Below are 230,686 nucleotides of genomic sequence, written 5' to 3' on the forward strand. Positions count from 1 at the left end.
CAGGTGCGCGGGCAGGTCGGTCGGTTTGTCCGGGCCGCCCGCCAGCAGGGTTGCCCCCTCTTCAATGCCGAGGCGGATGTAGCCGGAAACCTTCTCCCAGTGCTGCTGGCTGATGAGCGCGCCAATCTGGGTATTCGGATCGGTCGGGTCGCCCACGCGCAGGCGGTTGGCGCGCTCGGCAAAGCGCTTGACGAATTCCGGGTAGATGCTCTGCTGGATGAAGATGCGCGAGCCGGCGGTGCAGCGCTCGCCGTTGATGGAGAAGATGGTGAACAGGGCGGCGTCCAGCGCGCGCTCGATGTCGGCATCTTCAAAAATCAGTACCGGAGATTTGCCGCCCAGCTCCATGGAGTACTTCTTCAGCCCGGCGTTTTTCATGATGTTGCGCCCGGTAGCGGTGCCGCCGGTGAAGGAGACCGCGCGCACGTCGTGATGGCGCACCAGCGCGTCGCCCGCCGTCGCGCCGTAGCCCTGCACCACGTTCAGCACGCCCGCCGGAATGCCCGCCTCCATCGCCAGCTCGCCCAGACGGTCGGCGGTCAGCGGAGAGAGTTCAGACATCTTCAGCACCGCGGTATTGCCTAAGGCCAGGCACGGCGCGACCTTCCAGGTGGCGGTCATAAACGGCACGTTCCACGGCGACACCAGCGCGCAGACGCCCACCGGCTGCACCAGGGTGTAGTTCAGCATTTTGTCGTCAACCGGGTAGGTTTTGCCGTTCATCTGCTGGCACACCTCGGCGAAAAACTCGAAGTTGTGTGAGGCGCGCGGGATCAGGACGTTTTTGGTCTGGTGGATCGGCAGGCCGGTGTCGGCAGTTTCCATGGCGGCGATCTCCGGGACGTTCTGGTCGATCAGATCCCCCAGGCGACGCATCAGGCGCGCGCGTTCCTTCATCGGCAGGTTGGCCCATTTCGGGAAGGCCTCTTTGGCGGCGGCGACGGCCTGATGCACCTCGGCTTCACCGCCGGCGGCCACCTCCGCCAGCACCTCGCCGGAGGCCGGGTTGGTGGTGTGGAAGTAGTCGCTTCCCGCGACGTTCTTACCGTTGATCCAGTGGTTAATTTTTTTCATTTTGCAGTCTCCTCGCTGACAATTCGGTTCACCAGGCGGCCCACGCCTTCCACTTCCACGACCACTTCATCGCCCGGCACCACGTCGGACAGCCCCTTCGGCGTGCCGGTGGCAATCATGTCGCCCGGCTGCAGGGTCATAAAATCGCTCAGGTACGCAATCAGGAACGGGATGCTGAAGATGAGATCCGCCGTGGTCCCTTCCTGACGCAGCTCGCCGTTCACGAAGGTGCGTAGGGCTAAGCTGTGCGGGTCGGGGATGGTCGCTTTCGGCACGATGTTCGGGGAAATGGGCGTCAGCCCGTCGCGGCTTTTGACCCGCAGGTTCGGGCGGTAGTAGTTTTCGAGATAGTCGCGAATGGCGTAGTCGTTGCAGACCGTGTAGCCCGCAACATAGTCCATCGCGTCGGCTTCACTGACCTTGCGCGCGGTTTTACCGATGACCACCACCAGCTCCGCCTCGTAGTGCATGTACTCAACGTTGTTCGGGCGGACCGAGGTCTGGCCGTCGCCGTTGAAGGTGTTTGGCGCTTTGATAAACACCAGCGGCTCGGTCGGCGGCTTGAAGTCCAGCTCGCTGGCGTGATCGGCGTAGTTCAGGCCGAGGGCAAACAGCGTGGGGTGCGGATGCGCGCCGTGAGCGGTGGCCACGTCGCGCTCGTCCACCACCGGGTTTTCCAGCGGCGGAAAACCTTCCGCCAGAACGCGCACGCGATCCCCCGGCTGCAGCGGCACGCGAGCGTGCGGTGTGCCAAGCAGGATCGCATCGCCAGGATTCAGGGTCGCGAACTCGCTCAGGGCGCTCAGCAGCTCGGCGGCGCTGCGCTGCAGTTCGGCGGTGTTCCAGTGGTCCGCTTCGCGACCGTTAATTTCGGTGATGATGGTCAGGTTATCCACGCTATCAACGGCGGCCAGCTCGCCGAGCGGGCAAAACCCGTCCCGGCACTTGGCCTTGATGGCCGGGCGGTAGAAGCTCTCTTCCGGCAGGCTCACCTCGTTGGCCAGCGCATATCCCGCGATGTACTGGGCGGCATCCTCCACGCGCACCCGGCTGGCGGTTTTGCCCACGACCAGCGCGACCGTCGCGCCGCTTAGCACCGTTTCCCCGTGCGGGAACGGAATCGGCTCGCCGGCACGAATCACGGTATTGTGCGGCTTGATGAACCATACCGCCGTTTTCGGCGGGGTGTTGTAGGGGGCTTTTTCGAACGCCTCACGCCAGGCTTCACGCTGGCTTTGATGATTCAGCGCCACGGCAAAAACAGTACCTTTCATTCACATACTCCTCACCCCGGCGGTCCGGGTTGTGATTTCATTAATATGTTAATGATCTGTTTTTATGCTTTTACTGTTTATTTCGCAATCAGAAGTGAAGAATTTGTGATATGAATAACAATAAATTTACATATCGGTATTTATTAATAGATAAATCATGGTGTTAATAAAATTGACGGGTTTCTGTTAGACTTTTTGGCAGAAAAGCTGTTGTTTATAAAAACATCTTTTAGTGATTGTTTACCTGTTAATGACTGGCTGGGAGAGGCTATGCATGACTCATTAACCATCGCGCTGTTGCAGGCGCGGGAAGCGGCGATGTCGTACTTCCGACCAATTGTGAAGCGACATAACCTGACCGAGCAGCAGTGGCGGATTGTGCGCGTGCTGGCTGAGCATCCGTCGATGGATTTTCACGACCTGGCGTTTCGCACCTGTATTTTGCGCCCGAGCCTGACGGGCATTCTGACGCGGATGGAGCGCGACGGCCTGGTGCTGCGCCTGAAGCCCATGAACGACCAGCGCAAGCTGTACGTCTCGCTGACCAAAGAGGGCAACGCCCTGTACGAGCACGCCCAGGCGCAGGTGGAAGAGGCGTATCAGCAGATTGAGGCGGAATTTACGCCGGAGAAGATGAAGCAGCTGACCGCGCTGCTGGAAGAGTTTATTGCGCTCGGCAACCGCCATGTCGCCGGGCGCGGGGAAGAGGAGTGATTCACTCCTCCGGTTTTGCCAGATGGACCAGCGTGTCGAGACGCGCGGGGGAGAGCGGCTCGCGCGGCAGCGGCAGCGGCCATCCGTACATCCAGCGCGCGCTGGTGGCGCAGATTTTTCCCTGACAGGCGCCCATTCCGCAGCGTGAGGCCATCTTCGCCGCTTGCCAGCCTTCGGCGTGTTGCACATCGCCGCAGCGTACGTCCTCGCAGCGGCACAGCAGCGTGTCTGGCGTGACCACCTCTTTGAGCGTCTCAGGCAGCGCGAACGCGTCGTGCAGCGCCCGGGCAAAACGCTGCCAGCGCGTGCGGTCTGAGAGGGCTTTTTCTGCCTTTCCGGGGTTATCCGCCGCGATATAACCGGCGATTTCCCCTTCCGCCAGCGCCAGTTCGCTGCCGCCAAAGCCGGTGCATTCTCCGGCGGCGTAAATATCCTTCACGCTGGTGCGTTGCTCTGCGTCGACCCAAATGGCCTGATTTTCCGTTTTGCAGCCAAAGAGTACGCCAGGCTCCAGGTTCGGCACCAGCCCGTAGCCGATCGCCAGCCTGTCACAGCCTATCTCCCGGGTGTTTCCCCTGTGGCGCACGGTGACGGACTGGAGCTGTGATTCCCCCCCGGCGTGAATAACCTGGCTTGCCGGGTGGTAACGGGCCGGGAACAGCTCGCCGAACTGGAGCAGTTTTTCTGGCCAGCGCCAGAGCCCGGCTGCGAACTGAACCAGCGCGCTCATCGGCGCCTGTTCAACGATGGCCACGATATTTCCGCCTGCGCGTTTCACCGTACCGGCGACCGCCAGCAGCAGCGGCCCGCTGCCCGCAATGACCACGCGTTCCCCCCTGAGCTGCAGGCCGTGCTTAATCTGGGCCTGCAGGCCTCCGGCTCCCGTCACGCCGGGAAGCGTCCAGCCGGGAAACGGCAGATAAAGCTCCCGCGCGCCGCAGCATAAAATGAGCCGCTGCCAGCGGATCTGGCCGCAGCCGTCGGCGGTTTCAAAAATAATCGCATGGGGTTCATGGCGGGCAATCAGTCGGGCACCGCTAAGCAGCGTAATGAGCGGCTGTTCCGCGACCGCCTGACGCAGGCGTAAGGCGCGCTGAGGCAGCGAAACCTGCGGGCCGTCGCGCCAGATTTGCCCGCCGGGGCGCGGATTGTCGTCGAGAACTATCACTGATTTTCCGCAGCGTGCGGCGGCCAGCGCCGCCGATAGCCCTGCTGGCCCTGCGCCGAGGATCGCGATCTCACAGTCAAACGTTCGCATGCTGGCTCCTTTCAATCACCATATCGGGCTGACATTCTGTCTGGCAGGCCAGCATCCGGCGTCCGTTTACCGTGACGCGGCACTCCTGGCAGACGCCCATTCCGCAGAAAGGGGCGCGCCGCTCGCCGCTGACCGAGCTGCGGGTCACGCCATTGCCCGCCAGCGCCAGCGCCGCCGCAACGCTGCTGCCTGCAGGCACGTCGCAAGGTTCACCGTCGATAACGATGCTGAGTGTCGTCATGCAATGGCCTCCTGGTTGTACTGCCGGGCGGGAAGCCAGGCATTCGGCGCAACGGGCGGTTTTTCGCCCAGGATTTGGGCGCAGAGCAGTTCGGCGGTCGCGGGGGCGGTGGTGACGCCCAGCCCTTCATGCCCGATCGCCAGCCAGATTCCCTGGCGCGTGGGGTGCGGGCCGATGAGCGGGTTGCCGTCTGCCGACGCGGCGCGAAAACCGCTCCAGCAGCGGATGATATTCAGGCTCTCCAGCGAGGGTAAAAAATGACGCGCCCGCGCCAGCATGCTGGCCAGAAGGGGGAAATCGACCTCGCGGTCGGTGTTGTCGAACTGGCGGGAAGAGCCAATCAGCAGCTGTCCGGTAGGGCGCGGCTGGATATTAAACGCAACCGAGGTACCGCCCGCATGCGCGCTGGCGCCGTATCCCAGCTCCACGAGCTGATGGCTGAGCAGCGGGCCGTAGCGATCGGTGATCGCCAGCTGGCCTTTTTTCGCCCGGAGCCATTTCTCGCCAAGAAGCGCGTTGGCGCCCAGGCCGCAGGCAATGACGATTGCGCTCGCGCGCAGGCGTTTTCCGCTTAGCAGCGTGACAAAAGGCGCCTCAACGGAGACGGCGCTATCCCGCAGAGGTGTTATGTCGGCATCGTCAATAAGCCAGCGGGCGACGTTCGGGGCGTAGACAATGCCGTCTCCGGGCACCCACAGCCCGCCGGCGAGCCGGGAGGTTAGCAGGGGCTCCCGGGCGGCAAGCTGGCTGCGGGTCTGCATTTCGCTGGTGACCTGGTATTGCGCCATCCGCTGCTTTTTTTCCTCTGCCAGCGCCAGCTCCTGCGGCGTTTCTGCCAGCCACAGCGTGCCGCAACCGCGCCAGGCGCAGCTTTCCGGCATCCGGGGCGTCAGCGCCCGCCAGCGCGACAGCGACCAGGCGGAAAGGGCGAGCTCCGCGGGATCGTCATCCATACACACCAGATGGCCCATCCCCGCCGCGGTTGCCCCTGCAGTGCCGTCGTCAATCAGCGTGACCCGCTGCCCGCGCTTTGCGAGCTGCCAGGCGCAGGCCGCACCGACGATCCCGGCACCGATGACAATGACGTCGCTTCCGGTCACAGCGCAATCCCCCAGCGGAACGGATCGTCGGGATTAAGGATCAGCCGATTATCGCCGCAGACCCAGGCTTCACCGCGGATCGTCGGGACTATCCGGTCGCCGAGCGCCACGAAACTGGCCGTAAATTCGCTGCCGATAATGCTCGCCTGGCGCCAGGTTTCCCCCGCCCCGAGCTTGCCGTCCCCGGCCAGGCAGGCCAGCTTGGCGCTGGTGCCGGTGCCGCAGGGCGAGCGATCCCAGGCTTTTCCCGGGCACAGGACAAAGCTGCGGCTGTCCGCACGGTCATCGTCAGCAAACAGTTCGATATGATCGATAATGCCGTCATGTTCACCGCGAATGCCGGCACGTTCTAACCCTTCCCGAATAGCCCAGGCATACGCCGTCAGGTCGGGAATAGCTGCAGGCGTGACGGCGAAGGGATGATCGTTGACGAGGAAAAACCAGTTGCCGCCCCAGGCGATGTCGCCGGTAACCGGGCCGTGGGCGGTTTCAACCCGCACCTGCTTGCGCCAGCGGTAAGCCGGAACGTTTTCTACCGAAACGCTGCCGTCATCGTGCAGCGTAGCGGTCACGTCGCCCACAGGCGTTTCAATCACATGTTTGCCGGGCTGAATGCGTCCCAGCCAGGCCAGCGAAGCGATAAGCCCGATGGTGCCGTGTCCGCACATGTTCAGAAAACCGCTGTTATTGAAGAAGATAACCCCCGCGGTGGCCTGCGGTGAAACCGGCTCGCAGAGCAGGGCTCCGACCAGCACGTCGTTACCGCGTGGCTCAAGAATGATGGCTTTGCGCCAGTCGTCGTAGTCGCGGGCGAAGCGCGTCCGGCGCTCGGCCATGCTGCCTGTTCCCAGATCCGGAAAACCGTCGATAACCAGGCGGGTGGGTTCGCCGCCGGTGTGGGAGTCAATTACTCTCAGTTCACTGTGCTGCGCTGTCATGGGATCTCCGGAAAGTTAACATCTTGTTGCCAGATGCTGGCGCATACCCGGCGTTCCCGCTTGATCGCTTTCATCACCAGAAATGACGAAATCGGCACAGTGGTTGGTTTTATCCTTAAGCGAAATTTATATTTATTTCTTATTAATCATTCTGTTGTTGCTGTGGTAAACCAAATCAGGCAACTGCGCCAGTGGATGAAACGGGGGAAATTATAAACCTGTGGCAGGATCGCAAAACGCGGTAAGGGCACTTGATGAGTTAATAAAAAGTTAATAAAGATCCAGCTCACCTATCGGGAGGAAGCATGATGTCCTGTGTGATTGATGACGGGCTGGCTCCATCGCCGGCGCTGGAAGTGGCTGAGCTCAGCCAGATCTGTGAAGGGCTGGCGCGCCAGCGTCCGGACAATATTCAGACGTTGCTGCACGCGATGGGCCTGATTGCGCCGCTGCTCAACGCCATTCCTGACGTGGTCTTTTTTGTCAAAGACGTGCAGGCCCGGTATCTGATGGTCAACATGACGCTGGCGCGTCGCTGCGGGTTTAAAACCGTTGTTTCTCTGCTGGGGAAAACCTCTGCCGATGTGTTCCCGTCCGCGCTGGGGAAAGGCTATACCGAGCAGGATATGCGGGTGTTGCGTGAGGGCGTGACGCTGCGCGACCAGCTGGAAATGCACCTTTACAACGGTCGCGAGCGCGGCTGGTGTTTAACCCAGAAGCTGGCGCTGCGGGATGCGCAGGGTCAGGTGATCGGCATGGCGGGAATTTCACACGATCTGCAGGAAGCGCAGGCGCGTCACCCGGCCTGGCAGCGGCTGGCGATCGTCGACGAGCATATCCGCAAACATTATCACCGGCCGATCGCGATGGAGGAGCTTACCGCGCTGAGCGGGATGTCGGTGGCGCAAATCGAACGCTACTGTAAGCGTATTTTTCATCTCACCCCGCGTCAGATGATACACAAAGTCCGGCTGGAAAAAGCCACCGAACTGCTGGCGGGTGATACGCCGATTACCGATATTGCCCTGCAGTGCGGCTATACCGATCACAGCGCCTTTAGCCGCCAGTTCAAGGCGCTGACCGGCTCTACGCCGCGTGATTTTCGCCTCACGCTGGCCGGGTAAGCCCAACGCATTGTGCTAATTTCGTCATCAAAGGGGAGGAAAACCACCAAGCCGTCGGCCGCCTGAAACGTCAATCTGTCAGTGAATATTCACCATTCATTCACTTTGACTTAACAAAATGACGACAAGGAACCGAACATGAGCAAGAAAGCCATTCACTGGAGCGGTGTATTCCCGGCAGTCAGCACCCAGTTTCGCAGCGATTACTCCGTCGATCTGGATGCCACCCATGCGGTGATGAAAAACCTGGTTAAGGATGGTGTTTCCGGCCTGGTGGTGTGCGGCAGCGTGGGGGAAAACACCTCTCTAACCACCCAGGAAAAGCTGCAGATTATCGAAGTGGCAAAAGACGCGGCGGGCGGCCAGATCCCGGTTATCGCCGGCGTTGCAGAATTTACCACCGCGTTTGCGCAGAAGATGGCGAAAGAGGCGGAGCGCGTGGGGGTCGACGGCATTATGGTGATGCCGGCGCTGGTTTACTCTTCAAAGCCGCACGAGACGGCGGCGCACTTCCGCAGCGTGGCCACCGCCACCGACCTGCCGATCATGGTGTACAACAACCCCCCTATCTACAAAAACGACGTGACGCCGGACATCCTGGCGACGCTTACGGACTGCGACAACATCGTCTGCTTCAAGGACTCTTCCGGCGACACCCGCCGTTTTATCGACCTGCGTAACGCCGTTGGCGACCGCTTTGTGCTGTTTGCCGGGCTGGATGACGTGGTGGTTGAGAGCATCGCCGTTGGGGCGGAAGGCTGGATTTCCGGGATGTCGAACGCCTTCCCACGTGAAGGGGAGACGCTGTTCCGTCTGGCGAAACAGCAGCGCTATGAAGAGGCGATGGCGCTTTACCGCTGGTTTATGCCGCTGCTGCATCTGGATGCGCGCCCGGATCTGGTGCAGTGCATCAAGCTGTGCGAAGAGCTGCTGGGACGCGGCAGCGCCGTAACCCGACCGCCGCGTCTGGCGCTGGAAGGGGAAACCCGTGCGGAAGTGGTGGCGATTGTTGAGAAGGCGCTGGCAACCCGTCCGCAACTGCCCGATGTTGGCCTTTAAGCGCAGGAGTGACGATGACTTTATCTCTCACTGTTTCAGGCCAGCAGTTCATCGCCGGACGCCGCGTCGCAAGCGGTGAGGCGACGCTACCGAGCCTGCGTGCCGCTGACAATCAGCCGACCGGATACCGCTTTTACCCGGCCTCCCGCGAAGAGGCTGCGGCGGCAGCGGTGGCGGCCGAGCAGGCTTTTCCGATCTATTCACAGACGTCACCCGAGGTCCGCGCCCGCTTTCTCGATACCCTCGCCGACGAGCTGGATTTACTCGGCGAGGACTTTTTCGCGATAGCCCACCAGGAGACGGCCCTGCCGCTGCCGCGGCTGCAGGGAGAGCGCGGCCGAACGAGCCATCAGCTGCGCATGTTTGCCGGCCTGCTGCGCCGGGGCGATGCTTTCGGCGTGCGTATTGATACCGCGCTTCCCGCGCGTCAGCCGCTGCCGCGCCCGGATCTGCGTCAGTATCTGACCGCCCTGGGCCCGGTGGCGATATTCGGCGCCAGCAATTTCCCCCTGGCCTTTTCTACGGCAGGCGGGGACACGGCCTCCGCGCTGGCGGCGGGGTGTCCGGTGGTGGTGAAAGCGCATCCGGGCCACATGGCGACGGCAGAGTTAACCGCCCGGGCGATAGCGCGTGCGGTGGAGAAATCTGCGCTGCCTGCAGGCGTGTTTAACATGATTTTCGGTACCGATATTGGCGCCGAGCTGGTGCGCCACCCGGCGATTCAGGCGGTCGGGTTTACCGGCTCGCTGCGCGGCGGTAAGGCGCTCTGGCAAATTGCGCAGCAACGTCCACGGCCAATCCCGGTCTTTGCGGAAATGTCGGCCATTAATCCGCTGATTATTCTGCCCCAGGCGTTAGCCTCCCGGACGGAGACGCTGGCGAAGGAGCTAGTGGCCTCCTTCACCCTCGGCTGCGGACAGTTTTGCACCAAGCCGGGGCTGATTCTGGCGCTGCGGGGGGAAAGTTTTTCCCGCTTCACTCAGGCGCTGAAGGATGCGGTGAACCCGGCGCCGGCGCAGACAATGCTCAATGCCCCGACCCTTGCTCACTACGAAGAGGGCGTGCGCGCGCTTGAGGCGCATCCGGATATTCAGCGGCTGGCAGGGGCTGATGAGTTTATTAGCGGACGCGCGCAGGCTCGCCTCTATCAGGCCCCGGCTTCGCTGCTGCTGGCGCAGGATCCTCTGTTGCAGCACGAGGTGTTTGGCCCCCTGGCGGTGCTGGTGGAGGTGGCCGACGAGGCTGAGCTGCAGTCCATCCTGCGCGCCCTTCAGGGCCAGCTAACGGCTACGGTTCACGCTGAGTCGGATGACGGACCGCTGGCGCAGCGTCTGCTGCCTGCGCTCAGCGAAAAGGCGGGGCGCGTGTTGTTCAACGGTTATCCGACCGGCGTAGAAGTGTGCGACGCCATGGTGCACGGCGGTCCGTGGCCTGCCACCACCGATTCACGCGGCACCTCGGTCGGAACCCAATCCATCGAACGTTTCTTACGCCCGGTGTGCCTGCAAAACGTGCCTGCCGCACTGCTGCCGCCTGCTGTCCAGGATGCTAACCCTCTGAACCTGCTGCGCCTGATTAACGGCCAGTGGACCCGGGAAGCCGTTTCCCCCTCTGTTGACTGAAGGGCATGACCATGACGATTCACTCTACGCATCACACATCGTCCCGCGTTGTTGAGTCGGGGAAATTTAAAAAGCAGCTGACGCTAACCGACCTGACGTTTATTGGTCTCGGGGCCATCTTTGGTTCCGGCTGGCTGTTTGCCGCCAGCCATGTGGCGTCCATTGCCGGGCCGGCGGGCATTGCCTCCTGGGTCATCGGCGGCATTGCCGTTCTGCTGCTGGGAATTGTCTATTGCGAACTGGGGGCGGCGTTGCCCCGCGCCGGGGGGATTATCCGCTATCCGGTCTTCTCCCACGGCGAGCTGATGGGGTATTTGCTGGGGTTTATTACGCTGATTGCGTTTTCCAGCCTGATCTCCATCGAAATTGTTGCCGCGCGCCAGTATGCGGCAGCATGGTTCCCGATGCTGACTCAGCCCGGCTCAAGTGCCCCGACGCTGCTGGGGTGGGTAGTGCAGTTTTTGCTGCTCTGTTTCTTCTTTGGTCTGAATTACTACAGCGTGAAGACCTTCGCCCGCTCCAACAACATCATCAGTATTCTGAAGTTTTTGGTGCCGCTGGCGGTCGTCGTGACCCTGTTTACCTTTTTTAAACCGGAAAACCTGCACGTTCAGGGATTCGCGCCGTTTGGCATGTCGGGCGTTGAGGCCGCGATCAGCGCGGGGGGGATCATCTTTGCCTACCTGGGGCTGACGCCGATTATCTCGGTGGCGAGTGAAGTACAGAACCCGCAGCGAACGATTCCGGTGGCGCTGATTTTATCGGTGGTGCTGTCGACAATTATCTACGTGCTGCTGCAGCTGGCGTTTCTGGGCAGTATTCCGACCGGGATGTTGGGGAGCGGCTGGGCGGAAATCAGCAAGCAATTCTCGCTGCCGTACCGCGATATCGCCATTACGCTCGGCATGGGCTGGCTGGCGTTTATGGTGGTGTGCGATGCGATCGTCTCCCCTAGCGGCACCGGCAATATTTATATGAACGCGACGCCGCGCGTGATTTACGGCTGGGCGAAAGCGGGGACCTTCTTTAAGGCCTTTACCCACATTGATAAAGAATCCGGCATTCCGCGCCCAGCGCTGTGGCTGACCTTCGCCTTGTCTATCTTCTGGACGCTGCCGTTCCCCTCCTGGGAGCAGCTGATAAGCGTGGTGTCCGCGGCGCTGGTTCTGAGCTATGCCATTGCCCCGGTCACGGCGGCAGGGCTGCGCCGTAATGCGCCGGATCTGCCGCGCCCGTTCCGCGTGCGCGCCTTCGGAATCATTGGCCCGGTGTCGTTTGTGATTTCCGCGCTGATTGTGTTCTGGTCCGGCTGGGGGACGCTGTCATGGCTGTTGGGGCTGCAAATTGTGATGTTTGTGGTCTACGTGCTGTGCAAATCAAAAGTTCCGGTGCACGCCGTGAGCCTGGCGCAGCAGGTGAAATCGTCCCTGTGGCTCATCGCCTTCTACGCGCTGATTATGCTTTTCTCCTGGCTTGGCAGCTTTGGGGGAACGGGGGCGATCGGCCACCCGTGGGATACGGTTGTGGTAGCGATAATGTCGCTGGGCATTTATTACTGGGGCGAGCGAACTTGCCTGCCGCAGGCTAACTTTACCGGAGACGAAGAAGAGTAGAGGAGTCGCGAATGGAGATGGTAAACCTCTCGTTAACAGAGGCTTATGCGCTGGCGCATCAGGTGCTGCGCGAGAACGGATTCAGCGAGGCGCATGCCGCCGCGGTGGCGAAAAACGTGACGCACGGCGAGCGCGACGGCTGTGCCTCGCACGGTTTGTGGCGGTTACTCGGGATCGTTGAGACGCTGCGCAAAGGCAAGGTCTCCCCCGACGCGGAGCCGGTTATCACCCATACCGCCCCTGCGATTGTGAAGGCGGATGCCGGCGGGGCGTTTTCCCTGCTGGCATTCGAACGCGCGCTGCCGCTGTTGATGGAAAAGGCGCGGCACTGCGGTATCGCCGCGCTGGCGATCAACCGCTGCGTGCACTTTTCGGCGCTATTTGCCGACGTTGAGCCATTGACGCAGGCCGGCCTGGTAGCGCTGGCGACCACCCCAAGCCATGCGTGGGTTGCCCCGGCGGGAGGCACCCGGCCGCTGTTTGGCACGAACCCGATTGCCTTCGGCTGGCCGCGGGGCGACAAGCCGCCGTTTATTTTCGATATGGCCACCAGCGCGGCCGCACGCGGTGAGATCCAGCTGCATCAGCGGGCGGGAAAAGCGGTGCCGGAAGGCTGGGGTATCGATTCTCAGGGCGAACCGACGACAGATGCCCAGGCGATCCTTGACGGCGCGATGCTGACGTTTGGCGGACACAAGGGCTCGGCGCTGGCGGCCATGGTGGAACTGCTCGCCGGGCCGCTGATTGGCGATATGACGAGCGCGGAATCGCTGTCGTGGGATGAGGGCGCCGGCGGTTTACCCTACGGCGGCGAGCTGATTCTGGCGCTGGATCCTGCCCGGTTCCTCGGTCATGACGCCTCTGAGCACCTGGCGCGTGCCGAAACGCTTTTTACCGGGATGCAGCAGCAGGGCGCGCGTTTGCCGGGCGAGCGTCGCTATGTTTCTCGCGAGCGCGCTATGCGGGAAGGCGTGGAGATAACCCGTTCACTTTTCAGGGATATATCCTCTTTGACGAAATAATAGCCGGCACCGTCAACATATCAGGAGGGATTATGTCCCTCCTGCCAGTACGTTTTTCGTAAAGTTTTCCATTTCCAGGCCGAAAATTCTGTTATCTGTCTGATGGAAAGAGAAAACATGTTAAACCGTATCAAGATTGTCACCAGCTTAATGCTGGTTTTAGCGATATTTGGCCTTTTACAACTCACCTCCGGTGGTCTTTTCTTCAATGCCCTTAAGCATGACAAAGAGAATTTCACCGTTCTGCAAACCATTCGCCAGCAACAGTCCACGCTGAACGGCAGCTGGGTAGCGTTGCTGCAAACCCGTAATACCCTGAACCGTGCGGGTATCCGCTACATGATGGATCAGAGCAATATCGGCAGCGGCGCGACCGTTAACGATTTGATGCAAATCGCGTCTGCGTCTCTGAAGCAGGCGGAAAAAAACTGGGCTGCCTACGAGGCCCTGCCGCGCGATCCGCGTCAAAGCGACGCGGATGCCATGGAGATCAAGCGTAACTACGATATTTACCACGGCGCGCTGGCGGAGCTGATTCAGCTGCTGGGCGCAGGCAAAATCAACGCCTTCTTCGACCAGCCGACCCAGAGCTATCAGGACGGTTTTGAGAAGCAGTATGTGAGCTACCTGCAGCAGAACGACAAGCTGTACCAGATTGCGGTTGAGGACAGCAACAGCTCCTTCAGCCAGGCCATCTGGGTGCTGATTAGCGTGCTGATTGCGGTGCTGGTGGTGATCGTGGCCGTCTGGCTGGGCATCAAGCAGGCGCTGATCTCCCCGCTGACGCGTCTGATCGACAACATTCGCCATATCGCCAGCGGCGACCTGGTGAAGCGCATTGAAGTTGAAGGCGCGAACGAAATGGGTGAACTGGCCGACTCGCTGCGTCATATGCAGGGCGAGCTGGTGCGTACCGTTGGCGACGTGCGTAACGGCGCGAATGCTATCTACAGCGGCGCGAGCGAAATCGCGATGGGCAATAACGACCTCTCTTCCCGTACCGAGCAGCAGGCCGCTTCCCTGGAAGAGACCGCTGCCAGCATGGAGCAGCTGACGGCAACCGTTAAGCAGAACGCCGAGAACGCCCGCCAGGCGAGCCATCTTGCGCTGAGCGCCTCTGAAACCGCGCAGAAAGGCGGTAAAGTGGTGGATAATGTGGTGCAGACAATGCGCGATATCGCGGGCAGTTCGCAGAAAATTGCCGACATTATCAGCGTGATTGACGGTATTGCTTTCCAGACCAACATCCTGGCACTGAACGCGGCGGTAGAAGCGGCGCGTGCGGGCGAGCAGGGCCGCGGTTTTGCGGTGGTGGCAGGTGAAGTCCGTAACCTGGCGCAGCGCAGCGCCCAGGCAGCACGCGAGATCAAGAGCCTGATTGAAGACTCTGTGGGTCGCGTGGAAGTAGGTTCAACGCTGGTAGAAAGTGCCGGTGAAACCATGGGTGAGATCGTGAATGCGGTCACCCGCGTAACGGACATCATGGGTGAAATCGCCTCTGCGTCTGACGAGCAGAGCCGCGGTATTGACCAGGTGGGCCTGGCGGTGGCCGAGATGGATCGCGTGACCCAGCAGAACGCCTCGCTGGTTGAAGAGTCTGCGGCGGCAGCGGCCGCGCTGGAAGAGCAGGCGAGCCGCCTGACTCAGGCCGTGGCGGTGTTCCGCATTCAGCAGGAGCAGATGAAAGCGCGCGAGTTCGCCGCGGCTAAAGCGGTTTCCACGCCGGTGATGGCGCGTAAAACGGCGACCGTCGATTCAGGCGATAACTGGGAAACGTTCTAACTCTGTGCGTTGTGCCGGGTGGCGGCTGCGCCTTACCCGGCCTACGGTTCAGGGTGTTGTAGGCCCGGTAAGCGCAGCTCCACCGGGCGATATTACAGAGGCAGGCGCATGGCGCAGCGCGTTTCATACGCTAAGCCGTGCGCTGCCTCTTCTTCTCTTTTCTGACGCAGTTCAGGCGTGAGATGGGTGACGTATTCAAACCCCAGCCGCGCATAGAACGGCGCGTTCCACGCGACGTCCCGGAACGTCGTCAGCGTCAGCGACGCCAGTCCTGCTTTACGGGCATGGTCAGCCGCACGGGCGATGAGCTGCCGGCCAATTCCTTTTCCCTGCCAGTCCAGCTCGACCGAGAGCTCCACAATAAACAGCGACGACGCGTGCGCTTCTGTGAGGATAAACCCTACGGGGAGGTCGTTCGCCAGCGCCAGCCAGCTTTGCCCGCGTTCGACATAACCGAGGTGCTGTTCAGCGGTAATGACCTCACCCCCGGCAAGCCAGGCGAGTGCCGGGTCGTCACGAAAACGTCCGGCCGCCGCGCGCTCAATGGCGGGCAGGGCGGTAACGTCGTTAGGGGCAGTGGGGCGAATATGAATGTGCATGGCGGCAAGTATAGCCTGACCCGTCGACGTTATTCCGAGCAGATCAGCACCGGCGAGTAAAAATTGCTGATCACCAGCGCGTCTTCCGGCGTGCGCTCTATCGTCAGAAGCCTTTTATTGCCCAGCGTCAGGCCCGCGACGTACTTTTCAAAGACCCCTGGCGGCATGGCATCGTGGCTAAAACGCTCCACTTTTTGAATGACAATCTCATACAGTTCGCCCTTGACGTGACGCCATTTAAACATCTCCTGGCGGGAAACTTCCCAGCTGCGCGGCGCGTTCACCACGCTGCCGTTTAGCGTGATGTACCCCGTTTTGTCGGGATGAAAACGCATAATGATCTCGCCGTCAAAGGTGAAGTCGTGGCTGTCGCGCCGGTCGGAAAAGGTCAGGTTTCCGTCGCAGGCCACCGACAGCGGGGGCGTGTGAAAGTACCACGCCAGCGCGGCGCCCAGCAGCAGCAGATTGAGGACCAGAATTAGCCAAACTTTTTTGTGTCTCATATCACCACTCGTAATAGTAAAGCGTACGACAGGCGCTGGCTTTACCCCGCGTGAGGGAGCACTGGGAGAGCACCAGCCGCCCTTCGTGGCCGTAGAAAAGCGTTCTCTGAATGTGCATGTAGAAAATGGAGTTTTTCAGGCACGGAAGATGGCCGTCCTGCTGAAGCGTCTGCGCCAGCCCAATCGCCTTCTCATGGAACACGTCCGCCAGCGGCGTAAAGGTGTAGACCGGACACGTGCCAATATGGGTTAGCAGGTGGATCTCCCGCTGCTGGGTTGCCGGCTTGATTGCCATTATCCAGATGCACAGCGCAACGATCGCCAGCGTGAGCGCACCGCAGAACAGCACGTCCGGTCGAACGCGCCGTACGGATGTCGCCGTTTCGGCTGCCGTACACGGCTTCTCCAGCGCGGTGACCGTGACGTCTGCGCTGAGCATAAAGCCCGTTTTAGGCACGGTGACGATAAACAGCACGTCGGGAAGCAGGCTTGCCAGCAATTTGCGTAAAATGCTGATGTACTGGTTTAGCGAATTGTTCGACCCCTGCAGCCCGCGCCTGTCCCAGACCTCCTGAAGAAGCGTCTCTCGTTCGACCACGTTCCCATGATGCTGCACCAGCAGCTTCATGATGGTATTGGCCGTGCAGGTGAGGATCTGCGCATCCTCATCCGGCGCATTGATAAGAGAAACAGAACCGTCCTCGTCGTTGTAGACGAGGGCGTCAGCAAGCAGGTATTTCATAAGTTGTTGTAATACAGACAGAGATAACGAATAAAAGAACAGGCCTTTCGCCTGATGAAGCAGAACTGTTGGCTATTTTAGCGCCATTGTTACCGATAACATTGATCCAGACAGGATTTTGCGCTGTTTAATAAGTCAGCGTAATTATCACGTCATCGCTGAATTCCCCCGTGCCGCTCAGGGGCTGCGCCGGGACGTCTCCGTAGACGGTGAAATTCTGCGTCCCGCCCGCGGGGTTGGTGACCTGCATCGCATCGCCGCTGCTTTGGTCGCCCCAGCGTTGCGTGGTCCCCGCATCCTGCCAGAGGCCGTAGCGCAGGCACTGGCCTTCATCGTTGCACAGCTGCCGCTGGTTGCCGCTGGCATGATTGCCTTTTCCCATCGCGAGCGTGAACGCGGTGCCGGCCGGGCAGCGCGTGGTGAGGGTGGCCGTGGAGCGCGTCGGGCGCAGCGTGGCGGTGCTGGTCAGGGTGCCAAAGTTAAGCGGGGTGACGTGCTCTATGTAACATCCCTCGCGAATTTCGGCCTGCGCGTTGCTTCCGCCCTGCACCTGCTCGCCCTCGGCGGAGCCGTCTGAACAGTTCTGAAGGGCATCCTGACGGGAGGCGCTGTGCCACGCTATGCGCAGATTCATGTTGTAGTTGTAATAGTGGTACGCCGGGAGCTGGCTTTGCCCTGCCGGGAGGGTGGCGATAAGCGGAAAGCTGCCGCTGATATTGGCATTGCTGTCGGCGGTCAGGGTCTGCTGGATAAGATCCCCGCGGCTGGCAGGGCCCAGCTCCTGGGAGCGCGCGACGCCGTTGAGAATACGAAAAATCAGGGTGTATTGTTTACCCTCCTGGTCCCCCGGCGAGACCATCTGAAAGGGCGGAGCGTCGATGCTGCTCAGGCAGACATTGATATACTCTGTCGTACCGAGGTTGTCCGCCTGGCAGCTGAATTTGACCTCGGCGTGGGTCGAGGCCGCATTGCCCGCCGCGATAGCGCCAAAGTTGATGACGGCAGGCGAGGTTATCCAGCAGGCGGCCGCCATTGTCTTCAGGGACAGCAATAGCAGCAACATTATCGAGGCTCTTAATGGCACAGTTGTTCTCCAATATTGAGTACGGATGATGCCTTCCGGGGCGCCGGAAGCGTAACCCGACATTCTCCCTGACCGGTTTTCACCACCAGTTCACCCGGCAGGGGCGGGTCTTCAAGCCAGATAAACCCGTCGCGCCCCACGATGGTGGCGCCGTGAGGCGTTGACACGATGCTGCCCAGCGGAAGCGGCGTGCCGCGGCCGTCGACCAGCCTGGCCTGAACCGTCACAGCGTGATGGACGTTAAAATCGACTTTTACCGCGCTGCCGTTACCCGGTCTGGCATACATGTCGGTGACCGGGGCAATCACATCGGAAGGCAGATCCAGCGGATTGATGGTGACTTTGCTGTTGTGGTAGCGCGGCAGGTCGGTCAGCAGCAGATACCCCTCCTCGTCGGTTTCGCCTGCCGGGCGGTTTTCCAGCATCACCGGCACGTGCCCGATACCGCGCGTTGAGACCAGTGCCAGGCCCTGCTCGCTGTAGCGCAGGGCGTGCAGGCTGTTATCCAGCAGCGTCAGGCTGCCTTCGGCTGAGGCATACCGATTGCCCACGTTAGCGCCTTGCTCCAGCCCCACATGCCACTCTCCGGCGTGGCCCAGATAGCCCACGTCAGCATACTTTTCCCGGCGTTCACCAACGCTTTGCCCCAGCTGCCATGACCAGCCGCCGGTCTGGTCGTCCGGCTGATGGCGATAGTCCATGCGCGGCGAGTCCTGGCTGGCCTGAAGCGAGAGGGTGTCCTGGCGGCCCAGCGGGAGAGAGAGCATAAGCTGAACGTTGCTCGATGCGTCCGTAAACGAGCGGGTATAGCTCAGCGTGGCGGCGAGATGCGCCGGTAACAAAACGGACCAGGAGGCATTGAGGTAGCGTTGTTTGTTGCCCTGAATGTCTTGCTGAACCCAGCCCACGCCTGGCGTACCGGCGCGGGAGAATGAATGACTTAGCCACACGCTATCGCTGCGCCTGACGGGCACGGCACCGCTCATGCGGGCATTATCGGCGAAGGCGGCATCGGTACGCACGGTGCTGGCGGAAATGCCCGTCCCGCCGCCGCTCCACTGCCAGCCAAGGCCCCACTGCATCCCCTGACCGTAGGGGCTGTCGCTCGCCGCGACGTGCTGGCTGACAATGCCTGCGTCGGGGGATATCAACCAGTCAACGCCTGTTCCGAGGTTGCGCAGCTTGCGCTGCTGCTCCGTATGCAGCGCTATCGTCAGGTGGTTATTGACCCCATAGCGCCAGCCGGCGTCGAGCATCGGCGACGCGGCATAGTCGTCGGAACGCTGGGCGTAGTTTTGCCGCATCCAGCCGATATCCAGCGAGCCGCTGCTAAGCCCTTCGGCCAGCATTCCCGGTGCGCCGTACACGTCGAGCTGTACGGTGCGACGCTGGCCGTTGATGTCGGTAATGACCACCTGCGCCTGCCCGCTTCCGGTGAAGGCCGGCAGAGTATCCAGCGTAAATGCCCCCGGCGTGACGCGCTGGCTGCTCTGCCTGAGCCCGTCTATGTAAAGATCGACCGTTGAAGGCAGGACCGCCGTGTCGCTGTAGCGGCTACGGGGTTCGGTGTTGAGCTGCGGATCGAGTTCAAAATTACGCGCCCAGTGCAGGCCGCCAAAGCGAACCTGGCGACTCCAGCGCGTGCCCGTGGTGATGCTGTCTCCCAGCGTCAGGGTGGTCAGCGAATCGGTATTGTCCCACTGCCAGCGGGTTTCAAGACGCGTATGGGTGGGCCGGGCGGCGCTGTTTTCCTCTCCGGCATGGCTTGAAAAGCTGCTGCTGAGCGTCCCGGGCAGCACCCCGGACGCGGTCAGCTCGGTCTGGGCATTCACCTGGCGTTTACCCTGCACATCGCTGGCGTAGAGGGCGTAGCCGAGCGTAAACGCGCTGATGGGCTGGGCCTCAGGATAGGCGTACTGCGGGGGCGATTTTTCGAGCGTCAGATGCTGCTGTCCCTCGAGCGCGTTTGCCTCGGCAGTAATCGACACTTGCTGGGCAAGCAGGTCGATATCAACCTTCAGGCCCGGCAGGGACGTCAGTTCTACCCAGCCGCCGTGGCCATCTGGGGCGCGGAGCCCCAGTTTTTTGATGTCGCTGTTGCTAATCCACAGCGCATCTTCCACCACCCGGCAGGCCCACAGATCCCCACGCGGGGCGTGATTCACGGTGATGGACAGCCATTGTACGGTGTCGGCGGGTCCTTCAGTGCGGGCTGACAGCATCAGCGGTAGCCAAAGCAGGAGCGCGAGAAGCGAGCGGGCGCAGGGGTATCTGGCTGGCATGGTGGTCATCGTTAAGGTAGACGCGTAACGCGCTGAGCGTATGGCGTGACGCTTGCTTAAGTTTCACAAGGGCGGTCTGTCCCGGCAGTACATAGCCCGCCAGTCCTTTAACCGATCCCACAACCTGCCCACTGGCCGTCAGGGCCTCAAGATGGCTCAGGCGAATATGGCTGTTTCCGGCGTTATAGCAGCGGATCGTCGCCGGGCTGTCCGCCTGTTCACAGCTCAGGGCATCGTGGTCGACGGGGGCATTCTGGGTTCCGGCAATGAATACCGGAATCGAATAGCGCAGCAGGAAGTGCACGCCGTTGGGATTGGCAGCGCGGGAAGGGGTATCCGGCAGCTCATCGATGACCAGCCGGTAGCTTTGCTCCCGGTCATCGATGCCCGGCTGCATGACGATGATGCGCACCAGCTGCTGCTGGCCCGGCGCCAGCGCGGTCATCGCCGGGCTGCTGACGACCTCATCGGTGGCGGCTAAGACATCCTGACCGTTTTTCTGTGTCCATTCGTATACCCGTATCTGCGCATGAATGGCTGCTTTTCCACTGTTGGTGAGGGTGACCGCTGTTGCTCTTTGACCGCTTTGCAGATCGAGCGTGACGGGTGCCACCTGCAGCGTGGCGGCCAGCGCGTAGCGTGACAGCAGCGCCAGCATCGTGAGCCACAGAATGAGGCAGGGAAGATAACGACGCACGATCAGTACACCAGGTTTAAGGTAATGTCGTCGCTGTAGGCCCCTGCCTGTGCGGTCGTCAGGGCGCCTGCGTCAATCACGCCATAGAGCGTCTCTTTCTGCTCCTGACCGTTGCCGGTGTCGGTTAGCCCATCGGTGCTGGTGATTTGCGTCTGTTTGCCCTCGTCAGCAAAGAGTTTCCAGGCAATCTTCTGTGCGCCCGTTTCGCCGTTTTCCGGCTTCAGCCAGAAGGTGCCGTTCTCGCTGCCGTCGTTGCTGATGGCGGAGAGAGTGAACGGAGTACCGTTGGTACAGACGATATCAACCTGCGTGCTGGCCTGGATTTCGCTCGATTCATCCGAGCCGTGGCGCGAGAAATTGAGGTCGTTGGCTTTGAGGGTGCACGATTTCACGACCTCAAGTGAGACGTGCATCGTCGCGCTTGCGGTACTGTCTGCGGCGATCGCGGCGGCAGGAAGCAGGAGAGCGGAACAACATACAGCAGTGGTGATAATTTTCATGATCGTATTTCCTGACGTGAGTAACAGTGCAATTACAAAGAGAATGACTGAGCGTCCAGCAGGCAGAGTTTTCGATGGAATTCCGCCAGGCTGTGACAGCAAAATTTGTTCATCGCGTTACGCTTGTGGGTGTAGATCGTTTTAGGTGACTTATTGAGAATTTTTGCGATACGAACCGGGCTGAATCCTTTATGTAGCAGCATGCAAACCCGCATCTCCTGATACGAGAGCGTGGCAGCGTTTTCGAAGGAAAATGTCGTATCGCTAAAGCAGCGGCTCAGCTGCGCAAGAGACAGGTTGTCCGCGACCACTCTGACCCGCTCGCTGCGCAGCCAGGCGTTAATGTCGCTGACCCAGGCCGCATCCGTAAAAATCAGCCAGTTCTGTGCGGCGGGCGTGCCGAGCAGCCGTTCCTGCAGGCGGGTAAGCCCGTGCGGATCAACGCTGTTGATCCAATACATCTCAGGACGGGGTGTCACGGCCGTCGAAATCATTGAATGGAGGCCAAGCCATAAAAAAGCATTGTCGCTCAGAACGATGACCTGATAACCAGCATTAGGAATGAAGGGCGTCATTTTTTACCCCACAGATAGCCCTGGCCGTAGTCGGCCACGCTGGCGCGGGCCAGCGCGAAATCCCCTGCGGTTTCGATGCCTTCTATCAGCACCTTGCTGGCGACGCGCTTGCACTGGCGGGTGAGATGCAGGAACTTCGCCTGCTCGGTGCGCCCGCTCCAGAAGGTATGCTTGTCAATTTTGACGCCGCAGAAGCGAATTTGGCTGGTCAGAAGATCGGGTAGAATGTCTTCGCAGACGTCGTCAGCCCACACTTCGATCCCCCACTGATGGAGCGTCGCGATGCATATCCGCAGAGCCCGGCTTTGCGTGGCGTCGAGCTGTACCAGCGTATGGAGGTCGGTGACCTCGATAGCAAGCCTCTCCGGGCAGGGGGTCTCTTCTTTTAGCCTGTGGAGGAAGTCCGTTTCCAGCAGCAAATCCGATGTTGCGTTGAGATAATACTTTTCTCCCTCCTCGCAAAACATGGCATGACGAAGCTGCGCAAAGAAGTGCGCCTTACGCTGCGTCGAGGACATCGAGCCAAAGTAGTCTTCGAGATCGACGTGGGGCTTTGCAGTGGACAGTACCTCCCAGGCAATCACATTTTCGCTGCGCAGTGCCCGGATGGATTCGAACTTATAGCCGGTTAGCATGATAAAAGTGCGTAATGCTCCGTGGTGATTTATGGAGCTGCACATGTTATGGATTTGTCTTTTTGCGGGATATTTATAAATTAAACTGGTTTATATAAAGTGTTTTCATCTAATTTATAATGATTATATAGAATTATTTATTTTCATAAGTGCCCGGCGGAATGCCGGGCACGCGCGCGTTAGCCCTGTGTACCGACGATTTTGATTTCTACCATGCCAATCCCGATCTCACGCGGAGAGTGTCCAAGGATATTCCCCTCATTGGTCGACTGCGGGTCTGGCGGGACAATCACCAGCGTATTGCTGCGCGATGGGTTGTCAAAATGCAGCGTGTGCGTGGATACATCGTTTCCAAGCGTCAGGGTCTGTTCCCGATCGCCCACGCGGACCGGCACGGGCTTGTTGGCATTGGGCCCGTACGCTCTTGCCGTGATCACAAGGTCAAATTGTTCAGGCAGGGGATGGGCGTACTCAATTTTCACCTCGTTGCCCAGCTGCGCGTTGGACCAGCGTCCCCAGGACTCCGGACGCGAGATGCCGCTAAACTGCTTCACCTCTTCCGGCGCGCCGGCCACGTTAAAGATAAAGCTGTCCGCCTTGTAGCGAATATCGTTGTCGACGACTTTCAGCATGTCGACGTTGTGCTGATAGCGCGCGGTATCAATTACCGTATCTTTGAACGCGGTTTTGCCTTTCCACTGGGCTTTGTCCACGTGCTGCACGGTTTGCTCCCCGCCAAGCTGGCCCTGAGAGACGCACCAGTCGGTTGAGAGTGCCAGCGGCTGCGACCAGAGCTGGCCCATTTTGTAGCACCTGTCCACCCAGACGAAGTTATCGCGGGGGGCAAAATCGGCCAGCTGATAGCGCAGCGGCGCGGAATACTCGCTTTCCGGCAGCGGCTCGACGCGGCCCTCAGACACGCGCAAAAGCAGCGGCAGACGGAAGTTGCTGCCCGAGAAGGCAATGGTGTTTTTATCCCGATCGATGGTGAAGTCTTTCATCTCTTTAGGGAAATTCCACAGGCGAATGATGTCGGGCTTCCAGGCGAGGATTTTTTCCTTCATGTTGAGGAACACTTCCGACAGGGATTGCCCCGACAGCGTGCTGCGGCCAAGGCCAATAAAGTTGTCCCCGCCCAGAATGTCCAGCACGGTTGCGCCGTTATCCATGGAGTTGCGTTTGGTGGCGATCGTCTCCTGCTGCGGCTGGTCGCCGCGCAGCACGAAGAACAGGTTGCTGCGATCCTGCTTGCTGAGCTGGTCCCACGCGCTGTTTTTCATCGCCAGATGGTCAGACGAGACGACGATGACGGTGTTTTTAAACCAGGGCGAGGCTTTGATTTTCTCGACCAGCGCGGCGATGTGCTCCTGGCTACAGGTCACGGCGCTGAAGGATTTGTTGTTTTTGCCGTCCACATCATAGCTTTTGCGTTTGCAGGTGCGCGAGACGAACCCGTCCGGATGGTGGGTGTCCACCGTCAGCGCAAAGAGCGAGAAGCGTTTGCCGGTGCGGGAGAGTTCCTCGAATTTCTTCCAGGTTTCGTCCAGCACCGTATCGTCATAGAAGCCCCAGTCGTTGCGGTAGCTCGGATCGGCAACCGTTGTTTTTAACTCTTCTGAGCCATACAGGTGATCGAAGCCGTGGGATTTCAGGAACACGTCTTTTCCGGCGAAGCGCAGGTTTGCCCCCTGCATGAAATAGTTTTCGTAGCCGGAGTTTTTCAGGATATCGCCGAGGCAAATATTTTGTGGGAAGAACGTCGACATCGAGGCTGAGGCGTTACCTTCAAAAGGCGCGAACAGCGGGATGCCGCACTGGGAGGCAACCATCCCGGCGATGGTGTAATCCGTACCCGGCAGCTGCATGGTGCGGCTGAAATCGAGGCCTTCGTTTTTGAGAGCGCCCAGGTCTGGCGTCAGATTCGGAAACGCGTCGTTATCAAAATACGTGCGCTCCAGGCTTTCACCGTAGATATAGACCAGATTGAGCTTCGGGTTGGCGATCGTTTTCGACGGCTCTTTGTAGTAGGCCGCGAAATCCGGATCGCCGTCGCGAGACTGGGATTTCACCAGTTCGGTGATCTGATGGAACGCCGGGCTGGCGTCCACGGAGGCCAGCGCCAGGAATAGCGCCAGCAGGCTATAGCCATGATGGTGCGGATGATGGCGGCGTCGACGCAGGACCCAGGCCAGCGCGCCAAAAATCGTCACCAGCGCAATGACGAGGCCCAGCCCCGGAAGTATGTACTTACCCACACCCGCGCCCGTCAGGCTATTCGTCAGGGTGTAAAGCACGGCATCGTTAATACCGTCGCCGGTAAAGTAATCGCTGGCGTATAGGGTAATGTTTAAAATAATAAAAATGCCGAGCACCACCAGCGTGGCGATAAACCACCAGGTGTTGCGGCCGGCTTTGCAGGCATAGACGCCGACAGAAGCCAGAAAAAGGATAAGGGACATTAGTTCTGACAACAGCATATCCTCATGACGCCAGGTGCTTCGCTGGCTAACTGTTTATTTTTTGGGTCATACACTGTAATTGCGATGTCGTTAAGCTGCAATTTTAGTGTCACGAAAGTGTGCTGTTGTTAGGATTTGGTTTAGAAAATCGTTTTTATGAAGAAGGTCGCATCCTGACAAACGGACGCTGAGACGGTGGCAGGTGGGAAAAACGCTCATTTAACGCCGCGGTGCAAGACTATCGCATTAAACGCGGCGTGTTGTGGCAGAAAATGGGGCGGATCAGGAGAGGAAATTAACGCCTTGTTTCAGCACCAGATCGCAGGCTTTGGTTTTCACCTGTTTCGCCAGAGAAGAGTTGCCGAGGGTGCTCAGGTTAAGCTGCTGACCGTTCTGCGCGTTAAGCAGACCCTGAATACCGTCCATATAGTTGGTATCCGCTTTCTGCTCTTGGGTATCCAGACCCAGCTTACCCAGCACCTGGTTTTTCACGTTTTGCGCGTCGGTTACGGAAGCCAGTTTTTGCTTCGCGCAATATTCCAGAATTCCCGCCGCGTTGTTCATCGTGCCCGCGCTCAGGCTCTGGCTGCTGTTGCCCAGCAGGCTGGTGAGGGAAGAGGCGGAAAGCCCGCCCTGAGAGCTGCTGCTCTCTTTGCTCAGCTCGTTTGCCGCGCTTGAGAGGGACTCCTGCCAGGATGCCGCTTGCGCTGCGCCGGAAACCAGCAGGGCGCCTAAAAAGGTGCTGATAACAATCTGTTTTTTCATAATGGCTTTCTCAAAAAGGTCCGTTTTGGGCCGGAAAGGGTTCCAGTATATACCTCTACCCGGCCGGCGATTCCTGGAACTGTCTTAATACTCTTTGCCGGTGACGCGGCTGCGGTAACTTTCCCAGTCGAAAATGACGTACAGACTGTTACCCAGCTTCATGCGGTCCATGACGCGTTCCCCCAGCAGGCGGGTCATCTCGTCGATATTGTGGTTCGTCAGCATGCCGGTGGGGCGTTTGGACGAGGAGCGGCGATCGACAATCTGGTTAATGATCACCTTTTCATAGCGGGATTCCGTCTGAACGCCAATCTCATCGATGACCAGCAGATCCACATTACTCAGATCGTTAAGCAGCTGCTCTTCGCTCGTTTCGCGGTTGTTGAAGGTGTCTTTCATCGCGGACATGATATCGGCCACGGTGATGATGAGGACCGATTTCCCGCGCAGAAGCAGTTCGTTGCAGATAGCGGCGGCGAGGTGGTTTTTACCGGTGCCCGGCTTGCCGCTAAAGATGAAGCTGGCGATGTTGCCGTCGAATTCATCAACGTACTGACGTGCGGCGGCGAGGGCGTGCATCTGCCCGTTGGTCTCAATTTTGTAATTATCAAACGAGCAGTTCTGATGCAGGGGACGAATACCGGAACGGTTAAAGGTGCGCTGCATTTTCATCGCCCGATTTTCGCGGGCGAGCGCGGCAGCGCGGATCTCTCCTTGCTCTTTTTGCCACGCCAGCAGCTCTTCGCCCGTTGTGAAAGCGGGCTTCACGTTGGCAGGCATCATTTTTTGCAGTCGTTTCATCAGGTCGCCGACGTTCTTCATTTCGCACCTCGGAATCCACTGGGGATCTGTTTATCCGGTTCGGAAAACGCGTTGATATCGCGTTTTGGCTGCCCATTGTTGCCAGCGCGGGTGATTTGAAGATGACGCGCGAGCTTTTGCTGCCACTGAATGTGGGTGAAGACTTTCCCTTCCGCCTGCCACCAGGCGGTAAACGCGGCGAGCTCTTCGGCGGTGGCCGGCTGGGTTAGCGCAATGCCCCACAGCGCGGCTTGACGCTGGAAATCCGCGTCCGGCTGCCAGCCCGCGTACAGGGCAAATTTTCCCATCGGCACGGTCACGGGGACGTTAACCGGTTCATCAAAGAACTGGTTGTCCAGCGTGATATCGCTCGCCGGGCGCGACAGCTGCGCTTCTATCTCCAGAAGCTGTGCCAGACGTTCCGGTGTGATTGCGTAAAACGCCGGAGCGTTGTCGGCAAAAACCGCAACCGTGCCACCGTCGGCGTGAGTCAACACACCGCGCGGGTCGCGCATAAAGGCATCAATACCAGCAATGCTGGTGGTCAGAATTCTGGAAGACATAACGCTTACTCTACTGATAACGACGGGCGTGATATGGGCTTATGGTAGCACAGAGAGGATGAGGGAATGGAGGGGATTTCCCCAGTGGCGCTGCGCTTACCGGGGGTACAGTCGTAGGTCTGATAAGCGCAGCGCCATCAGGCAGTTATCACGCGATGATATTCAGGGTCACGTCGATGTTGCCGCGGGTCGCGTTAGAATACGGGCAAACGATGTGTGCGGCATCCACCAGCTTTTTGGCTTCCGCGGGATCCATACCTTCAACGTGGATGTTCAGTTTTGCTTCAATACCAAAGCCGGTTGGCAGCGGGCCAATACCCACTTCGCCTTCAATAAAGGCGTCTTTTGGCAGGGTAAATTTGTCGCGTGCGGCCACGAACTTCATCGCGCCCAGGAAGCAGGCAGAGTAGCCCGCCGCAAACAGCTGCTCAGGGTTAGTCACTTCTCCGCCCATGCCGCCCATCTCTTTTGGCACGCCCAGTTTTACATCCAGTACGCCATCGGAAGAGGTCGCGCGGCCGTCACGGCCACCGGTTGCTTTTGCTTTGGCGGTATAAACAACTTTTTCTAAAGACATGGCAGGTTCCTCATTTTCATTAATATGCGCTATTAAATAGCGTGCGATATATGTGGTTAAATAAAGACGCGTAAAGTATAGCCTTACGCGTGCTGAATATGTTGTCGCAAAAGCTCCAGCTGCTGCTTAAGCGTGAGCAGCGTGTCGGTATCACACTGCGCTGCGCATCCCACCGCATGGGGGATACCCGCTGCCTGCTGCTGAAGTTCACGTCCCGCTTCACTCAGGGTGACGGCGACCTGACGTTCATCCTTGCGCGAGCGCTGACGATTTATCAGTCCGGCGCTTTCCAGACGTTTCAGCAGCGGCGTCAGGGTTGCAGAGTCCAGAAACAGCCGCTCACCGATGTCCGACACCGTGACGTCATCCTGCTCCCACAGCACCAGCATTACCAGGTATTGCGGGTAGGTCAGGTTCAGCGGTGCCAGCAGCTGCCGGTACAGCTTATTAAGCGCCAGATTTGCCGAATAGAGGGCAAAGCAGAGCTGATTATCCAGCTTAAGCGCAGCGTTTACGTCGTGTGTTTTCGCGTTCATGAGATGAATATAGATAGTGTGCGATTTAATTGCAAGCAATTTTATGGGCAGGTATAACGCAGGGCCACCTGAACGGCCATTTTACGATAGTGCTGGCGCTGGGCCTGCTCGTCTGCACCGTCTTCAAACAGCAGCGTAAAGGTGTAGCTGTTGGCTACGTAGTGAAAGCTGAAACTGCTTATCAGACGATGAAGATCGCGAGCGTCAACCGTCTGGCTGAAAAGCTGTTTTTCTTTACCCCGACGCAGGATCCCTTCCAGCAGGTCGAGCGCGCTACGGTTGACCTGGCGGAGATAGCTTGACTGCTGCATAAAGCGGCCGCGCTGCATGTTTTCCATGCAGATAATGCGGATGTAATCCGGGTGGTCGGCATGATAGTCAAAGGTGGCTTCAACCAGCTCAACCAGCGCTTCGACGGGCGGCATTCCTGACAGGCTGAGCGCTTTTTCACTGGCGCGAATCTGGGTGTAAACATGTTCCAGAACGAGAAGATAGAGATTCTCTTTATTCTTAAAATGGTAAACCACCATGCGTTTGGTGGTGCCTGCTTTCTCCGCGATCTGCTCCATGCGGGCACCGTTCAATCCATATTCGGCAAAAAGCGCGATAGCGCTCTGAAAAATTTTCTCTTTCAGGCTGGATTCTTCACTGTGCTCGGGGTGTTCGCTGCCGGGGTTAGCCACATCCTTTCCTTATTTTCACCAGACGGTCCAGAAAGATTATCTCCATGGCAGCGAAATAACACAAATATCAAACGCGTGGGCGTTTACGGTAGAGCCACAGCCCGGGAATAGACAGCCCGATGGAGAGCGCGCCGACAATGGACGAGGCCTTAAGAAAGTTGCTCAGGAGGAGGATCATCTGAGGCTCGGTGTAGCCAAAATGGCTGATTTTCACCGCGGATATCATCGCCGTATAGGCCGATATGCCCGGGAACATCGGGATTACGGCGGCGACGGTGAACACTTTGGGGTGCGCCAGATACCAGCGCGACCACTGAATACCGATACTGCCGACCAGCATAGAAGCCATAAATGTCGACCATTCGATGTTAAAACCTGCCGTCATCATGACCATTCGCGAGCCATGGCCTATCGCGCCGAGCAGCGCACACCACGGCAGAGCGCGTTGCGGAACGTTAAACACCATCGCAAAGCCGACGGCAGGAATGGCGGCCAGAAGCATGTCCTGCGCCAGCGCCAGCAGAAAATCTATCATGCCCATCCGCGTAACCCCCATAGCGTCATGGCCATGACCACGCCGATGCAGGTCGCCAGCGTGAGCAGGCTGGCGATGGCCCAGCGTGCCAGACCGGTATTGATGTGACCTTTAAACATGTCGGCGACGGCGTTGATCAACGGGAAGCCAGGGACCAGCAGCAGCACGCTGGCGGCCATGGCAATGGTCGGGGTGTTGGCAAACTGCGGCAGGCGCAGCAGCAGGCCGGAAACCGTGGTGGCGACAAACGCGGTGATGCAGAAGTTAATTTGCGGGTGCAGCTGCCGGTGTGTCAGCAGTTGGCGAACATACATGGCGATGCTGCTGGCGAAAAAGGTGACGATCGCACCGTCCCAGCCGCCTTTATTGAGCTTACAAAAGCAGGCGCACGACAGCCCCACCATTAGCACGACAAGCCAGCGCGGATAACGTAATGGCTTGATTTGGGTGAACCGCTTTTCAATATCATTGAGATCGAGAAGCTTATGCTCAGCAAGGATGACGATATGTTGCACTTCGGTCACGACGTGCATGTTAATGCCGCGGTCATGGTTTTTGCGGGTGGAGGTCAGGCACTGACCGTCTTTGATCGTAGTCAGCACAATGGCGTTGGATGAGATGGCGCTCTCAACGCTGTCCATACCCAGCGCCAGCCCCAGCCGGGTTGAAAGCTCCTCGACCAGCGCGCTCTCTGCGCCGTGCTGGAGCAGAAAAAGCCCGCACTTTATACATAGCCGCGTGATAGCACGCTGCGTTGACCGATCTGCCTGCATGTCTTGTCCTGAAAAGAAGATGGAGAGTTGCCGCCTGGCCCATAACGATTACTTTTAGCACAAAGTGCAGTGCCTCTTGCTGTGGGTCAGATCAAGGTTTATGCAAACAGTTGCAGCCCCGTGTCGTGAAAGGAGGTGGGATTAATTTATTAATGTGGTGAATTGTTAATGCGGAAATATAGAATATTTGTATTTAGTTATTCTAATTTTATATTGTTATTATTTTAACGGCATCGGAATTAAATTTATTTGCGCTTTATGAGATATTACCGCTGTTTTAGGCATTTCTTAAATTAAAAACATTTCTCATCTTCTGCTTGTATTAATCAGTTTTACACTCAGGGACGAAAACACTTATACATTGATGCGTTTTAACGTTACTCATCATATGAAAAATGGACACGGAGGGTCTATGTTGTCATTGCATGGTAAGCATGGCGTTGTCATTAGCCGGATACCCGTAATGCAAAACGGGTTGGGGGGCGTTATAGCACGCCATTTCCCCGATGTTGAATTGACCTATTGCCGCTCATTGCAGGAGTTAACCCTGCTTCAGTTACGCCGCGCAGACGTCATTATTGCTGATATTTCAGGCGAATACCGAAATCCTCGGGGCACGCTTGAAGAGTATTACGCTTTACTGAATCAATACCGGGAAATTCACTGGATCTTCTTAGTCTCGCGTCCGCTTTACCCTATTGCGGTTGAGCTGCTTATGCGGCCGGAAAGCACGTTGCTTTCAGATATGGAGCCGATTGAAGGCGTGGTCAAGGCTATCCGGGCTGGGCGCGAGCGGGCAGAGCGGATAAGCCAGACGCTGTTAACCCCGGAACCTCAGAGCGTGGAAGATGAAGATGAACCTTTTATCGCGCTCACACACTCCGAACGCAAGGTATTACGCCTGTTAGGTAAGGGATGGGGGATTAACCAAATCGCCACATTGCTCAAGAAGAGCAATAAAACGATAAGTGCGCAGAAAAACAGTGCGATGCGACGGCTGTCGTTACGGAGTAACGCCGATATGTACGCCTGGATCAACAGTACACAGGGAATGAGAGAGCTGAGCTTAATGTCAGCCTATGGAGAGTTCGAGGAATGGAAAAAACCGATTCAACAAGGCATATCGCCATCGTCGAAAATTGCACGATGAGTGCTGTTGGGTTACAGCATCTTTTTGCGATGTCCGCCCTGAGCCAGTATCAACTGCATCTGTTTAGTGAATTTGACAGCTTTAAGCGTGCACTGCATCACGTTAATTTTTTCTCGCTGATCTATTCGCTTGCCGATGCCCGAGAGGAGCGTCGTAACTGCCTGGCGCACCTGCGTGACCTTGCGTTTACGCATGGTCATATCCAGCGCATCATACTCGTTTCTGACGAGACAGAAGCACGGCTCATTAGCCATCTTTCGCCGTCACGCCTGCACGGTGTGGTCAGTAAATCGGTGACGCTTGAGCATTTGCAGAAGGAACTTCTTGAGCTACTGAGCGAAACGCTGCGCATCAATGACAATATGCTGAACCACTGGTACTGCAACCGAAACAGGATGTTAAGTCCAACGGAACGGGCTATTCTGCGTTATATGTCCTGCGGATATTCCATTCCTGAAATCGCGGCACAGCTTGAACGTAATATTAAGACCATCCGGGCACATAAGTTTAATGCGATGGTGAAGCTGGGAGTGAATTCTGACGTAGGGTTGCTTGATGCGGCGGATATTCTTACGCATCTTCCGGCAAGAGATCCGCAAAGTCTGGCACTCAGCAAGCCCACATTTTTATAACCTGCCTTTTACGCGCCAGATGCACTCTGGCGCTTCAATCAGATACAGACATCCACCCATTTTGCGGAAGTCAGCTCTGCCATTCTGTCAGGTGAAATACGCACGGCACTGTGAATTGCGCCTGCGGCTGGCAGCACTTCAGCGTACTGCTTTAAAGAGATATCGCAGTAAACCGCGAGCGGGTTTTCCAGTCCGAACGGGCACACACCGCCAACGGGATGGCCGGTGATAGTCACCACTTCATCACTGCTGAGCATGCGCGCTTTCGCACCAAAGGTGTCTTTCAGCTTTTTGTTATCCAGACGCGCATCGCCTTTCGCCACCACCAGAATCACCTCATTTTTAACCTTCAGCGACAAGGTCTTGGCTATTTGTCCCGGCTCAACGCGATGGGCGGCAGCAGCCAACGCAACGGTAGCGGTACTCTGGCTAAGCTCGATAACGTCTATATCCGGCGCGTTGTCGGCAAAAAACTGCTGTACGGACTGCAAACTCATTGTTTCCTCCTGACAAATATCCTGCGTAATCTGTCATAAGAATTTATGCTCTGTAAATATCTCTTCGGTAACAAATATCCCGAACGGCTAATTTCTGGATCCTCTTCACAATCACAGAAACCGGTTACAGTAACCGGTTGCAGAGCGTGGTGCGTAGATTAATACTGAGTACGTAACGTCCCCTGTATCCAATAATAAGAGCCAATTATGAAACCATTTCGTCTGAGCAGTACCGCGGGTACACAAGCCAGCAAGGTTGTGAAGCTGATTTATGGAACAACGTGCGGCGCAAATGTGCCTGTAACAAACGTCTGACAGGAGATCTGCCATGTCTGCCAACCATGTTGCGTTTAACCTGATATTCCGTTTTGTTGAAAACTACGTCAGCCCGATTGCCGGGCGGATCTCTTCCCAGCGTCACGTCATGGCCATCCGCGATGGATTCATCTCCGCGATGCCGTTTATGATCGTGGGCTCATTTTTGTTGGTGTTCGCTTACCCTCCGTTTTCGCCTGATACCACCTGGGGTTTCGCGCGCGCCTGGCTGGATATGGCGAAACAGTTTGAAGGCCAGATCCTTACGCCGTTTGATATGACGATGGGCATTATGTCCATTTATATTTGTGCGGCTATTGCGTATAACCTGGGCAAACACTACGTCAAATCGCATCAGCTGGACCCGTTTATGTGCGCCATGCTGTCGCTGATGGCGTTTCTGCTTGTTGCGGCTCCGAAAACCAAAGGCACGCTTCCCGTCGACAGCCTGGGTGGGACGGGTATTTTTACTGCGATTCTGGTGGCAATTTACTGCGTTGAGATGATGCGTTTCCTTAAATCGCATAACATCGGTATTCGCCTGCCGGACCAGGTCCCGCCGATGATCAAAAACTCCTTTGATCTGCTGATCCCGGTGCTGGTGGTGGTATTGACGCTCTATCCGCTGAGCCTGATTATTCAGTCGCAGTTTGGCATGCTGATCCCACAGGCGATTATGTCGGTCTTTAAACCCCTGGTTTCTGCGGCGGATTCGCTGCCTGCGATTCTGCTGGCGGTGTTGATTGGTCATCTGCTGTGGTTCGCCGGGATCCACGGGGCGGCCATCGTCTCCGGGATGCTGCAGATGTTCTGGCTGACAAACCTGGGCGCTAACCAGACCGCGCTGGCCGCCAGCCAGCCTCTGCCGCATATCTTTATGGAAGCGTTCTGGACGTTCTTTATCGTGATTGGCGGGTCGGGCGCCACGATGGGGCTGGTGATATGCTATCTGCGTAGCCGTTCAGCGCATTTACGCTCTATTGGGCGTTTGAGCGTAGTGCCCAGCTTCTTTAACATCAACGAACCTGTCATTTTCGGTACGCCGATTGTAATGAACCCGGTGTTCTTTATTCCCTTCCTGCTGGCTCCGATGGTTAACGCCGTGCTGGCCTGGGCGGCGATGACATTTGATCTGATTGGCCGTGTCATCTCCGTGGTTCCCTGGACGGCACCGGCTCCGATAGGTGCCGCGTGGGCCCTGGGCTGGGATTTCCGTGCGGCCATCCTGGTTGTGGTGCTGGCCTGCGTATCGGCAATCATCTACTACCCATTCTTCAAAGTGTACGAGAAGCAGCTGCTGGAGCAGGAAGCGGAGGAAGCGCAGCGTAACGCGGAAGAGGAAAATCAACAGGTGGCCTAGGTAAAAGCAAAACGGCAACATGAGTTGCCGTTTTTAGTGTTTGTTCCCTCTCCCTGTGGGAGAGGGTCAGGGTGAGGGCATCAGGCCGGTCCTGACTACTTCAGCGTGCAGTCCCCGCACTGCTTAACGTCCGGCAGACGATAGCGCTGACAGCAGGTGCGACGTACCAGAAGCCCATCACGGAGTACGACGGTACGGAATAGCGGGTTGTCACGGCCATCGGAAAGCTGTTTTGCAAAGAAACAGGACTGACGCAGGGCGTCAACGTTCTCATCACCGAGAAGTGGCTTCATTTCCGTTAAATACCAGTGGATTAAATAGCCAGTATTGCTCCAGATAAGCTTCCCGTTAATCTCTCCCGTCGCTTCAAGCGCGTCCACGACCGGGATCAGGGCCTGAGTGATAAGCTGCTCCATTCGTTCCTGAGCGGTAAGTTGCTCTGCGTTCTGGTCTTCTTGGAGATCGATCCAGAAACAGGCTGCACGCCCGGTTTCGTGAAACTCGACGTGGAAATTATCCGGCGAAAGTTCCAGCATGCTTTTTTGCGTTAACAGCGCCAGCATCAGGGGAGGCACCATCAGCCCGATATACCACTGCGCCCAGAGGGAGAGCAGGGGTTTATTTTCCCGCGTAAGGTCGGGCTGATTGCGATAGATATGGTCGGAATAGGTGGCCAGCAGCGATTGCAGTTTTGACGGTTGACGCCACTCTGAGAGCGTCATGGCATGGTGCGGGTGCGCTTCATCAAGCCGGATAAAGTCCAGCAGGTGGGCGCGCGTTTCCGCAATCTTGTCCCGTATGGCATCCGCAAGCGAAACATTCCCGCTGGTGAGGGGCGCTCGCCAGAGGAGGGGTTCGACAATGTGTGCGGTATGCGTGGCCATAGTATAGATAGAAATCTAAATGATAATGATTGCCAATCCTAACTATTGCTCAAACCAATGGCAAGACTTTTGTCCTGGCGACAGCGCCGTGATGTTTATGCCGTCTGCAGCTCTTCGCTCAACAGAATGTTATTACGCCCCATATGCTTTGCTTCGTAGAGGGCTTTGTCCGCTTTTTCCAGCGCGCCTTCTGCGTCTTCATCCTCGAAAATGGCAATACCTATGCTGATGGTGACATTTGTCGCGACGCTTTCGTTAAACAGATGCGGGATTTTTAAATCGTAGACTTTCTGACGGATCCGCTCTGCCGTCTGGCGGGCATGCTCAAGTGAAATATTTGTCAGCAGCACCATAAACTCTTCCCCGCCAAAGCGCGCCACGATATCGCGAGAACGCACGGCGTCGCGGATTGCCGCAGAGACGCGTTTCAATGCCTGGTCGCCCATCATATGACCGTAATGGTCGTTATAGGCTTTGAAGTGGTCGATATCCATCAGCAGGACAAAGTGCTCGCCATTTTCTACCGTCGGCAGGTTCTCCAGACGGCTTTGCAGACCGCGGCGATTATAGAGCCCGGTTAGGGGGTCCATCATGCTGAGATCGGTAAGGGTTTCTCGTTCTTCCAGCAAGCGTGAGAGCAGCTCCTGAGCAAAACGATCGTTACGCCTTTGCAAAATGTTATGAATAGCGATTGCCACCACAGGAAGTGCGAAAGAATAGGACATTCTCAGCCATATATCGTGTTCGCTTAGCCACAGACAGACAATAAAAGCGGGCAATGAGTGCAGGATAAAAGCTTTGATATTACTGGCGAATGCCAGCGTTCCAATAAAAAGCACCGTTAATAGGGCAATTAACAAATACGTACCATGGTCGTGGGTAATTAAGGCGAACTTCGATTCAATTTGCCAGGCCCACAAAATACCGAAGATCCCTGAAACAACAGGAATATTTATCTTCCGCGCTCTCTTTCTCCAGTGCCAGACGAACAGGCCGGTGCTGATGGCGAAAATAGCAATCAGCGGAGCTGATAACAGGCGTACAGAATTGAGCGGATTTGTTACCGAGAACACTGCCGAGGTTGCGTTCAGAAATAAAAATAAACGTAACGATAATTGATATTTGCTGTGGACCAAAGACCGCCAGGATTGTGATGTCATAGTCGTGCGTTTTTATTAAAATTTAATTAAAACAAATAAGTAGGTGTTGTTTCGCAATAAAATATGCAAAAAACTCAAAGAGTAATTATCAGAAAATCTTTAGACGCAGTTAACAGGTGGGCAATTTATCACCTTAGGCAATTCCTGTCATTACGGGAAAGGTAAAGGTCGACGGTTTTTGATTCATTCAGCTGACAAATGATAATGCCTGTCATATGATATTGGTTATCATTATCGTTGTGAGAGGGCGGATCATGTTGAACAGGACGCTGGGAAGTGGTTGGGGGGTATTGCTACCGGGAGCCATTCTTGGTGGCTTGATGTTTGCCGATCTCTCCCTTGAAATCTGGAAAGCCATCATTGTCTCAGGGCTGCTAGTCACCGCAGGCATGATCTGGCATAAGCAACTGCGCCACTTTGTTTTATTGCCGTCGTGTGTCGCACTGGTCAGTGGAATTCTGGTGATACTGATGAGTTTGAAATAACAGGGAAAGAAGATACATCAAAGGGGATGTAAGATAATTGGTGCGAGGGGGGGGACTCGAACCCCCACATCCTAAGGACACTAACACCTGAAGCTAGCGCGTCTACCAATTCCGCCACCTTCGCACAGTCATCTTACTGGTTTGATATTGCCTCGTTGGTGCGAGGGGGGGGACTCGAACCCCCACATCCGTAAGGACACTAACACCTGAAGCTAGCGCGTCTACCAATTCCGCCACCTTCGCATACCATCGATACTGTAAAAGTATCGTAACCACGGAGGCGCATTCTAGATGTTTTCAGCTTTACGTCAACAGAAAAGTGCGCACGTTTTATTGATTGCTGCAAAAATGGTCGGAGCAGAGACGCCTGTTTGCCGAATGGCGCTTGCGCGTATCCGGCAAACAGGAATGGCGATTACTTTTTGGCCTGACGCGTCATCACGGTGCGGTAGACCTTAAAGCGGCCGGTCTGGGCGATCACTTCGTGGAAGCCGAAGGTTTCATCCAGCACTTTCGGGTACGCCAGGAAGGCGTTAGCGACGATACGCAGCTCACCGCCGCTGTTAAGGTGGCGGACTGCGCCACGGATCAGCGCTTGCGCGGCTTCCAGGCTGGTCTCCATGCCGTCGTGGAACGGCGGGTTAGAGATGATCATGTCGAAACGACCAGTGACATCAGAGAAGACGTTGCTGGCAATGACTTCGCCTTCAATGCCGTTTGCTGCAAGCGTTGCACGGCTGGCTTCAACCGCTGGCGCGCTGACGTCACATAGAGTTAAACGGACTTTAGGTGAATGGCTGGCGAGCACGGTTGCCAGCACGCCCGCGCCGCAGCCTACGTCCAGCACTTTGCCTTTGGTGTGCGGCGTCAGGGTGGAGAGCAGCAGCTTGCTGCCCGTATCCAGCGCGTCACGGCTGAACACGCCCGGCAGGGTTTTAATGGTCAGGCCGTCAAGCGTGTATTCATCCCAGAAAGTACTGGCATCAAAGGTTGTCTGTTTTTCCAGACGACCATGGTACAGACCACAGCGGCGGGCGCTGTCGACTTTGTTTAGCGGAGCGTAAGCTTCCAGCATCTGTTCAGCGCTGCGCACGCCGCTGCGGTTCTCGCCTACCACGAAAATATCGCAGCCGACCGGCAGCAGGGAGAGCAGGTTCATCAGCTGGAACTGCGCTTCCGGTTTGTTCTTCGGCCAGTAGTAGATCAGCGTATCGCAGTCGGCGATATCGCTCTGCTCTGCCACCAGGCTAAAGCGCGCGCGCTCGCCCATCTGGCGGCTCAGCACCTGCCAGTGGTGGTAGTATTGGGTGTGGGCACGGCTTTCAGCACAGTCGAAACGCGCAGGCAGGTCATCCTGCATATCTCCGGCAAACAGAATACGGCTTTCTTCGAAATCATCACTGTGACGCAGCAAGACTTCACTTGCCGGGGTAAATGCAGACATGAATTGTTCCTCAATAAACTCAGGCGGGGATTATAGTAGGTAGATGGCGCAGTTTCGACACATTTGCTATATTTGCGCGCCTGAGAGACAGGAGTTTTCCCTATGACATCCCGACGAGACTGGCAGTTGCAGCAGCTGGGCATTACCCAGTGGGCTTTGCGTCGCCCGACGGCGTTGCAGGGCGAAATCGCTATCTCCATCCCGGCGCACGTTCGCCTGGTGATGGTGGCGGAAGAACTGCCTGCCCTGAATGAACCCCTGATCGGTGATGTCCTTCGCAGCCTGAAGCTGACGGCCGACCAGGTGTTACAGTTGACGCCAGAACGGGTCGCTATGCTTCCTCCCGATAGTCGCTGTAATAGCTGGCGTATCGGAGAGACGAATGAGATCCCCCTTCAGGGGAGCCAGCTCTGCACGCCAGCGCTGGACGAACTGAAAGCCAACCCAAAAGCGCGAAGCGCGCTATGGCAACAAATCTGCGAATATGAACACGATTTCTTCCCTCACGACGCCTGACCTGACCACAGCGTTCGCGATTGAAACACGCGCCCACGCGTTTCCGTGGAGCGAAAAGACCTTCGCCAGCAATCAGGGCGAACGGTATCTGAACTATCGCCTGGACGTTGACGGCACCATGGCCGCCTTCGCCATTACGCAGGTTGTTCTTGATGAAGCGACGCTATTTAATATCGCGGTTGATCCCGCGTTTCAGCGCCGCGGGCTGGGAAGAGAACTGCTTGAGCACCTCATCCGTGAGCTCGAAACCCGTGACGTTTTCACCCTGTGGCTGGAAGTGCGCGCATCGAATGCCGCCGCCATCGCGCTCTATGAAAGCTTAGGCTTTAACGAGGCGACAATCCGCCGTAACTACTACCCCACCGCAGAGGGACGTGAAGACGCCATCATAATGGCTCTGCCGATTGGATAACGAAAATAAGGTTGTAACGATGAAATGGGACTGGATTTTCTTTGATGCCGACGAAACGCTGTTTACGTTCGATTCGTTCGGTGGTCTACAGCGGATGTTTCTCGATTATAGCGTGACGTTCACCGCTGAGGATTTTCAGGACTATCAGGCGGTAAACAAACCGCTGTGGGTGGATTACCAGAACGGTGCCATCACCGCGTTACAGCTTCAGCACCAGCGCTTTGACGTCTGGGCGGAACGCTTAAAGGTCAGTCCGGGAACGCTGAACGAAGCCTTCCTGAACGCCATGGCTGACATCTGCGCGCCACTGCCGGGCGCGGTTTCCCTGCTGAATGCGTTGAAAGGCAAGGTGAAACTGGGGATCATTACCAACGGTTTTACCGCCTTGCAGCAGATCCGCCTTGAGCGCACCGGCCTGCGCGATCATTTTGACGCGCTGGTGATCTCGGAAGAGGTCGGTGTGCCGAAACCGGATCCGCGTATTTTCGATTATGCGCTGGCGCAGGCCGGCAATCCTGACCGCGATCGCGTACTGATGGTGGGTGATACCGCAGAGTCAGATATTCTGGGTGGCATGAATTCCGGTCTGTCGACCGTCTGGCTTAATGCGCATGGCCGCGTAAAGCCTGAAGGCATCGAGCCGACCTGGACCGTGACGTCGTTGAACGAACTGGAGCAACTCCTGTGTAAACAATGATTGCCTGCCCCCCATTGATGGGTAAAATAGCCGCAAATTCGTATTCCATGATGCGTGGCGTGCTGCCGCGCTTATAAAAGAAGATTCAATTATGACGTTGTCTCCTTATCTGCAAGAGGTGGCCAAGCGCCGCACTTTTGCCATTATCTCGCACCCGGATGCCGGTAAAACGACCATCACCGAGAAGGTGTTACTGTTCGGACAGGCGATCCAGACTGCGGGTACCGTTAAAGGCCGTGGTTCCAGCCAGCATGCAAAATCTGACTGGATGGAGATGGAAAAGCAGCGTGGTATTTCGATTACCACCTCCGTGATGCAGTTCCCGTATCACGACTGCCTGGTGAACCTGCTGGACACCCCGGGCCACGAAGACTTCTCCGAAGATACCTACCGTACCCTGACGGCGGTGGACTGCTGTCTGATGGTGATCGACGCCGCAAAAGGTGTAGAAGACCGTACCCGTAAGCTGATGGAAGTCACCCGTCTGCGCGATACGCCGATCCTCACCTTCATGAACAAACTCGACCGTGACATCCGCGATCCGATGGAGCTGATGGATGAAGTGGAAAACGAGCTGAAGATCGCCTGTGCGCCAATCACCTGGCCAATTGGCTGCGGTAAGCTGTTCAAAGGGGTTTATCACCTCTATAAAGACGAAACTTACCTGTATCAGACCGGTAAAGGCCACACCATTCAGGAAGTGCGCATCGTGAAAGGTCTGGACAACCCGGATCTGGACGCGGCGGTTGGTGAAGAGCTGGCCGCGCAGCTGCGCGACGAGCTGGAGCTGGTGAAGGGCGCGTCTCACGAATTCGACAAAGAGCTGTTCCTGAGCGGTGAAATTACCCCGGTCTTCTTCGGTACCGCATTAGGTAACTTTGGCGTGGACCATATGCTCGACGGTCTGGTGGAGTGGGCGCCGCGTCCAATGCCGCGTAAAACCGACACCCGTGAAGTGGAAGCAAAAGAAGAGAAATTCACCGGCTTCGTCTTCAAAATTCAGGCCAACATGGACCCGAAACACCGCGACCGCGTGGCCTTTATGCGCGTGGTGTCCGGTAAATATGAAAAGGGCATGAAGCTGCGCCAGGTGCGTATCGGTAAAGATGTGGTGATCTCCGACGCGCTGACCTTTATGGCGGGCGACCGTTCGCACGTTGAAGAGGCGTACCCGGGCGACATCATCGGTCTGCACAACCATGGCACCATCCAGATTGGCGATACCTTCACCCAGGGCGAAATGATGAAGTTCACCGGTATTCCGAACTTCGCGCCGGAACTGTTCCGCCGTATTCGCCTGCGCGATCCGCTTAAGCAGAAACAGCTGCTGAAAGGCCTGGTTCAGCTCTCCGAAGAGGGTGCGGTGCAGGTATTCCGCCCAATCGCGAACAACGACCTTATCGTGGGCGCGGTCGGTGTGCTGCAGTTCGACGTGGTCGTCGCGCGTCTGAAGAGCGAGTACAACGTGGAAGCGATTTACGAATCGGTGAACGTTGCGACCGCGCGCTGGGTTGAGTGTTCTGACGTGAAGAAATTCGAAGAATTTAAGCGTAAGAATGAAATTCAGCTGGCGCTGGATGGCGGCGATAACCTGACCTATATCGCGCCAACCATGGTAAACCTCAACCTGACGCAGGAACGTTATCCTGACGTCCAGTTCCGCAAAACGCGCGAGCATTAATCCCCGCTCAGAGCACGGCGCCCGCCGTGCTCTTCTTTAATTCCTGTCTTATTAATCCCTTGCGGAATGTTCTTAATTCACTGCATTTTCGCGCTTTTTGCTCGTTTTTTACCCGAATCCGAAAGCGGCTCTGTGAGAGTGATCTATATTTAACTCAGTGTTTAGCACCGGGCGTGGATAAATTAACTGTTCAATGCATGACTTTAGGTTATCCATTTTGCCCGTGTGTTTATTCGCAATATATATAACTACTAAGGAAGTATGTAGCCCGAATAACGGGTCAACACAGGAATAGATCGATGAATATGACAAGACTGAAGATTTCTAAAACTCTGCTGGCTGTAACTCTGGGTAGCGTTCTGGTGAGCGGCTCCGCTCTGGCGGAAAGCAGCACCATGGATAAAGCACAGTCCACGGCCGATACCGCAGGTCAAAAAATCGATAGCTCTATGAATAAAGTCGGCAACTTTATGGATGACAGTTCAATCACAGCAAAAGTGAAAGCCGCACTGGTGGATGATGAAGCCATCAAGAGCACCGACATTTCCGTTAAGACCGACAAGAAGGTCGTCACGCTGAGCGGCTTTGTTGAAAGCCAGGCTCAGGCCGAACAGGCAGTGAAAGTGGCGAAGGGTGTCGAAGGTGTCGCATCCGTAAGCGATAAACTGCACGTACGTGACGGTAAAAACGCGTCGGTGAAAGGTTATGCCGGTGATGCCGCTACGACCAGCGAAATCAAAGCTAAACTTTTAGCGGATGACATCGTGCCGTCCCGTAAGGTGAAAGTGGAAACCACCGACGGTGTGGTTCAGCTTTCCGGTACGGTAGATTCCCAGGCGCAAAGTGAACGTGCCGAGTCAATTGCGAAAGCCATTGATGGTGTGAAAAGCGTTAAAAACGATCTGAAAACGAAGTAAATCTGGACCATTCGCCCGTCAGGCTGAGGCCTGCGGGCGAAATAAGAACGACTCTGGAAAAACGCCGGTGAGTGACCTGAGCGCTCACGTTTAGCGGCCGACATTAACTATGGTAAAGGAGAAGCTTATGTTTCGTTGGGGCATTATATTTCTGGTTATCGCGTTAATTGCCGCCGCATTGGGCTTTGGTGGACTGGCAGGTACAGCGGCATGGGCAGCTAAAATTGTCTTCGTTGTGGGTATTATTCTGTTCCTGGTCAGCCTGTTTACGGGACGTAGACGTCCGTAGCAAACGCAATATTCCTTCAACAAAAAAAAGCCAGTCACTGCGACTGGCTTTTTCTTATTTGCGTTGCAGGCCGGGTGCGTTACTGTGGTGACAGAAAATAATCAAAACAGGAAAGCAGAGGTGGGGCAACGAATTCCCGTTACGCTCGGCAATATTGCGCCGCTGACGTTAAAACCGTTTCGCGCAGGTCAACTCGCGCTGGTGTGCGAGGGCGGTGGACAGCGCGGCATTTTCACCGCAGGCGTGCTGGATGAATTTATGCGCGCTCAATTTAACCCTTTTGACCTGTACTTCGGCACGTCTGCCGGGGCGCAGAACCTCTCTGCCTATGTCTGCAACCAGCCCGGCTACGCGCGAAAGGTCATTATGCGCTACACCACGGCGAAAGAGTTTTTTAACCCGGTGCGCTTTGTGCGCGGCGGCAACCTGATCGATCTCGACTGGCTGCTGGAAGCAACCTCCAGCCAGATGCCGCTGGCCATGGACTCCGCCGCACGCCTGTTTGATAGCGGTAAAGAATTCTGGATGTGCGCCAGCCGGGGCGATGATTATTCGCCGGGCTATTTTTCTCCGCAGAAGGAGAACTGGCTGGATATCATCCGCGCCTCCAGCGCGATCCCCGGTTTCTATCGTACCGGTGCGCTGCTGGACGGCATTAGCTATCTTGACGGCGGCATCAGTGACGCGGTACCGGTGCAGGAAGCCGCCCGGCGTGGCGCGAAAACCATTGTGGTGATCCGTACCGTACCGTCGCAAATGTATTATACCCCGCAGTGGTTTAAGCGGATGGAGCGCTGGCTGGGCGACAGCAGCCTGCAGCCGCTGGTCAACATCGCGAAGCAGCATGAAACCACCTACGGCGCGATGCAGCGCTTCATTGAAAAACCGCCGGGTAAGCTGCGTATTTTTGAAATCTATCCGCCTAAGCCGCTGCTGAGCATGGCGCTGGGCAGTCGCGTTCCCGCGCTGCGCATGGATTACAAAACGGGGCGGCTGTGCGGGCGCTATTTCCTGGCGACGGTAGGAAAAATGCTGGCGGAACAACCGCCGCTTCATCGGCATAAACGTATTATTACGCCGCCTGCGATTGTCGCCAACGACGCCCTGACGATGCCGCTGGTGAACATCCCGCAGGCGAACGACGCTTTATTAGATAATGAGGATCTGGCGTGACGCACCGCTTTGTCGATACCCACTGCCACTTTGATTTCCCGCCGTTTACGGGGGATGAAGAGCAAAGCGTTGCGAAAGCGGCTGAAGCAGGCGTTCAGGCCATCATTGTACCGTCAGTTGAAGCGGCCTATTTTTCCCGCGTGCTGGCGCTTTCCACCCGGCACCCCGCGCTCTATGCCGCGCTTGGCCTGCATCCGATCGTGATTGAGCGGCATCGGGATGAGCATATTGAGAGGCTCGATGAAGTACTGCAGACCGCCGGGGACAAGCTTGTTGCCATCGGTGAGATCGGCCTCGATCTTTACCGGGAGGATCCGCAGTTTGAGCGCCAGCAGGCGATCCTCGACGCGCAGCTCAGGCTGGCGAAGCGTCGCGATCTGCCGGTGATCCTCCATTCAAGACGCACGCACGATAAGCTGGCAATGCACCTGAAGCGCATCGATCTGCCGCGTAAAGGCGTCGTGCACGGTTTCTCCGGCAGCCTGCAGCAGGCACAGCGGTTTATCGAGCTGGGCTATAAAATCGGCGTCGGTGGAACCATCACCTACCCGCGAGCCAGCAAAACCCGGGACGTGATGGCGCAGCTCCCGCTGTCGGCGCTGCTGCTGGAAACCGACGCGCCGGATATGCCGCTGAACGGTTTTCAGGGGCAGCCGAATCGCCCGGAACAGGCGGCGCGCGTGTTTACCTCCCTGTGTGAGCTGCGAAAAGAGCCTGAAGAGGTGATTGCCGATGCGCTGCTGGAAAATACGCGGTCGGTATTTGGCATCACGCTATAGGTAAAGCGCCGGACGAATCACCGCTATCTTCTGTTTTTCCAGCGCCCGCGCCAGCGGTTCAACGTCCTCTGGCGTGGCGCTGCGCCATGACGCCGCCTCACCGTAAACGCCGTGGGCATGAAACGCGTTGATGCGCACCGGCACATTTCCAAGCCCGTGGATAAACGTCGTCAGCGGCTTGAGGTGTTCCAGATAATCACACTGCTCCGGGATGACCAGCAGGCGGAGCTCCGTCAAACGGTGGCGATCTGCCAGCCAGCGGATGCTCTGCTTAATCTGCGGATTTTCGCGTCCGGTCAGGAAGCGGTGATGCTCATTCCCCCACGCTTTCAGATCCAGCATCGCGCCATCCACTACCGGCAGCAGCTTTTGCCAGCCGGTATCGCTTAACAGACCGTTGCTGTCGACCAGGCAGGTCAGATGACGCAGGGCGGGATCCGCTTTGATCGCGCTGAACAGGGCGATCAAAAACGGCAGTTGGGTCGTGGCTTCACCGCCACTCACGGTGATGCCTTCAATAAATGGCGCGGCTTTGCGGATCTGCGAAAGGATCTCCTCCACGCTCAGGCGGTGTGCCATGGGCGTTGCCTGCTGCTGGCACAGGTGCAGACAGGTATCGCACTGCTGACAATGGCTCTCCTGCCACCAGACGCGCCCGGCCTGAAGGGTCAGCGCGTCGTGCGGGCAGCGGGGCACGCAGTCCCCGCAGTCGTTGCAGCGGCCGATAGTCCACGGGTTGTGGCAGGTTTTGCAGCGCAGGTTGCAGCCCTGCAGGAACAGGGCCAGGCGGCTGCCCGGCCCGTCCACGCAGGAAAAAGGAATGACCTGACTAACTAAAGCGCATCTGCTGTTCATGGCTTATCACGCGCGGCTGACGTTCCAGGATACGGGTATTGCGTGCGGCCTCTTCACCCAGCCACGTGGTGTTGGTTCTCGAACCCGCTTCCCGGTATTTCTCCAGATCCGATAATCGCACCATATAGCCGGTCACGCGGACCAGATCGTTACCCGCTACGTTAGCCGTAAATTCCCGCATACCCGCTCTGAAGGCGCCGAGGCACAGCTGAACCACCGCCTGCGGGTTGCGTTTTACCGTCTCATCCAGCGTCAATATATCGCTTATTCCTGAAGAGTAGTGTTTGTGGTGAGGAGCCACGGCCAGCAGGTGGCTTATCGGATCCGGCTCGTCGCCGTAGGGCAGACGCGCGCCCGGCGTGGTGCCCGAATCAGAGCTGATCCCCGACTGCGCGTGCAGCAACGCGCGCTGCTTCCAGCCGTGCTTCACCGGCGTGTTTTCAACAAATGCCGCAAGCTGCTCGCTGATGCGATACCCCAGCGCGTTGGCCTGCTCATCTTTGCCGTAACGCCCTGTAATGCCTGCTTTTTCACAAAGAGTATTGACCGCTTCCGCCAGGCCGTACAGGCCAAACATCGGCACGAACCGATCGGCATCAATCAGCCCCTCTTTCACCAGGAAGCTATTCTCAAAGAAGCCGGACTGTTGATACAGAAAATCGCAGCGGGCGTCGATGATGGCAATTTGCTGCTGGCAGTAGTGCGGAAGCGTGCGGGTGAAGAAGTCTTCAGTGGAGGCGCTGTGTTCGGCAATGGCTTTGAGGTTAAGGCGCACCAAGGTGCTGCCACCGCCCGCCAGCGGCAGGGAGTTGTAACAGCTCACCACGCCATAACGTCCTTTTGTGAAAATTTTATCATTCACAGGACCATTAGAAATATGCGGTTTGCTGCTTTCACAGATGTTTTTGGCCACCTCAAGCAGCAAATCTTCCGGTGTGATTTCGGGATCGTAAATAAAAGTCAGATTCGGCGCGACCTGCTTCAGCTCTGCATCTGCACGCAGTATTGCCCGCGTGATGGGCGTATCTTCTGGCCCAATGTTGGCGTGCATAAAGGCATCCGGCAGCGTACGGTCGAGATAGCGCCAGAAACGTTTTATTCGGCTATCGATTTCTTCTTGTGTTAGAATTCTAACATACGGTTGCAGTAGCGCATCGAGATGGCCGAGATAGACCGGCATCGATGTCACGGACGGAACATGATGGTACAGGATGGTTAACAGCGAGAGGGCGTCATCCAGATCTTTCGCCCCCTCCAGCTCCAGCCATTCTGAACCGTTAGCCAGAAATTTTGCGTAATCCGGCAGAACGTAACGGGGCTTGTAGGGCGCGTGGCCTTCGAACATGTCGCAGATAAACCCCTCGTCCAGCGCGGCACGGGCAGCCTCAGGAAGGGCCGGATAAGGCAGATTGTTTTCCGCTTCCAGCGCCAGAAAATGACGTTTTTGTTCCGGGGTTAACACCGGGCTTGTCACAATGTGCTGGCAGCGCTGCTGCAGGGCGTCGGGGCTGGCGTGGGGCATGTTCGCTTCCTTAATAGTTCTGCGGATGATGAACGGATTGTAGAAAGCCAGCCCGTCGGGGCTTTTGATCCCACAGGGGTAATCGCTGCTTTAGTCGGCGATTTGCGCCCTAAAGTTTGAAGAAGATCGCATTACAGTAATGCAAATTTGTACGCAGTTTTCATTAACTGTGATGAATGTCGAAGTGTGGATGCGGGTGGATGTTAGAATACTCACAGACCCGCAAGGTAAAATTTATACGGCACTGCCGTTGGAGAATGTTATGACCGATTTAACTGCAAGCAGCCTGCGCGCGTTGAAACTGATGGACCTGACCACCCTGAACGATGACGACACCAATGAAAAAGTCATCGCCCTGTGCCATCAGGCGAAAACGCCCGTCGGTAACACCGCCGCCGTCTGTATCTACCCGCGCTTTATCCCGATTGCCCGCAAGACGCTGAACGAGCAGGGCACCCCGGACGTGCGCATTGCAACCGTGACTAACTTCCCGCACGGCAATGACGATATCGAGATTGCGCTGGCAGAAACCCGCGCGGCGATTGCTTACGGTGCAGACGAAGTGGACGTGGTGTTCCCGTACCGCGCGCTGATCGCGGGCAACGAGCAGGTTGGTTTTGACCTGGTGAAAGCCTGTAAAGACGCCTGCGCGGCGGCAAACGTGCTGCTCAAAGTGATCATCGAAACCGGCGAGCTGAAAGAAGAGGCGCTGATTCGTAAAGCCTCTGAAATCTCCATCAAAGCCGGTGCCGATTTCATCAAAACCTCAACCGGTAAAGTGCCGGTGAACGCGACCCTGGAAAGCGCGCGCATCATGATGGAAGTGATCCGCGATATGGGTGTGTCCAAAACCGTGGGCTTCAAACCGGCTGGCGGCGTGCGTACCGCTGAAGACGCGCAGCAGTTCCTGGCGATTGCCGACGAGCTGTTTGGTGCCGACTGGGCCGATTCCCGTCACTACCGCTTCGGCGCGTCAAGCCTGCTGGCTAGCCTGCTGAAAGCGCTGGGTCACGGCGACGGTAAGAGCGCAAGCAGCTACTAAGTTTGAATTGCCGGGTGGCGCTACGCTTACCCGGCCTACAGGATCGTGGCCGGGTATATCGTACCCGCCATCATTCACCCGATTCCTCATGGGGGTTACCGTGTTTCTCGCACAAGAAATTATTCGTAAAAAACGTGATGGTCATGCATTAAGCGACGAAGAGATCCGCTTCTTTATCAATGGCATTCGTGATAACACCATCTCAGAAGGGCAGATTGCGGCCCTGGCGATGACCATCTTCTTCCACGATATGTCGATGCCTGAGCGTGTCTCGCTGACCATGGCAATGCGAGATTCAGGAACCGTCTTGGACTGGAAGAGCCTCAACCTTAACGGCCCGATTGTCGATAAACACTCCACTGGCGGCGTGGGCGATGTGACGTCTCTGATGCTCGGCCCCATGGTGGCAGCCTGCGGCGGTTACATCCCGATGATCTCCGGGCGCGGCCTGGGCCACACTGGCGGTACGCTCGACAAACTGGAAGCCATTCCGGGCTTCGATATCTTCCCGGATGACAACCGCTTCCGCGACATTATTAAAGACGTTGGCGTGGCGATTATCGGCCAGACCAGCTCTCTTGCTCCGGCAGACAAGCGTTTCTACGCGACCCGCGATATCACCGCAACCGTTGACTCCATCCCGCTGATCACCGCCTCTATCCTGGCGAAGAAGCTGGCAGAAGGGCTGGACGCGCTGGTGATGGACGTGAAAGTGGGCAGCGGCGCGTTTATGCCAACCTATGAACTCTCTGAAGCGCTGGCCGAAGCGATCGTTGGCGTCTCCAACGGCGCAGGCGTGCGCACCACCGCGCTGCTGACCGACATGAACCAGGTGCTGGCCTCCAGCGCCGGTAATGCGGTTGAAGTGCGTGAAGCCGTGCAGTTCCTGACGGGTGAATACCGTAACCCGCGCCTGTTCGACGTCACCATGGCGCTGTGCGTGGAGATGCTGATTTCCGGCAAGCTGGCGAAAGACGATGCAGACGCGCGCGCGAAGCTGCAGGCGGTGCTGGACAACGGCAAAGCGGCGGAGATCTTCGGCCGCATGGTTGCTGCCCAGAAAGGCCCGACCGACTTCGTGGAAAACTACGCGAAGTACCTGCCAACAGCGATGCTCAGCAAAGCTGTTTATGCGGACACCGAAGGTTTTGTCTCCGCCATGGACACCCGCGCGCTGGGTATGGCGGTGGTCTCGATGGGCGGCGGCCGTCGTCAGGCATCAGACACCATTGATTACAGCGTCGGCTTTACCGACATGGCCCGCCTGGGCGACAGCGTTGATGGGCAACGTCCGCTGGCGGTGATCCACGCCAAAGACGAAGCCAGCTGGCAGGAAGCGGCGAAAGCGGTGAAGGCGGCCATTGCGCTTGATGATAAAGCGCCAGAAACCACACCGACCGTCTATCGCCGTATCACCGAATAGCGGTATACTGATCTGATCAATCATTTTTAAGCACTACGTACGGAGAACAATTATGAAACGTGCATTTATTATGGTGCTGGACTCATTCGGCATCGGCGCAACCGAAGATGCAGAACGTTTTGGTGACGTGGGTTCCGATACCATGGGTCACATCGCGGAAGCCTGTGCGAAAGGCGAAGCGGACAACGGTCGTAAAGGCCCTCTGACTCTACCCAACCTGACCCGCCTCGGTCTGGTGAAAGCACATGAAGGTTCTACCGGTAAAATCGCAGCCGGTATGGACGGCAACGCGGAAGTGGTAGGCGCCTATGGCTGGGCTCACGAACTCTCTTCCGGTAAAGATACCCCGTCTGGTCACTGGGAAATCGCCGGTGTGCCGGTTCTGTTTGACTGGGGCTATTTCTCCGATCACGAGAACAGCTTCCCGCAGGAGCTGTTGGACAAGCTGGTTAAGCGTGCCAACCTGCCGGGCTACCTCGGTAACTGCCACTCTTCCGGTACCGTGATTCTGGATGAGCTTGGCGAAGAGCACATGAAAACCGGCAAGCCGATTTTCTACACCTCTGCTGACTCCGTGTTCCAGATTGCCTGCCACGAAGAGACCTACGGCCTGGATAAACTCTACGAGCTGTGCGAAATCGCCCGTGAAGAGCTGACCGAAGGCGGCTATAACATTGGCCGCGTGATCGCACGTCCGTTTATCGGTGACAAAGCGGGTAATTTCCAGCGTACCGGTAACCGTCACGACCTGGCCGTTGAGCCACCGGCACCCACCGTGCTGCAGAAGCTGGTCGAAGAGAAAGACGGTCACGTGGTGTCCGTGGGTAAAATTGCGGATATCTACGCTAACTGCGGCATCACCAAAAAAGTGAAAGCCACCGGTCTGGATGCGCTGTTCGATGCCACCATCAAAGAGATGAAAGAAGCGGGCGACAAGACCATTGTCTTCACCAACTTCGTGGACTTCGACTCCTCCTGGGGCCACCGTCGCGACGTCGCGGGCTATGCGGCCGGTCTGGAGCTGTTTGACCGCCGTCTGCCGGAGCTGATGGAGCTGGTGGGTGAAGATGACATTCTGATCCTGACCGCGGACCACGGCTGTGACCCAACCTGGACCGGTACCGACCACACCCGTGAGCACATTCCGGTGCTGGTGTACGGCCCGAAAGTAAAACCGGGATCGCTGGGTCACCGTGAAACCTTCGCGGACATCGGCCAGACTATCGCGAAATACTTTGGTACGTCTGACATGGAATATGGCAAGGCTATGTTCTAAGGTCATTGCCGGGTGGCGGCTGCGCCTTACCCGGCCTACAAAACCGTAGGCCCGGTAAGCGAAGCGCCACCGGGCAAAAAAAATTCAAACGAAAAGGAACTGAAGATGGCAACTCCTCACATTAATGCAGAAATGGGTGATTTCGCTGACGTCGTATTGATGCCGGGCGACCCGCTGCGCGCGAAGCACATTGCAGAAACCTTCCTCGAAGACGTGCGTGAAGTGAACAACGTTCGCGGCATGCTGGGCTTCACCGGTACCTACAAAGGCCGCAAAATCTCCGTCATGGGCCACGGTATGGGTATCCCATCCTGCTCTATCTACACCAAAGAGCTGATCACCGACTTCGGCGTGAAGAAAATCATCCGCGTTGGCTCCTGCGGCGCGGTGCGCATGGACGTTAAGCTGCGCGACATCGTTATCGGTATGGGTGCCTGCACCGATTCCAAAGTTAACCGCATGCGTTTCAAAGACCATGACTTCGCTGCCATTGCAGACTTCGGCATGGTGCGTGACGCGGTTGACGCAGCTAAAGCGCTGGGCGTTGAGGCTCGCGTGGGTAACATCTTCTCTGCTGACCTGTTCTATGCACCGGACGGAGGTGAGATGTTCGACGTGATGGAGAAATACGGCATTCTGGGCGTGGAAATGGAAGCGGCGGGCATCTACGGCGTAGCGGCTGAGTTTGGTGCGAAAGCGCTGACCATCTGCACCGTGTCTGACCACATCCGTACCCACGAGCAGACCACCGCTGCCGAGCGTCAGACCACCTTCAACGACATGATCAAAATCGCGCTGGAATCCGTTCTGCTGGGCGATAAAGAGTAATTCTGTCTCTTCTTCCCACCCCTCTCCCTGTGGGAGAGGGGTGGGGTGAGTGCACCAGACCGCACCTAGCGCACGGCGTGCGCAATCCACGCTGACAGCTCCCGCAGCTCATTTTCCTGCTCCGGGAAATCCCCAATCAACGCGTCGCATTCCTGCTGCAGCATATCTGCCCGGTACAAACAGCCCTGCAAGCGTGCCGCAAGTGCTTCCAGCGGTGCCGGATTCAGACTGTCCGTAAACACCTGCGTGCGGGTGATATGGCCTTTCTCCACGTCAAAATGCAGCTCCACGCCGCCCCAGGTAAAACGCTCATCCAGCAGATGGGAAAACGCAGGTGCCTGTCCGAAGTTCCACTCCCAGCTGCTCTGGCGGGCGAAGGTTTCCGCGAAGTTTGGCAGGTCCGGGGTTTTGTCCGGTGAAATCACCTCTGCTTCCACGCGCTCGCCGTAATGCGCAAAGAACGCCTCGCGCACGGCCTCACAGATTTGCTCGTGAGTGACGCCCGGCAGCAGTTCGACCAGATTTGCCACGCGGCCGCGCACGGAGGTAATCCCTTTGGCCTGGAGCTTTTTCTTATCAGGATTCAGGTAGTTCGCCAGACGGCTCAGGTCAGCGTTCAGCAACAGGGTGCCGTGGTGGAACCCGCGATCCATCGTTTCGCGGTAGGCAGAGCCGGACACTTTGCGATCTCCGTCGGGCGTTTTGACCACCAGATCGTTACGCCCGGAGGCTTCCGCCGTCACGCCGAGCGAGTTGAGCGCGTTGAGGACGATGGACGTTGAGATGGTTTTGTCGTACTCCGGTTTACCCGCCATAAAGGTAAAGCAGGTGTTGCCGAGGTCGTGAAACACCGCGCCTCCGCCGCTGCTGCGACGCGCGAGGCGAACGTTGTCCTCTTCCATACGCCGCGTATTGCACTCTTTCCACGGGTTTTGCGCGCGGCCGATGACCACCGTATCGGCGTTACGCCAGAGAAAAAGGACGCGCTGGGTGGCGGGCATCTGGCGGAAGATACACTCTTCTACCGCGAGATTAAACCAGGGATCGTAAGAGTCAGAGATAAGCAGGCGTAACGTCGTCATGGCAGAGTTCCTTTTCCGAATCATTTGCCTACTTTATCACTATTCTTTCTTCTCGCTCTCTTCGTCTTCGGGGACGGATTTGCTGGCGGTCAGCAGGAACGGGGATTGCTGCCAGCGCGAGCGTTTGCCCCGAAGCAAGGTACGCGCCAGAACAACGCCAATGGCGAGCGAAAGCAGCAGCATCAGGCGCAGAATGTTGGTGGTATTATCGACCTGTTTGGCTTCGGTTGGCAGAGTGTGAGTATCAAGGGTCAGGCGCAAATACCCGAGCGGCCCATTTTTACCCTGAATAGGTTCGACGATCTGCTGGTTGAAATAGCCCCCGGCTTTTTTACCGTCCAGCGCCAGCCTGTCGCGCACGTCGACGTGTTCGCCCGCGCGGGCAATCAGGTCGCCTTGCTCATCATAGACGCCAGCATCAAGAATGCGGCTGTTCTCCGTGAGCAGGCGTAAAACCTGGCCGATTCGCTTATCGTCCGGCGTTTCGGTACGCATGAACAGCGCAATATTGAGCGTCACCTGGCGTGCCAGCGTGCGGGCCAGTTCTTCAAACTGCGGGTTGCGTTGCCGTTGATGGTTCTGGCTAAACCAGGATGCCCCTTGCATCAGCACCACTAACAGTGCGAGACAGGAGAGGACAATCACGGCGCGATGGAGCCGGAATTTCAGTTTTGCGCGAGCCATATTCCACCTGCTGAAAATTTACGGCTTAATGTTGCCAGAAGTGATGGTTACAGGGTAGCCTCATGCGTTATTTTCCCTCTGCAACCTTCCGGCGCGAACGAAATTACAGGAGCTTTAATGCCGAACATTACCTGGTGTGACCTGCCAACGGATGTCTCTTTATGGCCAGGATTGCCGCTCTCTTTAAGTGGCGATGAGGTGATGCCTCTGGATTACCACGCCGGTCGTAGCGGCTGGCTCCTCTACGGACGCGGTCTGGATAAGCAACGCCTGACCCAGTATCAAAGCAAGCTGGGCGCCGCGATGGTTATCGTCGCCGCCTGGTGCGTGGAAGACTACCAGGTCATTCGCCTGGCCGGTTCCCTGACGCAGCGCGCAACGCGTCTGGCGCATGACGCCGGGCTGGACGTCGCGCCGCTGGGGAAAATTCCGCACCTGAAAACCCCTGGCCTGCTGGTTATGGACATGGACTCTACGGCCATTCAGATCGAATGTATCGACGAGATTGCGAAACTGGCGGGCAGCGGCGAGCTGGTGGCGGAAGTCACCGAGCGTGCGATGCGCGGCGAGCTGGACTTCACCGCCAGCCTGAGACAGCGCGTGGCGACCCTGAAAGGGGCCGATGCTAACATCCTGCGCCAGGTGCGCGACGTGCTGCCGCTGATGCCAGGGCTGACGCAGCTGGTGCTGAAGCTGCAGTCGCTGGGCTGGAAAGTGGCGATTGCCTCCGGGGGGTTCACCTTCTTCGCGGACTATCTGCGGGAAAAACTGCATCTGACCACCGTGGTGGCCAATGAGCTGGAGATCATGGACGGCAAGCTGACCGGCCAGGTGATCGGCGATATTGTGGATGCCCAGTACAAAGCCAACACCCTGACCCGTCTGGCGGAAAAATATGAAATTCCGGTTGTCCAGACCGTCGCCATCGGGGACGGGGCGAACGACCTGCCGATGATCAAAGCGGCCGGGCTTGGCATTGCCTACCACGCCAAACCAAAAGTGAATGAAAAGACGGAAGTCACTATCCGTCACGCTGACCTGATGGGGGTGTTCTGCATTCTCTCCGGCAGCCTTAATCAGAAATAACGGTCTGCTTTGTAGGCCGGGTAAGCGTAAGCGCCACCCGGCACGCAGGCCGCACAGAAATAACGAGGTAAACCGTGGCGAAAGCTCCAAAACGCGCATTTGTCTGTAATGAATGTGGTGCGGATTATCCGCGCTGGCAGGGGCAATGCAGCGCCTGTCATGCCTGGAACACCATAACCGAAGTGCGTGGTGTGGCGGCTTCGCCGAGCGTGGCGCGCAATGAACGCCTGAGCGGTTACGCCGGCAATGCGGGCGTGGCGAAGGTACAAAAACTCTCGGACATCAGCCTGGAGGAGCTGCCGCGCTTTTCCACCGGGTTCAAAGAGTTTGACCGCGTGCTCGGCGGCGGCGTGGTGCCGGGCAGCGCCATCCTGATTGGCGGTAATCCGGGCGCGGGTAAATCGACCCTGCTGCTGCAAACGCTCTGCAAGCTCGCTGAACAGATGAAAACCCTGTACGTCACGGGCGAAGAGTCTCTGCAGCAGGTGGCGATGCGCGCGCACCGTCTGGGCCTGCCGACCGGCAACCTGAACATGCTGTCGGAAACCAGCATCGAGCAGATCTGCATGATTGCCGAAGAAGAACAGCCGAAGCTGATGGTGATCGATTCCATCCAGGTGATGCATATGGCGGACATTCAGTCCTCGCCAGGCAGCGTGGCGCAGGTGCGTGAAACGGCGGCCTACCTGACGCGCTTTGCCAAAACGCGCGGCGTGGCGATTGTGATGGTCGGCCACGTGACCAAAGACGGCTCGCTGGCGGGGCCAAAAGTGCTCGAACACTGTATCGACTGCTCCGTGATGCTCGACGGCGACGCGGACTCTCGTTTCCGTACCCTGCGCAGCCATAAAAACCGCTTTGGGGCGGTTAACGAACTGGGCGTGTTTGCCATGACCGAGCAGGGGCTGCGTGAAGTCAGTAACCCGTCGGCCATCTTCCTGAGCCGGGGAGATGAAATCACCTCCGGCAGTTCGGTGATGGTGCTGTGGGAAGGGACGCGCCCGCTGCTCGTTGAAATTCAGGCGCTGGTGGACGTGTCGATGATGGGCAACCCGCGGCGCGTGGCGGTCGGTCTGGAACAGAACCGTCTGGCGATCCTGCTGGCGGTGCTGCACCGTCACGGCGGGCTGCAGATGGCGGATCAGGACGTATTTGTTAACGTGGTGGGTGGCGTCAAAGTCACCGAGACCAGCGCTGACCTGGCGCTGCTGCTGGCGATGGTCTCCAGCCTGCGCGACCGGCCGCTGCCGCAGGATCTGGTGGTGTTTGGTGAAGTGGGGCTGGCCGGAGAAATCCGTCCGGTGCCAAGCGGGCAGGAGCGTATCTCCGAGGCGGCGAAACACGGTTTCCGTCGGGCTATCGTTCCGGCCGCTAACGTGCCGAAAAAAATCCCGGAAGGGATGCAGGTTTTTGGCGTGAAAAAACTCGCAGATGCGTTAAATGTCTTTGACGACTTATAATTACGTATTCGATTTTGCAGGAGGCACCGTAATTTATGTCATCATTTGACTACATCAAAACCGCAATCCGTCAGAAAGGCTGCACGCTGCAGCAGGTGGCGGACGCCAGCGGTATGACCAAAGGCTACCTTAGCCAGCTGCTGAACGCCAAAATCAAAAGCCCCAGCGCGCAGAAGCTCGAAGCGCTGCACCGCTTTCTGGGGCTGGAATTCCCGCGTATGCAAAAGAACATTGGTGTGGTGTTCGGCAAGTTTTACCCGCTGCATACCGGGCATATCTATCTGATCCAGCGCGCCTGTAGCCAGGTGGATGAACTGCACATCATCATGGGGTACGACGAAACCCGCGATCGCCAGCTGTTTGAGGACAGCGCCATGTCGCAGCAGCCGACCGTGCCTGACCGCCTGCGCTGGCTGCTCCAGACCTTTAAGTACCAGAAAAATATTCGCATTCATGCCTTCAATGAAGAGGGTATGGAGCCCTATCCGCACGGCTGGGACGTGTGGAGCAACGGCATCAAAGCGTTTATGGAAGAGAAGGGCATTGCGCCGAACTGGATCTACACCTCTGAAGAGTCCGATGCGCCGCAGTTCCGCGAGCATCTGGGCATTGAGACCGTGCTTATCGATCCGAAGCGCACCTTCATGAACATCAGCGGGGCGCAGATCCGCGAAAACCCGTTCCGCTATTGGGATTACATCCCGACCGAGGTGAAGCCGTTCTTTGTGCGTACCGTCGCGATCCTGGGCGGCGAGTCGAGCGGGAAATCAACGCTGGTCAACAAGCTGGCGAATATCTTCAATACCACCAGCGCGTGGGAGTACGGGCGCGATTATGTCTTCTCCCATCTGGGCGGCGATGAGATGGCGCTGCAGTATTCCGACTACGACAAAATTGCACTCGGGCACGCCCAGTACATTGATTTCGCGGTCAAATACGCCAACAAAGTGGCGTTTATCGATACCGATTTCGTGACCACGCAGGCGTTCTGTAAAAAGTACGAGGGGCGCGAGCACCCGTTCGTGCAGGCGCTGATTGACGAATACCGCTTTGACCTGGTGATCCTGCTGGAAAACAACACCCCGTGGGTCGCCGACGGCATGCGCAGCCTCGGCAGCTCTGTGGACAGGCGGGAATTCCAGACCATGCTGGTGGAGATGCTCAATGAGAACAACGTTGAGTTTGTGCATGTGGAAGAGTCAGACTACGACTCCCGTTTCCTGCGCTGCGTCGAGCTGGTGAAGCAGATGATGGGGGAGCAGGGGTAAGCGTTAACCTCCCTCTCCCTGTGGGAGAGGGCCGGGGTGAGGGCATCAAACCACTCAATACTCAACCACCACTTTTCCGCGCATATGCCCGTCCAGCACCTTATGGTGCGCCTCGGTAATACTTTCCACGCTCAGCCCGTGCAGCGTTTCACTCAGCGAACTTTCCACCACGCCGTTATCCACCAGCTTCGCCACCTCATTGAGGATCTCACCCTGACGCGCCATATCGGCAGTCTGATACATGCTGCGGGTGTACATAAACTCCCAGTGCAGGGCGGCGGATTTGGACTTTAGCTTGTCCTGGTTCAGCGGACGTTCATTTTCAACGATGGAACAGATATGCCCCTGCGGCGCAATCAGGTCGCTGACCGCATCCCAGTGCCCGTCGGTGTCGTTGAGGATGAAAATATAATCCACAAAGGTGAGACCCTCTTTCGCCAGCTCGCCTTTCAGGTCGCGGTAGTTGACGACTACGTCAGCCCCGCGATCGCGGCACCACCGGGCGGAATCTTCTCTTGATGCCGTCGCGACGATCTTCACCTTGCTGTTGTGCTTCGCAAACGGGATCGCCAACGATCCCACCCCGCCCGCACCGCCGATAATCAGCAGCGTTTTGTCCGCCCCGGCATCCTGAATGTTCAGACGTTCAAACAGACCTTCCCACGCGGTGAGCGCGGTCAAGGGCAGTGCAGCGGCAGCCGCCCAGCCGAGGCTCGCAGGTTTGTGCCCGACAATACGCGCATCGATCAGCTGATGCGTGGTGTTGCTGCCCGGACGGGTGATGTCGCCCGCGTACCACACTTCATCTCCCGGTTTGAATCCGGTCACGCCCGTCCCAACGGCTTTGACGATCCCGCTGGCATCCCAGCCGAGCACGCGCGGCTCTTTCAGCCCGTTTTTGGCAATACTCGCGTGGACTTTGGTATCGACCGGGTTAACGGAGACGGCCTTCACCTCCACCAGCAGATCGTGCTCGCCGGGCTGCGGCATCGGCGGGGTGATTTCAATGAAGGCGGAGGGATTTTCTGGGTTAACGGCAATGGCTTTGACTGACATGGTGTGCTCCTCAATGGAATGCGTTTTGTTGAGGCTAGTCTATTAAGTGGTCAGCTGCATGATAAGATGGACAATCAAGAACTCAGCGTTCGCACAGGATGAACAATCATGTTTAAACAGCTGCAGGACATGGCGCTGTTTGCGCTGGTGGCGGAGATGGGCAGTTTTACCGCAGCGGCACACAAAGCGGAACTGCCGAAATCCAGCGTGAGCCAGCGTATCAGCCAGCTTGAACAGCAGGTGGGCATTCGCCTGCTTAACCGCACCACGCGCAGGCTGAACCTGACGTTCGCGGGTGAACACTATCTGGTCCACTGCCGGGAGATGCTGGCGGCCAGCGAGCGGGCGGAGTACGCCATTCAGCGTCTGCGCGAAAACCCCAGCGGGCGGCTTCGCATCACCTGTCCGGCAGGGATCGGTGCCACGCTGCTGGCGCATATGAACGCCGAGTTCCAGCTCCGCTATCCCGACGTTTCGCTCGATGTTTCCATTTCTGACGACGTGCTCGATCTGGTCGAGTCTGGCTTTGACGTGGCGCTGCGCACCGGTAAGCCGCAGGACTCCTCTCTGATTGGCCGGATGATCGGACACTGCCCGCGCTATATGATGGCCTCGCCGGCGTACCTGGCGCGTCGGGAGCCGCTGACGCATCCTCGCCAACTGGTGGAACACCGCTGTATTACCCACAAAGCCTGGTCCGAGTGGCTTCTGCAAAGTAAGAGTGAGGATTATCGCTATCTGCCGGATAACGCCCATCTGACGGATAACCTGGTTTACGCCCGTGAGTGCGCGATGGCCGGTGCGGGGATCACGCTGCTTCCGGCATTTTTGCTGGAAGATAAGGTCGAGAAAGGGGGGCTGGTGCAGGTGCTGCCGGAGTGGAACGTCGAAGGAAACGATCTGTGGCTGGCCTATCCGAGCCGTAAGCTGAATTCGCCCGCGCTTATGAGCTATATCGAGTTTGCGATGCAGTTTGATGAGGTGAAGCGGTATTACGTGGGAGGGTGATTATGTGCGGACTGATGCCTTCACCCTGGCCCTCTCCCACGGGGAGAGGGATCTCCACAAAATAATGCCTGCACTGACGACCCCCTCTCCCTTGAGGGAGAGGGCTGGGGTGAGGGGGAACATACGGCTCTGGAGGTTATTCCGTTCACTTTATGTTCCTTGCTACTCTGTAACGGCATGGCCTGTGAACGTGCCAGGGCGGCTCAATCGCCACCGCCCTGGCGACCCGGGCTCCCGGCGGTAAATCGCCGCTTCGCGGTACCCTCAGCTTACTCCTTCAGGCTATCGGGTCGGGCATGAGCCTGCATCCCTGCAGGCCACGCCCTCTCGGCGCATCCCTGCGCCTCGCCCCGGCCTTACGGAAACGCTTCGGCGATTTACAGCCGGACCAGGGCATCGCTGTAAGCCATTCATTTTCCTGAAGCAACATTCATCGCTTCAGGTTAAAAAATTACTGGGGATTCCTCTCCCACGGGGAGAGGGAACAAACATAAAAAACGGCAACCGAAGTTGCCGTTTTGCTTTTATTTCGCGATACGCTTGTACTTAATACGCTTCGGCTCCAGCGCGTCTGCGCCCAGCGTGCGTTTCTTGTACTCTTCGTATTCGGTGAAGTTACCTTCGAAGAACTCCACCTTACCTTCATCCTGGTAGTCCAGAATGTGGGTCGCGATACGGTCAAGGAACCAGCGGTCGTGCGAGATAACCATGGCGCAGCCCGGGAACTCCAGCAGGGCGTTTTCCAGCGCGCGCAGGGTTTCGATGTCCAGGTCGTTTGTTGGTTCATCGAGCAGCAGTACGTTACCGCCCACCTGCAGCAGCTTCGCCAGGTGCAGACGACCGCGCTCACCGCCGGACAGCTCGCCCACGCGTTTGCCCTGGTCGGTGCCTTTGAAGTTAAAACGGCCAACATAGGCGCGGCTTGGCATCTCGGTGTTGCCGATACGCATGATATCCAGACCGCCGGAGACTTCTTCCCACACGGTTTTGCTGTTATCCATCGCGTCACGGAACTGGTCAACGGACGCCAGCTTCACGGTTTCACCCAAGGTGATAGAACCGCTGTCTGGCTGTTCCTGACCGGACATCATGCGGAACAGGGTTGATTTACCCGCGCCGTTCGGACCGATGATCCCGACGATAGCGCCTTTCGGCACGGAGAAGGTCAGGTCGTCGATCAGCAGACGGTCGCCGTAGGACTTACGCAGGTTAGTCACTTCAACCACTTTATCCCCCAGACGTGCTCCAGGTGGAATAAACAGTTCGTTGGTTTCGTTACGTTTCTGGTATTCGGTATTGTTAAGCTCTTCAAAGCGTGCCAGACGGGCTTTGCCCTTGGACTGACGGCCTTTCGCGCCCTGACGCACCCACTCCAGCTCTTTCTCGATAGACTTACGACGCGCCGCTTCCTGAGAAGCTTCCTGCGCCAGACGCTGATCTTTCTGCTCCAGCCAGGAGGAGTAGTTGCCTTCCCACGGAATGCCTTCACCGCGGTCCAGCTCCAGGATCCAGCCCGCAACGTTGTCGAGGAAGTAACGGTCGTGGGTGATCGCCACAACGGTGCCTTCGAAGTCGTGCAGGAAGCGCTCCAGCCACGCCACGGATTCCGCATCCAGGTGGTTAGTGGGTTCGTCGAGCAGCAGCATGTCTGGTTTTTCCAGCAGCAGGCGGCACAGCGCCACGCGGCGGCGTTCACCACCGGAGAGATTGGCGATTTTCGCATCCCAGTCCGGCAGACGCAGGGCATCCGCCGCGCGCTCCAGCTGCACGTTCAGGTTGTGACCGTCGTGCGCCTGGATAATCTCTTCATACTTGCCCTGTTGTGCAGCAAGCTTGTCGAAGTCCGCATCCGGTTCGGCGTATTTGGCATACACTTCATCCAGACCTTTCAGGGCGTTAACCACTTCGGATACCGCTTCTTCGACGGACTCACGTACGGTGTGTTCCGGGTTCAGCTGAGGTTCCTGCGGCAGGTAGCCGATTTTGATGCCAGGCTGCGGACGGGCTTCACCTTCGATGTCTGTATCGATGCCGGCCATGATGCGCAGCAGGGTGGACTTACCGGCACCGTTGAGACCCAGAACACCGATTTTTGCGCCCGGGAAGAAGCTCAGCGAGATATTTTTAAGAATATGACGTTTCGGCGGGACCACTTTGCCGACACGATGCATGGTATAAACGAATTGAGCCACGTTGGACTTCGCCTCTTTTATCGTGATGAGAAGGAATTTCAGCCTCGAAGTGTAGCCTTTTTCACGGCCTAATCCCAGCCAGGAACGTTGGGAGTGTTAAAACGCGCAAGAAAGGTAAAAAAGTGTCCATGACGTGGCGCGTTGCGGGATGCCTGGTTAGCATAAGTTGATTAGACTTTGACGTGGCAAGACGCTGCAATTGACGAAAAAACAATGAGGAAGAGCTTGTGGAAAAAGCCAAACGGGTGGTCTGGCGTCTGCTGGCTGCCAGCGTATGCGTAATGGCGGTAAGCCAGGCGGTGCATGCCGATTCACTGGATGAACAACGTAACCGCTACGCCCAAATTAAACAGGCGTGGGACAACAAGCAGATGGATACCGTGCAGGCGCTGATGCCGACGCTAAAGGATTATCCGCTGTATCCGTATCTGGAGTATCGCCAGATCACGGACGATCTCATGAACCAACCGACCGTCACCGTGAATAACTTCATTCAGGCGAACCCGACCTTGCCGCCGGCGCGGAACCTGCAGTCTCGTTTCGTTAACGAGCTGGCGCGTCGCGAAGACTGGCGCGGACTGCTGGCGTTTAGCCCTGAAAAGCCGAACGCCACCGAAGCCCAGTGTAACTATTACTATGCAAAATGGGCGACCGGGCAGCAGGAAGAGGCCTGGGCCGGGGCGAAAGAGCTCTGGCTCACCGGCAAAAGCCAGCCAAACGCCTGTGATTCCCTGTTTGGCGCATGGCGTGCTTCCGGCAAGCAGGATCCGCTGGCCTACCTTGAGCGCATCCGTCTGGCGATGAAAGCCGGCAACACGCGGCTGGTGACCACCCTGGCGGGACAAATGCCGTCCGATTACCAGACTATCTCTACGGCGGTTATTGCCCTGGCAAACGACCCGAACAGCGTCCTGACCTTTGCCCGCAGTACGGGGGCGACCGATTTTACCCGCCAGATGGCGGCGGTGGCTTTTGCCAGCGTGGCGCGTGACGATGTGGAAAACGCGCGGCTGATGATCCCGCAACTGGTGCAGGCGCAGCAGCTTAACGAGGAGCAAACCCAGGAGCTGCGCGACATTGTGGCGTGGCGACTGATGGGCACGGATGTGACCGACGAACAGGCGCGCTGGCGCGACGATGCCATTATGCGCTCGAACTCCACCTCGCTGGTAGAACGACGCGTGCGCATGGCGCTGGGCACGGGCGATCGCCGGGGGTTAAATACCTGGCTTGCGCGGTTGCCCATGGAAGCCAAAGAGAAGGACGAATGGCGCTACTGGCAGGCCGACCTGCTGATGGAGCGCGGTCGTGATGATGAAGCCAAAGAGATCCTCCATGCGCTGATGCAGCAGCGCGGCTTCTACCCGATGGCGGCCGCGCAGCGCCTGGGCGAGGAGTACACCTTCCGCATTGATAAAGCACCCGCTAACGCGAACCCGGCGCTGACGCAGGGGCCAGAAATGGCACGCGTTCGCGAGCTGATGTACTGGAACATGGACAACACCGCGCGCAGCGAGTGGGCGAATCTGGTGACCAGCCGCACCACCGACGAGAAAGCCCAGCTTGCCCGCTATGCGTTTGATAATCACTGGTGGGATCTGAGCGTGCAGGCGACGATCGCCGGCAAGCTGTGGGATCATCTCGAAGAGCGTTTCCCGCTGGCTTATAAAGATCTTTTCGATCGCTACACCAGCGGCAAAGATATCCCGCAAAGTTACGCGATGGCGATTGCCCGTCAGGAGAGCGCGTGGAACCCGAAAGTCCGTTCCCCGGTGGGCGCCAGCGGTCTGATGCAGATCATGCCGGGTACGGCGACGCACACGGTGAAGATGTTTAATATTCCTGGGTACAGCAGCCCGTCACAGCTCCTGGATCCGGATACCAACATCAACATCGGTACCAGCTATCTTCAGTACGTGTATCAGCAGTTCGGCAATAACCGCATCTTCTCTTCGGCGGCGTATAACGCGGGCCCTGGGCGCGTGCGCACCTGGCTCGGCAACAGCGCCGGGCGCATCGACGCCGTGGCGTTTGTCGAGAGCATTCCGTTCTCGGAAACGCGCGGATACGTGAAAAACGTGCTGGCGTATGATGCGTACTATCGCTACTTCATGGGGCAGAAAGATACCCTGATGAGCGATGCCGAGTGGCAGAGACGTTACTGATCGGCGTGGGTTGTGTTATGCTGTACTCGCTAATGAGTACAAGAGGCAGCATAACATGACCCAGCATTCCCCGTATTCCTCGGCAATGGCCGAACAACGTCATCAGGAGTGGCTTCGTTTTGTGGAGTTGCTTCGCCAGTCGTACGATCAGGATTTGCATTTACCCCTGATGCAGCTGATGCTCACGCCGGACGAGCGCGAGGCGCTGGGCACGCGCGTGCGGATCATTGAAGAGTTGCTGCGCGGCGAGATGAGCCAGCGCGAGCTTAAAAATGAGCTCGGCGCGGGTATCGCAACGATTACCCGCGGCTCAAACAGCCTTAAGTCGGCGCCCGTTGAGCTGCGCCAGTGGCTGGAAGCGGTATTGCTAAAAAACGCCGGATGACGGCTTCGCCTTATCCGGCCTACACATTCAACGATAAATCGCGTTATGGAACGGGCTTAACGCCAGGATCACCGCCTGGTGATACACGCCTGAACGCGTCAGCGCGCCGGCGGTGAAGACGCCAATGGCCCCTTCTTTACGGCCAATCTCATCAATGCCGGTGTACTGCGACATCACCGGCCCGAGCGCTTCACCCGCGCGTACTTTCTCAAGAATAATGTCCGGTAGCGGCAGGGTAGCCGAACGCGCTTCACCGCGCTGCTCGCGACTTTCGATAACCACCCAGCTAAAGGTTGCGCCTTCGTCGATACCTGCTTCAATGGCCACCCAAAAGTCAGCATCCGGTGCCGCAGCTTTCACATTCGCCACGCGATTTCGTGCGCCAGCGCGCGTTTCCTCGCTGCCGAACGGCTGTTCAGGAACGCCACTCTCGACGCCGATGGCCTCAATATGGCAGGATCCTGCGCCGAAGATCTCTTCAAATGCCCTTAGAATTGCCTGAATTTTGGCAGGATTAGTGGTAGCAGAGACAACATGGTGCATAATTAAGCTCGATTCAAAAAAACTCATCGCAGTATAACGGAAAAAAAGCATGTTACAGGTATACCTTGTTCGCCACGGTGAAACGCAGTGGAACGCCGAGCGACGTATTCAAGGCCAGTCAGACAGTCCTCTCACTGAGAAGGGCGTGCAGCAAGCGTGGCAGGTGGCAGAGCGCGCCAGGACGCTGGGCATTACCCACGTCATCACCAGCGACTTAGGTCGCACACAGCAGACGGCGCGCATTATCGCAGACGCCTGCGGCTGTGACGTCATGCTTGAGCCGCGCCTGCGCGAGCTGGATATGGGCGTGCTGGAAAAACGCCATATTGATACGCTGACGGAAACGGAAGAAGGCTGGCGTCGCACGCTGGTGAACGGTACCGAAGATGGCCGTATTCCTGAGGGAGAATCCATGCAGGAGCTCAGCGTGCGCATGCATGCTGCACTGGCCGAGTGCCTGAAGCTTCCGGCAGGAAGCCGTCCGCTGCTGGTGAGTCACGGGATTGCGTTGGGTTGCCTGGTGAGCACCATTCTGGGGTTACCGGCCTATGCTGAGCGCCGCTTGCGTCTGCGCAACTGCTCTATTTCCCGGATTGATTACCAGGAGAGCGCGTGGCTGGCGTCGGGCTGGGTAGTGGAGATGGCAGGGGACATTTCGCATCTTGATGCCCCTGCGCTTGACGAACTGCAGCGTTAACGACGTATCGGAATCAAGAATTCCATGCGCAGATTGATTGGGCCTTCTTCCGGTTTAGCATCCTGCGCCGGGTAGTAGCGCTCAATGTCCTGACCCTTACGGCGATTCAGATTCAGCATCGGCATGCAGGTCCCGTAAACGGTCAGGATGAACTCCTGAACCCCCGTTCCCAGCCCTTCATACGCGAACATCACGTACTCACCGCCTTCCAGCACGACAGGCTTTGACCCCTGAATGTAGCCATTGGCCATATCAGGCGTCAGCGCGGTGGTGTAGAACACCTCCTGCTCGTCGTCTTTTTCCTGGCTCGGGTGCGTTTCGTTGAGACCATACAGAATCGGCGGGATCGCCGGCGCGTGGCTCAGGAAATCGCGCCAGAACTGGACGCGCATCTGATGACGGAACTCAGAAATCTGCTCCAGGGAGCAGGAGTAACTCTGCGTTGTACCGATCAGATGGGTTTCAGGCAGCGTGACAATTTCGTATTTCGGCATCGCGAACTCGCCCAGACGCAGCGGCGGACGCATGCCAAACGAGCTCCAGTCAGGCGAGCGGCGATAAAGCGCTGGCGTCAACGAGAACTGTTTCTTAAAGGCGCGGGTGAAGGTTTGCTGCGAATCGAAACGGTATTGCAGGGCAATATCCAGAATCGGGCGTGCGGTCAGGCGCAATGCCACAGCAGACTTTGACAGACGACGTGCGCGAATATAGGCCCCGATAGCATGACCGGTGACATCTTTGAACATCCTCTGCAGATGCCACTTGGAATAGCCTGCTTTAGCCGCCACATTATCCAGTGACAAAGGCTGGTCGAGATGACCTTCCAGCCAGGTGAGCAGGTCGCGAATAATTCCAGCCTGATCCATATACTATCCTCATCCTTAAAACAGCAGGTGCCTGATAACAGGTTAGCGGATAATAGCATTTTTTGATGTTTTAGCATTCAGTGTTTTTTTTGCGCATTCATGCTTTTTGGAGCACATTATGGGCAAATATATTCTAATCCTGTGATCTTGCTACATTTTTGTCTAAAGTGTTGAATAATCGCTCAGCGTAATTTTAAAGAATGGTAACAATATGAAATACAAGACTTTGATCTTCACCGCATTGATGTTGATGGTTGGTCGCGTCGCACAGGCAGAACAGATTGGTTCCGTCGATACCGTGTTCAAAATGTTCGGCCCGGACCACAAAATTGTGGTGGAGGCGTTTGACGATCCGGACGTGAAAAACGTCACCTGCTACGTCAGCCGCGCGAAAACGGGCGGTATCAAAGGCGGCCTGGGGCTGGCGGAAGATACCTCAGATGCGGCGATCTCCTGCCAGCAGGTGGGCCCGGTTGAATTGAGCGATAAAATTAAAAACGGTAAAGCGCAGGGCGACGTGGTGTTCCAGAAACGGACCTCGCTGGTGTTCAAAAAGCTGCAGGTTGTGCGTTTCTACGATGCGAAACGCAATACGCTGGCTTACCTGGCCTATTCCGACAAAGTGGTGGAAGGCTCACCGAAAAACGCGATCAGCGCGGTGCCGATTATGCCGTGGCACTAATTCAGGGATGAACCATGCAACAACCTGTGGTCTGGCTGGTTGAAGACGAAATCAGTATCGCCGATACGCTTATCTACATGCTCCAGCAGGAGGGATTTGCAGTAAAGGCGTTTGAACGGGGTTTGCCGGTGCTGGAGGAGGCGAGGCGACAGGCTCCGGCGCTCGCCATTCTGGATGTCGGGCTGCCGGACATCAGTGGGTTTGAGCTTTGTCGCCGACTGCTGGCGCAGCATCCTTCACTGCCGGTGCTGTTTCTGACGGCGCGCAGTGATGAGGTGGACAAGCTGCTTGGGCTCGAAATGGGGGCCGATGACTACGTGGCTAAGCCTTTTTCACCCCGTGAAGTCTGTGCGCGGGTGCGGACAATTTTACGGCGCATGCAAAAATCCGCCGCGCCTTCAGAGATTGTGCGCATCGGCCAGTTTGAACTAAATGAACCTGCCGCGCGAATTAGCTGGTGCGGTGAAGTATTACCGCTCACGCGCTATGAGTTTTTACTGCTTAAAACCTTACTGCAGGCTCCCGGACGGGTGTTCTCTCGTCAGCAGTTAATGGACAAGGTGTGGGGCGAAGACGGCGACAGTTTCGATCGTACCGTGGACACCCACATCAAAACCCTGCGCGCCAAGCTGCGGGCGGTGAATGAGGAACTTTCACCCATCAGTACCCATCGCGGTATGGGCTATAGCCTGGGGCTTTATTAATGCGCATTGGGATGCGGTTGCTGCTGGGGTATTTCCTGATCGTCGCCATCGCCGCGTGGTTTGTGCTGTCGATCTTTGTTCAGGAAGTGAAGCCCGGCGTGCGCAGAGCAACCGAGGGCACGTTGATCGATACCGCGACCCTGTTGGCCGAAATCGGACGCGATGATTTGCTTTCGGGTAATGCGCAGCAGGGCAAGCTGGCGCAGGCCTTTTCGCAGCTTCATCAACGCCCTTTGCGCGCCAATATCGGCGGGATTCATAAAGTGCGTAACGAGTATCACGTCTACATGACCGATGCACAGGGCCGGGTCGTGTTTGATTCCGCCGGTTTGGCCGTGGGAAAAGATTACTCGCGCTGGAACGACGTCTGGCTGACGCTTCGCGGTGAATATGGCGCGCGAAGCACCCAGAGCTTTCCCGACGATCCGGAGAGCACGGTGATGTATGTTGCGGCACCGATCAGGGATCGGGGCAAGATTATCGGCGTGCTGTCGGTCGGGAAACCTAACAGCGCGATGGCGCCGGTTATCCATCGCAGCGAGCGAAGGATCCTGTGGGCAGGCGGAGCGCTGCTCGGCATTGCCCTGCTGATTGGCTTTGCTGTGGCGTGGTGGATCAATCGATCCATCGGCACCTTATCGCGCTATGCCGACTCGGTGACCACAGATACGCCTCTCCCGCTGCCGAATCCCGGCAGTAGCGAACTGCACAAGCTGGCGCAGGCGCTGGAAAATATGCGCATTCGCCTGGAAGGGAAAAACTATATTGAACACTATGTTCATGCGCTCACCCACGAGCTGAAAAGCCCGATCGCGGCCATTCGCGGTGCGGCAGAAATCCTCTCTGAACAGCCGCCGCCGCAGGTGGCCGCGCGGTTTATCGATAATATTCTGGTACAGAACGCGCGCATGCAGTCGCTGGTTGAAAAGCTGCTCACCCAGGCTCGGCTTGAAAATCGCGTCGAGATTATTCCTGAGGTCGTCAGCGTCGACTCGCTGTTCACGCGGCTTGCCGACGCGCGCGCGGCACTGTTGGCAGCGAAAGAGATTGTGCTGACCCTTCAGCCGGCCTCGCTTTACGTGGCGGGCGATCCTGACCTTCTCGAACAGGCGCTTGGCAATTTGCTGGATAACGCTATCGATTTCACGCCGCAGGGCGGGGCCATTGCACTAGTGGCCCGGGAAGATCGCAAGCAGGTACAGCTGATCGTCACCGACAGCGGAAGTGGGATCCCGGACTATGCGCGGGAACGTATTTTTGAACGCTTCTATTCCCTTCCTCGTGAGAACGGGTTGAAGAGCAGCGGTCTCGGGCTGGCGTTTGTCCAGGAGGTCGCGCGTCTGCATCAGGGAGAGATCGATTTGCGCAATCGTAATGAAGGTGGCGTGATGGCCACGCTCACACTTCACCGTCCCTTCACATAACTTCAAACTGGCCCCACACGGCCCGGTTACGCTCTCCCCATCACAAAGGAGACGTAATGATGAAATCCCCCCTGTTCTGGAAAATTAGCACCCTGCTGGGGTGCATCCTGCTGCTGTTAGTCCCGCTGTTTATGGTCAGTAACCTGATTTCAGAGCGCGAGAGCTATCGCAACGACGTTGAAAATACGCTGCGCCAAAGCACCAGCGGACCGCAAAAACTGGTCGGTCCGATGATTGCTATTCCGATGACGGAGATCTTTTACAAGATAGAGGACGAGAAGAAGGTCGAATTTAAGAAAAGCTATATGCATTTCATTCTGCCGGAATCTCTGGTTATTGAAGGGAACCAGCACGTGGAGTCGAGAAATATTGGCATCTATGACGGGCAAATCTGGAACACTGACCTGAAGATAAAAGCGCAGTTTAATACCGAAGCGCTAAAACAGCTGAGAGGGGAAACGATAACAACAGGGCAACCGTTTATCGTGACGGGCGTTGGCGATGCGCGGGGTATTGGCACGGTCAGCATATCTAAAATCAATGGTGAAACGCTAAGCGTGGAACCCGGTTCCGGTGTCTACGGGGCGCTTGCGGGCGTCCACATCCCGCTGACCGACAAAGCGCTGGAAGCCAAAACGTTTGCACTTGAGATGTCGCTCAACCTGGCGGGAACCGGCAGTTTTGCGGTGGTACCGGTAGGGCGTAATAGCGAAATGACGCTCAACAGCAACTGGCCGCATCCAGGTTTTATGGGCGATTACCTCCCGGTTAAGCACCAGATAGGCGAGTCTGGTTTCCAGGCGAACTGGCAGAGCAGCTGGTTTGCAAATAACCTGGAGAGCTGGTTCTACGACAAGGAATCACCGGAGTGGGAAGCGCTCCCGGCCTTTAGCGTGACGGTAGCCACCCCAGCCGACCAGTATCAATTGACGGATCGGGCAATTAAATACGCTATTTTGCTGATTGCCCTGACGTTTATGGCCTTCTTTGTCTTCGAGACCTTAACCGGATTACGCCTTCACCCGATGCAGTATCTGCTGGTGGGGCTGTCGCTGGTCTTGTTCTATCTGGTACTGCTGGCCTTGTCTGAACACGTCGGGTTTACCCCCGCCTGGATTGTCGCAAGCCTCGTTGGGGCGGCGATGAACGGAATGTACCTGCAGGCGGTGCTGAAAAGCTGGAAGCGCAGCGGAATGTTTGTGCTGGCACTCCTCGGACTGGATGTGGTGATGTGGTTCCTGCTGCGTTCGGAGGACAGCGCATTGCTGTTGGGGTCGGCGGTTCTCGCACTGGCGCTGTTCGCGGTGATGTATCTGACCCGTCATTTTGACTGGTACTCGCTCTCTCAGCCGAAGCGTCCTCAACCTCCTGCAGAGCCTGATAACGACACGATGCGGATCTGGAAATAAAAAAAACGGCGCATAAGCGCCGTTTTTTAATGCATTAACTGCGGGATTACTCCTGCAGATCGCCGCAGAAACGGTACCCTTCGCCGTGAATGGTGGCGATGATTTCCGGCGTATCTGGCGTAGATTCGAAATGTTTACGAATACGACGGATGGTGACGTCTACGGTACGGTCGTGTGGCTTCAGCTCACGGCCGGTCATTTTCTTCAGCAGCTCTGCACGGGACTGAATTTTGCCCGGGTTTTCGCAGAAGTGCAGCATCGCGCGGAATTCACTGCGCGGCAGTTTATACTGCTCACCGTTCGGGCTAATCAGCGAACGGCTATTGATATCAAGTTCCCAGCCGTTGAATTTGTAGCTGTCTACGCTACGACGCTCTTCGCTGACCGTACCCAGGTTCATGGTGCGGGACAGCAGGTTGCGTGCACGAATGGTTAACTCGCGAGGATTGAACGGCTTGGTGATGTAATCATCCGCACCGATTTCCAGGCCAAGAATTTTATCAACTTCGTTGTCACGGCCCGTCAGGAACATTAACGCGACGTTCGCCTGCTCGCGCAGTTCGCGCGCCAGAAGAAGACCGTTTTTGCCCGGCAGGTTAATATCCATAATCACCAGGTTGATATCATTTTCAGAAAGGATCTGATGCATCTCTGCGCCATCGGTCGCTTCAAAGACATCGTAGCCTTCTGCTTCGAAAATGCTCTTTAACGTGTTGCGTGTTACCAACTCGTCTTCAACGATAAGAATGTGCGGGGTCTGCATGTTTGCTACCTAAATTGCCAACTAAATCGAAACAGGAAGTACAAAAGTCCCTGACCTGCCTGATGCATGTCGCAAATTAACATGATCGGCTTAACGTGACTAAAGTACGTAATTGCGTTCTTGATGCACTTTCCATCAACGTCAACAACATCATTAGCTTGGTCGTGGGTACTTTCCCTTTGGACCCGACAGTGTCAAAAACGGCTGTCATCCTAACCATTTTAACAGCAACATAACAGGCTAAGTGACACCAGACACCCAATAAAACTACGCTTCGTTGACATATATCAAGTTCAATTGTAGCACGTTAACAGTTTGATGAAATCATCGTAGCCGAATGCTAGCCTTTGTCACAATTTTTCAATAAACCAACTAGTTGCGGACATTGATTTATAAACGAAGCGAATCCAATCAGAATAGGGTATTCATATCGCTATTATCATTATAAAACATAGGGATAATAGTGTTCTGTTAACATTCTAACTGATTGTTCAGACAAGGAATAGTTTAGCGTTTTTAATTTGTTATGAAACGCTATTTCGGTGATTTGTGTTGCAATTTTGTAAATTCGCGCTGCGTAATATGTTGAAGCGCATCACATTTCTACCCGCTAACTGATTAAAAAGAGAGCATAAATGCATCTGTCGATTGTACTGGTCGCCCCAGCCAGAGCAGAAAATATAGGCGCTGCCGCGCGCGCCATGAAGACCATGGGATTTACCGATTTACGTATCGTGGACAGCACTGCCCACCTGGAGCCTGCGGCACGCTGGGTGGCGCACGGATCGGGCGATATTATCGATAATATAACCACTTACGATACCCTCGCCGCGGCGCTACACGATATCTCCTTCACCGTCGCCACCACGGCGCGCAGCCGGGCGAAGTTTCACTATTACGCCACGCCAGCGGAGCTTGTGCCGATGCTGAGCGAGAAAAGCCAGTGGCTGGAAAAAGCGGCGCTGGTATTTGGCCGTGAAGATTCCGGATTAACAAACGAAGAGCTGGAGCTGGCTGACGTTCTTACCGGCGCGCCGATGGTGGCCGATTACCCGTCCCTGAACTTAGGCCAGGCAGTAATGGTTTATTGCTATCAATTAGCCTCCCTAATACAAATTCCCCAACCTCAGGCTGAAGGGGCAAACGAAAATCAGCTGGCCGCGCTGCGCGTTCGCGTTGAACAGCTGTTAACCCAGCTGGGGGTAGCGGACGATCAAAAAATGGCTGACTGGCTGCAGCAGCGTCTTGGGCGTCTTGAGCAGCGGGACACCGCAATGCTGCATCGTTTGCTGCATGATATTGAAAAAAAATTGGCCGAGTAAAATACTGCCATAAGTTTTTACTATGGCGAATAAGTCTGTCTGGAAGGGTTGCATCTGGGGGAATCGGATGAAAATAAATCTGCACGCAGCGGGACGTGAGAGTCTCTCAAAATGTGATCAAATTAAAAATCCATTGACTTAAGGGGCCCGATCCTTTAACCCTAAAAGAATACAGCACAGACAGATAATAATGACAGAGTACACAACATCCATGAAACGCATCAGCATCACCACCATTACCACAACCATCATCATTACCACAGGTAACGATGCGGGCTGACGCGTACAGGAAAAACAAAAAAAAGCCCGCACCTGAACAGTGCGGGCTTTTTTTTCGGCTAAAGGAAACGAGGTAGAACCATGCGAGTGTTGAAGTTCGGCGGTACATCAGTGGCAAATGCAGAACGTTTTCTGCGTGTTGCCGATATCCTGGAGAGCAACGCCAGGCAGGGGCAGGTTGCAACCGTGCTCTCTGCCCCGGCAAAAATCACTAACCATCTGGTGGCAATGATTGAAAAGACCATCGGTGGCCAGGATGCACTCCCGAACATTAGCGACGCCGAGCGTATTTTCGCTGAGCTGCTGCAGGGGCTGGCAGAGGCGCTGCCTGGCTTCCCGCACGCTCAGCTGAAGTCCTTTGTTGAGCAGGAATTCGCGCAAATTAAACATGTTCTGCACGGAATCAGCCTGCTGGGACAGTGCCCGGACAGCATCAACGCGGCGCTGATCTGCCGCGGTGAAAAACTGTCTATCGCCATTATGGCGGGCGTTCTGGAAGCGCGCGGCCATAGCGTGACCGTGATCGATCCGGTTGAAAAACTGCTGGCGGTGGGCCACTACCTCGAATCCACCGTTGATATTGCCGAATCAACCCGCCGTATCGCCGCGAGCAAAATCCCGTCTGACCACATGATCCTGATGGCCGGCTTCACCGCCGGTAACGAGAAGGGCGAGCTGGTGGTGCTGGGCCGTAACGGCTCCGACTATTCCGCCGCCGTGCTGGCCGCCTGTTTACGCGCGGACTGTTGTGAGATCTGGACTGACGTCGACGGCGTTTATACCTGCGACCCGCGCCAGGTACCCGATGCCAGACTGCTGAAGTCGATGTCGTACCAGGAAGCGATGGAGCTTTCCTACTTCGGCGCTAAAGTGCTTCACCCGCGTACCATCTCCCCGATTGCCCAGTTCCAAATCCCTTGTCTGATTAAAAACACAGGTAACCCGCAGGCGCCAGGTACGCTGATTGGCGCCAGTACCGATGAGGACGGCCTGCCGGTGAAAGGCATCTCCAACCTGAACAACATGGCGATGTTCAGCGTCTCCGGTCCGGGGATGAAAGGAATGGTCGGCATGGCGGCTCGCGTGTTTGCGGCTATGTCCCGCAACGGAATTTCTGTGGTGCTGATCACCCAGTCCTCTTCCGAGTACAGCATCAGCTTCTGCGTGCCGCAGGGCGATTGTCTGCGCGCCCGCCGCGCGCTGGAAGAAGAGTTCTATCTGGAGCTGAAAGAAGAGCTGCTTGAGCCGCTCTCCATTCAGGAGCGCCTGGCGATTATCTCTGTGGTCGGCGACGGTATGCGCACGCTGCGTGGTATCTCCGCCAAATTCTTTGCCGCGCTGGCGCGCGCCAACATTAATATTGTGGCAATTGCCCAGGGGTCGTCAGAGCGTTCAATTTCTGTGGTCGTGGACAACGATGACGCCACCACCGGCGTTCGCGTGGTTCACCAGATGCTGTTCAATACCGATCAGGTCATCGAGCTGTTCCTGATTGGCGTCGGAGGCGTGGGCGGTGCGTTGCTGGAGCAGGTGAAGCGTCAGCAGGCGTGGCTGAAGAAAAAACACATCGATCTGCGCGTCTGCGGGATTGCCAACTCGAAAGCGCTGCTGACCAACGTTCACGGTCTGAACCTGGAAAACTGGCAGGCCGAGATGAATGAGGCGAAAGAGCCGTTCAACCTGGGCCGCCTGATCCGTCTGGTGAAAGAGTATCACCTGCTTAACCCGGTGATTGTTGACTGTACCTCCAACCAGGCGGTGGCCGATCAGTACGCCGACTTCCTGCGCGAAGGTTTCCACGTGGTGACGCCGAACAAAAAGGCCAACACCTCGTCGATGGATTACTATCATCAGCTGCGTCTGGCGGCGAGCAAGTCGCGCCGCAAGTTCCTGTACGACACCAACGTGGGCGCGGGGCTGCCGGTTATCGAGAACCTGCAAAACCTGCTCAACGCGGGCGATGAACTGCAGCGTTTCTCCGGCATTCTCTCCGGCTCGCTGTCCTTTATCTTCGGCAAGCTGGATGAAGGGATGAGCCTGTCGGAAGCCACTCGCGCCGCGCGCGAGCTGGGCTATACCGAGCCGGACCCGCGTGACGATCTCTCCGGGATGGACGTGGCGCGCAAGCTGCTGATCCTCGTGCGTGAAACGGGCCGCGAGCTTGAGCTTTCCGATATCGTGATTGAACCGGTGCTGCCAGCAGAGTTTGATGACAGCGGTGACGTCAGCGCCTTTATGGCGAATTTGCCGCAGCTTGACGACGCTTTTGCCGCTCGCGTTGCGAAAGCCCGTGATGAAGGTAAGGTATTGCGCTATGTTGGCAACATTGAAGAAGATGGCGTGTGCCGGGTGAAGATTGCCGAAGTCGATGGCAACGATCCGCTCTACAAAGTCAAAAACGGCGAAAACGCCCTTGCGTTTTACAGCCACTATTATCAGCCATTGCCGCTGGTGCTTCGCGGCTATGGCGCAGGGAACGATGTTACAGCGGCGGGTGTGTTTGCCGATCTGCTGCGTACCCTGTCATGGAAGTTAGGAGTTTAACATGGTCAAAGTTTATGCCCCGGCTTCCAGCGCCAATATGAGCGTCGGGTTTGATGTGCTGGGCGCAGCGGTCACGCCGGTAGACGGTTCGCTGTTGGGCGATACGGTCACGGTTGAAGCGGCAGACAGCTTCAGCCTGAATAACGTGGGCCGTTTCGCCAGCAAGCTGCCGTCTGACCCGCGCGAGAATATCGTCTATCAGTGCTGGGAGCGCTTCTGTCAGGAGATCGGCAAAAACGTGCCGGTCGCCATGACGCTGGAAAAAAGTATGCCGATTGGCTCGGGCCTGGGCTCCAGCGCTTGTTCCGTGGTCGCCGCGCTGGTGGCGATGAACGAGCACTGCGGCAAACCCCTGAACAACAACCGCATGCTTGCCTTAATGGGCGAGCTGGAAGGCCGTATCTCCGGCAGCATTCATTACGACAACGTCGCACCGTGCTTCCTCGGCGGCATGCAGCTGATGATCGAAGAAAATGGCATCATCAGCCAGCAGGTGCCAGGGTTTGATGAGTGGCTGTGGGTGCTGGCCTATCCGGGCATTAAGGTTTCAACCGCAGAAGCGCGTGCGATCCTGCCCGCGCAGTATCGTCGGCAGGATTGCATCGCCCACGGGCGTCACCTGGCGGGCTTTATTCACGCCTGCTACACCCGTCAGCCACAGCTGGCGGCGAAACTGATGAAGGACGTCATTGCCGAGCCGTACCGCACGAAGCTGCTGCCGGGCTTTAACGAGGCGCGACAGGCATCCATGGATATCGGCGCGCAGGCGTGCGGCATCTCCGGCTCCGGCCCGACGCTGTTCGCCCTGTGCGATAAGCCAGACACTGCGCAGCGCGTGGCGGACTGGCTCTCTAAACACTACCTGCAAAATCAGGAAGGCTTTGTTCATATTTGCCGTCTGGACACGGCTGGCGCACGAGTACTGGGATAATTAATGAAACTCTACAACCTTAAAGATCATAACGAGCAGGTCAGCTTCGCGCAGGCGGTAACGCAGGGACTGGGCAAAAATCAGGGGCTGTTTTTCCCCCATGACCTGCCGGAATTTCAGCTGACCGAGATTGATGAACTGCTGAAGCTGGACTTTGTCACCCGCAGCACCAAAATTCTGTCGGCGTTTATCGGCGACGAAATCCCGCAGGAGCTGCTGGAAGAACGCGTGCGTGCGGCGTTCGCTTTCCCGGCACCGGTTCAGCAGGTTGAGCCTGACGTCGGTTGTCTGGAGCTGTTCCACGGCCCAACCCTGGCGTTTAAAGACTTCGGCGGCCGCTTCATGGCTCAGATGCTGACCCACATCAGCGGCGACAAACCGGTGACCATTCTGACCGCCACCTCGGGCGATACCGGTGCAGCGGTCGCTCATGCCTTCTACGGCCTGAAAAACGTCCGCGTGGTGATCCTCTATCCGAAAGGCAAAATCAGCCCGCTGCAGGAAAAATTGTTCTGCACGCTCGGCGGCAATATTGAAACCGTGGCGATCGACGGTGACTTCGATGCCTGCCAGGCGCTGGTTAAACAGGCCTTCGACGATGAAGAGCTGAAGGTGGCGCTGGGTCTGAACTCCGCCAACTCTATCAATATCAGCCGTCTGCTGGCGCAGATCTGCTACTACTTCGAAGCGGTGGCGCAGCTGCCGCAGGAAGCCCGCAATCAGCTGGTGATCTCCGTGCCGAGCGGTAACTTCGGCGACCTGACGGCTGGCCTGCTGGCGAAATCGCTGGGGCTGCCGGTGAAACGCTTTATTGCCGCCACCAATGCCAACGATACCGTGCCGCGCTTCCTGAAAGACGGGAAGTGGGCGCCAAACGCCACGCAGGCGACGCTCTCCAACGCGATGGATGTGTCCCAGCCGAACAACTGGCCGCGCGTTGAAGAGCTGTTCCGCCGTAAGATCTGGCGTCTGGGTGACCTGGGCTACGCGGCGGTGACGGATGAAACCACCAAAGCCACCATGCGTGAGTTAAAAGCGGTGGGGTACACCTCTGAACCGCACGCGGCGATCGCTTACCGCGCGCTGCGCGACCAGCTTAACCCGGGTGAATATGGCCTGTTCCTGGGGACCGCGCATCCGGCGAAGTTCAAAGAGAGCGTAGAAGCAATTCTGGGTGAAACACTGCCGCTGCCGAAAGAGCTGGCCGAGCGTGCTGACCTGCCGCTGCTGTCTCATGAGCTGCCAGCGGATTTTGCCGCGCTGCGTAAGCTGATGATGGCTCGAGCGTGATTTTTTGCCCGGTGGCGCTTCGCTTACCGGGCCTACAATCCCCTGAACGTAGAACGTAGGCCGGGTAAGGCGAAGCCGCCACCCGGCTTTTTTATGGAGAAATTAAGGAGAAATTACGCAGGAAAAAAGCAGAAATTCCCAATAAATGCGGTCACTTAGCGTTTAGGATTGCAGAGAATAACATCCCCCGTTCCCCTCGCGTAATCTCCTTACATCGGCCCACGTTGGGCAAGAGTAACGAGGAGTCACCTATGTCTAAACTGAAACCTGCTCTCATCGCGCTTTCACTGATGCTGGTCGCTCCCATGGCGGTACAGGCATCTGAAATCACGCTGGTTCCTGCGGTAAAACTGCAGATTGGCGACCAGGATAATAACGGGCACTACTGGGATGGCGGCCGCTGGCGCGACCATGACTGGTGGAAGGCGCATTATGACTGGCGCGATAACCACTGGCGTCCGCATGATGAGCATCGCGATCGTGACAATCACCACGACCGTCACGATGACCGACATGACGATCATCATCCGGGACCGGACTGGAAACACCATTAATGCAAAACCCCGCCAGCTGGCGGGGTTCTGTTTTACTGCTCGTGGCGCTTAAACACCAGCTCGCCTTTCCCTGACGACGCCTCGTCAAAGAAATAGCCTTCGCTGTTAAAGGCGGTCAACTGCTCCGGCTTCGTCAGGCGGTTCTGGATGATGTAGCGGCTCATCAGGCCTCGCGCTTTCTTGGCGTAGAAGCTGATCACTTTAAACTTACCGTTCTTCTCGTCGAGGAACACCGGCTTGATAATTTCCGCATCCAGCTTTTTCGGTTTCACCGACTTGTAGTATTCATCAGACGCCAGGTTAATCACCACGTTATCGCCCTGAGCGTGAAGCGCCGCATTCAGCTTATCGGTGATGATATCGCCCCAGAAATGGTACAGATCTTTGCCTTTGGCATTTTCCAGGCGAATCCCCATCTCCAGACGATACGGCTGCATCAGATCCAGCGGGCGCAGTACGCCATACAGGCCCGACAGCATGCGCAGATGCTGCTGGGCAAAATCGAAATCAGCTTCGCTAAAATCTTCCGCCTGCAGGCCGGTATAGACATCACCCTTAAACGCCAGAATGGCCTGGCGGGCGTTAGCGGGGGTGAAATCCGGGTGCCACTCGTGAAAGCGGGTCGCGTTAAGGTCTGCCAGCTTGTCGCTGATGCTCATCAGCGAGGCGATTTGCGGTGCAGAGAGTTTACGCGCTTCGCGGATCAGCTGTTGAGAGTAGTCCAGCAGTTCAGGCTGGGTATAGCGCTCGGTAGCGAGCGGGCTCTGGTAGTCGAGCGTTTTTGCAGGTGAAATCAGAATCAGCATATCCAGTCCTTGCAGGAAATTTAGAGCGACTTTAGCAAAAAATCGCTCTGAATTGATCGATAGCTGTTATTGCCGCGGCAAATCATCCCACGTGCCGGGAGCCAGCTGCGCCTTAACGTCGGGATAGCGTGCGGGATCAAATACCGGCGGAACCCCCAGCTTGCGCTGGCGAAGATAGTCTCTGGCTATCAGGGTAACCACCGGCGAGAGCAGCAGGATCGCCGTAAGGTTCGTGATTGCCATCAGCGCCATAATGATATCGGCCAGCTGCCAGACCAGCGGCATGCTGAGGAGGGAGCCAGCGACGACCATCAGTATGACGCCCAGGCGCAGCGCTCCGATTGCGGCGCGGGAGTCGAGCTTCAGGAAAATAAGGTTATTTTCGGCGTAGAGGTAATTCACCACAATCGAGCTGAAGGCAAACAAGACCAGGATGAGCGAGACAAATCCGGCTCCCCAGCCGCCGGTCAGGCTCATCAGCGCCTGCTGGAGAAGCTGTATTCCGGCGGTTTCCGACGAATGCGGTACGGGGCCTGCCAGCAGCAAAATCATGGCGCTGGCGGAACAGATAACAATGGTATCGGTAAAGACGCCAATCATCTGCACAATGCCTTGCGCGGCAGGGTGCGGCGGCCACGACGAGGCGGCGGCTGCCGCGTTGGGTGTTGACCCCATACCGGCTTCATTGGAAAACATGCCTCGCTGGAACCCCGCCATTAGCGCCTGGCTGAAGGTGTAGCCCAGCGCGCCGGATGCGACCTCACGCCAGCCAAAGGCGCTTTTGACGATGGTCGCTATCACGCCCGGAACCTGGTCGACATGCAGTGCGGCGACGAACAGGCTCGCGGCAATCCAGAGCAGCGCCATGATGGGAACCAGCCACTGCATGAGACGGGCGATGCCTTTGAGGCCGGTAGAAATGGTGAGCAGAACGACGAGGGCTAAAACGGTACCGGCGATCCACTCCGGACACGCGAAGGCGTAGCGCAGGGCATTAGCGACCGAGTTAGCCTGGACGGTATTAAAAATAAGACCGTACGCGAGCAGTAAAAAAAGCGAGAAAAGAACGCCCATCCAGCGCATCCCTAAGCCACGCGCCATGTACCAGGCAGGACCGCCGCGAAACTGGCCGTGCTTATCTTTCTCTTTGTAGAGCTGCGCGAGCGAACTTTCGGCGAAGGAGGTGGCCATACCGAGAAGCGCCGTCACCCACATCCAGAAAACCGCGCCTGGCCCACCGGCGCTGATGGCCAGTGCGACCCCCGCCAGATTCCCGCTGCCAAGGCGTGCCGCAAGGCTGGTACAGAGCGCCTGGAATGAGGTTAATCCGCCCGGCTGGGGCGTGACGCTGTTTTTCAGACTTCTGCCAAACTTGCGGATATAGCGAAACTGGATAAACCCACTGCGTAGCGTAAACCAAATACCTGCTCCCAGAAGCAGGTAAATCATTATCGAGCCCCACAGGACTTCGTTAATAAAGAAAAAGAAATCAGGCATTAACGTCCCTCTTGTTGATGCCAAAGTGAATATGTAAGCGCTACCACTGATTGGGCATGCTGTTGCTTAGCAGCCTGTTAATATTCCGAGTTTATCATACTCTGCCTAAGCGCACTGTCTGCGGTTGCGCTACCCCTCCGTCGTGTTATCATCAGGGCAGACCGGTTACATCCCCCTAACAAGTAAACCTGTCATTTTTCCGCTGCAGGCATGCTGTCGGTAGCGTGAATTATCCAGGGCACGTTAAAAGAGAAACACTATCATGACGGATAAATTGACCTCCCTTCGTCAGTTCACCACTGTCGTAGCTGACACCGGAGATATCGCGGCAATGAAGCTGTACCAGCCGCAGGATGCCACAACTAACCCTTCTCTGATCCTTAACGCCGCACAGATCCCTGAGTATCGCAAACTGATTGACGACGCAGTGACCTGGGCGAAAGCACAGAGCAACGACCGCGCGCAGCAGGTTGTGGATGCCACTGATAAACTGGCAGTAAACATCGGTCTGGAAATTCTGAAGCTGGTTCCTGGCCGTATCTCTACTGAAGTGGATGCGCGTCTGTCCTACGACACCGAAGCGTCTATCGCGAAAGCAAAACGTCTGATCAAAATGTACAACGATGCGGGCATCAGCAACGACCGTATCCTGATCAAACTGGCTTCTACCTGGCAGGGCATCCGCGCTGCAGAGCAGCTGGAAAAAGACGGTATCAACTGTAACCTGACCCTGCTGTTCTCCTTCGCGCAGGCGCGTGCCTGTGCAGAAGCCGGCGTGTACCTGATTTCTCCGTTCGTAGGCCGTATTCTGGACTGGTACAAAGCCAACACCGACAAGAAAGAATACGCACCAGCAGAAGATCCAGGCGTGGTTTCCGTGACTGAAATCTACGAATACTACAAACAGCACGGTTATGAGACTGTGGTTATGGGCGCAAGCTTCCGTAACGTCGGTGAAATCATCGAGCTGGCTGGCTGTGACCGCCTGACCATCGCGCCTGCACTGCTGAAAGAGCTGGCTGAAAGCGAAGGTACCCTGGAGCGTAAACTGTCCTACACCGGTGAAGTGAAAGCACGCCCTGAGCGCATCACTGAATCCGAGTTCCTGTGGCAGCACAACCAGGATCCAATGGCAGTAGACAAACTGGCGGACGGTATCCGTAAGTTTGCTGTTGACCAGGGCAAACTGGAAAAAATGATCGGCGACCTGCTGTAATCATCCTGCGTGACCGGGCTCCCGGTCACGCGTCTTACTTCGTACCCTGTCTGAATCTCCTCTCTGCGTGTATCATTCCCTTTAATCAGTACTCTTTGAATGGAATGGATATGAATACCTTACGCATCGGCTTAGTGTCGATTTCTGACCGCGCCTCCAGCGGTGTTTACCAGGATAAAGGCATCCCCGCTCTGGAAGAGTGGCTTGGCAACGCGCTGACTACCCCCTTTGAAATTCAGACCCGCCTGATCCCAGACGAACAGCCGATCATTGAGCAGACGCTCTGTGAGCTGGTTGATGAGATGAGCTGCCATCTGGTGCTGACCACCGGGGGAACGGGGCCTGCCCGCCGCGATGTGACGCCGGACGCGACGCTGGCCATCGCCGATCGTGAAATGCCGGGCTTTGGCGAACAGATGCGCCAGATCAGTCTACACTTTGTCCCGACGGCCATTCTCTCCCGTCAGGTGGGCGTAATCCGCAAACAGGCATTGATTCTGAACCTGCCGGGCCAGCCGAAGTCGATAAAAGAGACGCTGGAAGGGCTGAAAGCGGAAGACGGCAGCGTCATCGTGCACGGTATATTCGCCAGTGTACCGTATTGTATACAGCTGCTGGAGGGGCCGTACGTTGAGACGGACGAGAAAGTGGTAGCAGCTTTTCGTCCTAAAAGCGCACGCCGCGAAACAATCTCCTGAAAATAACGATTATGTGACATTAGCTGAAGCGGCGATGGCGTGGTAAGGTTTTTACGATATAGTAATTTTTTCTTTACGATAGCTGTAAAAATAAATCCACAACAAAAGCCAAATGGTTCGCTATGTCACATAACACCCGACCTCTGAATCGACAGGACTATAAAACCCTCACGCTCGCAGCCTTAGGCGGCGCGCTGGAGTTTTACGATTTCATCATCTTCGTCTTCTTCGCCGCCGTGGTGGGGGAACTCTTCTTCCCGGCGGATATCCCCGAGTGGCTGCGTCAGGTACAAACCTTCGGCATTTTTGCCGCAGGGTATCTGGCGCGTCCGCTGGGTGGCATTGTGATGGCGCACTTTGGCGACCTGATAGGGCGTAAGAAGATGTTTACCCTCAGCATTCTGCTGATGGCCATACCCACGTTGGCCATTGGTCTGCTGCCCACCTATGCCTCACTGGGCATCCTTGCTCCTTTGCTGCTGTTGCTGATGCGCGTGCTTCAGGGCGCGGCGATTGGCGGTGAAGTGCCGGGCGCGTGGGTGTTTGTGGCGGAACATGTTCCGGCGCGCCGGATTGGCATCGCCTGTGGAACCTTAACGGCGGGCCTGACCATCGGGATCTTGCTGGGGTCGGTGGTCGCGACCATTGTCAACACCAGCATGACGCAGCAGGCCGTGCACGATTGGGGCTGGCGTATTCCGTTCCTGCTGGGCGGGGCGTTTGGTCTGGTGGCGATGTATCTGCGTCGCTGGCTGCAGGAGACACCGATTTTCCTGGAGATGCAGCAGCGCAAAGCGCTGGCGCAGGAGCTGCCGGTGAAAGCTGTCGTGGTACGCCATAAAAAAGCGGTAGTGGTGTCAATGCTTCTCACCTGGCTGCTTTCGGCGGGCATTGTCGTGGTGATATTGATGTCGCCGGTCTGGCTGCAGAAACAGTACGGATTCGCCCCGGCGGTGACGCTGCAGGCAAACAGTATTGCGACCATTATGCTCTGCTTTGGCTGTCTTGCTGCCGGGCTGGCGGCAGATCGTTTCGGTGCCAGCGTAACCTTTATCGTTGGTAGCCTGTTACTGGCCGCATCAAGCTGGGCGTTTTACCATCTGGCAGGCAGCCATCCTGAACAGCTGTTCGTGTTGTACGGTGTGGTGGGGTTCTGCGTCGGGGTTGTCGGCGCGGTGCCGTATGTCATGGTACGTGCGTTCCCGCCGGAGGTTCGCTTCACCGGCATCTCTTTTTCTTACAACGTGTCGTATGCCATTTTTGGCGGACTGACGCCGATCGCGGTCACGGTGCTGATGGGCGTATCACCGATGGCTCCCGCCTGGTATGTTCTCGCGCTTTCGGTCATGGGGCTGGTATTGGGAATTTGGCTTCGACAGGCGTGGGGATGTCGTGCCCGCGAGACGGGCACGACAGAGGGATCAGTGTTTTTCACCAATCGGTAGAATGGTGCGGTCAAACTGCTCGTTCAGCACTTCACCCATTGCCAGGTAGATAGCGCTTGCGCCGCAAACCAGACCAATCCAGCCTGCAACGTGAACGATGCCTTCGTTATCCACGAGGTGACCAATCGCCAGCAGGGCGAACAGTACGGTCAGGCTCAGGAAGACAAACTGCAGCGCGCGGTTACCTTTCAGGGTGCCGAAGAACATGAAGAGGGTGAAGACGCCCCACAGGCCCAGGTATACGCCCAGGAAATGGGCGTTTGCCGCATCTGCCAGGCCCATTTTAGGCAGCAGCAGAATGGCAACCAGGGTCAGCCAGAAAGAACCGTAAGAGGTGAAGGCGGTTAAGCCGAAGGTGTTGCCTTTCTTATATTCCAGCAGGCCCGCGAAGATTTGCGCGATACCGCCGTAAAAAATGCCCATCGCCAGGATGATGCCATCCATCGGGAACATCCCGATATTGTGCAGGTTCAGCAGGATAGTGGTCATGCCAAAACCCATCAGGCCCAGCGGAGCCGGATTAGCCAACTTAGTGTTGCCCATAAGTCCTCAAAAAAATCATCATTAATATGGTGAAATGGTTAAACCCGCGTCAGTTCTCCCTGACGGGGCGCGGCATCATAATGGGCGCAATCGATGGCGTCTATGATCTCATCGGGGTGAAATTAAAAATTTTTTTATCCTTCCCCCTTGATGGACGACGTTGCGACCCCATCTTGTAAGCAACCGCAGTGTGTGGACCTGAAAAAAATCAAATCTGGGCAGTTGAAAAAGCACGTTCTGCCCTTATTACAGGTACACAACCACATGTTGACTGAATTTTTAGTGGAGACGTTTAGATGGGTAAAATTATTGGTATCGACCTGGGTACTACCAACTCTTGTGTAGCGATTATGGATGGCACTACTGCACGCGTGCTGGAGAACGCCGAGGGCGATCGCACCACGCCTTCTATCATTGCTTATACCCAGGATGGTGAAACTCTGGTTGGTCAGCCGGCTAAACGTCAGGCAGTGACAAACCCGCAAAACACCCTGTTTGCGATTAAACGCCTGATTGGTCGCCGCTTCCAGGACGAAGAAGTTCAGCGTGACGTTTCCATCATGCCTTACAAAATCATCGCGGCAGATAACGGCGATGCATGGCTTGATGTGAAAGGCACCAAAACTGCACCACCGCAGATTTCTGCCGAAGTGCTGAAAAAAATGAAGAAAACCGCTGAAGATTACCTGGGTGAGCCGGTAACTGAAGCTGTTATCACCGTTCCTGCATACTTCAACGATGCTCAGCGTCAGGCAACTAAAGATGCTGGCCGTATCGCAGGTCTGGAAGTAAAACGTATCATCAACGAACCAACCGCGGCTGCACTGGCTTACGGTCTGGATAAAGAAGTGGGCAACCGCACTATCGCGGTTTACGACCTCGGTGGTGGTACCTTCGATATCTCTATTATCGAAATCGACGAAGTTGACGGCGAAAAAACCTTCGAAGTTCTGGCAACCAACGGTGATACCCACCTGGGTGGTGAAGACTTCGATACCCGTCTGATCAACTATCTCGTTGACGAATTCAAGAAAGATCAGGGCATTGACCTGCGTAACGACCCGCTGGCCATGCAGCGCCTGAAAGAAGCCGCTGAGAAAGCGAAGATCGAGCTGTCTTCCGCTCAGCAGACCGACGTGAACCTGCCGTACATCACTGCAGACGCGACCGGTCCTAAACACATGAACATCAAAGTGACCCGTGCGAAACTGGAAAGCCTGGTAGAAGACCTGGTGAACCGTTCTATCGAGCCGCTGAAAGTTGCCCTGCAGGACGCTGGTCTGTCCGTCTCTGACATCCAGGACGTTATCCTGGTTGGTGGTCAGACGCGTATGCCAATGGTTCAGAAGAAAGTGGCTGAGTTCTTTGGTAAAGAGCCACGTAAAGACGTTAACCCGGACGAAGCGGTTGCTATCGGTGCTGCGGTTCAGGGTGGCGTACTGACCGGCGAAGTGAAAGACGTACTGCTGCTGGACGTTACCCCGCTGTCTCTGGGTATCGAAACCATGGGCGGTGTGATGACTGCGCTCATCAACAAAAACACCACCATCCCGACGAAGCACAGCCAGGTGTTCTCTACCGCTGAAGACAACCAGTCTGCGGTAACCATCCATGTGATTCAGGGTGAGCGTAAGCGTGCGGCTGATAACAAATCTCTGGGTCAGTTCAACCTGGACGGTATTAACCCGGCACCGCGCGGCATGCCGCAGATCGAAGTCACCTTCGACATCGATGCTGACGGTATCCTGCACGTGTCTGCGAAAGACAAAAACAGCGGTAAAGAGCAGAAGATCACCATCAAGGCATCTTCTGGCCTGAACGAAGCGGAAATCGAAAAAATGGTTCGCGATGCCGAAGCTAACGCTGAATCCGACCGTAAGTTCGAAGAGCTGGTTCAGACCCGTAACCAGGGTGACCATCTGCTGCACAGCACCCGTAAGCAGGTTGAAGAAGCAGGCGATAAACTGCCAGCGGAAGACAAGACTGCTATCGAAGCTGCACTGAGTGCGCTGGAATCCTCACTGAAAGGTGAAGACAAAGCGGATATCGAAGCGAAGATGCAGGAACTGGCGCAGGCTTCCCAGAAGCTGATGGAAATCGCTCAGCAGCAGCATGCCCAGCAGCAGGCAGGCGCTGACGCTTCGGCGAACAACGCGAAAGACGACGACGTTGTCGACGCTGAGTTCGAAGAAGTTAAAGATAAAAAATAATCGCCCTGATGCAGGGTAATTAATCGGCACGGGCGTAGGAGAATTCTCCACGCCCGTGCTCGCATGTTAAGGGGCTTAAAAAAACCAATGGCAAAGCAAGACTATTACGAGATTTTAGGCGTTCCGAAAACTGCGGAAGAGCGTGAAATCAAAAAGGCGTATAAGCGCCTGGCCATGAAATTCCACCCGGACCGTAACCAGGGTGACAAAGAGGCTGAAGCCAAATTTAAAGAGATCAAAGAAGCCTACGAAGTCCTGACCGATGCACAAAAACGTGCGGCCTATGACCAGTATGGTCACGCAGCCTTTGAACAGGGCGGCATGGGCGGCGGTGGATTCGGCGGCGGCGGCTTTGGCGGCGGCGCTGACTTCAGCGATATCTTTGGCGATGTGTTTGGCGATATCTTCGGCGGTGGCCGTGGTCGTCAGCGCGCGACGCGCGGCGCAGACCTGCGCTACAACATGGAGCTGTCGCTGGAAGAGGCCGTTCGCGGCGTCACCAAAGAGATCCGTATCCCGACGCTGGAAGAGTGTGACGTCTGCCACGGCAGCGGCGCGAAAGCGGGCACTCAGCCGCAGACCTGTCCAACCTGTCACGGTTCTGGCCAGGTACAGATGCGTCAGGGCTTTTTCGCGGTACAGCAGGCCTGTCCTCACTGTCACGGTCGCGGTACGCTGATTAAAGATCCGTGCACCAAATGCCACGGTCACGGTCGCGTTGAGAAAACCAAGACCCTGTCCGTAAAAATCCCGGCAGGCGTGGATACGGGCGACCGCATCCGTCTGGCTGGTGAAGGTGAAGCCGGCGAACACGGCGCACCGGCAGGCGATCTGTACGTTCAGGTGCAGGTGAAACAGCACGCTATCTTCGAGCGTGAAGGGAACAACCTGTACTGCGAAGTGCCGATCAACTTCGCTATGGCTGCACTCGGTGGCGAAATCGAAGTACCTACGCTGGATGGCCGCGTCAATCTGAAGATCCCGGGTGAAACCCAAACCGGTAAACTGTTCCGCATGCGCGGGAAAGGCGTTAAATCCGTTCGCGGTGGTGCGCAGGGTGACCTGCTGTGCCGCGTCGTCGTGGAAACGCCGGTTGGCCTGAACGACAAGCAGAAACAGCTGCTGAAAGAGTTGCAGGAAAGCTTTGGCGGCCCGACGGGTGAGAAAAACAGCCCGCGCTCCAAAAGCTTCTTCGATGGCGTCAAAAAATTCTTCGATGATTTGACCCGCTAATCGGTTAGCTGGTTTCCTTTGCAAAAGCCCGGAAGTGATTCCGGGCTTTTTCTATTTGTGGGTATTGCTCGGTAAAACTGAATCTATACTCAATATTAATCTGTTTTTTCCGATCTATACGGCTTGGTATTATGGTTTTATCGAGGTATTGTTGTAACAGAGAGAATTAAAGTGAAATTACTACACCGTTTTTTTAGCAGTGAAGCGTCCGGTGGCGTGATCCTGATTATTGCCGCTGCGGCCGCGATGGTGCTGGCAAACGTCGGCTTTACCCGCGATCTGTATCATGCTTTTCTGGAAACGCCCGTCGAGCTGAAGGTCGGGGCGCTGGAAATCAACAAGAACATGCTGCTGTGGATCAACGATGCGCTCATGGCGGTGTTCTTCCTGCTGGTCGGGCTTGAGGTGAAGCGTGAGCTGGTGCTGGGCTCGCTTGCCAGCCGCCAGCGTGCGGCGTTTCCGGTGATTGCCGCGTTTGGTGGGATGGTGGTTCCGGCGCTGCTCTTCCTGGCGTTCACCTGGCAGGATCCGATTGCTCGTCACGGCTGGGCAATCCCGGCTGCGACGGATATCGCTTTTGCGCTCGGAGTGCTGGCACTACTGGGAAGCCGCGTGCCGGTTGCCCTGAAAATCTTCCTGATGGCGCTGGCGATCATCGATGACCTGGGCGCCATTGTGATTATCGCGCTGTTCTACACCAGCGATCTGTCGATTCTGTCTCTGAGCGTGGCCGCAGGAGCGATTGCGGTACTGGCGTTGCTGAACGTCTTTAATGTTCGCCGCATCGGTATCTACATCCTCGTGGGGATGGTGCTGTGGACCGCGGTGTTGAAATCGGGCGTGCATGCCACGCTGGCCGGCGTAATTGTCGGTTTCTTCGTGCCGCTTAAGCCGCAGGAGGGCAAATCACCCGCTAAACAGCTGGAACACGTGCTGCACCCGTGGGTCGCTTTTATGATCCTGCCCCTGTTTGCGTTTGCCAACGCGGGCGTTTCCCTCGGCGGCGTTACGCTGGACGGGCTGACGTCCGTGCTGCCGCTGGGCATTATTGCCGGGCTGTTTATCGGTAAGCCGCTGGGCATTAGCCTTTTCTGCTGGCTGGCGACGAAGCTGAAGCTGGCGACATTGCCGCATGGCACCACGTTTACGCAGATTATGGCCGTTGGCGTGCTGTGCGGAATCGGGTTTACGATGTCGATCTTTATCTCGACGCTGGCGTTTGGCGCGCATGCGCCTGAGCTTATCGTCTGGGCTAAACTCGGCATTCTCATCGGGTCATTACTGGCCGCGGTGATCGGTTATACCTTGTTGAAGGTGAAATTGTCCGGACAGGCCGTCCAGGCATAACGGAAAGCCGGGAGGAGGGGATCCTTCTCCCGATACATACTCAGGGAGAGAAGACGCGATGTCTCATTTAAATTACAACCATCTTTACTACTTCTGGCACGTCTACAAGCAGGGCTCGGTGGTCGGGGCGGCAGAGGCCCTTTACCTGACGCCGCAAACCATCACCGGGCAGATCAAGGCGCTGGAAGAACGTTTGCAGGGCAAGCTGTTCAAGCGTAAGGGGCGTGGGATTGAACCCAGCGAACTGGGTGAGCTGGTTTTCCGCTACGCGGATAAAATGTTCACCCTAAGCCAGGAGATGCTGGATATCGTCAACTACCGCAAAGAGTCGAACCTGCTCTTTGATGTGGGCGTGGCGGACGCGCTGTCCAAACGGCTGGTGAGCGGCGTGCTGGATGCGGCCGTGGTAGAAGACGAGCAAATCCACCTGCGCTGCTTTGAATCCACCCACGAGATGCTGCTGGAACAGCTGAGCCAGCACAAGTTGGACATGATTATCTCGGATTGTCCGATCGACTCCACGCAGCAGGAAGGGCTGTTCTCGGTGAAGATTGGTGAATGCGGCGTGAGCTTCTGGTGTATTAACCCGCCGCCGGAAAAACCCTTCCCGGCCTGCCTGGAAGAGCGTCGCCTGCTGGTACCGGGAAGGCGTTCCATGTTGGGACGCAAGCTGCTGAACTGGTTTAACTCACAGGGGCTGAACGTTGAGATCCTCGGTGAGTTCGACGACGCGGCGCTGATGAAAGCCTTTGGCGAAGCGCACAATGCTATCTTCGTTGCACCGACGCTGTACGCGCACGATCTCTATTCAGATAACAGGATTACGGAGATTGGTCGGGTCGATAACGTGATGGAAGAGTATCACGCGATTTTTGCGGAAAGGATGATTCAGCACCCGGCGGTGCAGCGTATATGTAACCGTGACTACTCGTCGCTGTTTACACCACCGGCAATCTGAAGGCATAAAAAAACCCGCGTTAAGCGGGTTCTTTAAACAAGCAACAACAAGTAGCGATTAAGCCAGTTTGTTGATCTGCGCGGTCAGGTTTGCTTTATGACGCGCTGCTTTGTTTTTGTGGATCAGACCTTTAGCAGCCTGACGATCCACGATTGGTTGCATTTCGTTAAATGCGTTCTGCGCTGCAGCTTTATCGCCAGCTTCAATTGCTGCGTATACTTTCTTGATGAAGGTACGCATCATAGAGCGACGGCTTGCGTTGTGCTTACGAGCCTTTTCAGACTGAACGGCACGTTTCTTAGCTGATTTGATATTAGCCAAGTCCAACTCCCAAATATGATCTATGTGGACAATTCAAAGGCCGAGGAATATGCCCTCTTTGCCTTCTTTTGTCAATGGATTTGTGCAAATAAGCGCCGTTAATTAGCGACGCTACGTTACGTAGTGATGGCGCAGGATTCTACCAGCTTGTCTTCCCTGAATACAGCCTTTCGGCATAAAAATCGCAGTTCACGAGCAGATTTTTTCGCTGCGAAAGGTCAGCCTGATGAAATCATTACGGCTTTCTGTTTTGCACGAACAATCGCCGGTTAACCTTAACCGCTGTACAAGGTATACTTTGGCGATTTTCACTGTTTTGAGCCAGACATGAAGCTGATACGCGGCATACATAATCTCAGCAGAGCACCGCACGGGTGCGTGCTGACAATTGGTAATTTCGACGGCGTGCATCGTGGTCATCAGGCGCTGTTGCAGGGATTGCGTAAAGAAGGGGAGGCCCGCGGCCTGCCCGTGGTAGTGATGATTTTCGAACCGCAGCCGCTGGAGCTGTTTGCGGGCGATAAATCTCCCGCCCGTCTCACCCGCCTGCGCGAGAAGTTGCGCTATCTGGCGGAGTCCGGCGTGGACTACGTATTGTGCGTACGTTTCGATCGTCGCTTTGCCGCGCTGACAGCACAAAATTTTGTCAGTGACCTGCTGGTTGAGCGTCTTGGCGTGCAGTTTCTTGCCGTGGGGGATGATTTCCGCTTTGGCGCTGGTCGTCAGGGCGATTTCTTGCTATTACAGAAGGCTGGTCTGGAGTACGGCTTTGACGTCACCAGTGCGATGACCTTCTGTGAAGGCGGCGTTCGCGTCAGCAGCACGGCGGTACGTCAGGCGCTGGCCAATGATGAACTGGATACGGCAGAAACCCTGCTGGGGCATCCGTTCACCATCTCAGGCCGCGTTGTCCATGGCGACGCGCTCGGCCGCACCATTGGTTTCCCGACGGCGAATATACCGCTGCGTCGTCAGGTTTCCCCGGTTAAAGGGGTCTATGCGGTGGAAGTGGCAGGACTGGGCGATAAACCATTTTATGGCGTCGCCAACATTGGTACGCGTCCTACCGTCGCTGGTGTGCGTCAACAGTTAGAAGTGCACCTGCTGGACGTTGTAATGGACCTTTATGGTCGCCATATAGATGTGATACTGCGTAAAAAAATACGCAACGAGCAGCGATTTGGTTCGCTGGATGAACTCAAAGCGCAAATTGCGCGTGATGAATTGACGGCCCGCGAGTTTTTTGGGCTTTGAACCCGGCTTAAATGCCTACGTGATAAATACGGAACCGAGAATCTGATGAGTGACTATAAATCAACCCTGAATTTGCCGGAAACAGGGTTCCCGATGCGCGGCGATCTCGCCAAGCGCGAACCGGGAATGCTGGCGCGTTGGACCGATGATGACCTGTACGGCATCATTCGTGCAGCCAAAAAAGGCAAGAAAACCTTCATTCTGCATGATGGCCCTCCATATGCGAATGGCAGCATTCATATTGGTCACTCGGTTAACAAGATTCTGAAAGACATTATCGTGAAGTCCAAAGGCCTCACGGGATATGACTCGCCTTACGTTCCGGGCTGGGACTGCCATGGTCTGCCGATCGAGCTGAAAGTAGAGCAAGAGTTTGGCAAACCGGGTGAGAAATTCACCGCCGCTGAGTTCCGCGCGAAATGCCGCGAATACGCAGCCACGCAGGTTGAAGGCCAGCGCGCTGACTTCATCCGTCTGGGCGTATTGGGCGACTGGTCGCACCCGTACCTGACCATGGATTTCAAAACTGAAGCCAACATCATCCGTGCGCTGGGTAAAATCATCGGTAACGGCCACCTGCATAAAGGCGCTAAGCCTGTGCACTGGTGCGTGGACTGCCGTTCTGCGCTGGCAGAAGCGGAAGTGGAGTATTACGACAAAACGTCTCCGTCTATCGACGTGGCGTTCCACGCGGTCGATCAGGATGCGGTGAAAGCCAAATTTGGTGTCTCCTCGGTTAATGGCCCGATCTCGCTGGTGATCTGGACCACCACCCCGTGGACCCTGCCAGCCAACCGCGCGATCTCCCTGTCCGGTGAGTTCGAATATGCGCTGGTGCAGGTAGAAGGTCAGGCAGTTATCCTGGCGAAAGATCTGGTTGAGAGCGTGCTGAAACGCGCGAATATCACCGACTACACCGTGCTGGGTACCGTGAAAGGTGACGCGCTGGAGCTGATGCGCTTTAAGCACCCGTTCCTGGACTTCGACGTTCCGGCGATCCTCGGCGACCACGTCACGCTGGACGCGGGTACCGGTGCGGTACATACCGCCGGTGGCCACGGTCCTGACGACTACAGCATCAGCCTGAAGTACGGTCTGGAAATCGCTAACCCGGTGGGTCCGGACGGCTCTTATCTGCCTGGCACCTACCCGGCGCTGGACGGTATCAACGTCTTTAAAGCCAACGACATCATCGTTGATATGCTGCGCACCAGCGGCGCGCTGCTGCATGTAGAGAAAATGCAGCACAGCTATCCGTGCTGCTGGCGCCACAAAACGCCGATCATCTTCCGTGCGACCCCGCAGTGGTTCATCAGCATGGATCAGAAAGGCCTGCGTGCGCAGTCCCTGAAAGAGATCAAAGGCGTGCAGTGGATCCCTGACTGGGGCCAGGCGCGTATCGAATCCATGGTGGCTAACCGTCCTGACTGGTGTATCTCCCGTCAGCGTACCTGGGGCGTACCGATGTCTCTGTTCGTGCATAAAGAGACGCAGGAACTGCACCCGAACACTCTGGAACTGATGGAAGAAGTGGCGAAACGCGTCGAAGTTGACGGTATTCAGGCGTGGTGGGATCTCGACTCCCGCGACATCCTGGGCGCTGACGCAGACAGCTACGAGAAAGTGCCGGATACCCTGGACGTGTGGTTCGACTCCGGGTCTACCCACTCCTCCGTGGTTGACGTGCGTCCGGAGTTTTCCGGTCACGCCGCCGACATGTATCTGGAAGGGTCTGACCAACACCGCGGCTGGTTCATGTCATCCCTGATGATTTCCACCGCCATGAAAGGCAAAGCACCTTACCGTCAGGTACTGACCCACGGTTTCACCGTGGATGGTCAGGGCCGCAAGATGTCCAAATCTATCGGTAACACCGTTTCTCCACAGGATGTGATGAACAAGCTGGGCGCAGATATTCTGCGTCTGTGGGTGGCCTCCACCGACTATACCGGCGAAATGGCGGTATCTGACGAGATCCTGAAACGTGCTGCCGACAGCTATCGTCGTATCCGTAACACCGCGCGCTTCCTGCTGGCGAACCTTAACGGATTTGATCCGGCAAAAGACATGGTTAAACCGGAAGAGATGGTGGTGCTGGACCGCTGGGCGGTAGGCTGCGCGAAAGCGGCGCAGGACGATATCCTGAAGGCCTATGAGTCTTATGACTTCCATGAAGTGGTACAGCGCCTGATGCGCTTCTGCTCCATCGAGATGGGCTCGTTCTACCTCGACATTATCAAAGACCGCCAGTACACCGCGAAAGCGGACAGCGTGGCGCGTCGTAGCTGCCAGACCGCGCTGTTCCACATCGCAGAAGCGCTGGTTCGCTGGATGGCACCGATCATGTCCTTCACCGCGGATGAAATCTGGGGCTATCTGCCAGGCGACCGCGAGAAGTATGTCTTCACCGGCGAGTGGTACGAAGGTCTGTTCGACCTCTCCAGCACTGAAGCGATGAATGATGCCTTCTGGGACGAGCTGCTGAAAGTACGTGGTGAAGTGAACAAGGTTATTGAGCAGGCGCGTGCTGACAAGAAAGTCGGTGGTTCTCTGGAAGCAACGGTCACGCTGTACGCGGAACCGGAGCTGGCGGCTAAACTGACGGCGCTGGGCGATGAATTACGATTTGTCCTGTTGACCTCCGGCGCGAAAGTTGCGGATTATGCCGAAGCTTCTGCTGATGCTCAGCAGAGCGAGCTGCTCAAAGGACTGAAAGTCGCGCTGAGCAAAGCCGACGGTGAGAAATGCCCGCGCTGCTGGCATTACACTACCGATGTCGGTCAGGTGGCGGAACACGCAGACATCTGCGGACGCTGTGTAAGCAACGTCGCCGGTGACGGCGAAAAACGTAAGTTTGCCTGATGAGTAAAACTCTCTGTTCAACAGGACTGCGCTGGCTGTGGCTGGTTGTAGTGGTGCTGATTATCGATCTGGGCAGCAAGTTCCTGATCCTCCAGAATTTTGCTCTGGGGGATACGGTCCCGCTGTTCCCGTCGCTTAACCTGCACTATGCGCGTAACTACGGCGCGGCGTTCAGTTTCCTTGCCGACAGCGGTGGCTGGCAGCGCTGGTTCTTTGCGGGTATCGCTCTCGGTATCTGCGTGATCCTGGCAGTGCTGATGTACCGCTCGAAGGCGACGCAAAAGCTGAATAACATCGCCTACGCGCTCATCATCGGTGGCGCGCTGGGCAACCTGTTTGACCGCCTGTGGCACGGCTTTGTGGTCGATATGATCGACTTCTACGTCGGCGACTGGCACTTCGCGACCTTTAACCTCGCCGATAGCGCAATTTGCATCGGTGCGGCGTTAATCGTGCTGGAAGGCTTCTTGCCGAAACCAGCCGCGAAAGAGCAGGCTTAATTGTAAATGCCGGGTGGCGCTACGCTTACCCGGCCTACAGAATTTGTGGCCTCCCGTAGGCCCGGTAAGCGCAGCGCCACCGGGCAACAGGTGACCCAAAACAAGCGAGCAATTTGCATGTCTAAATCCGTACAGAGCAACAGCGCGGTTCTCGTTCACTTCACGCTGAAACTGGATGATGGTTCAACGGCTGAATCCACCCGAAATAACGGCAAGCCGGCCCTGTTTCGTCTTGGCGATACCTCCCTGTCTGAAGGTCTTGAGCAGCAGCTTCTGGGTCTGAAAGAGGGTGAGAAAAAAGCCTTTTCGCTGGAGCCTGATGCCGCGTTTGGTGTCCCGAGCCCGGACCTGATCCAGTATTTCTCGCGCCGCGAGTTTATGGACGCGGGTGAACCGGAAATTGGGGCGATTATGCTCTTTACCGCTATGGACGGCAGCGAAATGCCTGGCGTGATCCGCGAAATCAACGGCGACTCGATTACCGTTGACTTCAACCATCCGCTTGCCGGGCGTACCGTTCATTTTGATGTTGAAGTGCTGGAAATCGATCCTGCACTGGAGGCCTGAAATGCAGATCCTGTTGGCTAACCCGCGCGGCTTCTGCGCCGGTGTAGACCGCGCTATCAGCATTGTTGAAAACGCGCTGGAAATTTATGGCGCGCCGATTTATGTGCGTCACGAAGTGGTGCACAACCGTTACGTGGTCGACAGCCTGCGCGAGCGCGGTGCCATTTTTATTGAGCAAATCAGCGAAGTGCCGGACGGTGCGATCCTGATTTTCTCCGCGCACGGCGTCTCTCAGGCGGTACGGAACGAAGCGAAAAGCCGCGATTTGACCGTGTTCGATGCCACCTGCCCATTAGTCACGAAAGTGCATATGGAAGTGGCGCGCGCCAGCCGTCGTGGTGAAGAGTCGATTCTGATTGGCCATGCCGGGCATCCGGAAGTCGAAGGCACCATGGGCCAGTACAGCAACCCGGAAGGGGGCATGTATCTGGTTGAGTCGCCTGAAGATGTGTTTACGCTGAACGTAAAAAATGAAGCCCGTCTGTCGTTTATGACCCAGACAACGCTCTCCGTAGACGATACCTCGGACGTGATTGACGCCCTGCGTCAGCGCTTCCCGAAAATCGTCGGTCCGCGTAAGGATGACATCTGCTACGCAACCACTAACCGTCAGGAAGCGGTGCGTGCCCTGGCTGAACAGGCGGATGTGGTGCTGGTGGTCGGCTCCAAAAACTCGTCTAACTCCAACCGTTTGGCTGAACTGGCACAACGCATGGGGAAAGCGGCTTTCCTGATTGATGACGCGTCGGATATTCAGGAAGCGTGGGTTAAAAACGCGGCCTGCGTGGGCGTGACGGCAGGGGCTTCCGCGCCGGATATTCTGGTACAGAACGTCATTTCCCGTCTGCAGGAGCTCGGCGGTGGCGAAGCGGTGCCGCTGGAAGGTCGTGAAGAGAACATCGTTTTCGAAGTTCCGAAAGAACTGAGAATTGACGCCCGCGAAGTCGAATAGACCCTTTTCTGATGAAAGGCCAGCACCTCCTGTGCTGGCCTTTTTTTTACCCGTTACTTTATCGTGACGACAAAATCATGTCTTTTACTGATATTTAAGTCGGTTTCACGTTAAATTCTAATTATCGGTGTTTTCAGTTGGCAGTGCTTCTCAAGGCTGGTTAATCTGAAAACGGTTTACATCATTTTAACGTAAGAGAATAACTATGCATGATGCACAGATCCGTGTCGCCATTGCGGGCGCGGGTGGACGTATGGGCCGTCAGCTTATTCAGGCGGCGCTTCAGATGGATGGCGTAGCGCTTGGTGCGGCGCTGGAGCGGGAAGGTTCATCGCTCCTGGGGGCCGACGCAGGCGAGCTGGCGGGCGCGGGAAAGACCGGCGTCACCGTACAAAGCAGCCTGGATGCGGTAAAAGATGACTTCGATGTGTTCATTGATTTTACCCGCCCGGAAGGAACGCTCACGCATCTGGCGTTTTGCCGCCAGCACGGCAAGGGGATGGTGATCGGCACCACCGGTTTTGACGACGCGGGTAAGCAGGCTATCCAGGATGCGTCAAAAGAGATTGCGATTGTCTTCGCCGCCAACTTTAGCGTGGGCGTTAACGTCATGCTGAAGCTGCTGGAGAAAGCCGCGAAGGTAATGGGCAACTATACCGACATTGAAATTGTTGAAGCCCACCATCGCTACAAAGTTGATGCGCCATCAGGTACGGCGCTGGCGATGGGCGAAGCGATTGCCCATGCACTTGATAAAGATTTAAAAGACTGCGCGGTCTATAGCCGCGAAGGACACACCGGCGAGCGAGTGCCTGGCACTATTGGTTTCGCCACCGTTCGTGCGGGTGACATCGTCGGCGAACACACCGCGATGTTCGCCGATATTGGCGAACGTGTGGAAATTACGCATAAAGCTTCCAGCCGAATGACGTTTGCCAATGGTGCCGTTCGTTCCGCTTTGTGGTTAAAAAACGAGAAAATCGGTCTTTTTGATATGAGAGATGTGCTCGATCTCAACAATATTTAAGAGTTATTACCCATCGTGATGTGGTTATTGCAGTCGTAATTACTTGATTGCATAGGGCAATAATTTATTGCCCTTTTATTTTATCTATTACGTTATGTTTTATCGCAATAACATTTAAAAGCATCTATGTTGCTGCATTTTTTCGTTGCTGAAATGTAAATTTTGACCATCTGGTCCACTTTTCCCAGCTCCATTGAGACATTTTTTATTAAACCAGGCGCGCAAGCGTTTTCCGCAGTGATTTACCTGATCTTTTTGTCGCTTAAGCGGCATTCCACTCGCCAGGGCTGCAAAAGACTAAACAAAATATCCGTTTTAAGTTGACTTTTACCCACCAAATCCCCAGAATGCCGCCGTTTGCCAAAAATCCGCTGGCAACACATTTGCATTGATCCATGACATGGTTATGAATTAATATGCAAATAAAGTGAGTGAATATTCTCTGGAGGGTGTTTTGATTAAGTCAGCGCTATTGGTTCTGGAAGACGGAACCCAGTTTATCGGTCGGGCCATAGGGGCAACGGGTTCGGCGGTTGGGGAAGTCGTTTTCAATACTTCAATGACCGGTTATCAAGAAATCCTCACTGATCCTTCCTATTCTCGCCAAATCGTTACTCTTACTTATCCTCATATCGGCAATGTCGGCACCAATGCGGCTGACGAAGAGTCCTCTCAGGTACATGCGCAAGGCCTGGTCATTCGCGACCTGCCGCTGATTGCCAGCAACTTCCGCAACACCGAAGACCTCTCTTCCTACCTGAAACGCCATAACATCGTGGCGATTGCCGATATCGATACCCGTAAGTTAACGCGTCTGCTGCGCGAGAAGGGTGCACAAAACGGCTGCATCATCGCAGGTGATAACCTCGATGCGGCCCTGGCGCTGGAAAAAGCGAAAGCCTTCCCGGGCCTGAACGGCATGGACCTGGCGAAAGAAGTGACTACCGCTGAAGCCTACAGCTGGACGCAGGGTAGCTGGACGCTGGAAGGCGACCTGCCGGAAGCGAAAAAAGAGAGCGAGCTGCCGTTCCACGTGGTGGCTTATGATTTTGGCGCCAAGCGCAACATCCTGCGCATGCTGGTTGACCGCGGTTGCCGTCTGACGGTGGTGCCGGCGCAGACCTCTGCCGAAGACGTACTGAAGATGAACCCGGACGGGATCTTCCTCTCTAACGGCCCAGGCGACCCGGCTCCTTGTGACTACGCCATCGCTGCCATCAAGTCCTTCCTGGAAACCGACATCCCGGTATTCGGCATCTGCCTCGGCCATCAGCTGCTGGCTCTGGCGAGCGGTGCGAACACCGTTAAGATGAAGTTCGGTCACCACGGTGGTAACCACCCGGTGAAAGACATTGATAACAACACGGTGATGATTACCGCGCAGAACCACGGTTTCGCCGTCGATGAGGCCTCAATGCCGGCTAACCTGCGCGTGACCCATAAGTCGCTGTTCGATGGCACCCTGCAGGGGATTCATCGTACCGATAAGCCAGCATTCAGCTTCCAGGGCCACCCTGAAGCCAGCCCGGGCCCACACGATGCCGCGCCGCTGTTCGATCACTTCATCGAACTTATCGAGCAATACCGTAAGACCGCTAAATAATCAGGAGCCGAGAAGACAATGCCAAAACGTACAGACATAAAAAGCATCCTGATCCTTGGCGCTGGCCCGATCGTCATCGGCCAGGCCTGCGAATTCGACTATTCCGGCGCGCAGGCGTGTAAAGCCCTGCGCGAAGAGGGTTACCGCGTTATCCTGGTCAACTCTAACCCGGCAACCATCATGACCGACCCGGAAATGGCTGATGCAACCTACATCGAGCCGATTCACTGGGAAGTGGTACGCAAAATCATTGAGAAAGAGCGTCCGGACGCGGTACTGCCGACCATGGGCGGCCAGACGGCGCTGAACTGTGCGCTGGAGCTGGAGCGTCAGGGCGTGCTGGAAGAGTTCGGCGTGACCATGATTGGCGCAACCGCCGACGCGATTGATAAAGCAGAAGACCGTCGTCGCTTTGACGTGGCGATGAAGAAAATCGGCCTCGACACCGCGCGTTCCGGCATCGCACATAATATGGAAGAAGCGCTGGCCGTCGCGGCTGACGTGGGCTATCCGTGCATCATCCGTCCATCCTTCACCATGGGTGGCACCGGCGGCGGTATCGCCTACAACCGCGAAGAGTTCGAAGAGATTTGCGAACGCGGTCTGGATCTTTCCCCAACCAAAGAGCTGCTGATTGATGAATCGCTGATTGGCTGGAAAGAGTACGAGATGGAAGTGGTGCGTGATAAAAACGACAACTGCATCATCGTCTGCTCCATCGAAAACTTCGATGCGATGGGGATCCACACCGGCGACTCCATCACCGTTGCGCCAGCGCAAACGCTGACCGACAAAGAGTATCAAATCATGCGTAACGCCTCGATGGCGGTACTGCGTGAAATCGGCGTAGAAACCGGCGGCTCAAACGTGCAGTTCTCCGTGAACCCGAAAACCGGTCGCCTGATTGTTATCGAAATGAACCCGCGCGTGTCCCGTTCCTCCGCGCTGGCTTCCAAAGCGACCGGCTTCCCGATCGCCAAAGTGGCGGCGAAGCTGGCGGTAGGCTACACCCTCGACGAACTGATGAACGACATCACCGGTGGCCGCACCCCTGCGTCCTTCGAGCCGTCCATCGACTACGTTGTGACCAAAATTCCACGCTTCAACTTCGAGAAATTCGCCGGTGCGAACGACCGTCTGACCACCCAGATGAAATCCGTCGGTGAAGTGATGGCGATTGGCCGCACGCAGCAGGAATCCCTGCAGAAAGCGCTGCGCGGCCTGGAAGTCGGTGCGACCGGCTTTGACCCGAAAGTAAGCCTGGACGACCCGGAAGCGCTGACCAAAATTCGCCGCGAGCTTAAAGACGCGGGCGCTGAGCGCATCTGGTACATCGCCGATGCCTTCCGTGCTGGCCTGTCCGTGGACGGCGTGTTCAACCTGACCAACATTGACCGCTGGTTCCTGGTGCAGATTGAAGAGCTGGTGCGTCTGGAAGAACAGGTGGCTGAGCTGGGTATCACCGGTCTGGACGCTGACTTCCTGCGCGTGCTGAAGCGTAAAGGCTTCGCCGATGCGCGTCTGGCTAAGCTGGCGGGCGTGCGCGAAGCGGAAATCCGCAAGCTGCGCGACCAGTATGACCTGCACCCGGTTTACAAGCGCGTGGACACCTGTGCGGCGGAATTCTCGACCGACACCGCGTACATGTACTCCACCTATGAAGACGAGTGCGAAGCGAACCCGTCCGTCGACCGCGACAAGATTATGGTGCTGGGCGGCGGTCCAAACCGTATCGGCCAGGGCATCGAGTTCGACTACTGCTGCGTACACGCCTCGCTGGCGCTGCGCGAAGACGGTTACGAGACCATCATGGTCAACTGTAACCCGGAAACGGTCTCGACCGACTACGACACCTCTGACCGCCTCTACTTCGAGCCGGTTACCCTGGAAGACGTGCTGGAAATCGTGCGCATCGAGAAGCCAAAAGGCGTTATCGTGCAGTACGGCGGCCAGACCCCGCTGAAGCTGGCGCGCGCGCTGGAAGCGGCGGGCGTGCCGGTTATCGGTACCAGCCCGGATGCGATTGACCGTGCGGAAGACCGCGAGCGTTTCCAGCAGGCGGTTGACCGTCTGAAGCTGAAACAGCCGGCGAACGCCACCGTCACCGCCATTGAGATGGCCGTTGAGAAGGCGAAAGAGATTGGTTACCCGCTGGTGGTGCGTCCTTCCTACGTGCTGGGCGGCCGCGCGATGGAAATCGTTTATGACGAAGCCGACCTGCGTCGCTACTTCCAGACGGCGGTGAGCGTCTCCAACGATGCGCCAGTGCTGCTCGACCGCTTCCTCGACGACGCGGTAGAAGTGGACGTTGATGCCATCTGCGACGGCGAAATGGTGCTGATTGGCGGCATCATGGAGCATATCGAGCAGGCGGGCGTGCACTCCGGCGACTCCGCCTGTTCTCTGCCAGCGTACACCCTGAGCCAGGAGATTCAGGACGTGATGCGCCAGCAGGTGCAGAAGCTGGCCTTCGAGCTGCAGGTTCGCGGTCTGATGAACGTCCAGTTCGCGGTGAAAGACAACGAAGTCTACCTGATTGAAGTGAACCCGCGCGCGGCGCGTACCGTCCCGTTCGTCTCTAAAGCCACCGGTGTTCCGCTGGCGAAAGTGGCGGCACGCGTGATGGCGGGCCAGACGCTGGCACAGCAGGGCGTGACCAAAGAAATCATTCCACCGTATTACTCGGTGAAAGAAGTGGTGCTGCCGTTCAACAAATTCCCGGGCGTTGACCCGCTGTTAGGGCCAGAAATGCGCTCCACCGGGGAAGTGATGGGCGTGGGCCGCACCTTCGCAGAAGCCTTCGCGAAGGCGCAGCTGGGCAGTAGCTCCACCATGAGAAAATCAGGCCGTGCGCTGCTCTCCGTTCGCGAAGGCGACAAAGAGCGCGTGGTTGACCTGGCCGCCAAGCTGCTGAAGCAGGGCTTCGAGCTGGATGCGACCCACGGTACGGCGATTGTGCTGGGTGAAGCCGGTATCAACCCTCGTCTGGTGAACAAGGTGCATGAAGGTCGTCCGCACATTCAGGATCGCATCAAGAATGGCGAATACACCTACATCATCAACACTACCGCAGGCCGTCAGGCGATTGAAGACTCCAAGCTGATTCGCCGCAGCGCGCTGCAGTACAAGGTGCACTACGACACCACCCTGAACGGCGGTTTCGCTACGGCCATGGCGCTGAACGCGGATGCCACCGAGAAGGTGATTTCAGTGCAGGAAATGCACGCGCAGATTAGCAAGTAAGTAAAAATGCCCGGTGCCGTTCGGTTGCCGGGCATTCTCCCCATCTTCAGAACCTTCTGGTTTTCCATCCGCATTCAGTCAGTTAGCCTAAAATGGTTAGGTCGATAACGAAATTCAACTGAGAGCAGGGGAAAACACCATGCAAAATAAATTACTGATCGCTTCCGTTCTGGCTGCCACTGCAATGTTCACCGTGGCGGGCTGTTCGTCTAATCAGGCCGTAAAAACCACCGATGGTAAAACCATTGTCACCGACGGCAAGCCGCAGGTGGATGATGATACCGGCCTGGTGTCGTATAAAAACGCCGAAACCGGTCAAACCGAGCAGATTAACCGTGACCAGGTTAAATCCATGGGTGAACTGGATAACTAATTCAGAATTCTGACGTAAGCCCGTCAATAATATTCACTATTAGCCTGTTGAATTACTGACTACACTCTTTTGTTAAAAGAAAGCAGTAACAACAGGCTAATCAATGATTCTGATAATTTACGCCCATCCTTATCCGCAGCACTCGCATGCGAATAAGCGGATGCTTGAGCAGGTAAGGACGCTTGATAACGTAGAGATACGTTCCCTCTATCAACTCTATCCCGATTTTAATATCGATATCGCCGCCGAACAGGAGGCACTTTCCCGCGCCGATCTGATTATCTGGCAGCATCCCATGCAGTGGTACAGCACCCCTCCGCTCCTGAAACTGTGGATTGATAAAGTTTTCTCCCACGGCTGGGCGTACGGCCACAACGGCAATGCGCTAAAAGGGAAAAGCCTGATGTGGGCGGTCACTACCGGCGGAGGGGAAAGCCACTTTGATATTGGGTCCTTCCCGGGGTTTGACGTCCTGGCGCAGCCGCTGCAGGCAACCGCGCTCTATTGCGGTCTGAACTGGCTCCCGCCTTTTGCCATGCACTGCACGTTTGTCTGCGACGATGAAACGCTGCAGGCGCAGGCTCGCCATTATAAACAACGCTTACTCGAGTGGCAGGAGACGCATCATGGATAGCCATACGCTGATACAGGCGCTGATTTACCTCGGCGCGGCGGCACTGATTGTGCCCGTGGCGGTACGCCTCGGGCTTGGCTCCGTTCTCGGCTATCTGATTGCCGGCTGCGTCATTGGGCCGTGGGGCCTTCGTCTGGTCACGGATGCTGAGGCGATTCTCCATTTCGCTGAGATTGGCGTTGTGCTGATGCTCTTTGTGATTGGTCTGGAACTCGATCCGCAGCGCTTGTGGAAGCTTCGCGCCTCGGTATTTGGCGGTGGCGCGTTGCAAATGGTGGCCTGCGGCCTGCTGTTGGGCGGGTTCTGTATCCTGCTGGGAATGGACTGGAAAGTGGCAGAGCTCATCGGCATGACGCTGGCGCTCTCCTCGACGGCGATTGCCATGCAGGCGATGAACGAGCGTAACCTGACGGTCTCTCAGATGGGCCGCAGCGCCTTCTCCGTGCTGCTTTTCCAGGACATTGCCGCTATCCCGCTGGTGGCGATGATCCCGCTGCTGGCGGCAAGTGGTTCCTCGACGACGCTGGGCGCTTTCGCGCTATCCGCACTGAAGGTGGCGGGCGCGCTGGCGCTGGTGGTTATGCTTGGGCGCTACGTTACCCGTCCGCTGCTGCGGTTTGTTGCCCGTTCAGGCCTGCGCGAAGTGTTCAGCGCCGTGGCGCTGTTCCTGGTGTTTGGCTTTGGTCTGCTGCTGGAAGAGGCCGGGCTGTCGATGGCGATGGGGGCATTCCTCGCAGGCGTTCTGCTGGCGAGTTCTGAATATCGTCACGCGCTGGAAAGCGATATCGAGCCGTTCAAAGGGCTGCTGCTGGGGCTATTTTTCATCGGCGTCGGGATGTCCGTCGATTTCGGCACGCTGGTGACGCACCCGCTGCGGATCGTCATCCTGCTGGTGGGCTTCCTGGTCATTAAAATGGTGATGCTGTGGCTGATTGCGCGTCCACTGAACGTGCCGACCCGGCAGCGCCGCTGGTTTGCCGTGCTGCTGGGGCAGGGGAGCGAATTTGCGTTCGTGGTCTTTGGCGCAGCGCAAATGGCAAACGTCCTCGATCCGGAGTGGGCGAAAGCGCTGACGCTGGCGGTCGCACTGTCGATGGCGGCGACGCCTGTTCTGCTGGTGGTGCTGACGCGTCTGGAAAAATCGGGCAGCGAGCAGGAGCGCGAAGCCGATGAAATCGACGAGGAGCAGCCGCGCGTCATCATCGCCGGCTTTGGCCGCTACGGGCAGATCGTAGGTCGTTTACTGCTGTCGAGCGGGGTGAAAATGGTCATCCTCGATCACGACCCGGACCATGTCGATACTCTGCGTAAATTTGATATGAAGGTGTTTTACGGAGATGCGACCCGCGTCGATCTGCTGGAATCCGCTGGGGCGGCAAAAGCCGAGGTGCTGATTAACGCCATTGACGATCCAGAGACCAGCATGCAGATGGTGGAACTGGTTAAAGAGCATTTCCCGGCGCTGACCATTATCTCCCGCGCGCGCGATGTGGATCACTATATCAGGCTGCGGCAGGCGGGTGTCGACGCACCGGAGCGTGAAACGTTCGAAGGTGCGCTGAAGTCTGGCCGTACGGCGCTGGAAAGTCTGGGGCTCGGCGCGTATGAAGCGCGCGAGCGTGCGGATCTGTTCCGCCGCTTTAATACCGAGATGGTGGAAGAGATGGCGGCGATGGCCGGTAGTTCGGCCACGGAGCGCGCGGCGGTGTTCAAGCGCACCAGCGCGATGCTGACGGAAATCATTAACGAGGATCGTAATCACCTGTCGCTGATCCAGCGTCATGGCTGGCAGGGCACGGAGGAGGGCAAGCATACCGGCGATCCGGCTGACGAGCCCGAGAGTAAACCTTCCGCGTGAAGTGGAGTTGCCAGCAATAATAAAAAATTTCTTTATCTTTACCCTGCCGCCAGTCGACGAAAGATTAAGCTTTCCGTATAGTGGCGGCAATTTTTTGCATCCGGGAAATTTTCAATGATCAGTCTGATTGCAGCGCTGGCGGTGGACCGCGTTATCGGTATGGAAAATGCCATGCCGTGGAACCTGCCTGCCGATCTCGCATGGTTTAAACGTACTACGTTAAACAAGCCGGTAGTGATGGGCCGCCTGACCTGGGAGTCGATTGGTCGTCCATTGCCGGGCCGTAAAAATATCGTTATCAGTAGCCAGCCGGGCACTGACGATCGCGTTGAATGGGTAAAATCAGTCGACGAGGCGATTGCCGCGTGCGGCAATGCCGAAGAGATCATGGTGATTGGCGGTGGGCGTGTGTATGAGCAGTTCCTGCCAAAAGCGCAGAAGCTGTATCTGACCCACATTGATGCGGAAGTGGAAGGCGATACCCATTTCCCGGACTACGATCCGGACGAGTGGGAATCGGTATTCAGCGAATTCCACGACGCGGATGCACAGAATTCCCACAGCTACTGCTTCGAGATTCTGGAACGTCGTTAAGTGATTACTCCCTCTCCCTGCGGGGAGAGGGAATCATGCATCAGGAGGCAACGGCCTCGCCTTCTCCTGAGTTAAGCTGTCGGTTGGACGGCTGAACAAAGTAAGCTTTATCTTCCCAGCGTAAGCAGGTTAACTCTCCGCCCCAGCAGCATCCGGTATCCAGACCGTAGATCCCTTCCGGCGTTCCTTTTCCTTCCAGTGCAGCCCAGTGACCAAATACCACGCTGTACTCGCTTGTCACCGGTCCCGGAATGGCAAACCACGGTTTGAGCGGAGCGGGCGCGCTTTCCGGTGTCTCTTTGGAATACATGTCCAGCTGTCCGTTCGGGAAGCAGAAACGCATGCGGGTGAAGGCGTTGGTGATAAAGCGCAGGCGGGCCAGGCCGCTGAGCTCTTCGCTCCAGTGGTTTGGCATATCGCCGTACATGGCATCGAGGAAGAAAGGATACGAGTCGCTCGCCAGCACCGCTTCAACGTCACGCGCGCAGGTTTTCGCCGTCTCAAGATCCCACTGTGGGGTGATCCCGGCATGGGCCATGACCAGCTTTTTCTCTTCGTCGATCTGCAGCAGTGGCTGACGGCGCAACCAGTTGATCAGCTCGTCGGCGTCCGGCGCATCCAGCAGTGGGGTGAGGCGATCTTTAGGCTTGTTGCGGCTGATCCCGGCGAAAACCGCCAGCAGATGCAGATCGTGATTGCCCAGGACCATGCGGACGCTGTCGCCCAGCGATTTGACGAAGCGTAATACTTCAAGGGAGCCGGGGCCACGCGCGACTAAATCGCCTGTCAGCCAGAGCGTGTCCTGTCCAGGGGTAAAGTCGACCTGCTTTAATAATGCGATCAGTTCATCGTAGCAACCGTGAACGTCGCCAATCAGATATGTAGACATTAGATTAATGAATGAGTGTTGTAACGGCGAGACGGAACACAGGAATGGCAACGCGGAAACTATTGCCATCGACGTCGACCATTTCATAATGGCCTTGCATGGTACCCATCGGCGTTTCAATCACCGCACCGCTGGTGTACTGGTACTCTTCGCCAGGGGCAATGTGCGGCTGTTCGCCAACCACACCTTCCCCCTGAACTTCGATTTCACGGCCATTGCCGTTGGTGATAAGCCAGTAGCGCCCGCGCAGCTGCACAGGCATCCGCCCCAGGTTGCGAATGGTCACGGTGTAAGCAAAGACAAAACGTTCTTCATCCGGTGAGGATTGCGATTCAACATAGACGCTTTGTACATGGACACATACGCGGGGCGAATCAATCATGGCTTAACTCTCCTTCGGCGGCGCATTTTCGCTGATGTAATTAGCCAGCTTGCAGTACTGCTCAACGGAAATGTTCTCCGCACGCATTGCCGGGTCGATTCCCAGCTCGGCTAACACCTCAACGGTGAACGAATTGCTAAGGCTGTTACGAATCGTTTTACGGCGCTGGTTAAAGGCTTCCGTTGTAACGCGGCTCAGTACACGCAGATCTTTCACCGGGTACGGTTTCGTTTTGTGCGGCACCAGGCGTACAACCGCGGAATCCACTTTCGGTGGCGGCGTAAAGGCGGATGGCGGAACTTCGAGCACCGGGATCACGTTGCAGTAATATTGCGCCATCACGCTTAAACGACCATACGCTTTACTGTTCGGGCCTGCAACCAGACGGTTAACAACCTCTTTTTGCAACATGAAGTGCATGTCGGCAATGGCATCAGTATAGCTAAACAGGTGGAACATCAGCGGGGTGGAAATGTTGTACGGCAAGTTACCGAAGACGCGCAGCGGCTGGCCCATTTTTTCCGACAGCTCGCCAAAGTTCATGGTCATGGCATCCTGCTGATAAATGGTCAGCTTCGGCCCGAGGAACGGGTGCGTTTGCAGGCGTGCGGCCAGATCGCGGTCCAGCTCGATGACGGTTAGTTCGTCGAGGCGTTCGCCGACCGGCTCGGTCAGGGCGGCAAGGCCCGGGCCGATTTCGACCATCGCCTGACCTTTTTGTGGGTTAATGGCCGAGACAATGCTTTCGATCACGAACTGATCGTTAAGGAAGTTTTGCCCGAAACGTTTACGGGCTAAGTGGCCCTGATGGACTCGATTAGTCATTGAGTATTAACAATCATTTTGATGGCGAGATTAAGCGCCGTAATAAAACTGCCGACATCCGCTTTCCCCTGGCCTGCCAGATCCAGCGCAGTACCGTGGTCAACGGACGTTCGAATAAAGGGTAAACCGAGGGTGATATTCACCCCGCGGCCAAAGCCCTGGTATTTTAGCACGGGCAGGCCCTGATCGTGGTACATCGCGAGCACCGCATCGGCATTATCCAGGTACTTCGGCTGGAAAAGGGTATCCGCAGGCAGTGGCCCGCTGAGGTTCATCCCTTTTTCCCGCATTTCGTTAAGCACCGGAATGATGGTGTCGATCTCTTCTGTACCCATGTGTCCACCTTCGCCCGCATGCGGATTCAGGCCGCAAACCAGAACGTGCGGCTGCTTGATGCCGAATTTAGTTTGCAGGTCATGGTGCAGGATCCCGATGATCTCCCGCAGCAGTTCCGGGGTAATGGCATCCGGAATGGCCTTAATAGGCAGATGGGTTGTCACGAGGGCAACGCGCATCTCCTCGGTTGCCAGCATCATCACCACTTTCGGGCTGTGCGAGCGCTCTTCAAAGAACTCCGTATGCCCGGTAAATGGAATACCCGCTTCGTTGATCACACCCTTGTGGACGGGGCCGGTAATCAGAGCGGCAAATTCACCCTTAAGACAACCGTCGCAGGCGCGCGCAAGGGTTTCAACGACATAATGACCGTTTTCCGTGCTGAGCTGGCCCGGGATGACAGGCGTACGAAGGGGAACAGAGAGAAGCGTGAGCGTACCGGCTTGTTGCGGTGCAGGCTGTTGGCCTTCAACGTAAGGGATGAGCGTTAAAGGCAGACCGAGCAGCGTTGCCCGGTCTTGTAACAGTGTTGCATCAGCGCAGACGACCAGTTCTACCGGCCAGCTGCGCTGGGCGAGCTGGACAACGAGGTCAGGCCCAATCCCGGCGGGTTCGCCGGGAGTGATAACAACACGATGCTGTTTCATTAGTTGCTCAGAACTTTCACGTAAGCGCTGGCGCGTTGTTCCTGCATCCAGGTTGCCGCTTCTTCAGAGAACTTACGGTTAAACAGCATACGGTAGGCTCTGTCTTTCTGCGCCGCATCCGTTTTATCAACGTTACGGGTGTCCATCAGCTCGATCAGATGCCAGCCAAACGAAGAGTGTACCGGCGCACTGATCTGGCCTTTGTTCATCTTCATCAACGCATCGCGGAACGCTGGATCGTAAATATCCGCCGCTGCCCAGCCCAGATCGCCGCCCTGGTTAGCAGAGCCAGGATCCTGAGAGAACTCTTTTGCTGCATTTGCGAACGAGGTTTTACCGCTCTTAATGTCAGCAGCAATCTGTTCCAGCTTCGCACGCGCCTGATCGTCAGTCATGATCGGTGACGGTTTCAGAAGGATGTGGCGAGCGTGAACTTCGGTGACGGAAATACTTTGGCTCTGACCGCGCAGATCGTTCACTTTCAGAATGTGGAAGCCCACGCCTGAACGGATCGGACCTACGATATCACCTTTCTTCGCCGTGCTCAGTGCCTGGGCGAAGATGGATGGCAGCTCCTGAATACGTCCCCAGCCCATCTGGCCCCCTTTCAGCGCCTGTTGGTCCGCGGAGTAGGTGATAGCCAGCTTGCCAAAGTCGCCGCCGTTACGCGCCTGTTCGACAATAGAGCGCGCCTGGCTTTCGGCTTCCGCAGCCTGATCGGAGGTTGGGTTCTCTGGCAGTGGGATCAGAATGTGGCTCAGGTTCAGCTCAGTGCTGGCATCGTTCTGGTTACCCACCTGTTTTGCCAGCGCGTCTACTTCCTGAGGCAGGATCGTGACGCGGCGGCGTACTTCGTTGTTACGTACTTCCGAAATCAGCATCTCTTTACGGATCTGGTTACGGTAGGTGGCGTAGCTGATGCCGTCATAGGCCAGACGGCTGCGCATCTGGTCTAAAGACATATTGTTTTGCTTCGCGATGTTAGCGATCGCCTGATCGAGCTGCTCGTCAGTGACCTTCACACCCATTTTCTGCCCCATCTGGAGAACGATCTGATCCATGATCAGACGCTCCAGGATCTGGTGGCGCAGCGTGGCGTCATCCGGAAGCTGCTGACCTGCTTCACCCGAGTTGAGCTTCACCGATTTCATCAGACCGTCAACGTCACTTTCGAGCACGACGCCGTTGTTTACCACCGCGGCGACTTTATCAACAACCTGGGGGGCCGCGAAGCTGGTATTCGCAACCATAGCGACACCGAGCAGCAGCGTTTTCCAGTTCTTCATACTTTTTCCATTTCAATTAACCGCAAAGCGGATTACGTTGCAAATCAAGCACATTACAAGGAACTGCGGTACGGCAGAATGTTCGAGCGCAGCATCTGCTGCGTGCCCAGGCCGTAGTTGGAACTCAGGCCGCGCAGTTCGACATTAAAGCCAATCACGTTATCGTATTTGCTCTGATTGTTGTCAGTATCCCAGCCGTTAAGCTTACGTTCGTAACCGACGCGCAGCGCGTAGCAGCAGGAGTTATATTGCAAACCGACCATCTGGTCGGCAGGCTTATGGGTATTCGTGTCAAAGTAGTAAGCGCCTACGATTGACCAGCGGTCGGCGATAGGCCAGCTTGCTGCGCCACCCACCTGCGAAATACCGTCTTTGTACTGTTCTCTGGTCGCATAGTTTGGCAATGTTGCCTGGATATATTCCGGGCTGGCATAGCGGTACGTCAGCTGCACCATGCGGTCTTCATCACGACGGTACTCAATGGCAGTACTGCTGGTCGCGACATTGTCGAGACGTGTATCGTACTGCAGCCCCCCGCGTAAACCCCAGCGATCCGTCATACGCCAGTATGTGTCGCCCGCCCATACCAGTGAACCAGTCTTGTTGTCTTTCTCCCAGTTAATGTTGTCATCACCGGTACGAGACTCGGTGAAATAGTAGATTTGACCAACAGAAACGTTAAAACGTTCAACGGCAGCGTCATCATATACGCGCGTTGTGACACCGGTCGTTAACTGGTTAGCGGAGGCAATACGGTCAAGTCCACCGTAGGTGCGGTCACGGAACAGGCCGCTATAGTCAGACTGCAGGAAGGACGAGTCGTAGTTCTGGATGTTGCTCTGGTCGCGATAAGGCACATACAGATACTGCATCCGTGGTTCCAGCGTCTGCGTATAGCCATCGGCCAGTAACCCCATATCACGTTCAAAGATCAGCTTACCGTCCATTTTAAATTGCGGAAGGGTACGGTTAACCGATTCCTGAAGATCGGTGTTGTTAGTGGCGTTGTAATCATCCACATTTTTCTGCTGATAGTGTGTCGCCATCAGCTTGGCTTCGGTATTCAGGCTTGCCCAGTCGTTAGACCACGGCAGGTTGATGGTCGGCTCCAGGTGAAGACGCGTGGCTTCCGGCATATCCGAGTTGGTATTAACGAAATGTACCGCCTGCGCGTAAACGCGGGTGTCAAACGGACCGACATCGTTCTGATACCAGTTCACATCCAGCTGCGGCTCCGCACCGTAAGTGCTTCGCGTCTGGGTACTAAAGACCTGGAACTGTTTAGTAGACACCGTGGCGTTAAAGTTTTGAATCGCATAGCCAACGCTGAATTTCTGCGTCGCATAGCCATCGGTACTTGAACCGTACTTGGAGTCAAAGTCATTGAAGTAGTAAGGATCGCTGACCTTGGTATAGTCGACGTTAAAACGCCAAACCTGATCCATAACACCCGCATGGCGCCAGTAATACAACCAACGGTGTTTGTCCCCTTCGGTCGGATGCTCGTCCTGGAAGACTTTATCCGACGGCAGGTAATCCAGCTCCATCAGACCTGCACCAGCCTGAGTCAGATAGCGGAACTCGTTCTCCCACATGACGTTGCCGCGCTTGTGGATATAGTGCGGCGTGATCGTGGCGTCCATGTTGGGCGCGATGTTCCAGTAATACGGCAGGTAAAACTCGAAGTAGTTCGAGGTGCTGTATTTGGCATTCGGGATCAGGAAGCCGGAGCGGCGTTTGTCACCTACCGGAAGCTGCAGGTAAGGGCTATAGAACACGGGCACCGGACCGAGCTTGAAGCGGGCATTCCAGATCTCTGCGACCTGCTCTTCACGGTCATGGATCACTTCGCTGCCAACTACGCTCCAGGTATTTGAGCCCGGCAGACAGGAGGTGAAGGATCCGTTTTCCAGGATCGTATAGCGGTTTTCACCACGCTGCTTCATCAGGTCTGCGTCACCGCGCCCCTGGCGACCCACCATCTGGTAATCACCTTTCCAGACGTTAGTATCTTTGGTGTTCAGGTTTGACCAGGCTTTCGGACCTTTCAGGATGACCTGATTGTCGTCATAGTGCACATTACCCAGCGCATCCACCGTTCGTACCGGCTCGGCCGCACCTTCCGGCTGCTTCTGGTGCAACTGCACTTCATCTGCCTGCAGGCGGCTATTGCCCTGGTTAATATCCACATTGCCCGTAAATGTGGCATTGTCAGGATAGGTACCTTTTGAACTGTCTGCAGTAATGGTTACCGGCAAGCTATTAGTATCGCCTTTCACCAGTGGGCGATTATAACTTGGGACGCCAAGCATACACTGCGAGGCGAGATCGGCCGCCAGCCCCTGTTGACTGTACAGGGCTGTGCCAATCATTGTGGCCAGGAGGGTGGGGATACGTTTTTTCATACGTTGTATTTTATTGTTCCGTCATCAGTGGCTACGGCTTACAAACGCTCAGAGACTATCTTACTCATCTGCGCAGTACCAGCGTTAATCCTGCCCGTTTGCGTGCCAGAGTGTTAGGCTCGCTATCGAATGACGAGTATGATAAAGCAAATTATAGGCGATGTCCTTCAATTGACCGTGACTTGAACACAGTGATGATGACGTTGCGTCGGCCAGGAATATGACTATCCGGGGAGTATATGCAGTATTGGGGTAAAATAATCGGCGTTGCGTTCGCCATCATCATGGGTGCCGGGTTCTGGGGGATTGTACTTGGGCTTATTATCGGCCATATGTTTGATAAGGCGCGCAGCCGCAAAATGGCCTGGTTTGCCAATCAGCGAGAGCGTCAGTCCCTCTTTTTCTCCACCACCTTTGAGGTCATGGGGCACTTAACCAAATCCAAAGGGCGCGTAACAGAAGCCGATATTCAGATTGCCAGCGTCTTTATGGATCGCATGAACCTGCACGGTGACTCTCGTCTGGCGGCACAAAATGCGTTTCGCATCGGTAAATCGGATAACTATCCGCTTCGCGAAAAAATGCGTCAGTTCCGCAGCATCTGCTTCGGGCGTTTTGATTTAATTCGGATGTTTCTGGAAATCCAGATCCAGGCAGCCTTCGCCGACGGTTCGCTGCACCCCAATGAGCGCGACGTGCTGTACGTCATTGCGGAAGAGCTGGGCATCTCCCGTATGCAGTTCGATCAGTTCCTGCGCATGATGCAGGGCGGCGCGCAGTTTGGCGGCGGCTATCACCAACAGTCGTCTGGCGGCACCTGGCAGCAGGCGCAGCGTGGCCCGACGCTGGAGGATGCCTGCAACGTGCTTGGCGTGAAGCCATCGGACGATGTCACCACCATCAAACGTGCCTACCGCAAGCTGATGAGCGAGCATCACCCGGACAAACTGGTCGCGAAAGGCTTACCGCCGGAAATGATGGAGATGGCGAAGCAAAAGGCGCAGGAGATTCAGAAGGCCTACGAGCTTATTAAAGAGAAGAAAGGTTTCAAATAAGAAAAAGCCCGACGGTGTCGGGCTTTTTTTTTAGAAGTCCACCGGGGCTTTAAACGTCATCGTGTTACCGAAGGCCGGATGGGTGATAGTGAGCGTCTGCGCATGGAGCTGCAGACGGGGCGCTAACGCCAGCGCGTCAGGCGGGGCGTAAAACCGGTCGCCCAGAATCGGATGGCCCAGCGCGAGCATATGCACGCGCAGCTGATGCGAGCGTCCGGTAATCGGCTTAAGCAGGACGCGCGCGGTGTTATCCGGCGCGTACTCCAGCACTTCATACTCGGTCTGTGCGGCCTTGCCGGTTTCATAACACACTTTCTGCTTTGGCCGGTTCGGCCAGTCGCAAATCAGCGGTAAATCTACCAGACCCTCCGCCGGCGCGGGATGACCCCAGACGCGGGCGACATACTGCTTTTTCGGCTCGCGCTCGCGGAACTGGCGTTTTAACTCGCGTTCCGCGGCTTTATTCAGCGCCACCACAATCACGCCGCTGGTGGCCATGTCCAGGCGATGGACGGACTCCGCCTGCGGATAATCACGCTGAATACGCGTCATCACGCTGTCTTTGTGCTCATCCAGGCGCCCCGGCACGGACAACAGGCCGCTGGGCTTGTTGACCACCATAATATGCTCATCCTGATAAAGAATGACCAGCCAGGGATCCTGCGGCGGATTGTAAGGCTCCATCACCATCTTGCGCTCCGTTTACTGATGCGTCACAACGATAAGGCGCAGGGCATCCAGACGCCAGCTTGCCTGATTCAGGCTTTCCAGCACCTGCTGACGGTTGCTTTCAATCGCTGCCAGTTCGTCGTCACGGATGTTAGGGTTGACTGCTTTTAAGGCTTCCAGACGCGACAGTTCCGCAGACAGTTTCTCGTCGGCTTCATTGCGCGCGGCATCAATCAGCGCTCTGGCTGATTTTTCAATCTGAGTTTCGCCCAGTTGCAGAATGGCGTGTACATCCTGCTGTACCGCGTTGACCAGTTTACTGCCCGTATGGCGGTTCACCGCGCTCAGCTGTCGGTTGAAGCTCTCGAATTCAACCTGTCCCGCCAGGTTGGTGCCGTTTTTGTCCAGCAGCAGACGCACCGGCGTTGGCGGCAGGAAGCGGGTGAGCTGCAGCTGTTTCGGCGCTTTCGCTTCCACAACGTAAATCAGCTCCACCAGCAGGGTACCCACAGGCAGCGCCTTGTTTTTCAACAGGGAAATAGTGCTGCTGCCGGTATCGCCGGACAGGATCAGGTCCAGGCCGTTGCGGATCAGCGGGTGTTCCCAGGTGATGAACTGAGCGTCTTCGCGGGACAGCGCCACGTCACGCTCGAAGGTAATGGTGCAGCCATCTTCCGGCAGGCCCGGGAAATCCGGAACCAGCATGTGATCGGACGGGGTCAGAACAATCAGGTTCTCGCCGCGGTCGTCCTGGTTAATGCCCACGATGTCGAACAGATTCATGGAGAAGCTGATGAGACTGGTGTCATCATCCTGTTCTTCAATGCTCTCAGCAAGCGCCTGCGCTTTTTCACCGCCGTTAGAGTGGATCTCCAGCAGGCGATCGCGGCCCTGTTCCAGCTGCGCTTTCAGCGCGTCGTGCTTCTCACGGCAGGATTTGATCAGCTCATCAAACCCTTCTGTGTTTTCCGGCGCGGCCAGGTAGCCGATCAGATCGCCATGTACCCGATCGTAAATCGTGCGGCCCGTCGGGCAGGTATGCTCAAACGCGTCCAGGCCTTCGTGGAACCAGCGTACCAGCACGGACTGGGCGGTTTTTTCCAGATAAGGCACGTGGATCTGAATATCATGCGCCTGGCCAATACGATCCAGGCGGCCGATACGCTGTTCCAGCAGGTCCGGGTTGAACGGCAGATCGAACATTACCAGGTTGCTGGCGAACTGGAAGTTACGGCCTTCAGAACCGATCTCAGAACACAGCAGAACCTGCGCGCCGCTGTCCTCTTCACCGAACCACGCCGCGGCGCGGTCGCGCTCAACGATGGACATGCCTTCGTGGAACACGGCGGCACGAATGCCTTCGCGCTCGCGCAGGACCTGCTCCAGCTGCAGCGCGGTAGCCGCTTTGGCGCAGATCACCAGCACCTTCTGGGACCGGTGCGCGGTCAGGTAGCCCATCAGCCACTCCACGCGCGGATCGAAGTTCCACCAGGTGCCGGTATCACCTTCAAATTCCTGGTAGATTTGTTCCGGGTAGAGCATGTCGCGAGCGCGCTCTTCCTGAGTTTTGCGCGCGCCCATAATGCCGGAGACTTTAATCGCCGTCTGGTACTGCGTTGGCAGAGGCAGCTTGATGGTGTGCAGCTCGCGTTTCGGGAACCCTTTCACGCCGTTACGGGTGTTACGGAACAGCACGCGGCTGGTGCCGTGGCGGTCCATCAGCATGTCGATCAGCTCTTTGCGCGCCGATTCTGCGTTTTCGCCTTCACTGTTGGCAGCCTGCAAAAGCGGCTCGATGTCCTGCTCGCCAATCAGATCGCTCAGGGTATTGAGTTCGTCGTTAGAGAGACGCTTGCCCGCCAGCAGCATGGCGACGGCATCCGCGACCGGACGGTAGTTATTCTGTTCTTCCACGAACTGCGCAAAGTCGTGGAAACGGTTTGGATCGAGCAGGCGCAGACGGGCGAAGTGGCTCTCCAGCCCCAGCTGCTCCGGCGTTGCGGTCAGCAGCAGGACGCCAGGCACGCGCTCGGCAAGCTGCTCGATAGCCATATATTCGCGGCTCGGCGCGTCTTCGCTCCAGACCAGATGGTGCGCTTCGTCAACGACCATAATGTCCCATTCGGCATCGCACAGGTGCTCAAGACGCTGCTTGCTGCGGCGCACGAAGTCCAGGGAGCAAATCACCAGCTGTTCCGTTTCGAACGGGTTATCCGCGTCGTGTTGGGCTTCGGCATAGCGCTCATCGTCAAACAGGGAGAAGCGCAGGTTAAAACGACGCAGCATTTCGACAAGCCACTGATGCTGCAGGGTTTCAGGAACCACAATCAGCACGCGCTCGGCGGCGCCGGAAAGCAGCTGCTGATGCAGGATCATGCCCGCTTCAATGGTTTTTCCCAGGCCCACTTCATCAGCCAGCAGCACGCGCGGGGCGTGACGACGGCCCACGTCATGAGCGATATTCAGCTGGTGCGGGATCAGGCTGGTGCGCTGGCCGCGCAGGCCGCTCCACGGCATGCGGTACTGTTCACTCTGGAACTTGCGCGCGCGATAGCGCAGGGAGAAGCGATCCATACGGTCGATTTGCCCGGCAAACAGGCGGTCCTGCGGCTTGCTGAACACCAGTTTGCTGTCGAGCAGCACTTCACGCAGGATGACATTGGCCTCGTCGGTGTCCAGGCGAGTCCCAATGTAGGCGAGCAGTCCATTCTCTTCTTTTACGTCTTCAATCTTGAGCTGCCAGCCGTCATGGCTGGTCACGGTGTCACCCGGATTAAACATTACGCGGGTCACAGGGGAGTCATTGCGAGCGTACAGGCGGTTTTCACCGGTGGCAGGGAAGAGGAGGGTAACCATGCGCGCATCGACGGCAACGACGGTTCCTAATCCAAGTTCGCTTTCTGTATCGCTGATCCAGCGTTGACCAAGTGTAAAAGGCATAGTTGTTCGGCTCTAATCTTTAATTGCAGGCAATAGTTCGACCCCGTCAAAAAAGACGGTCATCGAAAAATGGGTCCGGGAATGGAAAGGGCGCTATGGTACTGGATGGCAGCCATTTCGTCACGCGTCAAAATAGGCCAAGTTGCCCTGTCACTAGTGTAGCAAAGTCGTCGTCGATGAAGGGCAAAATTCCGTCAGCGACCGGCTGGAGCTGACGCGTCAGATAGTGTTCGTAATCCAGAGGAGAATGTTGATAATCCACGGGTTCCGGGCCGTTAATCGTCCAGACGTATTTGATGGTCCCCCGGTTCTGATACTGCGGCGCGCGGCCGCGGCGGACGTTTTCTTCATCCGCCAGGCGCGCGGCGCGTACGTGCGGAGGCACGTTGCGCTGGTACTCTGCGAGCGGGCGACGCAGGCGCTTGCGATACACCAGCTGCGCGTCAAGTTCACCGGCCATCAGGCTGGCTATCGTCTCGCGCACGTAGTCCTGATACGGCTCATTGCGAAACACCCTGAGATAGAGCGTTTGCTGGAACTGCTGCGCCAGCGGCGTCCAGTCGGTTCGCACCGTCTCGAGCCCTTTAAAGACCATCCGCTGCGTGTCACCTTCCTGAATGAGCCCGGCATAACGCTTTTTGCTGCCCTGATCGGTACCGCGAATGGTGGGCATTAAAAATCGGCTAAAGTGGGTTTCAAATTCCAGCTCCAGCGCGCTGGTTAACCGCTCTTTTTGCAAATGTTCCTGCCACCAGCCGTTCACGAAGGCCACCAGCGCGTTGCCGATTTGCGTGGCGTCCTCGTCTGAATGTGCGCCCTTGAGCCACACAAAGGTGGAGTCCGTGTCGCCGTAGATGACGTCATAGCCCTGGGATTCAATCAGCGCTTTGGTCTGGCGCATGATCTCGTGCCCGCGCATGGTGATCGAAGAGGCCAGACGCGGGTCAAAGAAGCGGCAGGCGCTGGTGCCCAGCACGCCGTAAAAGGCGTTCATAATAATTTTCAGCGCCTGCGAGAGCGGCTTATTGCCGTGGCGCTTGGCCTCGTCGCGGCCGTGCCAGATGTTGCCCACAATTTCTGGCAGGCAGTGTTTTCCCCGTGAGAAGCGGGCGCCGAGGAAGCCTTCCGTGCTGTGCTCATCGTCCGGCTGGGCCATGCCCTCAACCAGTCCGACGGGATCGATCAGAAAGGTGCGAATAATCGACGGGTAGAGGCTTTTGTAATCCAGCACCAGAACGGAGTCATACAATCCTGGCCGGGAGTCCATCACGTAGCCGCCGGGGCTGGCCTGCGGCGGCACGTCTCCGAGGTTTGGGGCGACGTATCCTGCCCGGTGCATCCGGGGGAAATAAAGATGGCTAAAGGCCGCTACGGAGCCGCCGTGTCTGTCAGCCGCAAGGCCGTTTACCGTTGCGCGCTCCAGCAGGAACGGCATGATCTCGGTTTTGTAGAAAATCTGCGTGACCAGCTCGCAATCTTTCAGGTTATAGGTGGCGAGCGCCGGCTTGTCTTCGTTAAAGCGCCGGTCAATCTCATCCATTCTGTCCCAGGGGTTGTCGATGGACTTGCCCTCGCCAAGCAGCTCCTGCGCGACCGCTTCGAGGGAAAAGGAAGAGAAGCTCCAGAAGGCGGATTTCAGCGCCTCAATGCCGTCGATGATCAGGCGGCCGTTAGCCTGCGCGAAGAAGACGCCGTTCTTAAAACCGTGTTCGCGCCATTCCAGCTCGCTATTGCCGCGCCCGAGCATCAGCGGGATGCGGTACCGCTCGGCGTGTTTTTGCAGCACGCGCAGGTCGAATTGCACCACGTTCCAGCCGATCAGGACATCGGGATCGTAGTCGGCAAACCACTGGTTAAGCTTCTCCAGCAGCTGTGGGCGGCTGTTGACATACTCAAGCCGGAAATCCAGCGCGGAGGCATCACCATTCGGCGGCCCAAGCATATAGACAACCCGATCGCCGCACCCTTCCAGGCCAATACAGTACAGTTCACCGTGGCGGGTGGTTTCGATATCCAGCGACACCCATTTTAGCGGCGGACGATAGTGCGGATTCGGCTTCAGGCGCGCGTTGATAATTTTGCCGTTTTGCGGGGAGCCATCGATCCAGACGGGGGCGGTGATAAACCGCTCCATCAGAAAGCGTTCAGGTGGGCGGATATCCGCTTCGTAGAGCGTCACGCCTGCTTCGCGGAGCAGTTTTTCATAGCGCATAAGCTGGCGGTGGGCGCGGCAGTAAAGGCCGTAAACCGGCTGACGGTGAAAATCTTTCAGTTCAAGCGGAGTAATACGCCAGCCGTTTTCGCCGCGCAGCAGCTGTTTCACTTTTTCGACGTGAGGCTCTGGGATAAAAGCCACGGATTCCTGCGGCGGCAGCGTGACCTGCAGTGGGCCGTTGTCCGTTGCCAGCCAGAATTCAACCTCGGTGCCCTGAGGCGTATCCCGCCAGTGTCGGGTCAGTAAAAAGCCTTCTTGCGCCTGCGCCACGCCGTTATCCCATAAAATAAAACCAGGCTTGATTATAGCCTGGTTGAGGTGGGTTTGCTGGGGTTTTATACAGTACCTGTTTTGCCGGTTGACGCTGCGCTTATCCGGCCTACAAGCTACTGCCCGTAATACGCTTTCGCGCCGTGCTTGCGTAGATAATGCTTATCCAGCAGGGTTTGCTGCATGTCCGGGAGCTGCGGCGTCAGCTGTCGGCAGAAGATCCCCATATAGGCGACTTCTTCTAGCACGATCGCATTATGCACCGCGTCTTCCGCATTTTTACCCCAGGCGAACGGGCCGTGGGAGTGCACTAGCACGCCGGGCATTTGCGCCGCGTCGATTCCCTGTTTCTCAAAGGTTTCAACAATCACGTTACCCGTTTCCCACTCGTACTCACCGTTAATCTCCGCATCGGTCATCAGGCGCGTGCAGGGAATGGTGCCGTAAAAATAGTCCGCGTGGGTGGTGCCGGTCGCCGGGATGGACTGGCCCGCCTGCGCCCAGATGGTGGCATGGCGCGAATGGGTATGCACAATGCCGCCGATGGTCGGAAATGAGCGGTACAGCAGTCGGTGGGTTGGCGTATCGGAGGAGGGTTTTTTCTTACCTTCGACCACTTCACCGGTCTCGAGGCTGACAACGACCATATCGTCCGCCGTCATCACCGCGTAATCAACGCCGGAAGGCTTGATCACGAACACGCCTTTTTCGCGGTCAACGGCGCTCACGTTGCCCCAGGTCAGCGTCACCAGGTTATGTTTCGGCAGCGCCAGATTGGCTTCAAGTACCTGACGTTTGAGATCGTCTAACATTGTTGTCTCCTGCCGGATGGCGCTTCGCTTATCCGGCCTACAGAACCGTAGGCCCGGTAAACGTCGTGCCACCGGGCATTCAGGGCTTAGCGTTTTGAACCGTAATAGACTTCGTTCCAGCGCAGCGCGTCTTTGAACGCAGGCAGGCGGGTATCGTTATCAATCACGGTCAGTTCGATGTCGTGCAGCTCGGCGAACTGACGCATGTCGTTCAGATCCAGTGCATGGCTAAACACGGTGTGGTGCGCGCCACCTGCGACGATCCAGGCTTCTGACGCGGTAGGCAGGTCAGGCTGTGCTTTCCACAGGGCGTTGGCGACCGGCAGTTTTGGCAGCGAATGTGGCGTTTCAACGGCATCGACGCAGTTCACCAGCAGGCGGAAACGATCGCCCAGATCGATCAGGCTGGCGTTGATGGCCGGGCCGGTACGAGTGTTGAAAATCAGACGAGCCGGATCGGCTTTACCGCCGATGCCGAGGTACTGCACGTCCAGGATCGGCTTCTCTTCCACCGCGATGGAAGGGCAAACTTCCAGCATGTGCGAGCCGAGCACCAGGTCGTTGCCGTTCTCGAAGTGGTAGGTGTAGTCCTCCATAAAGGAGGTGCCGCCCTGCAGACCGGTCGACATCACCTTCATGATGCGAAGCAGAGCGGCAGTTTTCCAGTCGCCTTCGCCGGCAAAGCCATAGCCCTGCTGCATCAGACGTTGTACCGCCAGGCCCGGTAGCTGTTTCAGGCCGTGGAGGTCTTCAAAGGTGGTGGTAAAGGCGTGGAAACCGCCCTGTTCCAGGAAGCGCTTCATGCCCAGCTCGATGCGCGCCGCGTCCAGCACGTTCTGGCGCTTGTCGCCGTTGATTTGTGCCGCAGGCGTGAGGCGGTAGCTGCTTTCGTACTCATCCACCAGCGCGCTTACGTCGCCATCGCTGATTTCATTGACCACCTGTACTAGGTCGCCCACGGCCCATGTGTTTACGGAGAAGCCGAACTTGATCTGCGCGGCGACTTTATCGCCATCGGTCACGGCCACTTCACGCATGTTGTCGCCAAAACGCACCACTTTCAGGTGGCGGGTGTCCTGCTTAGAGACCGCCTGACGCATCCAGGAGCCGATACGCTTCTGTGCCTGGCCGTCCTGCCAGTGGCCGGTGACCACCGCGTGCTGTTGACGCATGCGCGCGCCGATGAAGCCGAATTCGCGGCCGCCGTGCGCGGTCTGGTTCAGGTTCATGAAGTCCATGTCGATGCTGTCCCACGGCAGGGAAGCGTTGAACTGGGTATGGAACTGCAGCAGCGGCTTGTTGAGGATAGACAGGCCGTTGATCCACATTTTGGCCGGTGAGAAGGTGTGCAGCCACACCACCAGACCGGCGCATTTATCGTCGTAGTTCGCGTCGCGGCAGATATGGGTGATCTCATCCGGCGTCGTGCCCAGCGGTTTCAGCACCAGTTTGCACGGCAGTTTGGCTTCCGCGTTCAGCGCGTTAACGACGTGCTCCGCGTGTTTCGTCACCTGCTGCAGCGCTTCTGGTCCGTACAGGTGCTGGCTGCCAATCACAAACCACACTTCATAATTATTAAAAATGGTCATCGTCGTGTCCTTAATGGGTCAGGGTTGCAGTCGGTTCCGCGGTGTGTTTTGACGGGGCGGCGACAGGGAGATAGTGAAGTTCGGCGCTTTTTGCCCATTGCTGGTAGCGCTGATAAAGCTGTTCAAAGCGTTGTGCCTGCTGGGCCTGCGGCTGGAGCGTATTTTCAACGGCGCTTGCCATATGCTGCTGCGCGGTCGGGATATCCGCATGCACGCCTGCGGCGACCGCCGCGAAAATCGCCGCGCCCAGCGCGCAGCACTGATCGGAAGCGACAATCTGCAGCGGACGGTTCAGCACGTCGCAGCAGGCCTGCATGATGACCGGGTTTTTACGGGCAATGCCGCCCAGCGCCATCACGTTATTCACGTCGATGCCCTGTTCGGTGAAGCACTCCATAATCGCGCGGGCACCGAAGGCGGTGGCGGCAATCAGGCCGCCGAACAGCGCCGGTGCGTCGGTCGCGAGGTTAAGATCGGTAATGACCCCTTTCAGGCGCTGGTTCGCAAACGGCGTGCGGCGACCGTTGAACCAGTCCAGCACCACCGGCAGGTGATCGAGAGACGGATTTTTTGCCCAGGCAACCGTAAGCTGGGGCAGAAGCTGTTTTTTGCTCTCTGCAATCTGGGTTTTCAGTTCAGGATGCGCGGCCGCTAGCCGATCCAGCGGCCAGCCCAGCACGCGCCCAAACCAGGCGTAGATATCGCCAAACGCGGACTGTCCGGCTTCGAGGCCGATAAAGTCCGGCACCACGCTACCGTCAACCTGGCCGCAGATGCCCTTCACCGCACGGTCGCCGACGGTGGTTTTATCCGCCGTTAGAATGTCGCAAGTAGACGTGCCGATAACTTTCACCAGCGTATTAGGCTGTGCACCCGCGCCTACGGCACCCATATGGCAGTCAAACGCGCCGCCGGAGATGGCCACGTTCTGCGGCAGGCCGAGGCGCTTCGCCCACTCTTCGCAGAGGGTGCCGACGGGAATATCGGCGGTGAAGGTGTCGGTAAACAGGGGGTATTTCAGGTTTTTGTTAATGATCGGGTCGAGCTCGTCGAAGAACGCAGCCGGTGGCAGACCACCCCAGCTTTCGTGCCAGAGTGATTTATGCCCGGCGCTGCAGCGGCCGCGGCGAATATCCTGTGGACGCGTGGTGCCGGAGAGCAGCGCGGGAACCCAGTCGCACAGTTCAATCCAGGAGACGGCCGCCTGGGCAACCGATGCGTCCGCGCGGGTAACGTGCAGAATCTTGGCCCAGAACCATTCGCTGGAGTATATCCCGCCGATGTAGCGCGAGTAGTCGGTTTTGCCCGGCTGATGGCACAGGCGAGTGATGGTTTCAGCCTCTTCGACGGCGGTATGGTCTTTCCACAAAACGAACATGGCGTTCGGGTTGTCGGCAAACTCAGGGCGCAGCGCCAGCACGTGGCCTTCGGCGTCTACAGGGGCTGGCGTGGAGCCGGTGCTGTCGACGCCAATTCCAACAACCTCTGCCCGCTGGGCGTCAGTCAGTTCAGCGAGGACGGTTTTGATTGCCGCTTCCATCGACTCGATGTAGTCACGCGGGTGGTGACGGAACTGGTTGTTTGGCGCATCGCAGTAGCGCCCCTCTTGCCAGCGCGGATACCACTCAACGCTGGTTGCTATCTCCTGGCCGGACGTACAGTCCACTGCCAGCGCGCGAACTGAATCGCTGCCAAAATCGAGGCCAATCGCAATTGCCATGGTGTTGCTCCATCGAAAAAACAGGTATGGAAGAACATTAGAGACTGGGGACAAAAGTCGTCAGGCAGGATCCGCTAATCTTATGGATTAAATTGCTGTTACAACGGAAAGTGTGACGCCGTGCAAATATTCAATGTGGACATTTCTGCCGTACTTATAGACACTTTTGTTACTGCTTATCTGCCTGCTCTGGCGGAGAAATCAGGGGGAAAGGCTGAAACATGGCGGACGTAAAAGAGGCGTGAAGCTTTTTGGATCTTTTCGCAGACCATTTTTGACCTGCTTTTAATGATATGGACAATTGGTTTCCTTCAGGACCCTTGGGAGAACTGAATCTATGGCCGAAACGCAAAACGATCCCCTGCTGCCGGGATACTCGTTTAACGCGCACCTTGTGGCGGGACTGACCCCTATCGAGGCTGAGGGATATCTCGATTTTTACGTCGACCGACCGCTCGGGATGAAAGGATATATTCTCAACCTGACCGTGCGAGGGGAAGGGATCATCAAGAACGGTGACCAGCAGTTCATCTGCCGCCCTGGTGATATCCTGCTTTTTCCGCCGGGGGAGATCCACCATTACGGCCGCCACCCTGACGCCAAAGAGTGGTATCACCAGTGGGTCTACTTCCGTCCTCGCGCCTACTGGCAGGAGTGGCTTTCGTGGCCGGCTATTTTTGCGCATACCGGTTTTTATCGCCCGGATGAGGTTCATCTGGCGCAGTTTCGCGAGCTTTTTGCCCAGATAATTGAGGCGGGCCAGGCAGGAGGGCGCTATGCCGAACTGCTGGCGATTAACCTGCTTGAACAACTGCTTCTGCGACGGATGGAGGCCATTAACGCGTCGCTGAATCCGCCGCTGGATAACCGCGTGCGCGACGCCTGCCAGTACATCAGTGACCATCTGGCCGATAGCCAGTTTGATATTGCCAGCGTCGCCCAGCACGTTTGCCTGTCGCCGTCGCGGCTGTCGCATCTGTTTCGCCAGCAGCTTGGCGTCAGCGTGTTGAGCTGGCGTGAGGATCAGCGCATCAGTCAGGCGAAGCTTCTGCTCAGCACCACCCGGATGCCGATTGCCACCGTGGGGCGCAACGTGGGCTTTGAAGATCAGCTCTATTTTTCTCGCGTATTTAAAAAATGCACCGGTGCCAGCCCGAGCGAATTTCGCGCGGGATGTGAATGAACGGTAAACATTCAGGTGAACTTCAGGAGCATCTTGTAAACTATTCAGACAATTGTTGCCTTGACGCGGTGCGGGGCGCTAAGCAGAATCGCTGATTCGTTTTCTGACCGGAATAGTTATGCAGGCATTGCTGGAACACTTTATTACCCAGTCCGTTATGTATTCGCTCATCGCCGTGGCGCTGGTGGCATTTCTGGAATCGCTGGCACTTGTGGGGTTAATCCTGCCCGGCACCGTAATGATGGCGGGGCTTGGTGCGCTGATTGGCAGCGGTGAGGTTAATTTCTGGCAGGCGTGGCTGGCCGGGATTATCGGCTGCCTGCTGGGCGACTGGATCTCGTTCTGGCTGGGCTGGCGCTTTAAGAAGCCGCTGCACCGCTGGTCGTTTATGAAAAAAAACAAAGCGTTGCTGGATAAGACCGAGCATGCGCTGCACCAGCACAGCATGTTTACCATCCTCGTCGGCCGCTTTGTCGGGCCAACGCGTCCGCTGGTTCCTATGGTCGCCGGGATGCTGGATCTGCCGGTCGCCAAGTTTGTGGTACCGAATATTATCGGCTGCGTTTTCTGGCCGCCGTTCTACTTCCTGCCGGGGATCCTCGCGGGGGCAGCCATCGATATTCCTGACGGTATGCAGAGCGGTGAGTTTAAATGGCTGCTGCTGGGCACGGCGCTGCTGCTGTGGCTGGCGGCATGGCTGTGCTGGCGGCTGTGGCGCAGCGGAAAAGCGAATATCGATCGCCTGACGCGCTACCTCCCGCGTACTCGCCTGCTCTGGCTGGCCCCGCTGACGCTGGGTGTGGCCGTGGTGGCGCTGGTGGCGTTGATTCGCCACCCGCTGATGCCGGTATATGGCGAGATTTTATTAAAAGTGGTCAGCCGTTAAGGACTTTTCCCTCTCCCTGTGGGAGAGGGGCAGGGTGAGGGCATCAGGCCGCAGGAATGCCCAACAGCGAAGATGCCCCCGCTTTACCACTCAGCAGCTCTTCTGTTTTTCCATCCCACGCAATCCGCCCTTCGGCAATAACCACCGATCTCGGTGCAATCCGCGCGGCATCCTCAATGCTGTGCGAAACCATCAGCATCGTTAGCTGCTGGCGCTGACAGACATCCTGCACCAGCGCCAGCATCTCCTGGCGCAGAGCGGGATCGAGCGCCGAGAACGGTTCATCCAGCAGCAGGATCGGCTGCTCGCGTACCAGACAACGCGCCAGGGCCACGCGCTGACGCTGGCCGCCGGAAAGCTCTCCCGGCAGCCTGTCGATAAGCCCGTCTATCCCCATCTGCGTGGCAATGATCGCCAGCTTCTGACGCTGGGCATCGTTAAGCTTGAGCCCCGGATCCATCCCCAGCGCGATGTTCTGCCGCACCGTCAGGTGGGTAAACAGGTTGTTTTCCTGAAACAGCATGGAGACCGGGCGTTTTGCAGGCGGCGTATGGGTGTGGTCGCGGTTTTCAATGACTATCGATCCGCTTGCCGGCTGCAGAAATCCCGCCACCAAATTAAGCAGCGTGCTTTTTCCCGCACCGCTTGGACCAAGCACGGCAATCATCTCTCCCTGGCGCACGGAGAGCGTGAAGCGCATCGGCAGATGCTGGTAGAGCCAGGTTACATCAGTCAGTTTTAACATCACGCCCCGGAAGTTTTTCGATAACGGTAAATAAGGCAAAGCACAGCAGCAGCAGTAAAAGCGCGGTAACCGCGCCGTCCTGGCTGCGGTAGGAGCCGATTTGCTGATACAGCCAGTAGGGCAGGGTGCGGAAATTGTCATTCCCGAAGAGCGCCACGACGCCAAAATCACCCATTGAGAGCACGCAGGCAAACGCCAGCGCCTGCGCCAGCGGACGTTTTAGCGCGCGCAGTTCGACCACCTTCAGCCGTTGCCAGCCCCGCATCCCCAGCGACTGACAGAGCAAACCGTAGCGGCCGTTGACGTCGCGCATCGGGTTTTCCAGCACCTTGAGCGCGTAAGGAATGGCCATTAAGGCGTTGGTGAAAATCACAATGCCGTCGGCGCTTTCCGGCAGGCCGATGGTGCTGTTGAACAGCAGGAAAAAGCCCGTCGCCAGCACGATCCCCGGCATGGCGAGAATCAGCATGCCTGTCAGCTCCAGCGCGTGTCCGGCTTTTTGCGCCTGTCGGGCATGGAGTTCCCGGCTGCTCCACAGCAGCATCATGGTCAGCGTGACGCACAGCAGCCCAGCGGCCAGTGCGATACGAAGCGAGGTTCCGGTGGCCTGCCAGAGGATAGGCTGTTGCAGGACGGACAGGAGATTGAGGTTAAGACCGTCAACGACAACGGCCATCAGCGGCGGCAGCAGCAGCAGGAGCGCAAGGGCGATCAGGGTAAAATCGGTGATGCGGCTGTGCAGGCTGTCCTGCGGATCGCGCCAGCCGGTTATTTGATTACTGCCAGGGGGAACGGCTTTACTCAGTCGCTGGCTCAGCAGCACCAGCGCAAGACAGCATCCCATCTGCACCATCGCCAGCAGCGCGGCGCGACCGGGATCGTAGTCGTAACTCAGCGCCTGGTAAATCGCCAGCTCAATGGTCGTCGCCTGCGGTCCGCCGCCGAGTGAAAGTACGGTGGCGAAGCTGGCGAAGCAGAGCATAAAGATTAATGCCGCCACGGGGGGAAGCTGGCGGCGCAGCCATGGCCATTCGACAAAGCGGAAGAATGACGCGCCGCGCATGCCAAGCTGGGCGGCAATCTGACGCTGTTCGCCGGGAATGTTCTCCAGCGCCTGCAAAAAGAGGCGTGTCGCCATCGGCATATTGAAAAACACGTGCGCCAGCAGAATGCCCTTCAGCCCGTAGGGGGAGAATGTCCATTCAAGACCAAGCAGGCTCCACAGGGAAGCCAGCCAGCCCTGGCGACCGTAAACGCTCAGAATGCCAAATACTGCCACCAGCACGGGCAGGATCAGCGTCATGGCGCACAGGCGCAGCAGTGCCTGCCTGCCGGGAAAACGCCGCCGATACAGTGCTCGCGCAAGAAAAATAGCCGGGATCACCGACAGCAGGGCAGAAAGAAACGCCTGCCAGAAGGAGAAACGAATGACGTGCCAGAGATAGCTGTCGTGCCAGAGTGCGGGCAGGTCACTCTCTGGCGCGTTAAACCACAACGCAAGAAAGGCCCCCAGGCTGACCGCCACCATGACTATGGCGGCGAGCAGCCCGGGCAGTAACCAGCCGGGAATCAGCGGCTGACGGCGCGTTGCCATTCACTTACCCATGCTGCACGCTGCGCGGCGACCTGCTGCGGCGTAAATTCCAGCGAGGTTTTTGGTTTGGTGAGCTGCTCGAAACCTGATGGCAGCGCAACGTTCGTGACGGGATACATCCAGTTACCTGTAGGAATGGCGTTCTGGAACGCGGGCGAAACCATAAATTTCAGGAATTTTTCTGCGAGTTCCGGCTGTTTGCTGGCGACGGTGCGCGCGGCCACTTCCACCTGCAGATAATGCCCTTCAGCAAAATCAGCAGCCGCGTAGTTGTCTTTCTTCTCGGCGATAATGTGATAGGCCGGGGAGGTGGTGTAGCTCAACACCAGGTCGCTTTCGCCTTTCAGGAACAGGCCATAGGCTTCGCTCCAGCCTTTGGTCACCGTCACGGTTTTGGCGGCCAGCTTTTGCCACGCTTCGGGCGCTTTATCCCCGTAGACTTTCTGCATCCACAGCAGCAGGCCCAGGCCCGGCGTACTGGTGCGCGGGTCTTCATAAATGACGCGCCATTTCTGGTCGCTTTCTACCAGCTCTTTCAGGCTTTTCGGCGGGTTTTTCAGCTTGTTTTTGTCGTAAACAAAAGCAAAGTAGCCGTAGTCGAACGGCACGAAGGTGTCGTTTTTCCAGCCGCCCGGCACGTTAACGGCATCTGCCGCTACGCCGCTTTTGGCAAACAGTTTGGTTTGCGAGGCGGCGTCCAGCAGGTTGTTATCCAGGCCGAGCACCACGTCGGCTTTACTGTTTTTACCTTCCATGCGCAGACGGTTGAGCAGCGACACGCCATCTTCCAGCGCCACAAACTTCAGTTCGCAGTTACAGTCAGCTTCAAAGGCTTTTTTGACGACCGGGCCAGGGCCCCAGTCTGCAGAAAAAGAGTCGTAGGTGTAGACCGTCAGAACGGGCTTAGCAAAAGCAGGCAGCGCAAACAGCGCCAGCAGGGGAAGAGCTTTTTTTAACACTTTGCACCTCAAAGTTGAGTGGCAAAGGATTTTGAGCGACAGCCTCAAATCCCTTCGCCGGCGTTATCCGGATCAGGTTCGACGGGTATTATCTCAGCGCACATCTGTGATGCAGCACCCCGTTGAGAACGGCGCTATTGTAATGATTTGGTGAATATTACGAAAGCGTTATGGTTCCGGCGGCGCAAACCAGGCCGATTTGAAATCAAACCAGCCCAGGGTGTTCATCCGCAAACCGCGCATACTGCGCTGTCCCTGGATCATCAGCCAGTGGTGTATCAAGGGGACGATCGCCTGTTCAGACAGCAGCTGCTGGCACCATACGGCAAGATTCATTTCGCCCGCGCGCCACAGGGCTGCATCCTGCTGCCAGTCGCGGTGGATGCAGTGCTGGATCAGCGGAACTTCATACAGGTGTGAGAATAATGAAAAATCGAGCGGCAGGGTGAAGTTGGCGCTGTTCAGCCAGATATCGCTGGTCAGTTCCCCCTGATGCCATTCGTCATAGTCCACTTCATTGATGTCCAGCCTGACCCCCTCCGCTGCCAGCAGTCTGGTCATGATCCTGGCGATAAAACGATGCTCCACGTGTTCGCGGTAGTAGGTCAGGGTGATGGACTCCAGCCCTGCGGGTTTATCGCAGCGTGCCGGGCGGGCGTGGTGCCAGCGCGGAAGCAGGCCGTACGCCGGGAACCAGTAGGTCTGGTACTGCTCTTCCGCGTGGTAGATGAGATTGGAGGGGGATAAAACGTGGCTGATCCACTTACGTACCTCATGGTTTGCCCCGCGATGGGTGCGGCCATCAAACAGCAGATAGTAGCATCCCTCCTCCAGGCGACTCTCCACGGCTTTTTCTCCCGTGGTAGGGCCTTCCAGCGTCAGGCCTGCACTCAGCTCTTCATTCAGATCCGGCAATACCCACACGTTCACTTCGTCGATCAGCGCCCGATAGCCAAAATAGTCGTCGAACGCGCGGATTTTCAGCTGGTTGTTGTTATTGCGGGAGACAGAGTAGGGGCCGGTGCCAATCGGCTGGCTGGCAAAATTGTTCATCGACTCCCACTCGCCGGGCAAAATCATCGACGGCACATAGCCCAGCAGCCAGGGAAGCCACTTGTCCTGCTGGGACAGCTCAATATCCAGCGTCCATGCCGTTGGGGAGTGCACGCGCGAAATATGCGAGTAGAGCGGCAGCTTGCGGACGCGTTCCAGAGAGGCGATAACGTCGCGCATTTCCAGCTCGCGTCCGTGGTGAAAGTGGATGCCGGGGCGTAAAAAGAATCGCCAGTGAAGCGGGGAAAGCTGCTGCCAGTGGTGCGCGATATCCGCTTCCAGTTCCCCATTTTCCTCATTTATCCGCGTCAGCCCGCTGAAGATTTGCCGGGCCATATGGGTTTCTGAGCGGCGTAAGGCCGTGCCGGGCAACAGATTTTTCATCGGCCGATAGTAGAGGACCCGCAGGATATGGCGGCCCTGGCGGAAACTGCGTCCGAGGTGCGAAACCAGCATCTGGCGCACGGCGGCTTTATCGCCCACCAGCTGTACCAGCTGGTCAATACGGTCCTGCTCCAGCAGATCTTCGGCGCGCTGCTGCTGCAGCGCCAGCCCGGTATACAGGAAGGTCAGGCGCGAGCGTTTGCCGCGTCCCGCCTCCGCTTCCCAGCTTAACCAGCCCTGCTGCTGCATGGTGTTGAGCAGCGTGCGCATATGGCGGCGGGAACAGCTAAGCAGGTCGGCCAGCTCGTTCAGCGTGGTCTCCTTCGATTGCCCCTCGCAGCACTGCCAGAGGCGGATGAATTGTTGTTGCAGTCGACCGGAAGGCATAAAAGGGGAACTCCTGACAAAAAATCAGCAATTTATTAATCCCTATATTAAGCCAATAATCCTTACCGATGAAGTGAGGAGGTAAATTATGAAGAGGTCTACCGCACGTCAGTTTTATCAGCACTATTTTTCAGCGACAAAAGGAACGTCCTGGCTGGCCCGCCAGTGTGCAGAGCAACGGCTGAAAATTCTGGAAGACCTGATGCAGTGGGACGTTACGAAACCGACCTCTTCTCGCTAACTCGCCTCGATCATGTGTGACTGAGTATTGGTGCTTATCACCCGCCAGCAAAATGTTTTTGCTGGCTTTTTTCGTTTATTCTTTCACCCGGTTTCGATTCGCTTTCACAAGGACTTGCGCATGCTCTGGTTGATGACGATGGGGCGACGCCTGAACGGCGTCTATGCCGCTTTTATGCTGGTGGCCTTTATGATGGGCGTGGCGGGGGCGCTACAGGCGCCGACCCTGAGCCTGTTCCTCAGCCGCGAGGTGGGCGCGCAGCCGTTTTGGGTGGGGCTGTTTTATACCGTCAACGCCATTGCCGGGATCCTGGTTAGCCTCGCGCTGGCGAAACGATCGGACAGCCAGGGCGACCGGCGTAAGCTGATCCTCTTTTGCTGCGCCATGGCCGTGGGCAACGCGCTGCTCTTTGCGTTCAATCGTGATTACCTGACGCTCATTACCTGTGGCGTGCTGCTGGCGTCGCTGGCGAGCACCGCCATGCCGCAGCTTTTCGCCCTGGCACGTGAATATGCGGATAACTCGGCGCGGGAAGTGGTGATGTTCAGCTCGGTGATGCGTGCCCAGCTCTCGCTGGCGTGGGTCATCGGCCCGCCGCTGGCCTTCATGCTGGCGCTGAACTATGGCTTTACCGCCATGTTTTCCATTGCGGCAGGGATTTTTGTCATTAGCCTGGCGCTGATTGCTTTTGCGCTGCCGTCCGTGGCTCGGGTCGAGCAAACGACGGATAAACCGATTACTCAGGTGAGCGGCTGGCAGGACAAAAACGTCCGCATGCTGTTTATTGCCTCCACGCTGATGTGGACCTGCAACACCATGTACATCATCGACATGCCGCTGTGGATCAGCAGCTCACTGGGCTTGCCGGACAAGCTCGCCGGGATCTTAATGGGCACCGCGGCCGGCCTGGAAATTCCGGCTATGATCCTGGCGGGTTATTACGTTAAGCGTTTCGGAAAGCGTCGGATGATGGTTGTCGCCGTGGCAGCTGGCGTGCTGTTTTACGTGGGGCTGATCTTTTTCCATTCGCGCGAAGCGCTGCTGGCGCTGCAGCTGTTCAACGCCGTGTTTATTGGCATTGTTGCCGGGATCGGCATGCTTTGGTTCCAGGACCTCATGCCAGGCCGCGCCGGCTCGGCGACCACGCTTTTTACCAACAGTATTTCGACGGGGGTCATTCTGGCGGGGGTGATTCAGGGGGCGCTGGCGCAAAGCTATGGCCATGCCTCGGTTTACTGGATGATTGCGGCGATTTCGGTGGTTACGCTTGGGCTGACCTGCCGGGTCAAGGATGTTTGATTCTGGAAGACGGCTTCACGAAATGGAACGACTTTCTGACAGGTACGAAGAAGGGGAATAGAGTGCGTGGCGGGTGCTTGAGGCTGTTTGCCTCAGGCTTTCGCAAGAGGCAAACAGTGGAGAGTCCCACATCAAAAAACTGATGGGGAGACTAACTTCACTACCGACATTGCGAGGTTAGTCTCTTCATTGCCGAAAAGCAATAAGGAGGCTGGAATGCCAAAACGTACTCTGCTGTTAGGTTTGTTTCTGATCTGTACGACGCTGTTGATCTTCACCTGGATGGTGCGCGACTCGTTGTGTGAGCTGCATTTCAGACAGGAGAAAACGGAGCTGGCGGCGGTGTTGGCTTACGAAGCAAAACGTTAGCGGTATTGGCGGGGGACGTTGCCCCGCCTCTCCAGAGCGGTTGAGCCTCAACGCACCATTATCAATGGCCCGCTTTTTGCGGGCCATTGCCTTTAGCTCATAAATGCAGGCTGTTTTTTCTCGTACGCTGAGATGGCGTCTTCGTGCTGGAGCGTCAGGCCAATACTGTCCAGACCGTTCAGCATGCAGTGACGACGGAACGCATCAATGCTGAAGCTGTAGGTCTTATCTCCAGCCTTCACCACTTCCGCTTCCAGATCCACTTCAAACGAAATACCCGGATTCGCCTGCACCAGGGCGAACAGCTCATCAACCTGTTCGTCGCTCAGCGTGACGGGCAGAAGCTGGTTGTTGAAGCTGTTGCCGTAAAAGATATCGGCGAAGCTCGGTGCGATAACCACTTTAAAACCGTAGTCGGTCAGGGCCCACGGCGCGTGTTCACGGGATGAACCGCAGCCAAAGTTTTCCCGCGCCAGCAAAATGGAGGCGCCTTTGTATTCCGGGAAGTTCAGAACGAACTCCGGGTTAGGCACTTCACCTTTGTCATCAAGGAAACGCCAGTCGTTAAACAGATGTGCACCAAAACCGGTACGCGTGACTTTCTGCAAAAACTGCTTAGGAATGATTGCATCAGTATCGACGTTAGCGGCGTCCAGGGGGACAACCCGGCCTGTATGTTGGGTAAATTTCTCTGCCATGATTGTCTCCTTATTTCAGGCTGCGAATATCGGCGAAATGGCCGGTGACTGCCGCAGCGGCGGCCATTGCCGGGCTGACCAGATGGGTGCGCCCACCGCGGCCCTGACGGCCTTCAAAGTTACGGTTACTGGTGGAGGCGCAGCGCTCGCCCGGATTCAGGCGATCGTTGTTCATGGCCAGACACATGGAGCAGCCTGGCAGGCGCCACTCGAAGCCCGCGTCGATAAAGATCTTATCCAGGCCTTCGGCTTCCGCCTGGGCTTTCACCGGGCCGGAGCCTGGAACAACCAGAGCCTGCACGCCCGGTGCCACTTTGCGGCCTTTTGCAATTTCGGCGGCGGCGCGCAAATCTTCGATACGGGAGTTGGTGCATGAGCCGATGAAGACTTTATCAATGGTGACGTCGGTCAGCGGGATGCCCGGCTTCAGTCCCATATAGGCCAGCGCTTTTTCCGCACTGGCGCGTTCGACCGGATCGGCGAACGAGGCAGGGTCAGGGATGCTGTCGTTGACGGAAATCACCTGGCCCGGATTAGTCCCCCAGGTCACCTGCGGGGCAATCTCTTCTGCCTGCAGGGTAACCACGGTATCGAAGCTGGCACCGTCGTCGGTTTTCAGGGTTTTCCAGTACGCGACAGCATCGTCAAAATCCTGGCCTTTCGGCGCGTGCAGACGGCCCTTCACATAGTCGAAGGTGGTGTCGTCTGGCGCGACCAGACCAGCTTTTGCGCCCATCTCAATGGCCATATTGCAGAGGGTCATGCGGCCTTCCATGCTCAGCGCCTGGATGGCCTCGCCGCAGAATTCCACCACGTGGCCGGTACCGCCTGCGCTGCCGGTTTTACCAATGATCGCCAGCACGATGTCTTTTGCGGTGATACCCGGCGCGGCTTTTCCCTTCACTTCAATCTTCATGGTTTTGGCACGTCCCTGTTTCAGGGTCTGCGTAGCCAGCACGTGTTCAACTTCAGAGGTACCAATCCCGAACGCCAGGGCACCAAACGCGCCGTGCGTCGCGGTGTGGGAGTCACCGCAGACGATGGTCATGCCCGGCAGGGTAATCCCTTGCTCTGGCCCCATCACGTGGACGATACCTTGATAAGGGTGATTCAGATCGTACAGCTCAACGCCAAACTCGTTGCAGTTCTTAATCAGTTCCTGCATCTGGATACGCGCCATCTCACCGGACGCGTTAATGTCTTTGGTCTGGGTGGAAACGTTGTGATCCATCGTTGCGAAGGTTTTGCCCGGCTGACGAACCGGACGCTTGTGCGCGCGCAGGCCGTCAAACGCCTGAGGAGAGGTCACCTCGTGTACCAGATGTCTGTCGATGTACAGCAGAGGGGTTTCGTTTGGTGCCTCGTAAACAACGTGCGCATCAAACAATTTTTCATATAAGGTTTTGGCCATGATTACACCCCTTGCGCGACATAGCGGGCAATAATGTCGCCCATTTCATCAGTACTGACTGCCGCCGTGCCGCGTGCTAAATCACCGGTACGGACGCCTTCTTCTAACGCCCGGTTAATGGCGTTCTCAATTGCGGTTGCTGCATCACCTGCATCCAGGCTGTAGCGCAGCAGCAGGGCCAGAGAGAGGATCTGCGCAATCGGGTTGGCAATGTTTTTACCTGCGATATCCGGTGCGGAGCCGCCTGCCGGCTCGTACAGGCCAAAGCCCTCTTCGTTCAGGCTTGCCGATGGCAGCATGCCCATGGAGCCGGTAATCATTGCGCATTCGTCCGAGAGAATATCGCCGAACAGGTTGGAGCACAGCAGGACGTCAAACTGAGACGGATCCTTGATCAGCTGCATCGTCGCGTTGTCGATGTACATGTGCGACAGCTCAACGTCAGGGTATTGCTTAGCGACTTCGCTGACGATCTCGCGCCACAAAATGGAAGACTGCAGGACGTTCGCTTTATCAATAGAGGTCACTTTATGGCGGCGCTTGCGCGCAGACTCAAAGGCGATATGGGCGATACGTTCAATTTCGAAGCGGTGATACACCTCGGTATCGAACGCTTTTTCATGCTGGCCGCTGCCTTCGCGTCCCTTTGGCTGACCGAAATAGATCCCGCCGGTCAGTTCACGCACGCACAGAATGTCGAAACCGTTGGCGGCGATATCGGCGCGCAGCGGGCAAAACTCTTCCAGACCCTGATACAGCTTCGCCGGACGCAGGTTGCTGAACAGCTTGAAATGTTTACGCAGCGGCAACAGCGCGCCACGCTCTGGCTGCTCTGCTGGCGGCAGGTGTTCCCATTTCGGGCCACCGACGGAACCGAACAGGACGGCATCGGCATTTTCGCAGCCTTCAACGGTGGCTTTCGGCAATGGCGTACCGTGGTTATCAATCGCAATACCGCCAACATCGTAGTGGCTGGTGGTGATTTTCATCGCAAAACGCGAGCGAACGGCTTCCAGTACTTTCAGCGCCTGTGCCATCACTTCCGGGCCAATACCGTCGCCCGGTAACACAGCAATATGGTAATTCTTCGACATTACACGGTTTCCTTGTTGTTCTCTTTATTCTGAGCTTTGCGTTGCAACTCTTTTTCGACTTCGGCGGCGCGCCAGATGTTGTTCAGAACATGCACCATCGCTTTTGCGGAGGATTCGACGATATCGGTCGCCAGACCCACGCCATGGAAACGACGGCCATTGTGGGTAACAACAATGTCGACCTGACCCAGTGCATCTTTACCGTGGCCTTTGGCCGTCAGGTCATATTTCACCAGCTCAACGTCGTACTCGGTGACGCGGTTGATTGCCTGGTAGATGGCATCGACAGGGCCGTTACCGTTAGCGGCTTCTGCTTTAATTTCATCACCGCAGGCCAGTTTGACCGAGGCGGTGGCGATGTTGCTGGAGCCGGACTGCACGTTGAAATAATCCAGACGGAAATGCTCTGGCTCTTCCTGCTGCTTGTTAATAAAGGCCAGCGCTTCCAGGTCATAGTCGAACACCTGACCTTTTTTGTCGGCCAACTTCAGGAAGGCGTCGTACAGCTGATCCATGTTGTAATCGCTGTCCTTATAACCCATCTCTTCCATACGGTGTTTTACCGCCGCACGGCCGGAACGGGAGGTCAGGTTCAGCTGTACCTGGTTCAGGCCAATGGATTCCGGGGTCATGATTTCGTAGTTTTCGCGGTTCTTCAGCACGCCGTCCTGGTGAATACCGGAGGAGTGCGCGAAGGCGCCGGTACCGACAATTGCTTTGTTGGCCGGAATAGGCATGTTGCAAATCTGGCTGACGGTCTGGCTGGTGCGCCAGATTTCGTTGTGATTGATGCGGGTGTGCACGTCCATAATATCTTTGCGCACTTTGATCGCCATGATCACTTCTTCCAGCGAGCAGTTACCTGCGCGTTCGCCGATGCCGTTCATCGCGCCTTCTACCTGACGTGCACCAGCGTGTACCGCGGCAATGGCATTGCCAACGGCCAGGCCCAAATCGTCATGGGTATGAACGGAGATAATCGCTTTATCAATATTTGGTACGCGGTCATACAGGCCGGTGATGATGTTGGAGAACTCAAACGGCATGGTATAGCCGACGGTGTCCGGAATGTTGATGGTTTTCGCACCTGCGTTAATGGCGGCTTCCACAACACGCGCCAGATCGTCAATCGGCGTACGGCCTGCATCCTCACAGGAGAATTCAACGTCATCGGTATAGTTGCGTGCGCGCTTTACCATATACACCGCACGTTCAATAACCTCATCCAGCGTGCTGCGCAATTTGGTTGCGATGTGCATCGGCGAGGTCGCAATAAAGGTATGAATACGGAAGGCTTCGGCGACTTTCAGCGACTCAGCCGCAACGTCGATGTCTTTCTCTACACAGCGTGCCAGGGCACACACGCGGCTGTTTTTGATGGTGCGGGCGATAGTCTGGACGGATTCGAAATCACCCGGAGACGAAACCGGGAAACCGACTTCCATCACGTCGACACCCATACGTTCAAGAGCCAGCGCGATCTGCAGTTTCTCTTTTACACTCAGGCTTGCCTGTAATGCCTGTTCACCGTCTCGTAAAGTGGTATCGAAAATAATGACTTGCTGGCTCATGGGTTAGGTCCTTGTCAGTCTTAGGGCGCCTTGCTACGAGCATAAAAAAACCCGCGCAGTGGCGCGGGTTTTTAGTCTTACTGGTGACGATTCAACGCTGAATTTCGCCCGCCAGTCTACCGCGCACAGTGGATGCGTTTAGTAGTAGTAGACCGGTGAAACGAATGGTGCGAATCATGAATCGTGCTCCGTTAAATTCAATGTATTTTTAGTGGTACTGGATACGGCCGTTCATGTCAACCCCTAAGGATAAAAACGGCCCCGGCAGGCTGAACACACAGGCTGTCTGCTTTAGCGAATTGTGCTGGTTTTTACTTTTACGACCCGACTAATTGTCTAATTTTGGACTGGGAAAAAGGTTGCAGAAATAAATTAATATAATTCGTTTAAATTGAGCAAAGTACGTTGCCATGAATGCTTTATGCTTAAAGGGTTTTAATATCATTAAGTTGTAAGTTCAGTGAATCATTTTAGACTCTCTAAAAAATGAACAGAGATAACAGATTGTTAACTTACTGTAGAGCGTCAGTTATAACAGTTTAATAATACTTAAGTCATCATTAACCAAGGGGTAATTGTATATTTGTTTGGTTTATGGTTTCATCTCAATCCTAAAGTTAATCATATCATTTACGTGTTTTTATTTTTCATTCTTTTAGTGTCTTTATATATTCCGAATTTTAAACAATTCTCTTTCGCTGGCCATATTTGCATGATAAATCATATTTTTCGAGATTGTTACAATACGTTGGCAAAGGGAGTGTAGCGTGACAGTGGAGTCTGAAGTGCCAGAAAATAATATTAAACAACCTCAAACTACGGATGGGATTAAACCACAGTTACGCACGGTGGACCTTAATCTTCTGACGGTGTTTGATGCTGTCATGCAGGAACAGAATATCACCCGCGCGGCACAAACGTTGGGGATGTCACAACCCGCCGTCAGTAATGCCGTCGCCAGGCTTAAGGTCATGTTTAACGATGAACTGTTCGTTCGTTACGGGAGGGGGATCCAGCCCACGGCGCGTGCATTCCAGTTATTCGGCTCAATCCGCCAGGCGCTGCAGTTGGTACAAAATGAACTGCCGGGGTCGGGGTTTGAACCCTTAAGCAGCGAGCGAGTCTTTCATCTCTGTGTCTGCAGCCCATTAGATAATTATTTAACATCGATTATTTATAATAAAGTTGAAGAGATCGCGCCAAATATCAATCTGGTTTTTAAATCATCCCTCAATCAAAACACAGAACATCAGTTGCGCTATCAGGAGATCGAATTCGTCCTGGGATATGAAGAGTTCCGTCGACCTGAATTTTCCTGCGTGCCGCTGTTTAAAGATGAAATGGTTTTGGTCGCCAGTAAAAAACATCCGCGCCTGACTTCTCCGTTACGAGAAAATGATGTTTATAATGAGCAGCACGCCGTTGTTGCACTCGACAGATATGCTTCCTTTAGCCTGCCGTGGTATGACACAGCAGACAAACAGGCGTGTGTGGCCTATCAGGGAATGGCAATGGTCAGCGTATTAAACGTAGTCTCCCAGACGCAGCTGGTGGCGATTGCGCCGCGCTGGCTGGCAGAAGAGTTTTCAGAATCGTTAAATCTGCAAATTCTGCCTCTGCCACTCAAGCTAAATAGCCGAACCTGTTACCTTTCCTGGCATGAAGCGGCGGGCCGGGATAAAGGGCATCAGTGGATGGAAGAGCTGCTGGTTGGCATCTGTCGCCGATAAACGTATCAGGATAAACCGCATTGGTTTATGTGGTTTATCCTGAATTTTTTTAGATAATTGCTATTTTATTCTATTGTGATTTTTTTAGGGCTGCTATCCGGTGCGCAAAAATAGATGATTTTCTGCGTTGTCGTGCTTTTCAGCGATGATTAATCATCCCATCCTCTATTCCCAGATGAATTAACCATATCTTCTGTTAACGGCTGCTTTTTCTGCTTTACGCACCGTTTATCTCCCCGGGTTTGCTAATTGCCTGCCTCATAACGAGCGGTTAAGGTAAAGAACACTCTGCAAAATATAAGATTCGTAAGACGGTGCGGAAATGAGTTCGGCAGTCCGTCTATAACAAAATGCCTGGAGGCAAAGCATGGAGATGTTGTCTGGCGCGGAAATGGTCGTTCGGTCACTGATCGATCAGGGCGTGAAGCAAGTGTTCGGCTACCCTGGCGGCGCGGTCCTTGATATTTATGATGCGCTTCATACGGTAGGGGGCATTGACCATGTTCTGGTTCGTCACGAGCAGGCGGCGGTACACATGGCTGACGGCCTGGCGCGTGCAACGGGGGAAGTGGGCGTGGTCCTGGTCACGTCTGGTCCCGGCGCGACAAACGCCATTACCGGCATTGCCACGGCGTATATGGACTCTATCCCGCTAGTGATCCTCTCCGGGCAGGTGGCGACCTCACTGATTGGCTACGACGCGTTTCAGGAGTGCGACATGGTCGGGATTTCGCGTCCCGTTGTGAAGCACAGCTTCCTGGTCAAGCAAACCGAAGATATCCCTGGCGTGCTGAAAAAAGCCTTCTGGCTGGCGGCAAGCGGGCGTCCGGGACCGGTGGTGGTCGATCTACCCAAAGATATACTGAACCCGGCAAACAAGCTGCCTTATGTCTGGCCAGAATCGGTGAGCATGCGTTCTTACAACCCAACCACGCAGGGTCATAAAGGTCAGATCAAGCGTGCGTTGCAAACGCTTCTGGCAGCCAAAAAACCGGTCGTCTATGTTGGCGGCGGGGCGATCAATTCAGCCTGTGAAGTCCAGCTTCGTGAACTGATTGAAAAGCTGAACCTCCCTGTTGCGTCGTCGCTGATGGGGCTGGGGGCGTTTCCCGCCACCCACCGTCAGGCGCTGGGTATGCTGGGTATGCACGGTACCTATGAAGCCAACATGACGATGCACCATTCTGATGTGATCTTTGCCGTTGGCGTGCGTTTTGACGATCGCACCACTAATAACCTGGCGAAGTATTGCCCGAACGCCACCGTGCTGCACATTGATATCGATCCCACATCCATTTCAAAAACGGTGTCGGCGGATGTGCCGATCGTCGGTGATGCCCGGCAGGTTCTGGAGCAAATGCTGGAGCTGCTGGCCCAGGAGACCGCGACCCAGCCGCTGGATGAGATCCGCGACTGGTGGCAGCAAATTGAACAGTGGCGTGCACGCCAGTGTCTGAAATATGACACGCAGAGCGAAAATATTAAGCCGCAGGCGGTCATCGAAGCAGTGTGGCGACTGACGAAGGGTGAGGCATATGTGACCTCAGACGTGGGTCAGCACCAGATGTTTGCCGCCCTGTATTACCCGTTTGATAAACCACGACACTGGATCAACTCGGGTGGTTTAGGAACGATGGGCTTTGGTTTGCCCGCCGCGCTGGGCGTGAAGCTGGCGCTGCCGAATGAAACCGTCGTCTGCGTAACCGGGGACGGCAGTATCCAGATGAACATTCAGGAGCTCTCTACCGCGCTGCAGTATGAACTGCCGGTTCTCGTGCTGAACCTGAATAACGGCTATCTCGGTATGGTGAAGCAGTGGCAGGATATGATCTATTCTGGCCGTCATTCACAGTCATATATGAAATCGCTGCCGGATTTTGTTCGTCTTGCTGAAGCTTACGGCCATGTTGGCATGCGGGTGACCGATCCGGCCGAGCTGGAAACGAAGCTCGCTGAAGCGCTTGAGCATGTTAAAAACAACCGCCTCGTCTTTATGGATGTCATTGTTGATGGGACCGAGCACGTTTATCCGATGCATATTCGTGGTGGTGGTATGGATGAAATGTGGTTAAGCAAAACGGAGAGAACCTGATATGCGCCGGATATTATCTGTTTTACTGGAAAACGAGTCTGGCGCACTGTCGCGCGTCATTGGGCTTTTTGCGCAGCGGGGCTACAACATTGAAAGCCTGACCGTCGCCCCGACGGAAGACCCAACGCTGTCGCGCATGACGATCCAAACCGTCGGCGACGCCAAAGTGCTGGAGCAGATTGAGAAACAGCTGCATAAGCTGGTCGACGTGCTGCGCGTGAGCGAGCTGGGGCAGGGGGCCTACGTTGAACGTGAGGTCATGCTGGTGAAAATTCAGGCCAGTGGCTACGGGCGTGAAGAAGTCAAACGCAATGCGGATATATTCCGCGGACAGATTATCGACGTCACGCCTTCTCTTTATACGGTTCAACTGGTAGGGACGAGCGACAAGCTGGATGCCTTCCTGGCGTCCGTGCGGGATGTAGCAAAAATTGTTGAGGTGGCGAGATCGGGTGTAGTGGGTCTGTCACGCGGCGAGAAAATCATGCGTTAGTTGTCAAAAAGGTTCGCCTCTTTCTGCCCGGTCACCAAAGCCGGGCTTTTTTTTGCGTAATCAGCCGACAACGCAGATAAAAGCGGTTGCCGCGGAAGCTTTTCTGCGTTTAGATGTTAAAAGATTTAACCATAACCTTGACAGGGCCATGGACTCTTTTCTTTTTTTAAGGGGCAATTGTGAAACTGGATGAAATCGCCCGGCTAGCCGGCGTGTCACGAACAACGGCCAGCTATGTGATTAACGGTAAAGCAAAGCAGTACCGTGTCAGCGATAAGACCGTTGAAAAAGTTATGGCGGTGGTTCGTGAACATAACTACCATCCGAATGCTGTCGCAGCCGGCCTGCGTGCCGGGCGCACCCGCTCTATTGGTCTGGTGATCCCGGACCTGGAAAACACCAGCTATACCCGTATCGCCAACTATCTTGAACGTCAGGCGCGCCAGCGCGGCTATCAATTGCTGATTGCCTGCTCGGAAGATCAGCCGGATAACGAGATGCGCTGCATTGAGCATCTGCTCCAGCGTCAGGTGGATGCCATTATCGTGTCGACCTCCTTACCGCCAGAGCATCCGTTCTACCAGCGCTGGGCGAACGACCCGTTCCCGATCGTTGCGCTGGATCGCGCGCTGGACCGCGAGCATTTCACAAGCGTAGTGGGTGCCGATCAGGATGACGCAGAAATGCTGGCCGCAGAGCTAAGAACATTCCCGGCGGAAACCGTGCTTTATCTTGGCGCGTTGCCTGAGCTTTCTGTGAGCTTCCTGCGTGAGCAGGGCTTCAGAACTGCCTGGAAAGACGATCCGCGCGAGGTTCACTACCTCTATGCCAACAGCTACGAGCGTGAGGCCGCTGCGCAGCTGTTCGAGAAATGGCTGGAAACGCACCCGATGCCTCAGGCACTGTTCACCACCTCGTTTGCGCTTTTGCAGGGGGTGATGGATGTGACCTTACGTCGCGAAGGTAAACTCCCTTCCGACCTGGCCATCGCTACTTTCGGGGATAACGAGCTTCTCGACTTCCTCCAGTGCCCGGTGCTGGCGGTAGCACAGCGTCACCGTGACGTGGCTGAACGCGTACTGGAGATTGTGCTGGCGAGTCTGGATGAACCCCGTAAGCCGAAGCCGGGCCTGACGCGTATCAAACGTAATCTTTACCATCGCGGAATTTTAAGCCGTCATAAATGAAAATGACCGGGGCGGCGAAATCTGCCCCCGTTTTGCCGCAATAATTCGTGTGCATAATTCCCGGAGAGAAATTAGGATAATTCTTGAGGGTTCATAATCACCTAATTTTCTTAATTCGTTTTGGCTTCTAAATTGTTCTTTAAAGAACGTCTGAGCAATTTAAAACGGCTATTTTTGTATTATTTTGTTACAAACCCTCTCCGGTCGATGAATATTCAGACGTTTTTCCTCCTCCTTTGCCAGCTAACACGGCAACCGCCGCGCTTACCGGGTGCCTGAGTGAATCTGGCGCTGTTATCCCCTGAGAATCTGTCATAAAATGCTGCCCGCGTCGCAAACTGACACTTTATATTTATCTGCGATGAAATTGAGTGAGCTTTAACGCTAGTGTGCATATTCGGTTTTTTTCTTACAAATATTCATAACGTTAATTTTGCCTCGCCAGTTGTGCAGTTATTAACCAGGAGTGTTTATCTCTGTAAATAGAGGGCTTCCGGGTCCTTACAGGGAGAGTCCTGGCTTGACAAGCTTTTCCCTCGCTCCGTAAACTCCTTTAGGTGGGAATTTGTGGGTTAAAGTGGTGAGGAGGGGTGAGACTGGCATGTTCCGTGGAGCTACGTTAGTCAATCTCGACAGCAAAGGGCGTTTATCGGTACCAACCCGATACCGCGACCAGCTGATTGAGAACGCTGCGGGTCAAATGGTTTGCACCATTGACATTAACTCCCCCTGCCTGCTGCTTTACCCCCTGCCTGAATGGGAAATTATTGAGCAAAAGCTGTCGCGACTGTCGAGCATGAACCCGCAGGAACGCCGCGTGCAGCGGTTGTTATTGGGACATGCCAGTGAATGTCAGATGGATAACGCAGGGCGATTACTAATTGCGCCTGTGTTACGGCAACATGCCGGTCTGACCAAAGAAGTGATGCTGGTCGGGCAGTTCAACAAGTTTGAACTGTGGGATGAAACGACCTGGTATCAACAGGTCAAGGAAGATATCGACGCTGAGCAGTCTGATTCCGCGACATTATCGGAACGGCTGCAGGACTTGTCTCTATAAATATGATGGAAAATTATAAACACAAAACGGTGTTACTGGACGAGGCCGTTAACGGCCTGAATATTCGTCCGGATGGCATCTACATTGATGGCACTTTTGGTCGCGGTGGTCACTCGCGTTTGATTCTCTCCCAGCTTGGAGAGGAAGGACGTCTGCTGGCAATCGATCGCGATCCGCAGGCGATTGCCGTTGCGCAGACCATCAATGACCCACGCTTTTCCATCGTGCATGGACCTTTCTCTGCGCTCGCGGAATATGTTGCCGAGCGCGGCCTGACGGGCAAGATCGACGGGATTCTTCTCGATCTTGGCGTCTCTTCACCTCAGCTTGATGATGCTGAACGCGGCTTCTCCTTTATGCGCGATGGTCCGCTGGATATGCGGATGGACCCGACGCGCGGTCAGTCTGCCGCCGAGTGGTTACAGACTGCTGATGAAGCGGATATTGCATGGGTAATCAAAACCTTCGGCGAAGAGCGCTTTGGCAAACGTATTGCGCGCGCCATCGTTGAGCGCAACCGCATTGAGCCCATGACCCGCACCAAAGAGTTAGCCGAGGTGATCGCGGCGGCAACGCCGGTGAAGGATAAGCACAAACATCCCGCGACCCGTACCTTCCAGGCGGTTCGCATCTGGGTAAACAGTGAACTGGAGGAAATAGAGCTGGCGCTAAAAAGCTCGCTCGACGTGCTGGCCCCGGGTGGGCGGTTATCCATCATCAGCTTCCATTCGCTGGAAGACCGTATTGTGAAACGCTTTATGCGTGAACAAAGCCGCGGTCCACAGGTGCCAGCGGGGCTGCCGATGACGGAAGAACAACTCAGGAAGCTGGGTGGCCGTCAGTTGCGAGCATTAGGCAAGTTGATGCCGGGCGAAGAAGAGGTGGCAGAGAATCCACGCGCCCGTAGTTCAGTGCTGCGTGTTGCAGAGAGGACGAACGCATGATCGGCAGAGTGACAGAGACCCTAAGCAAAGTTAAGGATTCGTTAGGAAGCAACGAGCGCCATGCCTTGCCTGGCGTGATCGGCGACGATCTTTTGCGGTTTGGGAAACTGCCACTCTGTCTGTTCATTTGCATCATTGTTACGGCCGTTACGGTGGTGACCACAGCCCACCATACGCGTTTATTGACTGCGCAACGCGAGCAGATGGTACTGGAACGCGATGCGCTGGATATTGAATGGCGAAATTTGATCCTTGAAGAAAACGCGCTCGGCGATCACAGCCGGGTTGAACGGATCGCAACGGAAAAGCTGCAACTGCAGCATGTTGATCCTTCCCAGGAAAATATCGTAGTACAAAAATAAGGGAAATCGCGACGCATGAAAGCAGCGGCAAAAACGCTTAAACCAAAACGTCAGGAAGAACAGGCCAACTTTATCAGTTGGCGTTTTGCGTTGCTTTGCGGCTGCATTTTACTGGCACTGAGTTTCCTGCTGGGACGCGTGGCCTGGTTGCAAATCATCGCCCCTGACATGCTGGTACGCCAGGGCGATATGCGATCTCTGCGTGTCCAGGAGGTCTCCACCTCCCGCGGGATGATCACCGACCGCTCTGGCCGTCCGCTGGCGGTGAGCGTACCGGTGAAAGCCATATGGGCTGACCCGAAAGAGCTGCACGACGCCGGAGGCATTACGCTTGATAATCGCTGGAAGGCGCTTGCGGATGCACTGAAGATGCCGCTGGACCAGCTGGCTTCACGCGTGAATACGAACCCGAGAGGGCGTTTTATCTATCTGGCACGTCAGGTAAATCCTGACATGGCGGACTACATCAAAAAATTGAAGCTACCGGGGATTCATCTGCGTGAGGAATCACGTCGTTACTATCCATCCGGCGAAGTGACTGCTCACCTCATTGGCTTTACAAACGTCGATAGCCAGGGGATTGAAGGCGTTGAAAAAAGCTTTGATAAATGGCTCACCGGCCAGCCCGGTGAGCGCATTGTGCGTAAAGACCGCTATGGTCGTGTGATCGAAGATATTTCCTCAACGGACAGCCAGGCCGCACACAACCTTGCACTGAGTATTGATGAGCGGTTACAGGCGCTGGTTTACCGCGAACTGAACAATGCCGTGGCTTTCAACAAAGCGGAATCTGGCAGTGCCGTGTTAGTTGATGTCAACACGGGTGAAGTGCTGGCGATGGCCAATAGCCCGTCCTACAACCCTAACAATCTTACCGGTACGCAGAAGGATGTTATGCGTAACCGTACCATCACCGACGTGTTCGAACCGGGTTCGACCGTGAAGCCGATGGTGGTCATGACTGCACTTCAGCGCGGTATCGTCAATGAAAACACCGTACTGAATACCATTCCTTACCGAATTAACGGCCACGAAATCAAAGACGTGGCGCGCTACAGCGAATTGACCCTGACCGGGGTGTTACAGAAGTCGAGTAACGTCGGTGTTTCAAAGCTGGCGTTAGCGATGCCGTCCTCAGCGTTAGTAGAGACTTACTCACGTTTTGGGCTAGGAAAGGCGACCAATTTGGGGTTGGTCGGAGAACGCAGTGGCTTATATCCTCAAAAACAACGGTGGTCTGACATAGAGAGGGCCACCTTCTCTTTCGGCTACGGGCTAATGGTAACTCCGTTACAGTTAGCGCGAGTCTACGCAACGATTGGCAGCTATGGCGTCTATCGCCCGCTGTCTATCACCAAAGTTGATCCACCGGTTCCGGGCGAGCGTATCTTCCCGGAATCCACCGTTCGTACCGTGGTGCATATGATGGAAAGCGTGGCGCTGCCGGGCGGCGGCGGCGTGAAGGCGGCAATCAAAGGCTACCGCATCGCCATTAAAACCGGTACAGCGAAAAAAGTGGGGCCAGACGGCCGCTACATCAACAAATACATTGCCTATACCGCAGGCGTTGCGCCTGCAAGCAATCCGCGTTTTGCGCTGGTGGTCGTGATAAACGATCCGCAGGCGGGTAAATACTACGGCGGCGCCGTCTCCGCGCCTGTGTTCGGGGCTATCATGGGCGGCGTACTGCGCACCATGAACATCGAACCGGATGCGCTGGCGACGGGCGAAAAAAGTGAATTTGTAATTAATCAAGGCGAGGGTACAGGTGGCAGATCGTAATTTGCGCGACCTTCTCGCTCCGTGGGTGCCAAATGCACCGGAGCGAGCACTGCGAGAGATGGTACTGGACAGCCGGGCGGCTGCTTCTGGCGATCTTTTTGTGGCGGTGGTCGGTCATCAGGCGGACGGGCGTCGTTATATCCCGCAGGCGATTGCGCAAGGTGTTGCTGCCATTATTGCTGAGGCCAAAGATGAGGCAACCGACGGTGAGATCCGTGAAATGCACGGCGTGCCGGTTATCTATCTCAGCCAGTTAAACGAACGTCTTTCCGCACTGGCGGGACGTTTCTATCACGAACCTTCCGACCAGCTGCGTCTGGTTGGCGTGACAGGGACAAACGGAAAAACGACTACCACGCAGCTGATGGCGCAATGGGCCCAGTTGCTGGGAGAAACCGGCGCGGTTATGGGTACCGTGGGTAACGGCCTGCTGGGTAAAGTAAGCCCGACGGAAAATACCACCGGCTCTGCGGTTGACGTGCAGCACGTGCTTGCTGGTCTGGCAGGGCAGGGGGCAACCTTTGCGGCGATGGAAGTTTCTTCGCACGGTCTGGTTCAGCATCGCGTAGCGGCACTGAAGTTTGCCGCCTCTGTGTTTACCAACCTGAGCCGCGATCATCTTGATTATCATGGTGATATGGAGCATTACGAAGCCGCGAAATGGCTTCTCTACTCCACGCACCATTACGGACAAGCGATCATCAATGCCGACGACGAAGTCGGCCGCCGCTGGCTGGCAAACCTGCCGGACGCGGTTGCGGTGTCGATGGAAGATCGTATTAACCCGAACTGCCACGGCCGCTGGCTGAAGGCCGTTGACGTAAACTATCACGACAGCGGGGCGACGATCCGCTTTGCCTCTTCATGGGGTGAAGGCGAAATCGAAAGCCGCCTGATGGGTGCCTTTAACGTCAGTAACCTGCTGCTGGCGCTGGCGACGCTGCTGGCGCTGGGTTATCCGATGGCTGAACTGCTGAAAACCGCCGCGCGTTTACAGCCGGTTTGCGGTCGTATGGAAGTGTTCAGCGCACCGGGCAAGCCGACCGTCGTGGTCGATTACGCCCACACGCCGGATGCGCTGGAAAAAGCGCTGGAGGCGGCGCGTCTGCACTGCACTGGTAAACTCTGGTGCGTGTTTGGCTGTGGCGGCGATCGCGACAAAGGCAAGCGTCCATTGATGGGCGCCATTGCAGAACAGTTCGCGGATATCCCGGTTGTCACCGATGACAACCCGCGTACGGAAGAGCCGCGCGCCATCATCAATGACATTCTGGCGGGCATGCTGGACGCGGGCCGTGCTCGCGTCGTGGAAGGCCGCGCGGAAGCCGTGACCAACACGATCATGCAGGCCCAGGAGAATGATGTTGTCCTGCTGGCGGGTAAAGGCCATGAAGATTATCAGATTGTTGGCAATCGCCGTCTGGACTACTCGGACCGCGTAACGGCAGCACGTCTGCTGGGAGTCGTGGCATGATTAGCCTCTCGTTAAGCCAGGCCGCTAAAATCCTGCAGGGTGAGCTGCACGGTCAGGATCTGACCATTGATGCGGTGACGACGGATACCCGCAAAGTGACGGCGGGTTGTCTGTTTGTGGCGCTGAAGGGCGAGCGTTTTGACGCGCACGATTTTGCGGATAATGCCAAAGAAAATGGCGCCGGTGCGCTGCTGGTCAGCCGCAGGCTCGACACCGACCTGCCGCAGATTGTCGTGAAAGATACGCGTCTCGCATTTGGTGAGCTGGCTGCCTGGGTTCGTCAGCAGGTGCCGACTCGCGTTGTCGCCTTGACCGGGTCATCAGGCAAAACGTCCGTGAAAGAGATGACGGCGGCGATCCTCAGCCAGTGCGGAAACACGCTCTATACCGCGGGTAACCTCAATAATGATATCGGCGTGCCGATGACATTACTTCGCCTGACCAAAGAGCATGAATTCGCGGTGATTGAGCTAGGGGCAAACCACCAGGGCGAAATCGCCTGGACCGTAAGCCTGACTCGCCCGGAAGCGGCGCTGGTGAATAACCTGGCGGCTGCGCATCTGGAAGGCTTTGGCTCGCTGGCCGGCGTGGCGAAAGCGAAAGGTGAGATCTACACCGGTCTTCCCGCTGACGGCATTGCCATTATGAATGCCGATAACAATGACTGGCTGAACTGGCAGAGCATCATTGGCTCGCGTAAAACCTGGCGCTTCTCTCCGAATGCGGCCAACAGTGATTTTACCGCGACCAATATCCATGTGACGTCCCAGGGTACGGAATTCACGCTTACTACCCCAACGGGTGGCGTAGACGTGCTTTTACCGCTTCCGGGCCGCCATAACATTGCCAATGCCCTTGCGGCGGCGGCGCTGTCGACGGCGGTGGGTGCGTCGCATGAGGCGATTAAAAACGGGCTGGCAAATTTACAAGCCGTGCCGGGGCGCCTGTTCCCAATCCATCTTGCTGAAAACAAACTGCTGCTGGATGACTCCTACAACGCGAACGTTGGCTCAATGACGGCGGCGGTGCAGGTGTTATCTGAAATGCCGGGCTACCGCATCATGGTGGTCGGCGATATGGCAGAGCTGGGCGACGAAAGTGAAGCCTGCCATACCCAGGTCGGTGAAGCGGCGAAAGCGGCGGGGCTGGACTGTGTTCTGAGCGCAGGAAAACTGAGCCAGGCGATTAGCCATGCGAGCGGCGTTGGTGAACATTTTGCCGATAAAGCCGCGTTGATTGAGCGTCTTAAGGCATTAATTACAGAAAAACAAATTGTGACAGTGTTAGTGAAAGGTTCACGTAGTGCCGCCATGGAAGAGGTTGTGCACGCATTACAGGAGAACGGGACATGTTAGTTTGGCTGGCCGAACATTTGGTCAAATATTATTCAGGCTTTAACGTCTTTTCCTATCTGACGTTTCGCGCCATCGTCAGCCTGCTGACTGCGCTGTTCATCTCGTTGTGGATGGGCCCGCGCATGATTGCCCGTCTGCAAAAACTCTCTTTCGGTCAGGTTGTGCGTAACGACGGTCCGGAATCGCACTTCAGCAAACGCGGCACGCCGACCATGGGCGGGATTATGATCCTGACCGCGATTGTCGTTTCCGTTCTGCTGTGGGCGTATCCGTCTAACCCGTACGTCTGGTGTGTCCTGACGGTACTGGTGGGGTACGGGATCATCGGTTTTGTTGATGATTACCGCAAAGTCGTACGCAAAGATACCAAGGGCCTGATTGCCCGCTGGAAGTATTTCTGGATGTCGGTCATTGCGCTGGGCGTGGCCTTTGCGCTGTATCTGGCAGGCAAAGACACGCCAGCTACCGAGCTGGTCGTGCCGTTCTTTAAAGACGTGATGCCGCAGCTGGGTCTGTTCTACATCCTGCTGGCGTACTTTGTGATCGTCGGTACCGGTAACGCCGTCAACCTCACTGACGGTCTGGATGGCCTGGCCATTATGCCAACCGTTTTTGTGGCCGCCGGTTTTGCACTGGTGGCGTGGGCGACCGGTAACATGAACTTTGCTAACTATCTGCACATCCCTTATCTGCGTCATGCGGGTGAGCTGGTGATCGTCTGTACGGCGATTGTCGGTGCGGGGCTGGGCTTCCTGTGGTTCAACACCTATCCGGCGCAGGTCTTTATGGGTGACGTCGGTTCACTGGCTTTGGGCGGCGCGCTCGGCATCATTGCCGTGCTGCTGCGTCAGGAGTTCCTGCTGGTGATCATGGGCGGTGTGTTTGTGGTTGAGACCCTGTCGGTGATTTTGCAGGTCGGCTCCTTCAAGCTGCGCGGTCAGCGCATCTTCCGTATGGCGCCTATTCACCACCACTATGAACTGAAAGGCTGGCCGGAACCGCGCGTGATTGTGCGCTTCTGGATTATTTCGCTGATGCTGGTGCTGATTGGCCTGGCAACGCTGAAGGTACGTTAATCATGGCAGATTACCAGGGCAAAAAAGTCGTTGTCATCGGGTTGGGCCTCACGGGGCTCTCCTGCGTGGACTTTTTCCTCGCACGCGGCGTGACGCCACGCGTGATGGATACGCGTGTCTCTCCGCCGGGTCTGGACAAACTGCCGGAACAGGTTGAACGCCACCTTGGTGGTCTGAATGATGACTGGCTGCTGGCAGCCGATCTGATTGTCGCAAGCCCGGGTATGGCGCTGGCGCACCCTTCGCTGAGCGCTGCCGCGGATGCGGGCGTTGAGATTGTCGGCGATATCGAGCTGTTCTGCCGGGAAGCGCAGGCGCCCGTTATTGCCATTACCGGTTCTAACGGTAAAAGCACCGTCACTACCCTGGTCGGTGAGATGGCAAAAGCCGCAGGCATGAACGTAGGGGTAGGTGGCAATATCGGCCTGCCCGCGCTGATGCTGCTGGACAAAGGCTGTGAGCTGTATGTCCTCGAGCTTTCCAGCTTCCAGCTGGAAACAACCTCCAGCCTGCATGCTGCCGCTGCGACGATCCTCAACGTGACCGAAGATCATATGGACAGGTATCCATTTGGTTTGCAGCAGTATCGTGCCGCTAAGCTGCGCGTTTATGAGAATGCAAAGGTCTGCGTCGTTAACGCTGATGACGCGCTGACCATGCCGGTACGCGGCGCGGACGAACGCTGCATCAGTTTTGGCATCACCATGGGCGATTATCATCTGAACCGTCAGCTGGGCGAAACCTGGCTGCGCGTGAAAGGTGAGAAAGTGCTGAATGTGAAAGAGATGAAACTCTCTGGTCAGCACAACTATACCAATGCGCTGGCTGCTCTGGCGCTGGCGGATGCGGTAGGTCTTCCGCGCTCTTCCAGCCTGAAGGCGTTGACGACGTTTTCCGGTCTGGCGCACCGTTTCCAGCTGGCGCTGGAGCATAACGGCGTGCGCTGGATTAACGACTCCAAAGCCACCAACGTGGGAAGCACGGAGGCCGCGCTGAACGGCCTGCACGTTGACGGTACTCTGCATTTACTGCTGGGCGGCGACGGTAAATCAGCCGATTTCTCTTCCCTGAAGCCGTATCTCTCCGGAGATAACATCCGCCTGTACTGCTTTGGCCGTGACGGCAGCGAGCTGGCTGAACTGCGCCCTGACGTTGCGGAGCAAACCGAAACCATGGAACAGGCGATGCGGCTGATTGCCCCTCGCGTGAAGCCAGGCGATATGGTTCTGCTCTCTCCGGCGTGCGCCAGCCTCGATCAATTCAAGAATTTCGAACAGCGTGGCGATGTCTTTACCCGCCTGGCGAAGGAGTTAGGCTGATGCGTTTATCTCTCCCTCGCCTGAAAATGCCGCGCCTGCCAGGGTTTGGGATCCTGGCATGGCTGTTTGCGGCACTCAAAGGCTGGGTGATGGGCTCTCGTCAAAAAGATAACGACAGCCTGATCATGTACGATCGCACGCTGTTCTGGCTCACGATGGGGCTGGCGGCGGTCGGTTTTATCATGGTGACGTCGGCTTCAATGCCCGTTGGACAGCGCCTGGCGAACGATCCTTTCCTGTTTGCCAAGCGTGATGGCCTGTACATCATCCTGGCGTTCTGTCTGGCGCTGATCACCTTGCGTCTGCCAATGGAGTTCTGGCAGCGGCACAGTACGGCGATGCTGATTGCCTCGATCATTATGCTGCTGATCGTACTGGTGGTGGGGAGCTCCGTTAACGGGGCATCCCGCTGGATCGCCTTTGGCCCGCTGCGAATTCAGCCTGCGGAATTTACCAAGCTCTCCCTGTTCTGCTACCTGGCTAACTACCTGGTGCGTAAAGTGGATGAGGTGCGTAACAACCTGCGCGGCTTCTTAAAACCGATGGGCGTGATTCTGGTGCTGGCGGTGCTACTGCTGGCACAGCCTGACCTCGGTACTGTTGTCGTGCTGTTTGTTACCACTCTGGCCATGCTGTTCCTGGCGGGCGCGAAGCTGTGGCAGTTCATTGCGATTATCGGGATGGGCATTTCGGCGGTTGTGCTGCTGATCCTTGCCGAGCCTTACCGTATTCGCCGTGTGACCTCGTTCTGGAACCCGTGGGAAGACCCGTTCGGCAGCGGTTATCAGCTGACGCAGTCGCTGATGGCTTTTGGCCGCGGTGAAGTCTGGGGCCAGGGGCTGGGTAATTCGGTACAGAAACTGGAGTATTTACCGGAAGCGCATACCGACTTCATCTTCTCCATTATTGCGGAAGAACTGGGTTATATCGGTGTGGTATTAGCGCTATTAATGGTATTCTTCGTCGCTTTCCGCGCCATGTCCATCGGCCGGAAAGCGCTGGAGATCGATCACCGCTTCTCAGGCTTCCTGGCCTGCTCAATTGGTATCTGGTTTAGTTTCCAGGCATTGGTTAACGTCGGGGCCGCAGCGGGTATGCTGCCGACCAAAGGTCTGACGTTGCCGTTGATCAGTTATGGTGGTTCCAGTCTGTTGATTATGTCGACGGCCATCATGCTGTTGTTGCGCATAGATTATGAAACGCGTCTGGAAAAAGCCCAGGCGTTTACACGAGGTTCACGATGAATCAACCGAAGCGGTTAATGGTGATGGCAGGCGGTACCGGCGGACACGTGTTCCCGGGGCTGGCGGTTGCGCACCATTTAATGGATCAGGGCTGGCAGGTACGCTGGCTGGGAACCGCAGACCGCATGGAAGCCGACCTGGTACCGAAGCACGGTATTGAGATCGACTTTATCCGTATTTCTGGCCTTCGTGGTAAAGGCCTCAAGGCAATGCTGCTGGCGCCGGTGCGTATTTTTAACGCCTGGCGTCAGGCGCGCACCATCATGAAGCGCTTTAAGCCTGATGTGGTGCTGGGCATGGGCGGCTATGTCTCGGGTCCTGGTGGGCTGGCAGCATGGTCGTTAGGTATTCCCGTCGTGCTGCATGAGCAGAACGGTATTGCCGGTCTGACCAACAAGTGGCTGGCGAAAATCGCCACCAAAGTCATGCAGGCGTTTCCCGGCGCGTTCCCGAAAGCGGACGTGGTCGGTAACCCGGTGCGTGTGGACGTGCTGGCGCTGCCGCTGCCGGACGCTCGCCTGATGGGCCGTGAAGGGCCGGTTCGTGTGCTGGTCGTCGGCGGTTCTCAGGGCGCGCGCATTTTAAACCAGACGATGCCGCAGGTTGCTGCAAAGCTGGGAAATGCCGTAACCATCTGGCATCAGAGCGGTAAGGGCGCTCAGCAAACCGTTGAGCAGGCTTACGCCGAGGCGGGGCAGCCGCAGCATAAAGTTACCGAGTTTATTGATGACATGGCCGCCGCGTACGCCTGGGCCGATGTCGTCGTTTGTCGCTCAGGGGCGCTGACGGTGAGCGAGATCGCTGCCGCCGGTTTGCCTGCCCTGTTTGTGCCGTTCCAGCACAAAGACAGACAGCAGTACTGGAATGCGTTACCGCTTGAGAAAGCCGGTGCCGCGAAGATATTTGAGCAGCCACAATTTACCGCCGACGCGGTCGCCACCACCCTGGCGGGCTGGAACAGAGACGTATTGCTGGAAATGGCAGAACGCGCGCGCGCGACCGCTATCCCTGATGCGACGGAACGGGTGGCAAAAGAAGTGAGCCTGGCAGCCCAGGCTTAACCCTCGCAGCGCGTGAAGCGCGGCACGAATTTTTAAGTAGTCGATGGCGTTTAGAGAATGAATACACAACAACTGGCAAAACTGCGTTCAATCGTGCCCGAGATGCGTCGCGTCCGGCACATTCACTTTGTTGGCATCGGTGGTGCTGGCATGGGCGGTATTGCCGAAGTGTTAGCTAACGAAGGCTATCAGATCAGCGGGTCTGACCTGGCGCCAAACCCTGTTACGCAGCAGCTGGCGTCGCTTGGGGCGACTATCTATTTCAACCATCGCCCGGAAAACGTGCGCGATGCGAGCGTGGTGGTGGTATCGAGCGCCATCTCCTCTGACAACCCGGAAATCGTTGCCGCGCATGAAGCGCGCATTCCGGTGATCCGCCGTGCGGAGATGCTGGCGGAACTGATGCGTTTTCGCCACGGCATTGCCATTGCCGGGACCCACGGTAAAACCACGACCACGGCGATGGTTTCCAGTATTTATGCCGAAGCGGGTCTCGACCCGACGTTCGTTAACGGCGGTCTGGTAAAAGCCGCAGGCGTTCATGCACGACTGGGGCACAGTCGTTATCTGATTGCTGAAGCGGATGAAAGCGATGCGTCGTTCCTTCACCTGCAGCCGATGGTGGCGATTGTTACTAACATTGAAGCCGACCATATGGATACCTACCAGGGTGACTTCGAGAACTTAAAGCAGACCTTTATCAACTTCCTGCACAACCTGCCGTTCTATGGACGCGCGGTGATGTGCGTAGATGACCCGGTCATTCGCGAGCTGCTGCCGCGCGTGGGGCGTCAAATCACTACTTATGGCTTCAGTGAAGATGCTGACGTCCGCGTGGAAGAGTACAAACAGATTGGTGCGCAGGGACATTTCACGCTGGCGCGCCAGGACAAAGAGCTGCTGCACGTGACGCTGAACGCGCCAGGGCGCCATAACGCCCTTAACGCCGCAGCAGCCGTTGCCGTTGCGACGGAAGAAGGCATTGATGACGACGCGATCCTGCGCGCGCTGGAAAGCTTCCAGGGGACCGGACGTCGTTTCGACTTCCTCGGTGAATTCCCGCTGGACGCCGTAAACGGTAAAGCCGGGACCGCTATGCTGGTGGACGACTATGGTCACCATCCAACCGAAGTGGACGCTACCATTAAAGCCGCCCGTGCAGGCTGGCCTGAAAAGAATCTGGTGATGGTCTTCCAGCCGCACCGCTACACGCGTACGCGCGATCTGTATGACGATTTCGCCAGCGTCCTGTCACAGGTAGATACCCTGTTAATGTTGGATGTTTACGCCGCTGGCGAGGCGCCAATTCCGGGGGCAGACAGCCGTTCACTGTGTCGTACCATTCGCGGACGCGGTAAAGTTGACCCTATTCTGGTTTCTGACCCGGCTCAGGTGGCGGAAATTCTGGCTCCGGTCCTGACAGGTAACGATTTGATTCTGATTCAAGGTGCGGGAAATATCGGCAAAATCGCCCGTACCTTATCTGAAATCAAGCTGAAGCCGCAAACCCAGGAGGATGAGCATCATGGCTGATAAGATTGCCGTCCTGTCTGGCGGCACCTCCGCAGAGCGTGAGGTTTCCCTGAATTCCGGCGCTGCGGTACTGGCGGGCCTGCGTGAAGGGGGCGTCAATGCACACCTGGTCGACCCAAAAGAGGTCGACGTGACGCAATTAAAGGCGCTGGGCTTCGATAAAGTCTTTATCGCTTTACATGGCCGCGGCGGTGAAGACGGAACCCTGCAGGGGCTTCTGGATTTGATTGGCATGCCATATACCGGTAGCGGCGTGATGGCATCCGCTATTTCAATGGATAAACTGCGCAGTAAGCTGCTGTGGCAGGGCGCCGGATTACCGGTTGCGCCGTGGGTAGCACTGACGCGTCGCGAATTTGAATTGGGCCTGACGGATAGCGTTAATACACGCATTGCTGAACTGGGCTTACCGGTTATTGTAAAGCCGAGCCGGGAAGGGTCGAGCGTGGGGATGTCAAAAGTCGACAAAGCTGACGATTTATCCTCCGCTTTAGCGTTGGCATTTCAACATGATGAAGAAGTTCTGATTGAAAAATGGCTCAGCGGGCCGGAATTTACCGTCGCGATGCTTGGTGAAGAAATTTTACCGTCAATCCGTATCCAACCGGCCGGAACCTTCTATGATTATGAGGCAAAGTATCTCTCTGATGAGACGCAATATTTCTGCCCTTGTGGTCTTGATGCTGAGCGTGAAGCGGATTTACAGTCCCTGGTACTTAAAGCCTGGCATATTCTGGGTTGCCAGGGCTGGGGGCGCATCGACGTGATGCAAGACAGTGATGGACAATTTTATCTGCTGGAAGCGAATACTTCTCCGGGAATGACCAGCCACAGCCTTGTGCCGATGGCCGCTCGTCAGGCGGGGATGAGCTTCTCGCAATTAGTCGTACGCATTCTGGACCAGGCGGGCTGATATGTCTCAGGCTGCATTGAACACGCGCAACCGCGATGACGAAGAAGAATACGCTTCTTCACGCCGGAGTAATGGAACGCGTCTTGCAGGTATTATTTTCCTGCTCGGGGTGCTGTGCACCGTGTTTATCAGCGGCTGGATGGTCCTGGGCTGGATGGAAGATGCGCAGCGGTTGCCACTTTCTAAGCTGGTGCTTACCGGTGAGCGCCACTACACGCGTAACGATGATATTCGCCAGTCAATTCTGGCGCTGGGATCGCCCGGCACCTTTATGACTCAGGACGTCAATATTATCCAGAGCCAGATTGAACGTCTGCCATGGATAAAACAGGCGAGTGTAAGAAAGCAATGGCCTGATGAATTGAAGATTCATCTGGTTGAATATGTGCCCATTGCGCGTTGGAATGATCAGCACATGGTTGACGTAGACGGAAATTCCTTCAGCGTCCCGGCCGATCGTGTCAACAAGCAAAATTTACCGATGTTGTATGGCCCTGAAGGCAGCGAAAATGAAGTATTACAGGGTTTTCGCGAAATGGGTCAGGTGCTGGCGAAGGACAGGTTTACGCTAAAAGATGCTGCAATGACGGCGCGCCGTTCCTGGCAGCTGACGTTAACGAACGGCATTAAGCTCAACCTTGGTCGCGGGGACACAATGAAGCGTCTGGCGCGTTTTGTAGAACTTTACCCGGTTTTACAGCAGCAGGCACAGACTGACGGCAAACGGATAAGCTACGTTGATTTGCGCTATGACTCAGGCGCAGCAGTCGGTTGGGAACCGGCTCCGGTCGAGGAACCTAATCAGCAACAGAATCAGGCACAGGTACAGGCAGAACAACAATGATCAAGGCGACGGACAGAAAACTGGTAGTTGGACTGGAGATTGGCACCGCGAAGGTTGCCGCTTTAGTAGGGGAAGTTCTGCCCGACGGTATGGTCAATATCATTGGCGTAGGCAGTTGCCCGTCCCGTGGTATGGATAAAGGTGGGGTAAACGATCTTGAATCGGTGGTGAAATGCGTCCAGCGCGCCATCGATCAGGCTGAATTGATGGCAGATTGCCAGATTTCTTCTGTCTATCTGGCCCTTTCTGGTAAGCACATTAGCTGCCAGAACGAAATCGGCATGGTGCCGATTTCCGAAGAAGAAGTGACGCAGGAAGACGTTGAAAACGTTGTGCATACGGCGAAGTCCGTGCGCGTGCGCGATGAGCATCGCGTGCTGCATGTGATCCCGCAGGAATATGCGATTGACTACCAGGAAGGGATTAAGAATCCGGTCGGTCTTTCTGGCGTACGTATGCAGGCAAAAGTGCACCTGATCACATGTCACAACGATATGGCGAAGAACATTGTAAAAGCCGTTGAACGTTGTGGCCTGAAAGTTGACCAACTTATTTTCGCTGGTCTGGCGGCAAGTTATTCCGTGCTGACCGAAGACGAACGTGAACTGGGCGTCTGTGTGGTCGATATTGGTGGTGGTACAATGGACATGGCCGTCTATACCGGCGGTGCGCTGCGCCACACCAAAGTGATCCCTTATGCCGGGAACGTGGTGACCAGCGATATTGCTTACGCTTTTGGTACGCCACCGAGCGATGCAGAAGCGATTAAAGTGCGCCATGGCTGTGCGCTGGGTTCTATCGTTGGCAAAGATGAGAGCGTTGAAGTGCCAAGCGTCGGTGGTCGTCCACCGCGCAGCCTGCAGCGCCAGACGTTGGCAGAGGTGATTGAGCCGCGCTATACCGAGCTGCTCAACCTGGTCAACGAAGAAATTTTACAGTTACAGGAACAGCTTCGTCAGCAGGGTGTTAAACATCATCTTGCAGCGGGGATTGTATTAACCGGCGGTGCAGCGCAAATTGAAGGTCTTGCGGCCTGTGCACAGCGCGTGTTCCATACGCAAGTGCGTATTGGCGCGCCGCTGAATATCACCGGTTTAACGGATTATGCTCAGGAGCCGTATTATTCAACGGCAGTGGGCCTGCTCCACTACGGGAAGGAATCTCATCTCAGTGGTGAAGCAGAAGTGGAAAAACGCGTCTCAGTGGGGTCGTGGGTCAAACGACTGAACAACTGGTTGCGAAAAGAGTTTTAATTTTTTTAAGAGACCGGAGAGAATTAGCGGTCTCGGGCGACAGGCACAACGGAGAGAGAAATTATGTTTGAACCTATGGAACTGACCAACGACGCGGTGATTAAAGTCATCGGCGTCGGTGGCGGCGGCGGTAACGCCGTAGAGCATATGGTGCGTGAACGCATCGAAGGTGTTGAATTCTTTGCAGTTAACACCGATGCACAGGCACTGCGTAAGACGGCTGTAGGCCAGACTATCCAGATCGGCGGTGGTATCACCAAAGGGCTGGGAGCGGGCGCTAACCCGGAAGTGGGTCGCAACGCGGCTGAAGAAGATCGTGAAGCGCTGCGCGCTGCACTGGAAGGTGCGGACATGGTCTTCATCGCAGCAGGTATGGGTGGCGGTACGGGTACCGGCGCAGCACCTGTTGTGGCTGAAGTGGCTAAAGATTTAGGTATCCTGACCGTTGCTGTCGTGACCAAGCCTTTCAATTTTGAAGGCAAGAAGCGTATGGCCTTTGCGGAGCAGGGCATCACCGAGTTGTCCAAGCATGTGGACTCCTTGATCACTATCCCGAACGACAAGCTGTTGAAAGTTCTGGGGCGCGGTATCTCTCTGCTGGACGCTTTCGGTGCAGCAAACGACGTGCTGAAAGGTGCGGTGCAGGGTATCGCTGAACTGATTACCCGTCCTGGCCTGATGAACGTTGACTTTGCTGACGTTCGCACCGTGATGTCCGAAATGGGCTACGCGATGATGGGCTCTGGTGTGGCGAGCGGTGAAGACCGTGCAGAAGAAGCGGCTGAAATGGCTATCTCTTCTCCGCTGCTGGAAGATATCGATCTGTCTGGTGCGCGCGGCGTGCTGGTCAACATTACCGCTGGCTTTGACCTGCGTCTGGATGAGTTCGAAACCGTGGGTAATACCATCCGTGCGTTCGCCTCTGACAACGCTACCGTGGTAATCGGTACTTCTCTTGACCCTGAAATGAACGACGAACTGCGTGTGACTGTTGTTGCGACCGGTATCGGCATGGACAAACGTCCTGAGATCACCCTGGTGACCAACAAACAGACTCAGCAACCGGTAATGGATCGTTACCAGCAGCACGGTATGTCTCCTCTGACTCAGGAGCAGAAACCGGCCGCGAAAGTGGTGAACGACCCAACGCCGCAAACGGCGAAAGAGCCAGATTATCTGGACATCCCGGCGTTCCTGCGTAAGCAAGCTGACTAAGAATTGGCTGGAATTTGGGGATTTGCGCTCTTTGTGCTAAACTGGCCCACCGTTAGTGATATACACTCTCGGTTGGATAGTTAATTTGGCGAGATTATACGATGATCAAACAAAGGACACTTAAACGTATCGTTCAGGCGACGGGTGTCGGTTTACATACCGGCAAGAAAGTCACACTGACGTTACGCCCTGCGCCGGCCAATACCGGGGTCATCTATCGTCGCACCGACTTGAATCCACCGGTAGATTTTCCGGCCGATGCCAAATCTGTGCGTGATACTATGCTCTGTACTTGTCTGGTGAACGAGCATGACGTGCGGATTTCTACCGTAGAGCACCTGAACGCCGCCCTGGCGGGTCTGGGTATCGACAACATTATTGTTGAAGTCGATGCGCCAGAAATCCCGATTATGGATGGCAGTGCTGCTCCGTTCGTTTATCTGTTGCTGGATGCCGGCATCGAAGAACTGAACTGCGCGAAGAAATTTGTTCGCATTAAAGAGACCGTTCGCGTCGAAGATGGCGACAAATGGGCTGAATTCACACCGTACAATGGTTTCTCGTTGGACTTTACCATCGACTTTAACCATCCGGCGATTGATGCAAGCACCCAGCGCTATGCGATGAACTTCTCTGCCGATGCGTTTATGCGTCAGATCAGCCGAGCCCGTACATTTGGCTTCATGCGCGATATCGAATATCTGCAGTCCCGCGGCCTGTGCCTGGGCGGCAGCTTCGATTGTGCCATCGTTGTTGACGATTATCGCGTGCTGAACGAAGACGGCCTCCGTTTCGAAGATGAATTCGTTCGTCACAAAATGCTGGACGCTATTGGCGACCTGTTCATGTGTGGTCACAACATCATTGGTGCATTTACCGCGTTCAAATCCGGTCATGCACTGAACAACAAACTGTTGCAGGCCGTCCTGGCAAAACAGGAAGCCTGGGAATACGTGACCTTCGAAGACGAAGCTGAACTGCCGCTGGCTTTCAAAGCGCCAAGCATGGTTCTGGCGTAACGGTTCAAACCGTTTCGTAAAAAATCGACTGGTTAACCTGGTACTCTCTCCGACCAGGAAGACCAGTCGTTTTTATTTTTGCCCTTCTTTACTCACCCCAGCCTTATCTCTTGTTTGCCTTGCACAGAAAATGTGTGCGTTAGCTGCATTCTTGACCGTTTTTCCCCGCGGCGGCACCTCATTCCTGCTGATGTGTATTGGCTTTAGTGGTAATATCTGGGCGCTTAAAAGAATAACTGAATTCAGCCTGTATCAGGCTGGCTTATGTGGTGGAGCAAGTGAGCGGAATACTGACGCGCTGGCGACAATTTGGCAGACGTTACTTCTGGCCGCATCTCTTATTAGGGATGGTCGCGGCGAGTTTCGGCTTGCCTGCGCTCAGCAACAGTGCCGAAGCGGCGACGCCAGCGAAGACCTCCACAACCAAACACGATCTCAACACGCGGGTTAATTTTACTAACCTCGCGTGGCTTGAAGCCAATCGCCGCCCGAATTTCTCCGTTGATTACTGGCACCAGCACGCTATCCGCACGGTTATTCGCCATCTGTCATTTGCGATGGCACCGCAGGCCATGCCTGTTGCTGAAGAGACGCTGCCGGTGCAGGCGCAGCATCTTGCCCTGCTGGACACGCTTAACGCGCTGCTCACGCAGGACAGCCAGCCGCCGGTCATGGTTCGCCAGACTGCGCAACGTGCACTCGTTTCTCCAGCCTCTTTCTCTGTTTCAACATGGATTAGCCAGGCTCACGGCATTCGCGCCGGGCCTCAGCGCCTCAGCTAAATTAACTTTTTCAATACCTTAATTTATCTGCCCACGATGGGGCGTTTGAGAATTTATTATGCTAATCAAATTATTAACAAAAGTTTTTGGTAGTCGTAACGATCGTACCCTGCGCCGTATGCGCAAAGCCGTTGCCGTTATCAACGGTATGGAACCGGCGATGGAGAAGCTCTCTGATGACGAGCTGAAAGCGAAAACGGCAGAATTCCGTGCCCGTCTGGAAAAAGGCGAAACCTTAGAAAGCCTGATCCCGGAAGCTTTCGCCGTCGTGCGTGAAGCGAGTAAGCGTGTATTCGGCATGCGTCACTTCGACGTTCAGCTGCTGGGTGGTATGGTGCTCAACGAGCGCTGCATCGCGGAAATGCGTACTGGTGAAGGTAAAACCCTGACCGCAACGCTGCCGGCATACCTGAACGCCCTGACCGGTAAAGGCGTTCACGTTGTTACCGTCAACGACTATCTGGCACAGCGTGACGCCGAAAACAACCGCCCACTGTTCGAATTCCTGGGAATGACCGTGGGCATCAACATGTCCGGTCTGCCTGCGCCAGCCAAACGTGACGCGTATAACGCGGATATCACCTACGGCACTAACAACGAATACGGCTTTGACTACCTGCGTGACAACATGGCGTTCAGCCCTGAAGAACGTGTACAGCGTAAGCTGCACTATGCGCTGGTGGATGAGGTGGACTCCATCCTGATCGATGAAGCACGTACCCCGCTGATCATCTCCGGCCCGGCTGAAGACAGCTCCGAGATGTACCGCAAAGTCGACAAAATCATTCCGCACCTGCTGCGCCAGGAGAAAGAAGACTCTGACACCTTCCAGGGTGAAGGTCACTTCTCCGTAGATGAAAAAGCGCGTCAGGTGAACCTGACTGAACGCGGTCTGGTTCAGATTGAAGAACTGCTGGTTGCTGAAGGCATCATGGAAGAGGGCGAGTCTCTGTATTCCCCGAGCAACATCATGCTGATGCACCACGTGACCGCTGCGCTGCGCGCTCATGCGCTGTTCACCCGCGATGTTGACTACATTGTGAAAGATGGCGAAGTGATCATCGTTGATGAACACACCGGCCGTACCATGCAGGGTCGTCGCTGGTCTGATGGTCTGCACCAGGCGGTTGAAGCCAAAGAAGGTGTTGATATTCAAAACGAAAACCAGACGCTTGCGTCTATTACCTTCCAGAACTACTTCCGTCTGTACGAGAAGCTGGCGGGCATGACCGGTACGGCAGATACCGAAGCGTTTGAATTCAGCTCCATCTACAAGCTGGATACCGTGGTCGTTCCAACCAACCGTCCAATGATCCGTAAGGATATGCCGGACCTGGTTTACATGACCGAAGCGGAAAAAATTCAGGCGATCATCGAAGATATTCGCGAGCGTACCGCGAACGGCCAGCCGGTGCTGGTGGGGACCATCTCGATTGAGAAATCTGAAGTGGTTTCTAACGAGCTGACCAAAGCGGGCATCAAGCACAACGTGCTGAACGCCAAATTCCACGCCAAAGAGGCGGACATTGTTGCGCAAGCAGGTTATCCGGGTGCCGTGACCATCGCCACCAACATGGCGGGTCGTGGTACCGATATTATGCTGGGCGGTAGCTGGCAGGCCGAAGTGGCAGAGCTGGAAAACCCAACCCCAGAACAGATTGCACAGATCAAAGCTGACTGGCAGGTTCGTCATGACGCAGTACTGGCGTCGGGCGGTCTGCACATCATTGGTACCGAGCGCCACGAATCTCGTCGTATCGATAACCAGCTGCGTGGTCGTGCGGGTCGTCAGGGTGATGCCGGTTCCTCCCGCTTCTACCTGTCGATGGAAGATGCGCTGATGCGTATTTTCGCCTCCGACCGTGTGTCCGGCATGATGCGCAAGCTGGGGATGAAGCCGGGCGAAGCCATTGAGCACCCGTGGGTCACTAAAGCGATCGCTAACGCACAGCGTAAAGTCGAAAGCCGTAACTTTGATATCCGTAAGCAGCTGCTGGAATATGATGATGTAGCTAACGATCAGCGTCGCGCGATTTACACCCAGCGTAACGAACTGCTGGATGTGTCCGACGTGAGTGAAACCATCAACAGCATCCGCGAAGATGTATTTAAAGCCACTATCGACGCGCATATTCCACCGCAGTCTCTGGAAGAGATGTGGGATATCGAAGGCCTGCAGGAACGTCTGAAAAACGACTTTGACCTTGAACTGCCAATCAAAGAGTGGCTGGACAAAGAGCCTGAGCTGCACGAAGAGACGCTGCGCGAGCGTATCTTTGAAACTGCGCTGGACGTTTACAAGCGTAAGGAAGAGGTCGTTGGCGCTGAGATGATGCGTCACTTCGAAAAAGGCGTGATGCTGCAGACGCTGGACTCCCTGTGGAAAGAGCACCTGGCGGCGATGGACTACCTGCGTCAGGGTATCCACCTGCGTGGCTATGCGCAGAAAGATCCGAAGCAGGAGTACAAGCGTGAATCCTTCTCCATGTTTGCGGCTATGCTGGAATCGCTGAAGTATGAAGTGATCAGCACCCTGAGCAAAGTTCAGGTGCGCATGCCGGAAGAAGTGGAAGCGATGGAGCAACAGCGTCGTGAAGAAGCTGAGCGTCTGGCACAGATGCAACAGCTGAGCCACCAGACGGACGACAGCGAAGCCGCAGCGGCGATCGCGGCACAGACCGGCGATCGTAAAGTGGGTCGTAACGATCCGTGCCCATGCGGTTCCGGTAAAAAATATAAGGCGTGCCACGGCCGTCTGAGCTAAGACGTTAACAAATCGAAAAGGCGCAGAAATCTGCGCCTTTTTTATGGACGTGACAATATGAAAATACTGCAAATTGCCGTCGGGATTATTCGCAACCCGCAAAACCAAATCTTCATTACCCAGCGCGCCGCCGACGCCCATATGGCGAACAAATGGGAGTTTCCTGGCGGAAAGATCGAGTCAGGTGAAACGCCGGAAGAGGCGCTGGTTCGTGAACTTCAGGAAGAAGTGGGAATTACCCCGCTTGGCGCAACGCTGTTTGATAAGCTCGAATATCAGTTTCCGGACAGGCACATCACGCTGTGGTTCTGGCTGGTGGAAAACTGGGAAGGCGAGCCCTGGGGAAAAGAGGGACAACCGGGTAACTGGGTTGAACTTCAGGCAAGCGATGCCGAAAAATTCCCGCCAGCTAATGAGCCTGTGATCCTGAGGTTAGTCGCACAACCGTAGGCCTGCTAAGCGAAGCGCCAGCAGGCTTTACAGATTACTGCTGGCTCTCACTCCAGTCATCGCTATCCGAGAGATCGCCTTCGCTTGGAATGCGTTTCTCTTCCGCCGCCCATTCGCCCAGGTCAATGAGCTGACAGCGTTTACAGCAAAATGGGCGGAACGGACTTACTTCGCCCCAGACAACGGTTTTGCCACAGGTTGGGCAGTTTACGGTGGTGACATCAGACATCGGCACTCCTTAACAACAGGCCAGTTCAAAATCGAGACGTTCCGGCACGGTGCCATTTTCACTATCCAGCGGCATAAAGCGAATCGCAAAACGACTCTTATGCCCGGAAATCTGTGGGTAAAGCTGTTCGCCAAGCGATAAATTCAGTCGCAGAAGATCGGCATCATCACCGTTATCCTGGTAGAAGCCATTCAGGCTGGTTTGCTTGCGGAACGGGGCTGAGTTACGGATCAAATCGAGGATCAGCGACAGCGTCTGGTGCATTGGTTCCAGGCTTGCCAGCCAGCTGTTCACTTGCGCATCGCGCTGGGCCTGCGGCATATGTAGCCATACATGCAGCGTCGGCAGGTCGAAGCTACAGCAGCCGCCAGGAATGCTCAGGCGCTGGCGCACCAGGCCAATCAGGCGGTCTTCACGCAAAAACTGCCCGACGCGCGGCGCGGCCATCAGGATGCTGCTGTTATTTTTAAGCTGCTGGCGAAGGGAGTCGATGCGGCTTACGTCTACCCCCGGAACTTCAGCCCATGCCTGCAGCTTACGCTGCTGGCGCTCCAGCTCTTTGAGCAATTCTGTGCGGACATCGCCGCGTTCAATCACATCCAGCAGATCGCCAACGTTGCGGAAGAAGTGCAGCGCCGTAGCATGATCGTTAACCGGCAGATGTTGTGAAAGCTGTTGAATAAGGAATTCGATGCGCAGCCAGGTACGCATTTTTTCGTTGAGCGGATGCTCAAAAAGGATGTGTGTCGACATTATGGTTTTTCCTGTGCAACGGCCTGCGCGGCGAACGTCAGATACTGCGCGTGCAGACGGGCAACATCCGATGCTATGGCATCTGGTGCGCCGTTATTATCAATGACATCATCCGCAACGGCAAGGCGCTGAGCGCGCGTGGCCTGAGCGGCAAGAATTTGTTCAGCATGTTCACGCGAGACGCGATCGCGCGTCATGGTTCGCTGGATTTGCGTTTCGGGAGAGACATCAATCACCAGCACTCTGTCAGCTTTCTTCTGTAGCTGATTTTCCACCAGCAACGGAACCACCCACAACACATAGGGTGAGCGAGCCGCGGCAATCTGACGCTGAGTTTCCTGGTGGATAATGGGGTGGAGCAGGGCATTAAGCCAGCGCTTTTCCGCAGAATCAGCAAAAATGCGCTCACGAAGCTGGCGGCGATTAAGCGTGCCATCCGCATTGATGATGGACTGACCAAAATGTGCTTCGATGGCATTTAGCGCGGGTGTATCAGGTTCTACCACCTGACGGGCAATGATATCGGCATCAATAATCGTGATGCCCAGACGAGAGAACGCGTCAGCAACGGTACTTTTGCCACTACCGATGCCGCCGGTTAATGCAACGATATACCCCATTAAATCAAATCCTGGGAATTATTCATTATTAAAATCAGTTGATTAAAACTCTTAGATGCGCCAGCAACTGTTTGACCCTGTTTACCGGCTTTTTACCAGGTAAATTTATAGGATTGTAGCGTAAAAAAAGAGAATTTCGCAGTCTTGCGGAGCAGGTATTAGTGCGTATGATAGCGTCACTGGAGTTGTGCTTTTAACATATTTGCCTCTAACCCCAGGAATCCGCACATGCGTATCGAAGAAGATCTGAAGTTAGGTTTCAAAGACGTTCTCATCCGCCCTAAACGCTCTACACTGAAAAGTCGCTCAGACGTTGAACTCGAACGTCAATTCACCTTTAAGCATTCCGGTCAGACCTGGTCTGGCGTGCCGATCATCGCTGCCAACATGGATACTGTGGGAACCTTTGAGATGGCAACCTCCCTGGCACAGTTCGACATTCTCACCGCCGTGCACAAACATTACAGCCCTGAAGAGTGGAATGCGTTTGTTGCGTCCGCCTCTGCTGATGTGGTGAAGCATGTGATGGTCTCCACCGGTACCTCCGATGCAGACTTCGAGAAGACCAAACAGATCCTGAATGCTAACCCGGCACTCAACTTCGTCTGTATTGATGTGGCGAATGGTTACTCCGAACACTTCGTGCAGTTCGTCAGCAAGGCGCGTGAGGCCTGGCCGACGAAAACCATCATCGCGGGTAACGTGGTGACCGGCGAAATGTGTGAAGAGCTGATCCTTTCCGGTGCAGATATCGTGAAGGTCGGCATTGGCCCGGGTTCCGTGTGCACCACGCGCGTCAAAACCGGCGTCGGTTATCCGCAACTTTCCGCGGTCATTGAATGTGCCGATGCGGCGCACGGACTGGGCGGACAGATTATCAGCGACGGTGGTTGCACCATGCCGGGTGATGTCGCCAAGGCCTTCGGCGGCGGCGCGGACTTCGTGATGCTCGGCGGCATGCTGGCAGGTCACGAAGAGAGCGGTGGTACCGTGGTTGAAGAGAATGGCGAGAAATTTATGCTGTTCTACGGAATGAGCTCTGAATCGGCAATGACCCGTCACGTCGGTGGCGTGGCAAAATACCGTGCGGCAGAAGGCAAAACCGTCAAGCTGCCCCTGCGCGGTCCGGTCGAAAACACCGCGCGCGATATACTCGGTGGCTTGCGCTCCGCCTGCACCTACGTGGGTGCATCCCGTCTGAAAGAGCTCACGAAACGCACGACGTTTATTCGCGTTCAGGAACAGGAAAACCGCGTATTCAATAGCCTGTAATGGCTTCGCTGGCGCATGGTCGTGCGCCAGCCCTTCATCACTGTTTCAGCACTATCCCGCGCTCATCGCATCCCCCAGATGGAAAATCGGCAAATACATTGCCACGACCAGCGTGCCGATGATGACCCCTGTCACAATCAGAAGTACTGGCTCCAGAAGTGCCGCCAGGTTATCTGCCCGTTGAAGAGTTTGTTCCGTGTGATGCCGGGCAAGGTTTGCCAGCATAACGTCCAGCGCGCCTGACATTTCGCCGGTGCGTAAAAGCTGGATACACAGCGGAGTAAAGATTGTCGCTTTCTGAAAGGATGACCAGACGGGGATGCCTTTTTCAATCTCCTCCCGAACGCTGCGGAGTATTTCCTGCCAGTAGCGGCTTTCAACGGTTTCCTCTGCACTTTCCAGTCCCTGTAAAAAGGCGATACCCGCCTGCTGCGTGAGCGACAGCACGGTAAAAATTTGTCCCATTTTTTGGCCTTTTGCCAGCGACCCCATCACTGGCGTATGCAGCAGGATGCGCTGCCAGCGGGGATTCTCTCGCAGCGCCCAGGCGGCAGCGCAGGGCACCAATAACACGGCGAACAACGCGAGGGCATATGACTGCATAAACGCCGCCATATCCATAACCTGTTGTGTTAACCAGGGGAGCGGAGCGTTAAACGTTTTGTAGATCGCGGCAAACTCGGGCAAGACCAGGGTGACCATCGCCAGCACGACGAGTACGGCCAGCGTCAGAACGATCGCCGGGTAGCGCAGCGCCTTTTTTACTTTCGCACTGAGCTGTTGCTGCGCTTTTTGTTGCTGAGCGAGCTGGCGGCAGCACTCCTCCAGCTTTCCCGTAAGCTCACCGGTCTTCACCATCGAGACATGCAGTGGGCTAAAAACCGCTGGCCACTTTTTTAGCGACTCAGAAAAGGGACATCCTTCACTGAGCTCATCGGCAATGCTTTGCAGCAGCGCCTGCCACGGTTTTAACGGATGCTGGTCTGCCAGCATTTGCAGGCTATGGGACAAAGTCAGCCCAGCCTGCAGAAGCGTGGCGAGCTGGCGAAACATCTCATAGCAGTGATGTGGCCGCCAGCGGTGTCGCTGCGCGCATCGGGTCAGCGTCAGAGGATGAAGATCGCTACGCATCAACCTGACGAAGGCCGCATTGCGGTCTGTAGCCCAGAGTGTCCCGTTTCTAGGTTCTCCTTCCTGGGTGAGCGCTCGCCAGCGCCAGAGCTGATTAGCTGCCATCGGGCATGCCCAGAACGCGAAACAGCTCTTCAATTGTGGTCAGCCCATGTTCAACGGCCATGCAGCCGTGCTCGAAAAGAGAAACCATTCCCGCCTGCCGGGCGCTCGCCTCTATCACTTCTGTTCCCGCCCCGCTGGCAATGGCCTGCCGCAGAGCGTTGTCGATCGCGAGCACTTCAAAAATGGCCACCCGGCCATAAAACCCGTGATAGCAACGTTCGCAGCCGGTGGGCTGCCAGCGCGGAAGCGGCCTGCGCCATACGGAGCGAGGTAACTGAGCGTGCTCGCTGGCTTCCCGGCGACAGTGTGGACACAGACGCCGGACCAGCCGCTGGGCTATCACCATCGAGAGTGCGGAAGATATCATCCAGCGAGCCACGCCCATCTGTTCCAGGCGAGTCAGGGCTTCCGTTGTCGAGTTGGTGTGCAGCGTCGACAACACAAGATGCCCGGTCTGCGCGGCATTAATGGCAATTCCGGCAGTTTCACCGTCGCGAATTTCGCCGACCATAATGATGTCCGGATCCTGGCGCAGCAGCGCCCTTAGCACGCTCTGGAATGTTAAACCCGCCCGGGGGTTAATCTGCGTCTGGTTTAATCCCGCAAGGGGGATCTCAATCGGATCCTCCACGCTGCAGATATTGACCTCAGGGGTGTTACGCGCCTGCAGCGCGCTGTACAGAGTCACGGTTTTGCCGCTGCCGGTCGGGCCGGTAACCAGAATCAGCCCCTGCGGCCGATGGAGTACCTCATTAAAACCGGCCAGCTGTTCAGCGCTCATGCCGAGCGCTTTCGGTTCAAGCGCCTGCTGAACCTGATGAAGAAGACGCAGCACTATTTTCTCGCCACCGCTGCAGGGAAGCGTGGCAATCCGAAAGGAGACCGGCTCGTTTGCCAGCTCAATCGTAAACTGGCCATCCTGGGGTAAACGGCGTTCTGCAATATCCAGGTTACCCAGCACCTTTAAGCGTGCGCTGAACTGGCTTGCCAGTGAGGCAGAAAGGGGAGGCTGCGGGCAGAGCACGCCGTCGATACGTAAACGGATCTGGCACGCATGCTCCATCGGTTCGATATGAATGTCGGATGCGCGCTGGTTTATTGCCTGCTGCAGCGTGTGGTTGAGCATATCCACCGTGGAGTGAGTTTGCGAAACAACGGGCAGATGCGATTGCGACATGAGCTGCCGGTGTTTTTCCATGCGTTCAGCGCTCCAGCACTCGATATCAATCCGTTTCTGAGTCGCGAAACGCAGGGCCTCCATGAGTTCAGTCGCGGGGTTTCCCACGACGGCGATGCTTATCATGTCACTGTCGCTGGTAAGCAGCAGGGCATGATGGCGCAGACAAAGTGCCATAAGCCGATCGGTATTCATTAGCCGCTCCTCAGTTATTGTCGAAGCGGAAAACGTCTTCGCAGGCCTGTTTGAGCTCGCCGCCGTTACTGATATTGCAGCTGCGTTTCCAGCCCGTCATGCCGTTGCCGCTGCTCCATTGGGGTGTCATAACCACCTCCAGCCCGTTAAGACTCTCCTGGCCCGTTAATGACACGACGCCCTGCGTCACGCTCATTCCCGAGATATAACGCGTTGTCGTTGGGGAGGGGATGCCGTTACTGCCACCGTCACAGCTTGTCACGCCGCCGTGATCCAGCGCGCACAGCTCAATGGCCGTACGATAAGGCACGAACGTTTGCAACATATCGGTCAGCGCCGCTTTGCGCAGATAGTTCTGATAGGCGGGTACGCCGATGGCGCTCAGAATCGCAATAATGCCAATAACCACCATCAGCTCAATGAGAGTGAATCCGTGTTGTCTGTCCATATCTGCTCCTTACGTTAAGTGGCGCTACTCTGTCAGCGCGAAAGGGCAGAAACGAGGGGCAAAAATGGGAACGAGAAGAGGTCTTCAGAAGATTCATTCAGCGTTGCAGGGAAGAACAACGGCGTTGCGAGCGGGGCTGCAATTCCCCTCTCCGGGCGAAGAGGGGAGGAATCACTACTTAAAACGCATCGAGAGGTCGAGGGCGCGAACGTGTTTGGTCAGCGCCCCAACGGAAATGTAGTCCACGCCCGTCTCGGCGAATTCACGGATCGTTTCGAAGGTGACATTCCCGGACACTTCGAGCTGCGCCTGGCCGTTGGTTAGCTTAACCGCCTCGCGCATCTGCTCCGTTTCGAAGTTATCGAGCATGATGATATCGGCCCCGGCCTTAATTGCCTGCTCCAGCTCTTCCAGGCTTTCGACTTCCACCTCAACGGGCACATCCGGGTGCAGCCAGAAGGCTTTCTCAACCGCCTGACGCACGGAGCCGGAAGCAATAATGTGGTTCTCTTTAATCAGGAAGGCGTCGGATAATCCCAGGCGATGGTTTGCGCCACCGCCGCAGAGTACCGCGTATTTCAGCGCCGTACGCAGGCCCGGCAGCGTTTTACGGGTGTCCAGCAGCTGGGTACGGGTGCCGGCCAGCAGGTCAACGTAGCGGCGCACCTCACTTGCCACCCCGGACAAGGTCTGGACGAAGTTGAGCGCGGTTCGTTCACCGGTAAGTAGCACGCGGGACGGGCCGTTCAGTTCAAACAGCGGCTGGTTCGCCGTAATCTCATCGCCGTCTTCAACGTGCCAGACGATCTGCACATCATCACCCGCCAGCTGGGTAAAGACCTCTTCAACCCAACGCTTGCCGCAAAAAACGCCATCTTCACGGGTGATAATCACCGCGTGAGAGCGTGACTCTGTTGGCAATAATTGTGCGGTAATATCCTTTTCGGCATTAACGTCCCCGCCCAGGTCTTCTTTCAAAGCATGGGCGACGCTTGCCGGGATATCCATGTTAATACGTTCCAGAAGCGCTTCACGTCGGTGGTCGGGGTTGTAGCGGCGAGGCGGCATGATAAAACTCCAAATTGGTAACGAATCATAATATTGAAACATGCTACTCTGAACCGAGTAACAGCACCATACATAAGGAGTTCCAGCATGTTGTTAGAAAACGGATGGCTGGTGGATGCGCGGCACGTGCCCTCGCCGCACCACGATTGCCGCCCGGAGGATGAAAAGCCCACACTGCTGGTTGTTCATAATATTAGTCTCCCGCCGGGTGAGTTTGGCGGTCCGTGGATTGATGCGTTATTCACGGGAACGATTGATCCCGATGCTCATCCTTTCTTCGCTGAGATTGCGCATCTGCGCGTGTCGGCACACTGTCTGATCCGTCGTGATGGCGAGATCGTTCAGTACGTTCCTTTTGATAAGCGTGCCTGGCATGCGGGAGCCTCACTGTATCAGGGACGCGAACGCTGTAATGATTTCTCCGTCGGGATTGAACTGGAAGGCACTGATATCACACCCTATACCGATGCTCAGTACCAACAGCTGGTAGCGGTAACCCAAACGCTGATCGGCCTGTACCCCGCGATGGCAGAAAATATCACGGGACACAGCGATATTGCTCCGGTGAGAAAAACCGATCCCGGTCCGGCATTCGACTGGGGGCGGTTTCGTACTATGCTTGCCGCTGCGTCAAATAAGGAGATCACATGACGTTGTTTACCATGCTGCTGGTTATCATCGCTGAACGCCTGTTCAAACTCGGCGAGCACTGGCATCTGGATCACCGGCTGGAGGTGATTTTCCGCCGAATTAAGCACTTTTCTATGCTGCGTACGCTGCTGATGATGGCTGGAGTGATGGTCATTACGTTCCTGCTGCTGCGCTCGCTGTACGGCCTGTTTTTCAACGTGCCGCTGCTGGTGGTGTGGATCCTGCTCGGTGTCCTTTGCATTGGCGCGGGGAAGGTGCGTTTGCACTATCACGCTTATCTTAAAGCCGCTTCCCGTGACGATGCCCACGCGCGCGGTGCCATGGCGAGCGAACTAACGATGATCCACGGCGTGCCGCCGGATTGCGATGAGCGCGAGTTCCTGCGCGAGCTGCAAAACGCGCTGCTGTGGATTAACTTCCGTTACTACCTTGCACCGCTGTTCTGGTTTGTGGTGGGAGGTCCGTGGGGGCCGGTCTTGCTGATGGGGTATGCTTTTCTTCGTGCCTGGCAGACCTGGCTTGCCCGTTATCTGACGCCGCATGAACGCTTGCTGTCCGGGATTGATGCCATCCTGCACGTGCTCGACTGGCTTCCGGTTCGTCTGGTGGGCGTGGTGTATGCATTAATTGGTCACGGTGAAAAAGCGCTGCCCGCATGGTTCGCTTCTCTTGCCGACCGCCATACCTCGCAGTACCAGGTGTTAACGCGTCTGGCGCAGTTCTCTCTGGCGCGCGAGCCGCATACCGACAAGGTTGCAACGCCGAAAGCCGCCGTCTCAATGGCGAAGAAGACCTCGTTTGTCGTGGTGGTTGTGGTGGCACTGCTGACCATTTACGGCACGCTGGTGTAAGCCAGCGCGCCGCAGCGGTTAAAGCGTATCCGCAGGCGGGATGCCGAAATCAGGCATCCCGCTTTCGTTCCAGAGGACTCGCTTCAGGCGGGTATGACGGTTCGGATCGTAAAGCGGATCGCCTTCAATTTCGGTGTAATTTCTTGCGTGATACACCAGCACATCTTCCCCTTCTGGCGTCTTTGTGAAGCTGTTATGGCCCGGCCCATACTGGCGGTTTTCATAGCTGGTGGCGAACACCGGACGCGGAGATTTGTGCCAGTTCTCCGGGTTTTGCGGATCGGCGTTGATGTCTATCCACAGCAGCCCCATGCAGTAGTTCTCATCGGTGGCGCTGGCAGAATAGCTGATGAACAGCTTATCACCGTGGAACAGTACCGCCGGGCCTTCGTTGACCAGAAAGCCACGGCACTCCCAGTCATACTCAGGCTTGCTGAGCATGACTGGCTCGCCCTTAAGCGTCCACGGGTTCTCCATTTCACATAGATACAGGTTGGAGTTTCCGGCGATATCCGGCGCTTTTTGCGCCCACAGATACCAGCGTTTCCCCTGATGAACAAAGGTGGTGGCGTCCAGGGCGAAGGTGTCGAACGGCGTTTTTATTTGCCCTTTTTCGAGCCAGGTTCCGGTGAGCGGATCGCTGTCGGCGCACTCCAGCGCAAACATGCGGTGCTGGAACATCCCAAGTTTATCAAGCGCCTGCGTGTGCGTGGCCGCAAAATAGATATACCACTTGCCGTCGATATGATGCAGCTCCGGCGCCCAGATAAGCTGACTCATCGGGCCGGTCTCGGGTTTTCGCCAGACCACCACCTCTTCAGCGCTGCGTAGCCCTTCCAGCGACTCCGCGCGGCGGATTTCGAGCCTGTCGTACTGCGGCACAGAGGCGATAAAATAGTATTGCCCTTCGTGGTGCAAAATATACGGATCGGCGCGTTGTTCAATAAACGGGTTTGGCCAGGTTTGCATTCGGCTTTCCTTATTTTGTCTCAGCGGCGCTGAGTTCCTGATACTCGTTCAGCTCGCGATAGTTAATGCGACGCTTCTCCAGGTCTTCCTGAATCCGCTTCATCGTCTCTCGGTCAACCTTCAGCAGACGCACCACGCCCGCGGTAATGAGGTACCCAACGCCCGGGATGACGGTAAACAGCAGGACAATGCCGTTGATGGCGTCCGCGCTTTGCGCTTTTGCCCCGGCGTCGTAGCCGTACCAGGAGAGCAGGAAGCCGACCATTGCACCGGCAATCGCCAGCCCAAGCTTCAGGAAGAAGATATTGCCGGAGAAGCTGATCCCGGTGATGCGTTTCCCGGTTTTCCACTCGCCGTAGTCATCCACGTCGGCCATCAGCGACCAGTGCAGCGGAGACGGGATTTGATGCAGGATATTCAGCAGGAAGTAGAGCACCACAATGGTGACGGTGGCCTTCGGGTCGAAGAAGTAAAAGGCGGTTGAGAAGATCGCCAGCACGATGTTGGTCCAGAAGAAAACCTTCAGCTTACACCAGCGGTCGGTCAGCACTTTCGCCAGCATGCTGCCGAGCATCATGCCCACCACGCCCAGGCTGATAAACAGGGTCGCGAAGTGGGTGCTCTGGCCCATCACCCATGTCACGTAATACATGGTGGCCGCCATGCGGATAAAGCCGGGGCAGACGTTGCACAGGGTCAGGAGCAGAATGCGCACCCACTGGTCGTTTTTCCACACGTCCTTCAGGTCGTTTTTCAGCTGGTCATTGGTCTGAACCGCCGGGCGCACGCGCTCGCGCACGGTGGCGAAGCAGAACAGGAACATACAGGTTCCAATCAGCGCCAGCACGGTCATCGCCATCTGGTAGCCTTTGGCTTTGTTATCTCCCCCGAACCAGTCGGCCATCGGCAGCAGCGTCAGCGACAGCAGCAGCGTGGCAATGCCGACCAGCACGAAGCGATATGACTGGCAGGCAACGCGCTCTTTGGGATCGTTGGTAATCACCCCGCCCAGCGAGCAGTAGGGAATGTTGATAGCCGTGTAGGTCAGCGACAGCAGGAAATAGGTGACAAACGCATAGATAACTTTGCTGTTATAGCTCCAGTCAGGCGTGGTGAACATCAGGATGCTGAACAGCGCGTAGGGAAGGGCAATCCACAGTAGCCATGGACGAAACCGACCATATTTGCTGCGGGTACGGTCGGCAATCGCGCCCATGATTGGGTCCGTTACGGCGTCAATCACGCGCACAGAGAGCAGCAGTACGCCCACCAGCGCAGGTGCCAGACCAAAAATATCGGTATAAAAATAGTTAACAAACAGCATGATGGCGCCAAAGATGATGTTGCAACCTGCATCGCCCATCCCATAGCCGATCTTTTCTTTTACTGACAGTTTAGCGTTATCCATAGACTGCTCTCCGGGTTACGGTATGGAGAGAATTATTTGCTGGCAAAGGAATATATGCGTTGCAGTATCAGGGCGGTGATATGGATAAAAGCGCTGTGGACGTGAAAGTGTGAGGGAGGTAACAACGTGCGGTACCCGCAAAAGCAGGTACCGCAGAGGGAGGCTTAGTGGGCCTTCATGGCATTACGGCTTTTCTGGCTGAACATATAGCCGACGCCAAGCACGGCAATCCAGACCGGAATCAGGTACACAGAAATCGCCATACCCGGGGTGATCAGCATGATTACCAGCACGGCCGCCATGAACAGCAGGCAAATCCAGTTACCCAGCGGATAGAGCAGGGCAGGGAAGCGCGTGGTAACGCCCTGCTGCTGTTTCGCGCGACGGAACTTGATGTGCGCCAGGCTGATCATCGCCCAGTTGATGACCAGGGCAGAGACTACCAGCGCCATCAGCAGGCCAAACGCCGATTCCGGCGCCATGTAGTTAATGAGTACGCACAGCGCGGTCACGATCGCCGAAACGATAATGGTATTTACCGGCACGCCGCGTTTATCAACGTTGAGCAGCGCTTTCGGCGCGTTACCCTGCTGCGCCAGGCCGAACAGCATACGGCTGTTGCAGTACACGCAGCTGTTGTAAACGGACAGGGCCGCCGTCAGGACGACAACGTTGAGCGCATTCGCCACGACGGTATCGCCCAGTTCGTGGAAGATCAGCACAAACGGGCTGGTATCGGCGGTGACGCGCGTCCACGGCAGCAGGGAGAGCAGCACGGCCAGCGAACCCACATAAAAGATCAGGATACGGTAGATAACCTGGTTAGTGGCTTTTGGAATGCTCTGCTCCGGGTTGTCAGCTTCAGCGGCCGTAATGCCCACCAGCTCCAGACCGCCGAAGGAGAACATGATAATTGCCATCATCATCACCAGGCCCGTCATGCCGTGAGGCAGGAAGCCACCCTGTTCCCAAAGGTTGCGAACGGTTGCCTGCGGGCCGCCGTTGCCGCTGAACAGCAGCCAGCCGCCAAAGATGATCATCGCCACCACGGCAATGACCTTAATGATGGCGAACCAGAACTCCATTTCACCGAACACTTTTACGTTAGTCAGGTTAATGGCGTTAATAATGACGAAGAAAGCCGCTGCGGAGGCCCAGGTTGGGATCTCGGGATACCAGAACTGAATGTATTTCCCGACGGCGGTAAGCTCGGCCATGGCAACCAGTACGTACAGCACCCAGTAGTTCCAGCCTGAGGCGAAACCGGCGAAACTGCCCCAGTACTTATAGGCAAAGTGGCTAAAGGAGCCTGCCACCGGCTCTTCCACGACCATTTCACCTAACTGACGCATAATCAGAAACGCGATAAAGCCCGCGATTGCGTATCCCAGAATAATGCCCGGACCGGCTGACTGAATAACGGATGCGCTACCCAGAAAGAGACCGGTTCCGATGGCACCGCCCAGTGCGATGAGCTGAATATGGCGGTTTTTTAGCCCGCGCTTTAGCTGATCGCCGTGCTGTTGAGCTTCCATTTGAAACCTCGTGTGTGGTTGTTATGTTCACGCTGAGCGTGTGTAATTATGAATATCCGTTTTCTGTATTTATTTCTTTACGGTTAATAAGACCGAAAAAAGCGGAGATGACTTCCGTAAGCGCAAGAATAGTGGTAAGTGCCTGCGAATGCACCTGCTTTATGACGCACGGATGACGACTTGAATAAAAAGAAAGCATTTGTAAATCGCTCCGCTCGCCCTTCTTACCCCAACCTATAGAATAGAAATGCGCCATAAGTGGGCGAAATTTCATTATTTGCTTTGTTGAATCGCTTCAGATTGCAAAAACCCTCGTTTCATTATGGTTAAATCTCCCTCTTTAGTGGTAATCAACTCATTTGTGCAAAGTTACATTTCTGAAACGTTATTTCTGTAAGGTTGTTAAAATGTGCAGGGTTTACTGATTTCAATCAAAACCAATATGGACAGAAGGTGAATACTTTGTTACTTTAGCGATACGAAATAGAAATTGGTAAGACCAATTGACTCCGGGCAAAAAGGCGTAAGACAGGGAATATGGCCTACAGCAAAATTCGCCAACCAAAACTATCTGATGTGATTGAGCAGCAGCTGGAGTTTTTAATCCTCGAAGGGACTCTGCGCCCGGGTGAGAAACTTCCGCCAGAACGCGAACTGGCAAAACAGTTCGACGTTTCACGTCCCTCTCTGCGTGAGGCAATTCAACGTCTCGAAGCAAAGGGCTTGCTGCTTCGTCGCCAGGGCGGCGGAACTTTTGTGCAAAACAGCCTGTGGCAGAGCTTCAGCGATCCGCTGGTAGAACTTCTCTCTGACCACCCAGAATCCCAGTTTGACCTGCTTGAGACCCGTCACGCGCTAGAAGGTATTGCGGCCTATTACGCCGCCCTTCGCAGCACTGATGAAGATCGCGTGCGTATCCGCGAGCTGCATCAGGCCATTGAACGGGCACAGCAGTCCGGCGATTTAGACGCCGAGTCCAGCGCCGTCGTCCAGTATCAAATCGCCGTCACCGAAGCGGCACACAATGTGGTGCTCCTCCATCTGCTACGCTGCATGGAGCCGATGCTGGCCCAGAACGTTCGTCAGAATTTTGAATTGTTGTATGCCCGTCGGGACATGCTCCCACTGGTAAGCAACCATCGCACCCGAGTATTCGAGGCGATAATGGCCGGGGAACCGGAGCAGGCGCGCGAAGCGTCGCACCGACATCTGGCTTTCATTGAGGAAATCTTGCTGGACCGCAGCCGTGAACAATCGCGTCGCGAACGTTCATTACGCCGCATACAGCAACGAAAGGATTAAGCGCCAGGTACTTTTAGAGCGCGGCAACTAAACGCAGAACCTGTCTTATTGTGTTCTTGCCCAAGAGCACAATGGGACAGGTTCCAGACAAATCAACGTATTAGATAGATAAGGAATACCCCCATGTCAGAACGTCTCCAAAATGACGTGGATCCGATCGAAACTCGCGACTGGCTACAGGCGATCGAATCGGTCATCCGTGAAGAAGGTGTTGAGCGCGCTCAGTATCTGATTGATCAGCTGCTTTCTGAAGCCCGCAAAGGCGGTGTGAAGGTTGCTTCAGGTGCAGGGGCTAGCAACTACGTAAACACGATTGCCGTCGAAGACGAACCGGAATACCCGGGCAATCTGGATCTGGAACGTCGTATCCGTTCTGCAATCCGCTGGAACGCCATCATGACCGTTCTGCGCGCATCCAAGAAAGACCTGGAACTGGGTGGCCACATGGCATCCTTCCAGTCTTCTGCAACCGTTTACGAAGTGTGCTTCAACCACTTCTTCCGTGCAGCTAACGAGAAAGACGGCGGCGATCTGGTGTACTTCCAGGGCCACATCTCTCCGGGCATCTATGCACGTGCATTCCTGGAAGGTCGTCTGACTGAAGAGCAGATGAACAACTTCCGTCAGGAAGTTCACGGTAAAGGTCTGTCTTCTTACCCGCACCCTAAACTGATGCCTGAATTCTGGCAGTTCCCGACCGTATCTATGGGTCTGGGCCCAATCGGTGCGATCTATCAGGCTAAATTCCTGAAATATCTGGAACACCGTGGTCTGAAAGACACCTCTGAGCAGACCGTTTACGCCTTCCTGGGCGACGGCGAAATGGATGAGCCAGAATCTAAAGGCGCGATCACCATCGCGACCCGTGAGAAGCTGGACAACCTGTGCTTCATCATCAACTGTAACCTGCAGCGTCTGGATGGTCCGGTAACCGGCAACGGCAAGATCATCAACGAACTGGAAGGCATCTTCGCAGGTGCTGGCTGGAACGTGATTAAAGTCATGTGGGGCGGTCGTTGGGATGAGCTGCTGCGTAAAGATACCAGCGGTAAATTGATCCAGCTGATGAACGAAACCGTTGACGGTGACTACCAGACCTTCAAATCCAAAGACGGTGCCTACGTTCGCGAGCACTTCTTCGGTAAATACCCAGAAACCGCAGCACTGGTTGCAGACTGGACTGACGAGCAGATCTGGGCTCTGAACCGCGGTGGTCACGATCCGAAGAAAGTCTACGCGGCACTGAAAAAAGCGCAGGAAACCAAAGGTAAAGCGACTGTAATCCTGGCCCACACCATCAAAGGTTACGGCATGGGTGATACCGCAGAAGGTAAAAACATCGCTCACCAGGTTAAGAAAATGAACATGGACGGCGTGCGCTATATCCGCGACCGTTTCAACGTTCCAGTGACCGATGAGCAGGTAGAAAACCTGTCTTACATCACCTTCCCGGAAGGTTCTGAAGAGCACAAGTACCTGCACGAACGTCGTCAGGCGCTGAAAGGCTACCTGCCAGCTCGTCAGCCTAACTTCACCGAGAAGCTGGAACTGCCAGCGCTGGAAGACTTCTCTCAGCTGCTGGAAGAGCAGAATAAAGAGATCTCTACCACTATCGCTTTCGTTCGTGCCCTGAACGTGATGCTGAAGAACAAGTCGATCAAAGATCGTCTGGTTCCAATCATCGCTGACGAAGCGCGTACTTTCGGTATGGAAGGTCTGTTCCGTCAGATCGGTATTTACAGCCCGAACGGCCAGCAGTACACCCCGCAGGACCGTGAGCAGGTTGCATACTACAAAGAAGACGAGAAAGGGCAGATCCTGCAGGAAGGTATCAACGAGCTGGGCGCAGGCGCATCCTGGCTGGCTGCTGCGACCTCTTACAGCACCAACAACCTGCCGATGATCCCGTTCTACATCTACTACTCCATGTTCGGGTTCCAGCGTATCGGTGACCTGTGCTGGCAGGCTGGCGACCAGCAGGCTCGCGGCTTCCTGATTGGTGGTACTTCCGGTCGTACGACCCTGAACGGTGAAGGTCTGCAGCACGAAGATGGCCACAGCCATATTCAGTCTCTGACTATCCCTAACTGTATCTCTTACGACCCGTCTTACGCGTACGAAGTGGCAGTCATCATGCATGACGGTCTGCAGCGCATGTACGGTGAAGCGCAAGAGAACATTTACTACTACATCACCACCCTGAACGAAAACTACCACATGCCGGCAATGCCAGCAGGTGCCGAGGAAGGTATCCGTAAAGGTATCTACAAACTCGAAACCCTCGAAGGTAGCAAAGGTAAAGTTCAGCTGCTGGGCTCCGGTTCTATCCTGCGTCACGTCCGTGAAGCGGCTCAGATCCTGGCGAAAGACTACGGTGTGGGCTCCGACGTGTACAGCGTGACCTCCTTCACTGAACTGGCGCGTGATGGCCAGGATTGTGAGCGCTGGAACATGCTGCACCCAATGGAAACTCCACGCGTTCCGTACATCGCTCAGGTGATGAACGATGCACCAGCGGTGGCGTCCACTGACTATATGAAACTGTTCGCTGAGCAGGTTCGTACTTACGTTCCAGCTGATGATTATCGCGTTCTGGGTACTGACGGCTTCGGTCGTTCTGACAGCCGCGAAAACCTGCGTCACCACTTCGAAGTTGATGCTTCTTACGTGGTTGTAGCAGCACTGGGCGAACTGGCTAAACGTGGCGAAATCGATAAGAAAGTGGTTGCAGACGCAATTACCAAATTCAACATCGATGCAGAAAAAGTTAACCCGCGTCTGGCGTAAGAGGTAAAAGAATAATGGCTATCGAAATCAATGTACCGGACATCGGGGCTGATGAAGTTGAAATCACCGAGATCCTGGTCAAAGTAGGCGACAAAGTTGAAGCTGAACAGTCGCTGATCACCGTAGAAGGCGACAAAGCCTCTATGGAAGTCCCGTCTCCTCAGGCTGGCATCGTTAAAGAGATCAAAGTCTCTGTTGGCGATAAAACCGAGACCGGCAAACTGATCATGATTTTCGATTCCGCCGACGGTGCAGCTGCACCTGCGCAGGAAGAGAAGAAAGAAGCCGCTCCGGCCGCTGCTCCAGCAGCTGCCGCGGCAGCGAAAGACGTTAACGTGCCTGACATCGGCGGTGACGAAGTTGAAGTCACTGAAATCTTGGTTAAAGTGGGCGACACCGTTGCAGCTGAGCAGTCACTGATCACCGTAGAAGGCGACAAAGCCTCTATGGAAGTGCCAGCTCCGTTCGCGGGTACCGTTAAAGAGATCAAAATCAACACCGGCGACAAAGTGTCTACCGGCTCCCTGATCATGGTCTTCGAAGTGGCGGGTGCTGCACCTGCTGCCGCGCCTGCTCAGGCTGCTGCTCCGGCTCCGGCCGCTGCACCAGCTGCTGCCGGTGGTGCGAAAGACGTTAACGTACCGGACATCGGTGGTGACGAAGTTGAAGTAACCGAAGTGATGGTGAAAGTGGGCGACAAAGTTGCCGCTGAACAGTCACTGATCACCGTTGAAGGCGACAAAGCTTCTATGGAAGTCCCTGCGCCGTTCGCCGGTACCGTTAAAGAGATCAAAATCAGCACCGGCGACAAAGTGTCTACCGGCTCTCTGATCATGGTCTTCGAAGTGGAAGGCGCTGCGCCTGCCGCAGCTCCGGCTGCCGCGGCTGCTCCGGCACCTGCTGCTGCATCGGCTCAGGCGTCTAAACCTGCTGCGGCTCCTGCTGCAAAAGCGGAAGGCAAATCTGAGTTCGCTGAAAACGACGCTTACGTTCACGCTACCCCGCTGATTCGTCGCCTGGCGCGCGAGTTCGGTGTAAACCTGGCGAAAGTGAAAGGGACTGGCCGTAAAGGTCGTATCCTGCGCGAAGACGTTCAGACCTACGTGAAAGACGCGGTGAAACGCGCCGAAGCTGCACCTGCTGCAGCCGCCGGTGGCGGTATCCCGGGCATGCTGCCATGGCCAAAAGTGGACTTCAGCAAGTTCGGCGAAATCGAAGAAGTGGAGCTGGGCCGCATTCAGAAAATCTCTGGTGCGAACCTGAGCCGTAACTGGGTGATGATCCCGCACGTTACGCACTTCGACAAAACCGATATCACCGATCTGGAAGCGTTCCGTAAACAGCAGAACGCCGAAGCTGAGAAGCGCAAGCTGGACGTGAAATTCACCCCAGTGGTCTTCATCATGAAAGCCGTTGCCGCTGCCCTTGAGCAGATGCCACGCTTCAACAGCTCCCTGTCCGAAGACGGCCAGAAGCTGACGCTGAAGAAATACATCAACATCGGTGTTGCGGTTGATACGCCAAATGGTCTGGTTGTTCCGGTCTTCAAAGACGTGAACAAGAAGAGCATCACTGAGCTGTCCCGTGAACTGACCACCATCTCCAAGAAAGCGCGTGATGGTAAGCTGACTGCCGGCGAAATGCAGGGCGGCTGCTTCACTATCTCCAGCATCGGCGGCCTGGGTACTACCCACTTCGCGCCGATCGTGAACGCGCCGGAAGTGGCTATCCTCGGTGTGTCCAAGTCCGCGATGGAGCCGGTGTGGAATGGCAAAGAGTTCGTGCCGCGTCTGATGATGCCAATCTCTCTGTCCTTCGACCACCGCGTGATCGACGGTGCTGATGGTGCGCGTTTCATCACCATCATCAACAACACCCTGAGCGACATTCGCCGCCTGGTGATGTAATCGAAAAGCCGGCCAATCGGCCGGCTTTTTTCTGGTAATCTCCTGATGGTCGTGAGGTTATCGGCGAAAGCGACAATTCGTGAGCCGTTTGTTGTTTCAAAATTGTTAACAATTTTGTAAAATACGGACGGATAGAACGACCCGGTGGACGACGGGTATAAATTAAGAGGTCATGATGAGCACAGAAATCAAAACTCAGGTCGTAGTACTTGGGGCAGGCCCGGCAGGTTACTCCGCAGCATTCCGCGCAGCGGATTTAGGTCTGGAAACCGTCATCGTAGAACGTTACAGCACCCTCGGCGGTGTTTGTCTGAACGTCGGCTGTATCCCTTCTAAAGCGCTGCTGCACGTAGCGAAAGTTATCGAAGAAGCCAAAGCGCTGGCTGAACACGGCATCGTCTTCGGCGAGCCGAAAACCGATATCGACAAAATTCGTACCTGGAAAGAGAAAGTTATCACTCAGCTGACCGGCGGTCTGGCGGGTATGGCCAAAGGCCGTAAAGTGAAAGTGGTAAACGGTCTGGGTAAATTCACTGGTGCGAACACCCTGGAAGTGGAAGGCGAAAACGGCAAAACCGTGATCAACTTCGACAATGCGATCATCGCAGCAGGTTCTCGCCCAATCGAACTGCCGTTCATTCCACATGAAGATCCACGCGTGTGGGATTCCACCGATGCGCTGGAGCTGAAAACCGTTCCTAAGCGCCTGCTGGTTATGGGTGGCGGTATCATCGGTCTGGAAATGGGTACCGTGTACCATGCGCTGGGTTCTGATATTGACGTGGTTGAAATGTTCGACCAGGTTATCCCGGCCGCAGACAAAGACATCGTTAAAGTCTTCACCAAACGCATCAGCAAGAAATTCAACCTGATGCTGGAAACCAAAGTGACTGCCGTTGAAGCGAAAGAAGACGGTATTTACGTTTCCATGGAAGGCAAAAAAGCCCCTGCAGAACCACAGCGTTACGACGCCGTGCTGGTGGCTATCGGCCGTGTGCCGAACGGTAAAAACCTCGACGCGGGCAAAGCTGGCGTGGAAGTGGACGACCGTGGCTTCATCCGCGTTGACAAACAGCTGCGCACTAACGTGCCGCACATCTTTGCTATCGGCGATATCGTCGGTCAGCCAATGCTGGCGCACAAAGGTGTTCACGAAGGTCACGTTGCCGCTGAAGTTATTGCCGGCATGAAGCACTACTTCGATCCGAAAGTGATCCCATCTATCGCGTACACCGAGCCAGAAGTTGCTTGGGTTGGTCTGACTGAGAAAGAAGCGAAAGAGAAAGGCATCAGCTACGAAACCGCCACCTTCCCGTGGGCTGCTTCTGGCCGTGCTATCGCTTCCGACTGCGCAGACGGTATGACCAAACTGATCTTCGACAAAGAGACTCACCGCGTTATCGGTGGTGCGATTGTCGGTACCAACGGCGGCGAGCTGCTGGGTGAAATCGGTCTGGCTATCGAAATGGGCTGCGACGCTGAAGACATCGCGCTGACCATCCACGCTCACCCGACTCTGCACGAGTCTGTTGGCCTGGCGGCAGAAGTGTTTGAAGGCAGCATCACCGACCTGCCAAACGCGAAAGCGAAGAAGAAATAAGTTTATTTCTTCTTACTAAACGCCTCCTTCGGAGGCGTTTTTTTTGCCTGAAAACTACCCATTATGGTAGGTAACTTATTGTTATTTCCCCTAAAAATTTGCGCTTATCTGCCGATACTTTTTTCACCATTGTGTAGCTACTGGCCGCACGGTTAGAGGTTCTGGATTTTTGATTACACGCAAAAAGGAAATAACATGTCTTTGAAGAAAGTGATGGGGATTGGCTTACTGGCGGCAGTCATGACGCTGACCGGATGCGGTGCGATGACGACAGCCGTGAAAAAACGTAACCTGGAAGTGAAAACGCAGATGAGCGAAACCATCTGGCTGGAGCCGTCTAACGAGAAAACGGTCTACATTCAGGTAAAAAACACCTCTGATAAAGATATGAGCAACCTCCAGACGTTGCTGGCAAACGATCTGAGCGCCAAAGGGTATAAGGTAACGTCCTCTCCTGACAGTGCATACTACTGGGTTCAGGCTAACGTCCTTAAAGCGGACAAAATGGATCTGCGTGAAGCCCAGGGCTATCTGAAAACCGGTTATGAAGGTGCTGCCGTTGGCGCTGCGCTGGGTGCCGGTATCACGGCCTATAACAGTAATTCTTCTGGTGCGGCGCTGGGCGTAGGGCTGGCGGCGGGCCTGATCGGCATGGCTGCAGATGCGATGGTAGAAGATGTGAACTACACCATGGTAACCGACCTGCAGATCTCTGAGCGTAGCAAAGCGAAAGTCACCACCGATAACATTGCGGCGCTGCGTCAGGGTACGTCCGGCGTGAAGCTGCAAACCAGCAGCGAGCAGGGCGATCGCGCGAAGTATCAGACCCGCGTGGTATCGAATGCTAACAAAGTGAATCTGAAATTCGAAGAAGCGAAACCGGTTCTGGAAGCGCAACTGGCGAAGTCGGTCGCAAATATTCTGTAAGTTAAAAAGCCGGGTGGCGGCTTCGCCATACCCGGCTTGTACAACGTGGTCCGTTGACGTTACTCAGGGTGCAACGGGCTGCCAGGTTTTATCAGGGTGATACGCGGTTAACGCCCGGGCTTTCTGCTCCGAATCGCTGCCGAGATCTGACTGGTAAACCTTGTCGTCCTGATTTATCACAAAGCTCATCACGCCCGTCTGACCATAGCTAACCGGCCAGGCAACCATCGCGAAACCGTTGTTCTCAGGCAGGATCCGGAAGCGATAGCCGTGATAGCCGGTACCCGGCTCTTTTGGGCTGAATGCCGGGCCGAGCGGACTGGGCGCTTCGCCGGGTGAGGCTGGCCAGTATAAACCGTCTTTTTTCCCTTCCGAACTGACAATTTTCTGCGCGTATTTTTGGTTCATCGCAAAGTAGCTTTGCTGCGCATCGACATAGGCATGTAAGGCTTCAATGGCGGCGAGCTCGTTACGGCCAATTTCGCGGGTCAGGATCTCTTCAGCACCTTCTTTGATATCGAACTGCCAGCCTGCTGCGGTTTTGTTCACCGGAATGGGGAGCTGCCAGCCGCTCTCTCCGACAACAAGGTGCGCCGTATCCCCTTCGACAACGGTGTTATGACGGAGTTTCCAGTCGCGCAGGAAGCGATCGACGGCGTCGGGGTCAACGCCTTCAGGGGGCAGAAAATCGCGCCAGTTCTCTCCGAACAGATTGCTCATCGCGCTCTCATTATGCTCACTAATGGCGTTGGCCAGCGCATCGGTCGCCTGGTCGGGCGTGCTAAAGGACTGCTGCGCCATCGCCGAGGCCGAAAGCATGAACAACACCATTCCACTGAGTAGTTTACTTTTCATGTCGGTTCCCTTAGCGATGTCGAATTTCACGGCGTTCAGCACGTGTGCCAGATGCCTGGCGCGGCGGCTGCTGGCGAGCCGCGAGCTGCCTGCTTTGCGCACCACGCTGCTGCTGCGCCTGCCAGTTCGCGGAGCGGCTGTCGTTGCCGCTCAGCGCATTAGCCCGGGGCTGACTGTTTCGCTGCTGAGGAATGCGTTGCTGCGAGGGTTGCGAAACCCGTTTCTCTTGTCGCTGAGCCGTGGCCTGGCGGTTTTCTCGCTGCTGCGCGGTCGTCCGCTTCGTCGTCTGCGGTTTGGTGTCGTAGCCCCGGTAGTTATTGCGCTGAGAAATCTGCTTCAGCTGTTCACTTGAGGCCTGACGCTGCCCATCTTTGGTTCCGGGGCGCGCCGTTTGCGGGAAGGTTTTGCCCGTTGATTTCTCCATCTGGCTGAGGGCGGCCTGACGCTGGCTATCGCGGTTAGCCGGTTTTTGCTGCGTTGAGCTTAACCCTGTGGCCGTGCTGGTGGAGTGGAAGCGATTGTTGAGCTGGTTAGTGGGATAGGGGACGCCTTCCCGGTAGGCGGGGTTGTGCTGCCAGGTGCGGTTGGCATCCGTCAGCCGCTGTCCGCTGATTTTATTAAAGTTCTCAACGTTAATATTGATGTTGTTATCACCGTTGCGGTTATAGCCGCCGTGATTATCCCAGTCGTCATGGTGATGGTCCCAGTCATCGTCATCATCCCAGTCGATGTTGCTGAAGATGGCATAGGTTGTGGCGACACCCAGGCTGAAGCCTAACCCGTTGACGAAGCTGTTACCAAACTGCTCCCCGGGTGAAGGAGGGAGATAGGTAGGTGGATAAGCGGTGTTTGGCCAGGTACCGTACACCGTATTGGGGTTATAGGTTGGGACGTAAACGACCTGCGGATCGGCAGATTCAATTTTAATAACCGTAGGCGCTGGCGCGGACGTTGTGGCTGTCGTTGACTCGGTGGTGCTGGTTTTAGCCGGCGCCGGTTTTGTCACGGTGGTGACCGTCTGCTGAGGCGTTGATTGTAAGGCACCGGTCTTCTGTGCCAGCGCGCGCAGGCGCTGAACGGAATCCATCACATCTTTCGGTTGTGCGAGAAACGCATCGCCCAGATTTTGTACCCACGGCGGGTTTTCGCCCATCAGCGACATCAGCTGAGGAAATGCGACCAGCGATTTCACACTGGGATCCCAGGGCTGGCTGGCAACGGCCTGAATAGCGGCGTCCCCTTCCATTTTGGGGTTGTCTTTGGACCACTGAGCCGCCTGAATCACGTTGGCCGGGTAGGTCGAAGCCATCAAGATTTGTGACAGCAGGGCATCAGGATAGAGCGCGATGGGGGCAACCCACTGATCGATTTGCGCGGCAGTATAGGCTGGCGCGGCGAACGGGGCGGACTGTGCCGCAGCAGGCGTAGCCGGTGCTGCCGGTTGTTGTGCGGCAGGGGCTGGCGCAACGGGCTCCGTTGCACGACTTTTGACAAACATGACGCCTGAGGCGGCAAGCAGCCCGGCACTGCACAAAAGAACGAGCAGATGTGGCTTAAAGGGCAACTTCATAAAATGACTCCAACGAGACAAGCGCTGTGCCGTGAGGCGTTACGGTTGGCGTGAGTATTATTCACCCGTCTTTTACTGTTTTGACTTTTATTGGGAAGCGTCCGGTACGTCCGGATAAAGAGTGTGAGTATTTATTACACAATTATATGCGATGCGGGAAAAACCGCTGGGAATTCAGAAGGCCGCTCTTGCGAGCGGCCAGCAGCTAGTTGCCGAGGTTAACGACAAACAGCACCGTGATGTCGGATATATTCCAGCCACCGTGCAGTGCGGTAAGCAGTAAACCGATCGCAACGATCAGCGCAGTGATTCGCATCTCCATTGCATGCGTTCCTGTAAAGGCTACGCGGGTTCATCCTCCACCGGGAAAGGCCGAACCAGGCAAATAAGTGTATTGCCGCGTAGGTTACGGAACTGCTCCCGGGCCCGGTGACTGGTTGCTACGCCAGCGAAGCAGGCCGGGAGCAACAGTATTACAGTCGGTAAGAGCTGAGAAGAATGGGTATGCAGTTACATCTTTTTTCATTCGAAACTGGATGGCGGCTCGTAAAAGCCAGACAGGTACTTGCAGATTTTCTTACTGAGGAGCATTATTCATGTCGAGTGTATTGCCGCAAATCTGCCAGCCCGGTGTGCTACCACCGCAAGGCAACAAATAAACCGCTACCAGGCGGTTTTTTTGTACCCAAAATTCGTCTTGTCTCCCCGCTACACCATGCTTAACGATTCAGCAAATTTTTTAATGTTGCTTTTTTGTAAACGGATTAACACTGTGCAGAAATCCTGCTATGCTGCCCGACGCGGTATCGGGCATTTACCCTACAAACTGCTGTCTCACAGGAGCGTGAAGAGAACGCCCGCCGCATATGACAATGAGAGCGAGGAGAACCGTCGTGCTAGAAGAATACCGTAAGCACGTAGCAGAACGTGCCGCCGAGGGAATTGTACCCAAACCTTTAGATGCAACCCAAATGGCCGCGCTCGTCGAGCTGCTGAAGAACCCGCCTAAGGGCGAAGAAGAATTCCTGTTAGATCTGTTGATCAACCGCGTACCGCCTGGCGTAGATGAAGCTGCCTACGTAAAAGCCGGATTCCTTGCTGCTATCGCCAAAGGCGAAGCCACCTCCCCACTGGTTACTCCTGAAAAAGCCATTGAACTGCTCGGCACCATGCAGGGTGGTTATAACATTCATCCGCTGATTGACGCGCTGGATAACGACAAGCTGGCACCGATTGCCGCTAAAGCGCTCTCTTCCACGCTGCTGATGTTCGATAACTTCTACGATGTGGAAGAAAAAGCCAAAGCAGGCAACGTCTATGCGAAGCAGGTGATGCAGTCCTGGGCTGATGCCGAATGGTTCCTGAACCGTCCAGCTCTGGCTGAAAAAATTACAGTCACTGTTTTCAAAGTGACCGGTGAAACCAACACCGACGACCTCTCTCCGGCGCCGGATGCATGGTCTCGCCCGGATATCCCTCTGCACGCCCTGGCAATGCTGAAAAACGCCCGTGAAGGTATTGAGCCGGACCAGCCTGGCAGCGTCGGCCCGATCAAACAGATCGAAGCCCTGCAGAAAAAAGGTTTCCCGCTGGCCTACGTGGGTGACGTTGTGGGTACCGGTTCTTCCCGTAAATCCGCGACTAACTCCGTGCTGTGGTTCATGGGTGACGACATTCCTCATGTGCCGAACAAACGCGGCGGCGGCCTGTGCCTCGGCGGTAAAATTGCGCCTATCTTCTTCAACACCATGGAAGATGCTGGCGCACTGCCAATTGAAGTCGACGTGAATAACCTGAACATGGGCGACGTGATTGACGTTTACCCGTATAAAGGCGAAGTGCGCAATCACGAAACCAACGAGCTGCTGGCAAGCTTTGAGCTGAAAACCGACGTGCTGATCGACGAAGTGCGTGCCGGTGGCCGTATTCCGCTGATCATCGGCCGTGGCCTGACCACCAAAGCGCGTGAAGCGCTGGGGCTGCCGCATTCAGACGTTTTCCGTCAGGCGAAAGACGTGGCCGAGAGCGACCGCGGTTACTCTCTGGCGCAGAAAATGGTGGGCCGCGCGTGCGGCGTAGCCGGTATTCGTCCAGGCGCGTACTGCGAGCCGAAGATGACCTCCGTGGGGTCTCAGGACACCACTGGTCCAATGACACGCGACGAACTGAAAGACCTGGCGTGCCTGGGCTTCTCTTCCGATCTGGTGATGCAGTCCTTCTGTCACACCGCGGCGTATCCGAAGCCGGTTGACGTGACCACGCACCACACGCTGCCAGACTTCATCATGAACCGTGGCGGCGTTTCCCTGCGTCCGGGTGATGGCGTCATCCACTCCTGGCTGAACCGCATGCTGCTGCCGGATACCGTGGGTACCGGCGGTGACTCCCATACCCGTTTCCCAATTGGTATCTCCTTCCCGGCGGGCTCCGGTCTGGTGGCGTTTGCTGCGGCGACCGGCGTGATGCCGCTGGATATGCCGGAATCGGTGCTGGTGCGCTTCAAAGGCAAAATGCAGCCTGGTATCACCCTGCGCGACCTGGTTCACGCAATCCCGCTGTATGCAATTAAACAGGGCCTGCTGACCGTTGAGAAGAAAGGTAAGAAAAATATCTTCTCCGGCCGTATCCTGGAAATTGAAGGTCTGCCGGATCTGAAAGTAGAGCAGGCGTTCGAGCTGACCGATGCTTCCGCCGAGCGTTCTGCTGCAGGCTGTACCATCAAGCTGAACAAAGAGCCGATTATTGAGTATCTGAACTCGAACATCGTGCTGCTGAAGTGGATGATTGCAGAAGGCTACGGCGACCGTCGTACGCTGGAGCGTCGTATCCAGGGCATGGAAAAATGGCTGGCCGATCCGCAGCTGCTGGAAGCCGATGCTGACGCAGAGTACGCGGCGGTGATCGACATCGATCTGGCGGATATTAAAGAGCCAATCCTGTGTGCGCCAAACGATCCGGACGACGCGCGTCCGCTGTCTGAGGTTCAGGGCGAGAAGATCGACGAAGTGTTCATCGGATCCTGTATGACCAATATCGGTCACTTCCGTGCTGCCGGTAAACTGCTGGATACCCACAAAGGCCAGCTGCCAACCCGTCTGTGGGTGGCGCCGCCAACCCGTATGGACGCGGCTCAGCTGACCGAAGAGGGCTACTACAGCGTGTTTGGTAAGAGCGGTGCGCGTATTGAAATCCCTGGCTGTTCCCTGTGTATGGGTAACCAGGCGCGCGTAGCCGACGGCGCGACGGTGGTCTCCACCTCTACCCGTAACTTCCCGAACCGTTTAGGTACCGGTGCAAACGTCTTCCTGGCTTCTGCGGAGCTGGCGGCGGTTGCGGCGCTGATTGGCAAACTGCCAACGCCGGAAGAGTACCAGACCTTTGTGGCTCAGGTTGATAAGACGGCGGTGGATACCTATCGCTATCTGAACTTCGACCAGCTCTCTCAATACACCGAGAAGGCTGACGGGGTTATCTTCCAGATGGCGGTATAAAAGCAAAACCGTCTCCACGAGACGGTTTTTAGTGTTTGCACCCTCTCCCGTGGGAGAGGGACGGGGTGAGGGCATCAGGCCGCAGGGTCTTGCTCTCACCTTTTTATTTTCATTCCTCCCACCTCTCACGCTTTTTTTCTTCTTCTCTGCTGCGATAATTACCCTAATGGCTTTGCAGAGGAAAACACTATGGATTACGAATTTCTGCGCGACATCACCGGAGTGGTGAAAGTGCGTATGTCGATGGGCCACGAAGCCGTTGGACACTGGTTTAACGAAGAGGTGAAAGAAAACCTCGCACTTCTTGATGAAGTTGAACAGGCGGCAGATACGGTGAAAGGCAGTGAACGTTCCTGGCAGCGTGCCGGACATGAATACACGCTGTGGATGGATGGCGAAGAGGTGATGGTGCGCGCCAACCAGCTCGAGTTTTCAGGTGACGAGATGGAAGAGGGAATGAGCTACTACGACGAAGAAAGCCTGTCGATGTGCGGCGTAGAGGACTTCCTTCAGGTGGTGACGGCGTACCGAGACTTTATGAAACAGAAATAACAGACCGGAGCATCCCTGCTCCGGCTTGCTTTTACACGGCCGGAATATTGCGGCCGTAGTAGATCTCGCGCATCTCTTTCCAGAGCAGGTCAGTGATCGCCTTACGCTCTTCTTCGCTCAAATCTTCCGGCTTCGTGTGGAACATATAGTGCTTAAGGTCGAACTCTTTCAGTAACATCTTGGTATGGAAGATGTTTTCCTGATACACGTTCACGTCCATCATGTCGTACAACGATTTCATGTCGTCGGACATAAAGTTCTGAATAGAATTGATCTCGTGGTCGATGAAGTGCTTCATGCCGTTGATATCACGGGTAAAACCACGCACGCGATAATCAATCGTGACGATATCCGATTCCAGCTGGTGAATTAAATAGTTCAGCGCGTTAAGCGGGGAAATCACGCCGCAGGTCGATACTTCGATATCGGCGCGGAACGTACACAGCCCGCCTTCCGGATGGCTTTCCGGGTAGGTGTGAACGCAGATATGGCTTTTATCAAGGTGCGCAACAACCACTTCCGGCAGCGGGCCCGGATGTTCAGTTTTGTCGATAAGCTTCGGATCGACCGGCTCTTCGCTGACCAGTATGGTCACGCTGGCGCCCTGGGGTTCATAATCCTGGCGGGCGATATTCAGGATGTTTGCGCCGATAATTGAGCAGGTCTCTGACAGGATCTCGGTCAGACGGTTGGCGTTGTAGAGTTCATCGATATAGGCGATGTAACCATCGCGTTCTTCCGCTGTTTTGGCATAGCAGATATCGTAAATACAAAAACTCAGGCTTTTGGTCAGGTTGTTAAAGCCATGCAGTTTAAGCTTTTTCAATTAGCTCACCCCCTTTGTGGATAATGCATCTTGCAGGTATTGCGGCAACGCAAACGCAGCGGTATGTACGGCCGGATTGTAGTATCGGCACTGCAGACCGGCCTGGTGGAAGCGGGCCTGGATAATTTCGGTGGAGAGATGGCGCAATACGTCGTTGTCCGTTGCCCACGCGAAGGTCATGATCCCGCCGTAGTACGTCGGAATGGCGGCCTGATAGAAGCTGACATCGCCAAAATAGGTGCTCAGCTTGCGATGGCTGTCGATCGCTTCATCCTGCTGCAGGAAGCAGACGCCATTTTGTGCGACAAAGATCCCGCCAGGGTTCAGGCAGCGCTTGCAGCCTTCGTAGAAGGAGGAGGTAAACAGCGACGCGCCGGGGCCGATCGGGTCGGTACAGTCGGAGATAATGACGTCAAACGTTTGGGTAGTCTGGTTAACGAAGTTAACACCGTCATCAATCACCAGGTTAAAGCGCGGATCGTCATAGCTACCGGCATTGTGGTTGGGCAGGTACTGGCGGCAGAAAGAGACCACGCCCGCATCGATTTCCACCATGGTGATGGTTTCAATGGACCGATGGCGGGAAACCTCACGCAGCATTGCGCCGTCGCCACCGCCGATAATCAGGACATGCTTCGCATGACCGTGCGCCAGCAGCGGAACGTGGGTCATCATCTCATGATAGATAAACTCATCCCGCTCGGTCGTTTGCACGACGCCGTCCAGCGCCATGACGCGGCCAAAGGCGGCATTCTCGAAGATGATCAAATCCTGGTGGTCGGTTTTCTCATGATAGAGCACGTTATCAACGGCAAAGTACTGACCAAACTGGTCATGCAGTGTTTCATGCCACAACGTGTGGTCGGCCATATGCAGACTCCTCCTGTGTTAACATCCGTTACACTCTCAAAAAATGAGCGAAACATGATAGCTAACTATAACCGTGGTTGCACGGCTATAGGCTCAACAAGGGGGCGTCGGGAAGGTTATTTCACGTAGGCGAGCAGGCTGAGTGAATCGCGAGCCAGCGCTTTGCATTTTTTTGCAGTGGGAATACCAATGCCGCTTAGGTCACGGTAGCTGTCTTCGCCGAGCGCCTTCATGTCGAAGCTGTCGTAATTGGTGAGATCCCACTGGTTCTGCTGGGCAAAAAAGACCAGCGCGCGGCGAATTTGCCCGTTGGGTAAATTTTGGTAGCCACAATCATTTTTCAGGAATACAAAAACCGCCGTTAAATCGGCCATATCTTCCGCTTCATTTTCACTTAGCGCATAGCTGTTCGCACACATTGCCATCAGGCTACCGAACAAAATTGTCCTGAAAAACGTCTTCATTGCTTCTACCACTTCTTCACGGAAAATTAACGTTAGCATACTTGATGCCGGTGCGACGATCTTTATTATTGCCGCTTTACTTGACCTTCCGGTAAGGGGAGGGTTTATGCTCAAAAGATCGCCTGCTGGAAATAAGGAAATGCACATGCAACGCCGTGATTTTTTGAAATATTCCGTTGCGCTGGGGGCTGCCAGCGCATTACCACTCTGGAGCCGCGCGGTTTTCGCCGCTGACAGGCCGGCCTTACCCATCCCTGATTTACTGACCGCTGACGCCCGTAGCCGTATCCAGCTTGTTGTTCAGTCCGGCAAAACGGCGTTTGGCGAGCACAACGCCACGACGTGGGGCTATAACGGTAATCTGCTCGGTCCGGCGCTTCAGTTACGTCAAGGGAAAGCGGTGACGGTGGATATTCACAATACGCTCGCCGAAGAGACGACGCTTCACTGGCACGGGCTGGAAGTGCCGGGCGAGGTGGATGGCGGGCCGCAGGGCATCATCAAAGCGGGCGGCACGCGCAGCGTCACCTTTACGCCCGAGCAGCGTGCAGCCACCTGTTGGTTTCATCCGCATCAGCATGGTAAAACCGGCCATCAGGTAGCGATGGGGCTGGCGGGGCTGGTGCTGATTGAAGACGACGAAAGCCGCCTGCTGCGCCTGCCTAAACAGTGGGGCATCGACGACGTGCCGGTGATTGTGCAGGACAAGAAATTCACCGCTGACGGGCAAATTGACTACCAGCTGGACGTCATGAGTGCGGCGGTCGGCTGGTTTGGCGACACGCTGCTGACCAACGGTGCTATTTATCCTCAACATGCCGCACCGAAAGGCTGGCTGCGTCTGCGCCTCCTCAACGGCTGTAACGCACGCTCCCTCAATTTCGCCGCCAGTGATAATCGTCCCCTGTACGTGGTTGCCAGCGACGGGGGGCTGCTGCCCGAGCCGGTGAAGGTAAACGAGCTACCGATGCTGATGGGGGAACGTTTTGAAGTGCTGGTGGATATCAGCGACGGCAAAGCGTTCGACCTGGTGACGCTGCCGGTCAGTCAGATGGGGATGGCGGTTACGCCCTTTGATAAGGCGCATCCGGTGCTGCGCATTCAGCCGTTGCTGGTGACCGCTTCCGGCACGCTGCCGGATAGCTTAACCACCCTGCCAGCACTCCCCTCGCTTGACGGGCTTACGCAACGCAAGCTGCAGCTCTCCATGAACCCGATGCTCGACATGATGGGCATGCAGGCGCTGATGGCGAAATATGGCGATAAGGCGATGGCGGGGATGCACCACGGGCAGATGATGGGCCATATGAATATGGACCACGGCAAAATGGGCGGCATGGGGAACATGAACCACGGCGAGCATGGCTTTGATTTCCACAACGCCAATATGATCAACGGCAAAGCGTTCGACATGAACACGCCGATGTTTGCTGCCGCGAAAGGGCAGTTTGAACGCTGGGTGATTTCAGGCGAAGGGGACATGATGCTGCATCCGTTCCATATCCACGGTACCCAGTTCCGCATTCTCTCCGAGAACGGTAAGGCCCCTGATGCGCACCGCGCGGGCTGGAAGGATACGGTGAGAGTGGAAGGCGGTGTCAGCGAGGTGCTGGTGAAATTTGACCACGACGCGCCGAAGGCGTTTGCCTATATGGCGCACTGCCACCTGCTGGAGCATGAGGATACGGGGATGATGCTTGGTTTTACTGTTTAAAACAGTGCGGCCTGATGCCCTCACCCTGGCCCTCTCCCACGGGGAGAGGGAACAGACACAAAAACGGCAACCGAAGTTGCCGTTTTGCATTTATTTTGCGTCGTCCGGCAACGCATACGCGACAATATAGTCGCCCATCTTCGTGCCAAACGAACCGTGACCACCGGCAGAGATGACAACGTACTGCTTGCCATTCACTTCATAGGTCATCGGCGTAGCTTGTCCACCGGCTGGCAGACGGCCTTGCCACAGTTTTTCACCGTTGGTCATGTTGTACGCGCGCAGGTAGTTATCTGCGGTTGCCGCGATGAACAGCACGTTACCGGCGGTGGAAATCGGGCCACCCAGCATTGGCATACCCATATTGAACGGCACTGGAACCGGCATCGGGAACGGCATGCTGTCCTGCGGGGTACCAATACGTTTTTTCCAGACTACCTGGTTAGTTTTCAGATCCAGACCGGAGATATAACCCCAGGCAGGCTGTTTACACGGCAGACCAAACGGAGACAGGAACGGGTTCAGCGTCACGCCAAACGGTACGCCGTACTGCGGCTGAATGCCGGCTTCGGTACCGCTGCCTTTCGCGTCTTTCGGCTGCTCCATTGGGTTACCTGGACCACGTGGGATCAGGCGGGATACGAACGGCAGGGCCATTGGGTTGGCAATCGCGACCTGACGGTTAGGGTCAACGGAAATGCCGCCCCATTCGAACATCCCCAGGTTACCCGGGAAGACCAGCGTGCCCTGTTCAGAAGGCGGTGTGAAGATGCCTTCATAGCGCAGCTGGTGGAACATCACGCGGCACACCAGCTGGTCAAACATCGTGGCGCCCCACATGTCTGCACCGCTGAGATCTTTCTTCGGACGGAAGCTCAGATCGGAGAACGGCTGGGTTTTGCTGACGTAATCGCCTTTAGCCGCGCCCTGCGGAACCGGTTTTTCCGGTGCAGGCACGACCAGTTTACCGTTGCTGCGATCCAGGACGAAGATGTTACCCGTCTTCGCCGGCGCGTAAATCACCGGTACGGTTTTGCCATCAACGGTAATGTCCGCCAGCGTCGGCTGGGACGGCATATCCATATCCCACAGATCGTGGTGAACGGTCTGGTAGCTCCATGCCAGCTTACCGGTGGTCGCATTCAGCGCCACGATAGCGCTCGCATAACGTTCCTGCTCCGGTGTGCGGTTACCGCCCCAGATATCTGGCGTGGTCACACCCATTGGCAGGTAGACCAGGTCCAGCTTCGCGTCATACGCCGCTGGCGCCCAGGAGTTTGGCGAGTTAAAGGTAAAGGTGTGTTCATCGGACGGGATCGCGTTTGGATCTTTCGCGCCTGGGTCGAAGGCCCACAGCAGTTTACCGGTGTTCACGTCGAAACCACGAATAACGCCAGAGGTTTCGCGGGTGGAGAAGTTATCCGTTACCGAACCGGCAATCACGATAGTTTTATCGGTGATGATTGGCGGAGAGGTTGGCTCATACAGGCCCGGCGTGGTGTCCGGCATGTTGGTCTGCAGGTTCAGGATACCTTTGTTCGCGAAGGTTTCGCACAGCTTGCCCGTTTCGGCATTGATGGCGAAGAGACGGCCATCGTTCACCGGCAGCATGATGCGGCGAGGACAGTCGGCCACCACGTCAGGGCTCGCATTATCGGCGCGCGCTTCGTGGTAGGAGACGCCACGGCAGGTGACATGCTGGAAGGACGGGTTGGAGTTCAGCTGCGGATCGAAGTGCCATTTCTCTTTACCGGTGGCCGCGTCGAGCGCGAACAGACGCTGGTGCGCCGTACACAGATAGAGCATGTTGCCGACTTTAATTGGCGTCACTTCGTTGGTCAGTTCACCCGGATCGTTCGGCATCTTCACATCGCCGGTACGGAATACCCAGGCTTCTTTCAGGTTCTTAACGTTGTCCGCGTTGATCTGCTTCAGCGGTGAGTAACGTTGGCCTTCCTGGTTACGACCATAGGCCGGCCAGTCGCCGTCAGCAACCTGGGAGATGGCCGCCGCAGGTGTGGATTCCGCGTTCAGCGTACCGTTGATCTCCTGCGGGTCGTTAAAGCCAGCCCAGGTGAGAATACCGCCGCTGATGAGCAGGGCCACCACCAGCGCCGCAACGGCACCGCTGGACGGCACAATCAGGCGACGCCAGACGAACGGCAGGATCAGCCAGATACCGAAGAAGACCAGAATGTCGCTGCGTGGCGTCAGTGCCCAGAAGTCGAAACCGACTTCCCAGACGCCCCAGATCATGGTTGCGAGGAGTAATGCAGCATACAGCCACAGTGCGGATTGTTTTCTACGCCAGAGCAGGACGGTTACGCCAAGCATAACCAGGCCCGCAACGGGGTAGTACCAGGAGCCGCCAATTGCGACCAGCCAGACGCCACCGATTAACAGGTATAAGCCGCAGAAGGCGGCGAATAACGCTGTTAGTGTCACCAGTAGACGCGGCTGTTTAGAGTTTGTTTCAGCCATAGAAAGTGTACTCGTCAGTTTTTGTTAATAATTTGCTAGCAACTAATTATAGGTATTAACAAGTGTGATCGGAATCACAAAATTTGCTTTTTATAACTCATGCGCCAGGCTTGGCCATTTGCTGATATAATGGCTGGCTTGCGTATCGATGCCGGAGATGAACTCACTGGCATTGAGAGATTTTCATTAAAATCATGTGGTTAGTAATATGAAACATACTGTTGAAGTGATGATCCCGGAAGCCGAGATCAAAGCGCGTATCGCCGAACTGGGTCGTCAAATCACCGAACATTACAAGGACAGCGGCAGCGAAATGGTGCTGGTCGGTCTGTTGCGTGGCTCTTTCATGTTCATGGCAGACCTGTGCCGTGAAGTGCATGTGCCACATGAGGTCGATTTTATGACCGCCTCCAGCTACGGCAGCGGCATGTCCACCACCCGTGATGTGAAAATCCTGAAAGATCTGGATGAAGATATTCGTGGCAAAGATGTGTTGATCGTTGAGGACATTATCGACTCCGGCAACACCCTTTCAAAAGTGCGCGAGATCCTGAGCCTGCGTGAGCCAAAATCTCTGGCTATATGCACCCTGCTGGATAAACCTGATCGCCGTGAAGTGCAGGTGCCGGTCGAGTTCGTGGGCTTCTCCATTCCGGACGAATTCGTCGTCGGTTACGGCATTGACTACGCGCAGCGTTATCGTCATCTGCCGTATGTTGGGAAGGTTGTGCTTCTGGACGAGTAGTGCGGCCTGGTGCCCTCACCCCAGCCCTCTCCCACAGGGAGAGGGAGAAAACCCCTGCTTTATTTATGGTTCACATGCTTAAGCTTGAGGTTGGCAATTCCTGAACGGTAACGCTGCTCCAGCGTTTCGCGGTTGGTGGCGGTGACTTCCAGATTGCGCAGCAGGCCGTCGTGAATACCGTACGCCCATCCGTGGATAGAGACCTTCTGTCCGCGCTTCCACGCCGACTGCATGATCGTTGAATGGCCCAGGTTATAGACCTGCTCCATCACGTTGAGTTCGCAAAGGGTATCCATGCGACGCTCCTGCGGCATTTCGCCCAACAGTGAGCTATGTTTGAACCAGATATCGCGGATGTGCAGCAGCCAGTTATCAATGAGCCCCAGCTCCGGATTTTCAACCGCCGCCTGCACGCCGCCGCAGCCATAATGGCCGCAAATAATGATGTGCTCGACTTCCAGAACGTCAACGGCATACTGAACAACAGAAAGACAGTTAAGATCGGTGTGAATGACCAGGTTGGCGACATTACGGTGAACAAACAGTTCGCCGGGCTCGAGGCCGGTCAGACGCTCCGCCGGTACGCGGCTGTCGGAACATCCAATCCAGAGAAAGCGTGGGTTCTGAGCCTGCGCGAGTTTTCCAAAAAATCCGGGGTCTTCCTCCACCAGCATTTTTGACCATAGTGCATTGTTGCTGATGAGTGTATCTATGTTGTTCATGGAGGTTAGCGACCTGTAACCGAGTAATTGCGTTGCGCTACTATAGGGTAACCCGACTTTTAATGAAACCACACAACGCGTGTAAGAACTGAAGGTAAGTGAATTTCATGGCAATTGCACTGGAGCTTGAGCAGCTTAAAAAAACCTATTCGGGCGGCGTTCAGGCGCTACGCGGGATAGATCTTAAAGTAGAGGCCGGCGATTTTTATGCGCTTCTGGGGCCGAACGGGGCGGGGAAATCGACCACCATTGGTATTATCAGCTCGCTGGTCAATAAAACGTCCGGCAGGGTAAGCGTCTTTGGTTACGACCTGCAAAAAGATGTAGTAAACGCCAAGCGCCAGCTGGGGCTGGTACCGCAGGAGTTCAACTTCAACCCGTTCGAGACGGTGCAGCAAATCGTCGTTAACCAGGCGGGCTATTACGGCGTTGAGCGTAAAGAGGCCCTGGAGCGTAGCGAAAAATATCTCAAGCAGCTCGATCTGTGGGAAAAGCGCAACGAGCGTGCGCGCATGTTGTCCGGCGGCATGAAGCGCCGCCTGATGATTGCTCGTGCGCTGATGCACGAGCCAAAACTGCTGATCCTCGATGAACCGACTGCGGGTGTGGATATCGAATTGCGTCGTTCCATGTGGGGCTTCCTGAAGGACCTCAACGACAAAGGCACCACCATTATTCTGACCACCCACTATCTTGAAGAGGCTGAAATGCTGTGCCGCAACATCGGCATTATTCAGCACGGCGAGCTGGTGGAAAACACCTCAATGAAGAATCTGCTCTCCAAGCTGAAATCAGAAACCTTCATTCTCGATCTGGCGGCAAAAAGCCCGCTACCGAAGCTCGAAGGGTACCAGTATCGTCTCGTCGATACCTCGACGCTGGAAGTGGAAGTGCTGCGCGAGCAGGGGATTAACAGCGTGTTCTCGCAGCTGAGCGCGCAGGGTATTCAGGTCTTAAGTATGCGTAACAAAGCGAACCGACTGGAAGAGCTGTTTGTCTCTCTGGTGCACGATAAACAAGGAGACAAGGCATGACGCATCTTTACTGGGTCGCGCTGAAAAGTATCTGGGCAAAAGAGATAAACCGTTTTATGCGTATCTGGGTGCAAACCCTGGTACCGCCGGTTATCACGATGACGCTCTACTTCATTATCTTCGGTAACCTGATTGGTTCCCGAATTGGTGAAATGCACGGCTTTACCTATATGCAGTTTATCGTGCCGGGCCTGATCATGATGGCGGTGATCACCAACGCCTATGCCAACGTGGCGTCGTCATTCTTTAGCGCCAAGTTCCAGCGCAATATCGAAGAGCTGCTGGTCGCGCCTGTGCCGACGCACGTCATTATTGCCGGCTATGTTGGCGGCGGCGTGGCGCGCGGGCTGTGCGTGGGGATCCTGGTTACGGCGATTTCGCTGTTCTTTGTCCCGTTCCAGGTGCACTCGTGGCTGTTTGTGGCGCTGACGCTGCTCCTGACGGCAATCCTGTTCTCGCTGGCCGGCCTGCTGAACGCCGTATTCGCCAAAACGTTTGACGATATTAGCCTCATCCCGACTTTCGTGCTGACGCCGCTGACCTATCTCGGCGGGGTGTTCTACTCCCTGACGCTGCTGCCGCCATTCTGGCAGGCGCTGTCGCACCTGAACCCGATTGTGTACATGATCAGCGGTTTCCGCTTTGGCTTCCTCGGGATTACCGACGTGCCGCTGTTTACCACGGTGGCAGTGCTGGTGGTGTTCATCATCGCTTTCTACCTGCTGTGCTGGTATCTGATCCAGCGCGGACGCGGTCTGCGCAGCTAACCTTCTGCCCGGCGACATTCTGTTTGCCGGGCACTTTTCTTTGATAGTTATCACCAAAAGCCAATCTTCACTCCGCTAAACTACTTGCCTGCTAAGGAGAAAGTTATGCTGGGATGGGTTATCACCTGCCACGATGAACACGCGCAGGATATGCTGGACAAGCTTGAAGCCAGATTTGGCCCGCTGGTGCAATGCCGGGCGGTAAATTACTGGCGTGGGTTAAGCACCAACATGCTGAGCCGAATGATGTGCGATGCCCTGCATGAGACTGACACGGGTGATGGCGTGATTTTTCTTACCGATAAATCGGGCGCGGCACCTTACCGCTCAGCCGCGTTGCTAAGCCATAAGCATGCGTGCTGTGAAGTGATCTCGGGCATCAACTTCGCTCTGCTGGCGTTAATGTATCCACAGCGTGAATCATTAAGCAGCGCTGAGTTTCGTAATGCCATCGTGGCGCAGGGCGTTCCGGGCGTCAGCAGCTTGTGGCATCAGCAGCAAAAAAATCCTCCCTTTGTCCTGCTCCATGACTTGTATAAGAATTAAACATTGGTATTGATGTCTCATTTGTTACAATAGCGGCAGTTTCCCGCACCGATTAAGACACCATGTTGCCGCGTATTCTTTTCTTGCTTTTGATGCTCACTTCCGGCGTCAGCTCAGCCAGTTTACTCAGTCAGCAAACGCTGCCCGCCCAGTATATGCAAACCACTGAAGATGCGGTCATCTGGGCGCAGGTGGGGAACAGTGTGATCAACGTTGGCAACGTGCGCGCCGGGCAGATCCTCGCCGTTGTGCCCGCGGCGGCGGACTACTACGAATTTCGCTTCGGTTTTGGTACGGGCTTTATCGACAAAGGGCACCTGGAGCCGGTTCAGGGGAAACAGCGCGTCGAGGACAGCCTTGGGGATCTCAATAAACCCCTAAGCAATCAGAACCTCATTACCTGGAAAGACACGCCAGTGTATAACGCGCCTTCCAGCGGAAGTGCACCGTTCGGCACATTAAGCGCGAATCTTCGCTACCCGATCCTGAACAAACTTAAAGACCGTCTGAATCAGACCTGGTTCCAGATCCGCATCGGCAACCGCCTGGCGTGGGTCAGTAGCCTGGATGCCCAGGAAGATAACGGGATCCCGGTTCTGACCTACCATCATATTCTGCGTGATGAAGAGAACACCCGTTTTCGACATACCTCCACCACGACCAGCGTGCGCGCGTTCAACAACCAGATGGCCTGGCTGCGCGATCAGGGGTATACCACCCTGACGATGTATCAGCTGGAAGGGTATGTGCGCAATAAACTGAATCTGCCTGCCAAATCGGTGGCGATCACCTTTGATGACGGGCTGAAATCCGTAAGCCGCTATGCGTATCCGATCCTGAAAGAGTACGGCTTTAACGCCACGGCGTTTATTATCTCGTCCCGTATTAAGCGACATCCGCAGAAGTGGGATCCTAAATCGCTGCAGTTTATGAGCGTTCAGGAGCTGAAGGGCATCCAGGACGTGTTTGACATTCAGTCCCATACGCACTTCCTGCACCGCGTCGATGGTAACAAACATCCGATTTTACTGAGCCGCAGCTACCACGTGATCCTCTTCGATTTTGAACGTTCTCGTCGGGGGCTGGCGCAGTTTAATCCGCGCGTGCTGTATCTCTCTTATCCCTTTGGCGGTTACGACAGCAAAGCGATAAAAGCAGCGAACGATGCCGGTTTTCACCTGGCGGTGACAACGGTAAAAGGGAAGGTCAAACCGGGGGATAATCCGTTCTTACTGAAACGTCTGTATATTTTAAGAACGGATTCGCTGGAAACGATGTCGCGGCTGATCAGCAACCAGCCGCAGGGGTAAATTACTCGTAGGTAAACTGCAGTGTGCCGATGGTGCTGAACTGACCTGAGGTGACTTTTTCTGTGTCAGATTTCACCAGGCGAGCGCTTAACGCTACGCTGAACGCCGCGATACTTCTGTTCTCATTTAAGACAAAGCTGTTGGTTGAGTTAGGCACTGCCTGAATAGCGTTCGGCCATTTCAGGAACGCCCCGACACCTTTTGCGGCATTTGAGGTAGCGGTGTTGGCGAGTAGCGTGCCGTCACTGCCCGTTGTCTTACTGGTGCTCAACTTCATGGTAATTTGGCGGGTATTGGTGCAGTTACCGGACACGGTCACAAGCTTGCTTAGCGTATAGTCGTTCTCCAGATCGGATGCATCATACGTCCCTAAATCCACGCTTTTAGGCGCCGTGACCGCACAGGTAGGTAATTCTATTGGTGTCGTGAAGGCCATATTGGCTATGGTGATGGTCGGTTTGGGATGATCCTCCTCAGTTTCATTTGGATCCCCAATGGTAAATTTACCAATAGTTCCCCCGGCAGGGCCAATAGATACAACGTTTGCAGGTATACCGGCAAAGCTGGGAAGCTGATAGAATTCGACCGCGGCCTCCCAGGTCTGGAGTTGCAATAATTCATCCTGATCGTTCATATGCAGCGTAAGAAACCAGGTTGTATTAGGCGCAAAATAGGCCGTGACGCCTGTTCCTTTTGTGCGAAAAGCCAGTGCATAAGCAATGCCAGTGACATTGGTTTTGAATAAGGCTTTACCATCAACGCTACCCACCTGCAGGCTGGCCTGTGTTAGGGTGAAGATATTCTCACCATCATTTCCAGCGTCGCACGTACTTCTTAACAACGGGCTCAGGTCAAGCGGATAAAGCGCACTGATGCTAGTGGGAGCGCTCACGTTATCCATTGTCTTCAGCGTCGGTTTTGCGCCCGTAAAATCGCCGACGGATCGTGTGTCGCTACTGTTAACCTGACACTCCACGGCTGCACTGGTGTCAAAGGCGCTCAGTGTTAAAAGTACAAATAACGCCATTAAGCGCTTGGAACGTGGGAAAGCTATTGTCCCAGGACTGTGTGCCATTGTTATTCCTTGTGGCGATGCCTGTTAGTTATATGTCACGCTGACCACTACGCGCGCCGTGACTTTTCCTGCACTGACCGGGCCGTAATTTTGATAGCGTGCGTAAAACGAATAGTCTTTCAAATAGCTCTGCTGATCTGAAGGCGTGGCGATGCCCATTACCACATCAGACTGACCATTGCTGTCGAGTACGTTTTGGTTATTGGATTCTGAAAAAATAACAATACCCACGTTCTCCGCGCCGCCCGCGAGGGCAGGCGTTTCATTGTTGAATATCTGTTTTGAGATCCCATCGGTTTGGGCGGTCTGCGGCTTAAAGGAGAAGTGCAGCGCTTGCCCGAACCCGGACTGATCCCCGCTACAGTTGACGACCTGCACCGCAAAGCGCGTTCCTCCGGCAGGATCGGCTGGCTTAAGACGATCGCTGCCGTCCGCCGTATAAAACCACGGCTTTCCGACCGTTGGCAGCGTCACGTTTCCACTTTCAGGGATACTAACCTGGCACGTATTGTTGATGATGTTTGCCGTCATATCCATTTCCAGGTTTGAAGCCAAACCTGCTGTGGGAAATCCCAGACAGAGGGCGAGCCATGACATTGCATTTTTTACGAGTAAGCGGGACTGGAACATCCTGTATAAGCTACCTGTCTGAATAAACATTATTGATAGGTTACGGTAAACGTCACTGGCGCACTGACCGAACCCGTGGTCACGTCAGAAATCGTTTTATCTTTCGCGATAACGATGCGCGCATCCATTTCAAAATCACCCGACCCGTTAGACAGGTTGAGGTTAGAAATGGGGGCAGTGCCGCAGCTCATAAGGGAGCCTGACTCGACAGAACCTTTCCAGATCTCAAAACCGACATCATGTCCGGCGGCATACGACGTCCCATTTTTGGCATTGCCGGTACATGACCCGCCTGCACCCGGCGCGGCCTGAATGGCGGCATTTTTTACCCCGGCACAGTTGGTGAAAGCGATTTTGAAGGCTTCTTGTCGGCTCTGGCTCACCAGGTCGGACTTAAATACGTCGCCAAACGGCAAAATGCTAATGGGGGCTCCGCTGGCATTCTGAATCTCCGCGTTACAGGTTCCTGCCTCAATGGTGGAGGTAAAGGTTGCCTGAACGCTCGTCGTACCCGTAATGGCGCTTAACGCAACGGAAGGCAGGGTGGCAGTTATCGCAAGCACCAGTAATGTCATTTTCATTTTCATATCAACGCTCCGTATTACTGCCGGTTATTCATAGGTGAAATTAAACGTAGCGATACCGCTAAAGTTGCCGGTCGTGCCTTGCCCGCTCGCGGTTTCCACCAGCGTCGCCAGGAGTGAGACTTCCCCTGAACTTATCTCTCCGCTCGACCAGGTGAGGCGCTGACTATCGGTTGTGGAGTTGATGGTGAATGGGGCGTCCGGAGTGGCGGTGCGGGAAATCGCGACGCCAATATGCTCCGCGCTGCCCTCACCAGAGAGTGAGTTCTCAATGGCCGTCACCACAGGACTGGCGTTGCCGCTAATGGTCGTTTTCAGCGCCGCGAGGCTGGAGGGGCAAGAGACCATTTTGAGCTTAAAACTGGTCGTCGCTTTCGCATTTTTCAAAATGATGTAATCCAGGCGTACCTTACCGTTAGTGCCGATGGGAATAACATTGCTGGCACCATCGCCGGTGCCGCCTTCAATTTTCATATCGCAGGTCGTGTCACGAATATTAGCGGTGAAGGTAATATCGAGGTTATCAGCGTATGTGCCCAGGGACAGCGCCATCAGCCCTGAACTCAAAATACGTAATCCTGTTTTTTTCCCAGCTTCAAAAAGCATGTTTTAACTCCCTTTATAATGCTGTGATGTGGCAGGTCTGACCTGTCAGCAGTGTTGTCGGCCCAATCTTTTTCGCATCAGGTGTGATCTGGTAGGAGACGGTACAGGATGTGCCTGGCCCACTTCCCCAGATGATGTTTAGCATTCCTTTATCTTCAATTCCGCGGATCCAGGCTTGCCCAGCCTGGCCGACGCTACCCACGGATACGCCTTTTTCGGTTTGAACATCTGCACCCAGCGGAATAAACCCGTTATCGTCACGTGCGAGTTCCATTAACACCGAACGCCCTTGATCGGTCTCAAAGTTGACCAGCACAACGGCACCGCTGCGGGGCACCGTGGTGGAACGGGTATTTTTCACTTCAACATCAGAGCGCATATCACTGATATCCAGACCGACGCTGTTTTCACGGTAGGCTGACAGATAGGGCATCAAGGCATAGCCTGAGGAGCCGATTTCACCGTTACCGATAGAGACGCGGGCGCCTTCAGCCCCCTCTGCCTTAATCAACGCGAGCGTATCGCTTTCGCTGATGCTGCCGGGCGCGAGAGTCACGCCACCCGCGTGCAGAATCATCCCGCCGCTGTAGCTGGCAGAATATTGTCGCGTATCGTCATCCGATGCAGAGACGGAAAGGCTCAGCGGTCCGTGCGGGCCGTTATAACTGCCGTAACCACTTAGCTGGTTTAACGTGTCGTCGTTACGCGTGGTGCTCTCCGTAATGCTGTAACTGAAGCGGTTATCTTCGGTGTTGCCGTTGGCACTGGCATTGAAACTTCCGCCCCCTTTGAGATCGCTGCCGATGCCCATGTTGAGCGATGAGAACCCGCCTGCACGCTTACCGTTGCCCATCAGCGTGTCGAATGGAATCGTGAGGTTCAGATAGACACTGTCATCTTTTTCACCGAATTCATCGTAGGTGCGCTGCACGGAGAGGCTATAGCTTCCCCAACTTAAAGAGTGACTGTGGCCAATGGAGTACTGTGCTGATGAACCACTTTCATTCCAGTAGTCCTGCCAGGTTGAGTTGGCATATAGCGATCCCAAATCGAGGTCGGCAATATTCAGCGGTTGGCTGATATTCACCTGGATCTGGTTTTTCATGCGCTGGAAGGTCTGATACACATCGCTGTTATTGCGATTAGGGTTACGCTCCCTGTCGCGGTATTTGATCTCATTGGTTAACGAGGCCGCGTCGCTCAGGCTGAGATAGTCAGACGTTGAAAAACGATAGGCTGCGACGTTGAAAGAGGTATTCGTCTCTTCCATTAGTTTGCTGTAGGAGATGCGATAACTTTCCCCGGTGAGGTGCCGTAAGCCGTCGATCCTGGCATCAGAATGCGTGACGTCAAAGGCGAATGCGCCAATTTGGGTATTCATGGCGATACCTAACAATGCGGCGTAAAAATCGCTGTCGGTGTATTCCAGGCCCGCATACCCCGTGAAGGTATTGGTTAAACCATAATAGCCCGTGGCATATCCCACTTTTGGTTTGTCGCGCAGGCTGTCGTCACGCAGTTCACCCACGCCGACATCCCATCGGGAGTAGCCAGGGCGGAGCATTTGTGCGACTGAGGAATACGCGACAGAGAAGGAACGTTTGCTACCGTCCGTTTCTTCTACGGTCACGATGAGATCGCTCCCGTAACCTGTTGTACTGAGATCCGTGATTTCAAAAGGACCCGGCGGTACGGACGTCTCGTAAATCGTGTTTCCACTTTGGGCGATCGTGACTTTGGCGTTGCTGTTGGCGACCCCCCTGATTACCGGTGCATAGGTGGAGATGCCGTTGGGAAGCATGCGGTCATCGTTATATAAACGCGCTCCGCGCAGGCTAATGGAATCGAAGGCGTCACCACGGGTGTAGGAATCTCCGGCGATAAACTGTGCTTTCAGCGGCGCGATATCACGCTGAAGATAAATGTCCTGACTGGCGTAGTGGGTACCGTCATCCCGATCCCAGTTCAGGTTGCCTCGTGCCCGGAGCCGCCACGGCCCCAGGTTTGCCCCATAGCGTAGACCCGCATAGGCTGTATCAGTGCTGGTGTCAGGCGTGTCTGCATGCCAGCCGTTAAGATCCCAGGAGAGCATTGCCGCCGGGATCCCGTCTTCCCACAGTGAAGGATCAACATATCCCGCCGGACGCTGAATGACGAAAGCCTGAGGAATGGAGAGGTCCAACTCCTGTGTTGAAGGATCGTAAGTCACACGTGAGCCTGGATAAGCGCTCGACAAAGAGACACACGTGGTGTCGGACTCGTCCTTAAGCTGCTCGGTTGTTACATTTGTCTGGGTGAGCAGTTTACGAGTTATACAGGGGGTGGCGCGCGGTGTGCCATTATCTTTAAAGAGAAGATCCGTCGTAACGGAAGTTTTTCCGTTAATAATCACCTTCACCTTATACGTTCCGGGAATTACGGGATTGCCTTGTGAAAAGCGGCTAACGTCAATTGTTGTCCCCGTGTTATAAAGGAACTGATCGTTAAACTGTACGTCTTCTTCGTTATTGTTTTCAGCAGCAAATGCACATAACGGCAATACCGCACTTATTGATAAACATAGTAGCGAACGTCTAAAGTGCATGATCAACTCTGTCCCAGAGTAAGTCCAATTATAATTCTTACGAATGATTGTGAGCTGATATGGAATCAGTTCTGTATAAACTCATATTTATCAATTCCACCGAAATCATTGATGGCTTGCCATGTTATTTTGCTGTTTCCAGATGCGGTATAATTTTTCACGTTCATTGTCTGGCTTGAGAACGGTTCAATATAATGCGTTTCAATATCGTAGCTTTTACCGCCAGAAATAAGCGTCGCGCTTGCCAGTGAAACATAATAAGGAGAGTCGTTTTTCGCACTTAAAACGACTTTTTGGTCTTGTCGGGTTTGAGACCATTTAAGATTTTTGGCCGCGTCGGTCGGTTCTCCTTTCAAGCCGGTTGGCCGGAAAAACAGTTTAATGCGCGTGCGGAAAGCAAGCTGAAGCATGCTTTGATTATCGCTATCTTTAGCCTTAGGCGGTACTTCCAGCACGTTGAACCAGAACAGGGATTCTTTATCTTTTGGCAAAGCCTGACCAAGCCAGGTGATTCTGACGGTTTGCCCTTTTTGCGGTTCAACGCGGGAAACGGGCGGCGTAACAATAAAAGGCAGTTTCAGCTCTTGAGGATTGGTAGTATCTCTTCCGTCGTCGAGCCAGGTTTGAACCAGTAACGGACGGGTGCCACGGTTATCCATCGACACCGTTACGTCTTTTGCTGATTCAGGATAAATGACGCGGGTACCAGATATCACAATATCTGCACTGGCGTTAAAAGAAAAAATGCTCACTGAGGCCAGCAGCAGGGTTTTTAATCCGCTCTTTATATTGAGTAAATGCATGTATAATCTCATATAATACGAAAAATGTGCCCAACAGGGCACATTGACTGGACGGATAAAACTTATTCGTAGCTCATGGTGAAGTAAGCGTTGGCGCTGACTTTACCTGACTGTACAGGGCTGGTGTCTTTCACCCAGTTAGAACCTGGAACATAAGCAACACGATAGAACAGTTTACCGGAACCGGCATTCAGGTCGGCTTTCTGAGTATTGTTGTCAGGCTGGCCTACCATAATGCGGGAGGTAACGGTTGGGGCATTGTTGAACAGAGCAAGCGCGACGTTTGTCGCTGAGCCTGCTACGCCTGCGTCTGGTTCAATGGTACCGTTTGCGATAGCGCCCATATTTTTTGACATAAAGCTTGCTGAAGCCGTGTTCAATGCGGCAGGACAATTAGTCAGCAGTAATTCAAAATTCTTAGAGCCGACGCCGGTATCAACGGTTGTTGATTCAACCTCAGATTTTTTAACTACCGGTAAGGTGATGGTAATATTATTTTGCGCTTCACCGTTAGAGGTGGAGATATTACATGTTGTGTCAGTGACTGCACCATCAAAGGTGATTAACCCTAGATCGGTATCAGCGACTGCAGAAAAATACCCCATTGCAAATAATGTTACAGCTGAAGCTAACAACGTTTTTTTAAACATAATTAAAATTCCATTTAAAATACATTTTACCGATTTAATTCAAGCAAAATGATGATAGGGATCTATGTATGGAATGGGTATTTAAAATTGCTAAAACACTTTGTTAGGAAAAGTGAATATTGGATAACTCATTGAAAATGATCTTAAAAAGAACTTAAAAGAGCGCGGTGATGAAGTTAATTGTCGTGCCAAAATATGTTTGGTGCGATTGAATTATAAACGACGAAGATCATTCTCTGAAATGTATCATTCAGGAAAATGATTGTTTCAAAAAGAGAAAGTCAGTGAGAGAGGAGAAAAGGATAAAGAAATGCGGGATTGTTTTATTTACACTGGCAAGAGAGGAGTATTTATTCTTGAAAGAAGCGGACCCTGCAGGGCCCGCTCCTCGCCGGAATCAGGCAACCTGCACCGGAATAGCCTTCGCGGTACGTTTCATATCGTTGTCGCCTTCAAAGTAGGCAACTTTAGGCTGCCAGCGGCGCGCTTCGTCATCAGACATCATCACGAAGCTGGCGATAATCACAATGTCGCCCACGTCCGCGCAGTGAGCAGCCGCGCCGTTAACGGAGATGATTTTAGACCCGCGCTCGGCAGCAATGGCGTAGGTTGAGAAACGTTTGCCGTTGTTGACGTTCCAGATATCAATCGCTTCGTTTTCAAGGATGCCCGCAGCATCAAGGAAATCCTGATCGATGGCGCAGGAGCCTTCATAGTGCAGGTCGGCCTGAGTGACTTTCACACGGTGAAGCTTACCTTGCAGCATTTTGCGAATCATTACGTTTACCTTTAATTATCAGAGGCGAGAACTACGCCAGCTCAACCACTTTATTATCAATCAGACGAGCCTGGCCAAGCCATGCCGCTACCAGGATCACTGCGCGTTTGCTGGATTCAGTCAATTCCAGCAGCGTATCAGCATCACGAATTTGTACGTCGTCAGCGCGAAGGCCTTTATCATTCAGCGCCTGTTCGGCGAGGGCGACGATCTCTTCGGCGGTCAGCTCTTTGGCAAGAAGCTGCTCCGCCATCGTATTCATGACCTTGCTTAAGCCCGGGGCGATTTTACGTTGGTCCGCGGTCAGATAGCCATTACGGGAGCTGAGCGCCAGACCGTCTTTTGCGCGTACAATCGGTACGCCGACGATCTCAATATCGTAACCCATATCCGCCACCATCTTGCGGATCAGCGCCAGCTGCTGGAAATCTTTCTCACCAAAGCACGCGACGTCCGGCTGTACCAGGTTGAACAGCTTGCTGACGATGGTTGATACGCCACGGAAGTGGCCCGGGCGGCTGGCGCCTTCGAGCATGGTGGAGATGCCCGGTACGTCAACGTAGGTTGCCTCTTCCGTACCCTGAGGATACACGTCCGCCGGTGCCGGAGAAAAGACGATGTCCGCATGGCGTTTTTTCAGCTTCTCGCAATCTTCCTGCAGGGTGCGCGGATAGCGCGCCAGGTCGTCAGCGCGGTCAAACTGCATAGGGTTAACGAAGATACTGACCACCACGATATCCGCACGGGCTTTCGCTTCGTCGACCAGCTTCATATGGCCGTCATGCAGGTTGCCCATGGTCGGGACGAGTGCAATACGTTTGCCTTCCTGACGCGCGCGACGGATATGCTGGCGAAGCAGCGGCAGGGTTTCAATGATAAGCACAACGAGACTCCTTAATGGAAACTGTGTTCTTCACCCGGGTAAACACCGGATTCAACGTCGGCAATATACTGCCTGACCGCGGCGCGCATGTCGCCCGCTTCAGCGAGGAAATTTTTGGCAAACTTCGGGATATGCCCGCCGGTGATGCCAAAGGCGTCGTGCATCACCAGAATCTGGCCGTCGGTCACGTTGCCAGCACCAATGCCAATCACCGGAATCGACAGCGCGTCGGTGATGCGTTTCGCCAGTTCAACCGGAACGCACTCCAGCACCAGCAGCTGCGCGCCTGCGGCTTCCAGCGCCAGGGCATCATCAAACAGCGTCTGGGCTGCGTCACCGCGGCCCTGCACCTTATACCCGCCAAAGATGTTGACGGACTGCGGCGTCAGGCCCAAATGGCCGCACACCGGCACGGCGCGCTCGGTGAGCATTTTCACCGTCTCCACCAGCCAGGCTCCGCCTTCGATTTTGACCATATTGGCCCCGGCGCGCATGACGGCTGCCGCATTGTCGAAGGCCTGCTCTGGCGTGGCGTAGGCCATAAACGGCAGATCGGAAAGCAGCAGGCAGGCAGGCGCGCCGCGGCGCACGGCGCGGGTATGGTAAGCGATATCCTCAACCGTGACCGGGAGGGTGGAATCATGTCCTTGTACCGTCATCCCTAACGAATCCCCGACCAGCATGACGTTAATACCCTCTTCGGCAAAGAGTTTGGCGAAGCTATAGTCATACGCGGTGATGGTGGCGAAGCGTTTTTTTTCCTGTTTGCATTTCTGCAGTAAGGAGATGGTGGTTGGTTTCATACTGTTTCCTGATAGCCCAAAAGCGAATCTTTGCGCATTCTAACAGTAACATTCGAGGGAACAATGATTTTAGATAGTCGATTAGCCACAATTATTTTATGGCTAATGGACAGGGGAACTGGCTTACCAGCGAGCGGGTTTTTCCGCGTGGAGTTTGTCCAGAATGTCCCTGAGCGGAATGCCGTCCGGGAAGGTGAGGTCGGGGGCGACTTCAAACAGCGGCCAGAGCATAAACCCGCGATTTTTCATGTCGTAATGCGGAACGGTGAGCCGTTCAGTGGTAATGGTCTCGTGTCCGAACAGCATAATGTCGAGGTCCAGCGTGCGCGGTCCCCAGCGTTCGGCTTTGCGTACGCGGCCCTGCTGCAGTTCGATGCGCTGGGTATGGTCCAGCAGCGTTTCGGCATCCAGAGCGGTTTCCAGCACCACGGCGGCATTGAGATAATCAGGCTGATCCTGCGGACCCAGCGGCGGCGTGCGGTAAAAAGAGGAGACCGCGACGACCCGGCTCTGAGGGATCTCACCCAGTGCCTGAACGGCAGCATTCACCTGCTCCAGCGGAGAGGCTAAATTGCTGCCGATGGCGATATACGCGAGGGTCATGCGGTACCTTCACGACGCGGCGCGCGTTTGCGCGGACGACGATGGCGGCGACGCGGTTCAGGCTCTTCATCCAGCCCGGTAAGCATATCTTTCTGCTCTGGCGGTGCGGAAACCTGGAATTCGGCCCACCACTGCGTCAGACGCTGCAGCTCCTGGTTCCTTTCAATTTCAGCACGCAGCGACAACAGGTCGAACGCAGCGCGGAACTTCGGATGTTCCATCAGCTTCCAGGCGCGCTTGCCCTGGCGACGGGACATGCGCAGCTGAAGCTGCCAGATATCGCGCACCAGCGTGGTAATTCGTTTCGGGATCGCCAGCGTACGGCATCCTTCGTCCAGCACGTCGTTTGCGGCCAGCGCGAAGGCATCATAATAGGCGAGCCCGCTCTCCTGGGTAATTCGCTGGGCCGTTTCCAGCAGCGGATACCAGAACATTGCCGCAAACAGGAACGCCGGGTTCACGCGCATGTCGTTGCGAATACGGGTATCGGTATTTTTCAGCACCTGCGCAATCATCCGCTCCATTGGGCTGTCACCGCTTTCGGTGAAGTAGCGGGTAATGGTCGGGAACAGCGGCTGGAACAGGTTGTATTCACGCAGCAGATTATAGGTGTCAAAGCCGTGGCCGGCCTGCAGCAGCTTCAGCGCCTCTTCAAACAGGCGGGCAGGCGGCACGTCGTTGATAAGCGTCGCCAGACGCGGAATCGGCTCTGCCGTTTCCGGGCTGATGCGCATATTCAGCTTGGCGGCGAAACGCACGGCGCGCAGCATACGCACGGGATCTTCACGGTAGCGCGTTTCCGGCGTGCCAATCAGGCGAATCAGACCCTCTTTCAGGTCCTGCATGCCGCCGACGTAATCGCGTACGGTGAAATCCGCCACGCTGTAATAAAGGCTGTTGATGGTGAAGTCGCGACGCTGGGCATCTTCTTCAATAGAGCCGAAGATATTATCGCGCAGCAGCATACCGTTCTGGCCGCGCTGTGACGTGGTGCGATCGGATGCGCCCGCTTCGTGGTGGCCGCGGAAGGTCGCCACTTCGATAATTTCCGGTCCAAACATCACGTGAGCCAGGCGGAAACGGCGGCCAACAAGACGGCAGTTGCGGAATAATTTGCGCACCTGCTCAGGCGTGGCGCTGGTCGTCACGTCGAAATCTTTCGGTTTTTTGCCCAGCAGTAAATCACGCACTCCACCGCCCACGAGATAGGCCTCGTAGCCCGCTTTATTCAGACGATAGAGCACCTTGAGGGCATTTTCACTGATATCTTTGCGGGAAATCGTGTGCTGCTCACGCGGAATAACCGACATGTGTGGCTGTGCAATAGCATCGTTCGCCATGCTCTCTTCGCGGCTTAGCACTTTACGGCAAAAATTAGCGACTCGGGTAAAAATGGTACACCTCGTAGTGTGTTTTGTTATGAAAAAAGCGGCTAATCATAGCTCAGCGCAACGCATTTGAGAATGCTGGATTTTTGGCACCGCTGTGAGCGTCCAGTGAGCCGTTGCCATTTTCAGCAGTTCGTCAATACGCAGATCCTGCCATTCGTTGGTTACATTCTGGTTGAGAAATCGCAGCGCGTCGATCAAAACAGGGCGCGGATCGCCCTCTGGCAGGGCAGGGGCGTGATTTTGCTTCGACAGCTTACAGCCCTGCTCGTTGACCGCCAGCGGCAGATGAATGTAATCCGGTGCCGTCCAGCCAAACTGGTGATAAAGCGAGATTTGTCGCACGGTAGGCTCGACTAGGTCCGCGCCGCGCACGATTTCCGTCACGCCCTGAAAATGATCGTCCACCACCACCGCCAGGTTATAGGCAAACAGGCCGTCACGGCGGTGAATAATAAAATCCTCGCGTGCAAGACGCTCATCGGCAAGGATTTCACCGGAGAGTAAATCGTTAAAGCGCGTCACCGGGGTGCGCTGCTTGATACGTACGGCGGCATTTTCCGGGGGAAGATTCAGCGTGCGGCAGTGACCGTCATAGACCCCTCCCACGCTCTGGATACGCGCGCGGGTGCAGGTGCAGTTATAGGAAAGCCCCTGAGCGCTAAGCCAGGCCAGGCGTTCCCGATAAGCGTCGTGACGTTTTGACTGCCAGAGAACCTCGTCATCCCAGTGAAGACCATAATGTTCCAGCTGACGCAGAATGGATTCTGCTGCACCGGGAACTTCACGCGGAGGGTCTATATCTTCAATGCGAACGAGCCATTTGCCCTGGCTGGCGCGAGCCTGCAGGTAGCTGCCTAGCGCGGCAATTAATGAGCCGAAGTGTAATTCACCGGAAGGAGATGGCGCGAAGCGCCCAATATAGTGTGATTCAGACATATCAACAGTAACAAGGCGGGAGAGACTCCCGCCTTTGGAGTGTGTAAACAGCGCTGGCGTTAACCGGCCATCTGTTTTTCGCGGATTTCGGCCAGCGTTTTACAGTCGATGCACAGATCGGCGGTTGGACGCGCTTCCAGGCGACGAATACCAATTTCAACACCGCAGGATTCGCAGTAGCCAAAATCTTCGTCTTCGACTTTTTTCAGCGTTTTCTCGATTTTTTTGATCAGTTTGCGTTCGCGGTCACGGTTACGCAGTTCGAGGCTGAACTCTTCTTCCTGAGCGGCACGGTCTACCGGGTCCGGGAAGTTAGCAGCTTCATCCTGCATATGAGTAACGGTGCGATCGACTTCATCCCTGAGTTGATTACGCCATGCTTCAAGAATACGCCTGAAGTGCGACAGCTGGGCTTCGTTCATATACTCTTCGCCCGGCTTCTCTTGATACGGCTCCACCCCAGCGATGGCGAGAATACTCAGGGACGATGTTTTACGGTTTTGCCCTTCTTGCATGTTGCTTCTCCTTAACACGCACTATCGATCCCCGTGTTGGGGGAAAAATCAGGTCGCTATAAATAGCAGATGCTTTTCCGGATGGCAATTATCTAAACGTAACACTTGACAAGCCTGTGAGGAAAAGCGTATTTGCGCACGCGGCCAGAACACTTAATCATCAATCGTCTAATCCCTTATAAGACAATGGGAAGAGAGGATCTCAGAGTCATATTATCGGCAGAAAGTTCCGCTTTATAAGCTAAAACCTCTACCCCCTGCTTTTGTGCCTCATTCAACAATTGCGCGTATTTAGGATCAATATGGCGGGCAGGGGAGAAACGTTCAATGGCTGAATGCAATACCGCAAACAGCAATACGGCGCGTTTGCCCGCCGCCGCAACACTCATTAGCTCTCGCAGATGCTTCTGGCCACGTAGCGTTACCGCATCCGGGAAGTAGCCATTTTCCTGTTCCGCTAACGTCACTGATTTTACTTCAATATAGCACTCAGGCCTGTCTTCCGCCTGTAACATGAAGTCAATTCTGCTGCCTTCATCGCCATACTTCACTTCGCTTTTATGCGTGCCATAACCCACCAGTTCGGGAAGGGTACCAAAGGTCAGGGCTTCCTTAACTAATTGATTCGCGCGCAGGGTGTTAACGCAAATAAATGCCCCGTTTTGCGTTTCTGTCATTTCCCAGGTATGCGCATATTTGCGTTTAGTATTTTCTGAAGTGGAATACCAGACCCTGTCACCCGGCGTTGCACACCCCGTCATGGCACCCGTGTTGGGACAGTGCAGGGTGAGCTGAACGCCTTCGGGCGTGATCACGTCGGCAAGGAAGCGTTTGTAGCGTTGGATCAGCGTGGCGTGCTGCAGGGGAGGATCAAACTTCATCAGAATTCCTTTCGGTGTTGCCCAGCGTCCAGCGCTGGAGCGGCGTATAGCGGGTGCGTCCCTGTGCAAAGACGGATTCGTAAAGCGCAAATTTATTGACCGGAAAAGCCCAGTGAAAACCCGGTGGCGGAATAGCAACGGCCTGACCGGCATCGCGCAGCAGCGTGATATGCGGATGAAACGGCTGCGGGCTCTGATAGCAGCCGCTGCGTGCCGCCTGTGCGCGCAGCATATTTGCCAGCTGCAATAGCCCGCGCGGCGGCTGGCGGGTCCCCAGCCAGAGCACGCGCGAACGCAGCCACTGACCCGCGTCGTCGAGGTGCAGCGTAAATTCCGGCTGGGAAATCCGCCCCGCCATAGCGGCTAGTGCCCGCTGTTTGTCGGCGCTGACGTCGCCCAAAAAGGCCAGCGTCAGGTGCAGGTTAGCGGCCGCAACGGGGCGGCCTGCTTCCGGCGGGAAGTGTTCAGCACGCCAGCGAACAATTTGACGCTGTATTGTGGTGGGCAATTCAATGGCAAAAAACAGCCGTTTCGACTCAGGCATACGGGGGACTCGGTAATGATATGCGCCGATGCTACAATGTACGCCGACTAATGTTAACCCTCTGGAGCTGTTAGTGTCCTCATTGCCGGTCGCCGTTGTCCTTCCCGAGCTTCTCGCTGCCTTACGCCATGCCCCGCAGGTTTTGCTAAACGCCCCTACGGGAGCCGGTAAATCCACCTGGCTGCCGCTACAGATTCTGAAAGACGGGAATATCGGCGGAAAAATAATCCTGCTGGAGCCGCGCAGGCTTGCCGCGCGCAACGTGGCGCAGCGCCTGGCGGAACTGCTGGACGAAAAAACGGGAGAGACGGTGGGGTACCGCATGCGCGCGGAAACCTGCGTGGGACCTTCCACGCGGCTTGAGGTGGTGACCGAGGGGATCCTCACCCGCATGCTGCAAAACGATCCGGAGCTGACCGGCGTCGGGCTGGTGATCCTGGATGAGTTTCACGAGCGCAGCCTGCAGGCGGATCTGGCCCTGGCGCTCTTGCTGGACGTGCAGCAGGGGCTGCGCGACGATCTTCGGCTGCTCATCATGTCGGCTACGCTGGACAACGAGCGGCTGCAGCAGGCGTTACCGCACGCACCGGTAATTAGCTCGGAGGGGCGGGCGTTCCCGGTCGAGCGGCGTTATCAGCCGCTGCCGGCTCATCAGCGTTTTGATGAGGCCGTGGCTATTGCAACCGCAGAGCTGCTGCGTCAGGAATCCGGTTCGCTGCTGCTGTTTTTACCCGGCGTGGGCGAGATTCAGCGCGTGCAGGAGCAGCTGGCCTCTCGCGTAGGCCGCGACGTGCTGCTTTGCCCGCTCTACGGTGCGCTGTCGCTGGCCGAGCAGCGTAAAGCGATCCTGCCCGCGCCTGCGGGACAGCGCAAGGTGGTGCTGGCAACCAATATTGCTGAAACCAGTTTGACCATTGAAGGTATTCGCCTGGTGGTGGATAGCGCGCAGGAGAGGGTGGCAAGCTTTGACCCGCGTACCGGGTTGACGAAACTCCTGACGCAACGCATTAGCCAGGCGTCGATGGTGCAGCGCGCGGGCCGTGCGGGACGTCTTGAGCCGGGTATTTGTCTCCATTTAACCAGCGCGGAGCAGGCTGAACGCGCGGCGCAGCAAAGCACACCGGAGATTTTACAAAGCGATTTGTCCGGCCTGGTGATGGAACTGCTGCAGTGGGGCTGCCCGGAACCCGCTCAGTTGACCTGGCTTAACCCTCCTCCCGGCGTGAACCTTGCCGCGGCGCGCGCTTTACTGACCCAGCTCGGAGCGCTTGACGGCGAGCGGTTGTCCTCTCGCGGGCAAAAAATGGCCGCGCTGGGGAATGAGCCTCGCCTGGCCGCCATGCTGGTGGCTGCACAGGGAGACGATGAAATTTCTACGGCCGCGAAACTGGCAGCTATCCTTGAGGAGCCGCCGCGCGGAGGCAGTAGCGATCTGGCCCAGGCCTTTTCGCGCAGTCAGGGGAACTGGCAGCAGCGGGCGCAGCAGCTGTGTAAGCGGCTTAACAGCCGCGGCGGCGTGCCAGACAGTGAGAGTATCCCACGGCTGCTGGCGCAGGCGTTTCCGGACCGGATTGCGCGTCGGCGCGGGCTGGACGGACGCTATCAGCTGGCAAACGGCATGGGGGCGATGCTGGACAGCGATGACGCCCTGACGCGTCACGAGTGGCTGATTGCGCCGCTCTTGCTGCAGGGGAGTCACTCCCCGGATGCCCGTATTTTGCAGGCGATTGCCGTGGATATTGACGCCCTGACGCACGTGTGCCCGCAGCTGCTCCAGCAGTCCGATATCGTCGAGTGGGATGATGCGCAGGGTACGCTGAAGGCATTTCGTCGTCGCCAGATAGGTAAACTGACCCTCGGGACGAAGCCGCTGGCGAAGCCGTCGGAAGAAGAGCTGCACCAGGCCATGCTGAACGGTATCCGGGAAAAAGGGCTCGGCGTGCTGAACTGGTCGCCAGAGGCGGAACAGTATCGTCTTCGCCTGCATTGCGCCGCGCGCTGGCTGCCGGAGTATGCCTGGCCCGCGGTGGATGATGAAACATTGCTTGGCTCTCTGGAGCGCTGGTTACTGCCGCAAATGCACGGCGTTCACTCGCTTCGGGCGCTGAAAGCGCTTGATGTTAAGGTCGCGTTACAGAATTTACTCGACTGGTCATTACGTCAACGTCTGGATAGTGAACTGCCAGAGCATTACACTGTGCCGACCGGAAGCCGGATTGCCGTTCGTTATCACGAGGATAATCCGCCGGCGCTGGCGGTACGGATGCAGGAGATGTTTGGGGAGGCAACCACGCCGTCTATTGCCGAAGGGCGCGTTCCGATGGTGCTTGAGCTCCTGTCGCCTGCGCATCGCCCGCTGCAGATCACCCGCGATCTGGCAGCGTTCTGGGCGGGAAGCTACCGTGAGGTGCAAAAAGAGATGAAGGGGCGCTATCCCAAACACGTCTGGCCGGACGATCCGGCGAATACGGCGCCGACGCGGCGGACGAAGAAGTATTCGTAATGCAGGGAAGAGGGGAGTGCGGCCTGATGCCCTCACCCCGGCCCTCTCCCACAGGGAGAGGGAGAAAGAGATTTTGAGAGATTTCTTCTTTCACAGATCGGTGGAAGAAAAGAGAATCGGGCCTTTGCGCCTGAAAGTTGCGGAGAAAAAGCATGGCGGGGAATGACCGCGAGCCAATAGGACGTAAGGGAAAACCAACGCGTCCGGCGAAAGAAAAGGTAAGCCGTCGTCGCCTCAGAGATGAGGACTATGACGATGACTATGAAGACGATTATGAGGATGAAGAACCGATGCCGCGTAAAGGGAAAGGCAAAGGGCGTAAGCCTCGGGGCAAGCGCGGCTGGTTCTGGCTGCTGCTGAAGCTGTTTATTATTTTTGTTGTGCTGATGGCGATTTACGGCGTGTATCTGGATCAGAAGATCCGCAGCCGTATCGACGGTAAAGTCTGGCAGCTACCTGCGGCAGTGTATGGCCGTATGGTGAACCTTGAGCCAGATATGTCCATCAGTAAGAACGAGATGGTGAAGCTGCTGGAAGCCACCCAGTATCGTCAGGTGTCTAAAATGACGCGCCCTGGCGAATTTACCGTGCAGGCAAATAGCATTGAGATGATCCGCCGTCCGTTTGATTTCCCGGACAGCAAAGAGGGGCAGGTGCGCGCGCGTCTGACCTTTGACGGCGATCGTCTGGATATTATTGAGAACATGGATAACAACCGTCAGTTCGGTTTCTTCCGTCTCGATCCCCGTCTGATCACCATGCTCTCCTCGGCAAACGGCGAACAGCGCCTGTTCGTTGCGCGTAACGGTTTCCCGGATCTGCTGGTGGACACCCTGCTGGCAACCGAAGACCGTCACTTCTACGAGCACGATGGCATCAGCCTCTACTCGATTGGTCGTGCGGTACTGGCTAACCTCACTGCGGGCCGTACCGTGCAGGGGGCGAGTACCCTTACCCAGCAGCTGGTGAAGAACCTGTTCCTCTCCAGCGAACGCTCTTACTGGCGTAAAGCTAACGAAGCGTACATGGCCGTGCTGATGGATGCGCGTTACAGCAAGGATCGTATCCTTGAGCTGTATATGAACGAGGTGTACCTCGGTCAGAGCGGCGATAACGAAATCCGCGGCTTCCCGCTGGCGAGCCTGTACTACTTTGGCCGTCCGGTGGAAGAGCTGAGCCTCGACCAGCAGGCACTGCTGGTGGGTATGGTGAAAGGGGCGTCCATTTATAACCCGTGGCGTAACCCGAAACTGGCGCTCGAGCGTCGTAACCTGGTGCTGCGCCTGCTGCAACAACAGCAGGTGATTGACCAGGAGCTGTACGACATGCTGAGCGCGCGTCCACTCGGCGTTCAGCCGCGCGGTGGCGTGATTTCTCCTCAGCCGGCGTTTATGCAGCTGGTGCGTCAGGAGCTGCAAAGCAAGCTCGGTGATAAGGTCAAAGATCTCTCCGGCGTGAAGATCTTCACCACCTTTGACTCCGTCGCGCAGGATGCGGCAGAGAAAGCGGCTGTGGAAGGCATTCCGGCGCTGAAGAAACAGCGTAAGCTGAGCGATCTGGAAACCGCGATGGTGGTGGTTGACCGTAACTCCGGCGAAGTTCGCGCGATGGTGGGCGGTGCCGAGCCGCAGTTTGCGGGCTACAACCGTGCCATGCAGGCGCGTCGCTCGATCGGCTCTTTGGCAAAACCTGCGACCTATCTCACTGCACTGAGCCAGCCAAATCAGTATCGCCTGAATACCTGGATTGCGGATGCGCCGATCTCCCTGCGTCAGCCTAACGGCCAGGTCTGGTCACCGCAGAACGATGATAAACAGTTCAGCGGCCAGGTCATGCTGGTGGATGCTTTAACGCGCTCAATGAACGTGCCAACGGTTAACCTGGGGATGTCGCTGGGCCTGCCGGCCATTGTCGATACCTGGCAGAAACTCGGCGTGTCGAAAGATCAGCTGCATCCGGTGCCTGCGATGATCCTCGGGGCGCTTAACCTGACGCCGATCGAAGTGGCGCAGGCGTTCCAGACCATTGCCAGCGGGGGTAACCGCGCGCCGCTGTCTGCTCTGCGTTCGGTGATTGCCGAAGATGGCTCCGTGCTGTATCAGAGCTTCCCGCAGGCAGAACGTGCCGTTCCTGCTCAGGCAGCCTATATGACGCTGTGGACGATGCAGCAGGTTGTGCAGCGCGGTACCGGCCGTCAGCTGGGGGCGAAGTATCCGGGTCTGCATCTGGCGGGTAAAACCGGGACCACCAACAACAACGTCGATACCTGGTTCGCCGGTATCGATGGCCGTGAAGTGGTGATCACCTGGGTAGGCCGCGACAACAACCAGCCGACCAAGCTGTACGGTGCGAGCGGGGCGATGTCGATTTACCAGCGCTATCTGGCGAATCAGTCCCCTGTGCCGCTGAATCTGGTTGCGCCGGAAGACATCGTTGATATGGGCGTGGACAGTTCAGGTAACTTTGTCTGCGGCGGCGGGATGCGTACCCTGCCTGTCTGGACCACAAACCCGGACTCGCTGTGCCAGCAAAGTCAGCCAGAACAGCCAACGGGTAACCCGTTCGACCAGTCTTCTCAGCCACAGCAGCCGCAGCAGCAACAGCCGCAGCAGCAGAATGAGAAGAAAGACAGCGACGGTGTCGCGGGCTGGATTAAAGACATGTTCGGCGGTAACTAACTTTTTAAAGCCCTCTTCCCAGGAAGGGGGCTTTTTTCACCCGTAAAACCCATTTTGTTAACCCTCGCTTTAACTCTGATTAACCCTTCGTTTTCTCTTGTCTATTTCTTAAACCCTTAATTCTCGTAGGGCCGCATACTGCTTGCTATGCAACCAGCGTTTCGCATATTATTCTGGCGCTCATAATAATAATTCTCGTTTACGTTATCATTCACTTTCACATCAGAGATTCAACATGGCGCTTTCCAATACTGCTCAGCCAATTAACACGTCGCTGCGTAAAATCGCGGTCGTCGTAGCCACAGCGGTTGCCGGCATGTCGACTTATGCACATGCTGCCGAAACCCCGAACAAAGAAGAAACCATTACCGTTACTGCCGCGCCTGCTGCGCAGGAGAGCCCGTGGGGGCCAGCACCCACGATTGCGGCAAAACGCACCGCAACGGCGACCAAAACCGATACCCCGATTGAGAAAACCCCGCAGTCTATTTCCGTCGTCACGCGTGAAGAGATGGACATGAAGCAGCCGGGGACGGTGAAGCAAGCGCTGGCCTATACGCCGAGCGTTTTTGCGACTCGCGGTGCTTCAACAACGTATGATGTTGTTTCTATTCGTGGTTTCACCACCTCCAGTACCGTGAATACTAACCAGTACCTGGACGGGATGAAGCTGCAGGGTGATAACTATTCTGAAGCGTCCATGGATCCGTATTTCCTTGAGCGCGTCGAACTGCTGCGCGGCCCAACGTCCGTTCTGTACGGTAAAAGCCACCCGGGCGGCGTAGTCAGTATGGTCAGCAAGCGTCCAACCACCGAGCCACTGAAAGAAATCCAGTTCAAAATGGGTACCGATAACCTGTGGCAGACCGGGTTTGATTTCAGCGATGCGATTGATGATGACGGCGTGTGGTCATACCGCCTGACCGGTCTGGGGCGCAGCGAAAATGCGCAGCAGGAAATGGTTAAGTCATCCCGCTACGCCATTGCGCCTGCTTTCAGCTGGCGCCCTGACGATAAGACGGATTTCACCTTCCTGAGCAATTTCCAGAGCGATCCGGATGCAGGCTATTACGGCTGGCTGCCGCGGGAAGGTACCGTTGTGCCTTACTATGACGCCAACGGCAAAGCGCACAAGCTGCCGACCGATTTCAACGAAGGTGATGAAGACAACAAGATCTCCCGTCGTCAGAAGATGGTGGGCTACAGCTTCTCGCATCAGTTTGACGACACCTTTACCGTGCGTCAAAACCTGCGCTACTCCAAAATCAACACGCTTTACCGTTCCGTCTACGGTAACGGCTATATTGCACCGGCTCAGATCAGCCGCGCGTACGTGCGCTCTGATGAGGACCTGAACTCGTTCACGGTCGATACTCAGCTGCAGTCTAAATTTGCGACCGGTGCAGTAGATCATACCCTGTTAACGGGCGTCGATTACCTGCGCATGCGTAACGATATTGATGCCGATTACGGCAGCGCTGACCCTATCAGCATGACGAATCCGCAGCACAACAATGCCAATATCAACGTGAACTTCCCGTATGCCGTGCTCAATCGTCAGGAGCAAACGGGCCTGTACGCGCAGGATCAGGCTGAGTGGGATAAGTGGGTACTGACCCTTGGCGGACGCTATGATTTCGCTAAAACGTCCACGCTGACGCGCTCCTCTGACACGACGGCTGAAATCAACGATCGGGCATTCACCTGGCGCGGCGGGATTAACTACCTGTTCGACAACGGCATAACGCCTTACTTTAGCTATAGCGAATCGTTCGAACCGATTTCGGGTACCACTCAGGGCGGCAAACCGTTCGATCCGGCTCGCGGCAAGCAGTATGAAGCGGGCGTGAAATACGTACCGAAAGATCTGCCAGTGGTTGTGACTGCAGCGGTATACCAGCTGACCAAAAACAACAACCTGACGGCCGATCCGGCGAACCCGACCAGCGGCTTTAGCGTGCAGGGTGGCGAAATTCGTTCCCGCGGATTCGAACTGGAAGCAAAAGCCGCAGTTTCTGCCAACGTAAACGTGACGGCTTCCTATAGCTTTACTGATGCGGAGTACACGCACGATACCTGGTATGAAGGTCGTCGTCCGGCGGAAGTGCCGCGTAACATGGCGTCTCTGTGGGCCGATTACACCTTCCACGAGACGGCGCTGAGCGGTCTGACGGTAGGGGCGGGAACCCGTTACATCGGTAACACCGTTTCCTACTACTCTGCCTCGTCGCCAAAAGCCTACCAGTCGTTCAACGTCGCGGGCTATGCCCTGGCGGATGCCACCGTGAAATACGACCTGGCTCGCTTTGGGCTGCCGGGTTCGTCAGTCGGCGTCAACGTGAATAACATCTTCGACCGTGAATATGTCTCCAGCTGCTACAGCGAATACGCATGCTACTGGGGAGCCGGACGTCAGGTTGTTGCCACCGCGACCTTCCGCTTCTAACCGCTCTTTGGGCACGGTTCGCCGTGCCCTTTTTATTTAAGTTGGCTGATATGCAGGATAATCAAACGCAACCCGACACCACCTTTACGCTCAACCACCTCTCCTTTCGCGTACCCGGGCGCACGCTGCTGCATCCGCTCTCTCTGACGTTCCCGGCAGGTAAAGTGACGGGGCTGATTGGCCACAACGGCTCCGGTAAATCCACGCTGCTCAAAATGCTGGGACGCCACCAGCCGCCTTCAGAAGGCGATATTTTGCTGGATGACCAGCCTCTGGAGAGCTGGAGCAGTAAAGCTTTTGCTCGCAAAGTCGCCTATCTGCCGCAGCAGCTGCCGCAGGCGGAAGGGATGACGGTACGCGAGCTGGTGGCCATTGGGCGTTATCCGTGGCACGGGGCGCTGGGTCGCTTCGGCGTCGCCGACAGAGAAAAAGTGGAAGAGGCAATTGCGCTGGTGGGGCTAAAACCGCTGGCGCACCGGCTGGTGGATAGCCTGTCCGGCGGTGAACGCCAGCGCGCGTGGATTGCGATGCTGGTGGCACAGGACAGCCGCTGCCTGCTGCTCGACGAACCCACCTCTGCGCTGGATATTGCCCACCAGGTCGACGTGCTGGCGCTGGTGCATCGCTTAAGCCAGCAGCGGGGGCTGACGGTAATTGCGGTCCTGCATGATATCAACATGGCGGCGCGCTACTGTGACTACCTCGTCGCGCTGCGCGGGGGCGAGATGATTGCTCAGGGCACGCCGTCTGAGCTGATGCGCAGTGAAACGCTGGAACACATTTACGGTATTCCGATGGGTATTCTGCCTCACCCTGCCGGGGCTGCGCCGGTGAGCTTCGTATACTGATGCTGGACAACATGCTTATCAGCCGCCGTCGCCTGCTGACGGCCATGGCGCTCTCACCGCTGCTGTTGAAAATGACAACGGCGCGGGCTGGTGCCGTGGATCCGCACCGTATTGTGGCCCTGGAGTGGCTTCCGGTTGAACTGATGATGGCGCTCGGCGTTACGCCCTCCGGCGTGGCGGACATTCCTAACTATAACCTCTGGGTGAACGAGCCGAAGCTGCCGGACTCGGTGATCGACGTCGGTCTGCGTACGGAGCCAAACCTCGAGCTGCTCACCCAGATGAAGCCGTCGTTCCTGTTCTGGTCCGCGGGCTACGGTCCGTCAGAAGAGGTGATGGCGCGTATTGCGCCAGGACGCGGATTCTCGTTCAGTGACGGTAAAAAACCGCTGACCGTGGCGAAAAACTCGATCAATGAGATGGCGCATTTCCTCAACCGCGAGGCGGAGGCCAAACGGCATCTCGATGAATTTGATGCCCTGATTGACGCGCTAAAGCCGCGTTTTGCTCACCGGGGCGATCGCCCTCTGCTGATGGTGACGCTGCTGGATGCCCGCCATATGCTGGTCTTTGGTAAAAATTGCCTGTTCCAGGAAGTGCTCGACAGTTTTGGCATTCGTAATGCCTGGGAAGGGGAGATGACGTTCTGGGGAAGTACCGCCGTGGGTATCGATCGTCTGGCGGCGTTTCGCGATGCAGATGTGATCTGTTTCGACCACGGGAACGAGCGTGACATGCAGGCGCTGATGGCGACGCCGCTCTGGCAGGCGATGCCGTTTGTGCGCGAGCAACGCTTCCAGCGCGCCCCGGCGGTCTGGTTCTACGGCGCGACGCTGTCGGCCATGCATTTTGCTCGCCTGCTGGATAGCGCGCTGGGAGGAAAAGCATGAGTATGCGTATCGCCCGCTTCCCGGCGCTGCTGTTGTCCATACTGTTCCTTTCCGCGCTGATATTAACCTGGTTCAACCTCTCGACGGCGCTACCGCGTGGACAGTGGGGCGCTGCCCTGGCCGCGCCGGATATCGATAATATTCAGCAGATGCTGTTTCACTACAGCCTGCTGCCGCGCCTGGCGATCTCCCTTCTAGTCGGTGCCGGTTTAGGGCTGGTGGGCGTGCTGTTCCAGCAGGTTTTACGCAATCCGCTGGCGGAACCGACCACGCTCGGCGTTGCGACCGGCGCGCAGCTTGGGATCACGGTCATCACGCTGTGGTCGCTGCCGGGGGCGTTGGCCTCGCAGTTTGCCGCTCTCGCGGGGGCGTGCGTGGTGGGGGCGCTGGTCTTTGGCGTGGCCTGGGGCAAACGTCTTTCCCCGGTGACGCTTATTCTGGCCGGGCTGGTGGTGAGCCTGTACTGCGGGGCGATTAACCAGCTGCTGGTGCTGTTCCACCACGATCGGCTGCAAAGCATGTTCCTGTGGAGTACCGGCACGCTCACCCAGACAGACTGGAGCGTGGTGGCGCATCTGTGGCCACAGCTGGCCGGCGGCGTCGTGCTGACGCTGCTGCTCCTGCGCCCCCTGACGCTCATGGGGCTGGATGACGGCGTGGCGCGAAACCTGGGGCTGGCGCTTTCGCTGGCTCGGCTGGCGGCGCTAACGCTGGCAATTGTACTGAGCGCCCTGCTGGTGAATGCGGTCGGTATAATCGGGTTTATCGGGCTGTTCGCGCCGCTGCTGGCGAAAATGCTCGGGGCGCGTCGTTTGCTGGCGCGTCTGCTGCTGGCCTCGCTGATTGGGGCGCTGATCCTCTGGCTTTCCGATCAGCTCATTCTCTGGCTGGCGCGGGTCTGGAGGGAGGTGTCCACCGGGTCGGTCACGGCGCTTATCGGTGCGCCGCTGCTGCTCTGGCTGCTGCCGCGCCTGCGCAGCATGAGCGCGCCGGCGATGGATGCGGGCGATAAAGTCTACGCTGAACGTCAGTCGGTGCTGTGGTTTAGCCTTGCCGGCCTGGCGGTGCTGGTTATCGCCTCGTTAACCGCACTCGCGTTTGGGCGCGATGCGGCGGGCTGGCACTGGGCGACGGGCGATTTACTCAACGAACTGCTGCAGTGGCGCTGGCCGCGTATCTTCGCCGCGCTGATCGCCGGCGTGATGCTGGCGGTGGCGGGGTGCATTATTCAACGTCTGACCGGCAACCCGATGGCGAGCCCGGAAGTGCTCGGGATCAGCTCTGGTGCCGCCTTTGGCGTGGTGCTGATGCTGTTCTTCGTGCCGGGCAATGCGTTTGGCTGGCTGATGCCTGCCGGGAGTATCGGTGCGGCAGCCACGCTGATGATTATCGTGATGGCTGCCGGTCGCGGCGGATTTTCCCCGCACCGGATGCTGCTGGCCGGGATGGCGCTCAGCACCGCATTTACGATGCTCCTGATGATGCTGCAGGCGAGCGGCGATCCGCGCATGGCGAAGATCCTGACCTGGATTTCTGGCTCAACGTACGGTGCCACCGGCAGTCAGGTTGTCTGGTCCGGGATCGTGATGATCGTGCTGCTGGCGATTGTGCCGCTGTGCCGTCGCTGGCTGACTATCCTGCCGCTCGGTGGTGAAACGGCGCGGGCGGTGGGTATGGCGCTGACGCCAGCGCGCGTGGCTCTGCTGCTGCTGGCGGCGTGCCTGACGGCTGTGGCAACCATGACTATCGGACCGCTGAGCTTTGTCGGGTTAATGGCGCCGCACATAGCCAGAATGATGGGGTTCCGCCGGACGATGCCGCATATTGTGATGTCTGCCCTCACGGGCGGGGTCATGCTGGTTTTTGCGGACTGGTGTGGAAGAATGGTGCTGTTCCCGTATCAGATCCCGGCGGGTCTGCTGTCGACCTTCATTGGCGCGCCGTATTTTATTTATCTGTTGAGAAAGCAGAGTCGGTAATAAAAGTAAATGGCAATCCTTAGATTGCCGTTTTAGGGTTTGCTCCCTCTCCCCATGGGAGAGGGTTGGGGTGAGGGCATTAAGCCGCACATCTTACAGCTTCGCAAACACTTTACGCGCCGCGTCGATGGTGTTATTGATATCTTCTTCGCTGTGCGCCACGGACATGAAGCCCGCTTCGAACGCTGACGGCGCCAGGTAAACGCCTTCTTCCAGCATCAGGTGGAAGAAGCGCTTGAAGCGTTCAACGTCGCACTTCACCACGTCCTGATAGCAGGTCACGGTTTTCGCATCGGTGAAGAAAATCCCGAACATCCCGCCCACGTGGTTAACGACCAGCGGAATACCGGCTTCCTCTGCCGCTTCAAGCAGTCCGTTTGACAGCTGCGTCGTCAGGTCGGTCAGGGTTTCATGAATGCCCGGCTGAGCCACTTCGGTCAGGCAGGCGAAGCCCGCCGCCATCGCGATTGGGTTACCGGATAGCGTGCCCGCCTGGTAAACCGGTCCGGTTGGCGCCAGGGCTTCCATCACGTCCTTACGGCCACCGAATGCCCCGACCGGCATGCCGCCACCGATGATTTTGCCGAGGCAGGTCAGGTCCGGCTCAACGCCATAATAAGACTGGGCACCCGCCAATGCCACGCGGAAACCGGTCATCACTTCGTCGATGATCAGCAGGGCGCCGAATTCGTCGCACAGGGCACGCAGGCCCGGCAGGAAATCAGG

207 protein-coding genes, 2 tRNA genes, 1 pseudogene, 1 riboswitch and 1 other annotated feature (2 of these 212 running past the window's edge) are annotated in these 230,686 nt (G+C 56.1%); of the genes and pseudogenes, 112 read left to right on the forward strand and 98 right to left on the reverse strand.

Going from position 1 to position 230,686, the window contains the following annotated elements; genetic code table 11:
- On the reverse strand, positions 1-1,074 hold the 5' portion of the coding sequence (gene hpaE / locus ABR39_RS06430) for a 5-carboxymethyl-2-hydroxymuconate semialdehyde dehydrogenase (protein WP_047346249.1). 393 nt of this gene lie to the left of the window's left edge; only the first 1,074 of its 1,467 coding nucleotides appear in the window; the start codon lies at positions 1,072-1,074; its stop codon lies off the left edge, out of view.
- Positions 1,071-2,348: a 4-hydroxyphenylacetate degradation bifunctional isomerase/decarboxylase gene (hpaG, locus tag ABR39_RS06435; RefSeq protein ID WP_047346250.1), complete on the reverse strand. Its 1,278-nt coding sequence runs from the start codon at positions 2,346-2,348 to the stop codon at positions 1,071-1,073. Before hpaG ends, hpaE begins: the two co-directional genes overlap by 4 nt.
- A gap of 270 nt (positions 2,349-2,618) precedes the next feature.
- Here hpaG and hpaR point away from each other — a divergent pair, with 270 nt between their 5' ends.
- Entirely contained in the window at positions 2,619-3,062 is a 444-nt protein-coding gene (gene hpaR, locus ABR39_RS06440) for a homoprotocatechuate degradation operon regulator HpaR (protein ID WP_047346251.1), read from the forward strand.
- A 1-nt stretch (position 3,063) separates the two neighbouring features.
- Here hpaR and ABR39_RS06445 read toward each other — a convergent pair whose 3' ends face one another.
- The 4 genes from ABR39_RS06445 to ABR39_RS06460 are packed head-to-tail and all read right to left on the reverse strand — an operon-like array spanning position 3,064 to position 6,599.
- Positions 3,064-4,320, reverse strand: a complete 1,257-nt coding sequence (locus tag ABR39_RS06445; protein WP_047346252.1) for an NAD(P)/FAD-dependent oxidoreductase — start codon at positions 4,318-4,320, stop codon at positions 3,064-3,066.
- On the reverse strand, positions 4,307-4,561 hold the full coding sequence (locus ABR39_RS06450) for a (2Fe-2S)-binding protein (protein ID WP_047346253.1): 255 nt from the start codon (positions 4,559-4,561) through the stop codon (positions 4,307-4,309). Before ABR39_RS06450 ends, ABR39_RS06445 begins: the two co-directional genes overlap by 14 nt.
- Positions 4,558-5,661, reverse strand: coding sequence for an NAD(P)/FAD-dependent oxidoreductase (locus ABR39_RS06455; protein ID WP_047346254.1), 1,104 nt, complete (start codon positions 5,659-5,661; stop codon positions 4,558-4,560). The genes ABR39_RS06450 and ABR39_RS06455 overlap by 4 nt, the downstream gene beginning before the upstream one ends.
- The gene (locus ABR39_RS06460) at positions 5,658-6,599 is read right to left on the reverse strand and encodes a 4-hydroxyproline epimerase (protein ID WP_047346255.1); all 942 of its coding nucleotides are present in this window, start codon (positions 6,597-6,599) and stop codon (positions 5,658-5,660) included. The genes ABR39_RS06455 and ABR39_RS06460 overlap by 4 nt, the downstream gene beginning before the upstream one ends.
- A 308-nt stretch (positions 6,600-6,907) precedes the next feature.
- Here ABR39_RS06460 and ABR39_RS06465 point away from each other — a divergent pair, with 308 nt between their 5' ends.
- From ABR39_RS06465 to tsr, 6 genes are all read left to right on the forward strand, one after another.
- Positions 6,908-7,723, forward strand: a complete 816-nt coding sequence (locus tag ABR39_RS06465) for an AraC family transcriptional regulator (RefSeq protein WP_047346256.1) — start codon at positions 6,908-6,910, stop codon at positions 7,721-7,723.
- Positions 7,724-7,861: 138 nt separating this feature from the next.
- On the forward strand, positions 7,862-8,782 hold the full coding sequence (locus ABR39_RS06470) for a dihydrodipicolinate synthase family protein (RefSeq protein WP_047346257.1): 921 nt from the start codon (positions 7,862-7,864) through the stop codon (positions 8,780-8,782).
- Positions 8,783-8,796: 14 nt separating this feature from the next.
- The gene (locus ABR39_RS06475; protein ID WP_047346258.1) at positions 8,797-10,404 is read left to right on the forward strand and encodes an aldehyde dehydrogenase (NADP(+)); all 1,608 of its coding nucleotides are present in this window, start codon (positions 8,797-8,799) and stop codon (positions 10,402-10,404) included.
- 11 nt (positions 10,405-10,415) lie between these two features.
- Entirely contained in the window at positions 10,416-12,017 is a 1,602-nt protein-coding gene (locus tag ABR39_RS06480) for an APC family permease (RefSeq protein ID WP_047346259.1), read from the forward strand.
- 11 nt (positions 12,018-12,028) lie between these two features.
- Positions 12,029-13,039: an Ldh family oxidoreductase gene (locus ABR39_RS06485; protein WP_047346260.1), complete on the forward strand. Its 1,011-nt coding sequence runs from the start codon at positions 12,029-12,031 to the stop codon at positions 13,037-13,039.
- A 117-nt stretch (positions 13,040-13,156) separates the two neighbouring features.
- The gene (tsr, locus tag ABR39_RS06490; protein ID WP_047346261.1) at positions 13,157-14,821 is read left to right on the forward strand and encodes a methyl-accepting chemotaxis protein; all 1,665 of its coding nucleotides are present in this window, start codon (positions 13,157-13,159) and stop codon (positions 14,819-14,821) included.
- A 92-nt stretch (positions 14,822-14,913) separates the two neighbouring features.
- Here tsr and ABR39_RS06495 read toward each other — a convergent pair whose 3' ends face one another.
- From ABR39_RS06495 to ABR39_RS06580, 18 genes are all read right to left on the reverse strand, one after another.
- Positions 14,914-15,420: a GNAT family N-acetyltransferase gene (locus ABR39_RS06495; protein WP_047346262.1), complete on the reverse strand. Its 507-nt coding sequence runs from the start codon at positions 15,418-15,420 to the stop codon at positions 14,914-14,916.
- 29 nt (positions 15,421-15,449) lie between these two features.
- A complete protein-coding gene (locus tag ABR39_RS06500; protein WP_047346263.1) occupies positions 15,450-15,923 on the reverse strand; it encodes a hypothetical protein in 474 nt (157 codons plus the stop codon).
- A gap of 1 nt (position 15,924) precedes the next feature.
- Positions 15,925-16,665, reverse strand: a complete 741-nt coding sequence (locus tag ABR39_RS06505) for a winged helix-turn-helix domain-containing protein (protein WP_047346264.1) — start codon at positions 16,663-16,665, stop codon at positions 15,925-15,927.
- Between the two features lie 127 nt (positions 16,666-16,792).
- Complete coding sequence (locus ABR39_RS06510; protein WP_240477057.1) at positions 16,793-17,728, reverse strand: Csu type fimbrial protein; 936 nt, start codon at positions 17,726-17,728, stop codon at positions 16,793-16,795.
- An 11-nt stretch (positions 17,729-17,739) separates the two neighbouring features.
- Positions 17,740-20,031 carry a fimbria/pilus outer membrane usher protein gene (locus ABR39_RS06515; protein WP_240477058.1) on the reverse strand — a complete coding sequence of 764 codons (2,292 nt, stop codon included), beginning with the start codon at positions 20,029-20,031 and terminating at the stop codon, positions 17,740-17,742.
- Positions 19,952-20,728, reverse strand: a complete 777-nt coding sequence (locus ABR39_RS06520) for a fimbrial biogenesis chaperone (RefSeq protein ID WP_047346267.1) — start codon at positions 20,726-20,728, stop codon at positions 19,952-19,954. The genes ABR39_RS06515 and ABR39_RS06520 overlap by 80 nt, the downstream gene beginning before the upstream one ends.
- A 2-nt stretch (positions 20,729-20,730) precedes the next feature.
- A complete protein-coding gene (locus ABR39_RS06525) occupies positions 20,731-21,228 on the reverse strand; it encodes a Csu type fimbrial protein (protein ID WP_047346268.1) in 498 nt (165 codons plus the stop codon).
- Between the two features lie 32 nt (positions 21,229-21,260).
- Complete coding sequence (locus ABR39_RS06530; RefSeq protein ID WP_047346269.1) at positions 21,261-21,803, reverse strand: helix-turn-helix transcriptional regulator; 543 nt, start codon at positions 21,801-21,803, stop codon at positions 21,261-21,263.
- The gene (locus ABR39_RS06535; protein WP_047346270.1) at positions 21,800-22,438 is read right to left on the reverse strand and encodes an EAL domain-containing protein; all 639 of its coding nucleotides are present in this window, start codon (positions 22,436-22,438) and stop codon (positions 21,800-21,802) included. Before ABR39_RS06535 ends, ABR39_RS06530 begins: the two co-directional genes overlap by 4 nt.
- 179 nt (positions 22,439-22,617) lie before the next feature.
- On the reverse strand, positions 22,618-24,909 hold the full coding sequence (opgB, locus tag ABR39_RS06540) for a phosphatidylglycerol--membrane-oligosaccharide glycerophosphotransferase (protein WP_047346441.1): 2,292 nt from the start codon (positions 24,907-24,909) through the stop codon (positions 22,618-22,620).
- A 270-nt stretch (positions 24,910-25,179) separates the two neighbouring features.
- Positions 25,180-25,662, reverse strand: a complete 483-nt coding sequence (locus ABR39_RS06545; RefSeq protein WP_047346271.1) for a DUF2501 domain-containing protein — start codon at positions 25,660-25,662, stop codon at positions 25,180-25,182.
- An 84-nt stretch (positions 25,663-25,746) separates the two neighbouring features.
- On the reverse strand, positions 25,747-26,484 hold the full coding sequence (gene dnaC / locus ABR39_RS06550) for a DNA replication protein DnaC (protein ID WP_047346272.1): 738 nt from the start codon (positions 26,482-26,484) through the stop codon (positions 25,747-25,749).
- Positions 26,481-27,026 carry a primosomal protein DnaT gene (gene dnaT / locus ABR39_RS06555; RefSeq protein WP_047346273.1) on the reverse strand — a complete coding sequence of 182 codons (546 nt, stop codon included), beginning with the start codon at positions 27,024-27,026 and terminating at the stop codon, positions 26,481-26,483. The genes dnaC and dnaT overlap by 4 nt, the downstream gene beginning before the upstream one ends.
- 148 nt (positions 27,027-27,174) lie before the next feature.
- A complete protein-coding gene (locus ABR39_RS06560) occupies positions 27,175-27,603 on the reverse strand; it encodes an organic hydroperoxide resistance protein (protein WP_023310299.1) in 429 nt (142 codons plus the stop codon).
- A gap of 83 nt (positions 27,604-27,686) precedes the next feature.
- Positions 27,687-28,139, reverse strand: a complete 453-nt coding sequence (locus tag ABR39_RS06565) for a MarR family winged helix-turn-helix transcriptional regulator (RefSeq protein WP_047346442.1) — start codon at positions 28,137-28,139, stop codon at positions 27,687-27,689.
- 41 nt (positions 28,140-28,180) lie between these two features.
- Positions 28,181-28,822: a TetR family transcriptional regulator gene (locus ABR39_RS06570; protein ID WP_047346274.1), complete on the reverse strand. Its 642-nt coding sequence runs from the start codon at positions 28,820-28,822 to the stop codon at positions 28,181-28,183.
- A gap of 67 nt (positions 28,823-28,889) precedes the next feature.
- Entirely contained in the window at positions 28,890-29,363 is a 474-nt protein-coding gene (locus ABR39_RS06575) for a threonine/serine exporter (RefSeq protein WP_014168507.1), read from the reverse strand.
- On the reverse strand, positions 29,354-30,130 hold the full coding sequence (locus ABR39_RS06580) for a threonine/serine ThrE exporter family protein (protein ID WP_047346275.1): 777 nt from the start codon (positions 30,128-30,130) through the stop codon (positions 29,354-29,356). The genes ABR39_RS06575 and ABR39_RS06580 overlap by 10 nt, the downstream gene beginning before the upstream one ends.
- Positions 30,131-30,542: 412 nt before the next feature.
- On the opposite strand from ABR39_RS06580, the gene ABR39_RS06585 reads away from it, so the two are divergent.
- Positions 30,543-31,280, forward strand: a complete 738-nt coding sequence (locus ABR39_RS06585) for a helix-turn-helix transcriptional regulator (RefSeq protein WP_047346276.1) — start codon at positions 30,543-30,545, stop codon at positions 31,278-31,280.
- Positions 31,277-31,912, forward strand: a complete 636-nt coding sequence (gene bglJ, locus ABR39_RS06590; protein ID WP_047346277.1) for a DNA-binding transcriptional activator BglJ — start codon at positions 31,277-31,279, stop codon at positions 31,910-31,912. Before ABR39_RS06585 ends, bglJ begins: the two co-directional genes overlap by 4 nt.
- A 38-nt stretch (positions 31,913-31,950) precedes the next feature.
- Here the strand turns inward: bglJ and ABR39_RS06595 are convergent, their stop codons facing one another.
- A complete protein-coding gene (locus tag ABR39_RS06595) occupies positions 31,951-32,409 on the reverse strand; it encodes a YbaK/EbsC family protein (RefSeq protein ID WP_008502085.1) in 459 nt (152 codons plus the stop codon).
- 328 nt (positions 32,410-32,737) lie between these two features.
- Here ABR39_RS06595 and ABR39_RS06600 point away from each other — a divergent pair, with 328 nt between their 5' ends.
- On the forward strand, positions 32,738-34,084 hold the full coding sequence (locus tag ABR39_RS06600) for a PTS sugar transporter subunit IIC (protein WP_047346278.1): 1,347 nt from the start codon (positions 32,738-32,740) through the stop codon (positions 34,082-34,084).
- 95 nt (positions 34,085-34,179) lie between these two features.
- Here the strand turns inward: ABR39_RS06600 and fhuF are convergent, their stop codons facing one another.
- Positions 34,180-34,968, reverse strand: a complete 789-nt coding sequence (gene fhuF / locus ABR39_RS06605; RefSeq protein ID WP_047346279.1) for a siderophore-iron reductase FhuF — start codon at positions 34,966-34,968, stop codon at positions 34,180-34,182.
- Between the two features lie 95 nt (positions 34,969-35,063).
- Positions 35,064-36,128, reverse strand: coding sequence for a GGDEF domain-containing protein (locus ABR39_RS06610; RefSeq protein ID WP_047346280.1), 1,065 nt, complete (start codon positions 36,126-36,128; stop codon positions 35,064-35,066).
- Positions 36,129-36,343: 215 nt separating this feature from the next.
- Here ABR39_RS06610 and ABR39_RS06615 point away from each other — a divergent pair, with 215 nt between their 5' ends.
- Positions 36,344-36,613 carry a DUF1435 domain-containing protein gene (locus ABR39_RS06615; protein WP_047346281.1) on the forward strand — a complete coding sequence of 90 codons (270 nt, stop codon included), beginning with the start codon at positions 36,344-36,346 and terminating at the stop codon, positions 36,611-36,613.
- A gap of 38 nt (positions 36,614-36,651) precedes the next feature.
- On the opposite strand, the gene ABR39_RS06620 is transcribed toward ABR39_RS06615, so the two are convergent.
- From ABR39_RS06620 to rsmC, 3 genes are all read right to left on the reverse strand, one after another.
- Positions 36,652-36,737: transfer RNA gene (locus tag ABR39_RS06620), tRNA-Leu, on the reverse strand.
- A 32-nt stretch (positions 36,738-36,769) separates the two neighbouring features.
- Positions 36,770-36,856: transfer RNA gene (locus ABR39_RS06625), tRNA-Leu, on the reverse strand.
- 172 nt (positions 36,857-37,028) lie between these two features.
- Complete coding sequence (rsmC, locus tag ABR39_RS06630) at positions 37,029-38,057, reverse strand: 16S rRNA (guanine(1207)-N(2))-methyltransferase RsmC (RefSeq protein ID WP_047346282.1); 1,029 nt, start codon at positions 38,055-38,057, stop codon at positions 37,029-37,031.
- A gap of 102 nt (positions 38,058-38,159) precedes the next feature.
- Between rsmC and ABR39_RS06635 the strand changes: the two genes are divergently transcribed.
- The 8 genes from ABR39_RS06635 to ABR39_RS06665 all read left to right on the forward strand — a co-directional run bounded on the left by ABR39_RS06635 (position 38,160) and on the right by ABR39_RS06665 (position 44,521).
- The gene (locus tag ABR39_RS06635; RefSeq protein WP_047346283.1) at positions 38,160-38,573 is read left to right on the forward strand and encodes a DNA polymerase III subunit psi; all 414 of its coding nucleotides are present in this window, start codon (positions 38,160-38,162) and stop codon (positions 38,571-38,573) included.
- Positions 38,542-38,985 carry a ribosomal protein S18-alanine N-acetyltransferase gene (gene rimI / locus ABR39_RS06640; protein WP_047346284.1) on the forward strand — a complete coding sequence of 148 codons (444 nt, stop codon included), beginning with the start codon at positions 38,542-38,544 and terminating at the stop codon, positions 38,983-38,985. The genes ABR39_RS06635 and rimI overlap by 32 nt, the downstream gene beginning before the upstream one ends.
- Before the next feature lie 19 nt (positions 38,986-39,004).
- A complete protein-coding gene (gene yjjG, locus ABR39_RS06645; RefSeq protein ID WP_047346285.1) occupies positions 39,005-39,682 on the forward strand; it encodes a pyrimidine 5'-nucleotidase in 678 nt (225 codons plus the stop codon).
- Positions 39,683-39,773: 91 nt separating this feature from the next.
- Positions 39,774-41,363 carry a peptide chain release factor 3 gene (prfC, locus tag ABR39_RS06650; RefSeq protein WP_047346286.1) on the forward strand — a complete coding sequence of 530 codons (1,590 nt, stop codon included), beginning with the start codon at positions 39,774-39,776 and terminating at the stop codon, positions 41,361-41,363.
- A gap of 299 nt (positions 41,364-41,662) precedes the next feature.
- The gene (gene osmY / locus ABR39_RS06655; protein WP_028015434.1) at positions 41,663-42,280 is read left to right on the forward strand and encodes a molecular chaperone OsmY; all 618 of its coding nucleotides are present in this window, start codon (positions 41,663-41,665) and stop codon (positions 42,278-42,280) included.
- A 127-nt stretch (positions 42,281-42,407) separates the two neighbouring features.
- Complete coding sequence (locus tag ABR39_RS24110) at positions 42,408-42,569, forward strand: DUF1328 domain-containing protein (protein WP_003856556.1); 162 nt, start codon at positions 42,408-42,410, stop codon at positions 42,567-42,569.
- A 120-nt stretch (positions 42,570-42,689) separates the two neighbouring features.
- Positions 42,690-43,742: a patatin-like phospholipase family protein gene (locus ABR39_RS06660; RefSeq protein WP_047346287.1), complete on the forward strand. Its 1,053-nt coding sequence runs from the start codon at positions 42,690-42,692 to the stop codon at positions 43,740-43,742.
- On the forward strand, positions 43,739-44,521 hold the full coding sequence (locus ABR39_RS06665) for a TatD family hydrolase (protein ID WP_047346288.1): 783 nt from the start codon (positions 43,739-43,741) through the stop codon (positions 44,519-44,521). Before ABR39_RS06660 ends, ABR39_RS06665 begins: the two co-directional genes overlap by 4 nt.
- Here ABR39_RS06665 and ABR39_RS06670 read toward each other — a convergent pair.
- Both ABR39_RS06670 and ABR39_RS06675 read right to left on the reverse strand, forming a co-directional pair.
- Complete coding sequence (locus tag ABR39_RS06670) at positions 44,516-45,376, reverse strand: YjjW family glycine radical enzyme activase (protein ID WP_047346289.1); 861 nt, start codon at positions 45,374-45,376, stop codon at positions 44,516-44,518. The two genes, ABR39_RS06665 and ABR39_RS06670, sit on opposite strands and share 6 nt — an antisense overlap.
- Positions 45,351-46,898, reverse strand: coding sequence for a YjjI family glycine radical enzyme (locus tag ABR39_RS06675; RefSeq protein ID WP_047346290.1), 1,548 nt, complete (start codon positions 46,896-46,898; stop codon positions 45,351-45,353). Before ABR39_RS06675 ends, ABR39_RS06670 begins: the two co-directional genes overlap by 26 nt.
- Before the next feature lie 262 nt (positions 46,899-47,160).
- Here ABR39_RS06675 and deoC point away from each other — a divergent pair, with 262 nt between their 5' ends.
- From deoC to deoD, 4 genes are all read left to right on the forward strand, one after another.
- Entirely contained in the window at positions 47,161-47,940 is a 780-nt protein-coding gene (gene deoC / locus ABR39_RS06680; protein ID WP_048339025.1) for a deoxyribose-phosphate aldolase, read from the forward strand.
- Positions 47,941-48,040: 100 nt separating this feature from the next.
- Positions 48,041-49,363, forward strand: coding sequence for a thymidine phosphorylase (gene deoA / locus ABR39_RS06685; protein ID WP_048339030.1), 1,323 nt, complete (start codon positions 48,041-48,043; stop codon positions 49,361-49,363).
- Positions 49,364-49,415: 52 nt separating this feature from the next.
- A complete protein-coding gene (gene deoB / locus ABR39_RS06690; RefSeq protein WP_023334433.1) occupies positions 49,416-50,639 on the forward strand; it encodes a phosphopentomutase in 1,224 nt (407 codons plus the stop codon).
- 105 nt (positions 50,640-50,744) lie between these two features.
- Entirely contained in the window at positions 50,745-51,467 is a 723-nt protein-coding gene (gene deoD / locus ABR39_RS06695) for a purine-nucleoside phosphorylase (protein ID WP_010427122.1), read from the forward strand.
- 65 nt (positions 51,468-51,532) lie between these two features.
- Here the strand turns inward: deoD and lplA are convergent, their stop codons facing one another.
- Positions 51,533-52,549, reverse strand: coding sequence for a lipoate--protein ligase LplA (gene lplA, locus ABR39_RS06700; protein WP_047346292.1), 1,017 nt, complete (start codon positions 52,547-52,549; stop codon positions 51,533-51,535).
- 39 nt (positions 52,550-52,588) lie between these two features.
- Positions 52,589-53,233: a YtjB family periplasmic protein gene (locus tag ABR39_RS06705; RefSeq protein WP_047346293.1), complete on the reverse strand. Its 645-nt coding sequence runs from the start codon at positions 53,231-53,233 to the stop codon at positions 52,589-52,591.
- 117 nt (positions 53,234-53,350) lie between these two features.
- Between ABR39_RS06705 and serB the strand changes: the two genes are divergently transcribed.
- The 3 genes from serB (at position 53,351) to nadR (ending at position 57,047) form a co-directional block, all read left to right on the forward strand.
- Positions 53,351-54,319, forward strand: a complete 969-nt coding sequence (gene serB / locus ABR39_RS06710; protein ID WP_025757501.1) for a phosphoserine phosphatase — start codon at positions 53,351-53,353, stop codon at positions 54,317-54,319.
- A 74-nt stretch (positions 54,320-54,393) separates the two neighbouring features.
- On the forward strand, positions 54,394-55,779 hold the full coding sequence (radA, locus tag ABR39_RS06715) for a DNA repair protein RadA (protein WP_014068810.1): 1,386 nt from the start codon (positions 54,394-54,396) through the stop codon (positions 55,777-55,779).
- Positions 55,780-55,814: 35 nt separating this feature from the next.
- Positions 55,815-57,047, forward strand: a complete 1,233-nt coding sequence (gene nadR / locus ABR39_RS06720; RefSeq protein ID WP_047346294.1) for a multifunctional transcriptional regulator/nicotinamide-nucleotide adenylyltransferase/ribosylnicotinamide kinase NadR — start codon at positions 55,815-55,817, stop codon at positions 57,045-57,047.
- Between the two features lie 54 nt (positions 57,048-57,101).
- Here the strand turns inward: nadR and ABR39_RS06725 are convergent, their stop codons facing one another.
- Positions 57,102-58,103: a zinc-binding alcohol dehydrogenase family protein gene (locus ABR39_RS06725; RefSeq protein WP_047346295.1), complete on the reverse strand. Its 1,002-nt coding sequence runs from the start codon at positions 58,101-58,103 to the stop codon at positions 57,102-57,104.
- Between the two features lie 108 nt (positions 58,104-58,211).
- Here ABR39_RS06725 and ABR39_RS06730 point away from each other — a divergent pair, with 108 nt between their 5' ends.
- Entirely contained in the window at positions 58,212-59,111 is a 900-nt protein-coding gene (locus tag ABR39_RS06730; RefSeq protein ID WP_047346296.1) for a LysR family transcriptional regulator, read from the forward strand.
- Between the two features lie 524 nt (positions 59,112-59,635).
- Here ABR39_RS06730 and ettA read toward each other — a convergent pair.
- Positions 59,636-61,303, reverse strand: a complete 1,668-nt coding sequence (gene ettA / locus ABR39_RS06735; protein ID WP_006810191.1) for an energy-dependent translational throttle protein EttA — start codon at positions 61,301-61,303, stop codon at positions 59,636-59,638.
- A gap of 227 nt (positions 61,304-61,530) precedes the next feature.
- On the opposite strand from ettA, the gene sltY reads away from it, so the two are divergent.
- Both sltY and trpR read left to right on the forward strand, forming a co-directional pair.
- Positions 61,531-63,468, forward strand: a complete 1,938-nt coding sequence (gene sltY / locus ABR39_RS06740; RefSeq protein ID WP_047346297.1) for a murein transglycosylase — start codon at positions 61,531-61,533, stop codon at positions 63,466-63,468.
- A gap of 55 nt (positions 63,469-63,523) precedes the next feature.
- A complete protein-coding gene (gene trpR / locus ABR39_RS06745) occupies positions 63,524-63,853 on the forward strand; it encodes a trp operon repressor (protein ID WP_047346298.1) in 330 nt (109 codons plus the stop codon).
- A gap of 27 nt (positions 63,854-63,880) precedes the next feature.
- On the opposite strand, the gene yjjX is transcribed toward trpR, so the two are convergent.
- Complete coding sequence (gene yjjX / locus ABR39_RS06750) at positions 63,881-64,396, reverse strand: inosine/xanthosine triphosphatase (protein WP_047346444.1); 516 nt, start codon at positions 64,394-64,396, stop codon at positions 63,881-63,883.
- A gap of 49 nt (positions 64,397-64,445) precedes the next feature.
- Between yjjX and gpmB the strand changes: the two genes are divergently transcribed.
- The gene (gpmB, locus tag ABR39_RS06755; RefSeq protein WP_008502057.1) at positions 64,446-65,093 is read left to right on the forward strand and encodes a 2,3-diphosphoglycerate-dependent phosphoglycerate mutase GpmB; all 648 of its coding nucleotides are present in this window, start codon (positions 64,446-64,448) and stop codon (positions 65,091-65,093) included.
- On the opposite strand, the gene robA is transcribed toward gpmB, so the two are convergent.
- Positions 65,090-65,959, reverse strand: coding sequence for an MDR efflux pump AcrAB transcriptional activator RobA (robA, locus tag ABR39_RS06760; protein ID WP_025758049.1), 870 nt, complete (start codon positions 65,957-65,959; stop codon positions 65,090-65,092). The genes gpmB and robA overlap by 4 nt on opposite strands.
- A 211-nt stretch (positions 65,960-66,170) precedes the next feature.
- Here robA and creA point away from each other — a divergent pair, with 211 nt between their 5' ends.
- From creA to creD, 4 genes are read left to right on the forward strand one after another with little or no spacing between them, the layout of a single operon-like run.
- Entirely contained in the window at positions 66,171-66,641 is a 471-nt protein-coding gene (gene creA, locus ABR39_RS06765; protein WP_023334448.1) for a protein CreA, read from the forward strand.
- A gap of 14 nt (positions 66,642-66,655) precedes the next feature.
- Complete coding sequence (gene creB, locus ABR39_RS06770; RefSeq protein WP_047346299.1) at positions 66,656-67,345, forward strand: two-component system response regulator CreB; 690 nt, start codon at positions 66,656-66,658, stop codon at positions 67,343-67,345.
- Positions 67,345-68,769: a two-component system sensor histidine kinase CreC gene (gene creC / locus ABR39_RS06775; protein WP_047346300.1), complete on the forward strand. Its 1,425-nt coding sequence runs from the start codon at positions 67,345-67,347 to the stop codon at positions 68,767-68,769. The genes creB and creC overlap by 1 nt, the downstream gene beginning before the upstream one ends.
- A gap of 56 nt (positions 68,770-68,825) precedes the next feature.
- Positions 68,826-70,178 carry a cell envelope integrity protein CreD gene (creD, locus tag ABR39_RS06780; protein WP_047346301.1) on the forward strand — a complete coding sequence of 451 codons (1,353 nt, stop codon included), beginning with the start codon at positions 68,826-68,828 and terminating at the stop codon, positions 70,176-70,178.
- A 46-nt stretch (positions 70,179-70,224) separates the two neighbouring features.
- Here the strand turns inward: creD and arcA are convergent, their stop codons facing one another.
- The gene (arcA, locus tag ABR39_RS06785; RefSeq protein WP_003856501.1) at positions 70,225-70,941 is read right to left on the reverse strand and encodes a two-component system response regulator ArcA; all 717 of its coding nucleotides are present in this window, start codon (positions 70,939-70,941) and stop codon (positions 70,225-70,227) included.
- A gap of 95 nt (positions 70,942-71,036) precedes the next feature.
- Between arcA and yjjY the strand changes: the two genes are divergently transcribed.
- The 7 genes from yjjY to ABR39_RS06810 all read left to right on the forward strand — a co-directional run bounded on the left by yjjY (position 71,037) and on the right by ABR39_RS06810 (position 77,861).
- Entirely contained in the window at positions 71,037-71,177 is a 141-nt protein-coding gene (gene yjjY, locus ABR39_RS25580; protein ID WP_001541509.1) for a protein YjjY, read from the forward strand.
- Between the two features lie 399 nt (positions 71,178-71,576).
- On the forward strand, positions 71,577-72,263 hold the full coding sequence (locus tag ABR39_RS06790; protein ID WP_047346302.1) for a tRNA/rRNA methyltransferase: 687 nt from the start codon (positions 71,577-71,579) through the stop codon (positions 72,261-72,263).
- A gap of 211 nt (positions 72,264-72,474) precedes the next feature.
- Complete coding sequence (thrL, locus tag ABR39_RS24730; protein ID WP_015572623.1) at positions 72,475-72,543, forward strand: thr operon leader peptide; 69 nt, start codon at positions 72,475-72,477, stop codon at positions 72,541-72,543.
- Positions 72,482-72,599: a sequence feature (Thr leader region), on the forward strand. (Overlaps the previous gene by 62 nt.)
- A 24-nt stretch (positions 72,600-72,623) precedes the next feature.
- Entirely contained in the window at positions 72,624-75,086 is a 2,463-nt protein-coding gene (gene thrA / locus ABR39_RS06795; protein WP_047346303.1) for a bifunctional aspartate kinase/homoserine dehydrogenase I, read from the forward strand.
- A 1-nt stretch (position 75,087) separates the two neighbouring features.
- Positions 75,088-76,017, forward strand: coding sequence for a homoserine kinase (thrB, locus tag ABR39_RS06800; protein WP_047346304.1), 930 nt, complete (start codon positions 75,088-75,090; stop codon positions 76,015-76,017).
- A gap of 3 nt (positions 76,018-76,020) precedes the next feature.
- Positions 76,021-77,307, forward strand: coding sequence for a threonine synthase (gene thrC / locus ABR39_RS06805; protein WP_047346305.1), 1,287 nt, complete (start codon positions 76,021-76,023; stop codon positions 77,305-77,307).
- Between the two features lie 251 nt (positions 77,308-77,558).
- Positions 77,559-77,861: a DUF2502 domain-containing protein gene (locus ABR39_RS06810; RefSeq protein ID WP_047346306.1), complete on the forward strand. Its 303-nt coding sequence runs from the start codon at positions 77,559-77,561 to the stop codon at positions 77,859-77,861.
- 32 nt (positions 77,862-77,893) lie between these two features.
- Here ABR39_RS06810 and yaaA read toward each other — a convergent pair whose 3' ends face one another.
- A complete protein-coding gene (gene yaaA, locus ABR39_RS06815; protein ID WP_023310340.1) occupies positions 77,894-78,667 on the reverse strand; it encodes a peroxide stress protein YaaA in 774 nt (257 codons plus the stop codon).
- Between the two features lie 66 nt (positions 78,668-78,733).
- A complete protein-coding gene (locus ABR39_RS06820) occupies positions 78,734-80,164 on the reverse strand; it encodes an alanine/glycine:cation symporter family protein (protein WP_047346307.1) in 1,431 nt (476 codons plus the stop codon).
- 262 nt (positions 80,165-80,426) lie between these two features.
- Between ABR39_RS06820 and tal the strand changes: the two genes are divergently transcribed.
- The 3 genes from tal to ABR39_RS06835 all read left to right on the forward strand — a co-directional run bounded on the left by tal (position 80,427) and on the right by ABR39_RS06835 (position 83,523).
- Positions 80,427-81,380, forward strand: coding sequence for a transaldolase (tal, locus tag ABR39_RS06825; protein WP_023334458.1), 954 nt, complete (start codon positions 80,427-80,429; stop codon positions 81,378-81,380).
- Positions 81,381-81,490: 110 nt separating this feature from the next.
- A complete protein-coding gene (gene mog, locus ABR39_RS06830; RefSeq protein ID WP_047346308.1) occupies positions 81,491-82,078 on the forward strand; it encodes a molybdopterin adenylyltransferase in 588 nt (195 codons plus the stop codon).
- Between the two features lie 122 nt (positions 82,079-82,200).
- Positions 82,201-83,523, forward strand: coding sequence for an MFS transporter (locus tag ABR39_RS06835; protein WP_047346309.1), 1,323 nt, complete (start codon positions 82,201-82,203; stop codon positions 83,521-83,523).
- Here ABR39_RS06835 and satP read toward each other — a convergent pair.
- A complete protein-coding gene (gene satP / locus ABR39_RS06840; RefSeq protein ID WP_047346310.1) occupies positions 83,500-84,066 on the reverse strand; it encodes an acetate uptake transporter in 567 nt (188 codons plus the stop codon). The genes ABR39_RS06835 and satP overlap by 24 nt on opposite strands.
- 296 nt (positions 84,067-84,362) lie before the next feature.
- On the opposite strand from satP, the gene dnaK reads away from it, so the two are divergent.
- The 4 genes from dnaK (at position 84,363) to nhaR (ending at position 89,814) form a co-directional block, all read left to right on the forward strand.
- The gene (gene dnaK, locus ABR39_RS06845; RefSeq protein WP_023310346.1) at positions 84,363-86,276 is read left to right on the forward strand and encodes a molecular chaperone DnaK; all 1,914 of its coding nucleotides are present in this window, start codon (positions 84,363-84,365) and stop codon (positions 86,274-86,276) included.
- A gap of 87 nt (positions 86,277-86,363) precedes the next feature.
- Entirely contained in the window at positions 86,364-87,509 is a 1,146-nt protein-coding gene (gene dnaJ, locus ABR39_RS06850; RefSeq protein ID WP_047346311.1) for a molecular chaperone DnaJ, read from the forward strand.
- Positions 87,510-87,680: 171 nt separating this feature from the next.
- Entirely contained in the window at positions 87,681-88,856 is a 1,176-nt protein-coding gene (nhaA, locus tag ABR39_RS06855) for a Na+/H+ antiporter NhaA (RefSeq protein ID WP_047346312.1), read from the forward strand.
- A gap of 58 nt (positions 88,857-88,914) precedes the next feature.
- A complete protein-coding gene (nhaR, locus tag ABR39_RS06860) occupies positions 88,915-89,814 on the forward strand; it encodes a transcriptional activator NhaR (RefSeq protein ID WP_047346313.1) in 900 nt (299 codons plus the stop codon).
- A gap of 57 nt (positions 89,815-89,871) precedes the next feature.
- On the opposite strand, the gene rpsT is transcribed toward nhaR, so the two are convergent.
- Positions 89,872-90,135: a 30S ribosomal protein S20 gene (gene rpsT / locus ABR39_RS06865; RefSeq protein WP_003856458.1), complete on the reverse strand. Its 264-nt coding sequence runs from the start codon at positions 90,133-90,135 to the stop codon at positions 89,872-89,874.
- 101 nt (positions 90,136-90,236) lie between these two features.
- On the opposite strand from rpsT, the pseudogene ABR39_RS26185 reads away from it, so the two are divergent.
- From ABR39_RS26185 to folA, 13 genes and pseudogenes are all read left to right on the forward strand, one after another.
- Positions 90,237-90,455 (forward strand): annotated as a pseudogene (locus ABR39_RS26185) (DUF2575 domain-containing protein).
- A 7-nt stretch (positions 90,456-90,462) separates the two neighbouring features.
- A complete protein-coding gene (gene ribF / locus ABR39_RS06870; RefSeq protein WP_047346314.1) occupies positions 90,463-91,389 on the forward strand; it encodes a bifunctional riboflavin kinase/FAD synthetase in 927 nt (308 codons plus the stop codon).
- 45 nt (positions 91,390-91,434) lie between these two features.
- Entirely contained in the window at positions 91,435-94,251 is a 2,817-nt protein-coding gene (ileS, locus tag ABR39_RS06875; RefSeq protein WP_047346315.1) for an isoleucine--tRNA ligase, read from the forward strand.
- Positions 94,251-94,751 (forward strand): signal peptidase II, encoded by a 501-nt coding sequence (lspA, locus tag ABR39_RS06880; RefSeq protein WP_047346316.1) that lies wholly within the window; start codon positions 94,251-94,253, stop codon positions 94,749-94,751. The genes ileS and lspA overlap by 1 nt, the downstream gene beginning before the upstream one ends.
- Positions 94,752-94,868: 117 nt before the next feature.
- Positions 94,869-95,318, forward strand: a complete 450-nt coding sequence (gene fkpB, locus ABR39_RS06885; RefSeq protein WP_003856450.1) for an FKBP-type peptidyl-prolyl cis-trans isomerase — start codon at positions 94,869-94,871, stop codon at positions 95,316-95,318.
- Position 95,319: 1 nt separating this feature from the next.
- Positions 95,320-96,270 (forward strand): 4-hydroxy-3-methylbut-2-enyl diphosphate reductase, encoded by a 951-nt coding sequence (gene ispH / locus ABR39_RS06890; protein ID WP_047346317.1) that lies wholly within the window; start codon positions 95,320-95,322, stop codon positions 96,268-96,270.
- A 205-nt stretch (positions 96,271-96,475) separates the two neighbouring features.
- A complete protein-coding gene (dapB, locus tag ABR39_RS06895; RefSeq protein ID WP_047346318.1) occupies positions 96,476-97,297 on the forward strand; it encodes a 4-hydroxy-tetrahydrodipicolinate reductase in 822 nt (273 codons plus the stop codon).
- 454 nt (positions 97,298-97,751) lie between these two features.
- Positions 97,752-98,900 (forward strand): glutamine-hydrolyzing carbamoyl-phosphate synthase small subunit, encoded by a 1,149-nt coding sequence (gene carA, locus ABR39_RS06900; protein ID WP_032642612.1) that lies wholly within the window; start codon positions 97,752-97,754, stop codon positions 98,898-98,900.
- Between the two features lie 18 nt (positions 98,901-98,918).
- Positions 98,919-102,143: a carbamoyl-phosphate synthase large subunit gene (gene carB / locus ABR39_RS06905; protein WP_023310356.1), complete on the forward strand. Its 3,225-nt coding sequence runs from the start codon at positions 98,919-98,921 to the stop codon at positions 102,141-102,143.
- Positions 102,144-102,282: 139 nt separating this feature from the next.
- A complete protein-coding gene (locus tag ABR39_RS06910; RefSeq protein WP_003856439.1) occupies positions 102,283-102,516 on the forward strand; it encodes a YgdI/YgdR family lipoprotein in 234 nt (77 codons plus the stop codon).
- Between the two features lie 103 nt (positions 102,517-102,619).
- Positions 102,620-103,150, forward strand: coding sequence for a glutathione-regulated potassium-efflux system oxidoreductase KefF (gene kefF / locus ABR39_RS06915; protein ID WP_023310358.1), 531 nt, complete (start codon positions 102,620-102,622; stop codon positions 103,148-103,150).
- Positions 103,143-105,008, forward strand: coding sequence for a glutathione-regulated potassium-efflux system protein KefC (gene kefC / locus ABR39_RS06920; protein ID WP_047346319.1), 1,866 nt, complete (start codon positions 103,143-103,145; stop codon positions 105,006-105,008). The genes kefF and kefC overlap by 8 nt, the downstream gene beginning before the upstream one ends.
- A gap of 114 nt (positions 105,009-105,122) precedes the next feature.
- Positions 105,123-105,602: a type 3 dihydrofolate reductase gene (folA, locus tag ABR39_RS06925; protein ID WP_008502023.1), complete on the forward strand. Its 480-nt coding sequence runs from the start codon at positions 105,123-105,125 to the stop codon at positions 105,600-105,602.
- A 40-nt stretch (positions 105,603-105,642) separates the two neighbouring features.
- Here the strand turns inward: folA and apaH are convergent, their stop codons facing one another.
- Genes apaH through lptD form a run of 6 tightly spaced genes read right to left on the reverse strand, consistent with a single transcriptional unit; the run spans position 105,643 to position 112,372 of the window.
- A complete protein-coding gene (apaH, locus tag ABR39_RS06930) occupies positions 105,643-106,491 on the reverse strand; it encodes a bis(5'-nucleosyl)-tetraphosphatase (symmetrical) ApaH (RefSeq protein WP_047346320.1) in 849 nt (282 codons plus the stop codon).
- Between the two features lie 4 nt (positions 106,492-106,495).
- A complete protein-coding gene (gene apaG / locus ABR39_RS06935) occupies positions 106,496-106,873 on the reverse strand; it encodes a Co2+/Mg2+ efflux protein ApaG (protein ID WP_047346321.1) in 378 nt (125 codons plus the stop codon).
- Between the two features lie 3 nt (positions 106,874-106,876).
- Positions 106,877-107,698 (reverse strand): 16S rRNA (adenine(1518)-N(6)/adenine(1519)-N(6))-dimethyltransferase RsmA, encoded by an 822-nt coding sequence (gene rsmA, locus ABR39_RS06940; RefSeq protein WP_010427042.1) that lies wholly within the window; start codon positions 107,696-107,698, stop codon positions 106,877-106,879.
- Complete coding sequence (pdxA, locus tag ABR39_RS06945) at positions 107,695-108,681, reverse strand: 4-hydroxythreonine-4-phosphate dehydrogenase PdxA (protein ID WP_047346322.1); 987 nt, start codon at positions 108,679-108,681, stop codon at positions 107,695-107,697. The genes rsmA and pdxA overlap by 4 nt, the downstream gene beginning before the upstream one ends.
- On the reverse strand, positions 108,681-109,967 hold the full coding sequence (surA, locus tag ABR39_RS06950) for a peptidylprolyl isomerase SurA (protein ID WP_047346323.1): 1,287 nt from the start codon (positions 109,965-109,967) through the stop codon (positions 108,681-108,683). The genes pdxA and surA overlap by 1 nt, the downstream gene beginning before the upstream one ends.
- 53 nt (positions 109,968-110,020) lie before the next feature.
- Positions 110,021-112,372, reverse strand: coding sequence for an LPS assembly protein LptD (gene lptD / locus ABR39_RS06955; RefSeq protein ID WP_047346324.1), 2,352 nt, complete (start codon positions 112,370-112,372; stop codon positions 110,021-110,023).
- A 239-nt stretch (positions 112,373-112,611) separates the two neighbouring features.
- On the opposite strand from lptD, the gene djlA reads away from it, so the two are divergent.
- Positions 112,612-113,427, forward strand: coding sequence for a co-chaperone DjlA (gene djlA / locus ABR39_RS06960; RefSeq protein ID WP_047346325.1), 816 nt, complete (start codon positions 112,612-112,614; stop codon positions 113,425-113,427).
- 30 nt (positions 113,428-113,457) lie between these two features.
- On the opposite strand, the gene rluA is transcribed toward djlA, so the two are convergent.
- From rluA to araB, 6 genes are all read right to left on the reverse strand, one after another.
- Complete coding sequence (gene rluA, locus ABR39_RS06965; RefSeq protein WP_047346326.1) at positions 113,458-114,117, reverse strand: bifunctional tRNA pseudouridine(32) synthase/23S rRNA pseudouridine(746) synthase RluA; 660 nt, start codon at positions 114,115-114,117, stop codon at positions 113,458-113,460.
- Positions 114,118-114,129: 12 nt separating this feature from the next.
- Positions 114,130-117,036, reverse strand: coding sequence for an RNA polymerase-associated protein RapA (gene rapA, locus ABR39_RS06970; protein WP_047346327.1), 2,907 nt, complete (start codon positions 117,034-117,036; stop codon positions 114,130-114,132).
- Between the two features lie 127 nt (positions 117,037-117,163).
- Positions 117,164-119,521 carry a DNA polymerase II gene (gene polB, locus ABR39_RS06975; protein ID WP_047346328.1) on the reverse strand — a complete coding sequence of 786 codons (2,358 nt, stop codon included), beginning with the start codon at positions 119,519-119,521 and terminating at the stop codon, positions 117,164-117,166.
- Positions 119,522-119,637: 116 nt separating this feature from the next.
- A complete protein-coding gene (araD, locus tag ABR39_RS06980; RefSeq protein ID WP_047346329.1) occupies positions 119,638-120,333 on the reverse strand; it encodes an L-ribulose-5-phosphate 4-epimerase in 696 nt (231 codons plus the stop codon).
- Positions 120,334-120,419: 86 nt separating this feature from the next.
- Positions 120,420-121,922, reverse strand: coding sequence for an L-arabinose isomerase (gene araA, locus ABR39_RS06985; RefSeq protein ID WP_047346330.1), 1,503 nt, complete (start codon positions 121,920-121,922; stop codon positions 120,420-120,422).
- A 10-nt stretch (positions 121,923-121,932) separates the two neighbouring features.
- On the reverse strand, positions 121,933-123,642 hold the full coding sequence (araB, locus tag ABR39_RS06990; protein WP_047346331.1) for a ribulokinase: 1,710 nt from the start codon (positions 123,640-123,642) through the stop codon (positions 121,933-121,935).
- 337 nt (positions 123,643-123,979) lie between these two features.
- Between araB and araC the strand changes: the two genes are divergently transcribed.
- Positions 123,980-124,825 (forward strand): arabinose operon transcriptional regulator AraC, encoded by an 846-nt coding sequence (gene araC, locus ABR39_RS06995; RefSeq protein WP_047346332.1) that lies wholly within the window; start codon positions 123,980-123,982, stop codon positions 124,823-124,825.
- A gap of 118 nt (positions 124,826-124,943) precedes the next feature.
- Positions 124,944-125,711 (forward strand): DedA family protein, encoded by a 768-nt coding sequence (locus tag ABR39_RS07000; protein WP_047346333.1) that lies wholly within the window; start codon positions 124,944-124,946, stop codon positions 125,709-125,711.
- A 43-nt stretch (positions 125,712-125,754) separates the two neighbouring features.
- Here the strand turns inward: ABR39_RS07000 and thiQ are convergent, their stop codons facing one another.
- From thiQ to sgrR, 4 genes are all read right to left on the reverse strand, one after another.
- Positions 125,755-126,456 carry a thiamine ABC transporter ATP-binding protein ThiQ gene (thiQ, locus tag ABR39_RS07005; protein ID WP_047346334.1) on the reverse strand — a complete coding sequence of 234 codons (702 nt, stop codon included), beginning with the start codon at positions 126,454-126,456 and terminating at the stop codon, positions 125,755-125,757.
- Positions 126,440-128,050 (reverse strand): thiamine/thiamine pyrophosphate ABC transporter permease ThiP, encoded by a 1,611-nt coding sequence (thiP, locus tag ABR39_RS07010; protein WP_047346335.1) that lies wholly within the window; start codon positions 128,048-128,050, stop codon positions 126,440-126,442. Before thiP ends, thiQ begins: the two co-directional genes overlap by 17 nt.
- Positions 128,026-129,009, reverse strand: coding sequence for a thiamine ABC transporter substrate binding subunit (gene thiB, locus ABR39_RS07015; protein ID WP_047346336.1), 984 nt, complete (start codon positions 129,007-129,009; stop codon positions 128,026-128,028). Before thiB ends, thiP begins: the two co-directional genes overlap by 25 nt.
- Before the next feature lie 31 nt (positions 129,010-129,040).
- Positions 129,041-129,141: riboswitch (TPP riboswitch) on the reverse strand.
- 36 nt (positions 129,142-129,177) lie between these two features.
- A complete protein-coding gene (gene sgrR / locus ABR39_RS07020) occupies positions 129,178-130,833 on the reverse strand; it encodes an HTH-type transcriptional regulator SgrR (RefSeq protein ID WP_047346337.1) in 1,656 nt (551 codons plus the stop codon).
- An 88-nt stretch (positions 130,834-130,921) separates the two neighbouring features.
- Here sgrR and sgrT point away from each other — a divergent pair, with 88 nt between their 5' ends.
- The 3 genes from sgrT to ABR39_RS07030 all read left to right on the forward strand — a co-directional run bounded on the left by sgrT (position 130,922) and on the right by ABR39_RS07030 (position 132,742).
- Positions 130,922-131,074, forward strand: a complete 153-nt coding sequence (gene sgrT, locus ABR39_RS24120) for a glucose uptake inhibitor SgrT (protein WP_032672519.1) — start codon at positions 130,922-130,924, stop codon at positions 131,072-131,074.
- A 120-nt stretch (positions 131,075-131,194) separates the two neighbouring features.
- A complete protein-coding gene (locus tag ABR39_RS07025) occupies positions 131,195-132,373 on the forward strand; it encodes a sugar efflux transporter (protein WP_047346338.1) in 1,179 nt (392 codons plus the stop codon).
- Between the two features lie 216 nt (positions 132,374-132,589).
- On the forward strand, positions 132,590-132,742 hold the full coding sequence (locus tag ABR39_RS07030; RefSeq protein ID WP_010427008.1) for a Hok/Gef family protein: 153 nt from the start codon (positions 132,590-132,592) through the stop codon (positions 132,740-132,742).
- Positions 132,743-132,834: 92 nt separating this feature from the next.
- On the opposite strand, the gene leuD is transcribed toward ABR39_RS07030, so the two are convergent.
- The 5 genes from leuD to leuL form a co-directional block, all read right to left on the reverse strand.
- Positions 132,835-133,440, reverse strand: coding sequence for a 3-isopropylmalate dehydratase small subunit (gene leuD, locus ABR39_RS07035; protein ID WP_047346339.1), 606 nt, complete (start codon positions 133,438-133,440; stop codon positions 132,835-132,837).
- Positions 133,441-133,450: 10 nt separating this feature from the next.
- Positions 133,451-134,851, reverse strand: a complete 1,401-nt coding sequence (gene leuC / locus ABR39_RS07040; RefSeq protein WP_047346340.1) for a 3-isopropylmalate dehydratase large subunit — start codon at positions 134,849-134,851, stop codon at positions 133,451-133,453.
- A 2-nt stretch (positions 134,852-134,853) separates the two neighbouring features.
- Positions 134,854-135,945, reverse strand: a complete 1,092-nt coding sequence (gene leuB / locus ABR39_RS07045; protein ID WP_047346341.1) for a 3-isopropylmalate dehydrogenase — start codon at positions 135,943-135,945, stop codon at positions 134,854-134,856.
- Positions 135,945-137,516 carry a 2-isopropylmalate synthase gene (gene leuA, locus ABR39_RS07050; protein WP_047346342.1) on the reverse strand — a complete coding sequence of 524 codons (1,572 nt, stop codon included), beginning with the start codon at positions 137,514-137,516 and terminating at the stop codon, positions 135,945-135,947. The genes leuB and leuA overlap by 1 nt, the downstream gene beginning before the upstream one ends.
- A gap of 91 nt (positions 137,517-137,607) precedes the next feature.
- Entirely contained in the window at positions 137,608-137,694 is an 87-nt protein-coding gene (gene leuL, locus ABR39_RS26370; RefSeq protein WP_071530973.1) for a leu operon leader peptide, read from the reverse strand.
- Positions 137,695-138,301: 607 nt separating this feature from the next.
- On the opposite strand from leuL, the gene leuO reads away from it, so the two are divergent.
- The 23 genes from leuO to mutT all read left to right on the forward strand — a co-directional run bounded on the left by leuO (position 138,302) and on the right by mutT (position 165,468).
- Positions 138,302-139,246, forward strand: a complete 945-nt coding sequence (leuO, locus tag ABR39_RS07055) for a transcriptional regulator LeuO (RefSeq protein ID WP_047346343.1) — start codon at positions 138,302-138,304, stop codon at positions 139,244-139,246.
- Positions 139,247-139,613: 367 nt separating this feature from the next.
- A complete protein-coding gene (gene ilvI / locus ABR39_RS07060; RefSeq protein WP_047346344.1) occupies positions 139,614-141,338 on the forward strand; it encodes an acetolactate synthase 3 large subunit in 1,725 nt (574 codons plus the stop codon).
- Between the two features lies 1 nt (position 141,339).
- A complete protein-coding gene (ilvN, locus tag ABR39_RS07065; RefSeq protein WP_008501994.1) occupies positions 141,340-141,831 on the forward strand; it encodes an acetolactate synthase small subunit in 492 nt (163 codons plus the stop codon).
- Between the two features lie 179 nt (positions 141,832-142,010).
- Positions 142,011-143,018, forward strand: coding sequence for a catabolite repressor/activator (gene cra / locus ABR39_RS07070; RefSeq protein WP_014168621.1), 1,008 nt, complete (start codon positions 142,011-142,013; stop codon positions 143,016-143,018).
- A gap of 601 nt (positions 143,019-143,619) precedes the next feature.
- Positions 143,620-144,078, forward strand: a complete 459-nt coding sequence (gene mraZ, locus ABR39_RS07075; protein WP_021240528.1) for a division/cell wall cluster transcriptional repressor MraZ — start codon at positions 143,620-143,622, stop codon at positions 144,076-144,078.
- A gap of 2 nt (positions 144,079-144,080) precedes the next feature.
- The gene (gene rsmH, locus ABR39_RS07080) at positions 144,081-145,022 is read left to right on the forward strand and encodes a 16S rRNA (cytosine(1402)-N(4))-methyltransferase RsmH (RefSeq protein WP_023310390.1); all 942 of its coding nucleotides are present in this window, start codon (positions 144,081-144,083) and stop codon (positions 145,020-145,022) included.
- Positions 145,019-145,384, forward strand: a complete 366-nt coding sequence (ftsL, locus tag ABR39_RS07085; RefSeq protein WP_008501989.1) for a cell division protein FtsL — start codon at positions 145,019-145,021, stop codon at positions 145,382-145,384. Before rsmH ends, ftsL begins: the two co-directional genes overlap by 4 nt.
- Before the next feature lie 15 nt (positions 145,385-145,399).
- Complete coding sequence (locus ABR39_RS07090; protein ID WP_047346345.1) at positions 145,400-147,166, forward strand: peptidoglycan glycosyltransferase FtsI; 1,767 nt, start codon at positions 145,400-145,402, stop codon at positions 147,164-147,166.
- Entirely contained in the window at positions 147,153-148,640 is a 1,488-nt protein-coding gene (gene murE / locus ABR39_RS07095; RefSeq protein WP_048339027.1) for a UDP-N-acetylmuramoyl-L-alanyl-D-glutamate--2,6-diaminopimelate ligase, read from the forward strand. The genes ABR39_RS07090 and murE overlap by 14 nt, the downstream gene beginning before the upstream one ends.
- Positions 148,637-149,995: a UDP-N-acetylmuramoyl-tripeptide--D-alanyl-D-alanine ligase gene (gene murF, locus ABR39_RS07100; RefSeq protein WP_047346347.1), complete on the forward strand. Its 1,359-nt coding sequence runs from the start codon at positions 148,637-148,639 to the stop codon at positions 149,993-149,995. Before murE ends, murF begins: the two co-directional genes overlap by 4 nt.
- Positions 149,989-151,071 (forward strand): phospho-N-acetylmuramoyl-pentapeptide-transferase, encoded by a 1,083-nt coding sequence (gene mraY, locus ABR39_RS07105; protein ID WP_008501985.1) that lies wholly within the window; start codon positions 149,989-149,991, stop codon positions 151,069-151,071. Before murF ends, mraY begins: the two co-directional genes overlap by 7 nt.
- Before the next feature lie 2 nt (positions 151,072-151,073).
- Positions 151,074-152,390, forward strand: a complete 1,317-nt coding sequence (murD, locus tag ABR39_RS07110; RefSeq protein ID WP_047346348.1) for a UDP-N-acetylmuramoyl-L-alanine--D-glutamate ligase — start codon at positions 151,074-151,076, stop codon at positions 152,388-152,390.
- Positions 152,390-153,634: a cell division protein FtsW gene (gene ftsW, locus ABR39_RS07115; RefSeq protein WP_047346349.1), complete on the forward strand. Its 1,245-nt coding sequence runs from the start codon at positions 152,390-152,392 to the stop codon at positions 153,632-153,634. The genes murD and ftsW overlap by 1 nt, the downstream gene beginning before the upstream one ends.
- A complete protein-coding gene (murG, locus tag ABR39_RS07120; RefSeq protein WP_047346350.1) occupies positions 153,631-154,695 on the forward strand; it encodes an undecaprenyldiphospho-muramoylpentapeptide beta-N-acetylglucosaminyltransferase in 1,065 nt (354 codons plus the stop codon). Before ftsW ends, murG begins: the two co-directional genes overlap by 4 nt.
- A 57-nt stretch (positions 154,696-154,752) precedes the next feature.
- Positions 154,753-156,228, forward strand: a complete 1,476-nt coding sequence (murC, locus tag ABR39_RS07125) for a UDP-N-acetylmuramate--L-alanine ligase (RefSeq protein WP_047346351.1) — start codon at positions 154,753-154,755, stop codon at positions 156,226-156,228.
- Positions 156,221-157,141 carry a D-alanine--D-alanine ligase gene (locus tag ABR39_RS07130; protein ID WP_047346352.1) on the forward strand — a complete coding sequence of 307 codons (921 nt, stop codon included), beginning with the start codon at positions 156,221-156,223 and terminating at the stop codon, positions 157,139-157,141. Before murC ends, ABR39_RS07130 begins: the two co-directional genes overlap by 8 nt.
- Before the next feature lies 1 nt (position 157,142).
- Positions 157,143-157,985 carry a cell division protein FtsQ gene (gene ftsQ, locus ABR39_RS07135; RefSeq protein ID WP_047346353.1) on the forward strand — a complete coding sequence of 281 codons (843 nt, stop codon included), beginning with the start codon at positions 157,143-157,145 and terminating at the stop codon, positions 157,983-157,985.
- Complete coding sequence (gene ftsA / locus ABR39_RS07140) at positions 157,982-159,238, forward strand: cell division protein FtsA (protein WP_006173845.1); 1,257 nt, start codon at positions 157,982-157,984, stop codon at positions 159,236-159,238. Before ftsQ ends, ftsA begins: the two co-directional genes overlap by 4 nt.
- 63 nt (positions 159,239-159,301) lie before the next feature.
- The gene (ftsZ, locus tag ABR39_RS07145; protein WP_008501978.1) at positions 159,302-160,453 is read left to right on the forward strand and encodes a cell division protein FtsZ; all 1,152 of its coding nucleotides are present in this window, start codon (positions 159,302-159,304) and stop codon (positions 160,451-160,453) included.
- A gap of 101 nt (positions 160,454-160,554) precedes the next feature.
- The gene (lpxC, locus tag ABR39_RS07150; RefSeq protein WP_047346354.1) at positions 160,555-161,472 is read left to right on the forward strand and encodes a UDP-3-O-acyl-N-acetylglucosamine deacetylase; all 918 of its coding nucleotides are present in this window, start codon (positions 160,555-160,557) and stop codon (positions 161,470-161,472) included.
- Positions 161,473-161,750: 278 nt separating this feature from the next.
- Entirely contained in the window at positions 161,751-162,254 is a 504-nt protein-coding gene (secM, locus tag ABR39_RS07155) for a secA translation cis-regulator SecM (protein ID WP_072250578.1), read from the forward strand.
- Between the two features lie 58 nt (positions 162,255-162,312).
- On the forward strand, positions 162,313-165,018 hold the full coding sequence (gene secA / locus ABR39_RS07160) for a preprotein translocase subunit SecA (RefSeq protein ID WP_047346355.1): 2,706 nt from the start codon (positions 162,313-162,315) through the stop codon (positions 165,016-165,018).
- A 57-nt stretch (positions 165,019-165,075) separates the two neighbouring features.
- Positions 165,076-165,468, forward strand: a complete 393-nt coding sequence (mutT, locus tag ABR39_RS07165; RefSeq protein ID WP_023310403.1) for an 8-oxo-dGTP diphosphatase MutT — start codon at positions 165,076-165,078, stop codon at positions 165,466-165,468.
- A 34-nt stretch (positions 165,469-165,502) separates the two neighbouring features.
- On the opposite strand, the gene yacG is transcribed toward mutT, so the two are convergent.
- The 3 genes from yacG to coaE are packed head-to-tail and all read right to left on the reverse strand — an operon-like array spanning position 165,503 to position 167,070.
- Positions 165,503-165,697: a DNA gyrase inhibitor YacG gene (gene yacG / locus ABR39_RS07170; RefSeq protein WP_028015516.1), complete on the reverse strand. Its 195-nt coding sequence runs from the start codon at positions 165,695-165,697 to the stop codon at positions 165,503-165,505.
- Between the two features lie 9 nt (positions 165,698-165,706).
- Positions 165,707-166,450 carry a cell division protein ZapD gene (gene zapD, locus ABR39_RS07175; protein ID WP_047346356.1) on the reverse strand — a complete coding sequence of 248 codons (744 nt, stop codon included), beginning with the start codon at positions 166,448-166,450 and terminating at the stop codon, positions 165,707-165,709.
- On the reverse strand, positions 166,450-167,070 hold the full coding sequence (gene coaE / locus ABR39_RS07180; RefSeq protein ID WP_047346357.1) for a dephospho-CoA kinase: 621 nt from the start codon (positions 167,068-167,070) through the stop codon (positions 166,450-166,452). The genes zapD and coaE overlap by 1 nt, the downstream gene beginning before the upstream one ends.
- A 228-nt stretch (positions 167,071-167,298) precedes the next feature.
- On the opposite strand from coaE, the gene ABR39_RS07185 reads away from it, so the two are divergent.
- Positions 167,299-168,342, forward strand: coding sequence for a GMP reductase (locus ABR39_RS07185; protein ID WP_047346358.1), 1,044 nt, complete (start codon positions 167,299-167,301; stop codon positions 168,340-168,342).
- A 51-nt stretch (positions 168,343-168,393) separates the two neighbouring features.
- On the opposite strand, the gene hofC is transcribed toward ABR39_RS07185, so the two are convergent.
- The 4 genes from hofC to nadC form a co-directional block, all read right to left on the reverse strand.
- Positions 168,394-169,578, reverse strand: a complete 1,185-nt coding sequence (gene hofC / locus ABR39_RS07190; RefSeq protein ID WP_047346359.1) for a protein transport protein HofC — start codon at positions 169,576-169,578, stop codon at positions 168,394-168,396.
- Positions 169,568-170,950, reverse strand: a complete 1,383-nt coding sequence (gene gspE / locus ABR39_RS07195; protein ID WP_047346360.1) for a type II secretion system protein GspE — start codon at positions 170,948-170,950, stop codon at positions 169,568-169,570. Before gspE ends, hofC begins: the two co-directional genes overlap by 11 nt.
- A 10-nt stretch (positions 170,951-170,960) precedes the next feature.
- A complete protein-coding gene (gene ppdD, locus ABR39_RS07200) occupies positions 170,961-171,398 on the reverse strand; it encodes a prepilin peptidase-dependent pilin (protein ID WP_047346361.1) in 438 nt (145 codons plus the stop codon).
- 174 nt (positions 171,399-171,572) lie between these two features.
- Positions 171,573-172,466 (reverse strand): carboxylating nicotinate-nucleotide diphosphorylase, encoded by an 894-nt coding sequence (gene nadC, locus ABR39_RS07205; protein WP_047346362.1) that lies wholly within the window; start codon positions 172,464-172,466, stop codon positions 171,573-171,575.
- Positions 172,467-172,553: 87 nt separating this feature from the next.
- Here nadC and ampD point away from each other — a divergent pair, with 87 nt between their 5' ends.
- Positions 172,554-173,117, forward strand: a complete 564-nt coding sequence (gene ampD, locus ABR39_RS07210; RefSeq protein ID WP_047346363.1) for a 1,6-anhydro-N-acetylmuramyl-L-alanine amidase AmpD — start codon at positions 172,554-172,556, stop codon at positions 173,115-173,117.
- Positions 173,114-173,968, forward strand: coding sequence for a beta-lactamase regulator AmpE (gene ampE / locus ABR39_RS07215; protein ID WP_047346364.1), 855 nt, complete (start codon positions 173,114-173,116; stop codon positions 173,966-173,968). Before ampD ends, ampE begins: the two co-directional genes overlap by 4 nt.
- An 18-nt stretch (positions 173,969-173,986) precedes the next feature.
- Here ampE and ABR39_RS07220 read toward each other — a convergent pair whose 3' ends face one another.
- The 3 genes from ABR39_RS07220 to aroP all read right to left on the reverse strand — a co-directional run bounded on the left by ABR39_RS07220 (position 173,987) and on the right by aroP (position 177,880).
- A complete protein-coding gene (locus tag ABR39_RS07220) occupies positions 173,987-174,937 on the reverse strand; it encodes a glycoside hydrolase family 43 protein (protein ID WP_047346365.1) in 951 nt (316 codons plus the stop codon).
- Positions 174,938-174,947: 10 nt separating this feature from the next.
- Positions 174,948-176,345: a glycoside-pentoside-hexuronide (GPH):cation symporter gene (locus tag ABR39_RS07225; RefSeq protein WP_047346366.1), complete on the reverse strand. Its 1,398-nt coding sequence runs from the start codon at positions 176,343-176,345 to the stop codon at positions 174,948-174,950.
- Positions 176,346-176,509: 164 nt separating this feature from the next.
- Positions 176,510-177,880 carry an aromatic amino acid transporter AroP gene (gene aroP, locus ABR39_RS07230; protein ID WP_047346367.1) on the reverse strand — a complete coding sequence of 457 codons (1,371 nt, stop codon included), beginning with the start codon at positions 177,878-177,880 and terminating at the stop codon, positions 176,510-176,512.
- Positions 177,881-178,417: 537 nt separating this feature from the next.
- Here aroP and pdhR point away from each other — a divergent pair.
- The 5 genes from pdhR to traT all read left to right on the forward strand — a co-directional run bounded on the left by pdhR (position 178,418) and on the right by traT (position 186,403).
- Positions 178,418-179,182: a pyruvate dehydrogenase complex transcriptional repressor PdhR gene (pdhR, locus tag ABR39_RS07235; protein ID WP_008501960.1), complete on the forward strand. Its 765-nt coding sequence runs from the start codon at positions 178,418-178,420 to the stop codon at positions 179,180-179,182.
- Between the two features lie 123 nt (positions 179,183-179,305).
- Positions 179,306-181,969: a pyruvate dehydrogenase (acetyl-transferring), homodimeric type gene (gene aceE, locus ABR39_RS07240; RefSeq protein ID WP_047346368.1), complete on the forward strand. Its 2,664-nt coding sequence runs from the start codon at positions 179,306-179,308 to the stop codon at positions 181,967-181,969.
- A 14-nt stretch (positions 181,970-181,983) separates the two neighbouring features.
- Complete coding sequence (gene aceF / locus ABR39_RS07245; RefSeq protein ID WP_047346369.1) at positions 181,984-183,876, forward strand: pyruvate dehydrogenase complex dihydrolipoyllysine-residue acetyltransferase; 1,893 nt, start codon at positions 181,984-181,986, stop codon at positions 183,874-183,876.
- Between the two features lie 175 nt (positions 183,877-184,051).
- The gene (lpdA, locus tag ABR39_RS07250) at positions 184,052-185,476 is read left to right on the forward strand and encodes a dihydrolipoyl dehydrogenase (RefSeq protein ID WP_014068924.1); all 1,425 of its coding nucleotides are present in this window, start codon (positions 184,052-184,054) and stop codon (positions 185,474-185,476) included.
- Between the two features lie 195 nt (positions 185,477-185,671).
- Positions 185,672-186,403 carry a conjugal transfer complement resistance protein TraT gene (gene traT / locus ABR39_RS07255; RefSeq protein WP_047346370.1) on the forward strand — a complete coding sequence of 244 codons (732 nt, stop codon included), beginning with the start codon at positions 185,672-185,674 and terminating at the stop codon, positions 186,401-186,403.
- Positions 186,404-186,466: 63 nt separating this feature from the next.
- Here the strand turns inward: traT and ABR39_RS07260 are convergent, their stop codons facing one another.
- Both ABR39_RS07260 and ABR39_RS07265 read right to left on the reverse strand, forming a co-directional pair.
- Positions 186,467-187,258, reverse strand: a complete 792-nt coding sequence (locus ABR39_RS07260; protein ID WP_047346371.1) for a DUF2950 family protein — start codon at positions 187,256-187,258, stop codon at positions 186,467-186,469.
- Positions 187,259-187,268: 10 nt separating this feature from the next.
- Positions 187,269-188,828: a DUF3300 domain-containing protein gene (locus ABR39_RS07265; RefSeq protein ID WP_047346372.1), complete on the reverse strand. Its 1,560-nt coding sequence runs from the start codon at positions 188,826-188,828 to the stop codon at positions 187,269-187,271.
- Positions 188,829-189,721: 893 nt separating this feature from the next.
- On the opposite strand from ABR39_RS07265, the gene acnB reads away from it, so the two are divergent.
- Complete coding sequence (gene acnB / locus ABR39_RS07270) at positions 189,722-192,319, forward strand: bifunctional aconitate hydratase 2/2-methylisocitrate dehydratase (RefSeq protein WP_048339028.1); 2,598 nt, start codon at positions 189,722-189,724, stop codon at positions 192,317-192,319.
- A 189-nt stretch (positions 192,320-192,508) separates the two neighbouring features.
- Entirely contained in the window at positions 192,509-192,871 is a 363-nt protein-coding gene (gene yacL, locus ABR39_RS07275; RefSeq protein ID WP_047346374.1) for a protein YacL, read from the forward strand.
- A gap of 31 nt (positions 192,872-192,902) precedes the next feature.
- Here the strand turns inward: yacL and speD are convergent, their stop codons facing one another.
- The 3 genes from speD to ABR39_RS07290 form a co-directional block, all read right to left on the reverse strand.
- Positions 192,903-193,697, reverse strand: a complete 795-nt coding sequence (gene speD, locus ABR39_RS07280) for an adenosylmethionine decarboxylase (protein ID WP_023334531.1) — start codon at positions 193,695-193,697, stop codon at positions 192,903-192,905.
- Positions 193,698-194,567 carry a polyamine aminopropyltransferase gene (gene speE, locus ABR39_RS07285; RefSeq protein ID WP_047346375.1) on the reverse strand — a complete coding sequence of 290 codons (870 nt, stop codon included), beginning with the start codon at positions 194,565-194,567 and terminating at the stop codon, positions 193,698-193,700.
- 116 nt (positions 194,568-194,683) lie between these two features.
- Positions 194,684-195,031, reverse strand: coding sequence for a YacC family pilotin-like protein (locus ABR39_RS07290; RefSeq protein WP_047346446.1), 348 nt, complete (start codon positions 195,029-195,031; stop codon positions 194,684-194,686).
- Between the two features lie 145 nt (positions 195,032-195,176).
- On the opposite strand from ABR39_RS07290, the gene cueO reads away from it, so the two are divergent.
- A complete protein-coding gene (gene cueO / locus ABR39_RS07295; RefSeq protein ID WP_047346376.1) occupies positions 195,177-196,745 on the forward strand; it encodes a multicopper oxidase CueO in 1,569 nt (522 codons plus the stop codon).
- Between the two features lie 90 nt (positions 196,746-196,835).
- Here the strand turns inward: cueO and ABR39_RS07300 are convergent, their stop codons facing one another.
- On the reverse strand, positions 196,836-199,226 hold the full coding sequence (locus ABR39_RS07300) for a glucose/quinate/shikimate family membrane-bound PQQ-dependent dehydrogenase (protein WP_047346377.1): 2,391 nt from the start codon (positions 199,224-199,226) through the stop codon (positions 196,836-196,838).
- Between the two features lie 208 nt (positions 199,227-199,434).
- Between ABR39_RS07300 and hpt the strand changes: the two genes are divergently transcribed.
- The gene (hpt, locus tag ABR39_RS07305) at positions 199,435-199,971 is read left to right on the forward strand and encodes a hypoxanthine phosphoribosyltransferase (RefSeq protein ID WP_008501948.1); all 537 of its coding nucleotides are present in this window, start codon (positions 199,435-199,437) and stop codon (positions 199,969-199,971) included.
- Between the two features lie 59 nt (positions 199,972-200,030).
- Here hpt and can read toward each other — a convergent pair whose 3' ends face one another.
- Complete coding sequence (gene can / locus ABR39_RS07310) at positions 200,031-200,693, reverse strand: carbonate dehydratase (protein WP_013095615.1); 663 nt, start codon at positions 200,691-200,693, stop codon at positions 200,031-200,033.
- Between the two features lie 107 nt (positions 200,694-200,800).
- On the opposite strand from can, the gene ABR39_RS07315 reads away from it, so the two are divergent.
- The 4 genes from ABR39_RS07315 (at position 200,801) to ABR39_RS07330 (ending at position 204,350) form a co-directional block, all read left to right on the forward strand.
- Positions 200,801-201,727 carry an ABC transporter ATP-binding protein gene (locus tag ABR39_RS07315; protein WP_047346378.1) on the forward strand — a complete coding sequence of 309 codons (927 nt, stop codon included), beginning with the start codon at positions 200,801-200,803 and terminating at the stop codon, positions 201,725-201,727.
- Entirely contained in the window at positions 201,724-202,494 is a 771-nt protein-coding gene (locus ABR39_RS07320; RefSeq protein ID WP_023334536.1) for an ABC transporter permease, read from the forward strand. Before ABR39_RS07315 ends, ABR39_RS07320 begins: the two co-directional genes overlap by 4 nt.
- 105 nt (positions 202,495-202,599) lie before the next feature.
- Entirely contained in the window at positions 202,600-203,040 is a 441-nt protein-coding gene (locus ABR39_RS07325) for a PTS sugar transporter subunit IIA (protein ID WP_047346379.1), read from the forward strand.
- Between the two features lie 62 nt (positions 203,041-203,102).
- The gene (locus ABR39_RS07330) at positions 203,103-204,350 is read left to right on the forward strand and encodes a polysaccharide deacetylase family protein (RefSeq protein WP_047346380.1); all 1,248 of its coding nucleotides are present in this window, start codon (positions 203,103-203,105) and stop codon (positions 204,348-204,350) included.
- A 1-nt stretch (position 204,351) separates the two neighbouring features.
- Here the strand turns inward: ABR39_RS07330 and ABR39_RS07335 are convergent, their stop codons facing one another.
- From ABR39_RS07335 to thpR, 16 genes are all read right to left on the reverse strand, one after another.
- Positions 204,352-205,425: a fimbrial protein StkG gene (locus tag ABR39_RS07335; RefSeq protein ID WP_047346381.1), complete on the reverse strand. Its 1,074-nt coding sequence runs from the start codon at positions 205,423-205,425 to the stop codon at positions 204,352-204,354.
- Between the two features lie 24 nt (positions 205,426-205,449).
- On the reverse strand, positions 205,450-206,085 hold the full coding sequence (locus ABR39_RS07340) for a fimbrial-like protein (RefSeq protein WP_346417657.1): 636 nt from the start codon (positions 206,083-206,085) through the stop codon (positions 205,450-205,452).
- Positions 206,085-206,642, reverse strand: coding sequence for a fimbrial protein (locus ABR39_RS07345; RefSeq protein WP_082132633.1), 558 nt, complete (start codon positions 206,640-206,642; stop codon positions 206,085-206,087). The genes ABR39_RS07340 and ABR39_RS07345 overlap by 1 nt, the downstream gene beginning before the upstream one ends.
- A gap of 24 nt (positions 206,643-206,666) precedes the next feature.
- Positions 206,667-207,245, reverse strand: a complete 579-nt coding sequence (locus ABR39_RS07350) for a fimbrial protein (RefSeq protein WP_047346382.1) — start codon at positions 207,243-207,245, stop codon at positions 206,667-206,669.
- Positions 207,246-207,258: 13 nt separating this feature from the next.
- Positions 207,259-209,829 (reverse strand): outer membrane usher protein, encoded by a 2,571-nt coding sequence (locus ABR39_RS07355; RefSeq protein WP_047346383.1) that lies wholly within the window; start codon positions 209,827-209,829, stop codon positions 207,259-207,261.
- Between the two features lie 65 nt (positions 209,830-209,894).
- Complete coding sequence (locus ABR39_RS07360; protein ID WP_047346384.1) at positions 209,895-210,632, reverse strand: fimbrial chaperone; 738 nt, start codon at positions 210,630-210,632, stop codon at positions 209,895-209,897.
- A gap of 62 nt (positions 210,633-210,694) precedes the next feature.
- Positions 210,695-211,282, reverse strand: coding sequence for a fimbrial protein (locus ABR39_RS07365; protein WP_047346385.1), 588 nt, complete (start codon positions 211,280-211,282; stop codon positions 210,695-210,697).
- A 397-nt stretch (positions 211,283-211,679) separates the two neighbouring features.
- The gene (gene panD, locus ABR39_RS07370) at positions 211,680-212,060 is read right to left on the reverse strand and encodes an aspartate 1-decarboxylase (RefSeq protein ID WP_047346386.1); all 381 of its coding nucleotides are present in this window, start codon (positions 212,058-212,060) and stop codon (positions 211,680-211,682) included.
- A gap of 31 nt (positions 212,061-212,091) precedes the next feature.
- Positions 212,092-212,943 (reverse strand): pantoate--beta-alanine ligase, encoded by an 852-nt coding sequence (gene panC / locus ABR39_RS07375; protein WP_047346387.1) that lies wholly within the window; start codon positions 212,941-212,943, stop codon positions 212,092-212,094.
- A gap of 11 nt (positions 212,944-212,954) precedes the next feature.
- Positions 212,955-213,746 (reverse strand): 3-methyl-2-oxobutanoate hydroxymethyltransferase, encoded by a 792-nt coding sequence (panB, locus tag ABR39_RS07380; RefSeq protein ID WP_047346388.1) that lies wholly within the window; start codon positions 213,744-213,746, stop codon positions 212,955-212,957.
- Between the two features lie 123 nt (positions 213,747-213,869).
- Positions 213,870-214,349, reverse strand: a complete 480-nt coding sequence (gene folK / locus ABR39_RS07385; protein ID WP_047346389.1) for a 2-amino-4-hydroxy-6-hydroxymethyldihydropteridine diphosphokinase — start codon at positions 214,347-214,349, stop codon at positions 213,870-213,872.
- A complete protein-coding gene (pcnB, locus tag ABR39_RS07390) occupies positions 214,346-215,743 on the reverse strand; it encodes a polynucleotide adenylyltransferase PcnB (RefSeq protein WP_082132634.1) in 1,398 nt (465 codons plus the stop codon). Before pcnB ends, folK begins: the two co-directional genes overlap by 4 nt.
- A 42-nt stretch (positions 215,744-215,785) precedes the next feature.
- Positions 215,786-216,676 carry a tRNA glutamyl-Q(34) synthetase GluQRS gene (gene gluQRS, locus ABR39_RS07395; protein ID WP_047346391.1) on the reverse strand — a complete coding sequence of 297 codons (891 nt, stop codon included), beginning with the start codon at positions 216,674-216,676 and terminating at the stop codon, positions 215,786-215,788.
- A 59-nt stretch (positions 216,677-216,735) separates the two neighbouring features.
- Positions 216,736-217,191 carry an RNA polymerase-binding protein DksA gene (gene dksA / locus ABR39_RS07400; protein WP_003829221.1) on the reverse strand — a complete coding sequence of 152 codons (456 nt, stop codon included), beginning with the start codon at positions 217,189-217,191 and terminating at the stop codon, positions 216,736-216,738.
- Positions 217,192-217,367: 176 nt separating this feature from the next.
- Positions 217,368-218,072: a DNA/RNA nuclease SfsA gene (sfsA, locus tag ABR39_RS07405; RefSeq protein ID WP_047346392.1), complete on the reverse strand. Its 705-nt coding sequence runs from the start codon at positions 218,070-218,072 to the stop codon at positions 217,368-217,370.
- Positions 218,062-218,616: an RNA 2',3'-cyclic phosphodiesterase gene (gene thpR / locus ABR39_RS07410; RefSeq protein ID WP_047346393.1), complete on the reverse strand. Its 555-nt coding sequence runs from the start codon at positions 218,614-218,616 to the stop codon at positions 218,062-218,064. Before thpR ends, sfsA begins: the two co-directional genes overlap by 11 nt.
- Before the next feature lie 73 nt (positions 218,617-218,689).
- Here thpR and hrpB point away from each other — a divergent pair, with 73 nt between their 5' ends.
- The 6 genes from hrpB to fhuB all read left to right on the forward strand — a co-directional run bounded on the left by hrpB (position 218,690) and on the right by fhuB (position 229,960).
- The gene (gene hrpB / locus ABR39_RS07415; protein ID WP_047346394.1) at positions 218,690-221,119 is read left to right on the forward strand and encodes an ATP-dependent helicase HrpB; all 2,430 of its coding nucleotides are present in this window, start codon (positions 218,690-218,692) and stop codon (positions 221,117-221,119) included.
- A 152-nt stretch (positions 221,120-221,271) separates the two neighbouring features.
- Positions 221,272-223,797: a bifunctional glycosyl transferase/transpeptidase gene (gene mrcB / locus ABR39_RS07420; protein WP_047346395.1), complete on the forward strand. Its 2,526-nt coding sequence runs from the start codon at positions 221,272-221,274 to the stop codon at positions 223,795-223,797.
- A gap of 235 nt (positions 223,798-224,032) precedes the next feature.
- Positions 224,033-226,243, forward strand: a complete 2,211-nt coding sequence (fhuA, locus tag ABR39_RS07425) for a ferrichrome porin FhuA (protein WP_047346396.1) — start codon at positions 224,033-224,035, stop codon at positions 226,241-226,243.
- A gap of 50 nt (positions 226,244-226,293) precedes the next feature.
- Positions 226,294-227,091, forward strand: coding sequence for a Fe3+-hydroxamate ABC transporter ATP-binding protein FhuC (gene fhuC, locus ABR39_RS07430; RefSeq protein ID WP_047346397.1), 798 nt, complete (start codon positions 226,294-226,296; stop codon positions 227,089-227,091).
- On the forward strand, positions 227,091-227,981 hold the full coding sequence (gene fhuD / locus ABR39_RS07435) for a Fe(3+)-hydroxamate ABC transporter substrate-binding protein FhuD (protein ID WP_047346398.1): 891 nt from the start codon (positions 227,091-227,093) through the stop codon (positions 227,979-227,981). The genes fhuC and fhuD overlap by 1 nt, the downstream gene beginning before the upstream one ends.
- Positions 227,978-229,960: a Fe(3+)-hydroxamate ABC transporter permease FhuB gene (fhuB, locus tag ABR39_RS07440; protein WP_047346399.1), complete on the forward strand. Its 1,983-nt coding sequence runs from the start codon at positions 227,978-227,980 to the stop codon at positions 229,958-229,960. The genes fhuD and fhuB overlap by 4 nt, the downstream gene beginning before the upstream one ends.
- 93 nt (positions 229,961-230,053) lie before the next feature.
- Here fhuB and hemL read toward each other — a convergent pair whose 3' ends face one another.
- A protein-coding gene (hemL, locus tag ABR39_RS07445) for a glutamate-1-semialdehyde 2,1-aminomutase (protein ID WP_047346400.1) crosses the window boundary here: on the reverse strand, positions 230,054-230,686 show its 3' portion. It continues 648 nt past the right edge of the window; the window shows 633 of its 1,281 coding nt (coding positions 649-1,281); the start codon falls outside the window, past its right edge; it ends in the stop codon at positions 230,054-230,056.

This window comes from Enterobacter genomosp. O (genome assembly GCF_001022965.1).
Classification (GTDB): Bacteria; Pseudomonadota; Gammaproteobacteria; order Enterobacterales; family Enterobacteriaceae; genus Enterobacter; species Enterobacter cloacae_L.

What these genes read in the sequence shown, in the direction of transcription:
- hpaG (WP_047346250.1), bottom strand. Translation starts at nt 2,348, where the DNA reads ATGAAAGGTACTGTTTTTGCCGTGGCGCTGAATCATCAAAGCCAGCGT.
- hpaR (WP_047346251.1), top strand. Translation starts at nt 2,619, where the DNA reads ATGCATGACTCATTAACCATCGCGCTGTTGCAGGCGCGGGAAGCGGCG.
- ABR39_RS06445 (WP_047346252.1), bottom strand. Translation starts at nt 4,320, where the DNA reads ATGCGAACGTTTGACTGTGAGATCGCGATCCTCGGCGCAGGGCCAGCA.
- ABR39_RS06450 (WP_047346253.1), bottom strand. Translation starts at nt 4,561, where the DNA reads ATGACGACACTCAGCATCGTTATCGACGGTGAACCTTGCGACGTGCCT.
- ABR39_RS06460 (WP_047346255.1), bottom strand. Translation starts at nt 6,599, where the DNA reads ATGACAGCGCAGCACAGTGAACTGAGAGTAATTGACTCCCACACCGGC.
- ABR39_RS06465 (WP_047346256.1), top strand. Translation starts at nt 6,908, where the DNA reads ATGTCCTGTGTGATTGATGACGGGCTGGCTCCATCGCCGGCGCTGGAA.
- ABR39_RS06470 (WP_047346257.1), top strand. Translation starts at nt 7,862, where the DNA reads ATGAGCAAGAAAGCCATTCACTGGAGCGGTGTATTCCCGGCAGTCAGC.
- ABR39_RS06475 (WP_047346258.1), top strand. Translation starts at nt 8,797, where the DNA reads ATGACTTTATCTCTCACTGTTTCAGGCCAGCAGTTCATCGCCGGACGC.
- ABR39_RS06480 (WP_047346259.1), top strand. Translation starts at nt 10,416, where the DNA reads ATGACGATTCACTCTACGCATCACACATCGTCCCGCGTTGTTGAGTCG.
- ABR39_RS06485 (WP_047346260.1), top strand. Translation starts at nt 12,029, where the DNA reads ATGGAGATGGTAAACCTCTCGTTAACAGAGGCTTATGCGCTGGCGCAT.
- tsr (WP_047346261.1), top strand. Translation starts at nt 13,157, where the DNA reads ATGTTAAACCGTATCAAGATTGTCACCAGCTTAATGCTGGTTTTAGCG.
- ABR39_RS06495 (WP_047346262.1), bottom strand. Translation starts at nt 15,420, where the DNA reads ATGCACATTCATATTCGCCCCACTGCCCCTAACGACGTTACCGCCCTG.
- ABR39_RS06500 (WP_047346263.1), bottom strand. Translation starts at nt 15,923, where the DNA reads ATGAGACACAAAAAAGTTTGGCTAATTCTGGTCCTCAATCTGCTGCTG.
- ABR39_RS06505 (WP_047346264.1), bottom strand. Translation starts at nt 16,665, where the DNA reads ATGAAATACCTGCTTGCTGACGCCCTCGTCTACAACGACGAGGACGGT.
- ABR39_RS06510 (WP_240477057.1), bottom strand. Translation starts at nt 17,728, where the DNA reads ATGTTGCTGCTATTGCTGTCCCTGAAGACAATGGCGGCCGCCTGCTGG.
- ABR39_RS06515 (WP_240477058.1), bottom strand. Translation starts at nt 20,031, where the DNA reads ATGCCAGCCAGATACCCCTGCGCCCGCTCGCTTCTCGCGCTCCTGCTT.
- ABR39_RS06525 (WP_047346268.1), bottom strand. Translation starts at nt 21,228, where the DNA reads ATGAAAATTATCACCACTGCTGTATGTTGTTCCGCTCTCCTGCTTCCT.
- ABR39_RS06530 (WP_047346269.1), bottom strand. Translation starts at nt 21,803, where the DNA reads ATGACGCCCTTCATTCCTAATGCTGGTTATCAGGTCATCGTTCTGAGC.
- ABR39_RS06535 (WP_047346270.1), bottom strand. Translation starts at nt 22,438, where the DNA reads ATGCTAACCGGCTATAAGTTCGAATCCATCCGGGCACTGCGCAGCGAA.
- ABR39_RS06545 (WP_047346271.1), bottom strand. Translation starts at nt 25,662, where the DNA reads ATGAAAAAACAGATTGTTATCAGCACCTTTTTAGGCGCCCTGCTGGTT.
- dnaC (WP_047346272.1), bottom strand. Translation starts at nt 26,484, where the DNA reads ATGAAGAACGTCGGCGACCTGATGAAACGACTGCAAAAAATGATGCCT.
- dnaT (WP_047346273.1), bottom strand. Translation starts at nt 27,026, where the DNA reads ATGTCTTCCAGAATTCTGACCACCAGCATTGCTGGTATTGATGCCTTT.
- ABR39_RS06560 (WP_023310299.1), bottom strand. Translation starts at nt 27,603, where the DNA reads ATGTCTTTAGAAAAAGTTGTTTATACCGCCAAAGCAAAAGCAACCGGT.
- ABR39_RS06565 (WP_047346442.1), bottom strand. Translation starts at nt 28,139, where the DNA reads ATGAACGCGAAAACACACGACGTAAACGCTGCGCTTAAGCTGGATAAT.
- ABR39_RS06575 (WP_014168507.1), bottom strand. Translation starts at nt 29,363, where the DNA reads ATGGGCATGATAGATTTTCTGCTGGCGCTGGCGCAGGACATGCTTCTG.
- ABR39_RS06580 (WP_047346275.1), bottom strand. Translation starts at nt 30,130, where the DNA reads ATGCAGGCAGATCGGTCAACGCAGCGTGCTATCACGCGGCTATGTATA.
- ABR39_RS06585 (WP_047346276.1), top strand. Translation starts at nt 30,543, where the DNA reads ATGTTGTCATTGCATGGTAAGCATGGCGTTGTCATTAGCCGGATACCC.
- bglJ (WP_047346277.1), top strand. Translation starts at nt 31,277, where the DNA reads ATGAGTGCTGTTGGGTTACAGCATCTTTTTGCGATGTCCGCCCTGAGC.
- ABR39_RS06595 (WP_008502085.1), bottom strand. Translation starts at nt 32,409, where the DNA reads ATGAGTTTGCAGTCCGTACAGCAGTTTTTTGCCGACAACGCGCCGGAT.
- ABR39_RS06600 (WP_047346278.1), top strand. Translation starts at nt 32,738, where the DNA reads ATGTCTGCCAACCATGTTGCGTTTAACCTGATATTCCGTTTTGTTGAA.
- fhuF (WP_047346279.1), bottom strand. Translation starts at nt 34,968, where the DNA reads ATGGCCACGCATACCGCACACATTGTCGAACCCCTCCTCTGGCGAGCG.
- ABR39_RS06610 (WP_047346280.1), bottom strand. Translation starts at nt 36,128, where the DNA reads ATGACATCACAATCCTGGCGGTCTTTGGTCCACAGCAAATATCAATTA.
- ABR39_RS06615 (WP_047346281.1), top strand. Translation starts at nt 36,344, where the DNA reads ATGATATTGGTTATCATTATCGTTGTGAGAGGGCGGATCATGTTGAAC.
- rsmC (WP_047346282.1), bottom strand. Translation starts at nt 38,057, where the DNA reads ATGTCTGCATTTACCCCGGCAAGTGAAGTCTTGCTGCGTCACAGTGAT.
- ABR39_RS06635 (WP_047346283.1), top strand. Translation starts at nt 38,160, where the DNA reads ATGACATCCCGACGAGACTGGCAGTTGCAGCAGCTGGGCATTACCCAG.
- rimI (WP_047346284.1), top strand. Translation starts at nt 38,542, where the DNA reads ATGAACACGATTTCTTCCCTCACGACGCCTGACCTGACCACAGCGTTC.
- yjjG (WP_047346285.1), top strand. Translation starts at nt 39,005, where the DNA reads ATGAAATGGGACTGGATTTTCTTTGATGCCGACGAAACGCTGTTTACG.
- prfC (WP_047346286.1), top strand. Translation starts at nt 39,774, where the DNA reads ATGACGTTGTCTCCTTATCTGCAAGAGGTGGCCAAGCGCCGCACTTTT.
- osmY (WP_028015434.1), top strand. Translation starts at nt 41,663, where the DNA reads ATGAATATGACAAGACTGAAGATTTCTAAAACTCTGCTGGCTGTAACT.
- ABR39_RS24110 (WP_003856556.1), top strand. Translation starts at nt 42,408, where the DNA reads ATGTTTCGTTGGGGCATTATATTTCTGGTTATCGCGTTAATTGCCGCC.
- ABR39_RS06670 (WP_047346289.1), bottom strand. Translation starts at nt 45,376, where the DNA reads ATGAACAGCAGATGCGCTTTAGTTAGTCAGGTCATTCCTTTTTCCTGC.
- ABR39_RS06675 (WP_047346290.1), bottom strand. Translation starts at nt 46,898, where the DNA reads ATGCCCCACGCCAGCCCCGACGCCCTGCAGCAGCGCTGCCAGCACATT.
- deoC (WP_048339025.1), top strand. Translation starts at nt 47,161, where the DNA reads ATGACCGATTTAACTGCAAGCAGCCTGCGCGCGTTGAAACTGATGGAC.
- deoB (WP_023334433.1), top strand. Translation starts at nt 49,416, where the DNA reads ATGAAACGTGCATTTATTATGGTGCTGGACTCATTCGGCATCGGCGCA.
- deoD (WP_010427122.1), top strand. Translation starts at nt 50,745, where the DNA reads ATGGCAACTCCTCACATTAATGCAGAAATGGGTGATTTCGCTGACGTC.
- lplA (WP_047346292.1), bottom strand. Translation starts at nt 52,549, where the DNA reads ATGACGACGTTACGCCTGCTTATCTCTGACTCTTACGATCCCTGGTTT.
- ABR39_RS06705 (WP_047346293.1), bottom strand. Translation starts at nt 53,233, where the DNA reads ATGGCTCGCGCAAAACTGAAATTCCGGCTCCATCGCGCCGTGATTGTC.
- serB (WP_025757501.1), top strand. Translation starts at nt 53,351, where the DNA reads ATGCCGAACATTACCTGGTGTGACCTGCCAACGGATGTCTCTTTATGG.
- nadR (WP_047346294.1), top strand. Translation starts at nt 55,815, where the DNA reads ATGTCATCATTTGACTACATCAAAACCGCAATCCGTCAGAAAGGCTGC.
- ABR39_RS06725 (WP_047346295.1), bottom strand. Translation starts at nt 58,103, where the DNA reads ATGTCAGTCAAAGCCATTGCCGTTAACCCAGAAAATCCCTCCGCCTTC.
- ABR39_RS06730 (WP_047346296.1), top strand. Translation starts at nt 58,212, where the DNA reads ATGTTTAAACAGCTGCAGGACATGGCGCTGTTTGCGCTGGTGGCGGAG.
- trpR (WP_047346298.1), top strand. Translation starts at nt 63,524, where the DNA reads ATGACCCAGCATTCCCCGTATTCCTCGGCAATGGCCGAACAACGTCAT.
- yjjX (WP_047346444.1), bottom strand. Translation starts at nt 64,396, where the DNA reads ATGCACCATGTTGTCTCTGCTACCACTAATCCTGCCAAAATTCAGGCA.
- gpmB (WP_008502057.1), top strand. Translation starts at nt 64,446, where the DNA reads ATGTTACAGGTATACCTTGTTCGCCACGGTGAAACGCAGTGGAACGCC.
- robA (WP_025758049.1), bottom strand. Translation starts at nt 65,959, where the DNA reads ATGGATCAGGCTGGAATTATTCGCGACCTGCTCACCTGGCTGGAAGGT.
- creA (WP_023334448.1), top strand. Translation starts at nt 66,171, where the DNA reads ATGAAATACAAGACTTTGATCTTCACCGCATTGATGTTGATGGTTGGT.
- creB (WP_047346299.1), top strand. Translation starts at nt 66,656, where the DNA reads ATGCAACAACCTGTGGTCTGGCTGGTTGAAGACGAAATCAGTATCGCC.
- creC (WP_047346300.1), top strand. Translation starts at nt 67,345, where the DNA reads ATGCGCATTGGGATGCGGTTGCTGCTGGGGTATTTCCTGATCGTCGCC.
- creD (WP_047346301.1), top strand. Translation starts at nt 68,826, where the DNA reads ATGATGAAATCCCCCCTGTTCTGGAAAATTAGCACCCTGCTGGGGTGC.
- arcA (WP_003856501.1), bottom strand. Translation starts at nt 70,941, where the DNA reads ATGCAGACCCCGCACATTCTTATCGTTGAAGACGAGTTGGTAACACGC.
- ABR39_RS06790 (WP_047346302.1), top strand. Translation starts at nt 71,577, where the DNA reads ATGCATCTGTCGATTGTACTGGTCGCCCCAGCCAGAGCAGAAAATATA.
- thrA (WP_047346303.1), top strand. Translation starts at nt 72,624, where the DNA reads ATGCGAGTGTTGAAGTTCGGCGGTACATCAGTGGCAAATGCAGAACGT.
- thrB (WP_047346304.1), top strand. Translation starts at nt 75,088, where the DNA reads ATGGTCAAAGTTTATGCCCCGGCTTCCAGCGCCAATATGAGCGTCGGG.
- thrC (WP_047346305.1), top strand. Translation starts at nt 76,021, where the DNA reads ATGAAACTCTACAACCTTAAAGATCATAACGAGCAGGTCAGCTTCGCG.
- ABR39_RS06810 (WP_047346306.1), top strand. Translation starts at nt 77,559, where the DNA reads ATGTCTAAACTGAAACCTGCTCTCATCGCGCTTTCACTGATGCTGGTC.
- yaaA (WP_023310340.1), bottom strand. Translation starts at nt 78,667, where the DNA reads ATGCTGATTCTGATTTCACCTGCAAAAACGCTCGACTACCAGAGCCCG.
- ABR39_RS06820 (WP_047346307.1), bottom strand. Translation starts at nt 80,164, where the DNA reads ATGCCTGATTTCTTTTTCTTTATTAACGAAGTCCTGTGGGGCTCGATA.
- tal (WP_023334458.1), top strand. Translation starts at nt 80,427, where the DNA reads ATGACGGATAAATTGACCTCCCTTCGTCAGTTCACCACTGTCGTAGCT.
- mog (WP_047346308.1), top strand. Translation starts at nt 81,491, where the DNA reads ATGAATACCTTACGCATCGGCTTAGTGTCGATTTCTGACCGCGCCTCC.
- ABR39_RS06835 (WP_047346309.1), top strand. Translation starts at nt 82,201, where the DNA reads ATGTCACATAACACCCGACCTCTGAATCGACAGGACTATAAAACCCTC.
- satP (WP_047346310.1), bottom strand. Translation starts at nt 84,066, where the DNA reads ATGGGCAACACTAAGTTGGCTAATCCGGCTCCGCTGGGCCTGATGGGT.
- dnaK (WP_023310346.1), top strand. Translation starts at nt 84,363, where the DNA reads ATGGGTAAAATTATTGGTATCGACCTGGGTACTACCAACTCTTGTGTA.
- dnaJ (WP_047346311.1), top strand. Translation starts at nt 86,364, where the DNA reads ATGGCAAAGCAAGACTATTACGAGATTTTAGGCGTTCCGAAAACTGCG.
- nhaR (WP_047346313.1), top strand. Translation starts at nt 88,915, where the DNA reads ATGTCTCATTTAAATTACAACCATCTTTACTACTTCTGGCACGTCTAC.
- ribF (WP_047346314.1), top strand. Translation starts at nt 90,463, where the DNA reads ATGAAGCTGATACGCGGCATACATAATCTCAGCAGAGCACCGCACGGG.
- ileS (WP_047346315.1), top strand. Translation starts at nt 91,435, where the DNA reads ATGAGTGACTATAAATCAACCCTGAATTTGCCGGAAACAGGGTTCCCG.
- lspA (WP_047346316.1), top strand. Translation starts at nt 94,251, where the DNA reads ATGAGTAAAACTCTCTGTTCAACAGGACTGCGCTGGCTGTGGCTGGTT.
- fkpB (WP_003856450.1), top strand. Translation starts at nt 94,869, where the DNA reads ATGTCTAAATCCGTACAGAGCAACAGCGCGGTTCTCGTTCACTTCACG.
- ispH (WP_047346317.1), top strand. Translation starts at nt 95,320, where the DNA reads ATGCAGATCCTGTTGGCTAACCCGCGCGGCTTCTGCGCCGGTGTAGAC.
- dapB (WP_047346318.1), top strand. Translation starts at nt 96,476, where the DNA reads ATGCATGATGCACAGATCCGTGTCGCCATTGCGGGCGCGGGTGGACGT.
- carB (WP_023310356.1), top strand. Translation starts at nt 98,919, where the DNA reads ATGCCAAAACGTACAGACATAAAAAGCATCCTGATCCTTGGCGCTGGC.
- ABR39_RS06910 (WP_003856439.1), top strand. Translation starts at nt 102,283, where the DNA reads ATGCAAAATAAATTACTGATCGCTTCCGTTCTGGCTGCCACTGCAATG.
- kefF (WP_023310358.1), top strand. Translation starts at nt 102,620, where the DNA reads ATGATTCTGATAATTTACGCCCATCCTTATCCGCAGCACTCGCATGCG.
- kefC (WP_047346319.1), top strand. Translation starts at nt 103,143, where the DNA reads ATGGATAGCCATACGCTGATACAGGCGCTGATTTACCTCGGCGCGGCG.
- folA (WP_008502023.1), top strand. Translation starts at nt 105,123, where the DNA reads ATGATCAGTCTGATTGCAGCGCTGGCGGTGGACCGCGTTATCGGTATG.
- apaH (WP_047346320.1), bottom strand. Translation starts at nt 106,491, where the DNA reads ATGTCTACATATCTGATTGGCGACGTTCACGGTTGCTACGATGAACTG.
- apaG (WP_047346321.1), bottom strand. Translation starts at nt 106,873, where the DNA reads ATGATTGATTCGCCCCGCGTATGTGTCCATGTACAAAGCGTCTATGTT.
- rsmA (WP_010427042.1), bottom strand. Translation starts at nt 107,698, where the DNA reads ATGACTAATCGAGTCCATCAGGGCCACTTAGCCCGTAAACGTTTCGGG.
- pdxA (WP_047346322.1), bottom strand. Translation starts at nt 108,681, where the DNA reads ATGAAACAGCATCGTGTTGTTATCACTCCCGGCGAACCCGCCGGGATT.
- surA (WP_047346323.1), bottom strand. Translation starts at nt 109,967, where the DNA reads ATGAAGAACTGGAAAACGCTGCTGCTCGGTGTCGCTATGGTTGCGAAT.
- lptD (WP_047346324.1), bottom strand. Translation starts at nt 112,372, where the DNA reads ATGAAAAAACGTATCCCCACCCTCCTGGCCACAATGATTGGCACAGCC.
- djlA (WP_047346325.1), top strand. Translation starts at nt 112,612, where the DNA reads ATGCAGTATTGGGGTAAAATAATCGGCGTTGCGTTCGCCATCATCATG.
- rluA (WP_047346326.1), bottom strand. Translation starts at nt 114,117, where the DNA reads ATGGTGATGGAGCCTTACAATCCGCCGCAGGATCCCTGGCTGGTCATT.
- rapA (WP_047346327.1), bottom strand. Translation starts at nt 117,036, where the DNA reads ATGCCTTTTACACTTGGTCAACGCTGGATCAGCGATACAGAAAGCGAA.
- araD (WP_047346329.1), bottom strand. Translation starts at nt 120,333, where the DNA reads ATGTTAGACGATCTCAAACGTCAGGTACTTGAAGCCAATCTGGCGCTG.
- araA (WP_047346330.1), bottom strand. Translation starts at nt 121,922, where the DNA reads ATGACCATTTTTAATAATTATGAAGTGTGGTTTGTGATTGGCAGCCAG.
- araB (WP_047346331.1), bottom strand. Translation starts at nt 123,642, where the DNA reads ATGGCAATTGCGATTGGCCTCGATTTTGGCAGCGATTCAGTTCGCGCG.
- araC (WP_047346332.1), top strand. Translation starts at nt 123,980, where the DNA reads ATGGCCGAAACGCAAAACGATCCCCTGCTGCCGGGATACTCGTTTAAC.
- ABR39_RS07000 (WP_047346333.1), top strand. Translation starts at nt 124,944, where the DNA reads ATGCAGGCATTGCTGGAACACTTTATTACCCAGTCCGTTATGTATTCG.
- thiQ (WP_047346334.1), bottom strand. Translation starts at nt 126,456, where the DNA reads ATGTTAAAACTGACTGATGTAACCTGGCTCTACCAGCATCTGCCGATG.
- thiP (WP_047346335.1), bottom strand. Translation starts at nt 128,050, where the DNA reads ATGGCAACGCGCCGTCAGCCGCTGATTCCCGGCTGGTTACTGCCCGGG.
- sgrR (WP_047346337.1), bottom strand. Translation starts at nt 130,833, where the DNA reads ATGCCTTCCGGTCGACTGCAACAACAATTCATCCGCCTCTGGCAGTGC.
- sgrT (WP_032672519.1), top strand. Translation starts at nt 130,922, where the DNA reads ATGAAGAGGTCTACCGCACGTCAGTTTTATCAGCACTATTTTTCAGCG.
- ABR39_RS07025 (WP_047346338.1), top strand. Translation starts at nt 131,195, where the DNA reads ATGCTCTGGTTGATGACGATGGGGCGACGCCTGAACGGCGTCTATGCC.
- ABR39_RS07030 (WP_010427008.1), top strand. Translation starts at nt 132,590, where the DNA reads ATGCCAAAACGTACTCTGCTGTTAGGTTTGTTTCTGATCTGTACGACG.
- leuD (WP_047346339.1), bottom strand. Translation starts at nt 133,440, where the DNA reads ATGGCAGAGAAATTTACCCAACATACAGGCCGGGTTGTCCCCCTGGAC.
- leuC (WP_047346340.1), bottom strand. Translation starts at nt 134,851, where the DNA reads ATGGCCAAAACCTTATATGAAAAATTGTTTGATGCGCACGTTGTTTAC.
- leuB (WP_047346341.1), bottom strand. Translation starts at nt 135,945, where the DNA reads ATGTCGAAGAATTACCATATTGCTGTGTTACCGGGCGACGGTATTGGC.
- leuA (WP_047346342.1), bottom strand. Translation starts at nt 137,516, where the DNA reads ATGAGCCAGCAAGTCATTATTTTCGATACCACTTTACGAGACGGTGAA.
- leuL (WP_071530973.1), bottom strand. Translation starts at nt 137,694, where the DNA reads ATGATTCGCACCATTCGTTTCACCGGTCTACTACTACTAAACGCATCC.
- ilvI (WP_047346344.1), top strand. Translation starts at nt 139,614, where the DNA reads ATGGAGATGTTGTCTGGCGCGGAAATGGTCGTTCGGTCACTGATCGAT.
- ilvN (WP_008501994.1), top strand. Translation starts at nt 141,340, where the DNA reads ATGCGCCGGATATTATCTGTTTTACTGGAAAACGAGTCTGGCGCACTG.
- mraZ (WP_021240528.1), top strand. Translation starts at nt 143,620, where the DNA reads ATGTTCCGTGGAGCTACGTTAGTCAATCTCGACAGCAAAGGGCGTTTA.
- rsmH (WP_023310390.1), top strand. Translation starts at nt 144,081, where the DNA reads ATGATGGAAAATTATAAACACAAAACGGTGTTACTGGACGAGGCCGTT.
- ftsL (WP_008501989.1), top strand. Translation starts at nt 145,019, where the DNA reads ATGATCGGCAGAGTGACAGAGACCCTAAGCAAAGTTAAGGATTCGTTA.
- ABR39_RS07090 (WP_047346345.1), top strand. Translation starts at nt 145,400, where the DNA reads ATGAAAGCAGCGGCAAAAACGCTTAAACCAAAACGTCAGGAAGAACAG.
- murF (WP_047346347.1), top strand. Translation starts at nt 148,637, where the DNA reads ATGATTAGCCTCTCGTTAAGCCAGGCCGCTAAAATCCTGCAGGGTGAG.
- mraY (WP_008501985.1), top strand. Translation starts at nt 149,989, where the DNA reads ATGTTAGTTTGGCTGGCCGAACATTTGGTCAAATATTATTCAGGCTTT.
- murD (WP_047346348.1), top strand. Translation starts at nt 151,074, where the DNA reads ATGGCAGATTACCAGGGCAAAAAAGTCGTTGTCATCGGGTTGGGCCTC.
- ftsW (WP_047346349.1), top strand. Translation starts at nt 152,390, where the DNA reads ATGCGTTTATCTCTCCCTCGCCTGAAAATGCCGCGCCTGCCAGGGTTT.
- murG (WP_047346350.1), top strand. Translation starts at nt 153,631, where the DNA reads ATGAATCAACCGAAGCGGTTAATGGTGATGGCAGGCGGTACCGGCGGA.
- murC (WP_047346351.1), top strand. Translation starts at nt 154,753, where the DNA reads ATGAATACACAACAACTGGCAAAACTGCGTTCAATCGTGCCCGAGATG.
- ABR39_RS07130 (WP_047346352.1), top strand. Translation starts at nt 156,221, where the DNA reads ATGGCTGATAAGATTGCCGTCCTGTCTGGCGGCACCTCCGCAGAGCGT.
- ftsQ (WP_047346353.1), top strand. Translation starts at nt 157,143, where the DNA reads ATGTCTCAGGCTGCATTGAACACGCGCAACCGCGATGACGAAGAAGAA.
- ftsA (WP_006173845.1), top strand. Translation starts at nt 157,982, where the DNA reads ATGATCAAGGCGACGGACAGAAAACTGGTAGTTGGACTGGAGATTGGC.
- ftsZ (WP_008501978.1), top strand. Translation starts at nt 159,302, where the DNA reads ATGTTTGAACCTATGGAACTGACCAACGACGCGGTGATTAAAGTCATC.
- lpxC (WP_047346354.1), top strand. Translation starts at nt 160,555, where the DNA reads ATGATCAAACAAAGGACACTTAAACGTATCGTTCAGGCGACGGGTGTC.
- secA (WP_047346355.1), top strand. Translation starts at nt 162,313, where the DNA reads ATGCTAATCAAATTATTAACAAAAGTTTTTGGTAGTCGTAACGATCGT.
- mutT (WP_023310403.1), top strand. Translation starts at nt 165,076, where the DNA reads ATGAAAATACTGCAAATTGCCGTCGGGATTATTCGCAACCCGCAAAAC.
- yacG (WP_028015516.1), bottom strand. Translation starts at nt 165,697, where the DNA reads ATGTCTGATGTCACCACCGTAAACTGCCCAACCTGTGGCAAAACCGTT.
- zapD (WP_047346356.1), bottom strand. Translation starts at nt 166,450, where the DNA reads ATGTCGACACACATCCTTTTTGAGCATCCGCTCAACGAAAAAATGCGT.
- coaE (WP_047346357.1), bottom strand. Translation starts at nt 167,070, where the DNA reads ATGGGGTATATCGTTGCATTAACCGGCGGCATCGGTAGTGGCAAAAGT.
- ABR39_RS07185 (WP_047346358.1), top strand. Translation starts at nt 167,299, where the DNA reads ATGCGTATCGAAGAAGATCTGAAGTTAGGTTTCAAAGACGTTCTCATC.
- hofC (WP_047346359.1), bottom strand. Translation starts at nt 169,578, where the DNA reads ATGGCAGCTAATCAGCTCTGGCGCTGGCGAGCGCTCACCCAGGAAGGA.
- gspE (WP_047346360.1), bottom strand. Translation starts at nt 170,950, where the DNA reads ATGAATACCGATCGGCTTATGGCACTTTGTCTGCGCCATCATGCCCTG.
- ppdD (WP_047346361.1), bottom strand. Translation starts at nt 171,398, where the DNA reads ATGGACAGACAACACGGATTCACTCTCATTGAGCTGATGGTGGTTATT.
- nadC (WP_047346362.1), bottom strand. Translation starts at nt 172,466, where the DNA reads ATGCCGCCTCGCCGCTACAACCCCGACCACCGACGTGAAGCGCTTCTG.
- ampD (WP_047346363.1), top strand. Translation starts at nt 172,554, where the DNA reads ATGTTGTTAGAAAACGGATGGCTGGTGGATGCGCGGCACGTGCCCTCG.
- ampE (WP_047346364.1), top strand. Translation starts at nt 173,114, where the DNA reads ATGACGTTGTTTACCATGCTGCTGGTTATCATCGCTGAACGCCTGTTC.
- ABR39_RS07220 (WP_047346365.1), bottom strand. Translation starts at nt 174,937, where the DNA reads ATGCAAACCTGGCCAAACCCGTTTATTGAACAACGCGCCGATCCGTAT.
- ABR39_RS07225 (WP_047346366.1), bottom strand. Translation starts at nt 176,345, where the DNA reads ATGGATAACGCTAAACTGTCAGTAAAAGAAAAGATCGGCTATGGGATG.
- aroP (WP_047346367.1), bottom strand. Translation starts at nt 177,880, where the DNA reads ATGGAAGCTCAACAGCACGGCGATCAGCTAAAGCGCGGGCTAAAAAAC.
- pdhR (WP_008501960.1), top strand. Translation starts at nt 178,418, where the DNA reads ATGGCCTACAGCAAAATTCGCCAACCAAAACTATCTGATGTGATTGAG.
- aceE (WP_047346368.1), top strand. Translation starts at nt 179,306, where the DNA reads ATGTCAGAACGTCTCCAAAATGACGTGGATCCGATCGAAACTCGCGAC.
- aceF (WP_047346369.1), top strand. Translation starts at nt 181,984, where the DNA reads ATGGCTATCGAAATCAATGTACCGGACATCGGGGCTGATGAAGTTGAA.
- lpdA (WP_014068924.1), top strand. Translation starts at nt 184,052, where the DNA reads ATGAGCACAGAAATCAAAACTCAGGTCGTAGTACTTGGGGCAGGCCCG.
- traT (WP_047346370.1), top strand. Translation starts at nt 185,672, where the DNA reads ATGTCTTTGAAGAAAGTGATGGGGATTGGCTTACTGGCGGCAGTCATG.
- ABR39_RS07260 (WP_047346371.1), bottom strand. Translation starts at nt 187,258, where the DNA reads ATGAAAAGTAAACTACTCAGTGGAATGGTGTTGTTCATGCTTTCGGCC.
- ABR39_RS07265 (WP_047346372.1), bottom strand. Translation starts at nt 188,828, where the DNA reads ATGAAGTTGCCCTTTAAGCCACATCTGCTCGTTCTTTTGTGCAGTGCC.
- yacL (WP_047346374.1), top strand. Translation starts at nt 192,509, where the DNA reads ATGGATTACGAATTTCTGCGCGACATCACCGGAGTGGTGAAAGTGCGT.
- speE (WP_047346375.1), bottom strand. Translation starts at nt 194,567, where the DNA reads ATGGCCGACCACACGTTGTGGCATGAAACACTGCATGACCAGTTTGGT.
- ABR39_RS07290 (WP_047346446.1), bottom strand. Translation starts at nt 195,031, where the DNA reads ATGAAGACGTTTTTCAGGACAATTTTGTTCGGTAGCCTGATGGCAATG.
- cueO (WP_047346376.1), top strand. Translation starts at nt 195,177, where the DNA reads ATGCAACGCCGTGATTTTTTGAAATATTCCGTTGCGCTGGGGGCTGCC.
- ABR39_RS07300 (WP_047346377.1), bottom strand. Translation starts at nt 199,226, where the DNA reads ATGGCTGAAACAAACTCTAAACAGCCGCGTCTACTGGTGACACTAACA.
- hpt (WP_008501948.1), top strand. Translation starts at nt 199,435, where the DNA reads ATGAAACATACTGTTGAAGTGATGATCCCGGAAGCCGAGATCAAAGCG.
- can (WP_013095615.1), bottom strand. Translation starts at nt 200,693, where the DNA reads ATGAACAACATAGATACACTCATCAGCAACAATGCACTATGGTCAAAA.
- ABR39_RS07315 (WP_047346378.1), top strand. Translation starts at nt 200,801, where the DNA reads ATGGCAATTGCACTGGAGCTTGAGCAGCTTAAAAAAACCTATTCGGGC.
- ABR39_RS07320 (WP_023334536.1), top strand. Translation starts at nt 201,724, where the DNA reads ATGACGCATCTTTACTGGGTCGCGCTGAAAAGTATCTGGGCAAAAGAG.
- ABR39_RS07325 (WP_047346379.1), top strand. Translation starts at nt 202,600, where the DNA reads ATGCTGGGATGGGTTATCACCTGCCACGATGAACACGCGCAGGATATG.
- ABR39_RS07330 (WP_047346380.1), top strand. Translation starts at nt 203,103, where the DNA reads ATGTTGCCGCGTATTCTTTTCTTGCTTTTGATGCTCACTTCCGGCGTC.
- ABR39_RS07335 (WP_047346381.1), bottom strand. Translation starts at nt 205,425, where the DNA reads ATGGCACACAGTCCTGGGACAATAGCTTTCCCACGTTCCAAGCGCTTA.
- ABR39_RS07340 (WP_346417657.1), bottom strand. Translation starts at nt 206,085, where the DNA reads ATGTTTATTCAGACAGGTAGCTTATACAGGATGTTCCAGTCCCGCTTA.
- ABR39_RS07345 (WP_082132633.1), bottom strand. Translation starts at nt 206,642, where the DNA reads ATGAAAATGAAAATGACATTACTGGTGCTTGCGATAACTGCCACCCTG.
- ABR39_RS07350 (WP_047346382.1), bottom strand. Translation starts at nt 207,245, where the DNA reads ATGCTTTTTGAAGCTGGGAAAAAAACAGGATTACGTATTTTGAGTTCA.
- ABR39_RS07355 (WP_047346383.1), bottom strand. Translation starts at nt 209,829, where the DNA reads ATGCACTTTAGACGTTCGCTACTATGTTTATCAATAAGTGCGGTATTG.
- ABR39_RS07360 (WP_047346384.1), bottom strand. Translation starts at nt 210,632, where the DNA reads ATGCATTTACTCAATATAAAGAGCGGATTAAAAACCCTGCTGCTGGCC.
- ABR39_RS07365 (WP_047346385.1), bottom strand. Translation starts at nt 211,282, where the DNA reads ATGTTTAAAAAAACGTTGTTAGCTTCAGCTGTAACATTATTTGCAATG.
- panD (WP_047346386.1), bottom strand. Translation starts at nt 212,060, where the DNA reads ATGATTCGCAAAATGCTGCAAGGTAAGCTTCACCGTGTGAAAGTCACT.
- panB (WP_047346388.1), bottom strand. Translation starts at nt 213,746, where the DNA reads ATGAAACCAACCACCATCTCCTTACTGCAGAAATGCAAACAGGAAAAA.
- folK (WP_047346389.1), bottom strand. Translation starts at nt 214,349, where the DNA reads ATGACCCTCGCGTATATCGCCATCGGCAGCAATTTAGCCTCTCCGCTG.
- gluQRS (WP_047346391.1), bottom strand. Translation starts at nt 216,676, where the DNA reads ATGTCTGAATCACACTATATTGGGCGCTTCGCGCCATCTCCTTCCGGT.
- dksA (WP_003829221.1), bottom strand. Translation starts at nt 217,191, where the DNA reads ATGCAAGAAGGGCAAAACCGTAAAACATCGTCCCTGAGTATTCTCGCC.
- sfsA (WP_047346392.1), bottom strand. Translation starts at nt 218,072, where the DNA reads ATGAAGTTTGATCCTCCCCTGCAGCACGCCACGCTGATCCAACGCTAC.
- thpR (WP_047346393.1), bottom strand. Translation starts at nt 218,616, where the DNA reads ATGCCTGAGTCGAAACGGCTGTTTTTTGCCATTGAATTGCCCACCACA.
- mrcB (WP_047346395.1), top strand. Translation starts at nt 221,272, where the DNA reads ATGGCGGGGAATGACCGCGAGCCAATAGGACGTAAGGGAAAACCAACG.
- fhuA (WP_047346396.1), top strand. Translation starts at nt 224,033, where the DNA reads ATGGCGCTTTCCAATACTGCTCAGCCAATTAACACGTCGCTGCGTAAA.
- fhuC (WP_047346397.1), top strand. Translation starts at nt 226,294, where the DNA reads ATGCAGGATAATCAAACGCAACCCGACACCACCTTTACGCTCAACCAC.
- fhuD (WP_047346398.1), top strand. Translation starts at nt 227,091, where the DNA reads ATGCTGGACAACATGCTTATCAGCCGCCGTCGCCTGCTGACGGCCATG.
- fhuB (WP_047346399.1), top strand. Translation starts at nt 227,978, where the DNA reads ATGAGTATGCGTATCGCCCGCTTCCCGGCGCTGCTGTTGTCCATACTG.